Below are 230,686 nucleotides of genomic sequence, written 5' to 3' on the forward strand. Positions count from 1 at the left end.
GCGTTTCCGACTCTATCAGACTCTTTCGTGTCCGATTCCCGGTCGAAGCGGGTTCCGCTTTCCAGTTCTTCGCTTTCGCGTTTCCCTTTCCGGCGAGTCCGACTCTATCAGATCCTTTCGGGCCTGATTCCCAGTCAGCGGGGTTTGTCTTCCCGGCTGTTGGGCTGTTCCGACGTCCAAACTCTAGCGGATTTTCCCGGCGGCTCATAATCGAGCCTTCGAAATGAATTCCGGCATGCCGAAATCGTCCCGAATGGGAGATCGTGCTGAGTTTGAGTTGCCGCATTCGCGGCGGGATCGGTTGCCGCAGAACCGTTCCGGCTCCGTGGCAACTCGAAGTACCTTACGGATCGGGTAGGGGCGTGTCAACTCCACCAGGTCAAGCCGTTTTCCGGCGTGCCCCCGCCCTGCGTGTCCCCGTCGGATGCTGGTCAGTCCAGGTCCGTGAGGCGGCCGCCGGCGTCCGGTTGGGTGTGCTCGACCCTGCGCAGGAGGCGGATCAGCATCTCGCCGAGGGCTCCGCGCTCCTCGCCCGAGAGGTCCTGGAGCAGGTCCCCCTCGAAGGCGGATGCCATGCGCATCGCCTCCAGCCACTTCGTACGCCCCTCATCGGTCAGTTCGACGATGACGCGTACGCGATTGCTCTCGTCCCTGTCCCGCGTGACCAGACCCTCGTTCGCCATGCGGTCGATGCGGTGGGTCATCGCCGCCGGGGTGAGACCGAGGCGCTTGGCCAGCTCCCCCGGGCCCAGCCGGTAGGGGGAGCCCGCCACGACGAGGGTCTTGAGGACCTCCCACTCGGCGTTGCTGATGCCGAGGTCGGCCAGCTGGCGTCCGTACCCGACGTTCATCCGGCGGTTCAGCCGGCCGAGGGCCGAGACGACCTGCTCGACCTGGGGGTCCAGGTCTCGGAACTCGCGCTGATAGGCGGCGATCTGTTCGTCGAGGCTCGGCTCCTGGAGGCCGGACGGCTCGGTGGTGTCAGACATGGCGGGCAGTATGGCACGCCTTCCATTGGCGTCGAAGTCCTTCAGTCTGTACTGTTGAGCTTCGAACTTTACTGTTGAAGTCTTTGGACGTGAGTCCTTCGTGAGCTTGAGGTAGGTGAGTGTGACCAGGGAAATGGGCGCGGCGCTGCGGCGGATCCAGCTCGGGAGCGCGCTGAGCGCGTTCGGTGTGGGGTTCACCGTTCCGTATCTGTACGTCTATGTGGCACAGGTGCGGGATCTGGGCGCCGGTACGGCGGGAGTCGTGCTGGCCGTCTTCGCCATGGCAGCGCTGGCAGTCCTGCCGTTCACCGGGCGGGCCATCGACCGGCGCGGTCCGATGCCGGTACTGATCGTCGCCGCCGTGGTGGCGTCCGTGGGCGCGGCGGCCCTCGGACTTTCGTCGAACGTGTCGACCGCCGTGCTGTCGGCCGCCGTCCTCGGTGCAGGCACGGCCGTCATGGCACCGGCGCTCGCCACGATGCTCGTCCAGTGCTCCGGCGCCGCCACCCGTACGCGCGCCTTCGCGATGCAGTTCTTCCTGCAGAACCTGGGGCTCGGCATCGGTGGTCTGGTCGGCGGGCAGATCGTCGACACGAGCCGGCCGGAGACCTTCACGCTGCTGTTCCTGATCGAGGCGGCGATGTTCATCGTGCTCGGCATCGTCGCGGTGACGGTGCGGATGCCTCGTTCCCCCTCCTTCACGGACGCCAGGCCCACCAGTGGGTCCGCCGCGAAGGGCGGGTTGCGGATGCTGCTCTCGCACCGGGCGATGGTGCAGCTGTGTGTGCTGGGCTTCGTGCTGTTCTTCGCCTGCTACGGACAGTTCGAGTCCGGTCTTGCGGCATACGGCACCGAGGCTGCCGGGATCGAGCCGTCGACGCTGGGCATCGCGCTGGCCGCCAACACCGCGGTCATCGTCGCGGCGCAATTCGTCGTGCTGCGGCTGGTGGAGCGCCGCAAGCGCAGCCGGGTCATCGCCGCGGTCGGGCTGATCTGGGCGTTCGCCTGGATCGTGGCGGGGTACGCGGGGCTCGGGCATGGCAGCCAGACCATGGCGACGGCCGCGATGATCTCCACGTACGCCCTGTTCGGACTCGGTGAGTCGATGCTGTCGCCGACGGTCGCGCCGCTGGTCGCCGATCTGGCGCCGGAGTCGATGGTCGGTCAGTACAACTCGGCCTTCGCCCTGGTCAAGCAGCTCGCGCTGGCGGTCGGTCCGGCCGTGGGCGGGCCGATGGGGGCCTCGCTGCACGGGCCGTACATCGTGACGTTCGTACTGTTCTCGCTGGGCATCACGGTGCTCGCACTGCGGCTGGGGCGCCGGCTCACCCCCGTGCAGGACCAGCCTTCGCTCGCGGTGGTGCCGTCGCGGGTGGTGGCCGCGTCGGTGCCGGACACCGAAGCGACGGCCGAGCCGGCGACCGCCCCCGTCGCGGCCCCTGCGGTTTCAGCCGCGGCTTCTGCTGCCGCTCACTGAGGCAGCGCGAACTCGCACCAGACCGCTTTGCCGCCGCCGGGTGTGCGGCGGCTGCCCCAGGACGAGGCGATCGTCGCGACGATCGAGATGCCGCGGCCCGCTTCGTCCACCGGCTCGGCGCGGCGGCGGCGCGGCAAGTGGTCGTCGCCGTCGGTCACCTCGATGATCAGACGGCGGTCGGTGCGGCGCAGGCCCAGGCGCATCGGCGGGGTGCCGTGCTGGAGGGAGTTCGCCACCAGTTCGCTGGCGGCGAGGACGCCCAGGTCGCACAGTTCCACCGGGAACCGCCACGACGTCAGGACGCCGGTGGCGAAGGCGCGGGCGCGCGGGGCCGCTTCGATGCCGCCGAGGAGATCGAGCGAGGCGTTGTGGAACAGCTCCGCGTTCGCCCCGGTGCGGGCGGGGTGCTGGACCACCAGCACCGCCACGTCGTCGTCGTGTTCGGCGGTGACCCCGAGGGTGCGGATGAGACGGTCGCAGACCACCTGCGGTGATCCCTTGGCGCCGGAGAGCGCGCGCTCCAGGGCCGCGACCCCCTCGTCGATGTCCTCGCTGCGGCGTTCCACGAGACCGTCCGTGTAGAGGACGGCGGTGGAGCCGGGCGGCAGCGCGATCGTGCCCGACGTGTGGATCCAGCCCCCGGTGCCGAGCGGCGGTCCGGTCGGGTCCTCGGCGCGGCGCACCGAACCGTCCTCGTCGCGTACGAGGATCGGGAGATGGCCGGCGGAGGCGTAGACGAGCCGGCCCTCGTTCGGATCGTGGACCGCATAGGCACAGGTGGCGATCTGGCTGGCGTCGATCTCGGCGGCGAGACCGTCGAGCAGCTGCAGCACCTCGTGCGGCGGGAGGTCGAGGCGGGCGTAGGCGCGGACGGCGGTGCGGAGCTGGCCCATCACCGCGGCGGCACGCACCCCGCGGCCCATCACGTCCCCGATGACGAGCGCGGTGCGGCCCGCGCCGAGGGTGATGACGTCGTACCAGTCGCCGCCGACCGCCGCGTCCGTGCCGCCCGGCTGGTACGTGGCGGCGATCCGCAGGTCGTCGGGGTGCTCCAGATCCTGCGGGAGCAGGGAGTGCTGAAGGGTGACGGCTGTCTCGCGGTGGCGGCGTTCGCTGGTGCGGAGGCGCTCGGCCGCTTCGGCGTGGTCGGTGACGTCGGCCGCGTAGACGAGAACACCGGCCTCGCTCCCCTTGCCGTCACCGCTGCCGTCCTTCGTGCCGTGGCCGGCGGGCGTGGCGACCGGGGTGCAGGTCACGGTGTACGAGCTGCCGTTGCGCACCTTGCGGGACTTGACCGTACGGGGCGTGCCGCTGCGCAGGACCTGGTCCATGAGGGGCAGCAGGCTGAGCTCGTCGAGCTCCGGCATCGCGTCGGCCGCCGGGGCGCCGGTGGGGCGGGGACCGAAGGCTGTGGTGTAAGCGTCGTTGACGAACGCGATGCGGTGGTCGGGGCCGTACACCAGGGCGACCGGGGCAGGCAGCCGGCCGAGGAGCTCGCGGGCGGGGAGATCCTCCAGCGCGGGTCCGGGGACCGGTTCGGAGCCCTCTCCGAAGGCCTTGGGGGTGTTTCCGTCCGGCGCGGCGGACCCTGGCACGGCCCCGGCGTACTCGCCGCGGGCCGCGGGCACCGCACTGCGGTCGACCCGGGCGGCGGCGCGACGCTGCGCCCCTGGTAGGCAAACGCTCCAACGCGTGAAGTTCACGGAAATTCTGGCCTCGTGTGTCGGTCTGGTCCGCTCGGGCGGGCCGCTTCCTCTGCCGGTTCTGCTACCGGCTCGCTTCCGCCGGGGTCGGGGGCACCGGGGGCCTGAACCCCGGTGAGGTGAGGCGCAGCCGGGCCTCGTCGTACTGGTCACTGCTGGTCACGGTCGGCCGGGTCACTCTGTACAGGTGTGGACCAACCTATGGTCACACGTCCAGTGTGACGGACCGTACTGACAGTCAGCCACCTTGCTTGGGCGGACCGTCGTTCCCGGTGCGTCTGCCCCCGGCGGCGAGTTCGAATTCGGCGCGCGGGTGTTCCAGCGAGCCGAGGGAGACAATCTCGCGTTTGAAGAGTCCGGCGAGGGTCCATTCAGCAAGGACGCGGGACTTCCGGTTGAAGGTCGGGACCCTGCTCAGGTGGTACACACGGTGCATCAGCCAGGCCGGACGGCCCTTGAGTTTGCGTCCATAGACATGGGCGACGCCCTTGTGGAGGCCGAGCGAGGCGACGGAGCCCGCGTAGCTGTGCCGGTACTCCTTGAGCGGTTCGCCGCCGATCGCCGCGAGGATGTTCTCGGCGAGGACTTTGGCCTGGCGCACCGCGTGCTGGGCGTTGGGCGCGGTCTCCTTGCCCGCTTCACCGGCCGTCAGATCGGGAACGGCCGCGGCGTCCCCGGCGGCCCAGGCGTGTTCGGCACCCTCGACGGCGAGCTGCGCGGTGCAGCGCAGCCTGCCGCGTTCGGTCAGGGGCAGATCGGTGGCGGCGAGGATCGGGGCGGGCTTGACGCCTGCGGTCCACACGAGCGTGCGGGCCGGGAAGCGGGAGCCGTCGCTGAGGACGGCGACCCGGTCCTCGCAGGAGTCCAGCCGGGTGCCGAGGCGTACGTCGATATTGCGGCCGCGCAGCTCCCGTACGGCATACGTGCCCATCGCGTCGCCGACCTCCGGCAGGATCCGGTCGGACGCCTCGACGAGGATCCATTTCAGGTCCTCCGGCTTGATGTTGTGGTAATACCGCGAGGTGTAGCGGGCCATGTCCTCGAGTTCGGCGAGCGCCTCCACGCCCGCGTAGCCGCCGCCGACGAAGACGAAGGTGAGGGCGGCGTCGCGGACGGCCGGGTCGCGCGTGGCGGAGGCGATGTCCATCTGCTCGATGACGTGGTTGCGCAGGCCGATGGCCTCCTCGATGGTCTTGAAGCCGATGCCGTGGTCGGCGAGGCCGGGGATCGGGAGGGTGCGCGAGACGGAGCCGGGTGCGATGACAATCTCGTCGTACGGGATCTCCAGGGCTCCGGTGCCGTCCTCGCCGGTGGCGAGCGTGGTGACGGTCGCGGTGCGCTTGGCATGGTCGATGCGCTGCGCCTCGCCGATGACGATCGTGCACTGCGCCAGCACGCGGCGGAGCGGTACGACGACATGGCGCGGCGAGATCGAACCTGCGGCCGCCTCGGGCAGGAACGGCTGATACGTCATGTAGGGCTCGGGCGTGACGACGACGATCTCGGCCTCGCCGGACTTGAGTTTCTGCTTCAGCTTCCGCTGGAGACGCAGCGCTGTGTACATCCCGACGTAGCCGCCGCCGATGACGAGGATGCGCACACCCGGCGGCGGGCCGGGGGGTGTCCCCCGGGAATCTGAAGCCATCACCTCCCCATGACGCAACGTGCTCAGGCATTTGTCCACAGCCCCGGCAAACTGTGTGACCGTAGGTTCTGGATGGGCTGCTGGGGACAGCTACCGGGGCAATACGGAAGCTGCGCAGGTCAGACGTTGCAGTGGGGGTGGCGAAGAGGGGCGGAATCAGGAATCAACCGGTCCTTGCTCCGATCGGGGGGCCTACCGTGCGGAACTGCCCTCTTCTGAATTGACCCGGGCTCAACTATGTTCGTATGTCGTCGGGGTGTCGGGCTGGGACAATGATTCACTCCCCGACCGACACGGCGGGAAGTCTCCGGGGGGAGACGTCATAACCGGGGGAAGTTATGCACATTCAGGATTCGCATTGGCAGACTGCTGCTGCCTCGTCCGACGGAACCGGACATATCAGCACAGTCGGTACGGTGAGCACGGTGGGAGCGACGGCCGGCTCCAGCTCCACCGCGGGCCGCTCGGCGCCGCTGCGCGTGGACGCGCAGCGGAATCTGGAGCATGTACTGCGGGCCGCACGCGAGGTGTTCGGCGAGCTGGGATACGGGGCTCCGATGGAGGACGTGGCACGCCGCGCCCGGGTCGGGGTCGGCACGGTGTACCGGCGCTTTCCGAGCAAGGACGTGCTGGTGCGCCGGATAGCCGAGGAGGAGACCTCCCGGCTGACCGACCAGGCGCGGACTGCGCTGGGGCAGGAGGACGAGCCGTGGTCGGCGCTCTCGCGCTTCCTGCGGACCTCCGTGGCCTCGGGCGCGGGGCGGCTGCTGCCGCCGCAGGTGCTGCGGGTCGAGGTCGATGCCGACGACGCGACAGTGGCCGGGGACACCGGAGTTGTGCAGGACGTGGGCACGGCCTCGGCTGCGGGCTCCGGCGATGTCCTCGGTGAGGCGCGGGTTCCTCAGCAACGGCAGGGGGCAGGGCAGGCCGACCTCCGGGTCGTCGTCCGGCAACCGGCCGGTGACGACGGGCTCTCGGACGAGGGCGCGGGCACGGCCGAGCTGCTGGAGGTCGTGGGCCGGCTGGTCGACCGAGCGCGGGTGGCGGGTGAGCTGCGGCGTGATGTGACAGTGGCGGACGTGCTGCTGGTCATCGCGACGGCGGCGCCCGTCCTGCCGGATGCGGCTCAGCAGGCTGCCGCTTCGGCCCGACTGCTGGACATCCTGCTGGAGGGGCTGCGCTCACGCCCTGCGTGACCGGGACCGCATGACGGGTGCTCGGGCGTGCGTGAGCCCTGCGGACGGGCGCCGTCGGGCTTGTGCACGGGGGCATCGGGTCCGTGACGGTGGCGTGAGACGCCGCGCGCTGATCCACCAGGGATTACGGGACAGCCCTTAGTACCCACATTCGGGAAAACGCCCCGGACGAGTGGTTGCCGGGATTGAACGCTCGCCGTGAATGCGCCGTGTGGCACTCTGGCCCGGTGTTCGGGTCCGAAAGCGCATACGGGGGCTTCCGCGATGAGCGGTGACGGGCAGCAGGAAGAACCGCCCGACGGCGTCTCGGTCGTGGGTGAGGGCGCTGAGGCCGGTGAGCCGGCCTCCCGGCGGGTCCCGAACCAGGCCGGCCCCGGGCGGTCGGGCGGTGACACCGAGGGCGGAACCGTGCTGCCCGGACCTTGGCCGTCCGCGCCGGCAGGCCGTGATGCCGACGTCGGCGCCGATTCCGCGGTCGGGGCCGAGGCCGCCGTACCGATGCAGCGGGACGGCGGAAGCAGTGCCGGATCCGCCGGACTCCCGCTCTCCGACGCCCAGTTGATCCAGCACATGCGGTCCGGGGACGATCTCGCGTACGGGGAGTTGTTCCGGCGGCACTCGGGCAGTGTGCGGCGCTACGCCCGGAGCTGCTGCCGGGACGCCCACACCGCCGACGACCTGACGGCCGAGGTCTTCGCCCGCACTCTGCAGGCGGTACGGGGCGGCAAGGGACCCGAGGAGGCCGTGCGGGCGTACCTCATGACGGCCGTACGGCATGTCGCCGCCGCCTGGGCGAAGACAGCGAAGCGGGAGCAACTGGTCGATGACTTCGTGGTGTTCGCCGTGCAGGCGTCCCACTCCTCCGGGGTGCCGGACGCGGACACGCTGGACCTGGGCGCGGACGTCATGGCGATGCACGAGGCCGAACAGTCGATGGCCATGCGGGCGTTCCGCAGCCTGCCGGAGCGCTGGCAGGCGGTGCTTTGGCACACCACCGTCGAGGAGGAGTCGCCGAGCGAGATCGCCCCACTGTTCGGGCTGACCGCCAACGCCACGGCGGCGCTGGCCGGCCGGGCCCGTGAGGGGCTCAAGCAGGCGTATCTGCAGGCGCATGTGAGCCAGTCGCTCACCTCGGGCGGCGACTGTGCGCGCTATGCCGACCGGCTCGGCGCCTACGCCCGGGGCGGCCTGCGGATGCGGGCCGAACGCGGGCTCCGCAAGCATCTGGACGAGTGCGCGAAGTGCCGGGTCGCCGCGGGCGAGCTGGCACATGTCAACGCCGGAATTCCGGCGCTCCTCCCGGTCGCGGTCGTCGGCTGGTTCGCCGCCGGGTACGCGCTCAAGGCCGCCGGGATCGTGGCGGGCGGTGCGGCGGGTGCGGGTGCCGCCGCGGCGACGGGCGGGAGTTCGTCCGGTGGCACCATGGCCTCGGAGGGGCTGGGCGCTCCGGTCAAGGCCGGTATCGCGGCGGCGGTGGCCGTCGCTGCCGCAGCCGGTCTGGTCTGGGCGCTGGTCGGTGACGAGCAGCCGAAGCCGGAAACCGAGCCGGTGGCCAAACCGCCGGTGGTGGCGCCCGCGGTGCCGTCGCCGCCGCCCCCGAGGCCGGTGCCGGAGCCCGAACCTCCGAGCGCGCCCGCACCGCCCGCACCGCCCGCGCCCACGCCGGCTCCGCCGCCGAAGGCGAAACCGGCACCCACACCCACGCCCGCACCCACGCCCACACTCAGACCGCCGGTCCCTGCGCCGCCGAAGCCCACGCCGACACCGACGCCCGCATCTTCGCCACCCGCGCCGCCGACCGTCGTCTACCAGGTCAGCCAGTTGCGCTACTCCTTCCTCGGCGACCACACGGAGCCGGAGGTGTCGATGGGTGAGAGCAGCTGGGTCTGGCGGCGCTCAGGCCTGTCGATCGGCGGTACGCGATACGCGCACGGGGTGACCGTGCGCGGCCGTTCGTCGGTCACCATCGAGCTGAACCGGGCATGCACCCGCTACGAGGCGATGGTCGGGATCGACGATCTGACGGCGGGGCTCGGCTCGGTGCGCTTCTCCGTGTTCACCGGTGCCGGGGTGCAGCTGTGGCAGTCCCCGTTGATGAACGGCACCGATCCGGCCGTACCCATGGGAATCAGCATCACGGGGCAGCAGCGGATCCGGCTCGTCGTGGAACCGGCGGCCCCGTTCGGCGGGGTGGCTCCGGCCGACTGGGCGGAGTCCCGGATCACCTGCCGCTGATGGGCGGACCAGGGCTGTTCCCGTCGGAACCGATGCGGCGATCCGGGCCGCTCCCCTCGGCGCCGGGGAGCTCCGCGGTGATGCGGGTCAGGAGTTCGAGGACGTCGTCGACAGTCAGCGGGGTGCCCGCGGCGCGCTCGGACTCGTACAGCTGCCGGCCCAGTTCCTCGCGCGCCTGGCGCCCGAGCTCCTCCGCTTCCGCCCGTTCCCTCCCGGTCAGGGAGCCGGGGAGCCGCCACGTCCCGGCGGCGGCCAGGACGCGTACGCCGGCGGCAGTGAAGCCGACAGCCGGGAGCAGGAGCGCCGCGCTCTGCGCCAGGAAGCCGGTGACGGCCTCGGCGCACTGGGCGTCCCACGCCATGCGAAGGGCGCCGGTCAGTCCGCGTACGCCGGCGGCCGGGCCTCCGCCTCTGGACTCCGGCTCGCGTGCGGCGATCCGGGCGGACAGTCCGTCGATCATCGCCAGGAAGTGCACGGGCGGGCTGCCGCGGCCGGCCGTGCGCTGCGCCTCGGTGATCTGCCGGCGAGCCTCCGGGATCTCGCCGCGGTCCAGGGCGATGACGCTGCGCAGGCACTGGACGTAGGCACGGGCGTCGTGCGCCTGGTAGCGCTCCGCCTCCACCGCGGACTCGTCCAGGCCGCGTTCGGCGGCTGCCGTGTCACCGGTCCGGTAGGCGAGATCGGCGAGGCGGGCCAGCAGGAACGGTGCCTCGGCGTGGGCCCCGACCTCGCGGGCGAGCAGCAGCGCCTCCTCGTAGGCCGCGCGCGCCTCCTCGTACCGTCCGCGCATCATGCCCGCCTCCCCGGCGGCGCCGGCGGACTGGGCGCGCATCCAGCGGTCGCCGTTGCTGCGGGCCAGCCCGCGTAGTTCGGCGAGGTCGTCGTCGACTCCGGGCATACCGCCGGGCATGTCGACGATCATGTGGGTGCGGAACATCAGCGTGACGCCGTACTCCCAGGCACCCCCATACAGCCGGGTGTTGACGAGCGCCGCATCGAACATGTCCCGGGTGTCGCCCGGTTCACGGCTCAGATACGAGGTCATGGGCCAGAGCAGCCCGGGGAAGCGGGCGGAATGCGGGCCCGGCGTGCTGAACGCGTCCCGCACCGTGCGGACAAGCTCCTGGATGCGGTCGTCGTCACGGACATCGTCGGACGTCCGGCTCTCCACGGCGAGGAAGAACTGCAGCATGCGCAGCTCCATCCGGGGCCAGTAGCGGGGATCGGCGGAATCGGTGGGGTCGTTGCCGAGTGAGAGGGTCCGTTCGGTCCAGGCGAGTCCCTCGCTGCGGAGATTGCGCAGCCACCAGAACCAGCCCATGCCGAGCACGAGACGTGTCGCGTCCGCTTCAAAGACGTGGGAGACGGTGGTGCGGGTGAGGGCGGCGCGGATGTTGTCGAGGTCCGTCTCCAGGCACTGGATCCAGGGGAGCTGTTCGCCGGAGCGCAGCCGGGGTTCGGCCTCCTCGACGAGCGCGGTGACGTATGCGGTGTGCGCGCTCTCGGCGGCAGCCAGGGTCTCAGGGGTCTCGGCGGCGCGCTCGGTGGCGTACTCGTGGATGGTCTCCAGGAGGCGGTAGCGCATCTCGCCGATGGGGGTCGGGGCGGCGACGACGAGGGACTTGTCGACGAGGGCGCCGATGAGGTCGGCGGCGGTGGCCCCGGGGCTCGCGGTGAGGACGGCTTCGGCCGCGGTCAGGTCCCAGCCGCCCGCGAAGACGGAGACCTGGCGCAGAGCGGTTCGTTCTGCGTCGTCGAGGAGGTCCCAGGACCAGTCGACGACTGCGCGGAGGGTCTGCTGGCGGGGCAGCACGGTGCGGCTGCCGCCCGTCAGCAGGCGGAAACGGTCGTCGAGGCGGTCCGCGATCTGGCGCGGGCCGAGCATCCGGAGCCGGGCCGCGGCGAGTTCGATGGCCAGCGGCAGTCCGTCGAGGCGGCGGCAGATCTCGGCGACGGCGTCCCGTTGCCTGTCGGGTTCGGGGTCGAAGTCGGGGCGTACGGCGCGGGCACGCTCGGCGAAAAGGCGGTGGGCGCGGTCCGCCGGGAGCGGGCCGACGGGACGAACCGATTCGCCGGGGACGCCCAGGGGTTCGCGGCTGGTGGCGAGGATGCGCAGGCGCGGGCAGCGGGTGAGCAGGGTCTCGGCGAGGGCGGCGGCCGCGTCGATGACGTGCTCGCAGTTGTCGAGGATGAGCAGGAACGGGCGGGAGCCGGGGCGGGTCCGGTGCGCGAGGTGCTCGACGAGGAGCTCGGTCGGGTCGGAGTGCAGGGGCTGGCTGTCGCGGCCGCTGTCCAGGAGGAGGTTCGTCTCGCGGAGGCCGAGGGCGGTGAGTACGGCTCCGGGGACGGCGGCGGGGTCCTCGACGGGGGCGAGCTCGGCGATCCAGGCGTCGGTGTCGGGGACGGTGGTGCGATCAGTGTGGGCGGACTCCTCCGCCAGGCGGGTCTTGCCCGAACCACCGGGGCCGGTGAGGGTCACCAGCCGGGAGCCGGCCAGATCGGCCCGGATGGCCCGGAGTTCGGGTTCACGGCCGACGAACGAGGTGAGGCGGGGGCGGAGGTTGCCGCGAAGGGGCGCGGGCCGCGGGGGCTGGGGGTGGTCGGTGGTGGGGGCGCGCCCGGCACCCGGAACCGCAGCCGTCGTCGGCCCAGTTGCTGCGAGCAGCTCCTGGTGGAGTGCCCGCAGCTCGCTCCCCGGGTCCGTGCCCAAGCCGTCCGCCAGCGCCCGGCGCGCCTCCTCGTACGCGGTCAGCGCGTCCGCCTGACGGCCCTCCGCGCGCAGGGCCCGGATCAGCTGCGCACGGAAGCGTTCGTCGTACGGATGGGCGGTGGTGAGCTCCGTGAGTTCCGGCACCAGGGCGACGGGGGTGAGGGCTCCCCCGCGCCGCAGGTCGGCCTCGATGCGGCGTTCGAGGGTGGTCAGGCGGTGGGCCTCCGGGCGTCTGCCGTGGGCGCGTTCCGGCAGGTCGGCCAGGGCGGGTCCGCGCCAGAGGGCGAGTGCCGTACGGAGTGTCGCGGCGGCCGACTCTGGGTCCCCGGAGTCCAGTTCGGCCGCTCCCCGCTGGGACAGCTGCTCGAACACATGCAGGTCGATGTCGTCGGGGTCGGCTGCCAGGCGGTAGCCGCCGGGAGTGCTGGTGACGGCGCCCCGGTCCAGTGCGCGGCGCAGCCGGCCGACCAGCGCCTGGAGTGCGGCGGAGGCGTCGGACGGAGGATCGCCCGCCCATACGTCGTCGACCAGATCGGCGACCGGTACAGGGCGGCCCTTGCGCAGGGCGAGCGCGGCAAGGAGGGCGCGCAGCCGCGTGCCCCCGACGGGCAGCGTGTCGCCGTGCTCGTCTCGCGCCTCGGTGACGCCCAGGATCAGGTACCGCACCCGGTCATTGTGGCCTGCGGCACCGGGCGCGTGCGCCGGGATTCCGGCGGCCGGGAACGGCGTCGGGCGGCGGTCAGCGTTGCAGGGTGCGGCGGGCCGGAACCACTCCGCCCGCCACCGCGCGCCGGCGGGGCGCCGCCGTGCCCGTCCAGCAGGTGCCGCGGCGGGAGACGAGCCGGCGGAGCCAGAGCTCCGTGGCGGCCAGGTCGGCGAGGCCGTCCAGGGGCAGCGGTTCGCCCTCGGAGGCCGCGCGCAGGGCCTTTCGCACGACCCGGGCCTCGATCAGGCCCGCGTCGGCGAGCAGCGGTGCGTCGAAGAGTGCGATCAGGTCGGGGAGCGCGGTGCGCAGACCGGTGCGGCTGACCGCGGTCGAGGTCGCCTGGGAGGGGGTGCCCCAGCCCGGCGGCAGTTCGTGGATGCCCGCGCCCGCGAGAACGCGGCGCAGGACGGCGGCGCGGGCGCCCGGCTGGACGCGGAGCGATTCGGGCAGGGCGCGGGCGGCGCGTACCACCTGATTGTCGAGGAACGGGGCGTGCAGCCGCTGGCTGCGGATCTCGGCGGCCTGTTCCAGGATCCGGTGGTCGGCGGCGTGCCGGGCGAGCGCGGCGCGGGCCCGGGCCTCGCCGGGACGCTGGACCGAAGTGGGGCGGATCGCCGCCTCCTGGAGGCGCACCGACACTTCCGCGAGCGCCTCCCCGGTCAGCCAGCGGGCGGCGGGCCCCGGCCGCGACCAGGTGAGCGCGGCGAGCGAGGCGTCGGCGGGAGTGTCGAGGTCGGGCGTGCGGCGGTTGGCGTCCGGGAGCCGGTCGGCTGCCGCTTCGAGACCCGTACGGTAGGACGTACGGGCCAGGCGGCGGGCCGCGCGGTAGACAGTCAGCGGTACGAACAGCGAATGCGCGGACGGTCCTTCGGCTCTGGCGAGGGCGGCGACCGGGCGCAGCAGGTGCCGTCGGCGGCGGTCCATCAGGAGGTCGGCGAGGCGGGCCGGGTGGGCGTCGAGGACCTGTCGGGCGCCGTCGCCGACGAAGTGGTCGGCGCTGCCCGCGACGAGGCGTCTGCGGTGGCGTTCGGCGACGACGAGGGACGGGGACGGTTCGTCGGTGAGCGGGCCGCTGCCCAGGTCGGCGTAGGGCAGCGCCTCCTCGCCCGCGGCGACGACCACGTGATGCAGCCGCGGGTTGGCGGCGATGACCGCGGCGCGTTCGAGTTCGTCCTCGTGGTCGCGGGTGGTGAGGTCGTTGAAGGTGACGGCGAGCAGCCGCTCGCCCGCGCCCGTGCCGTGGCCGAGGAGGGTGCCGGGCAGTCCGGGCAGGCCCGCGGCGAGCAGGGCGAGGGTGGCGGAGGCGCTGCCTCCGGAGAGGTCGGCGCCGATGCCGGGGACGGGCGCGCCGCGGGCGGCGCGGCGTTCGGCGGGCCCCATGCCGGGGACCGGTCCGGGGTCGGGCGGCAGGGTCTCGGGCGCGTGGCGGGGGGCCATGAGCCTGGCGCGTACCGCTTCGAGCAGCGCGTCGCGCACCCCGTCCACTGCGCTCACCGGGTCGAGCTCGGGGGCGGCGACGGCGAGGGAGGCGACCGGCTCGTACCCGGTGATCTCGCGGGAGCCCTCGCGGAGGATGAGCGCGTGCCCCGGCGGGATGCGCTTCACACCCACGTACGGAGTGCCGTCTCGCAGCGCCTCCGGCGTCTCGGGGCAGGCGAGCAGTGCGGCCAGGTGGCCGATGTCCAGCTGCGCCTCGATGAGGTCGGCGAGCGGGAGCGCGGCGGTCGCGTAGGCCGTACCGTCCGCCCAGGGCGTGTAGAAGACCGGGCGGGCTCCGGCGAGATCCCCGACGACGGTGATCCTCCGGCCGATCCGGACGACGGCCGTATAGCTGCCCGGCCAGGCGGTGAGATGGCGCAGGGCGCCACCGCGGGCGGCGAGGAGGCCGCGCCGGAGCTGCTCGTCGGTGGCGCTGCAGCAGCCGAGGACCGCGAGGCGGGCGGTGGGTGCGCCTTCGGCGGTCTCGATCGAGGTGAGCCTGATCTCGTCGGGGCGCCAGTCGCCGACCGCCCAGAGCGGATCGGGATCGCCCCAGAGGAGTTGGGAGCCCACAGGGTGCACCGTGCGTCCCTCGCCGGCTGCGCCGACCGCGCCGACCGTGCCGAAGCTCGCGGCGATACTGCTCCACCCCACCAACCAACGCATCGCCGCCTCCACAGGCTGTGGACAAAACGGCGCACCTGGTTCGTACCGGGAGAACTGCGAGAACACGCAGCGCCGTTGCGGAACATGCTGCCACGACAACGGCGCGCAGGAGTGGCTACGGAGGGCGCACGTCGCAAGCGCATGCGCCCCTGGCAAAAGCCGGAGGGCGGTCCGGGGGCACCCGATCCCCGCGCACGACGGAGCACCACAACGGACTTACAGCTTCCGCTTGTTGCCCTCCTTGCCGCCCCGGGTCATACCAACTGAAATCCGGCCACCCCTGAACTGCCCGCCGACCGCGGGCCGGCAGCCCGGCGGTGTCCGCGAATCGCCCGGCCCAACCACCGCGGACCGACGCCATTCGGCCATTCTCGAAGAGCACGGCACGCGCCGGAACCGATTCCCTGTGGGCAGGTTCTCCAGTTTTGACCCGCTTTGCCACGAGGTCGCCCGACCGACTCCGCGACGACGCCCTGCCGCTCCCCGTACCGGCCCCCTCGCGCCGGCCGGTCCGCTCCGGCGGCCCGCCGAACGCACAGTCCGGGAGACGTGGTTCGCCTCCCGGACCGGTCCGCCGCCTGCGGGGAATGAGGCGGCAGTGTCCCCCAGCCCACTGAGTCCAGTGCAGTGGGCCGACCCACGCAGCACCCATGCAAGCGCTCCCCCCGCCGGCCGGACCAGAGCGCACGGCCGGGCGCACGGCCACACGGCAGGAGCACGTAGGGAGCTCGCCGAGCGGGGTCCGGGGCGGCGTCCGGGCGGGGTCCGACCGGGCGACCGGATCGCCGCGGCGGGACCGCCCCCGTACGCCGATCGTCAGCCCACCGTCCGTACGGACAACAATCCCGCCATACGGACGTCTGCCCCTTAACGGTAGGGATGCGACGAACTACGCTGGGTTTACTGAGGTTCTCGGCAGGAGGCATATTCCTCGGGACTCGGCCACATGCGTGTGCGGCCGGAGTGCCGGGGCCCGTCCCTGGGGAGAACACGGTACGAATGCCGCGCGCCTCCTCGGTGACGCGGCTGCCGTCTGTGTGTCGAGGGGTGGCGCATGTCCAGGGAGCAACGCGGGCCGAACGAGAAGCTCGGAACCGTTCTCGCCCTCGCGGGAATCAGCAACGCCGGGCTCGCCCGGCGGGTCAACGACCTCGGGGCGCAGCGCGGGCTGACACTTCGCTACGACAAGACCTCGGTGGCGAGATGGGTCTCGAAGGGCATGGTGCCGCAGGGTTCCGCGCCCCATCTCATCGCCGCGGCGATCGGCGCCAAGCTCGGCCGGCCGGTCCCGCTGCACGAGATCGGGCTCGCGGACGCGGATCCGGCGCCCGAGGTGGGTCTGGCCTTCCCGCGCGACGTGGGCGAGGCGGTGCGTTCGGCGACCGAGCTCTACCGGCTGGATCTGGCCGGGCGTCGGGCTGGCAGCGGCGGGATCTGGCAGTCGCTGGCGGGCTCGTTCTCGGTGAGCGCGTACGCGACGCCCGCCTCACGCTGGCTGATAACCCCCGCCGATCCGTCGGTGGCACGCGACCCGTCGGCGGCCGAGGCGGCGATCCTCGGCACGCAGGGCGCGCACGGTGCACAGCCGTCGCCGGGTGCGCCGGGCGGCGCGCCCGGCATTCCCGTACAGCCGGGACCGGACTCCGTGAACGACATCTCACCGCTGCGCGTCGGCCACAGCGATGTGACCAAACTCCGCGAGGCGGCCCAGGACGCGCGCCGCTGGGACTCCAAGTACGGCGGCGGCGACTGGCGCTCCTCCATGGTCCCGGAGTGCTTACGGGTGGACGCGGCGCCGCTTCTCCTCGGCTCGTACAGCGACGAGGTGGGCCGGGCGCTCTTCGGCGCCGCCTCCGAGCTGACCAGACTCGCCGGGTGGATGGCGTTCGACACCGGGCAGCAGGAGGCCGCCCAGCGCTACTACATCCAGGCGCTGCGGCTCGCGCGGGCGGCGGCCGACGTGCCGCTCGGCGGCTATGTCCTCGCGTCGATGTCACTTCAGGCGACCTACCGCGGCTTCGCCGACGAGGGGGTCGACCTCGCGCAGGCGGCCGTCGAACGCAACCGCGGGCTCGCCACCGCCCGCACCATGAGTTTCTTCCGGCTGGTGGAGGCGCGGGCCCATGCGAAGGCGGGCGACGCCGCGGCTGCGGGGGCCGCGCTGAAGGCCGCCGAGAGCTGGCTGGAGCGTTCCCGGGACGGCGACGCGGACCCGTCATGGCTGGGCTTCTACTCGTACGACAGGTTCGCCGCCGACGCCGCGGAGTGCTACCGCGATCTGAAGGCCCCGCGACAGGTGCGGCGCTTCACCGAGCAGGCGCTGTCCCGGCCGACCGAGGAGTTCGTGCGCTCGCACGGGCTGCGGCTGGTGGTCTCGGCCGTCGCCGAGCTGGAGTCCGGCAACCTGGACGCGGCCTGCGCGGCGGGCACCCGGGCGGTCGAGGTGGCCGGCCGCATCTCGTCGGCGCGGACCACGGAGTACGTACGGGACCTGCTGCACCGTCTCGAACCGTACGGGGACGAGCCACGCGTCGCCGAGCTGCGCGAGCGGGCACGGCCGCTGCTGGTGGCGCCGGTCTAAGGGCTGCAGGCGGCGCCCGCACCTCCCGGATGCCCGCGCGGAGTCCTCTGGGCGACGCGCAGGCGACCAAAGGTGGAATTCCGCGCGCCACGCTGGCCTCCGCTGGTTTGAGTGCAATGTCAGTGGGTCAGTGCACTATCGGGGTGGGAGGTGGCGCGATGATGACTCACGCGGCGTACGACTGCGATGTGCTGGTGATCGGCGGCGGGATCGTCGGCCTGTCGACGGCGTATGCCCTCACGCGGACCGCTCCGGGCACGCGGGTGACCGTGCTGGAGAAGGAGTGGGGCCCGGCGCGCCACCAGACGGGGCGCAACAGCGGGGTGATCCACAGTGGCATCTACTACCGCCCCGGTTCGCTCAAGGCCCGCTATGCGGTGCGCGGCGCCGCCGAAATGGTCGACTTCTGCGCGGAGCACGGCATTCCGCACGCGGTGACCGGCAAGCTGATCGTCGCGACCGGGCGGTCCGAGCTGCCCCGGCTGCACGCCCTGGTGCAGCGCGGCCGGCAGCACGGGCTGCCGGTGCGGGAGCTGGGGCCCGCCGGGATCGCGGAGTACGAGCCGCAGGTGCGCGGGATCGCGGCGATCCGGGTCGGGACGACCGGTGTGTGCGACTTCAAGGCGGTTGCCGAGCGGTTCGCGGCCGAGGTGCGCGGCGCGGGCGGGCTGATCAGGTTCGGGGCGGAGGTCACGGCGATCGACCGCCGCCCGTGGGGGGTGGCGGTGCGGACGGCGGACGGCCGCGTCGTGCGGGCCCGGGTCCTGGTCAACTGCGCGGGGCTGCACTGCGACCGGGTGGCCCGGCTCGCGGGCGACGAGCCGGGGATGCGGATCGTGCCCTTCCGCGGGGAGTACTACGAGCTGGCCAGGCCCGAGCTGGTGCGCGGGCTGGTCTATCCGGTGCCGGATCCGGCCTTCCCGTTCCTCGGGGTGCACCTGACCCGGGGCCATGACGGCGGCGTCCACGTCGGGCCGAACGCGGTGCCGGCGCTGGCCCGCGAGGGATACGGCTGGCCGGTCGTACGCCCGCGTGAGCTCGCGGACACGCTGGCCTGGCCGGGCTCCTGGCAGATCGCGCGCAGACACTGGCGGTACGGGGCGGGCGAGGTGCACCGTTCGCTGTCGAGGAGCGCCTTCACCGCGGCCGTCCGGCGGCTGCTGCCCGAGGTCACGGAGGACGACCTGCGCCCCGCCCCGTCCGGTGTCAGGGCCCAGGCGGTATTGCGCGACGGCACGCTGGTGGACGACTTCCTGATCCGCGAGGCCCCGCACACGGTGCACGTGCTGAACGCCCCGTCGCCCGCCGCGACGGCCTCGCTGCCCATCGGGCGGGAGGTGGCACGCAGGGCGCTGCTCCGGGCACAGGGAACGGGGTGGAAGCCGCCCGCCGTAGAATCGGGGCACTGTGTCTGAGTCCTTGAACCCCGCCCCCGAGTCCGACGAGGCCCACGATCTGCGCGCCGCAGCCTTCGAGCGGCAGCGCAGGCTGCGTCAGGAACCGCGCTTCCCCGGCGGACCCGCCGCCGACCCGGCCGGGTCGCACCACGAGCGCCGGATCCGCAGCTTCCAGCCGCGCCGCAGCCGTGTCACGCCCGGCCAGGAGGATGCACTGCAGCGGCTCTGGCCGAAGTGGGGCCTGGACATCGACGGGCAGTCGGTCCTCGACCTGCCCGAGCTGTTCGACGGGCTTCCGGTCGTGCTGGAGATCGGCTTCGGGATGGGCGAGGCCACCGCGCAGATGGCGGCCGACGACCCCGGCACCGGCATACTCGCCGTCGATGTGCACACCCCCGGCCAGGGCAACCTGCTCGGTCTCGCGGACCGCAACGGACTGTCCAACATCCGGGTGGCCAACGGTGACGCGATCATCCTGCTGCGCGAGATGCTGCCGCCGGCCGCACTCGACGGGCTGCGGGTGTACTTCCCCGACCCGTGGCCCAAGAAGCGCCACCACAAGCGGCGGCTGATCCAGCCGGAGTTCCTCGACCTGGCGGCGCAGCGGCTGAAGCCGGGCGCCGTGCTCCACTGCGCGACCGACTGGGAGCCGTACGCCGAGCAGATGCTCGAGGTGCTCACCGCGCACCCCCTGTTCGAGAACACGGCGGCGGACGGCGGCTACGCACCGCGGCCCGCGTTCCGTCCGCTGACCCGGTTCGAGGGGCAGGGCCTGGACAAGGGCCATGTCGTGCACGACCTGCTCTTCGCCCGCAGCTGACCTTTCCACCGCGACTGGCTCCTCACCTCTGGCGGAGCTGCAGATTCCCTCAGGGGCGGTACGCGCACCGCACTGCCCCATGGTCAGCTGTCGGTCCCCCTCGTTAGGGTCATGGGGTGTCCGACGGGTCTGTCCAGCAGCAACAGTCGCAGCCGGCCGTCCCGCTCCTCGAGGAGCAGCGGGTCGGCGAGATCCTGGCAGCCGTGCCGGAACGGGGCCAGTGGCGCTACCGTCCGCGCCGCGTCGGCATGGTCTGGCGGAGCAAGACCTTCCGTATCGCCGCTGTCTTCACCGTGCTCGCGTTGTGCGGGCTGGTGATCCTGGCCCTGGTCCGCGCCCAGACCGGCACCGAAGGGTTCCTGGTCGGGCTGGGTCTCGCCGTGCTGCCCGTCCCGCTCCTGATGACGGCGTTCCGCTGGCTGGACCGGGTCGAACCCGAACCCTGGCGGAATCTGCTGTTCGCCTTCGCCTGGGGTGCATGCGCCGCCGCCCTGGTCGCGATCATCGCCAATTCGTTCGCGACCCGCTGGATCGCGACGGCCACCGCGGACCCCGCGAGCGCGGACACTCTCGGGGCCACGGTCATCGCGCCGGTCGTAGAGGAGAGCGCGAAGGCGGCGGCCGTCCTGCTGATCTTCCTGTTCCGGCGACGGAACTTCGGCGGTGTCGTCGCCGGCGTCGTCGTCGCCGGCTTCACCGCGACGGGCTTCGCCTTCACCGAGAACATCCTCTACCTGGGCAACGCGTTCGGCGAGGACCAGCAGATCGGCAACTCGGGCCTGGCGTCGGTGACGGCCGCGACCTTCTTCGTACGAGGGGTGATGACGCCGTTCGCGCATCCCCTCTTCACCGTGCTGACCGGCCTGGGTTTCGGCTTCGCGGCGCTCAGCGCACCCCGCCACCGCATCCGCCGCATCGCGCTGCCGCTGCTCGGACTGATCCTCGCCATGGGCATGCACGCCCTGTGGAACGGTTCGGGGACGTTCGGCCCGTACGGCTTCTATGTCGTGTACGGGGTGTTCATGGTCCCGGTCTTCGGACTGGTCACCTGGCTGGCGATCTGGTCGCGCCAGCGGGAGCTGCGCACCCTGGCGACCGAACTGCCCGCGTACGCGGCCGCCGGCTGGCTGACCCCGGCCGAGCCGCTCGCGCTCTCCTCGATGCGGGCCCGCGGCCTGGCCCGGGACCTGGCGCGCCAGCGGCACGCGCAATCGGGGTACGGAGCCCTGGGTCACGGGTACGCCCCTGCCTACGGCCCCGCCCACGGCACTCACAGCCGGATCGCGGCTCAGGTACGGAGCCACGCCAAGGCGCAGGCCAAGGCGCGCGGCAAGGCGGCGGCGCGGGCGGTCGCCGAGTACGAGTCGTTCGCCACGTCCCTGGCGTTCCTGCGCCGCCGGGCAGGCCGCGGGGCGGCGGAACCGGACTTCACCGCACGTGAACTGGAACTGCTGCACCACCTCTGGCAGCGCCGGGAGGTGGCCGCCCCCGCCCTGGCGTACGCGGCACAGGCGACGGGCCGCCTGCGCCCGCGGTACCCGGCCCCGGCGCCGATTCCGCAGCAGTACCCGCCGTACGGCGGCCACAACCCGTACCTGTCACCCCCTGGGCCGTCGTATCACCAGCCGCCCCACGGACAGCACCGCTACGGGAACCGGCCGCCCCAGCATCCCTGGTGACGGGTCAGGCGGACGCCTCGGTGAGTTCCGCCAGCTCCTGCTCGGTCAGCCGGAGGCCGGCCACGGCCACCAGCGCGGGCAGCTGCTCGACCGTGCGGGCCGAGGCGATCGGGGCGGCTACGGTCGGACGGGCGGCCAGCCAGGCCAGGGCGACGGTCGCGATCTCGGCGTCGCGCTCCTGGGCCACCTTGTCGAGCGCGGCCAGGACCTTCCGGCCCCGCTCCGACTCCAGGTAACCGCCGGCCTTCTCGGCCCGGGCGCTCTCCACCGACGTGCCCGGACGGTACTTGCCGGTGAGGAAACCGGAGGCCAGGGCGAAATACGGGACGGCGGCGAGACCGGCGCGGGCGGCGGTGTCCTGGAGCTCACCCTCGTAGGTGTCACGGGAGACGAGGTTGTAGTGCGGCTGCAGGACGACGTAACGGGCCAGCCCCTCGCGCTCGGAGAAGTCCAGGGACGCCTGGAGCCGCTCCGGGCTGATGTTGGAGGCGGCGATGGCGCGCACCTTGCCGTCCTTCACCAACCGGTCGAGGGCGGTGATGATCTCCTCGACCGGGACTGTCTCGTCGTCGAAGTGCGTGTAGTAGAGATCGATGTGGTCGGTGCCGAGCCGGCGCAGCGACTGCTCGGCCGCGGCCTTGATGGTGGTCGCGGAGAGCCCCTTGTACGCGGGGTGGGCGCCGACCTTCGTGGCGACGACGATGTCGGACCGGTTGGATCGCGCGGCGAGCCACTTGCCGATGACGGTCTCCGACTCGCCGCCCTCGTTGCCCGGGACCCAGGCGGAGTACGCGTCGGCGGTGTCGATGAAATTGCCGCCCGCCGCGGCATACGCGTCGAGGACGGCGAACGACTGCGCCTCGTCGGCGGTCCAGCCGAAGACGTTGCCGCCGAGGGCGAGCGGGAAGACCTGAAGGTCGGAAGAGCCGAGTCTGCGGAGAGTGGTCATAAGAGGATCAACGGATTCCAGCCGTGCCGCTATTCCATGCATGGTGCACGCGAAAGCCGTGGCCAAACAGACCGGCAGCCCTGACGTCGGGGGGTGAGCGTCAGGACTGCCGGGGATCGGTGGCGGGCCGGTGGGACCGGCCCGCGTTCATCGGGTCAGGGGGTGAGGCCCTTGTCGCGCAGCCAGGTCATCGGGTCGATGTCCGTGCCGCTCGGGGTGTGGACCTCCAGGTGGAGGTGGGGACCCGTCACATTTCCGGTGGCGCCGACGCGGCCGATGGTCTCACCGGTGGTGACCTTCTGGCCGACGCTGACGTCGATCGACGACTGGTGACAGAACCACAGCTCCGTACCGTCCTCGAGCTCCAGGACCGTGCGGTAGCCGTAGGAGCCGGACCAGCCCGCCGACTTGATGGTGCCGGTGTGGATGGCCTTGATCGGGGTGCCGGTCGGCGCCGCGAAGTCGAGACCGGTGTGGTAGCCGGAGGACCACATCGAACCGGCTTGGCCGAAGGTCGAAGTGATCGTGTACGAGGAAGTGGGGATGGCGTAACTGGCGGCCAGCTTGGCGAGCCGCTCGGCCTCGGCCTTCGCCTTCGCCTCTGCCTCCGCCTTCTTCTTCGCGGCCTCGGCCTTGGCCGCGGCAACGTCCTGCTTCTGCTTCGCCTCGGCCGCCGCCATCTCCGCGGCGGCCTTCTCCTTGGCAGCCTTGGCCTCCGCGTCGGCGGCGCTCTGCTGCTGCTCGGCCTGCTGGAGGATGCGGGCGCGGAGCGCTTCGCCGGCGTCGGTGGCACCCTGGTCGGCCTCGGCGGTGGTGATGCCCGCGCTGGTCAGCGGTGCGGCGTCGGTCTGGGCCTGGTCGGCGGCGGAGTCCTCGGAGAACAGTGCGCCCACGCCGGGGAGGGAGTTGGCGTCGGGGAGCTTTTCCGCGAGGGAATCGGGAAGGGAGATGGAGACCGGCGGCTTGCTCTGCGCGGTGGCCATGCCGCCCGCGCCGACGGCCGCGATGACGCCGACGCCGAGAACCGTGGAGCTACGGGCGAGCCCGGTGCGCTGCTTGGCGACGCGGTGCCTGCCGCGTACGGGGCGGATGGACTCCTCGGTGGGGTTCCATTCCTCCCAGGTCCGGTCGGTCTCTCCGAGGCCTTCGGTCCCGAACTCGGTGTCCGTCCCGGGCGCGTACTCAGTGGTGAAGTCGGAGCCGAACCGGGAAGGGGCTTCGGGGGCAGGCTTGTTGGACGCCACGGGGGCGCACTCCTTTCCTTCCTTCTCGCCTACCGGGTTAGCTGACGGGTTCGGAGCAGGAAGGTCTCCTACGGATTCCTCTGCCTCTCACGAGACAGAGATGCCCGATTCACCCCATGAAGGTGGTTCCCCGGTTCCCTTGCGGAATTCGGCGCTCGCGCGCGGTGCCGCCACTGACGACGGCTGGGACGACCGCGCTGCGTTATCGAACGTTAATAGACACCCAGGCCTGATTCCAAGCTGTTCCCATTGATCGTTCACGGTTTTGGCCCGGACTTTACTGGACACAACCGGTCGGAATCGGGCGAGTTGACCCGGACTCAGCCACTACTGTTTTTCTGACGTTGCGTCAAACGTTATGCAGAGCGACACTCTTCGATTACGCACGGTGGCCTAAGGGGAGCCCACAAAGTGGGAGTCCGATCAGCTCGCGGCGTCTGGTGCGTGCGATCGCAAGGTGGAGGGTCGCCCCGATACCGGTCGTATCGGGGCGAGCCCGACAACGCAGCGAGCGTGCGTGCCAGGCGTCGCGAGCCGGGCGCCCATTTTGTGAGCTCCTCCAAGGGCTGTCCCGTCCGCTCACCACAGCCGCGTCTCATTCCCGCCCGCGCCTCACGATCTTCACGGTCCTGCGCCGCGCCGGCTGCCCCTCCGCGGGCCGTACGACCGCGACCAGCGCCATGTCGTCGGTGGACTTGCCGCCCGTGTGCTGCCGTACGTCATCGGTCAGCGCGGACAGCAGCTCCTCGGGCCCGGGGAAGATCCGCCCACGCAGCCGGACCGCCGGGTCGTAGAACACCCCATGCTTGTCGCGCGCCTCGGAGAGACCGTCGGTGTAGAAGAGCAGCGTCGCCCCGGCGGCCAGACCCCAGGCGTCGGCCAGGTCCGGCCACACTCCCAGCCCCATGCCGAGCGGCAGCGCGGGCACGCTCGGCACCAGCAGCTCCACCCTTCCGTCGGGGTGGAGCAGCAGCGGCTCGGGGTGGCCACGGTTGACGATCCGCACCTCGGCACCACCGTGCGGGATCTCGGCGAGTACGGCGGTGACGAACCCCTCCACCGGATCGATCCCGCCGCGTCGCTCCCCCTCCCGTGCCAGCGCCCGCTCCAGCCGCTGCGCCACGTCCTCCAGCGAAGCCTCGTGCTCGGCGACCTCCCGGAACGCACCGATGATCACCGCCACCGCCTCGACCGCGTCGAGCCCCTTGCCCCGCACGTCTCCGACCACCAGCCGCACGCCGTGCGGGGTGTCCACCACGGCGAACAGGTCGCCGCCGACGAACTCGTCCGCCTGCGCCGCCTCGTACCGCGCGGCGACCTGCAGCCCGCCGATCCAGTCGTTCGGCTCCGGCAGCACGGCCCGCATGGCGGTCTCCGCGATGACCCGCGCCGAAGCCAGCTGTTCATTGCCTCGCGCCACGACTCTGTTGATGAAGAGGGCGAGGACCGAGGCGGTGAGCACGGTGACGACCTCGAGGGACGGCACGACCTGCAGCACCGTGCCGCTCTCGATCCGCAGGACGAGGATCGAGAGCAGCGAGGCGGCGCCGATACGGACGGTGCTCGCCCGTGAGAAGAACGGTGCGGCGGCCAGCGGGGCCGCCACGAACAGCGGCACGGCGGTGAACGGCGGCGGGGTGAGGATGTCGAACACGAGCCCGGCGACGATCAGCAGCGTCGGCAGCGCGCGGACGATCCGCCGGGAAGGGCTGTCGCCCCCGCCCCGCACTCCGCGCGGCCTCTCCGCCATCCCCACCTGTGCTCTCCTGCCCGGTACGCGCAGCGGCTCCTGCGGTCTCCTGCCAGATACGCCCCACGGCCTCCTGCCCGGTACATGCCTGGCTGCAGGCGGCGCCGCACCTCACTGACCAGGCTTGCCGGAGCGGCGTTGCGCGGCGACTCCGCATCGGCCGAAGGGGGGACGGAAAACACAAATCAGGCCCGGCACGCTCTGTGCGTGCCGGGCCTGATTTTTCAGTAGCGGGGACAGGATTTGAACCTGCGACCTCTGGGTTATGAGCCCAGCGAGCTACCGAGCTGCTCCACCCCGCGTCGGTGAACACAACTCTACGCCATCCGGGACGGGCGGTTGACCATCCACCGATCCGCCTGCGCTTGTCCGCTCCCACCACTGCCCCGAGGCGCCGAATCTCAGTTCGAGTCGGTGATGTGCGGGGCCTGCTTCGCGTGGACCACCGGCTTCACCGTGTTCGCACCGCGCTGGAGTGCGTGGAGGATCGCCAGCCCCTGGCTGACCACGCCCGCCGCCATCTCGTTGACACCGTTGGTGCCGTTGAGCACGGTGAGGTCGGCCCCCGACATCCCGCGGGCGGCCGCGTCGGCCAGGGCGGGCAGGTTCTCCACGATCCGGTTGGCCGCGATCAGCTCCTGATTGCCGTCCCGGAGCGAGGCGGCACGCGCGGTGTTGGCGTCGGCCTGCGCCTGGGCGACCGTCCTTTCGGCGTACGCATTGCCGTCGGCCTGGAACTTCGCCTGGTCCCGGGCGGCCTCGGCGAGTGTGCGCTGCCGGTACGCCTCGGCGTCCGCCGGACGCCTGACCTCCGCCTCCAGCCGTTGCGCGGCCAGCGCCGCCTGCCGCTCGGCCAGTGTGGTCTGCTCCTCGATGACCTCGTGCGAGGCCCTGGCCTGGGCGAGCGGTCCGGCCTGGGCGGCGCGGGCATTGTACTGCTCGGTCTCGGCGAGGAAGCCGGCCCGCTTGATCGCGGTGTCCCGTTCGTACTCGGCCTTGAGCGCCGCGGCCTGCTGCTCCCGCTCGGACGCCTCCTGGTCGGCCCTCGCCTCGGCGATCCGGGCCTGGCTGGCTACGGCGGCCGCGTGCGGGGCGGCGAGGTTGTTGATGTAGCCGGTGGAGTCGTCGATCTCCTGGATCTGGAGGGCGTCCACGACGATGCCGAGCTTCTCCATCTCGCCGTGGCTGCCCGCGATGACCTCCTGGGAGACCCGGTTCCGCTCCCGGATGATCTGCTCGACGGTCAGCCCGCCGACGATGGAGCGCAGGTGTCCGGCGAAGATCCGGCCGGCGAGCTCCTCCATCTGGTCCTGTTCGGACAGGAAGCGGCGAGCGGCGTTCGCGATGGAGACGGCGTCGTCACCGACCTTGAAGACGGCGACGGCGCGGACGTTGAGACGGATGCCCTGCTGGGTGACGCAGTCCTCGGTGATCTCCGCCTCGCGCAGCGCCAGGGAGAGCATGCGCACCTTCTGCTTCACCGGTACGACGAAGCTGCCGTGACCGGTGACGATCCGGAACTGGGTGTCGTGCGTCTGCCGTTTCGATCCGGAGATGAGCATCGCCTCGTTGGGGGCGGGAACGTGCCAGAACAACATGAGCGGACTCCTGCCGTACACCTTTTCTCGACGTGATGTCCCGGTGCGGCGCCGCTCGCCACCGTCCCCGGCGTCGGTCCCCGGCGTCGGTTCGCGGTTCAGGACGGCAGGCGTTCGACGATCACGCCGCGTGCCGAGACCGAGTCGACGACAACAACGCGTACGTCCCTGTCGATCGACGTCGCCGACCATGCGGTGTAGGCCTCCGACCCACCCCGTACGGCCACCAGTACTTCGCCGGGGCCGTTCGGCGGGATCGGCACGGTGACGCGGCCGATCGCCCCGATCGGGCTCCAGGCGGACCCATCTGCGGCGCTCATACGCCACACGCCTCCCTCGGTCATTCCACGGTACTCCGCGCCGCCTCCGCGGAAACGGCCCCTGAGGAACGGTCCGTATGACAGCGAGCGGTGGGTGAAATCTGATGATATGACTGATATGCGCTTCAGCCGTTCAGGGCTGTGCCGCCGAGACGAACGGACGAGTCGAACGACGCGACGACCAGGGAGCGGAACGTGGACGACTACCCCATGCTCAACCTCTTCTGGACCATGCTCTGGTTCTTCCTCTGGATCATGTGGCTCTTCCTCCTCTTCAAGGTCATCACGGACATCTTCCGCAGCCACGACCTCGGCGGCTGGGGCAAGGCGGGCTGGCTGATCCTGGCCTTGGTCCTGCCGTACCTCGGCGTCCTGATCTACGTGATCGTGCGCGGCAAAGCCATGGGGAAGCGTGACATCGAGGAAGCCCGGCAGCGGGAAGCCGCCTTCAAGGCGTACGTACGGGAAGCCGCCGCCACCGGCGACACGACCGGCCCGGCGAAACCCGGCGGCAGCAGCGTCGAGGAACTGGCGAAACTCGCCGAGCTGAAGGACCGTGGCGCGATCACGGACGAGGAGTTCCAGCGGGCGAAGACAAAACTCCTGATCTGAGACCGACCGCCGCCATGGGCCGGCCGGTCCGAGCTCACCCCGGCCCGCAGTGGACGGCGATCCGCTGGACCAGGTTGTTGCCGAAGCCGCCGCGGTTCCACGGCTGGGTGAGGGGCTGGACCCGGCCCCCGGCATCGGTGGCACGGGCGCTGAGGACATAGGTGCCGGGCACCGCCTTCCACGGCGCCTGCCACCGTTGCCAGGCCCAGGTATGCCTGCCGTCCCCGTCCGGCGGGGCGAGTTCGGCGTCGTACCAGGAACGGCCGTCGTCCGTGCTCACCTCCACCCGGGTGACCGGCGGCTCCCCCGACCAGGCGCGCCCCCGGAGCAGTACCCGGCCGGGGCGTACGAAGCGGGTCCGGGACATGAAGTCCGGGAACCCGGGCGGGATCATCAACGCCCGGGGAGCGATCCGGGTGACGGGTTCACCCGAATCGTCGGGATCCTGCCGGTAGCGGTAGGCGGTCGTCTGCTGGAAGCCGGTGAACGGGGTCTCGGTGAGCCGGATCTCCCGAAGCCATTTCACCTGTGCCATGCCGTACCAGCCGGGCACCACCAGCCGCAGCGGATGGCCGTGCTGCGGCGGCAGCGGACCACCGTTCATCGCGTACGCCACCAGCACTTCCGGTGTGTCGCCGGTGGCCACGTCCACCGGCAGGCTCCGCCGGTAGTCCTGCTCGACGCCCCGCTCGATACCGTGGTCGGCCCCGCAGAACACCGCCTCGACGGCGTCCGGTTCCACCCCGGCCTCGGCGAGCAGCAGCCGCAGCGGCACCCCGGTCCACTCCGCCGTACCGACCGCCTCGACCAGCCACGGCTGGCTCACCGGCCGCGGTACGAGCCGGGCCCGGCCGTTGCCCGCGCACTCCATGGTGACGCGCAGTGTGACGGCCGGGAACGACCGCAACGCCGCCAGATCCAGCGCCAGCGGCGTCCGGACCCTGCCGTGCACGGTGAGCTGCGCGGAGCCGTCCGGGATCTCGGGGATGTCGTAGTGGACCAGTACGTAGTGCAGTCCGGGCGGGGTGATGTCGTAGCACAGCGCCTCCAGCGGCAGACCGTGGTTGCGGGCGGCGAGCGCGAGTTCCTCCGGGCTGATGGCCTCGCCGGGCTCGGCAAGGCGCCCTGGCTGGCTCACTGCGCCAAGGGGGCGGTCCATGGATTCATGGTGCGCCCGTCCGAGCGGCCCGCCCACTGCTCCCCACCTGCCGGACACCGCATCCCGCTCTTTGCGCAGCGCCTGCCGATTGCACGGCCCTCCGACCGGGGGGAGCGTGGAAGACAGCGGTCCGCACCCGCGCCCCGGGGAGGCCGAAGGCTGTCCCGTGATCCCTGACGGGCGCACGACGACAGCCGCAGCACCTCGCCGGAACGTCCGAATACATCCAGTACGCGAACGCCGCTCCGCCGTGCGATGCACCGCATCCGACGCCGCGCGCCGCTGCGCCAGGGATCACGGGACAACCCTGAGGAGACGGCCATGGACTCCACCACGCTCCAAGCGATGAGGGCCGCGTTGCGCGGTCCGGTCATCGGCCCGCAGGACCCGGAGTACCGCGAGGCCCGCACCATCTACAACGCCATGATCGACCGGCGCCCGGCCGCCGTGGTGCGGTGCGCGGACGCGGCGGACGTCATGGCCGCGGTGGACTTCGTCCGCGGCGAAGGCCTCGAACTCGCCGTGCGGGGCGGCGGACACAGCGGAGCCGGACTGTGCCTGGTGGACGACGGCGTCACTCTCGACCTGTCACCGATGCGCTGGGCGCACATCGATCCCGCCGCCCGGACCGCCCGGGTCGGCGGCGGCACCCTGCTCGGCGATCTGGACCACGCCGCCCACGCGTTCGGCCTGGCCACGCCCTCCGGAATCCTGTCGACAACGGGAGTCGTCGGCCTCACCCTCGGCGGCGGCCACGGCTATCTCACCCGCAGGTACGGCCTGACCGTGGACAACCTCCTCGCGGCGGACGTCGTCCTGGCCGACGGCAGCCACGTCACGGCGAACGAGACCGAGAACGCCGACCTCTTCTGGGCGCTGCGCGGCGGCGGCGGGAACTTCGGCATCGTCACCTCGTTCGACCTCCGGCTGCACCCGGTGGACACCGTGGGGGTTGCGATCACCGTGTGGCCGGTCGACCGGATCCGCGAAGTCCTGGAGTGGTACCGGGACTTCCTGCCGCAGGCCCCCGAGGACCTGAACGGCTTCTTCGCGGCGCTCACCGTGCCGTCCGGTCCGCTGTTCCCGGAGGAGATCCACGGCCAGAAGATGTGCGGCGTCGTCTGGTGCTGCACCGGCGCCCCCGAGCTGCTCGAAGCCGCCCTGAAGGCCGTGGGCGAACCGGGCCCGATTTCCTTCCACTTCACCTCTCCGATGCCCTATCCGGCGCTCCAGACCTTGTTCGACGCACTGCTCCCGAGTGGACTGCAGTGGTACTGGCGGGGCAACTTCTTCGACCGGATCACGGACGATGCCGTCGCCGTCCACGCCAAGTACGCCGAGAACCTCCCCACGGACCTGTCGACGACGCACCTGTACCCGGTCGACGGCGCCGCCCACCGGACCGGCCCGGACGACACGGCCTGGGCGTACCGGGACGCCGTCTGGTCCGGCGTCATCGCGGGCATCGACCCCGACCCGGACAACGCCGGGACGATCCGGCAGTGGTGCGTGGACTACTGGGAGGAGCTGCATCCGCAGTCGATGGGCGGGACGTACGTGAACTTCATGGGCGCGGACGAGTCCCAGGACCGGGTACGGGCCACCTACGGCGACCACTACGACCGGCTCGCGGCCGTCAAACAGGCCTACGACCCCGACAATTTCTTCCACACCAACCAGAACATCAAGCCGGCCGGCCGGTGATGAGGTCACGCGTACAGCAGTGAGGTCACGTACCCGGGGCACGCCGCTCGTGTCCTCGTGACCGGCTCTTCGTTACCCAGGCCGTGATCATCTCTTCCGCCGCCCGGTGTCTGGCCGCGGCCTCGCTGGCCGCCGCCGCCCTGGCCACACCCCTGCTCCTGGCTCCCGCCGCGCACGCCGACGCCCGGGAGAGCAGCCTCTTCCTGACCGTCTCAGGCAGCGAGAACACCTGGATCCGCGGCATCGTCCTCCAGTGTCCGCTCACCTCCCCGAGTCACCACCCGAAGGCGGCGGAGGCCTGCGCCGCCCTGAACGAGGCCGGGGGCGACCTCGACGAGCTGCCCGGCAACCCGCACCCGTGCCTGCTGATCCACGACCCCGTCACGGTCACCGCGCAGGGGATGTACAACGGCGCCACGGTGGACTGGCGGCGCACCTACCCGAACGCCTGCGTCATGGAGACGAGCGCGGGGCCCGTCTTCGACTTCTGACCCGGCGCCGGCCCCGAACACACCCTGCCCGGCGTGGACCGGGCAGGGTGTTCCGCGGTCAGCGGGCCGCCGCGGCCATCCGCTCCGCGACGCGAACCGCCGGTTCCGAGGGCCGCTCCGAGGCGTTCCGACGTACGTATGGCGATGCTCACCCGCCCGGAACGATCTCAGCGGTCAGCGCGAACAGTAGAGTTTCGGCTGCGTCAAATCCCCCGAACACCGAGGTACCGGCCGTGATCCCCGCAGAGCCCGCCATACCCCTGCCCCCTGCGCCCACCGTCGTCGGGATCGGTGCCGACGGGTGGGAGGGACTGCCCGGGACGTCACGCACGGCACTGCTCCGCGCCGAGGTGCTGATCGGCGGTGCACGGCAGTTGGAGCTGCTGCCGCCGCAGTGCGCGGGACAGCGGGTGCCCTGGCCCTCGCCGCTGAGGCCCGCCGTACCCGGGCTGCTGGCCGCGCACCAGGGGCTCCGCGTCGCCGTACTCGCCAGTGGCGACCCCATGTTCTACGGCATCGGGCGCGCCCTCTGCGAGGAGTTGGGCGCCGGGAACCTCCGCGTCCTGCCGCATCCGTCCTCCGTCTCCTACGCCTGTGCCCGGCTCGGCTGGCCGCAGGAGGACACCGAGGTCGTCACGCTGGTGGGCAGGCCCGCCGCCCGCCTGGCCGCCGCCCTGCACGAGGGCCGGCGCCTGCTGGTGCTGAGCGCGGGCGCCAAAACCCCCGCCGACGTGGCAGCGCTGCTGCGCGAACGCGGCTTCGGGCCCAGCCCGATGCGAGTGCTGGAACAGCTCGGCGGCGAGGCCGAGGACTGCGTCACGGGTACGGCCGACGGGTGGGCGCATCCGGCGGGCGATCCGCTCAACGTCATCGCGGTCGAGTGCCGTCGTGCCCCGGACGCGCTGCGGCTCGGCGCCGTACCCGGGCTGCCGGACGACGCGTACGAGCACGACGGCCAGCTCACCAAGCGGCATGTCCGCGCCGCCACGCTCGGGGCACTGGCCCCGGCGCCCGGCGAGCTGCTGTGGGACATCGGCGGCGGGTCCGGGTCGATCGCCGTCGAGTGGATGCGCACCCACCCGTCCTGCCGTGCCGTCACGGTCGAACGCGACCCGGTGCGGGCCGGACGCATCACCCGTAACGCGGACCGGCTCGGCGTCCCCGCGCTGCGCGTGGTCACCGGCCGGGCACCGGAAGCACTGGCCGGACTGCCGGTGCCGGACGCCGTGTTCATCGGCGGCGGGCTGACCGTGCCGGGGCTGCTCGACGCCTGCTGGGACGCGGTGCCCCCCGGCGGACGGCTGGTCGCCAACACCGTCACGCTGGAGTCCGAGGCGCTGCTCGCCGAGCGGTACCGGCGCCACGGCGGCGAGCTGGTGCGGCTCGCGGTGGCGCACGCCGTACCGGTCGGCGGCTTCACCGGCTGGCGCCAGGCCATGCCGGTCACCCAGTGGTCCGTGCGCAAGCCCGGCACCCCCCCGATACCGTCCGCACCGTCCTTGTCAGGAGAGAACAGATGACCGTGTACTTCATCGGCGCCGGCCCCGGCGCCGCCGACCTGATCACGGTCCGCGGCGCCCGGACGCTCGCCGCCTGCCAGGTCTGTCTGTACGCAGGCAGCCTGGTCCCCCGCGAACTCCTCGCCGAATGCCCGCCGGACGCCCGCCTCGTCGACACCGCGCAGCTCAACCTCGACGAGATCACCGACGAGTTGGTGCGCGCCCACGGGAACGGGCAGGACGTGGCCCGGCTGCACTCCGGTGACCCGTCCGTCTTCAGCGCGGTCGCCGAGCAGATGCGGCGGCTCGACGCGGCAGGTGTGCCGTACGAAGTGGTGCCCGGTGTACCGGCGTTCGCGGCCGCTGCCGCGGCCCTCAAGCGGGAGCTGACCGTGCCGACCGTCGGCCAGACCGTCATCCTCACCAGGATCGCCCAGCGCGCCACCGCCATGCCGGACGGCGAGGACCTGGCCACGCTCGGCCGCAGCGGTGCGCTGATCGTGCTGCATCTGGCCGCCCGGTACGTCGACCGGGTCGTCGAGGAGCTGCTGCCGCACTACGGGGCCGACTGCCCGGCCGCCGTGGTGGCCATGGCGTCCCGCCCGGACGAGCTGATCCTGCGCGGTTCGCTGAGTGACATCGCCGGGCAGGTGAAGGCTGCGGGGGTGATCCGTACCGCCGTCATCATGGTCGGTCGCACGCTGGGCGCCGAGCAGTTCCGCGACAGCCACCTGTACTCGGCCGAGCGCGACCGGCACGTCTGCTGACGGGCGGCGCCGCCCGCGTCAGCGCACGTCGCTGCGGCCGACGACCGTGCCCGCCCGGTCGATGCAGATGACGTCCACGGCCACCGGCGCCCCGCGCAGCACCGACAGGGCCTGGTCCCGGGCGGCCACCGCGACCAGGTCGCCCAGCGGGACCCCGGCCGCCGCGCACAGCTGAAGGGCGGCCAGACCTGTGTTGGCGTCCGCCACCCCGGCGGTCAGCGACGCGTCCGCGCCGCCCTGCCGGGCGAGTTCGGCGAGGAATCCCTTGTCGACCTGGGAGCGGGCGGAGTGCAGATCCAGATGGCCCGCCGCGAGCTTCGACAGCTTCGCGAAGCCGCCGCAGACCGTCAGCCGGTCCACCGGATGCCTGCGTACGTACTTGAGCACCGCCCCCGCGAAGTCGCCCATGTCGAGCAGGGCGATCTCCGGCAGACCGTACTCGGCGACGACGGTCTTCTCCGAGGTCGACCCCGTGCACCCTGCCACATGCGTGTGCCCCGCGGCGCGGGCCACGTCCACGCCGCGGCGGATCGAGTCGATCCACGCCGAGCAGGAGTAGGGGACGACGATCCCGGTCGTACCGAGGATCGACAGGCCGCCCAGGATTCCGAGGCGCGGATTCCAGGTGGAACGGGCGATCTCCTCGCCGTGATCGACGGACACGGTGATCTCGACGTCACCCGTGTCCCCGTGGTCCGCCGCCACGCGCGCGATGTGGTCGCGCATCATCTGCCGCGGCACCGGGTTGATCGCGGGCTCGCCGACGTCGAGCGGCAGACCGGGGCGGGTCACGGTGCCCACGCCCGGACCGGCCCGGAACACCACACCCGATCCCGGCGGCAGCCGGCGCACCGTGGCCCGTACCAGCGCGCCGTGCGTCACGTCCGGGTCGTCCCCCGCGTCCTTGACCACGCCGGCCGTCGCCCGGTCCCCGGCGAGTTCCTCCATCGCCAGCACGAACGCCGGGCTCTGGCCCTTGGGCAGCACGATGGTCACCGGGTCGGGGAAGTCGCCGGTCAGCAGGGCGGTGTACGCGGCGGTCGTGGCCGCGGTCGCACAGGCACCGGTCGTCCAGCCCGGCCGCAGACCGGTGTGTTTGAGTTGGGCGCCGCGCCCGCCCTTCGCCTCACTCATGTCTGGACCGATCCCATGCACGTACTCGTCCTCGGTGGCACCACGGAGGCACGCCGTCTCGCCGAGCACCTGGCCGGGGCGCTCCCGGCCGGGGCCCGGGTCACCAGTTCGCTGGCCGGCCGGGTGGCCAGTCCGAAGCTGCCGCCCGGCGAGGTGCGGGTGGGCGGGTTCGGGGGAGCCGAGGGGCTCGCCGCGTGGCTGCGGACGCACCGGGTCGACGCGCTCATCGATGCCACCCATCCTTTCGCCGGAACGATCAGCTTCCATGCGGCGTCGGCCGCCGCCGACGCCCATGTTCCCCTGCTCGCTCTGCGCCGCCCCGGCTGGGTGCCCACGGACGGCGACCGCTGGCACCCGGTCGGCTCCCTGGCCGAGGCGGCGAAGGCGCTGCCCGGGCTCGGGCAGCGGGTCTTCCTGACCACGGGCCGGATGGGGCTCGCCGTCTTCGCCGGTCTCGACTCGCAGTGGTTCCTGATGCGGTCGGTGGACGCCCCCGACGGACCGCACCCGGCGCGGATGGAGGTCCTGCTGGACCGGGGGCCGTTCACCCTCGACGGCGAGCGCGAACTGATCCGCCGTCACCGCATCGACGTCCTCGTCACCAAGGACAGCGGGGGTGACGCCACCGCCCCGAAACTGACCGCGGCCCGGGAGGCCGGTGTTCCGGTGGTGGTGGTCCGCCGGCCGCCGGTCCCGGACGGCGTCCCCGTGGCCCCCACATCGGAACTCGCCGTGGACTGGCTGTCCGGCCTGCTCGGCTGACGGGAGGCTGTCAGGCCTCCGGGTAACGCCGTGGCGTCCACACGATCTGCTGACCGTCCCCCCGCCGCACCGACCGCGTCTGGGAGGAACCGACCAGCAGGATCGTCCGCATGTCGACCTCGGCCGGTTCCAGCTCCGCCAGGGTGACGATGCGTACGCTCTCCGAGGGGCCGCCCACATCCCGGCCCACCACCACCGGCGTATCCGGCGAACGGTGCTCCAGCAGCAGGTCACGGGCCTTGCCGACCTGCTCGGTGCGGGTGCGTGAACCCGGGTTGTACAGCGCCAGCACCAGGTCCGCCGCCGCGGCCGCGCGCAGCCGGGTGGCGATCACCTCCCACGGCTTGAGCCGGTCGGAGAGCGAGACCGTGGCGTAGTCGTGGCCGAGCGGCGCGCCCGCGCGGGCGGCTGCGGCGTTGGCCGCGGTCACCCCGGGCAGCACCCGCACCGGCACCTTGGCGTACGCGTCCTGCGAGGCGACCTCCAGGACGGCGGTCGCCATGGCGAAGATCCCCGGGTCGCCGCCCGAGACCACGGCCACGCGGCGTCCGCGCCGGGCCAGGTCGAGGGCGAACTCGGCACGCTCCGACTCCACCTTGTTGTCGGAGCCGTGGCGGGCCTGCCCCGGGCGGACCGGGACGCGGTCCAGGTACGTGGTGTAGCCGACGAGGTCGTCGGCGGCGGCCAGCGCCCCGCGAGACTCCGGGGTCAGCCACAGCGGCCCGGCGGGACCGGTCCCGACGACCACGACCTCACCCACGTGCTCCGCGTCCTCGGCCGCCTCCGGCCGGGGCGCGTCGATCCGGCTGGGCAGCACCGCGACAGCGAAGTACGGAACGGAGTCCGGGTCGGTGTCGGCGAGCTCGCCGGTACGCTCCCCGGCCATCGTGGCGCGCTCCACGTAGTGCGCCTCGTCCAGCCGCCCGGAGGCCTCGAAGGCGCGCCGCACGGCGGGGAACGTGCGCCCCAGCTTCATCACCACGGCGGCGTCGGTGGCGGCCAGGCGGGCCGTCAGCTCCTCCTCCGGCAGCGTGCCGGGGAGGATCGTCAGCACCTCCTCGCCCTCGGCCAGCGGGGTGCCGAGCCGGGCGGCGGCGGCGCTGACCGACGTGACCCCGGGGATCACCTCGGTGGGATACCGGTCGGCGAGCCGCTTGTGCATGTGCATGTACGAGCCGTAGAACATCGGGTCGCCCTCGGCGAGCACCGCCACCGTCCGCCCGGCGTCCAGGTGCACGGCCAGCCGGGCCGCGGCCTCGCCGTAGAACTCCTCCATCGCACCCCGGTAGCCGCCCGGGTGGTCGGTGGTCTCCGTCGTGACCGGATAGACCAGCTTCTCCTCGATGTGGTCCGCGCGGATGTGCTCGGCGGCGATGGAGCGCGCGATGGACCGTCCGTGACGGGCGCTGTGATAGGCGATGACATCGGCCTCGGCGATGATCTGCACGGCGCGTACGGTCATCAGTGCCGGATCGCCGGGACCGAGCCCCACCCCGTACAGCCGGCCCGTGTTCTGCTCGCTCACTCTTACTCTTCCTCGCTGGCGATCGCGTTGAGCGCGGCCGCGGCTATGGCACTGCCGCCGCGACGGCCCCGTACGACCAGGTGTTCCAGACCGGACGGATGGTCGGCCAGGGCGTCCTTGGACTCGGCGGCCCCGACGAAGCCGACGGGCACACCGATGACGGCGGCCGGGCGCGGAGCACCTTCCTCGATCATCTCAAGCAGCCGGAACAGGGCGGTCGGTGCGTTGCCCACGGCCACCACCGCCCCCTCCATGCGGTCCCGCCACAGCTCCATCGCCGCGGCGCTGCGGGTCGTGCCCAGCTTCCTGGCGAGATCGGGGACCGTGGGGTCCGACAGGGTGCAGATGACCTCGTTGCCGGCGGGCAGCCGCTTGCGGGTGACCCCGCTGGCGACCATGGCCACGTCGCACAGGATCGGCGCACCGGAGCGCAGCGCCGCGCGGGCACCGGCCACGACCCCCGGGGTGAAGTCGATGTCGCGTACGAGGTCGACCATGCCGCAGGCGTGGATCATGCGGACCGCGACCTGGCTGATGTCGGCGGGCAGCCCCGCGAGATCCGCCTCGGCGCGGATGGTGGCGAAGGACTGGCGGTAGATCGCCGGTCCGTCCTTCTCGTACTGGAACACGGTGGTTTCGCTCTCTCCGGTCGGTGGTCGGGCTGCAGCGCCCTCGGGTCGGTGGTTCAGATACGGGCGCGGCGGGCGGCGTTCACCGCGGCGGCCAGGTCGGACGGGCTGCCGTGGACCGTCACGGGGGCGCCCCGTTCGCCGCCGCGGACCTGGGCCACCTGGTGCCCGCCCGGAACGGCGACGACGTCTGCCCAGGCGCCCTTGGGGTGACCGCAGCGGCGTTCGCAGCCGGACCAGTGAACGGGGAGCTGCCCGGCCAGGGGCTCTCCGGCGGCCCGTACGAAGGCCTCCGCGTCGCCCCGCACATCTGCCAGCGACTTCGCACAGCCGGGCCGGCCGATGCACGCACCGACCCCCGTCCACGCGGAGCCGGGTCCGGTGATCAGTCCGGCCGCATCCCACTCGCGCAGCCGAGCCGCCGCTTCGCCGGGCGTCACGCCCGTCACGACGACGCTCCGCCACGGGGTCAGCCGCAGCTCGCGGCCCACGCGGGACAGGCTCGTCCACTGCGCAGCGGTGAGCCGCCCGAGCGGCACTCCCACACAGGCCGCGGTGCCGACGACGCCGTACGCGGGCTCCTGCGCCGCCGTCGCCTGCGGTACGCGCTCCGCGGCACCGGCCACCCCCAGCGCCACCCGCACCGGCTCCAGCAACTCTTCTGCCGCGAAAGGCAGTTCGCTCACCCGCCAGGCGCCCGTCTCCCGCGCCGCCGCCAGAAACGCCTCGGCGGCGACGAGCGCCGCGCGCGGCGCATCGCCCCCGGGGACCCTCAGCACTGCCTCCGCGGCCCCGATCCGCAGGAGCGCGCTCCCGTCGCTCTGCCCCAGCAACGTCACATCCGCACCCAGGGCATCGACGTCACCACGGCCGTCGTCCAGCGCGAAGAGAAAGCGGCCGGACAGCCCGGCCGCTTTGTCACTTCCGCACAACAGCGCGTCCAGCGTGGTCAGCCACGGCCGGACGTCCCGGTGGCCCCGGCCGTCGAGCCCGGAGAGCGGGGAGGCCACGACGTTGCGTATCCGCTCATGGCTCCGGGACGGCAGCAGCCCTGCCCCGCCCAGGAGTTCGGCGAGCCGTCCGCCGCACTCCGGGCCGAGGCCGCGCAACTGGACATTGCCCCGAGAAGTGAGATGCAGCTCACCGTCGCCCAACTCCCGCGCGGCAGCGTGGAGCGCGTCCGCCTGTCGGGCAGTCAGCACGCCACCGGGGACCCGGACCCGCGCCAGCGCGCCGTCGTCCGCCCGGTGGAGCCGCAGCGAACCCGGGCAGGCATCGCCGCGGTCACGGGAGACGGGCTCCCCCGGGGCCGATGGCGGGGTGTCGGAAGTGGACATGGCGGCGAGCATACCGACCATCATTCTGAGCTGTATGAATCCCATCCGATGTACGGCCCTTACTATGCCTAGCAGCGGGCCATCCGGCCCGACATCGCCTGAGAGCCTGTCGGGTGACCTTCGATCGGATAGCGGACGCGGCCTGGTGCGTGCGGTTCCAAGGCGGCGGGATGTCCTCGTAGCGGAGCTACCAGGACATTTCGGCAACGCGGGAAGCGTGCGTGCCAGGGCGTGGCCGCCCGATCAGAGGTCACCCGACAGGCTCTGAGACGGCGATAGGGGAGGAAGCCCGGTGCGAGTCCGGCGCGGTCCCGCCACTGTGAGTCCGGTCTGGACGGCCGGGCGAGTCAGGAACTCCCTTCCCCAAGCTCTCGGCGCCGCTCGAGCAGGGGAGACCTCATTCCGACACCGCCCGGGGCGTGGACACCCCGAGGAAGGCCCGACGCCGCATGATCCTGCTCCTGTCGACGTCCGACACCGACCTGCTCAGCGCCCGCGCCGCGGACGGTCCGGTGACCTACCGCTACGCCAACCCCTCGCGCCTGCCGCTCGACGACCTCCCCGCTCTCCTCGACGGCACCGACCTCGTCGTCGTACGCCTCCTCGGCGGTGTCCGCGCCTGGCAGGAAGGGCTCGACCAGGTCCTCGCCACCGGCAGGCCGGTCGTCGTCCTCACCGGCGAACAGGCCCCCGACGCCCAGCTGATGGCCGCCTCCACCGTCCCGATCGGGATCGCCGCCGAGGCCCACGCCTACCTGGCGCACGGCGGCCCGGCCAACCTGGACCAGCTGGCCCGGTTCCTGTCCGACACCGTGCTGCTGACCGGCCACGGCTTCGAGCCCCCGGCGCCCGCACCGTCCTGGGGACCCCTGGAGCGCACCGCGCGCACCTGTGACGGCCCGACCGTCGCGGTGCTCTACTACCGCGCCCACCACATGAGCGGGAACACCGCGTTCGTCGACACGCTCTGCCGGTCGATCGAGGACGCGGGCGCTCGCGCCCTCCCCCTGTACGTCGCCTCGCTGCGTACCCCGGAACCCGCACTCATCGACGAACTGCGCGCCGCCGACGCCATCGTCACCACCGTCCTCGCCGCGGGCGGCACCCGGCCCGCCGAGGCATCGGCGGGCGGCGACGACGAGTCCTGGGACGCGGGTGCGCTCACCGGACTCGACGTACCGATCCTGCAGGCGCTCTGCCTGACCAGCTCGCGCAGCGACTGGGAGGACAACGACGAGGGTGTCTCCCCGCTCGACGCGGCCAGCCAGATCGCGGTCCCCGAGTTCGACGGCCGGCTGATCACCGTCCCGTTCTCCTTCAAGGAGATCGACGAGGACGGACTGCCCGCGTACGTCGCCGACACCGAACGCGCCGCACGCGTCGCCGGAATCGCCGTACGCCATGCACGGCTTCGCCACATCCCGGCCGGGGACAAGCGCCTGGCACTCGTCCTCTCCGCCTACCCGACCAAGCACTCCCGTATCGGCAACGCCGTCGGGCTCGACACCCCCGCCAGCGCCGTCGCCCTGCTGCGGCGACTGCGCGCCGAGGGCTACGACTTCGGGCCCGAGGACGAACTCCCCGGCCTGGTCTCCGGCGACGGCGACGAGCTGATCTACGCCCTGATCGAGGCCGGCGGCCACGACCAGGAGTGGCTGACCGAGGAGCAGCTGGCCCGCAACCCGGTCCGTATCCCGGCCGCCGACTACCGGCGCTGGTACGCCACGCTCCCGGACGGACTCCGCGACGCCGTCGAGCAGCACTGGGGTCCGCCGCCCGGCGAGATGTTCGTGGACCGCTCCCGCAATCCGGAGGGTGACATCGTGCTCGCCGCCCTGCGCCGCGGGAACCTCCTCATTCTCATCCAGCCGCCGCGCGGCTTCGGCGAGAACCCGATCGCGATCTACCACGACCCCGATCTGCCGCCCTCGCACCACTACTTGGCCGCGTACCGCTGGATCGCGGCGGCGCGGGACGACGGTGGTTTCGCGGCCGACGCGATGATCCACCTCGGCAAGCACGGCAACCTGGAGTGGCTGCCCGGCAAGAACGCGGGCCTGTCCGCGGACTGCGGCCCGGACGCGGCACTGGGCGATCTCCCGCTCGTCTACCCGTTCCTGGTGAACGACCCGGGCGAGGGCACGCAGGCCAAGCGCCGCGTCCACGCCACGCTGATCGACCACCTCGTGCCGCCGATGGCCCGTGCGGACAGCTACGGCGACATCGCGCGCCTGGAGCAACTCCTGGACGAGCACGCCCAGATCGCCGCGATGGACCCGGCGAAACTGCCCGCGATCCGCGCCCAGATCTGGACCCTGATCCAGGCCGCCAAGCTCGACCACGACCTCGGGCTCGACGACCGCCCGGACGACGAGGGTTTCGACGAGTTCATCATGCATCTGGACGGCTGGCTCTGTGAGATCAAGGACGCCCAGATCCGCGACGGCCTGCACGTCCTGGGCGGTGCCCCGGCCGGTGCGGACCGGGTCAACCTGGTCCTGGCGATCCTGCGCGCCCGCCAGATCTGGGGCGGTACGGCGTCGCTGCCCGGCCTGCGCGAGGCACTCGGGCTGGACGAGTCCGCTGCCACCCGCACCACCGCCGACGAGGCCGAGGAGCAGGCACGCGCCCTGGTCCAGGCGATGGAGGACGCGGACTGGGACCCGGCGGCGGTCGCGACCGTCACGGCATCGCATCCCCGACCGGTCGCGGACATCCTCGACTTCGCCGCCCGCGAGGTGGTCCCCCGGCTGTCCGCCACCACCGCCGAACTCGACCACACGGTCCACGCCCTGAACGGCGGCTTCGTCCCGGCGGGCCCCTCCGGATCCCCGCTGCGCGGCCTGGTCAACGTCCTGCCGACCGGCCGCAACTTCTACTCCGTCGACCCGAAGGCGGTCCCGTCCCGCCTCGCCTGGGAGACCGGCCAGGCCCTGGCCGACTCGCTCCTGGAGCGCTACCGCACCGACAACGGCGAGTGGCCCACCTCGGTCGGCCTCTCCCTCTGGGGCACCAGCGCGATGCGCACCTCCGGCGACGACGTCGCCGAGGCACTGGCGCTGCTCGGCATCCGCCCGGTCTGGGACGACGCCTCACGCCGCGTCACCGGCCTGGAACCGATCGACCTCGCCGAGCTGGGCCGTCCGCGCATCGATGTGACGCTGCGCATCTCCGGCTTCTTCCGGGACGCGTTCCCGCACACCATCGGCCTGCTCGACGACGCGGTACGTCTCGCCGCTTCCCTCGACGAACCGGCCGAGCAGAACCACATCCGGGCGCACGCCCAGGCCGACCTCGCCGAACACGGCGACGAACGCCGGGCCACCACCCGCATCTTCGGATCCCGCCCCGGCACCTACGGAGCGGGTCTCCTCCAGCTCATCGACAGCCGCGACTGGCGCACCGACGCCGACCTCGCCGAGGTCTACACCGTCTGGGGCGGTTACGCCTACGGCCGCGAACTCGACGGGCGCCCGGCCCGCGACGAGATGGAGACGGCGTACAAGCGCATCGCCGTGGCCGCCAAGAACACGGACACCCGCGAGCACGACATCGCGGACTCGGACGACTACTTTCAGTACCACGGCGGCATGGTGGCCACGGTCCGCGCCCTGCGCGGCACCGCCCCGGAGGCGTACATCGGCGACTCCACCCGCCCGGAGACGGTCCGCACCCGCACCCTCGTCGAGGAGACGTCCCGCGTCTTCCGCGCCCGCGTGGTCAACCCCAAGTGGATCGAGGCGATGCGCCGCCACGGCTACAAGGGCGCTTTCGAACTCGCCGCGACGGTCGACTACCTCTTCGGCTACGACGCGACGACGGGCGTGGTCGCCGACTGGATGTACGACAAGCTCACCGAGACGTACGTCCTGGACCCGACCAACCGCGAATTCCTGCAGCAGGCCAACCCCTGGGCCCTGCACGGCATCGCCGAACGGCTCCTGGAGGCCGAGTCCCGCGGCATGTGGGCCAAGCCGGACCCAGCGGTACTGGAGGCGCTGCGCCAGGCGTTCCTGGAGACGGAGGGGGACCTGGAGGGCGAGGACTGAGGGCCGACAGGCGTACGTGGGTGTGGCGCTCCGTTCCGCACGGGGCGCCACACCCGCCCGCGCCGTCCTCTCGCCGGATTCCCCGCGTCCGGTCCGGCCGCACCGCCGCCGGTCACGCGTGAGCCGCCCGGCCGGCCGTCCCTCCGGAGGGCGGTCGGACGGCCGCCCGTGAGGGAACAGGCCGTACCGGACCCGTGCCGGCCGAAAAGCAGGCGGCCGGCGAACAGGTGCGTGCGCCGGACGCCCGTGGACCGCCGGGAAGAATCGGCAGGACGTCTGGCGTGATCACTCGGCCGGGTGGTCCCTGACGGGTGACCGCCCGTCGCGCGTTCAGCGTCGGGGGAACTCGGGATCATGCGCAGGTGATCTCCGTGAACCGCCGCTCCGTGCGCCGCCCGCGTGGCCTGCTGGCCCCGATCGGTCTCGGCGCCCTCGCCGTCCTGTCCCTGCTGTCGGGCTCGCTGCCCGCCGCCGCGCAGCCGGTGGCCGCCACTCGGTCCCCCGCTGCCGCACCGCTGCCCTCGCCCACCCGCGGGGAGAGCCTGGCCTCCGCGCGGCTCGCCGCGATCCGGCACGATCCGGCCGCGCTGAAGGCCTTCTTCACGGCACTGCCGAAGGGAGGGGACCTGCACAACCACCTGTCCGGCGCCGTCTCGACCGAGTACCTGATCTCGCTCGCCGCGGAAGACGGTCTGTGCATCGAAGAGACGACGCTGACCGCGGTGGTGCCGCCGTGCGGTCCGGGCCGGCGACCGGCGTCCGACGCCCTGACCGATGCCGCTTTCCGCCGCGCGGTACTGGAGGCGTGGTCGATGCAGGACTTCCCGCCGGGGCAGTCCGGGCACGACCACTTCTTCGACACGTTCGGGAAGTTCGGCGAGGTGACCTGGCGCCACCGGGGCAAGCTGCTCGCCGAAGTGGCCGACACCGTCGCGAGGCAGAACCAGTTCTATCTGGAAACCATGGTGACCCCGGCGTCGGACGACGCCAAGAAACTGGCCGACGAGGTCGGCTGGGACCCCGACCTGGCAAAGCTGCACGGCAAACTGCTGGCCGACGGCAGGCTGGACAAGCTGGTCGCCGAGGCGAGCCGGGAGACTGACGAGTCCGACGCGGAGTTCCGCACGGCAGCACAGTGCGGAACTCCCCGCGCGGAGGCCGGCTGCCGGCTGCCGGTGCGGTGGATCTCCCAGGTGTCGCGTGGCAGTTCGCCCGTGCGGGTCTTCACGCAGATGGCCCTGGGACTGCGCCTCGCCGAACGGGACAAGCGGTTCGTCGCCGTGAATCTGGTGCAGCCGGAGGACTGGGACAGCTCCCTACAGAACTACAGCCTCCAGATGCGGATGCTCGACTACCTGCACCGCGTGTACCCCAAGGCGCACATCACCCTGCACGCGGGCGAGTTGGTGCCCGGCCTGGTCAAGCCCGAGGACCTGACCTTCCACATCAATGAGGCCGTGAACATCGCCCACGCCGAGCGCATCGGCCACGGTGTCGACCTGGTCCACGAGGACAACTGGCAGCAGCTCGCCCGCACCATGGCCGCCGGGCAGATCGCGGTCGAGGTCCCGTTCAGCAGCAACGCGCAGATCCTCGGGGTCAAGGGCGCCGACCACCCCTTCACCACCTACCGCTCCTACGGTGTGCCCGTCGTGCTGGCCACCGACGACCCCGGCGTCTCCCGGATCGACATCAGCCACGAGTACCAGTACGCCGCCACGACGTACCACCTCGGCTACCGCGATCTGAAGAACCTAGCGCGGGCCTCCCTGGAGTACGCCTTCCTGCCGGGCACCAGCCTCTGGCAGGGCAACCCGACCCGGGACGGCTACCGTCTCGCCGGCCCCTGCCGCCACGACATCCCCGGTACGCACAACCCCGGGCAGCAGTGCCGACGCCTTCTGGACGCCAGCGCCAAGGCGCGGGTCCAGTGGCGCCAGGAAGCCGCGTTCGCGGCCTTCGAACGGCGGGTCGCCACCACTACGGCAGGCTGACGGACACGACGCACCCCGTATCCAGCAAGGCCCCAGCGCGGGGTGGCTGTACGGGAACTGCGGCCGGCAGTCCGGGGTGACCGCTGCGCTGTCGGTGGTACAGCCTCGGGCGCCGACGGCACCGAGCATCACTTCACCCGGTGGGGAAGCGGCGCCCGGGGTACGTTCCCACCATGACCCGGCGCCCCGAAGCGAAGTCCACGGCCGTCACCGCGACGCGCAACGAGATCACGCGCACGGATTGCAGGCAATGCCGCACCGAAGTGCACGGCATCGACGGACGCTATGCGTGCGTACTGTGCGGCTGGGTGAACCACTGGTCCGAAGGGCACGGCGCGCTGCCGTCCGAGTCCGACGACCGGCACTGGGACCGGTAACACCGGCTGTTGAGCCCCGGCCGCACTCGCGGTCGGGGCTCTGTCATGTCGTGATCGTCCGCACTTCGGTGGAGCATCGATGGAGCAACTGCCCGAAAGGAACGCGAACAAGAGTCGGCCCCAGACCAGAAACCCTCTCTGACCTGGGGCTGAGCGGTAGGCCGTGTGGGACTCGAACCCACAACCAACGGATTAAAAGTCCGCTGCTCTGCCAATTGAGCTAACGGCCCTCGGCGCATCACCCCTGAGCATAGCCCGCCGAAGCCCGGCCGCCGATCGGGTATCGGCTGCCGGGCCTGTCGAGCCCTCTCCGGGGGTCGTCATTCGGCGGTGATGTCCGCACTCGTGCGCTTGTGATCCGGTTTGAGGAACCAGTGGCGGGCCGACACGACCCACCACGTCGCCGCGAAACCCAGGACGGTCAGGACGGCGATCGGGGCGTAGTTGAACGTCTCCCAGGTGACGGGGGACAGCTGCGGCAGCATGAAGAGGACCGTGATGACCCCCACCCACACCACCGCGACGATCCCGATGGGCCGGGACCAGCGGCCGAGGTGCCAGGGACCCGGGGTGAATTCGTCGCCGCGCAGGAGGCGGAGCAGGGTGGGGATGACGTACGCGATGTAGAGACCGATCACCGCGATCGAGGTCACTGCGGCGTACGCGGTGACGTTGATCAGGTACGGGAGGCCGAGGGCGAGCGCGCCGAGGGCGGCGAGCCAGACCGCGGCAACGGGGGTGCGGGTGCGGGGGCTGACCGTGTGCCAGACGTGGGAGAACGGGAGTGCGCCGTCCCGCGAGAACGCGTAGATCATGCGGCTGTTGGCGGTCACCGACGCCATCCCGCAGAACAGCTGCGCGCCGATCACGACCAGCAGCAGGAGCTTGCCTGCGGTGGCGCCGAGGGCGTCCAGGAGGATCTGGGCGGGCGGGGCACCGGTCGGTGAGTTCAGGGCTCCGTCGTACGACTGGATGGCGAAGGTGAAGCCGAGCAGGAGGACGAAGCCGGCGATCCAGGAGGTCCAGATCGACTGGACGATGCCGCGCGGGCCCGCCGTCGCCGCGTCGTGGGTCTCCTCCGTCATATGGGCGGAGGCGTCGTAGCCGGTGAAGGTGTACTGGGCCATCAGCAGGCCGATCATCACGACGTAGAAGCCGCTGCCCCAGCCGGTGTTGTTGACGAACTCGGTGAAGACGAACGACACCGACTGGTGCGAGTCCGGTGCGAAGGTGAGGGCGCCGACGATGACGGCGACCCCGAGGACGTGCCACCACACGCTCACGCTGTTCAGGATCGCGACGATGCGGACCCCGAACGTGTTCAGGAGCCCGTGCAGCAGCAGGATCGCGGCGAACAGCAGGATCGTCCGGCCGGGCGTCACCTCGAAGTCGAACTGGAGGTTCAGGTAGGCCCCCAGGAAGGACGCCGCGCCGAAGTCGATCCCTGCGGTCACCGCGACCTGGCCGAGGACGTTGAACCAGCCCGTGAACCAGGCCCAGGCCGCCGCCGAGCGCGGCGGGGCCAGCCGGTGCGCCCAGAAGTAGAGCCCCGCGGAGGTCGGGTACGCCGAACAGATCTCGGCCATCGCCAGGCCGACGAACAGCGTCATCAGGCCGACGCCGACCCAGCCCCAGGTGATGACGGCCGGGCCGCCGGTGTTCATGCCGAACAGATACAGCGTCAGGCAGCCGGAGAGCACCGAGATGATCGTGAACGAGACGGCGTAGTTGGCGAAGGCAGACATCCTGCGGGCCAGCGTCTGCGTGTATCCGAGCTGCGCGAGACGCTCCTCGTCGGAGACGCCCGGCGGCTTGCTTTCGAGCTCGTCTGTTGTCATGACCCCAGCGATGCCCTCGGCCCGATGCACGCATGCGGTCGTCGTGGTCACGAATGGGAAAACATGCCTCGCAACAGGACAGGAGGGGCACGGCCCGCAGGCCACGCCCCTCCCGAGGGAAGCGAAAAGAAAAGCGGGCCCACTCGTGAAGAGCGGGCCCGCTTTCCATGGACCTTCAGCGGACCTTCAGCAGGTCCTCACCGGATTCAGCCGTTGCGCTTCCAGCGCGGCTTGTCGTCGCGGCGCCCGAAGGAACCGGTGTTGGTGCCGGAGCCACGGTGGTCGTCGCGGCGGCCGGTCGGCCGGTCGCTGCCACCGGAGCGGAAGCCGCCCGAGGGACGGTCGTCACGACGGTCGCGGTTGAACGGACGGTCGCTGCCACCGGAGCGGAAGCCACCGGACGGGCGGTCGTCACGACGGTCGCGGTTGAACGACGGGCGGTCGTTGTCGCGGTTGAAGGACGGACGGTCGTTGTCGCGGCGGAAACCACCCGACGGACGGTCGTCACGACGCTGGAAACCACCACGGTCGCCACCGCGGTCGTCACGACGGTCACGGTTGAACGACGGACGGTCGTTGTCCCGGCGGAAACCACCCGACGGACGGTCGTCACGACGCTGGAAACCACCACGGTCGCCACCGCGGTACCCACCGCGGTCGCCGCCCCGGTCGTCCCGGCGGTCGAAGTTGCCGCGGCTGTCCCGGCGGTCGAAGTTGCCGCGGTCGTCACGACGGTCGTCGCGCGCCGTGGGCTGCTCCGGTACGGAGACGGCGGCCTCGATCGCGGCCTCCGCCTCGGCGGCGACCTCGGCGAGTGCTGCCTCGGGGTCGTCGCCCCGCTCGCGCGCGGCACGGGCGACCAGGCGGTCGGCCTCCTCGCGGAGCTCGCCGGCGCGGCGCTGGACGCGCTCCAGCTGCCTGGTCAGGTCGGCGACCTCGCGCTCCGCCTGCTTGGCGGCGTTGTTCGCGGAGTCGGCCTGGACCTCGGTCAGCGAACGGGCACCGGTGATCTCGGCGACCTCCGGGTCGAAGGCGCCCGCGCCGCCGACGATGTGGCGCGAGGCATCGACGCCCGCGTCCTCCATCAGGCGGAAGATCTGGCGACGCTGGTGCGGCAGCGCCAGGGAGACGACGACACCGGACTTGCCGGCACGGGCGGTACGGCCCGAGCGGTGCAGGTAGTCCTTGTGGTCACCGGCGGGGTCCACGTTCAGCACCAGGTCGATGCCGTCGACGTGGATACCGCGGGCGGCGACGTCGGTCGCGACGAGCGCGTTGACGTAACCGTCCTTGAAGTCGGCGAGCACGCGGGTACGGGCACCCTGCGTCATGCCGCCGTGCAGCGCGTCCGCCTTCACGCCCGCCTCGACGAGCTGCTCGGCGATGCGGTCGGCGCCCAGCTGGGTGCGGACGAAGATGATCGTGCGGCCCTTGCGGGCAGCGATGGCGGAGGTGACCGGCGCCTTGTCCTTCGGCTTCACGACGAGGACGTGGTGCGTCATGGTCGTGACGTTGCCCTGGGCGCTGTCGACCTCGTGGCTCACCGGGTTGCTCAGGTAGCGCTTGACCAGCGTGCCGATCTCGTTCTCCATGGTGGCGGAGAAGAGCATGCGCTGACCGCCGACCGGAACCTGGTCGAGCAGCTCGGTGACCTCGGGCAGGAAGCCCAGGTCGGACATCTGGTCGGCCTCGTCGAGGACGGCGACCTGGACGTTCTCCAGGGAGCAGGCGCCCCGGTTGATGATGTCGCGCAGTCGGCCCGGGGTGGCGACGAGGATGTCGACACCGCGCTCCAGCGCGTAGATCTGGTTGCCCATCGACGTACCGCCGCAGACGACCTTCATCTTGAGGCCGAGCACATCGCCGTAGGGCTGCAGCGCGTCCGCGACCTGCATCGCGAGCTCACGGGTCGGGGTGAGGATGACCGCGCGCGGCTTCTTCTTCTCGGTGTGACCGCCGGCCAGCGTGGCCAGGGTCGGCAGACCGAAGGAGAGCGTCTTGCCGGATCCGGTACGGCCGCGGCCCAGGATGTCCTTGCCGGCCAGCGCGTCCGGAATGGTCGCGGCCTGGATCGGGAAGGGCGCGGTCACACCGTTCTGCGCGAGCTTGCGGACGATGCCCTCGGGCAGGCCCAGGTCGGCGAAGGTGACGGTCGGCTCGGCGTCGGTGGTGGCCTCGGTGGAACCGGCGAAGTCGACGGTCTCGACCGGCTCGGACACCTCGGCGGCCTCGGCCACTACGGCCTCGGCTTCGGTGACAATCTCGTCGTTCTCGGGCACGACGGTGTTGTCAGAGCTGAAATTGGACATGCGAAATGCGAAACCTTCCGGAGTCTCGGCACGCGCCCATAACTCCGTGATTCGCAATTTCGACCGCCTCAATGCGGTCCAGCCACGGCAAGGGAGAGTACGCGCCACACGGCGCTCTTCTGTGTCGGCGCCGGGCAATGGGATCAAGCGATCTACCACCATACGCACTCTCACCCGCATCGCGCAAACCACACGCGCCGGACCACCCGCTACACCGGCCCGACCTGCGGCGATGCCTCGGGAGTCCGCAGCGCCTCCAGGTCGTCCGGCACGCTCATGGCGTCACTGCGGAACTGCGCGGTCGGAGACGTGGAGGGCACCGGAGGCGGACTTGAAGGTTCCGGGTCGGGTGAGCTCGACGGCTCCGGGGTGCCCGGCGCGGACGGCCCGGAGGACACCGACGGCTCCGCGGACGGCACCGGCTGCTGCGACCCCCCGCCCCCAGGCGGGGACGGCACCGGCGGATGTCCGCCACGGGTCGGCAACGGACCACCGGACCCCGCACCCGCATGCGCGCCACCGGGTACGGCCGACGCACGCGCCGACGCGCTCGGGCTCGGCGATTCGGCGGCCTCCCGGTCGGAGTGCGCCTCCGCGCTCCCTCGGGTGCGGGCCCGTCCCGTACCCGCCACCGTGGAGCCGTCCGGTTCACCCGACGAGCCCTTCTGCCCGGCCGACCGGGACGGGGCCGGCTTCCCGGCGTCGTCGCTGATGCTCATGCAGCCGGTGGACGCGGCAATCGTCACTGCGGTGACGGCTGCCCATCGGACAGGGGACGGCAACTGACGCACGGCGGGCACCTCCGGGAGGCAGGGAGCGAAGCAGGGCGGGAACGGACCGGGGCACTGTGCCCAACTCCCGTTCCCCCGCATGGGACACGCCCCACGCACCACCGGCCGTTTCGCCGCCGGCCCCTCCGCCGCCGCTCTCCCGGGTGTACTCAGCCGTAACCGAGCGCGTGCAGCCGCTCGTCGTCGATGCCGAAGTGGTGGGCGATCTCATGGACGACCGTGATTTCCGTCTCGGCCACGACGTCCTCACGCGACTCGCACATCCGCAGCGTCGGCCCGCGGTAGATCGTGATCCGGTCCGGCAGCACCCCGGCGTACCACTCGCCGCGATCGGTCAGCGGCGTGCCCTCGTACAGCCCGAGCAGCTCCGGATCGCCGGGGTCCGGTTCGTCCTCGACGAACACCGCGACGTTGTCCATCAGCCGCGTCAGCTCCGGCGGAATCCGGTCCAGGGCCTCGGCGACCAGTTCCTCGAACTCTTCGCGCGTCATCTCCAGCACCCCGCCATTGTCACGTACCCCCGCCGGACCGGCCCCGGACCGCCACTCCCCGCTCTGTCCCGCAATCCCGCCCCCGCACATGGCCGCCCCGAACCCGGGCATACGCGCACCATGGCCCGCGCCTCCTTGCGCGCCGCAGTCGCCCGCATCCGCCACCACTGCTGCTCCCGCTCAACCGCCCCCGTCTCCGCGCGACTCGCCGTCCGCAGGCCTGGGACGAGATCACGCCCGGCGGGCTCGGCCTGACGACGGCCGAGGTCAGCCGCCATCTCCCGGCGGAGAACCCGGTCGGCGGGAGCTCGTCGCCGACCGTTCCCGCGCCCTCGCCGTAAACCGTTTTGGCGATACCTCCACCCATCCCATATGCTTCTGACGTCCCCGACGCGCTGGAAAGCGCGCAGGTGGGCCCTTAGCCCTCATCGTCTAGTGGCCCAGGACGCCGCCCTTTCAAGGCGGTAGCACGGGTTCGAATCCCGTTGGGGGCACGCATTAAGGTGTGCGAGACTTGTCTCGCACATTGCTTGGTCCTGTGGAGCAGTTTGGAGTGCTCGCCACCCTGTCAAGGTGGAGGCCGCGGGTTCAAATCCCGTCAGGACCGCTGCAGCTCGAAAGTGCTGCGTGGCTGGGTAGCTCAGTTGGTACGAGCGATCGCCTGAAAAGCGATAGGTCGCCGGTTCGATCCCGGCCCCAGCCACCACCCGAAAGCCCCGTCCGTCGGACGGGGCTTTCGTCGTATCAGGCCTCTTCCCGCTCCGCAGAGTTCGCACCCCGACGGCGCCGGGCCCGCACCCCGAGAACCAGCAGCGCCACCGCCACCACCGCCACCAGCGCGGCCACGTCCGGCACCTGCTCGCCGATCCGCTGCGCCCACTGCTCGACGGCGAACGAATCGTCCACGTCCAGCAGTCCGGGCAGCGCGGTGGTCCCGTCGTACGCGAGGAACAGTGCGCCAAGACCGATGAAGAAAAGCCCCGAGAGCGCAGTGGTGGTGTGCAGTTCGAAGCGGCCGAGCCGGAAGGCGCGGCCGCGCAGCCAGGCGCGGCGCCCGAGGTCGAAGCGCTCCCAGACCAGCGCCAGCAGGAACAGCGGAACCGCCATGCCCAGGGCGTAGACGGCGAGCAGCAGTCCGCCGTACACCGGGCTGGCGCTGACCGCCGCCACCGTCAGGACGCTGCCGAGGATCGGTCCGGCGCAGAACCCGGCCAGCCCGTAGACGGCGCCGAGGGCGTAGACCGACATGGCGGTCGTCGGCCGGATCCGCCCGCTGAGGGCCGCGATCCGGCGTGAGGTGAAGCCGAGGCCCACGATCTGGGCCACGCCGAGCCCGATGATCAGCCAGCCGGCGCCGAGGACCAGCTGGTCACGGTGGCTGTAGAAGAGCCGTCCGGCGTACGAGCCCGCGGCGCCGAGCGGCACGAGGGTGGTGGCCAGACCGGCGTAGAAGATGCCGGTACGGGCCAGTAGCCGCGAGGCCGAGTCGATGGAGTAGGCGAAGAAGGCGGGCAGCAACAGGGCGCTGCAGGGGCTGACCAGGGCCAGCAGCCCGCCGAGGAAGGCGGCGAAGTAGCCGATGTCCGCCGTCACTTGTCAGCGCCCCTGGAGCCGCCGGAGCCCTTGGAGCCGCTCTCTCCCTTGGCGTCCTTGGTGCTGGCGGCCTTGTCGGCCGCCGCCTGGATGGCCTGCTCGAAGACCTCCGCCGGCTGCGCTCCGGCCAGCGGGCGGCCGTTGATCAGGAAGGACGGAGTGGAGCTCGCGCCGATCCCGTACCCCTCCTCCTGATCCCTGCTCACCGCGGCGGAAGCAGCCGCGCCGTCCGCGTCGCGTACGAACCGGCCGATGTCCCGCACCCCCGCCTCCTTGGCGAGCGCCTTCAGCCGGTCCTTGCCGAAGCCCTTCTCCTTGGCCCCCTCGGTGTAGGCGGCTGCGTGGAACTGCCAGAAGCGGCCCTGCTGCCCGGCGGCCCAGGCGGCGCGCGCGGCGGCCTCGGATTCGGCGCCGAAGATCGGGAAGTTGCGCCACTCGATGCGCAGGGTGCCGTTGTCGACGTACTTCTTCACCAGGCCGGGTTCGGTGTCCCGGGCGAACTTGCCGCAGTAGCCGCACTTGAAGTCGGCGTACTCGATGAGGACCACGGGCGCGTCGGCCGGGCCCTGCGCGAGTTTGTCGGCAGGGTCGCGGCGGGCCAGTTTCGCCAGTTCCGGGAAGACACCGGCGTCCGGATCGACGGTGAGATCGGCGACCGAAGTCGAGGAGGAGCGGTCGGCGGGGGCGGTGGCGCGGTAGGAGACGAAGCCGAGCAGCGCGGCGGCGAGGACGACACCGGTGCCGTAGAGCAGCGGCTTCCTGGAGGAGGAGGTTGTGGGTGTGGGCATGGCAAAACTCCGTGCTCGTGGTGCGGGAGAGGGGAAGGAGACGACCGGATGGCGAGCGCCCTGGGGCGTGTCCGCCGGACAGCTCCTAAACCCGCAGTACGGAGAGTTCCACCGGGGATGGCGCGGCAGGCTCCGGCCCGAGCGGCCTGACGCGTACGCGTGGCTCCGCGGGCCCCTGGCCGGGAGCGGCGCTCGGACCCCATTCGGCGACACCGGGCGCCTGGTCGTGCGCGGCGCGGGCCTGGACGGGTACGCCGGGCTCTATGCCGCCGCGCGTCTTGCCCTTGCCGCAGCCGGGCACCCCCTGACCGCCGACGGCCGGGGCGGCCACCACGGTGCCGGAATCCCCGGACGCGGTCGCCGCCGTCACCGCCTTGGCGGGCCCGCAGAACAGCCCCAGCACGACCGCGAGCACCGCCACCAGGCAGTACCACTGCGTACGGGACACGGACGAGGACCTTTCCACTGCGGTACGAAGATCGGTTGCCCGAAATGGTACGTGCTGTGATCAGGACCTACCCCGCAGTCAGCGCGGCCGTGACGCAGACCGCGCAAAATAGGTTCGCCGTTCCTCGGGCCCGGGTGCGATCCTGGGACCCGTATGTCTACTTCCTTTGCCGATCTCCAGTCCCAGCTCGGACACGTCTCGCTCCGCGACGCACACCGGCTCGGCCGCCGCCTCGAAGGGGCGCGCCGGATCCGTAAGCCCGAGGCCCGGCAGACCGTGCTGGACGAGATCGCCACCCAGGCCGGGAAGGCAGCCGAGCGGCTCGCGGGGCGCGCCGAACGGATGCCCGCGCTCTCGTACCCGGAAGAACTTCCGGTCAGCCAGAAGAAGGACGAGATCCTGGAGGCGATACGCGACCACCAGGTCGTGATCGTCGCCGGTGAGACCGGCTCCGGAAAGACCACGCAGATCCCGAAGATCTGCATGGAGCTGGGGCGCGGCCTCCGGGGAATGATCGGGCACACCCAGCCGCGCCGGATCGCGGCCCGTACGGTCGCCGAGCGCGTCGCCGACGAGCTGAAGACCCCGCTCGGCGAGGCGGTCGGCTGGAAGGTCCGCTTCACCGACCAGGTGAACCCGGACGCGACGTATCTGAAGCTGATGACGGACGGCATCCTGCTGGCCGAGATCCAGACGGACCGCGAGCTGCTCGCGTACGACACGATCATCATCGACGAGGCCCACGAGCGGTCGCTGAACATCGACTTCCTGCTGGGCTATCTGGCCCGGCTGCTGCCCAAGCGCCCCGACCTGAAGGTCGTCATCACCTCGGCGACCATCGACCCGGAGCGCTTCGCCCGGCACTTCGGTGATGCGCCGATCGTCGAGGTCAGCGGGCGTACATACCCGGTCGAGGTGCGCTACCGGCCCCTGCTGGAGGAGGACACGGACGACTCCGACCGCGACCAGATCACCGCGATCTGCGACGCCGTCGACGAGCTCCAGGCGGAGGGCCCCGGCGATGTCCTGGTCTTCCTCTCCGGCGAGCGCGAGATCCGCGACACCGCGGACGCCCTGAACAAGAAGAACCTCCGCCACACCGAGGTGCTTCCTCTCTACGCGCGCCTGTCGCACGCCGAGCAGCACCGGGTGTTCCAGCGCCACACCGGCCGCAGGATCGTGCTGGCGACGAACGTCGCCGAGACCTCGCTGACCGTTCCCGGCATCAAGTACGTGATCGACCCGGGCAACGCCCGCATCTCCCGCTACAGCCACCGCACCAAGGTCCAGCGGCTGCCGATCGAGCGGATCTCGCAGGCCAGCGCCAACCAGCGCAAGGGGCGCTGCGGCCGCACCTCGGACGGCATCTGCATCCGGCTGTACTCCGAGGACGACTTCCTGACCCGCCCGGAGTTCACGGACGCGGAGATCCTCCGTACGAACCTGGCGTCCGTCATCCTCCAGATGACCGCGGCCGGACTCGGCGACGTCGAGAAGTTCCCCTTCATCGACCCGCCGGACCACCGCAACATCCGCGACGGTGTGCAACTGCTCCAGGAGCTCGGCGCGCTCGACCTGGAGGAGCAGTCCCCCCAGGAGGGGAAGAAGGGGCAACGGCTGACGCAGCTGGGGCGGAAACTCTCGCAGCTGCCCGTCGACCCTCGCCTCGCCCGCATGGTCATCGAGGCCGACCGCAACGGCTGCACGCGCGAGGTCATGGTGATCGCCGCCGCGCTCTCCATCCAGGACCCGCGCGAGCGGCCCTCGGACAAGCAGACGCAGGCCGATCAGCAGCATGCCCGCTTCAAGGACGAGACGTCGGACTTCCTGGCGTTCCTGAATCTGTGGCGGTACATCCGCGAGCAGCAGAAGGAGCGCGGCTCGTCCAGCTTCCGCCGGATGTGCAAGCAGGAGTATCTGAACTTCCTGCGCATCCGCGAATGGCAGGACATCTATGCGCAGCTGCGTACCGTCGCCAAGCAGATGGGGATCCATCTCAACGAGGAGGATGCGCCCGAGCAGGCGGTGCACACCTCGCTGCTGGCCGGCCTGCTGTCGCACATCGGGCTGAAGGACACCGAGAAGAACGAGTACCTGGGCGCGCGCAGCGCCAAATTCGCGATCTTCCCCGGGTCGGCGCTCTTCAAGAAGCAGCCGCGCTTCGTGATGTCGGCCGAGCTGGTCGAGACGTCCCGGCTGTGGGCGCGGGTCAACGCCAAGGTCGAGCCGGAGTGGATCGAACCGCTGGCCCAGCATCTGCTGAAACGCACCTACAGCGAGCCGCACTGGGAGAAGGACCAGGCGGCGGTGATGGCGTACGAGCGGGTCACGCTGTACGGCGTACCGATCGTCGCCCAGCGCAAGATCAATTTCGGCCGGATCGACGCCGAGACGTCCCGCGATCTCTTCATCCGGAACGCACTGGTCGAGGGCGACTGGCGGACGCACCACCAGTTCTTCCATGACAACCGCAAACTTCTCGGCGAGGTCGAGGAGCTGGAGCACCGGGCGCGGCGCCGCGACATCCTCGTGGACGACGAGACGCTCTTCGACTTCTACGACCAGCGGATCCCGGAGCACGTCGTCTCCGGCGCGCACTTCGACTCCTGGTGGAAGCACAAGCGCCGCGACGAGCCGGACGCGCTCGACTTCGAGCGCTCGATGCTCATCAACGAGAAGGCCGGGGCCGTCACCAAGGACGACTACCCGGACTCCTGGCGGCAGGGGAAGCTCAAGTTCAAGGTGACCTACCAGTTCGAGCCCGGTGCGGACGCGGACGGTGTGACCGTCCACATCCCGCTCCAGGTGCTCAACCAGGTCACCGCCGAGGGCTTCGACTGGCAGATCCCCGGCCTGCGCGAGGACGTGGTCACCGAGCTGATCCGCTCCCTGCCCAAGCCGATCCGCCGGCACTACGTCCCCGCGCCGAACTACGCCGACCGGTTCCTGGACCGGGCGGTGCCGCTGCAGGAGCCGCTGCCGGCCACCCTCGCGCGTGAGCTCCAGCAGATGGTCGGGGTCCCGGTCTCAGCCGACGACTTCGACCTCTCCCGGATCCCTGACCACCTCAAGATCACGTTCCGGATCGTCGATGAGCGGCGCCGCAGGGTGGCCGAGGACAAGGACCTGGAGGCGCTGAAGCTCCAGCTGCGCCCCAAGGCCCGTCAGGCCCTCTCCAAGGCCGCTGCGGCCACCGTGGGGCCCTCGGGCGAGTCCATCGAGCGTTCGGGCCTCACGGACTGGACGATCGGCACGCTGAACCGGGTCTTCGAGACCCGGCGGGCCGGCCAGCCGGTCAAGGCCTACCCGGCGCTCGTGGAGCAGGAGGGAGCCGCGGCGGGCACCGTGGCCGTACGGCTCTTCGACACCGAGGCCGAGCAGCAGCAGGCGATGTGGCGCGGCACCCGGAAGCTGATCCTGCTGAACATCCCGGTGAACCCGGCGAAATTCGTCTCGGACAAGCTGACGAACCAGCAGAAGCTCGCCCTGTCCCGCAACCCGCACGGCTCCGTCCAGGCGCTGTTCGAGGACTGCGCGACCGCTGCCGCGGACCGGCTGATCGGCGCCCACGGCGGGCCTGCCTGGGACGAGGAGTCGTTCCGGAAGCTGTACGACAAGGTCCGCGCCGATCTCGTCGCGCTGACCGAGCACACGGTCGCCCAGGTGCAGCAGGTGCTGGCTGCCTGGCAATCCTGCGAGCGACGCCTCAAGGCCACCAACAGCCTGGTCCTGGTCAACAACGTCACCGATGTACGGAACCAGCTCGCCGCCCTCGTACCGCCGGGCTTCGTCACGAGGACCGGGCTGCGCAGGCTCCCCGACCTGATGCGCTACCTGGTCGCCGCGGACCGCCGGCTCCAGCAGATGCCGACGGCCGTCCAGCGCGACACCACGCGCATGGAGAAGGTCCACGAGATGCAGGACGAGTACGCCTGGCTGCTCGAACAGATGCCGCAGGGCAGGCCCGTTCCGCAGGAGGTCCTGGACATCCGCTGGATGATCGAGGAGCTCCGGGTGAGCTATTTCGCGCACGCCCTGGGCACCGCGTACCCCGTCTCGGACAAGCGGATCGTGAAGGCGATCGACGCCGCGGCTCCGTGATCGGGCGCCCCCTTCGGGCGTGACTCGCCCATTCCCTGTCGCGGGGCAGGCCGTAAGGGAGCCACCACCAGGAGTGAAGTCGACTGGAGCCGCCAATCTCCTGTACAGTCTGGTTTCGCAGGCAGCCGCAAGGAAGCCGCGAAAACCTGGTCCTGTGGAGCAGTTTGGAGTGCTCGCCACCCTGTCAAGGTGGAGGCCGCGGGTTCAAATCCCGTCAGGACCGCAGTAACGAAAGCCCGGATCCTTCTGGATCCGGGCTTTCGCGTGCCTTGACTCCGGCAACTGCCAACGGGTACTCAGACAGCAGGGGCCGCCCCTGTTCCTCGGCGCGGGGCGGCGCGGTCCACCGGGAGGTGGCGCGGATGGCGGCGTCCACGGCGAGGCACGAGACCCGCGCGCTGCTGCGCGCCCATCTGGCGGCCGCTTCCGGCTACCGGCACCTCACCCGGCACTGCCCGATCTGCCACCTGCTCCTGAGGCTCGCCATGGAGCCCGTGACGACCTCCGGGCCCGTCCCGCCTCCGGAACCGCCCGCGTCATCCGACAGGGCTCCAGCGGCCGTTCAGGAGTCCGCGGCGGTCGCCGCCCCCACGGCCGCCCCCTTGGCCGCCCCCGAAGAACAGAACCGCGCCGACCGGACCGAGGGCGAAAGCCCTGCCGCCACGTGACCGATGGCGAGGGCGCCCACTTCCCGGCAGTGGCAGGCTCGGCCTTGGCAAGACTCAGGCCGTGTGACGGGTGTCACTGAACGAGTTTTGAGAAAGCGTGACTTTACACCCTTCCTACAACTGGCGAATTTAATATGTGCAATTGCACTCCCCGGAAGACGCTTCCGCGGGGAGGCCCAGGAGCGGCCCACGAGCCCCGGGCGCCCCTCGGGGGACCAGCGCGCCCGAGTCGGATGTGCCCGCACCGCACTCCACGCGAAGCCGGAGCCCCGGCCCGCCGGCCGCCCCGCGGGCACAAAAAGATCGCGCTGGACCCGGCGGAGTCCAGCGCGATCGAACGACATATCCCGCATTGCACAGGTATGGCGCCCGTTGGGGCAGGCGCCCGTCGTGTGGAGCTATGGGTGGGCGGACACGGGTTGGGGGACCCGGGCAGCCCGGTTATGACGCGGCGACAGGGGTGTGTCAGGCCTCGCTGCGCTGCTGCGGAATACCCGCAAGCAGTGCGCGGACCTCTGCCTCGCGGTACCGGCGGTGTCCACCGAGCGTGCGGATGGACGTGAGCTTGCCTGCCTTGGCCCAACGGGTGACCGTCTTCGGGTCCACGCGGAACATCGTGGCAACCTCAGCCGGGGTCAGCAGCGGCTCGGCATCAGGGGTGCGAGCGGTCATGAGCGGCCTCCTCGGGAGAACCGAACCATCTCGGTTCTTTCCTCTAAATTCTGCACCTTGACCCACGTTGCCCGAAATGGCGGACGCGGGCCGAGTCGGTTATAGGACGAACGGCTTGTCCTCGGCACTACAACTACACCATCCGTCCAGCCGCGTCGGCCAAACCGATGGAATTGCCCTCCCAGGTGTTCATCAGCGACGGAAGCCGATGGACCATGCCATAGCGGACAGTCACTCCACCGTGACGATCAGTCACAGAGCGATCAGGAGCCATCAGACCCCCCATAGCGTGCAATGCAGAGCAATCCGCCCTTACTTGGACGGATGGAGTCCTCCCCGGACTCCTTGTCCTATTTTGGCACGAGGAGTGGGGAAGGGCGCAAGGGCCCCGTTAGTGCTATCCGTCACCCTTGATACAAAGGCCCGGTTCGGGACGTAGGTCCTAGCGCCGCAGGAGTACGCTCCTGCCACTTTGCCCTCACCACTCCCGTGAGTCACACGGACGAGCCGCAGGAAGGCCGGTTCCCGACCCCGCGCCGCCGGACTCAGCTGGCGAACTGACGGTCCCTCACGACCCGCCAGCGCTCCGCCAGCCGCCCGTATGCCGCACTCGCCCCTTCGGTGTCACCGGCCCGCAGCGCCGCGATGCCCTCGGCGACATCCGCGGCCGACCGGTCGCCGGCGAGCTGCTCGGCCGACAGTGCGTGCACCAGTCCGCCGTAGTCGAGCTCGACCAGCGCGCGCGGATGGAACTCCTCCAGCCACCGGCCGACGTCCACCAGGCCCTCGGTCAGCGACCCCTCGTCGACGGTCTCCCTCAGCGTCCTCAGCGACCTGGCCAGCCGACGGCGCGCCTGCACCATCGGGGTCCGGTAGCGCAGCACCGGCGCTCCCCCGCCGTCGGCCGCCTCCGTGTGCTCCCGCTCCTCGTCCGAGAAGAGCACGAACCAGCGCACAGGTACCTGCCACACCGCGGTCCGGATCCACGGCCGGGCGTCCGGATTGCGCTCCGCCCACTGCTCGTGGTCCGCGAGCGCCTGCCCGCGCACCACCGGCGGCAGCACCGCGTCGAGCACCGGGGCCGGGAACATCTCCGCCAGCTCCCCCAGCGCCAGCCAGCCGCGCAGCCGGGTCCGCCACGGACAGACGCACACCACGCCGTCCACCTCGGCGACGAACGCGTCCCTGCTCTCGTGCACCGGCACCCCGACCGGCGGGGTGGCCGCCAAGTCGGCCAGCGAACGCCGGAGTTCGTCCTGCGCCGTGGGGATGCGGTCGCGCCCCGCGTAGCTGGCCCAGTGGGCCCGCTCCGGCTCCGGAAAAGCGGCCAGCGGTTCGTACACCCGGAGGTAGGACGCGTAAGGGACGAGCACCGAAGACACCACCGACATGCCTCAGATCGTGTCACGCCGGTACTCCGCCGGGGGGTGATCCTTGGCACTGGAACAGATCTACGCCCGCGTAGGACTTACGCTCATGCCCAGTCGGACCGTCCGTGCCGGTCGGTCCGGGGCCCTCCCCACCTTCAGGAGGGTCTTCCGCCGCTTCGTACTTGGGAGTCACCACCGTGACCGATGTGACCGACGGCGTCCTGCACACCCTGTTCCACTCGGATCAGGGGGGGCACGAGCAAGTCGTGCTCTGTCAGGACCGTGCCAGCGGCCTCAAGGCCGTCATCGCCATCCACTCCACCGCCCTGGGCCCGGCCCTCGGCGGCACCCGCTTCTATCCGTACGCCTCCGAGGAGGCGGCCGTCGCGGATGCGCTGAACCTGGCGCGCGGCATGTCGTACAAGAACGCCATGGCGGGTCTCGACCACGGCGGCGGCAAGGCCGTCATCATCGGCGACCCCGAGAAGATCAAGACCGAGGAACTGCTGCTGGCCTACGGCCGGGCCGTGGCCTCGCTCGGCGGGCGCTACGTGACCGCCTGCGACGTCGGCACGTACGTCTCCGACATGGACGTCGTCGCCCGCGAGTGCCGGTGGACCACCGGCCGCTCCCCGGAGAACGGCGGCGCCGGCGACTCCTCCGTCCTCACCGCGTTCGGTGTCTTCCAGGGCATGCGGGCCTCGGCCCAGCACCTCTGGGGCGACCCGACGCTGCGTGGCCGAAAAGTGGCGGTCGCGGGCGTCGGCAAGGTCGGCCACCACCTCGTCGAACACCTGCTGTCGGACGGCGCCGAGGTCGTGGTCACGGACGTCCGGGAGGAATCGGTCCGCCGGATCACCGATCTCCACCCCGAGGTGGCCGTCGCCGCGGACACCGCCGCGCTGATCCGTACCGAAGGCCTCGACATCTACGCCCCGTGCGCGCTGGGCGGTGCGCTGAACGACGAGACCGTCCCGGTGCTCACGGCCAAGGTGGTGTGCGGCGCGGCCAACAACCAGCTGGCACATCCGGGCGTCGAGAAGGATCTCGCGGACCGTTCGATCCTGTACGCCCCCGACTACGTGGTGAACGCGGGCGGCGTCATCCAGGTCGCCGACGAGCTGCACGGCTTCGACTTCGACCGGTGCAAGGCGAAGGCGTCGAAGATCTTCGACACCACGCTGGCAATATTCGCACGCGCGAAGGAAGACGGCATTCCGCCGGCCGCTGCGGCCGACCGGATCGCCGAGCAGCGGATGGCCGAGGCGCGGCGCGCCTGACCGCTCGTCACTGACGGCCGCGGAGCCCTCACCGGGCGTCGCGGTCGTGCCTCGGACCGCTGACCCGCCGACCGGCGAGACAAGACTCACGCCGGTCGGCGGGTCGCATGCCAAGAAGAGGTTAAAATCGCAGTTGACCAGCGAGGACGGGGCTTCTCGTTGGTCCTGTTCCGGGGCGTGTGATGCGGGCGGCGTACCGTATGGCCACGGAAGCAGGTACCGTTAAAGCCCTACGGGCACGGTCTCTCTGCCGAGAGTCCGTCCTGAAACATGAACGCGTGTCAAGACTCTGGGGCCGTCGAGCCCCGTCACCGAGGGGGTCGAGCCATGGGGCGCGGCCGGGCAAAGGCCAAGCAGACAAAGGTCGCCCGCCAGCTGAAGTACAGCAGCGGCGGGACTGACCTGTCGCGTCTGGCCAATGAGCTGGGCGCATCGCCTTCGAGTCAGCCACCGAACGCAGAGCCGTTCGAGGACGACGACAAGGAAGATGACCCGTACGCACAGTACGCGGATCTGTACAACGACGACGACGATGAGGACGAGGACGACCAGTCCGGTCCGTCGTCACAGCGCCGCGGCGCTTGACCTCGCGCTGACACATCAACCCGGTCCGGGCCTGCCCGGACCGGGTTCTGTGTTGCGCTTTTCGGGGCCGATCGGCAGCTTGAACCTGCCCGGCGACCAGGAGCAGGACGGTCACCGGACGGTACCCGTGTGCCCCGTCCCCATCGCGTGTCCCCGTACCCCTCCCGGCAGACTCTGCCCTGTCGCACCGCCCGGCACGCCCGCTCGCCGCGTCGGCCACAAGCCCCGGTAGTTCCTTCCCCGAGCTCTCAGCTTCGGTCGAGTGTCGAGCAGGGAGGAACCCACCCCAGGACGTCCGGCCGCCTGCGATCGCACGCACCGGACGCCCCTTCTCCTGGGGCACACACTGCAGGTCGCGGCACTAGCGCGCGTAAGCGCCGACCAGCTCGGCGCCCGAACCGTGCGTACCGCGGTCCGTGATCTCGCCGGCCACCCAGGAGTCGACCCCGCGGTCGGCCAGCGTCGTCAGAGCGGCATCCACGGATTCCGCCGGGACGATCGCGATCATGCCGACGCCCATGTTGAGCGTCTTCTCCAGCTCCAGCTGCTCGACCTGACCGGCCTTGCCGACCAGATCGAAGACCGCGCCGGGCGTCCATGTGGAGCGGTCGACGGTGGCGTGCAGGTCGTCCGGGATGACCCGGGCCAGGTTGTTGGCGAGACCGCCGCCGGTGACGTGGCTGAAGCCGTGCACCTCGGTCGTGCGGGTCAGCGCCAGGCAGTCCAGCGAGTAGATCCTGGTGGGCTCCAGGAGCTCCTCGCCGAGCGTGCGGCCGAACTCCTCGACATCGCGGTCCAGCGCCCAGCCGGCCCGGTCGAAGAAGACGTGGCGGACGAGCGAGTACCCGTTGGAGTGAAGTCCGGACGAGGCCATCGCGATGACCGCGTCACCCTTACGGATACGATCCGGGCCGAGCAGCCGATCGGCCTCGACCACGCCCGTACCGGCGCCCGCGACATCGAAGTCGTCGGGGCCGAGGAGGCCCGGATGTTCGGCGGTCTCGCCGCCGACCAGAGCGCAGCCGGCCAGCACGCAGCCTTCGGCGATGCCCTTCACGATGGACGCGACACGCTCGGGGTGCACTTTGCCGACACAGATGTAGTCGGTCATGAAGAGCGGCTCGGCGCCGCAGACGACCAGGTCGTCGACGACCATGCCGACGAGGTCGTGGCCGATGGTGTCGTACACGCCCATCTTGCGGGCGAGGTCGACCTTCGTGCCGACGCCGTCGGTGGCGGAGGCGAGCAGCGGACGCTCGTAGCGCTTGAGGGCCGAGGCGTCGAAGAGGCCGGCGAATCCGCCGAGGCCGCCAAGGCCCGCGACCTCTGCGCGCTGCGTCTTCTTCACCCACTCCTTCATCAGCTCGACGGCACGGTCGCCGGCCTCGATGTCGACGCCCGCTGCCGCGTAGGAAGCACCTGTTGTCTCAGACATTGCCTGGGATCTTTCGTGTGGAAATACGGGGCTGGTGGCAGGGCTGGCGTGCGTGGCCGGTCACGGACGACGCAGTGCGTCGGCCGCGGCGGTCGCCGCAGGGCCTGCCGCCAGCTCGGTCTCCAGCAGCTGCTTGCCGAGCAGCTCCGGGTCCGGGAGCTCCATCGGGTACTCACCGTCGAAGCAGGCGCGGCACAGGTTCGGCTTGGCGATCGTGGTCGCCTCGACCATCGCGTCGAGCGAGATGTACGCGAGCGAGTCGGCCCCCATGGACGTGGAGATCTCGTCGACCGTCATGCCGTTGGCGATCAGCTCCGCACGGGTCGCGAAGTCGATGCCGAAGAAGCAGGGCCACTTCACCGGCGGGGACGAGATCCGGATGTGGATCTCGGCGGCACCGGCCTCGCGGAGCATCCGGACCAGTGCGCGCTGGGTGTTGCCGCGGACGATCGAGTCGTCGACGACCACCAGGCGCTTGCCCTTGATGACTTCCTTGAGCGGGTTCAGCTTGAGGCGGATTCCCAGCTGGCGAATGGTCTGGGAGGGCTGGATGAAGGTCCGGCCGACGTACGCGTTCTTGACCAGACCGGCGCCGAACGGGATACCGCTTGCTTCCGCGTAGCCGATGGCGGCGGGCGTGCCGGACTCCGGAGTCGCTATGACCAGATCGGCCTCGACCGGGGCCTCGGCGGCCAGCCTGCGGCCCATCTCCACGCGGGAGAGGTACACGTTGCGCCCGGCGATGTCGGTGTCGGGGCGGGCCAGATAGACGTACTCGAAGACACAGCCCTTGGGCTTCGCTTCCGCGAAGCGCGAGGTGCGCAGGCCGTTCTCGTCGATGGCGACGAGCTCGCCCGGCTCGATCTCGCGGACGAAGCTGGCACCGCAGATGTCGAGGGCGGCGGACTCGGAGGCCACCACCCAGCCACGCTCCAGCCTGCCGAGGACCAGCGGACGGATGCCCTGCGGGTCACGGGCTGCGTAGAGGGTGTGCTCATCCATGAAGACGAGCGAGAAGGCGCCCTTCACCTCGGGAAGCACCGCGGCAGCGGCCTCCTCGATGGTGAGCGGCTTGCCGTCGTCGTCGGTCTGGCCGGCGAGCAGAGCGGTCACCAGATCGGTGTCGTTCGTCGCGGCGACCTGGGTGGCGCGGCCGTCCTTGCGGGGAAGGTCGGCAACCATCTCGGCGAGCTGGGCCGTATTGACCAGATTGCCGTTGTGACCCAGGGCGATCGAGCCGTGCGCGGTCGCACGGAACGTCGGCTGCGCGTTCTCCCACACCGAGGCACCGGTGGTGGAGTAGCGGGCATGACCGACCGCGATATGGCCCTGGAGAGATCCCAGAGACGTTTCGTCGAAGACCTGCGAGACCAGTCCCATGTCCTTGAAGACCAGGATCTGGGACCCGTTGCTCACTGCGATGCCCGCGGACTCCTGTCCACGGTGCTGCAGGGCATACAGTCCGAAATAGGTGAGCTTGGCGACCTCTTCACCCGGAGCCCAGACACCGAAGACGCCGCAAGCGTCCTGGGGGCCCTTCTCTCCGGGGAGCAGGTCGTGGTTGAGTCGTCCATCACCACGAGGCACACCACCGAGTGTAGGCGAGGTCGACCACTGGTCCGAATTGGGGATGCCCCGTCGGAGCACCGGGGAAGAGGCCCGAAACGCCGTTCCGGGGGCCACGTGCGCGGTCACGGGCAGTGACGGAATTCGGCTGTCGGCGGGGGCGCGGAGGCGGGGCAGGATCCGCTGCAGGGCGGCTGACGCCCGGCCTACCGGCCGTTTACCGGCTAGTTCAAGCCACGGGGTGCCCCCGGGGGTGCCGGGCCCGGTGGTGGCGCTCGGTGAGTCCGCCGACAGGGCGCCGGAGGCGCTGGTCGAACGCTCGTTTCGTGGCGAGCCTCACACCGGGTGCGGGCCGCCGAGGGCGGTATGCGGCTTCTCCGCACCGGCGGTGCCACCGGCGCTGACAGGCATACGGTGTCCGAGCATGGCCACGTGACGGCACGAAGGACCGATCCGGTTCCTCTCAGCGGAGCAGCGGCAGCAGGTCGCCGAGATCGGCCCGCTCGCCGCTGGCACTGACCTCTGCCGCATCGAGTGCCGCCCGCCACTGCGTACGCCCGGTCGCGAGCCGGATCCAGGTCAGCGGATCGGTCTCGACGACGTTGGGCGGCGTACCGCGCGTGTGCTTCGGGCCCGGGACACACTGGACGACGGCGAACGGCGGAACGCGCACCTCCACCGAGCCGCCGGGCGCCTTCTCCGCGAGGGCGTCGGCGAGCAGCCGGCTGCAGGCGGCGAGTGCCTGCCGGTCGTACGGGACGTCGAGCCCGGTCGCCGCGCTCAGGTCGTCCGTGTGCACGACGAGTTCGACAGTGCGGGTGACGAGGAAGTCGCCCAGCCGCATCACGCCGACCCGGGTCGGCAGCAGCCGGTCCTCGCCCACGCCCGGCACCAGCGCGTCGAACCGGTCGGCGACCTCCGCGTACAACGCGTCGAGGTCGGGACGGTCCGCGGCGAGCGCCCTGGTGGCGTCGGCGATCCGGACGGCCCGCCCCGCGGTCGAGAACGGCCACTCCAGCAGGGACACCTCGGGCTTGTCCCCGGGCGGCTCGGGCAGCTCCAGGTTCCGGCAGACGTTCGAAACCGCCATGGCCAGATGGGCGGCCAGCTCCCGCACCGTCCACTCCCCGAGCCGGGTCGGCAGGGCGAGCTGATCGGGCGTCAGTGTGCTGACCGCTGACCGGACATGGGCGAACTGCGCCTGTACGGCGGCGCGGGTCCGGGCAAGGTCGTAGCGGCGGGCGCGCTTCTGGGACGGCGGCATGGGAGGGAGCCTACGGGGTGTCCCCACGACGAAGCCCCCGCCCGGCGGACCGGGCGGGGGCTCAGACGTCACGCAATCGAGCAGCGCGTCCGGCTCAGGCGAGCAGACCGGGGATCGTCGCCTCGTGGGCGGTGCGGAGCTCGCTCAGCGGGATGCTGAACTCGCCCTGGACCTCGATCTCCTCGCCGTCCACGACACCGATCCGGGTGACGGGCAGACCCCGCGCCCCGCACATGTCGTTGAAGCGGAGCTCTTCGCTGCGCGGAATCGAGACAACCGCTCGGCCCGCAGACTCGGAGAAGAGGAACGTGAACGCGTCCAGACCGTCCGGCACGACCAGCCGGGCACCCTTCCCGCCGCGGAGGCAGGACTCGGTGACCGCCTGGATCAGGCCGCCGTCGGAGAGGTCGTGCGCCGCGTCGACCATGCCGTCGCGGGACGCCGAGATCAGGATCTCGCCGAGCAGCTTCTCGCGGCCCAGGTCGACCTTGGGCGGCAGCCCGCCGAGGTGGTTGTGGACGACCTCGGACCAGGCCGAGCCGCCGAACTCCTCACGCGTGTCGCCGAGCAGGTAGAGGAGCTGGCCCTCGTCCTTGAAGGCGACCGGGGTACGCCGCGTCACGTCGTCGATCACACCGAGCACGGCCACGACCGGCGTCGGGTGGATCGCCGTCTCACCGGTCTGGTTGTACAGCGACACATTGCCGCCGGTGACCGGGGTGCCCAGCTCCAGGCAGCCGTCCGCGAGACCACGGGTGACCTCGGCGAACTGCCACATGACGTCCGGGTCCTCGGGCGAACCGAAGTTCAGGCAGTCCGAGATGGCGAGCGGCTTGGCGCCGGAGGTGGCGACATTGCGGTACGCCTCCGCCAGCGCGAGCTGCGCACCCGTGTACGGGTCGAGCTTCGCGTACCGGCCGTTGCCGTCGGTCGCCATGGCCACGCCCAGGTTCGACTTCTCGTCGATCCGGACCATGCCGGCGTCCTCGGGCATCGCAAGCACGGTGTTGCCCTGCACGAACCGGTCGTACTGGTCCGTGATCCACGCCTTCGAGGCCTGGTTCGGGGAGGCGACCAGCTTCAGCACCTGCTCGCGCAGCTCGGCGGCGTTCGCCGGGCGGGGCAGCTTGTTCGCGTCGTCGGCCTGCAGCGCGTCCTGCCAGGACGGGCGGGCGAACGGGCGGTGGTACGTCGGGCCCTCGTGGGCGACGGACCGCGGCGGCACGTCGACGATCTGCTCGCCGTGCCAGAAGATCTCCAGCTGCGAGCCCTCGGTCACCTCACCGATGACGGTGGCGATGACATCCCACTTCTCGCAGATCTCCATGAAGCGGTCCACGTGCTGCGGCTCGACGATCGCGCACATACGCTCCTGCGACTCGCTCATGAGGATTTCCTCGGGCGAGAGGGAGGAGTCGCGCAGCGGAACGGTGTCCAGCTCGACACGCATGCCGCCGGAACCGGCGGAGGCCAGCTCCGAGGTGGCGCAGGAGAGACCCGCACCGCCGAGGTCCTGGATGCCCGCGACGAGCTTCTCGCCGAAGATCTCCAGGGTGCACTCGATGAGGAGCTTCTCCTGGAACGGGTCGCCGACCTGGACGGCCGGGCGCTTCGCCGGACCGGTCGACTCGAAGGTCTCCGAGGCCAGGACCGAGACGCCGCCGATGCCGTCGCCGCCGGTGCGGGCGCCGTACAGGATCACCTTGTTGCCGGGGCCGGAGGCCTGGGCCAGGTGGATGTCCTCGTGCTTCATCACGCCGATGCAGCCGGCGTTGACGAGCGGGTTGCCCTGGTAGCAGGCGTCGAAGACGACCTCGCCGCCGATGTTGGGCAGACCCAGGCAGTTGCCGTACCCGCCGATACCCGCGACGACACCCGGGAGGACCCGCTTGGTGTCGGGGTGGTCGGCCGCTCCGAACCGCAGCGGGTCGACGACCGCGACCGGACGGGCACCCATGGCGAGGATGTCGCGGACGATGCCACCGACGCCGGTGGCCGCGCCCTGGTAGGGCTCGATGTACGAGGGGTGGTTGTGCGACTCGACCTTGAAGGTGACCGCGTAACCCTGACCGACGTCGACCACACCGGCGTTCTCGCCGATGCCGACGAGCATCGCGTCGTTGACGGGGACCTTCTCGCCGAACTGCTTGAGGTGGACCTTGCTGCTCTTGTACGAGCAGTGCTCGGACCACATCACGGAGTACATGGCGAGCTCGGCGCCGGTGGGACGGCGGCCCAGGATCTCGCGGATCCGGGCGTACTCGTCCTCCTTGAGGCCGAGCTCCTTCCAGGGCTGCTCGACGTCCGGGGTCTCGGCCGCGTGCTTGACCGTATCCAGGCTCATGCGTTGACCAGCTTCTTGATGATCGAGGTGAAGAAACCGAGACCGTCGGTGCGACCGGTTCCGATCAGCGGCTCGACGGCGTGCTCCGGGTGCGGCATCAGACCGACGACATTGCCCGCGGCATTGGTGATGCCGGCGATGTCGCGGAGCGAGCCGTTGGGGTTCACGTCCAGGTAGCGGAAGGCGACACGGCCCTCCGCCTCCAGCTCGTCGAGGACGCGCTCATCGGCGACGTAACGCCCGTCCATGTTCTTGAGCGGTACGGAGATCTCCTGGCCCGCGGAGTAGTCCGAGGTCCAGGCGGTCTCCGCGTTCTCGACGCGCAGCTTCTGGTCGCGGCAGATGAAGTGCAGGTGGTTGTTGCGCAGCATCGCGCCGGGCAGCAGGTGAGCCTCGGTCAGGATCTGGAAGCCGTTACAGATGCCGAGGACCGGCATCCCCGCCCTGGCCTGCTCGATGACGGTCTCCATGACCGGCGAGAACCGGGAGATGGCTCCGGCCCGCAGATAGTCGCCGTAGGAGAAGCCGCCCGCCAGGATGACCGCGTCGACCTGGTGCAGGTCCTTGTCGCGGTGCCACAGCGATACGGGTTCGGCGCCCGCGACCCGTACGGCCCTCAGGCTGTCCTGGTCGTCGAGCGTGCCCGGAAAGGTGACGACTCCGATACGAGCAGTCACTTCGACTCCTCGGCCTTCTCCACCTTCACGGTGAAGTCCTCGATGACGGTGTTGGCGAGGAACGTCTCGGCCATCTCGTGAATGCGACCGAGCGCGGCATCATCGACCGGCCCCTCGACCTCGAGCTCGAAACGCTTTCCCTGACGTACGTCCGCGATTCCCTCGAAGCCGAGACGGGGCAGTGCACGCTGCACCGCCTGTCCCTGCGGGTCGAGGATCTCCGGCTTGAGCATGACGTCGACTACGACGCGTGCCACTGGCACTCCCGGTGGTGGTGTGGTGCGGCTGTTTCTCCGGGGGGCTCCCCAGACCCCCGCAGGTCCCCTCAGCCTACCTGCCCAGAAATTCTACGCGGGTAGATATCAAACAGGCTCGATCACATGGAGATATCGGCCGTGACAACGGGCAGGAAAAGTCCCGCGAAGAGAAATCCTCACAGCACATACATAGAAGGCGGACACGCGGAGGCAATTGGCCGGGCTTCACAATGCGGCGCCTGTCGCTGTACAAATGATTACCGGGGAAAGCAGGATTGCCCCTAAACAGTCGACACCGGTCGACCCGCATCCGCCTAGCAGCCGAAAGGCCGGTCATCAGCGCATGCCAGACGCGCCGGTGCCGTAGGAAAGGACCGATATCCGTGGCTCAGCGCGTAGTGGTCACCCTCTCCGACGACATCGACGGGGGAGCAGCGGCGGAAACGGTCACCTTCGCCCTGGACGGGAAGTCGTACGAGATCGACCTGAATCCGTCGAATGCAAAGAAACTGCGCAAGGTCCTCGCGCCGTACATGGCGGCCGGCCGTAAGCAGACAAACGCCGGCAAGCGCGGCAGGACTCCCGCCTCGTACCGGCACACCTCGCTGGAACCCGACCCGGCGGCCGTGCGCGCCTGGGCCCGCTCGCACCGGATGGAGGTGCCGGCCCGCGGCCGGATCCCCAAGAAGGTCTACGAGGCGTTCCGCGAGGCCAGTTGAACGACACCCGGCGCAACCTCCGCGGCGACACCCCGCGGCACCGACTTGCGCGACACCCCATCAGTTCGGCTAGAGTCTGGAGCACGCCGAGGGGCAAGGCCGAAAAGCCGAACCTCACGCAGCGTGCGGGTGTAGTTCAGTAGCAGAACATCCCCCTTCCAGGGGGAAGGCGCAGTGTGCAATTCCTGTCACCCGCTCTGCATCGCTCTTAACCACCACTCCGGTGGATCGGGTAGAGTGGTGTTCGCACCGCCCAGTGAAAGCTGAGCGGCAGCAATGCGGACGTGGCTCAGTTGGTAGAGCATCACCTTGCCAAGGTGAGGGTCGCGAGTTCGAATCTCGTCGTCCGCTCTTGATCGAAGGCCCTGGTCGATACCGACCAGGGCCTTCGTCGTATTCCGACACCCGTCGCCCCCGGTCCCGCATGACGTTTGTCATGGGCAGTGGTGACAGCTCGCACTGCTCGCCGCCGTGATCCGGCGGAAGTCTGAGGGCATGACCATGAATGCGTGATCGAGGCGGACGGCGTGCGGCGGCGCCATGCCGGCGGCTTCGAGGCTGCGAGCCGGATCTCCTTCTCCGTGGCGCGCGGACGGGTGCCGCTCGCCGACGACAAGCATCTGATCCGGGGCGCGCCGGCCGCGCTGGAGGACGACCTCGTCGTGGTCGCGGAGGCGGCGACCGGTCCGGAGGCGCTCGCCCTGGCGCGCGCCCACCGCCCCGATGCCGCGGTCCTCGATCCGGAGATGCCGGGTGCGGACGGTGTGAGTGTGGCCACATCTCCACGGGCTGAACTGCCCGGCTGCCGGACCATGATCGTGACGAGTCATGGCCGCCCCGGACATCTGAAACAGGCGCTCGCGGCGGGCGTGCGGGCGTTCGTCCCGAAGACGGTCAGCGCCCGGCAGCCGGCCGACATCATTCGTACCGTCCACGCCGGAAACCGTTATGTGGATCCGGAGTTGGCTGCCGACGCGATCTCCGCCGGGGACTCGCCACTGACGGTGCGCGAGGCCGAGGTGCTGGAACTGGCGGCGGACGGGGCGCCTGTCGCCGAGATCGCGGAGCGGGCATCACTGCCGCAGGCAACCGTTCGGAATCACCTCTCCGCGGCCGCCTCGAAGCTCGGCGCGGAGAACCGTCACGCGGCGGTGCGTCTCGCACGGGAGCGCGGATGGGTATAGTAGGCATCGCGCTTCGGCGCAGTGCGAACGTAGCTCAGTTGGTAGAGCGCAACCTTGCCAAGGTTGAGGTCGCGAGTTCGAACCTCGTCGTTCGCTCCATGCAAGAAGGCCCCGGTCCTGTGACCGGGGCCTTCTTCGTGTCCTACTGCCAGCTGTGGCCGGTGAGGAGCTCGTACGCTTCCACGTACTTCGCCCGGGTCGCGTCGACGATCTCCTGCGGCAGTGCCGGGGGCGGCTGCTCGCTCTTCCGGTCCCAGCCGGAGGCAGGTGAGGTCAGCCAGTCGCGCACGAACTGCTTGTCGTACGAGGGCTGCGCCTTGCCCGGCTCCCAGGCAGCAGCCGGCCAGAAGCGGGACGAGTCCGGGGTCAGCACCTCGTCCGCGATGATCAGGTCCGCACCTCCTTCACCTGCGGCGGTAAAGCCGAACTCGAACTTGGTGTCGGCGAGGATGATGCCGCGCCCGCGGGCGATGTCGCGGGCCCGGGCGTAGACGTCGAGGGTGGCGCGGCGCAGCAGGGCTGCGGTCTCCGCACCGACCTCGCGGGCCACCTCCTCGTACGACACGTTCTCGTCGTGGTCACCGACGGCCGCCTTGGTGGCGGGGGTGAAGATCGGTGCCGGGAGTTCGGAACCGTCGACGAGCCCCTCGGGGAGAGCGAGTCCACAGACCGTACGGGACTCGTTGTACTCGACGAGGCCCGAGCCGGTGAGATAGCCGCGAGCGACGCACTCGACGGGAACCATCCGCAGCGATTTGCAGATCAGCGTCCGCCCGGCCCAGTCGGCGGGGGCTCCGGCGGGGAGCTCGGTGGACAGGACGTGATTCGGGACAAGATCGGACAGCTGGTCGAACCACCACAGCGAAAGCTGGGTGAGGACGCGGCCCTTGTCGGGGATCTCGGTGGGCAGGACCCAGTCGTACGCGGACATCCGGTCGCTGGCGACCATGACGAGGTCGCCCGCCTCGTTCCGGTACAGCTCGCGCACCTTGCCGGTGTGGAGGTGGGTGAGTCCGGGGACCATCACCGGCTCGGGCTTTTCTACAAATCCGGACACGCTGCCTCCGCGTAGGTTGATCCAGGAGTCGTTCCGATTCTCCCGTATCCGGTGGGATGGGGCAGAGCGGGGGGTTGAGGACCCCGCAGGTGACTCCGGACGGCCCTTCTCAGCCGTGTTTGCAGATCCGGTCGAGGAGATTGGCAGTGGCGCGCTGGATACGGGTGTCCACATGGCCGGGGCGGTCCAGGGCCGGGGACCAGGCGAAGGTGCCGGAGGCGAAGACGAGGGCGCCGGACGGGGCGCGGTAGAGGGACGTCTCCTGGTGGCGCGTCGTGCCTTCGCTGTCCTGGTACGGGGAGTGGGCGAGCAGAATGCGGCTGTCGTGCTCCGGGAGGGCGGTGCGCGGGAAGTAGCGGTCGGCCTCGCCGGCGACCAGTCCGTCGATCTCGTCGCCCTCGTCCGCCCCGGTCGCGTCCCAGAGCCAGTGCTCCGAGTTCCGTACGACCAGGGGGTGCGGGTCGGGAACCCGGCCCGCGTACTGAATGCCGAGGACCTGCTGCTCGGCCCGGTCGACCTCGCGCCAGAGTGCGGGCCTGCCCGGGCCGCGGCGTTTGCGGCAGGTGAGCAGCCGGTCCGGGACACCGGACGGCGACGGGGAGAGGCTGACCTGCCAGTACATGGTGTTGGCGGAGAGGAAGACGAGCGAGGTGCCGCCGTCGCGCGCCGCTTCCACGGTGCGGCGCATCGGGACCGACCAGTACTCGTCGTGGCCCGGGAAGATCAGGCCCCGGTACCGACCGGCATCGATCCGGCCGGCGTGCAGATCGCGGGTGTCGGCGTACCCGATGTCGTAGCCGTACCGCTCGGCCCAGCGGATGAAGTCGTAGGCATGACCGACGTGGAGAGGCAGCCCGGCGCCCGCGTACGGGCGGTCGAAGGAGACGGTGACCGCCGCGTCCTCCTCGCCGAGCAGCCGGCCCTGTTCGTCCCAGGCGTGGTAGAGGCTGGCGCCGGTGCGGCCGTCCTCCGGGTAGAGGTTGTACGCCTGCCAGGTGATGTCCGGCAGGACGAGGAGCAGATCGGCCGGGTGGTCGTCGCGGACGGTGAACGGGATGTGGGAGCGGTAGCCGTCGACCGTGGTGAGCACGGCGACGTAGGCGCCGATCGACCAGTAGGCGGGGATCTGCAGCCGCCAGGACTGCCACCAGTGGTGGCAGGAGACCGTGCGGTCGGCGGTGAGCGGGGCGGGCTGGACGATGCCGGAGAGCCGCGGGCTCGTGGTGATCTTGGCGGCGCCGTCGCCCCCGTAATGACCGATCCGGTAGATGTCCACGGTGAACTGCTGCGGCGGGTCCACGGTGATGTGGAAGTCGATCGCCTCGCCGGGGGCCGCGGCGCCGGTCGAGGCGAAACCCTTGATCTGGCGGTGGACGTCGTCGGCGGTACGGGTACCTCCGCCGGTGGAGCCGCGGGCCAGGGTGGGATCGGCGTACCAGGGGACGACCTGGCCGGTGTCGTCGAAGTAGTTCTCGCTGCCCCGGAGCCAGGGCAGGGGGCCCTGGCCGAACGGATCGGAGACGGCATGCGCGAGGGCACCCGATTCCCATCGGCGAATCTGCTCCGCCCCCATGGCGCTCCCCTCCCTCGAGTACCCCGGGACAACAGTGGTGCGTTGACCGTCGGCGTCGATCCCCAGCACATCACATAACGCATGCACCTCGTCACCGTTCGTCGTGAATTGACGTGAACGGAACGCTTTTCTCCGGATCGCGGGACCGACGAGCCCATGCCCCCATGACCCACGGAGGCGCACCCGTGGGTCAGACGAGGCGGACGGGTTTGTCGGTGCGGACGCCCACCGAGGCGAGCCACGAACGCAGCGGTCCGGCGTCGCCGTCCTCGACCAGGCTGAGGACCGGGCTGCCCAGATCGGCCCGGCGCTCGCCGTCGACCAGCAGCGCGGGTCCGTCGAGCCAGTCCAGGCCGGGCGCCGCACCCGCCGTGTCCACGGCGGCGCAGCAGACCATCGCCGCGACATGGTCGGCGAGCAGCTCCGCACCCGTACGGGGCGGCTGGAGCGGGAAGAGCGGCAGCGGGTCGGGTCCCCAGAAGTCCAGGACATCGCCGCCGGAGGCAGGGCAGGTGCCGGAGACACCGGCTGCCGGGGGGCCCGGCGGGGCTGCTGCCTCCTCGCGGGCCACCGCGGCACTGATCCCGGCGGCGAGCTCCTCGCTGCGGCCGCTCCGGCCGGCCAGATGCTCGACGACCCGGGCCAGTGTGGGCACGGCGACATCCACGGGATCGGCGCCGTGCGATCCGTGCGTCGCGTGGGCCACGTCCTCCTCCGCGGCCGTCGGCCCATGCCGTACGCCCAGCGCGTCCAGGACGCGGTGCAGACGGGCCGCTTCGGTGCGCCACTTCCGGTCGACGACTTCTTCCGGGTACTGCTGCCAGTCGACCGGGGACCAGTCGGGACCGGTCTCCGCCGGGCCGCCGTGGAAGAGCCTGGCGGCCAGCAGCGAGGCAGCTTCGTCGGCCGCTCCGGGCTCCTCCAGAAGGTCGCAGGCCGGGCGCTCACCGAGCCGGGAGGCGAAGCTCTCCGCGAGCCGGTCGCGCCGGGAGAGCTCAGTGAGGGCGGAGACGACCCCGGCGTCGAGCCGGGACGGCCAGCGGCCCATCCGCCAGGCGGGCAGCGCGACCCGGGTGAGCAGCCGGTCCCAGCCGGCGTAGGCAAGTCCGACCTGCTCCTGGGCGACGATCCGCAGCCCGTAGTCCACAGCCTGTGCACGCTCGGACGCGGCGGCGGCGACAGCCCGCTCCATCGCTGCCGCATGACCACGACAGGTGCGGAGCAGCAGCCGTGCGATCCAGCCGACGGCGCGGCGCGGCACCCTGCGCAGTGTCGCGAGCGGTCCGGGCACGGGGGTGTCCGCGTCGGCGACCGCGCCGTCCAGGCCCCGTACGAAGCGGCGGGCGGCGGCTATGTCGGGATGGGCGGAAGGGCCCGTGCCCGCGACGACCGGGGCGAGCACCGCCCGTAGCTCCGCGACCCGCATCCACCACAGGAACGGCGAACCGATGACGAGCACGGGCGGCGTCTGCACGCCATGCCGGCGGCCGCCGGAGACGGCGGGCCGGCCCGCGGAGCCCCCGGCGGGCTGCGCGGCGGGGTGGCTGCGGTCCTCCAGCCAGCTGTCGCAGTCGGGCGTGAGGGCTATGGCCGACGGCGCGGGGACGCCGAGCCGGTCGGCGAGGTCCCGGACCAGCCGGTAGAGATCGGGGGCGGCCTGCTCGCTGAGCGGGACCGTAGGACTGACCGCAGGTCTCGCCCGCACGATCGCGACCGAGACCGCGACGGCGCCCAGCAGCACGAGCACGGCGCAGGCCGTCACCGCCCAGCGCACGGCGTAGAAGACGCCACCGCCGATACGGCCCTGCGCACCCGCGACGAGCAGCACGACGGCGACCGCCGCCGGCAGCAGGGCCGCAGCCATTGCCCTGCTGCGAATGCGCAGCAGGGCGAGAGCTCGGGTGCGCGCAGCCTGCGCGCCCAGCTCCTCACCAGCACTGGTACCGGACACGGCCGGACGTCACCCCCTTTGCCCCCGCGGCGGTATTGCTCACTCCCCCACTGTGGCACCCGTCACAGACATCGCAATGCCGGTGGGCCAAGTGCCGGAACGCTTGCGCCGCACCCTAGTTGGGGCCTCGGCGGACGTCATCCGGATAGCCCAGCCGTCACTCGATGGAATGGCTTTGGGTAAAGGTGCTGACGTGCCGGTACCCATGGGGCAGGGGCATGACGTCGCCCCCTCGGGCCCGAGGCGCGAGGGGGCGAAATGGAGGTACCGGACCGGCCGATCAGGCTTCGGCGGCCTTTCGGGCGATGTCCGTACGGAGCTGCGAGCCGTCGAGCCGGATCCGGGCGGCCGCAGTGTAGGCCCGCTCCCGGGCGGTGGCGAGGTCCTCGCCCGTCGCGGTCACGGACAGCACCCGGCCGCCCGCGCTGACGATGGTGTCGCCGTCCCGCCTGGTCCCGGCGTGCAGGACGTATGCGTGCGGAGCGTCCTGCGCCGCAACGTCGTCGAGGCCGCCGATCGGGTCACCCGTCCTCGGCGTGTCCGGGTAGTTGTGCGAGGCGATGACCACGGTGACCGCGGCGGCGTCGCGCCACCTGAGCGGGGGCAGCTCGTCCAGGGTGCCGTTGGCGGAGGCCAGCAGAACACCGGCCAGCGGGGTCTTCAGCCGGGCCAGGACCACCTGGGTCTCCGGGTCGCCGAAGCGCGCGTTGAACTCGATGACCCGGACGCCCCGCGAGGTGATCGCGAGACCCGCGTACAGCAACCCGGAGAACGGGGTGCCACGGCGGCGGAGCTCGTCGACGGTCGGCTGAAGGACCGACTCCATGACCTCGTCGACCAGCTTGGGGTCGGCCCACGGCAGCGGGGAGTAGGCGCCCATCCCGCCGGTGTTCGGGCCCTCGTCGTTGTCGAGGGCCCGCTTGAAGTCCTGGGCGGGCTGGAGCGGCAGCACGGTGGTGCCGTCCGTGATCGCGAAGAGGCTCACCTCGGGGCCGTCGAGGAACTCCTCGACGATCACGCGGTCGCAGGCCAGCGCGTGGGCGCGGGCCGCCTCGACATCGTCCGTGACGACGACGCCCTTGCCCGCGGCGAGCCCGTCGTCCTTGACGACGTACGGGGCGCCGAAGGCATCGAGGGCCGCGTCGATCTCGGAGGGGGTGCTGCAGACATAGCTGCGGGCGGTGGGGACGCCGGCCTCGGCCATCACGTCCTTGGCGAACGCCTTGGAGCCCTCCAGCTGGGCCGCCTCACCGGACGGACCGAAGCAGGGGATGCCCGCGGCGCGGACGGCGTCGGCGACCCCGGCGACAAGCGGCGCCTCCGGGCCGACGACCACCAGCTCGGCGCCCAGTTCGGTGGCGAGGCGCGCGACGGCGGCGCCGTCGAGTGCGTCGACCGGGTGCAGTTCAGCCACCTCTGCGATGCCGGCGTTGCCGGGAGCGCAGTACAGATCGGTGACGTCGGGGTCGAGGGAGAGAGAGCGGCACAGGGCGTGTTCGCGGGCGCCGCCGCCGATGACGAGGACCTTCACGGGGTGCAGCCTAGCCGCCGGGGCACAGCCGTCTTGACGGGCGCCGCTCCGTGGACACCCCGTGGAGCAGCTTCCGGACCGCTACTCGTTGGTGAACTCCTCGACGACCGTGGCGCCCAGCTCCCGGACGATCAGGTCATGGCCGGAGAGGGCGGAATCGACCAGGTCCGGGTCGTCCGCCTCGGGGGTGTCGTCCTCCGGCGCGACCGAACGCGGCGGCTCGGGGACATGGTGCGGCTGGGGTGCGGGCGCCGCGGCGGGTGCGGGACCGGTGCCCGGCTGCTGGTGCAGGGCCGGCGCGGGCGCGGGCCGGGACTCGTACTGCTGCGGGGCGGGGGCGGCCGGACGCTGCGGTGCGGCTGCGGCGGAGGGCCGTCCGCCGCCGGTCTGCGCAGGCTGCCCCGCGCCGCCCGACGGGTCGACGATCGCCTCGACCTTCCACTGCGCGTTGAACTGCTCGGCGAGTGCCTGCTTCAGCACGTCCTCGCTTCCGCTGCTCGCGAAGTTGTCGCGGGCGCCCGCGTTGAGGAAGCCGATCTGCAGGGTGGTGCCGTCGAACCCGGTGACCTGCGCGTTCTGGCTGAGCAGGATCCAGGTGAACCGGCGCCGGTTCTTCACGGCCTCCAGGATGTCGGGCCACATGTTCCGCACCTGCGCGGCGCCCTGAGCCATCCCCGGACTCGGCTCGGCCGCACCGGGAGCGGGCGCGGCGGCAGGCACGGGAGCGGGGGCCGCAGGCATGACGGGAGCGGGTGCCTGACCGGGGGCAGAAGCGGTCGGCCAGCCACCGGGACGGCGCCCCTGCTCCGGCGCGGCCGCGCCGGGCCAGGCCCCGGGACGCTGACCGCCGGAGGGAGCCTCGGCGGGCGGCTGCGGTGCGGGGGCGGCGGGCGCCGCGTACTGCGCAGGCGCGACCGGTGCTGCGGGCGCGGCGGGCACGGGCGCGGCCTCGGGTACGTCCCCCCGTACCGCGGCCCGCGCCGCAGCGACGCCGCCGCCCGGCGGAACCATGGCCACGGGCGCATGCGCCTCCGCCTCCCGGCCCGGCACGTACCCCATGGCGGGCCCGGCTCCGGCGGTCGCGAACGAAGCACCGCGCTCCAGCCGGTCCAGCCGGGCCTGCAGCGAACGCTCGTCGTCGAAGGCGGCGGGCAGCAGCACCCGGGCGCAGATCAGCTCGACCTGGAGACGCGGCGAGGTGGCCCCGCGCATCTCGGTAAGCCCCTCGTTGACGAGGTCGGCGGCGCGGCTCAGCTCTGCGGCGCCGAAGACGGACGCCTGGGCCTGCATCCGCTCGACCACGTCGGCGGGCGCGTCGATCAGCCCCTTCTCCCCGGCGTCCGGCACGGCGGCCAGGATCACCAGGTCGCGCAGCCGCTCCAGGAGGTCGGCGACGAAGCGCCGCGGGTCATTGCCGCCCTCGATCACCCGGTCCACGACCTCGAAGGCCGCGGCCCCGTCGCCCGCCGCGAACGCGTCCACGATGGAGTCGAGCAGCGAGCCGTCCGTATAACCGAGCAGCGAGGTCGCCATGGCATAGGTCACACCGTCGTCGCCCGCGCCGGCCAGCAACTGGTCCATGACGGACATCGAGTCACGCACGGAACCGGCGCCGGCCCGCACGACCAGCGGCAGGACGCCGTCCTCGACGAAGCTGTTCTCCTTGCCGCAGACCTCGGCCAGATATTCGCGCAGCGTCCCCGGCGGTACGAGGCGGAACGGGTAATGGTGCGTACGCGACCGGATCGTGCCGATGACCTTCTCGGGCTCGGTGGTCGCGAAGATGAACTTGAGATGCTCCGGCGGCTCCTCGACCACCTTCAGCAGGGCGTTGAACCCCGCCGATGTGACCATGTGCGCCTCGTCGATGATGTAGATCTTGTAACGACTCGAGGCGGGCCCGAAGAACGCTTTCTCCCGCAGATCACGGGCGTCGTCCACGCCACCGTGCGACGCGGCGTCGATCTCGATGACATCGATCGATCCCGGCCCGTTGCGCGCGAGGTCCCGGCAGGACTGGCACCCCCCGCACGGCGTCGGCGTGGGGCCCTGCTCACAGTTCAGACAGCGGGCGAGGATCCGCGCGCTGGTCGTCTTCCCGCAACCGCGCGGACCGCTGAACAGGTACGCGTGATTGACCCGGTTGTTCCGCAGGGCCTGCTGCAGCGGGTCGGTGACATGCTCCTGCCCGATGACCTCGGCGAACGACTCGGGGCGGTAGCGGCGGTACAGCGCAAGGGACGACACACATACGAGGTTATCGGGGCGGACCGACAACCGGCCCCGGACCGGGGACACCACCGGGGAAGGAGCGGCCGCGGAGACTCGGAAGCCGCGGGAATCGACGCCACGGGCTCGAACACGCAAGGGCCCCCCACGCACCCGCCAGAGCCAACCTACCCTTGCTGCCTTCCGGCCCTGGGGGAGTTCAGTCAGATAGCGCCACGTGAGGGGCTGATGCCCACCTTAGCCGATCCCCACCCGGTCAAGTCCACCCGCCCCCCTCCCGACCCCTCTCCGGGGAACGGGTTCGCGAGCACTGCTCAACGTCTTGTATTGTTTGCCGCGGAGGATTCGCCTAGTGGCCTAGGGCGCACGCTTGGAAAGCGTGTTGGGGGCAACCCCTCACGAGTTCGAATCTCGTATCCTCCGCCATTGCTCTCACCGGGCAATACGTCGAAGGGCCCCACCGCTTGCGGTGGGGCCCTTCGACGTTGTCTCAGCCCTCGTTGTTCTGGTCTTTGTCCACAGGGGCGCTCGGTGCGGGCCCCCAGATGGCGTCCGCGAGCTTCTGCGCCACCGCCTTCAGCATGGCGTCGGGGACGTGCAGGTAGCGCGCGCATCCGTGAGGACGTGCCTGCCTCCCAGCCCATGATCTGGTCGATCACGCGGTCCGGGATGCCGAGCAGCATGAGGACGGTGGCAGCGGTGTGACGGGCATCATGCAGCCGCGCGTCACGCGTCCTCAGCGTCCTCCAGCAGCCTCTTCCAGTCGTGGTAGTCCGTGTTCGGGCTGAGCGGGCCACCGAGCGTCTTCGTGAACACGTAGTCCGACTCGGTCCACAGGTTGCCAGCAGCCTTGCGCTCGCGGGCCTGGGTTTCCCTGTGCTTGCGCAGCATGACGACCAGGGGGCCCGGCAGGGGAACCGCACGGCGGCCGGCGCGAGACTTGGTGTTCTTCGTCTCGCGCCGTACCTGCTTGCGATCCGGGCAGTACCCGGCCTTCCGCCCACATGGATCTGCCTCCTTGCATCCGTGCTCGTACTTCGGGCGCAGCCGGTTCCGGCGCAGCTTCAGGTACTCATGGTCCAGGTCCACGTCGACCCATCGCAGCCCCAGCGTCTCCCCCTGCCGCAGGCCGAGCGCCAGTGCCAGCATCCAACGAGCGCTGTTGCGGCGCTTGTTCACCTCGATCAGCAGGCTCTGCACCTCCTCGACCGAGTAGGGCTCGATTTCCTCCTCCGGCTCCTCCACCCGTGGTGGCTTGGCCAGGGCGGCGGCGTTCTTCGCGGCGTGGCCACGGCGCACCGCCTCACCGAAAGCGGTACGGGCGGTGCGATGGGCCTGGTGTGCCGTGGCGGGCTTGCTGCCGTTCTTCTGCATCCGGCGGTACAGGCTCTCCAGATGTTCTGGCTCCAGACGGTCAATGCGGTGCTTGCCGATGCCGGGTACGAGGTGCACGCGAACCGCCACCTCGTACCCGTCGTAGGTGTTCTCGCTGACGACGTCCTTGGCGATGTTCTCGACCCAGTGCCACAACCACTTCTCGACCGTCCACAGCTTGCCGGGCTGCTGCGCCGTTCCCTGGTCACGCTGCTTCTCCAGCCGCTTGACCTCCGCGGTCAGGGCGTCCTCGGTCGGACGGGTGATGTGCCTGCGGTAGGGCGAGCCGTTGTCCTTGTAGCCCATCGGCACCCGGGCGTGCCAACGGCCGTCCTTGCCGAAGTAGACGGCCGTTTCGCCGTTCGCCCGGCGAGTGCGCTTCTTCTCCGCCACGGGCGGGATCTCCTTCAAGTCGGTGGAGTGAAACGACCGGAGCGCCGCCCCCGGTAGGTGGGCGGCGCTCCGGCGTTGAACAGGTCAGGCTGCGAAGCCCTCAGCGCGGCGACGCGCGATGTACGCGGCCGGGGCGTCGGCAGGCACCCGGCGGAGTCGACCGATCATCAGGGACTCCACCCCCGAGCGAATGAGGGTGAAGCAGGTGGTGCGGCCGATCTGAAGGCGACGCGCAGCTTCTTCAACGGTGAGGAGAACGAGGGTGCTGTCATCGCCCTGAGCGATTCGGGCGGTCTCCATGTGACGCTCCTTTTGTCGTTCATCGCTTCGGTGACGGAGCCTTCGGTCTGGGCTTCCGGGGGCTGCGCCTGTCCTAGGTGCGGATTTCTGCGTCACAGCGTCACCAGCGTCATGCGGGCTTCTGACCTGCGGTTTCCCGTGACGCAGTGATGTGGGGGTGCGTCATCGCTGCGTCACGGGCTGCGTCACCGCGTGACGCAGGTGACGCAGGATGACGCAGAGCCTGCCGTCTGCGTCACGCCCTTAGCCGCAGGCCAGGGGCCGTTTTCCGACCTGCGTGACGCAGGTGACGCAGAGCTTCCCTACTTAGGAAAAAGAAGGGGTGTCTTTAGTAGTCCGGTGGCCTCTCAGAGCGTGAATGAGGGGCCGCTGCGCGGCGCGACCATCGGGCGGCGTTCCGCCGAACAGCAAGAAGAGCACGCCCCGCGGAGCTGGTGCTCTTCTTGCTTGTTGACCTGTGACAGTGAAGATTGATCCATTGCCACCGAAGTTTGACCGGTGTCGGTGCTACTCGCTGAGCATGCCGGCATTTCCACGGGACTTCGATGCTCTGCGGGATAGGTGCGCGAGCAGCTGACCCGCGCCGGCGGCCACGTAGAGCACGACCGCAACCCCGAGTCCGAGGTCGAGCCAGTCATAGGCCGCGCCCCTGAAGAACGAGGCCCACGCCCTGGCCCCCGCGACGGATCCGGCAACCACCAGCAGCACCGACGCCACGGCGTACAGCGCCTTCGCGGCCCTGGGCCGCCGCTCTTTGAGCAGTTCACCACCCGCACCGAGCGCGACCAGCGCGGCGAAGGCATCGTGCGGCTCCAGACGCCCCGTCCCGATCGCGTCCACGATGTTGATCAGAACGCCGATCGACCCGACGACCAGGACACCTTGGGATATGCGGCGGCTCATCAACCCTCGCCTTGCAGTCAAACTTCGTTGGCAATGAATCTATCTTCGCCGTCGTAGGACACTTGTCCGGGCGAACGGGCTGCGGGTCAGAACGCTTCCGTCTGCTCGTCTGGGGGCGGGCTGGTGGAGCGGCGGGTCATTTCGAGGTAGCGGCCTTCCCGGGTGCGGCCCGAGTCGATAAGGACCCCACGGGCGGCCAAAGTGGGCTGGAGCCGCTTGAGGCGGTCGGAGAGGACTTTGCCGGTGGTCGGCCACCCCTTGGGCAGGGGCCGCAGCTCGTCGCTGCTGTAGACGCGGCTGAGGCAGTGCAGCCACTCGGTGGACGTCATCCGCTGCTCGCCGCCCGGTTCGATGCTGTCGGTGTGCGCGAGGACGGTCTGCGCGAGCAGGTCGCCTTCGATCACGTCGTCGTTCAGGTCGTCCAGGCTGGCCCGGTAGGCGTTGAGAGCTCCGAGGCTGGTGGCCGCGTCGAACTGCGCGCACAGGTGGGCGAAGTCGTCCATCCGCAGATCGGTGGGGGTCTCCGCCTCAGCGGCGCGGACCTTGACCGTGAGGTCCAGGAGCGAGCCGAGGATGACGGGCAAAGCGTCCTCGAACTCCGCCCACAGCTCGGCCTCGGTACGCCTCACGCGGGGGCGCTCCAGTCGCAAGGGCAGGAGCCGTTCTGCGAGGTCGGGCCGGATGACACCGACGTCGATGCCGGTCAGGAGCAGGGGGCGGCGGTAGCGGGCCCGGTGTACGTCCCCGTCGGTGAACAGGGCGCGCTTGACGCTCTCGGCCCCGGTGACAATGCAGCACATGGCGTCGGACAGGTCCGGTGTCATGTGGGAGACGTTGTCCAACGCCGTGACCCACCCCGCCGCCACGGCCGCGATCAGGTTCTCCTCATCCTTCGGTGCCCGGCGCAGGTCGCCGCTCATGCCCTCGATGATCCGGACGAGCATCCGGCCGGCCGTGGACTTCCCCGCGCCCTGCGGGCCGGTGAGGAACGGGGCGGGGACGGGCACAGATGGCCCCAGACAGCCGACCAGCCAGGCGATGGCCAGGCATTCGGTCTCCGCGTTGGTGAAGTTCGTCAGCCTGAACAGAAGGTCGATGCCCTTGCCGTCGGTGTCCTTGGCGGGCAACGGGAGTTCTCCGGTGAGCTGGGTGCGCCGCCAGCACACCTCCCGTGGGTCGGGCACGGAGATGTCCCAGCCGGTAACGGGCAGGTCCACAGACTGCCCGACGCGCCGGAAGCTTACGGGGCCATGATCACTCGCCCCAAAGCAGCTCCAGCCCAAAGCCGCTCCACCGACCTCTGCCGGAACAGTGGCCCTCGTCGGTACGGTCCCGCCATGAAGCCTCAACACGGTAAGCGGCAACAGCGGTTCGGGACGTTCACCAGCGTCATGCGCCACGTAGGAAAGAAGCCTCTGCTGATTGGCTGGGGTGCGGTTCTAATCGCTCTGAACGTCATTAATCAGCACAACGTGCCACAGCCGTGGTCCGGGATAATCAGTGCTGCGGTCTTGCCGTGTTGGACCATCCCGGCCTCTGTCAGCTATCAGCGCAGCCGAGCAGATACTGAGGGCGCAGATCACTGATGCTCGTGCGATACAGCAGAGAAGTACAGCAACCGTGCCGACCGCGATCGTCCATAGTCGGTCCTCACGGCCCGGATGAGCAGGCGAGGAGACTCCAACGACCGCCCCGCCCGTAGTTCGCATCGAGAGGTTCATCGTGCCCGCTGCGTGCCCGTTCGCAGGGGACGCAGCGGGGACTCACGGGGAACAGCGGCGCCAACCTCGCTCCGGACCAGGTCAGGGAGTCGCCAGGTCAGCGGCCATCCGCATACGGCGTCTTCCAAACTGGCGACATGGCCGCACGGTAGGTGGGGTCCGGGATTGTTCCTATGCGTGCTGGCGCGCGTCCTGACTACGCGTTGCCTCTGTGCTCGGCATGCCCCTAGCTGGTTGGCACAGGTGCAACCGGACGGACTGCGGTGAAGTCCTGGAACTCGTAGCGGGTGGCGGAGAGCAACAGCAGCCACTCGTCGCAGCCCTGCCACGGATAGAGGTCGCCGGCGCCTCCGCGCACCACCCGCGGTCCGTCTCCGGTGCGGGGGCGTGCGTCCACCGGTGCGTCCGTGAAATGCGGGATCCACACGTCAGCGCAGATTTCGTTTGCCGATCCCATCGCCGCCAGCCCGAAGGCGTTCTCAGCCGCGGCAGTGCGCTCCTCGTCGGCAAAGTCGTCGAGCACCTGGTCCTCGTCCGGCCTCCCATCCCCGCGGAAGGTCAGGGTGGTTGTGCCCGCCCGAGCCGCATACTCCCACTCCGCCTCGCTGGGCAGCCGGAATGGCAACGTCCCAAGCAGGTCATCCAAGTCGTCCTCGAACCGGGCGGTGCTCGAAGCCGAATCGACGAAGTTGTCCTCGTACTCGGGCAGCCAGTGCCGTACTTGCGCAACCGTAAGCGGATGCCGGGCGATCAGGAATGGCTCGACCCGCACTTCCCGCACCGGCCGGGCTCGGATAGCACCAGCGAAGAACGCTTCGAGGTCGTCATCGGCGTCGTCGGCCCGCTCGATGGCACGAACGGCATCCAGTTCCGCGTCGGACAAGCCCATCCGGAACGTCCCACCGGGAACAGCCCGGAAGACCACTCCGGAGGGGGTGTGCCGCCAAGCCGGTCGGCCAGCCACGATCTCTTGAGCCCACATGGTGCCGGACGCTAGCAGCTGGGCATGAAGGAGTGGATCTAGATCCCATCGCGCGGCAATAGAGCTACGGGCCAGAAGGCTTCTGACATCCACGGCTGACATCAACGACGCCGGACAGGGGCGTACACCAGTACCTCTGTCTGGCCGCCGCACCAGTCGATGACGGCAGCCGGAGCGGACTCGGATCGAACTCCTAAAGCGGTGGCTTCCTGGCAACCAGCGGCAGCGGCCAGCCGGCGCAGGCCACTACGTAGCCGCGCCTATCCCATTTCCAGTCCACGCCTCTTCCTGATGCGATCCATCGCAAAGCGAATAAACGTAACAAACAACAACTTCAGACCGAAGGAAGGAACGATTACGCCGACAGTAATCCAGAATGTTCCCCACCACCCGTGGTCACCGTCGGAGTCCATTACGGGCAGCCAGAAGAAGTTGCCCGCGATCAACCACAGCCACTTTCCGGTCTCAATCGGGAACCTACCCACCCTGAGCTCGAAAAACATGACCAGCGACATGATGAACATGAACAGATAGATGTTGGAAACCCACAGCCATGCAGGCATGTCCGATGAGCCCTCGACGAAGCGAATTTGATAGGGCCACACCCACAACATTAGCAATATTAGAATCATCATCGGCAAAGCCGCAATGAGGTTCCTTCGTATTACCTTTAGTCGCTCTTCATACTTAAGTGCGATGTCCGCGAGCCCCTCAAACAGGGGGTTCGGGGCGATTTCAGGATCCAGCCCCTGCCTTGCACGAACCGCTTCACTGAGGGCTTCTTCTTCAGTCGCCGCACGGATACGCATTCTCGCGTCGCCAGCGTAGGTAGCGACTTCCGCATAGAAATGCTCGATCGTTTCCGAGTTCAGAGGGCAAGTGTTCGCCACTTGCACCCATCCCGGGCTTTCCGCTGCAGACTTCAACTGCTCCGTGAGGTTAACCCAAAACAACTCCCGCTTCTTCATGTCGTACACGACACCAAGAATGGGAATGCGACTCTGCCTCCAATCGTCAAAGTGGTCTTCGATGGGAATGGCGTATCCATTAACTCGCTTGTACTTCTTGCCGCTCTTCACCTGAATGGCGATCCAATACGGCGTCCTCTTACCGTCGCGCGTGAAGTTTACGATCATGTCCTCGCCGTGATCGTTTCCGCCGTCGATCTCTTGGACGATGTGCTCATGCTCCTCAAGGAGCGCGCGCAGGGCGTTGACGCCCGCCCTCTCGATCTTGCGGCTCGCCGGCGGCGCTGCCCGCCTTCTGCATCTTGGCGTAGAAGCGCTCCAGGTGCTCGGGCTCCAGCTTGGCGAGACGGTGCGCGCCGAGGCCGGGGATGAGGTGGTGGTAGACGGCGACGCGGTAGCCGTCGATGGTGTTCTCCCCCACGTGTGGTGCGGCGATGTTCTCGGCCCAGTGGGTCAGCCAGGTGGTGACGGTCCAGGTCTGCCCGGCCTTGCCGACGGTGCCGGAGTCGCGCTTGCGCTCCGGTTCGCGGACCGCCTTGGTGGTCTCGGCGCGGGTCTTGCGCTTGACGTGGCGCCGGGGTGCCGCAGGGGCGGCGGGGCCGGCCATGGGCCGGTGTGACCCAGGAGCGCCGGAAAAAGAAGCCGCGCCCAAGGGCAGAACCTTCAGGGGCGCGGTCGGCATTCCGATAGGCCCCGCAGACCTCACCTGTCAGCGCCGAAGGGCCTCCACCGGCTGGATGCGCGAGGCCCGCCAGGCCGGATAGAGGCCAGCCAGCACGCCGGTGACCAGCCCGACCAGCGGGGCGGCGGCGACGGTTGCGGGGTGCACGACCGGCGTCCAGTCCCGGGCCACAGCGACGGCGACCACCGTCACGGTGCCCAGGCTGGTGCCCACCAGGCCGCCAAGGGTGCCGAGGGCTCCGGACTCGGCCAGGAACTGGGCGGTGATGTGCCGGGCGCGGGCGCCCAAGGCGCGGCGCAGCCCGATCTCGCCGGTCCGCTCCAGCACCGCGACCAGAGTGGTGTTGGCGATGCCGACCGCGCCGATGATCAGGCAGATCCCGGCCAGCAGCAGAAAGAGCTGATTCAGGTCGGAGCCCACGGTCGAGCGCAGGGCCTTGGGGTCCGGGGGCGGGATGGCCTTGAAGTACTCGGGGTGGTCGGGGCGCAGCGCGGTGGCCGCTTCGGTGGCGACCTGCTGGGCGGCGCCCAGGTCGGTGGCGATCAGCATGCCGGACTCGGTGGGGTCGGGGGCGCCCCAGATCTGCTCGGCGGTGGTGCGCGGGACGGCGACGGAGAGCAGCAGGTCGGCCTTGCGCTCCACATCGTCGACGATACCGACGACGGTGAACGACTCCTCGCCGATGAACAGCGCGGGATGGGTCTCCAGGGTGGTGATGCCCAGTCGGCTCGCGGTTCCCGCGCCGATCACGGCGACCCGGCCGGCCTTGGCCATCCGCTCGTCGTACAGCCGCCCCTCGGCCAGGGTCGGCACGGCGGCCTTCAGGACGCCGGGCGAGGCTGCGACGACATCGATCCGCTCGCCTCCGGCACTGTCGCCGATGGGCGCGGAGCGGACGCTGCCCGCCCGGTCGTCCCGTACGGTCCAGTAGACCCCCGCGGCCTTGACCCCGTTCACCCTGCGCATCCGGGCGTCGGCATCCTCGGGGAAGGCGGGCCCGGTGAGCTGGTCGGGGTCGTCCACCGTCTCCTCGATCGTCACCTCTGTGGCGGTCAGGGCGTTGAACCGGGCGTCGATCTGGGACGAGGTGGTCGCGGTCAGTCCGAGGATCGCCACGAACGTGCCGACGCCGAGCACCGTGCCGAGCGCGGTCAGCGCGGAGCGGGCGGGCCGCTGCAGCATCCCGGCCGTGGCCTCGGCGAGCAGGTCGCGGGGGGTGAAGACGGAGGGTATGACGCCGGTGGCGGCGCGTGCACGCCGGATGCGCAGCTTCACACGGCCACCTGCTGCTCACGAAGGACACCGTCGCGGATGGCTACGGTGCGGGCACCGCGGGCGGCCACCTCCGGATCGTGCGTGATCAGCAAAATGGTCATCCCGTCGGTGTGCAGTTCGTCCAGCAGCTCCAGGACCGCCCCGGCGTTGGCAGTGTCGAGATTGCCGGTGGGCTCATCGCACAGCAGCAGAGAGGGGCCGGCGGCCAGTGCCCGGGCGATGGCGACGCGTTGGCGCTCACCGCCCGAGAGCCGGGTGGGCAGCGAGTCGATGCGGTGGCCGAGGCCCACGCGGACCAGGGCGTCGCGGGCGCGCGGGGCCCGCTCGGCGTGGGGGACGCCGTTGTAGACCATGGCCAGAGTGACGTTCTCCAACGCCGAGCGGTGCGGCAGCAGATGAAAGGCCTGGAAGACGAAGCCGATGCGACGACCGCGCAGCGCGGTTCGATCGGCGTCACACAGCGCGCCGGTGTCGTAGCCGTCGAGGAGGTACGTGCCATGGGTGGGGGCGTCCAGCAGCCCGGCTATGTTGAGGAAGGTGGACTTGCCCGAGCCCGAAGGCCCGACGACGGTAACGAAATCCCCCGGCTCGACGAGCAGTTCACATGGCTTGAGGGCAGGCACGGGCGGCGGCCCCGGGTAGGTGAGGCCGACCTGGCGGAACTCGATGACCGGCGTCACTGCCCCGCCGCCCCCTTCTTCACACCCACGATGACCTGCTCGCCCTTGGCCAGCCGGGCAGCCCCCACCGGCTCCACGGCGACGAAGCCGTCGCCCGCGGTGCCCGTGCGCACCTCCACCCGACGCCGCTCGTTGTCCGGCTGGAGCACCGTGACCGTGGTCCGGCCGTCGGCGCCCGCGGTGAGCGCGGTGATCGGCACGACCAGGGCCTTGCCGTCGGTACGGGCCGCTTCGATGGTCAGCCGCACATCCTGCCCGGCCAACCGGGCATCCAACGCCTTGTCCGGATCGACCCGCAGCAGATAACCGCTCTGTCCCGGCGCCGCCGACGCCCCGCCGTCCGGCTCGCCCTCGCCGCCGCCACCCCCGCTGCCGCTGTCCGGCGCAGTCAGCGAATCGGCCAGCGAACCCACCTTCGCCTGTGCCTCGATGCCGGTCAGCTCCGAGTAGATCTGCACCCGCTGCCCCTTGCGCACCAGGCCCTTCTGGTGCTCCTGCAGATAGGCCTGTACCGCGAGCTTCCCGCCGGACACCGTCAGCATCGTCCCGTCCACGGGCGCACCCACGTGTCCCGGCACCGCGTCCACCCGGGCGGGAAAGCCCTGCAGGAAGACCACTTCGCCGGCCGGCAGCCGAGGACCCGACGCGGCCTGCGCGGCAGCCAGCTCATCCCGCGCCTCATCCAGATCATCCTGCGCGTACTGCACCGCATGCGCCGACCCCTTGCCCTCGGCGTCCTTGGCCTCCTCCAGCGCCCGCTCAGCCGCCGTTACCGCACTCTCGGCCGACTTCAGCCCTTTCCCGTCGTCGCCCACAGCCGGCAGCGGGTCGTAACCTATCGCGGCGTAGAAGGCGTTGAGGGCGGCCTTGGTCCCTGCTCCGAAGGTCCCGGCGGTATCGCCGCCCGTGCTGTGTCCCAGGGCCTGCAGCGCCTCCTGCAGCTGCTTCACGTCGTCGCCTTCCGCGCCGGGCTTGAGATCGCGGTAGACGGGTATCCGCCCGGGCAGGGCGAACACCGGCCGCCCCGAGACCTCGAGCAAGACCTGCCCGGCCTTCAGCCGATCGCCCTGCTTGACCGGCAACTTGGTCACGACGGGTGCGGCACCGTCCTCCCCGCCGGCCACCTGCGGCGCCACATCCACACTCTGTCCGGCGACGACCTGCCCGCGCACGATCACCGACGACGTCAACACCCGGTATTCCACCGTTGACGTCAGCACCGACCGCTCCGGCGGCCTCGCCTCCGCCGCCGCCTGCGAAGGCGACTTGATCAGCGTGGAGGCCACCACTCCGGCCCCCGCGAGCAACACCGCCCCACCCGCGACAGCGGCGATCCAACGGCGCCTACGCGCAAGCCCGCCGGCCGGACCTCCGCCTGCGGCGGCGGTCTCCCCGACCTCCTGCGTCGTCTTTACAACGGGTTCGTCCCCAGCATCCGGTTGTGCGGTCACTTCGTCACATTTCCTCGTCGCACCCTGCAGACCTGCTTCACCGTGTCCTGCCGGGGTCGGTCAGCCGCCGACGACGGCGTCGTCGTCCGGGCCAGGGCTGCACTTCTTCAGGGCCGCTTTGAGGGCGTCGTTGTCGCTGTTCTTGGCCCTGTTGTACGTGGTGAAGCCCTCGGCCTTCATGCACGCGACGAAGGCCGGGTCTGCCTTCGCTGTCTCGCCGTCGTCCTCGGAGGTCTCCGGCGCCGGCAGGAGAGCCGCACACTTGCTCTCGGCCTTGGTCAGCACCGCCCCGTCCCCGCCGGCCTTGACCACACGGAGTTCACCGTCGGGGGTGGTCTCGATCTTGACCCCGTTCTTCTCCAGGCACCCGTAGTAGTCACGCTCGGAGTCGCTCGCCGCCGAGGGCTCCCCACTTGCCGCGGGCCTCGTGCTGGAATCGCTCCCACTGCCCGCGTTGTCCCCCTCGGCACCGCCACATCCGGCCAGGACAGCGGCTGCGAGCAGTGCTGCGCACAGTGATTGCGTGACGCGGGTGGGGGAGGGCATGAGTAACTCCGTTTTGCTGAAGAGAGGGGGGTGGCGGCGTAGCCGCTCCGCGGCACGTCACGCCCAGCCGTCTTCCCCCGGGATCGTCCGCCGCAGGACGGGTCCAACCGCGACTGACCCCACCACGTGGCGAGAGCCGCCGTCTACTGGCCCAAGGGACAGTAGACGGAGCTTGCCTGTCGATCTGTAATAACTCGGCACGCATCGAAACAACTGCACGCGCAACAGCACCTGTGTATTAAGGAGTTCTCGATGACCCACCTCACCCGCCGCGTAGCCACAGTCGCGCTGGCCATCTCCGCCCTCGGCGGCTTCGGTCTGGCTACCGCCGGCACAGCGGCAGCAGCTCAGGTCGCCTACGACGGCTATCTGGACGCTGAGGAGATCGGCTTCTTCTACAACTCGAACCAAGCCGGCTGCGTCTTCGACCTGTACGACAAGGACCTCAACTTCAACAACGACTATTTCAAGGCCTACCCGACCTCCGCCTCGTGCAACGGCAAGGGACAGGTCGTCGGCAACAACACGGCCTCCTACTGGAACCGCAGTGGAGACCAATGGTGGGTCCACACCGGCCCCAACGCCGGAGGTACGTACGAGGGCTCGATTCCCGCCTATTACATCGGTAACGCGAGCGCCAACTTCAAGAACAACATCGAGTCGGCCTGCTGGGTGGTCCCGAACTGCGGAAACTACTGATCGCGCCGGGCGGCACATGCCCGAGCTCTCTCAGCCCGCTGTCCCACCTGCCGTTATCAGGCAGGTGGGAGCGGTTCCCCCACGCTACCCGCACGACGACCGCGAGGATCCCCGCATGGCTCTCCCAGGCCGATTCCTGGCCGCCACCTGTCTGATGAGCGTTGCCGCCCTGACCCTCAGCGGCTGCGCAGGCAAGGAGACCGCAGCCGGCGCTGCGGGAAAGGAGCCGGCCATCGGAAGCTTCGAGAAATTGAGCAGCACCGAAGGCCTGGAATTCCCCATCGCGGCATACGCGGCCACCCCCGATCAGCAGTTGCAGCTGAAAAAGGCCCAGAATCGCCTGATCGAGCAATGCATGAAGCGCTTCGGCTTCGATTACGTCCTCCCCGCCCCGACACCTCCGAGCGGGGATGACTCGAACTCACGGGTCTTCGGGCTGGCCAACGCGGAGGACGCCGCCCAGTTCGGCTACGCGAGCCCTGACCGGGCAACCGACCCGGCACCCGTCAAGAGACAGTCGCAGGCCGCTCTCAGCAGAACCGGCCAGACGGTGCTCAACGGGGTGGACCCCGTTGCCGAGGCTGCGGCGAAGGCAAAGGGCAAGGCAGCTGCCCCCACCAACCAACCCATGTCGCAGGCCGAGGCGGAGAAGGCGCCGGGCACCGGCGTCATCGTCAACGGCAAGGAGGTGCCCGTCGGCGGCTGCGGTCGCGAGTCGGCTCTTAAGCTGTACTCCCCGACTCCCGGATCCCTCGACATCCTCTACGTCTTCAATCTGGGCGGTGAGGCCGAGTCCAGGGCGCTGAGGGACTCCCGGGTGAGGAAGGTCACGACCAAGTGGTCGCAGTGCATGGCTGATTCGGGCTTCACCACCTCCAGTCCCGACAACGTCCAGTCGGACCTGGGCCTGGAGGGGGGCAAGCTCTCCAGCCCCGAGGCCATCACGATCGCCAAAGCGGACGTCGCCTGCAAGACGAAGGTCAACTACATCGGCATCCGCTACGCCGTGCAGACCGCGTACGAGAATTCTCTGGTGGAAGAGCACGCCGAGACCCTCGCCCTGTTCAAGCAACAGACCCAGGACCGGCTCCGCCTCGCAGCACAACTCAACAGCTGATCGGGTCAGTTACGATCCAGGCACATCAGGATTGCGCGGGCTCTGGCCGCCCGTGCGGCTCTTGAAATCCGGGGGATTCATGTGTTCTGTTGACCGGGTGGGCGGGGACTGCTTGCTGGACGGGGACGGTGGTGCCTCGGCAGCGGGGGACTTACTCCTCCGCGCGCTCGCCCTCGATCCACCACTCACCGGGACCGAGGAGAAGGTCCTTGACCTGCTGCGGGGTGGGCCGACCAATGCGGAGATCGCCACCCACCTGGGTATCGCGACCCGTACTGTGAAGTTCCATGTGTCAAACCTGCGTATGAAGCACTGCGGGCTCTCCCGCCTCCAGCTCTGCCTGCTGGCCACGTTGCGCCGACTGGACCCTGTGGTGGCCGCGACCACCGTGGGACCAACCGATCAGAATGGAACAACCCCCGCCCCAGGGTCGCCGAGGATCTCGGGATCACGCCGAAGGAGCTGGCGGGAGGTGGTCCCGCTGCATCTGGAGTCCTGGACGGAGATTCTGGAGCAGGCTCACGCGGAGGTGGATGCCGCGCGGGAGCGAGTCGAGCGGGCCCGGGTGGGGCGTGGGGAGCTCATGTCAGTGCTGGCCGAGGAAAGCCCGGTGAATACGCCGGTTTCCGTGCCGTCTGGTGGTGAGATGGCTGCCGCCGTGGGTTCGAGCGGCTTGGGCGCGGGGCATGGCGAGAGGCCGCCGGTGTGGCGGTCGGGCATGGACGAGGAGGTGCTCAGCGGCGTGTATCAGGAGGTGTTCGCCGCTGTGGTGGCCGCTTCGGGCCCGGTGAACGGGGTGGAGCTGACGCGGGCGGTGGGCCGGGAAGCGGAGATCAAGAACGAGGTGGAGAAGATCCGTCACCGTGCCTACGTGCTGGAGAAGCGGGGCTGGCTGGTGCGGGCGAAGGACGGGCGGTTCATGCCCGCGCCCGGGGCAGTCGGCCGGGGCATTTCTCCGGCCAGCGCGGAGCGTCTGCGGCCAGGCGCCGGGACAGCCTGATCACGGCGCCCCAGAGGAACCGCCCCTCGTGCGGCGGCTCGGTGTCGCGGGCTGGCGGCCCGGTGACATCAGCGTCTGACATCAACGTCGGCACACACGACCCCGAAGCCCCCCAGAGTGATCCTGGGGGGCTTCGGGCATCCACATCTCCATCAGGTCGAGTCTCTCCGGCCGAGGGTGTCAGAGCAGCCACTGGAACCTGCCCGGTTGCAGGTGGCGGTGGTTTCCCGAAGATTCAGAGACTCAGGGCAATGGCGGCGGCGATTCCGCCGAGGCCCAGGGCAAAAGCCCCCTCGGCCCAGCCGCCGGCACCCCAACGGAAGAACCGGTCCAGGGCCAGGCGCCCGGGACCGATGGTGGCGATGGCCAAGGCGACGACAGCGATGCAGACGCTGTACTCCACACCGCCGCTGGTCTCCCACAGGCCGTGGGCACCGGTCACGGTTGCCATGGCGTTGATCATCACGCCGATCAGGGCGGCGGCCGCGAGCGGGGTGAGCAGCCCTGCGGCCAGACCGAGACCGCCGAGGAATTCGGACAGACCGCAGATCGCGGCGAAGATCTTCCCCGGTCGGTAGCCGAGGGCGGCGAATCCTGTGCCAGTCGCCGTCAGGCCCGTGCCACCGAAAATCCCAAACAATTTCTGAGCGCCGTGCCCGGCCATCAGCAGTCCGAATGTCAGCCGGATGAGCAGAAGTCCCCAGTCGGCGGGGGAGGACCCCAGCACGGCGGTGGTTCGCTCTGCCGTTTCCGCAGGGGCAGAAGCCGGGTGCCTGTAAACCTTCGCTATGTAACTCTTCGTATCCATGGGATGCTCCGGTGAGCACGTGATCGGTGTGCTTCCCCAGTCCGGACCAGGCGCCGAGCCACTGATCGATGGCGAGCACCCCCTCGAGATCGCGGAAGTCCTGCAGGCCGCGGTCTGCCTCCCGCCGGCTCACCGCCCGCAGGCAGTTCCTGGTTCCGAGGGGTCCTGGGCCACGCCGTTGGCGCGTGGTTCGACGCAGCATGAGACCGGGCGAGGGGCGAGCACCGCGATTGGGGCGAGCCCGCGATGAGCGCGCCCCCTTGGGTGCCGGCGGCGACCACTACAGGCGCACGATGATCACAACAAATCCGCCGTCGAATCGGTGGTCGAAGCGGTGGCCGAAGCGGAACCCGCCGTGGTCGAAGCAGCCCCAGTCGTCGCCGAAGCACCGGCTGGTGGTCACATGGGTGTGCACGGCAGGGGCTGCTGCCGCTGCCGTGCCGGCCGCGCCGATCGCAGCGCCGCCGGCCATCAGAATGGCGGCTGACGTCGCAACGAGACGCCTAGCGCCTTTTGCTCACATGATGAATGCACTCTTCCTTCCGCTGCGTCGGCCCGTGCGGCCGGGCCGACGCGGTCCTGTCGGCACGGAACGGATGACCGCGGCCGCAAGGGAGCGGCACGGTCGTGGGCGTCGCCTCCCGCGCGGGCGAGGAGCACGTCTCGCATCCAAGATCCCCGCTGCACGGGAACCAGCCGACCAGGGACGTATCCCAGGTTGCAGCCGTAATTCGGTTACGTAAGCGGCGCCCTTTTGGATTGCCGATTCGGCGGAAAACCGTGTGGCATGGCCTGCCGGAATGCCATCAGAGACTCGGCGTGACAGCGGCACCGATACCGCCGAGTCCGATGGCCCGGCAGAGCAACGCCTGACATCCAGCGTTGACATCAACCGCGAACGCCTCGCCGCCCACGACGTCTCCGACCAGCCCACCGCCGCCGGTACCAGCACCCCCCGCCCGTGGCACCAGGCCGACACCGTCCTGCGACCACGACTCACCCGTCGCCGACAGGTGCTCCAGCGATGAACCTGCAGCGTCAGGAGTCTCCAAGGATCGACCTGATAAGGGTGGGCCGATGAGCAGGCAGGTGCCCGCGCGAACAGCGCCCGGTCGTGGTGCCGCGCCACTGCGCTCTCTCAGCTGATGGTGACGACGCGGGCCCAGTGCGGCGGAGCGTCCGGGGCGTAGTCGGGGTTTTCCTCGTCCACTGCGCTCGCCGGACGGGGGAAGAGACCGACGACGGTGCGGCAGGGTGGCTGTGCGGAGGGCCAGGGCGTCTGACCATCCGTCAGAGCGACGATCACGTCCGGTCGGGGCCGGGAGCGGAGCGCCCGGGCGAAACCGGAGCGCAGATCCGTTCCCCCGCCGCCGACCAGTGCGATGTTCTCGGCGCGGCAGAGCGGAACGGCGACCCCGGCCGCCGCGTCGCAGGAGATCACCGACACCAGGTCGCGCCGCCCGCCCACCGCCCGCGAGATCGCCGCCACCTCCAGCAGCGCGCTGCCCAACTCGGCGTCGCTCACCGACCCGGAGGTGTCGATCACGATGCAGACCCGGGGCGGCATACGGCGCAGGCTCGGCAGCAGCGCCCCGGGAACAGCGGCCGATCGGCGGGACGGACGCCGGTAACTGTGGTCCTCGCCCACTCCCGACGCACCCGCCGCGGAGCGGACCGCCGCCGCCAGCAACTGCCGCCACGGCTGCGGTGGATGGAACGCCTCGTCCGCCCACCGGCGCCATCCCTCCGGAGCGTCGCCCGGCCGGCCCTTGATCCCCTCGGCGACCCGGAAGCGGACCGCGTCCCGCTGCTGCCTGCTCAGCCCGTATGCCCCGTCGGGCCCCAGCTCCCACGGCCGGTCCTGCCCGTCGGCACCACTTCCGCAGTCCAGCCAGGCCAGGTCCGCGGAGGGCCCGGACATCGAGGCCGTCCGCAGGTACTCCTCCATCAGCAGCCCGTCGGGCAGCCGCAGCAGCGATGGGAGCACCGCCCCGGCAGGCAGGGGCAGACCGTCACCGTAGATGTCGTCGTTGATCTCGAAGTCGGCCGCGATGTTCCGCCGCAGCCGCTCGCCAGGCCCGTGCTCCTCGTGCTCCCGCGCATACCGCTCGCTGCGCCCGTGGTGGTCTCGGAGCAGGTGGGAGACCTCGTGCACCCAGACGCCCGCCAGCTCCTCCACCGGGGTGCCCGCCACGAAGCCGGGGGAGACGTAGCAGCGCCAGTGCGCGTCCACCGCCATCGTCGGCACTGAACGGTCCTCCATCACGTGCAGCGCGAAGAGTGCGCCGGCCAGGTAGGGGCGGACCTTCACCGCATGCAGCCGAGCGGCCAGCAACTTCTCCATGTCCAGAGGGAGTCCGGGCCGGCCGTACGGCCCACCGGAGCCGGCCGGCGGCCTCGGCACAGTGGCCCGCACCGGGCGCGGCGGCGAGGGCCGGGACATCGGGCGCGGCACTGGGTGCGGGCCTGGGCGCTTTGCGGCCCCCGTCATCGGCGCGCCCCCGTCGTACGCTCGGCGTCGGCCATCGCCGCGGCCCGCCCCACCGACTGGTCCGCCAGCCGGGCGAGACCGATCACCCCGGCCAGCCGCTCCACCGCCTCCGGCACCTCCCAGTCGTCGCGCCGCAGCGCGGCCAGCGCCGTCGCCGGGGCGACCAGCAGGTCCGGGACGCCGGTCTCCAGTGCCCGGACCAGCACCGCCCAGGCCGCCTCCCACCGCGCCTGCTGCGGCCGCGCCCCTACGGCGGCCACCACCGCTTCCAGCGCGGCCTGCCGTAGATCGCCCCGCACCGGCAGCTCGGCGGAGGCCGGATCGGCCAGCAACGACTCCGGGTCCGGCAGTTCCATACGGTCCAGATGGGCGAGGAGTTCGAGCCCTGGCCCGTCCCCCACCGCGCCTCTCACCAGCAGCGCCAGCACTTCCCGGGAGACGGAGGCCGCCGTGCCGAAGGCCAGGAGGGTCAACGCGGCCTCCCAGCTCCGGGGCGAGGGCCAAGCACCGCCGCGCCGCGTCTCGGTGCTCGGCAGCCGGTGGATCAGCGTCGGCCGGGCTTGCAGGAAACCGCAGACTGCGCGCCGGGCGTAAGCCACCGCCTCTGGCAGCCGCTCCGGCACCAGCCGGGGAAGCTCCGCCCGGGGCCAGATCCCGCCCAGTCCGCGCACCACCACTTCCCGGTCGTGCACCCAGTACAGATGCACGAACCGGTTCGCCAGCGGCGGGCTCAGCTCCCACCCGTCCGCCGCCGACGCGCGCGGATTGGCGGCGGCCACGATCCGTACTCCCGGCGGCAGTTGCAGCGCACCAACCCTCCGCTCCAGAACAACCCGGAGCAGCGCGGCCTGGACGGCCGGGGTGGCGGTGGAGAGTTCGTCCAGGAAAAGCAACCCCCGCCCGGCCCGGACGAGTTCAACGGCCCACTGCGGCGGCGCCATCGGCACCCCCTGCACCGTCGGGTCGTCGCCGACGATGGGCAGCCCGGAGAAGTCGGTCGGCTCGTGGACGCTGGCGATCACGGTCGTCAGCGGCAGGTTGAGGGACGCGGCGAGCTGCGTCAGGGCCGCGGTCTTGCCGATGCCCGGCTCGCCCCACAGCAGCACGGGTAGATCGGCCGCGACAGCCAGGGTGAGCGCTTCGAGCTGCTCGTCGGGGCGCGGCTCGGTGGTGGTCGTCCGCAGCAGGGCCAGGAGGTCATCGGCGAGGGCGAGGTGGGCGCCGGTTCCGGTTCCGGATGCGTCGGCGGGAGTGGGTACGGGCGCACCGACGGCCGGGAGCGGAGCGGGCAGGAGGGTACTGGAGGTCATGGGCATCACCTGGGGTGGGATGAGGGAACGGAACGGGACGGCGCGTCCCAAAGGTGGTGGGGTTGTGCGGCGCGGAACGCGCAGTGCGAGCGCGGGACGTAGGTGGGGCAGCCGGTCAGACGATCGCCCGGTAATCAGGTTCAGGTCAGGCCGGTACGGGGCCGTGCCCGGCTGCTCCGCTTGAGGCCCATTGCGGCAGGCGTACGGCGATCGAGCCGGGGCCGGTGGCCCGTCTCCGCGTGCCCCAAGCCTGAGGCGTTCCCGCCCCCGACCGCACCGGCAGCGGGGTGCACGGCGACCAGCCCCGAGCGGAAAAGTCCGTGGTCGATGCGGCGGGCCGCAGCCGACTCCAGCTCCTCCCGGAGCGGCCCGTCGCGCAGGACCGCACCGGGACCGAGCAACCCCTCGACCACGTTCAGCGCCCCGGTGACGTCACCGTGGCCGAGCCGCTCCCGGACCGCGGGCAGTGCCTCGGGTTCGCGGTGCACCGCGTCGATCGCCCGCAGGCAGGGCAGCGAGGGCCCGCCGAGCGCCACCAGCAGCTCCTCCCGGCGCAATTGTGCCGGGGCATGATCGATCGCCGTCAGTGCCCCGTCCCGCAGCGCGATCCGGTGGACCTCGCCCCGGCACTCCACCCGGTGCGGGTCGCCGGGCTGGGGGGCGGAGCCAGCCGCCGGTCCCGAACCGGCCGCCGCCACCGAGGCAGCCACCGCCAATGCTGTGGCGACGAGCGGATGCAGCCGATCGGACGCGACCAGCCCGGCCCGCAGCAACTCCAGATCCGGAAGGACCCTGGCCGCCGCCTCCGGCAGCACCGGAAGCGCTGCGACCTCCTGCGGCGGCAGCGCCTCCCGGAGCGGCCGAAACGTCGGGGCATGGCTGTCGTCGGGGGCGACGAGTTCGAGCACGGCGCGGCTCCGCGTACCGAGCCGCACGGTGAAGGCACCGCGAGGGCGGCCCTCGGCTCCCAGCAGCAGCTCGGCCTCGGCGGCCCACCGTGCCGTCGCCCACGAGCAGTCGTGGACGGCGGACCGATCGGGCAGGTCTGGCACGTCCGGCCGGGCGAGCGTGTAGGGCCGGTCGGGCGGCGCCAGGAACGGCGCCCCGCCCGCACCACACCGCCACGCCAGTTCGCCGCACCGCCCGGAGTCCCAGAGATGCTGGTGCAGGTCGAGCCGGAAACGCCGGTCGGGATGCGGGTGCGGATGGTGCCTCGGAGCGCCGATCCCGGACTCCTCCCACAGAGCCAGGGACATCCGCTGTCCGGCGTCCGCCCAGGCCGGCGGTGTCCGCACCACTAGCTGCAACGGCGTGGCTCCGGAACTCCGGTAACGGCTCAGGGAGATGGTCAGGCCGGGCCGGAGCCGTCCGTCGGGGGCGATCCGGGGCATGTGCCAGCGAAGCAGATCCGGCGCCAGCCGACGCAGATCCGCACGAAGGCGGGTGACGAGCTCGGTGCCGTGGCGGTCGCGCACGGCGCGCAGATCGAGATCGGTGTCGACCCGGGCAGCGGCGCAGGCACCCGCCCAGTCACCGACCGCACGCCGTGCGGTCGCGGTCTCGATCATGGACGGCGGCACGGCGTACTCGCGCACGCGCTGCCACATCAACAGGTGGGCCGGAATCGTGTTCGCGAAGTGATGTGCCATCAGCACTCACCTTGCGCGAACGATTCCCCCGATCCGTACGAGGAGTTGTTCTTCATCCTCGGCATCATAGGCACCGCGCTGAGGATCTGTCAGTCCCCTTCGACCGCCCATCACCCCCTTCCTCGACGCACGCCGCAACGCCCGGAGTGGCGCGGCGCGTACCGCCTCGCCGCCCGTTACGGACCGTGCGGATGCCTCTGACAGCGTCAGGTACCTACCCATCCGCGCAGCCCAAGACCGACACCCGGGGCGTGCCGCACCGGCCTGTATGACCCGGCGTGGGCATGCGAACACCCGGTTGCCCTGCCAACCGACGGGTCGCGCGGCCGGGGGCCAACCGGCGGCCAGCCTGAGCCCGGGCCGCGTCAGCGGCAGAGAGCAGTTGAGGGGGCCGGGGCCTTCTCGGCGCGGCTCTTGATCCATTCCGCGGTCCGCTCTCGCGGATGCTTCGGTATCCATCGCGATATACTTGCTGTGCAAGTTGATATCTCAGGAGGTGTCCGAATGAGCCGAACAGTGATCGACCTCGATGACGAGCTACTGGCCGACGTGGCTCAGGCGCTCGGGACCGGCACCAAGAAGGAGACGGTCAACACTGCTCTGCGTGAGGTGCTCGAGAACCGCCGACGGGCCCTCGCTCTCACCAGGCTGCGGGCGGCAGCGGGCGACGGAGGCTTCGACCTGGATCTCTTCGAGGACAAGAGGGACTACCGACGGTGAGCGCGGCGCAGTTCCTGATCGACACCAGCGCGCTCGCCCGGTTCCTCCGCGGCGACGCCGAACAGTACGGCTGGGACCAGGCCGCCGCGGCAGGGCTCATCGCAACCTGCCCGATCACCGAACTGGAGTTCTTCTACAGCGCCCGCTCCGCGGCAGATCGCGCACAGGGCGTCGAGGACATGCGGCTGCTGTTCGGCCGGGTGCCCGTCGGTGACCGCGCGTACGACCGCGCCTGGCAGGTCCAGGAACTGCTGACCCAGCGTGGTCAGCACCGCAGTGCGGGCGCGGTGGACCTCGTCGTTGCCGCCACCGCGGAACTTCAAGGACTGACCCTCCTGCACCGCGACCACGACTTCGAATGCATCGCCGCAGTCACCGGTCAAGCCATGCAGTGGTACGGCCCGGCGGCCGGCAAATGAACGCGCGCCCGGTCTCAGTTCTGGTCTCATTCGCAGGCGTACACCACGGTTCGGCGAGTCTGTAGCCGCCGGCTCCGCCTCAGAGCCTGTCGGGACGCCCGTGACCGTTGCCGAACCACCGGGCGAACCTTTGGAAAGCGTGTTGGGGGCAACCCCTCGCGAGTTCGAACCTCGTATCCTCCGCCAGTACCTCACCAGGCACGATGCCGAAGGGCCCCTGGAGTCCGCCCTCGCAGTAGGGCCCTTCGACGTTGTCCGTCTCAGTTTTTCTTCGGTGCCGGGCGGCGCCCAGAGCGCGTCCCCGGCTTGCTGAGCGACCTTGCGGAGCATGGTTCCCGTCACATGCATGTACCGGGCGCGCATCCGCGCCGCTGCCCCAGGCGCCCAACCCGTGATCGAGTCGATCACCACGTCCGGGACGCCGAGGATCAGGAGCACGGTGGCCGCGGTGTGCCGAACGTCATGCAGGCGGCCGTCTCGTACGCCCGCGTTCCGGAGAAGCCGCTTCCTGACGTGGAATCAGGCGTTCGGACTCAGCGGCCCGCCGATCGGCGAGGCGAAGACGTAGCCTTTGCCCTCGCCGTCGGCGCCGGCCGCGACCCGTCTCGCTCCTGGGCTTCCTGGTGCAGGCGTTTCACGGCGCACAGCAGGGTCGGCCCGGTGCGTGTGCGGGTTCGTGGATCACTTAAGGACGTTGAGGAAGTTGGTGGCGTCGTTGACGAAGTACACGGCGTCACGGTCCAGGTCCACCGCCAGGCCGAACAACGCACCCGCGCCGGGCGGGGAGCCGCTCTTGTCGAGTTGCCGGAAGGCCACTTGGCGGCCCCTGGGTGTGGTCTCGACGATGTTGCCGTCACCGCTGTTGACGGTCAGGATGTGGCCGTTGGGGGCGATGGCAAGGCCGAGGGGGCCGTTGAGTTTGCAGTCGCTGCTGACGACCCGGCCGGTGCCGGCGCTGGATTTCCGGGTCAGCGCGCGCGGGATGACGGTGATGCGGTTCTTGACCGTGTCGGCGACATAGAGCGAGCCGTCCTTGGCGAGGCCGACGCCGGTCGGGCCGATCACCAGGGCGGCGGGGTCGGTCTTCTGGGCGAAGCCCGATCCGATCATGGTGGTCTTCACCCGCTTCGGCGGCTGGTTGCCATGACGCTTGAGGGTGATGCGCAGGACGGTGCCCCGGTCCACCTCGTCGCCGCCGCCCGCCACGGTGCCGTTGAGCACGTTGGTGACAAACAGGTCGGTACGGTCGCCGCGGCTCGTGGCGGTCATGTCCCACGGTCCGTTGATGCCGCCTCCGGCGAGTGTCCTGCGGACCCTGCCGTGGCTGTCCAGCACCAGCAGGCAGCCTGCCTGAGCGGTTGCGGAGGTGCCGTCGGTGGTCGGCAGACTGCCGACCACCACCCACCCGCCGGGCAGGATGCTCAGGGCGGTGGTGAGCCCCACACCGCCGGGGCATGGGCCGGGCAGATGGTCCGGGTCGATCTGGGCGAACAGCTTGGCGGTGCCGCGCGGGCTGATCTGGACCAGGGTGGTGCCCGTGCCCTGCAGGTTCTGGTTGTTGTTGAAGTTGCTGACCAGCACGTTGCCTTTGTGGAGCTTCCCGGAGTCGCGCGGGACCACGGCCGTGCCATAGGGGTTCTCGTCGCCGTTCGCGGGGACCGTGGAGGAGATCTCGCGCACGGTGTGCAGGCGGCCGAGGAACGTCCCGCCGGCTGCGGCAGTACCTGCCGCAGCCGTTACTCCGATGGCTACGGCGGCTGTCAACGCGGACAGCCCTCGCACCACTGGTGACAGAAAGTTAGTTCTCATGAGCGTTACGTTAAATGTGATGATGAGATTCGGTACACACGGACATGCACTGTTCCGGGGATTTCGCCCCATCGGTCGCTGAAGCCCGCAAAAGTGCAGAATGCCTGCCCACCTCCCTCACTGCGGACTGCCCGATCCTGCGGACCAGAAGGCGCCCATGCCGTGCCGGACGCGTGCCAGGTTGTGCGGGGACCGCGGGGAACACCGGGGGCCTGGCCCACACCACCGCCCCCGAGATCGCCGCCCTGGTCCTCGACACCACCGACCACATCACCACCACCCGCAAGGCGGACGTGTGGTCGCTCGGCGGTTTGGGCCTTCGTCCTGCCGCCGCGCCTCGGGCATCGCTGTCGCCCCGGGATACGCGCGGTCAGGGGGCGGGAGCCAGAAGCCGTCGCAGGGTGGTCGGTGTGTGGCCGAGGTACTGGCGCATGGTCCGGGTGAGGTGAGCCTGGTCGGCGTAGCCGAGATCGGCTGCGAGGTTGCTGAGACTGGTCTCGCCGGCCTCCAGGCGGTCGAGGGCGCGGCCGATGCGAACGCGGTGGCGGTAGCGAGTCACCGAGACGCCGAGTTGGCGCGGGAACGCCCGGCTCAGGCGGTACGGGGAGACACCGCGCGAATCGGCCAGCGCGAACAGTGTGTCCGCGGCCGGGTCTCCTTCGGCGATCGCCTCGCGGGCAGCCGCCACGAGACTCCGATCGCGCTCGACTGACGCATTTCCGGACGGAGTCGGTCCGGCGGCAGTGCGGCGGATCGCCTTCGACAGCAGGCCAGCAGCTCCTCGGCGACCGCGTAGTCGGTGTCGTCCGAGCGGGCGGCAACGAGGAGACGCCGGTGGGCCAGGTCGAGTCTCGGGTCGGTGGAGAGCGTCTGCACAGTCGGTCCCGCGCTGTCCCCGGCCAGGGAACGCCACAGCTGCGGCGTCACGCTGATCGATGTGCAGACGTCTCCCCCGGCAGGGTGAGCGAAGCTCTCCTCCTCGCCCGGAACGCCCACGTAGGCCAGGGTCGTGTCGATGTCGGCGGGAACGCCGGCGGCCATCCTGCGGAACCGCCCGTGGCGACAGAAACGACGGTGAGCACCCTTCGAACGCTACGCGCCGGGTCTGACAGCCGCGCAAGGATGTTCAAGACCCGGGCAGGGCTGCCGGGCGAGGCTCCTCACCGAAGCCCGTTCGGCTTCCGGTCGTTCACGATTCTGGAGTTCGCTCATGCCCGTTCTCGAACAGCTCACCACCGTGGTCGTCGACTGCGCCGACCCGGTCGCGCTCGCCACCTTCTACCAGCAGGCCACCGGCTGGGAACTCACCTACAGCGACAAGGACTTCGCCTCCATCAGCGCGGCCGGCACGGGGGCGGGACTGGCTTTCGTCCGCGTCGAGGGCTACCAGGCGCCGAAGTGGCCCGAGGGGAGCCCGCACCTGCACCTCGACTTCACCACCTCCGACCCGGACCGCGCGGTCGAGGAACTGCTCGCCCTCGGGGCCACCCGGCCTGCCTTCCAGCCGGGCGACGGCCAGTGGGTCGTCCTGCTCGACCCGCAGGGCAAGCCCTTCTGCCTGATCCCGGCCACGACCGACTGACAGGGGACGCGAAGGACGCCGCGGTCATCGCGGACGCGAGCAGGCTTCAACGACAAGGCATACGCCGCCGATGAGACCTCACCGAGCATTCAACTCGTCGACCTGACAAGCCTCTACGGCCAGGCGTGAGCAAGCCGGCATGGCAGTCGGTACCGGAGCGAGCGGTACCGACGGTCGCGGGTATGACCGGCGCCCTGGTCTCAGTTCTGTTCCCGAACGCGGCGGCACCCGGGGATCCGGAAGAGCTGCAGTGCGCATGATCGGCTGACAGGTTCTTCAAAGGTTCTTCATCATCTCCGGCTTACGGTCGGCCTGCCCGCCGTGTCCGCGGCCGGGCCCGACAGGAGGAGCGGGGAAAGCGATGAGGACGAACTGGGTACTGCTGGCCTCGGCGGCGTCGGTCATGGTCTTCGCGCTGACCGGCTGCGGGAGCGACGACGGCGGTTCGAAGCTCCCGACGGCCGGTGGTGGCGGCTCGGCCGCATCGGCTGGTAAAACGGGCGGTCAGGGTGGCGGGAACGATGTGGCGGCATACGTCGAGAGCCAGCGCAAGTGGGTCGCGTGCATGCGGACGAACAGGGTCGACCTCCCCGACCCGGACTCCAAGGGACAGGTCGACATGTCCGGCCAGGGCCTTGCCCTGAAGAAGGACCCGAAGTTCATGAACGCGAGCAAGAAGTGTGCCAAGTTCAACGCTACGGTCCCCCAGGACCTGGAGCCCAGCGAGCCCAAACTCACTCCCGCGCAGATGAAGAAGCAGCGGGACTATGCCGCCTGCATGCAGAAGAACGGCGCCCCCGATTTCCCGGACCCGGATCCGAACGGGAGCCGCGACGACAACTCCGGTGAACCCGGATGGGATCAGAGCTCGGCCGGCGCCCGGCGAGCCACCCGCGTCTGCGCCCCGATCATCGGTGAACCGACCAACCCGCCGGCCGGCAAGGGCTGATCATGGCCGAGACGGTGACGCACATCGATGACGCGCACGGGACGGCCCCCCTGCCGCCTCCGCCGCGCCGCCGGCACCGCCGGCGTACGGCGCTGATCGCCTCGGCCGTGGTCGGCGTGGCGGCGGTCGCCGTGGTCGGCGCGCTGGGGCTCGGCGGCGGCCAGGGCAAGGGCCCGAGCGCGCCGCCCCGCTCCGGTTCCGTCGTCCCGGTGACCCGGACCACACTGGCCGAACGGACTGCGGTGGACGGCAAGTTGAGCTACGGAACGGAGGTCCCGCTGCCGGTCAAGGCGACGGGTACCGTGACCTGGCTGCCCGAGCAGGGCGCGACGGTCGAGCGCGGCGGCACGCTGCTGCGCGTCGACGACCGGCCGGTCGTGCTCATGTACGGGACGCTGCCGATGTACCGGGACCTCGGCCTGACCGCCCAGGAGGGTGACCAGGGCTCGGACGCCCAGCAGCAGAAGGGCTCCGTCGACCAGCAGCAGAAGAACGCGGACGGCACGTCCCCGAGCCCCTCCGGGTCACCGGCGCCGGGGGGCGCCGGAACCGGCGGGGACACCGGCTCGACTCAGGCCCCGCGTGAGCTCAGAGGCATGGACGTCATGCAGTTCGAGTCCAACCTGGCGGCTCTGGGCTACACCGGCTTCACCGTGGACGAGAGGTTCACCGCCGCCACCGCCCAGGCGGTCAAGCGCTGGCAGAAGTCGCTCGGGCTGCCCCAGACCGGGACCGTCGGCGTCGGGGACGTCATCTCTTCCTCCGGCAAGGTGCGGATCGGCCATGCGGGGGCACGCCTGGGCTCCGCGGCCGGCGAGAACACCCTGGCCTACACCGGTACGTCGCGGAAGGTCGTCGTGAGCGCCTCGGCCGCGGACGCCGCCTGGGCGGTGCGCGGCACGAACGTCCGGGTCAAGCTGCCCAATGGCAAGTCCGTGCAGGCCAAGGTGGCGTCGGTGGGGAAGCAGGCGAGCACGCCCGAGGGGGGTGGCAGCGAGGGCGGATCGGGAGAGGCCGACGCGACGATCCCCGTGACCATCACCGTCCAGGACCAGAAGGCCCTGGGGCGGCTGGAGAGCGGCCCTGTGACGGTCGAGTACGTGGGACGCGAGGCCAAGGACGTACTGAGCGTTCCGGTCTCCGCGCTGGTCGCCCTCGCCGAGGGCGGGTACGGCCTGGAAACCGAGGACGGCCGGTTCCTCGCCGTGAAGACGGGACTGTTCGCGGACGGCAACGTGGAAGTGAGCGGCACGGCGATCCGCGAGGGCATGAAGGTGAGGATCGCGTGAGCGGTGTGTCCCCGGCGGTTCTGGAGTTCGACGCGGTCTGCAAGACGTATCCGGGCGGCGTTGCCGCGGTCCGCGACGTGAGTCTGCGGATCGGGCGCGGGGAACTCGTCGCCGTCGTCGGCCCGTCGGGCTCAGGAAAGTCCAGCATGCTGAACCTGATGGGCAGCCTCGACCGCCCCTCCTCGGGGCGGGTGCTGGTCGACGGCCACGACGTGGCGAAGCTGTCCGACCGGGAGGTGTCCGCGCTGCGGGCCACGCGGATCGGTTTCGTCTTCCAGCAGTTCCACCTGGCGGTCGGCGTGCCCGTGCTGGACGCGGTGGCAGACGGGCTGCTCTACGCGGGCGTCCCGATGCGCCGCCGCCGGGCCAGGGCGGCTGCCGCGCTGGCCCGGGTCGGGCTCAGCCACCGTGTCCACCACCTGCCGCAGCAGCTTTCCGGCGGCGAGCGGCAGCGGGTCGCGGTCGCTCGCGCGGTGGTCGGCGAACCGTCCGTCCTGCTGGCGGACGAGCCGACCGGCAACCTCGACTCCGCGTCGGGTGCCGCCGTACTGACCCTGCTACGCGAGTTGCACGCGGCCGGCACCACGGTCGTGATCATCACCCACGACCGCGAGATCGCGGCCGAACTCCCCCGCCGTATCGAGATGCGCGACGGACGCCTGGTCGCCGACACGGCCCGCAGCACGACGATCGGGGCACCCCGGTGAAGGACCGTGCGACGAACTCCTCCTGGCAGACCCCGGACTCCCGTCCCACAGCGGCTGGCTCCCTGGACGCCCGGGGTCCGGCCCCGGAGACCCCGCCGTTCCGTTCCCCGGGCCCCGAGTCCTCGGACGCCGGGGCTCCGGTCCCGGAGCGGTCGCGGTCACGGCTGCGCGCCGCACGCCTCGGGCCCGCCGACGTCGTACGCCTCGGCGGCACCGGACTGCGGACCCGGCCCCTGCGGGTCTTTCTCTCCGCGCTCGGCATCGCCATCGGCGTCGCCGCCATGATCGCGGTGGTCGGCATCTCCGGCTCCGGGCAGGCCGAGGTGAACCGCCGCCTCGACGCGCTCGGCACCAACCTCCTGCGGGTCGCACCGGGCCAGAGCCTGGCCGGCGAGAAAGCCAGACTCCCCTACGAGGCCGTGCCGATGATCCGCCGGATCCCGCCCGCGCAGCAGGTCGCCGCCACCGGCGCGACCGGCGCGCACATCTACCGCAACGACCACATCGCCATTGGCCGCACCGGCTCCCTCGACGTCCTCGCGGCCGACCAAGGCCTGCTCCCGGCCGTCGGCGGCAAGGTCCGCGAGGGCCGCTGGCTGGACGCGGCGACTCAGAAGTACCCGGCTGTCGTGCTCGGTGCCACGGCCGCCCAGCGGCTCGACGTGTACACCTCCGGAACCCGGGTCCTGATCGGCGGCCGCTGGTTCTCGCTGATCGGCGTCCTCGATCCCGTACCGCTCGCGCCGGAACTCGACAGCGCGGCACTGGTCGGCTGGTCGGCGGCCCGGACATACCTCCGCTTCGACGGCCACCCCTCCATGGTCTACGTCCGCACCGAGGACAGTGAGGTCGCGGCGGTACGGGCGGTGTTGCCGGCCACGGCATACCCCGAGAAGCCGAGCGAGGTCCGGGTCTCGCGGCCCTCCGACGCCCTCGCGGCCCGCGAGGCCACCGAGTCGGCGCTCACCGGCCTGCTGCTGGGCCTCGGCGCAGTGGCTCTGCTGGTCGGCGGGGTCGGTGTGGGCAACACGATGGTCATCTCGGTCCTGGAGCGCCGGCCGGAGATCGGTCTGCGCCGGGCCCTGGGGGCGACCCGGGGTCAGATCCGCACGCAGTTCGTGACGGAGTCACTGCTGCTGTCCCTCATCGGTGGGCTCGGCGGTACGGTGCTCGGGACCCTGATCACGGCGGGGTACGCCGTCGGCCGCGGCTGGCCGACGGTCGTCCCGGCCTGGGCGAGCGCGGCCGGCATCGGATCGACCCTGCTCATCGGCATGGCCGCCGGACTGTATCCGGCGGTGCGGGCCAGCAGGCTGTCGCCGACGGAGGCGCTGTCCAGCTCCTGAGCCGTACGGCCACGGGAACGCCGGCCACAGGCCCGGCCGCGGCGGGTGGGGAGAGAGGTGAGCGGGATGGGCGGGGCCACCACCGCGGGTGTGGGCGGAACGGCGGCGGGCCCGTGTCCGTTCCGGTGCCGGACGAGGCAGGGGCGGCCTCGCACGAGACCGCCCCTGGTGTGCTGTTGCTCCGGCTCGGCCGGCAGTTCCCCGGTGCTGCTAGAAGCCGCAGTAGACGTAGCTGCCGCCGTTGCTCAGCAGGTCGTCACGGACCCAGCCGTATACATCGGGGTTATTGCCGTTCTCGTCGCGCAGGTACGTCCAGGTGTGGCCGTCATTGCCCACGGTGTAGCAGTGGTAGTCGAGCCTGTCGGTCCTGTAGGCGATGCCGTTGATCCCGCAGCCGGTGCTGGAGCCGCTGCGCTCGTTGGCACCGTCGGCGTAGTAGCCCCAGGCCGAACTGTCCTTGTCGCTGACCGTGGTACCGCAGGACGCGTTCGCGGAGGCCGAGGTGGCGGTGACCATCGGGACGGCCAGGGCAGCCACGGCGACGGCGGGAATGATCGCTGCGAGTCGGCGCTTCAAGTTGTACCCCCATGTGTCGTTTCGTTAGCAGTGCGACCCCGGTACCGGGAGGCACCAGAGCGAATGGTGCTGCCACCGCATCCATCGGGATGCGAGAGGTGTAAGTACCCTCACAGGCCGACAGTGCTGAAGTAAGCATTCCGCAGCCAACTGGCCACTTTCCTTCCATTGGGGACCAAAATTGTTTTCAGGGCGGAATCGGCCATTCCTGCGGCGTACCGGCCGAATCGGCGCTCTTGCCGAGCAGGCCCCAGCCGCACGCCGAGATATCCCGTCATCCCGCACTTGGGGAAACCCGACCGAAGGAGCCCTGTTGAGCGCACGCGTCCCGACAGCCAGGACAAGGGGAACGCGATGAGCTTCCGGCTGCGGGTCCTGGGCCTGCTCATGCTGGTCGCCCTGACCGCCACCGCCGCCACCGCCTGGCTCACCCTGCGTCAGGCGAACCGTCAGGTCCAGGAGACCGTCAGCGCCGGACAGCGGGAGGTCTCCCTGATCACCGGTGAACTCCGCACGTACGGATTCGCGCACGGCACCTGGGACGGGCTCGCACCGACGGTGGGCGAACTCGCCAAGGCCACCGGGCAGCGCATCCGGGTCGTGACCGAGACCGGCGCCCCGCTCGCCGACTCCGACGCCCTCGCGGGCCGCGGGCCCCGCCCACTGAGCAGCCGGCCCCCGGTACTGGTCGACGCGCGGCCCGTCCTGCGGTTCCCCGACGGGCAGACACCCCGGCTCTCGGTCAAGCTGGCGGCCACCGCGATCGCCAACTACCGCTCCTCGGCCGCGTACGCTGCCTGCCTGACCCGGGTGGGCGCCGAGGTGACGGCCCGGCAGGACGACCTGGGCATTCCCCGGATCAGCACGGATGGCCGGCCCGCGCACTGCACAGAGCCGCCCCGCGGGGCCGACCCGCACACCCCGCAGGATCTCGACGCGCTCCGCGCCTGCGACTCCGCACAGCCCCTCACCCCCTGCCTCCAGCGGGTCTTCAACGAGCGGACCGCCTCCGTCGCCCCGCCCCGCCTGGAAATCCACCTCGGCTACCGGAACGAGTCCCCGCCCAGCCTCGCCGCCGCACCCACCGTCGCCGTCGCGATCGGAGTCGCCCTTGCAGCCGTCCTCGGCGCGTTGCTCCTGAGCCGGGCGGTCCTTCGCCCGGTCCGGGCCATGACGCACGCCGCCAAGGGGCTCGGTGAGGGCGATCTGGGGCGACGCGTACCCGTCTCCGGGCGGGACGAGATCGCACAGCTCGGCCGCGCCTTCAACCGCATGGCCGACTCCATCCAGGCCGGCGAGGAGCGCCAGCGCCGCCTCACCGGGGACATCGCGCACGAGCTGCGCACCCCGCTGGCCAACCTGCGCGGCTATCTGGAAGCCCTGCGGGACGGGATCGTCGAACCGACGCCCGACCTGCTCGACTCCCTCCACGAGGAGGCGCTGCTCCAACAACGGATCGTGGACGACCTGCAGGACCTGGCCCTGGCCGAGGCCGGGGCGCTCACGTACCACCGCCGCGAGGTCGACCTGCGCGAGCTGCTCGACGCCGGCCGCACCGCCCATCGTGCCCAGGCCGAGACGGCGGGCGTCGCGGTGGAGCTGGAGGCGCCGTGCCAGGTGTACGTGACCGCCGACCCGGACCGGCTGCGCCAGGTCGTCGGCAACCTCATCGGAAACGCGCTGCACGCCACGGGGCCCGGTGGCACGGTGACCCTGGCTCTGATCCGGCGCGGCGAGCAGGCCGTCGTAGAAGTCCGGGACACCGGCAAAGGGATATCGGCACAGGACCTGCCGCATCTCTTCGACCGCTTCTGGCGGGCGGATCCGTCACGGGGGCGGGCGACCGGCGGCAGCGGGCTGGGGCTGTCCATCGCGCGTCAGATCGTCACCGACCACGACGGGGGGATCGACGTGCACAGCACGGTCGGGCTGGGTACGACGTTCACGATCACCCTGCCCGCGGCTTCGGGCCATGGCGGCAGGTCAGGAGGAGGCTGAGCCGCCACCGTCCGCGAGGCGGTAGCCCCGCCCGTACACCGTCTCCAGATGGCGGGGCCGCCTCGGGTCCGTCTCCAGCTTCCGTCGAAGGTTCATCACGTGCGCGTCGACGGTCCGCTCCAGGACATCCCGGTCGAAACCGAAGACGCGCTCGATGATCTGCGCCCGGGTGAAGACCCGGCCCGGTTCACGGGCCAGCGTCTCCAGGACGGCGAACTCCTTCGCGGTCAGTGCCACCGGCCGCCCCGCCACCCGGACTTCGAAGCGTGCCGTGTCCAGCTCCACCTCGCCCACCCGCAGCACAGCGGGCTCCACCGCGCCGCCGCCCCTCTTGGACCTGCGCAGCAACGCCCGTACCCGTGCGGTCAGTTCACGCGGACTGTACGGCTTGGTGAGATAGTCATCGGCGCCGAGGTCGAGGCCGAGAAGCATGTCCTCCTCGGTCGAGCGCGCGGTGAGCAGCAGAATCGGAACATCCGATTCGGTACGTAGGATGCGGCACACATCCAGTCCGTCGACCAGGGGCAGCATCACATCGAGAACGATGAGATCCGGCTGCATCGAACGGGCCCGTTCCAGCGCCGCACGGCCGTCGGCCACGACCTGCACCGCGTGGCTTTCGCGCTCCAGATAGATCCGGATCAGTCGAGACTGCTTTTCGTCATCTTCCGCGACCAGAATTCGAGCGTTCAACAACTCTCCCCCAGCAAGGCCCACGCACTCCAGTACCGTAATACAGGAATGGACGAGGATCCGGGTCCGCGTCCAGGCGATGCGGGCCCGGACACCGCCTCTGGCCGTTACCGATCAGGGCCGGCGTGGCTCCCTCTGATCTGCGGGCAACCTCTACGGGTTCAAACCTCGTATCCTCCGCCATCGGCCCCCTGATCTGCGACAACGCGGATCAGGGGTTCCTTGCTTCTCGCTGCGGCTCCGCACCCACGCGGAGCTAGGCAAGACGGATCACCGACGTCCAGCCGCACGGCCTGGCGGGGCCCATCGCCGCGATGGTCGACCAGGGGATCCGAGTGATCCGGCGGACCCTGGAGGCCGCGGCCGACCCCGTTTCCTGATGCCTTCGCGGCCCGAGCCGGGCAGGGCGGCTATCACGGAACGCGCGGCCGACAGCGTCCGGGTACGCCTCCGCTTCGGCGCCCCACCCGGCATCCGCGAGCGCCTCGACGAAGAGGCGGCGCACATAGGTGGGGCGGCCTCGCGTGCCTATGGGCGGCGCCTGGACGACAGCGAGTTCGGCGTCACGCCGGATGAGTTGTCCCCAGGGCTGCACGACCCGCGGACCTCACGGTCGGCCTCAGTACGCAGCTGGAGGATGTCCCGACAGGCGGACGAGTCGTACCGGACACGGGCATCGGCCGGATCGGGAAGCCGATCAGCATCGTGCCGCCGGGCCTGCCCCGGCCCGGCATTACCCGGAAGGTAATCGATACTCCGCGCGCCGGCTGGAACGGTGGCCTCACCCGGACGGGGCGCGCTGCGCACCCAGGCCGGGCCGGGCCTCAGCGGGCAACAGGGATCAAGAATGGGGTATCACCATGGTGGCAATACAGCGGGCACAGCGCGCGAAGAAGACGCTACTGGGGCAGACCGGACTGCTCGCAGCGGCAATGGCCGCCGGGGTGTCCTTCGGCGCGGTGGCGGCCGGCCCGTCCTTGTCCGCCGCCGCGACCTCCACGGCGGCCGCAGCCGTCTCGGAGGACAGCGGATGCACGGGGGTCCGGGAGAAGGTCGAAAGGTTGGAGGGCCGGATCACCCCGAACGCGTGCGCGTTCCTCAAGCGGCAGATCACCTTCGGTGAGACACCGACCGGCACGCCGCCGGCGGTGGGCGATCTCAACCACCCGAGAGTCAAGGCCTATCTGGACATCTTCGACGAGGAGGCGACCCTCTGGGAGGCGGGCAGCAAACCGCAGCGCGGACACACGGCGATCGGCAACTCCATCACTCGCACACTCCAGTTCGCCCCCGACCTGCGATACCGGGGCACCTCCGTGGTGGCCGACGGCGCGGTGATGATGTTCGGCCAGCAGAACGAGGTCACGATCAAGGGACACAGGGTGACCTTTCCCCAGATCGCCCGGAACGTGCTCTCCGACGACGGCAAGACGATTCAGGCGCGGCGCTACTACGACCGCTACGAGATGTTCAAGCCGGTCGCCCCCGAACTGCGGCCCCTCTTCGAGGGGATCGCCGACGCGGATTCCGCGACCCGCGAGGGGGTCGGCGGTGCACCCGAGCGGTTCCGGGCCGACGAGATCACGGCTCGGTTGGCGGCATGGAACAGCGGGGACGTCTCCGCACTGGCCGGCCGGATGAGGAACGCCCGGCTGACCGCCCCGGGGCTGGCCCGGCCACTGGGTACGAACGCGGGCAAGACCGCGTACCTCAAGAGGTTCTTCGATCACGCCGCCGTCCAGCTGAAGGCGGGCCAGGTCGCCTTCGGTGACACCACGACTTACGTCGAGTGGCACGGCACGGTAACCAGCGAGAAGGGGGCTGACGTCCCCTTCGGGATCGTCGAGCGGTTCGGCCCCGGGGGTGAGTGGGAGCTCTCCTTCGACACGCTGCCGCTGATCGCCGACGCGAACCACATCGGTACGCTCCTCCAGCGGCTCACCCAGCCCTGAACCCTCCGCCTCGGCACGGTTGTGGAAAGCACAGCCCACAACGTGATCCGAGGTCAGCGGTTGGTACTCGACAGCCACCTGCCCCGCCGCGGCGGCCGTCTGCCCCGGCACTGAGGTTCGGTAGGATCCGCGGGTCGTCGTACCGGGGAGGGTTCATGGCCGAGGGCCACAGCGCCGAAGGCACCGACAGCGGCGCGGAAAACTCCGATGTCGTCGTGGACGAACAGACTGCGGTCCATCTGGTGTACCGGCCCCAGCCTGCCGACACACTGGTCGGCCTGCGCGTCCGCGCGCGGATCAAGCGGATCGGGCTGCTGCTGCGGAGCGTGTTCCTCACACTGTGGGTAGGGCAGTGGCTGCTCTCCACGGTGGGCCGTGGGAGTGTCGACGTGGTCCTGACCGTCCTGGTCTTGTTCGTCGTCCTGGTGGTGTGGGGGTACCCGCGGCTCCAGGCCGCCCAGGTGCAACGGATCGTCGGATGGCAGGGCGAGTACCGCGTCACCGTGTCTCCGGCCGGGATCACCTGCCGCAGCGACCACAACACGTTGGTCCAGAAGTGGTCCGTCTTCCGGGGATACCGGGAGACGGCCGGCCACTTCGTCCTGCTCAGCCGGGACCCCAACATCATGTGGGTCGATGTCATGCCCAAGCGGGGGGTGCATGAGGCCGGGGACCTCGACCGGCTGCGGGCCATCCTGGACCAGCACACCGGTCGCGTGTGACGCACATGAAAGGCGTCCGGCGCGGGGCAGTCGATCCGACGGCGTTCGCTGCCGCCAGGCTCGACACCCCGCGCTGGCCGCCCCGGCCGCCCTCGCCCGCCCCCGTCGGCTGATCGCGCCGTCTCCGCGCGGGAAACTCCCCCCTCATTTGTCACTCTCATGCCATACGCTGCCCGACAGCAGCCGCGCCCCGCGCATCGCCGCACTCCGCGGTCCCGTCCGGGTGCTGCGCGGCGCTCTCAACTCCCGGTCGTCCACCGGGTTTCCTCGTGGGGGTAAAACACTGTGCGCACGCGCAGCATCTCGACCGCGACAGCGCTCGCGGTCCTCTTCAGCTCGGCGGTACTGAGCGTCGCCGCGGCCGGATCCGCCTCGGCCGCCTCCACCGCCGTCGCCTCGCCCGGCGGCATCGTCGCGGACGGCCCCCTCAAGCGGGTCTTCGTCGGCGACCGCTCGGCCGGGAAGATCCTGGCCGCCGACTACACCGGCGCCCTCGTCGACTCGGTGAGCGGCGTCAGCCGGGTCTCCGGTCTGGCGGTGTCCGACGACGGCGCCACCCTGTACGCGGCCGCAGAGGGCAGTCACGAGATCGTGGCCCTCGACGCGGCCACCCTCGACGTCAAGGCCCGCTATGCCGTCGCCACCGGCACGGGCCCGCGCCACGTCGCCTTTGCCGGCGGCAAGGTCTGGTTCACATACGGCGACCAGTGGGACGGCGACCTGGGCTCGGTCGATCCCGCAGTGGACCCGGCGAGCGGGACCGACGCGGTGACGATGGGACTGTTCCCGCAGCCGTTCCCCGGGATCTGGGGCCCGGCGCTCCTCGACACCGACCCGTCCGCGCCCGGCCTGCTGGCCGTCGGCCAGACCGGTATTTCCACGGACTCGATGGCCGTCGTCGACGTCTCCGGCACCGCGCCGCAGTTGACCGCCTGGTACTTCGGCGACTACACGCTGAACCAGGGCATCGGGGACATCGACCTCGTGCCCGGCGCCCCGGAGGTGCTGGTCAACGGCACGGACCGGGACGCCTATGCGGACGGGAAGTTCGCCAAGGCCGGCGCCTACCCCTCCGGGCAGCGGGCCGACATCTCCGCCGACGGGCTGGTCGCCCAAGTGGGCGGCACCAACGTGGCCGTCTACCGGCCCGGCGCCACCAAGCCGCTCCGCACCTACGCCACCGGCCCGTCCGGCACGGCCGACCTGACATGGGCCCCGGATTCCTCACGGATCTTCGCGCTCGTGGGGACGAGCGGCGGCTACACCCTCAAGGCACTCACCGACCCGACGCTGAACGTCCCGAGCCTGACGGTGAACGCACCGTCGACCGCCACGCGCGGCAAGCAGCTCACCGTGACCGGGAAGCTGTCGGCGACAGTGCCGCTGCCGAGTGGTGCCAAGCTGCAGGTCACCCGCACCGACCTGGAGAGCCCCAGCGGCAAGGCGCTGCCCGCCGCCACGGTGAAGGCGGACGGCTCGTACAGCTTCACCGACACCCCGCCGGCCGGCGGCACGGTCACGTACAAGGTCGCCTACGCGGGCGACGCCACGCACACGGCGGTCAGCGCGTCCGACAAGGTCGCGGTTCCCCGCACGAAGCCGACGCTGACCCTGAACAAGAACGGCAACGTCTACAACTACGGCGCCGATGTCTCCTTCACCGCGCACCTCGGTTCGACGTACAAGAACCGCACGGTCGAGATATGGGCGAACCCCTTCGGCAGCGACAAGCCCAACAAGCTGCTGAAGACCGGGAAGGTCAACTCCAGCGGCAACATCTCCGCGACGGTGGACATGACGCGGGACACGGATGTCACCGCGGTCTTCAAGGGGGACGCCCGCACCGCGCCCAGGACGGTGAAGTCCACGGCGTACGCCAGGGTCAAGGTGTCCACCGCCGTCTCCAAGCACTACAAGACGGCCAAGATCGGCTCGACGTCGTACTACTGGTTCCACAAGAGCACCGACCCGCTGCTCACGACGACCATGACCTACTACAAGGGGCGTAAGCAGCGCTTCGACCTCCAGGTCTACTCGGGTGGAAAGTGGTATTCCGCCGGCTCGGAGTACTTCCCGCTCGGCACGGACGGAAAGTCGGCCGTACGCCTGGAGGCGCCGGGGCAGTCCGGGATCAAGGCGCGGATGCGGTCGGTGTACGTCAACAGGTCGTCCGGTGACACCGTGAACACCACGACGTACGGGTCCTGGAAGTACCTGTACTTCTCCAACTAGGCCGTTCTGTCCGGATCACCTCGCAGATCACCTCGCAGATCTGATGCCTTGTGAAGGGTCCCACCGCTCGCGGTGGGACCCTTCGACGTTCGCTGCACGGCGACGGGACGCGCCCTGTCGCCGCGGCCCGTCACCATGTCATCGACACCCGAGGTGAGCATGACGAACAGCGACGCTGCCCATCCCGGGGTCTGTAAAGTTAACGGTGGTTCTGGAGTTGTTAGTGGGTTAGCGGCGGGCGGCGGAGAGCCGACCGTCGAAGGTGATCTCGAAGGCGTTGAGTGCGGCCTTCCATCGCTGTGACCAGCGTTTGCGGCCCTGCCCCGTCGGGTCCAGGCTCATGACGGCCATGTAGACGCACTTGATCGCTGCCTGCTCGTTCGGGAAATGTCTGCGGGAGCGGACGGCCTTGCGGATGCGCGCGTTGACCGACTCGATGGCGTTCGTCGTGCAGACAACTCGCCTTATTTCTGTGTCGAATTGGAGGAAAGGCGCGAAATCGGCCCAGGCGTTCTCCCACAGCCTCACGATCGCTGGATACTTCCCGCCCCAGGCGTCACTGAACTCCAGGAACCGTTCCGTGGCGGCGTCCTCGGTCGGGGCTGTGTAGACCGGCTTGAGCGCCTTCGAGATCTTGTCCCAGTCCTGCCGGGTCGCGTAACGGAACGACGCCCGCAGCAGGTGAACGACGCAAGTCTGCGTGATCGCCTGCGGCCAGACCGCTCCGATCGCGTCCGGGAGGCCCTTGAGGCCGTCGCAGACGACCATGCAGACGTCTTCCGTGCCGCGGTTCTTGATCTCGGTCAGCACCTGGAGCCAGTACTTGGCGCCCTCGCCGCCGTCGCCGGATGAGCGCGGTCAACCCGGTGGACGTGGCCGTCAGGGCAGGCGTGTTCCCCCTCCTGGGCGAGCCGCCGTTCGTCCTCGGCTGGAGGCCGGCCTGGACACGGTCGTCACCTGTCGGCCACCCGCACCGGCAGCGACTTCATCCCGTTGATGAAGTTCGACACCAGACGGCGCGGCGGGGCCGCGAGGTGGAGTCGGCTGGGTGGCAGGGCTCGGCACGTCTCCTCGTACAGGGCTCGGAGCTGAAGACGGGCGAAGTGGGCGCCCAGGCAGACGTGGGGGCCATCGCCGAAGGAGATGTGGGGATTGGGGGTGCGGGAGAGGTCCAGGGCGTACGGGTCGGGGAAGACGCGTTCGTCGTGGTTGGCCGAGGCGTGGAAGACGACCACCTTGTCGCCGGCGCGGAGCCGCGTGCCCGCCAGTTCCGTGTCCTGGGTGGCGGTGCGTCGAAAGGTCAGGACCGGTGGGTGACGGCGGAGCAGCTCGTCGATGGTGGTGGTCAGCTCCACCTCGCCGTTGCACAGGCGGCGGTAGGCGTCGGAGTTCCCCGCCAGCAGGTGCAGGCCACCGGGGGCTGCGCTGCGTACGGTGTCGTTCCCGGCCACCACCAGCAGGAAAAAGAACATCTCCAGTTCGGGACCGGTCAGTTCGGGGTCGGTGGCGAGCGCCGTCATCACGTCGTCGGCGGGGTGCCTGCGCTTGTGTGCCGCGAGTGAGTGCGCGTAGTCGAACATGTCGCGCAGCGACGCCGGGGACCTCGGGTTGACCGGCTTGCCGTCCGGGCCGGGCACCGGGGTCCCTGCCTCGTCCGGGTCCTGGTAGCCGATGACGCGTCGGGTCCAGTGCAGGAGGAGGCCCCGGTCGCTGTCCGGTACGCCCAGCAGGTCGGTGAGATTGAGCAGCGCGTAATCGTCGGTGACGCGGGCGACCAGGTCGCAGGTGCCGTCGGTGGCCCGCGCCTCGGCGACCGCCCGGGTGAGCAGGGAGCGGGCTCGTTCGCGGACGACCGCGGCGAAACGGTCCACGCGCTTGGGGGTGAACGCACGGCTGACGAGCATGCGCAGTCGCCGATGGTGCGGTGGGTCCTGGTTGAGCATCATGCGGCGGATGAACGGCAGGTCGGCGGGGTCGGGGTCGCGGATCTGGGTGGCGCCCAGGTGCGAGGAGTATGTCGAGGAGTCCTTCAGTACGTGGACGGCGTCCGCGTGCCGGGTGACCGCCCAGAAGCCGGGGCCCGCCGGCCAGCCGAGGACCTCCGGCTCCTCCTGCCACGCCACTGGGCGGTGATCGCGCAGGTGGCGGTAGCGGTCGTGGGGGATGCCCTGCGCATACTGCCTCGGGTCGAAGACGTCCGGTACGGGCGCTTGCTCCGTTGCTTCGGGGGCGGGCCCGCTCATGCCTTCGCCTCGCCGTCCTCCGTATCGGCTCGCAGGAAGTCCTCCATCACACGGATCAGGTCGAGAGGAGCCTCGTCCATCGCGTAGTGGCCGCATGAGGGCAGCTCAACCAGTTCGGCCTGCGGAAACCAGCGCATCCAGGTGGCGCGCTGCAACTCGGCCGACAGCGCCGGGTCCAGCGCGCCCACGACAGCCAGGGCCGGCACGGGCAAACCGTCGATCCGGTCGTGGAAGTCCTCGCCCGCCCAGGAATCCAGCCAGGCCCGGAACGCCTTCGCGTCGCTGCGTTCGAGCGAACGACGCACCATGCGGTCCAGCCAGCCTGCGGGGCGTCGGCCTCCGGTGGTGATGTCGAGGATGATCCGACGGTTCTCCGGGGTGTGCGCCGCAGCGGAGAAGAGTTCCCACTGCTCGGGCGGCAGGGGCAGGCCGGATGCGGGTACCGGCGACACACCGACGATTCTGCGCACCCGGTGCGGGGCGAGGGCCAGCGTCCGCTGAGCGATGCAGCCGCCCATCGAGTGGCCGATCAGCGAGAACCGGTCCCAGCCGAGCCGGTCGGCCAGCGCGATCACGTCCGCGGCGCCCTCGGCTGTGGTGTACGCACCGCTCGCGTCCCTGGCCTCCCCGTATCCCCGTAGATCCACCACCGCGTACTGGAACGAACCGAGGTCGAGATCCGGCAGCACCGGGTCGTAGGCGGAGCGGTCGGCGAACCAGCCGTGCACCGCGATCACCTTGTGCGGGCCGTCACCGTGCAGTCCATGGGGCAGAAGAGGCAATGAGGTCATGCTGACTCCCGTCACCGTACGGAGCGAGCCGGTCGGTCAACCGGCCCGACCCCGCCCACGGTGGAGGCAACCCCGTTTTCGCGCAAGGCCCCACGCACGCGACCACGTCGCCCGGCTGCTGATCTCGTTCCCGTCTTCGGTACTCCATCGGCGGCTCCCGGACTCGCCGTCCCCCGTCACTGTCGCGATGATCGGAGGCATGACACAGAACAGACCGAACGGCAAGGGCAAGCCGATCGCCCTGCAGATCGCTCAGCAGCCGGAGGCGGACGAGCTGCTCGGCCGCAGCCCGCTCGCCGCCATGATCGGCATGCTGCTCGACCAGCAGGTTCCTATGGAGTGGGCATTCTCCGGCCCGTACACCCTGGCGCAGCGGATGGGCTCCGACGATCTGGACGCCCATGAGATCGCCGTCTACGACCCGGAGGCGTTCGCCGAACTCTTCACCGCGAAACCCGCTCTGCACCGCTATCCCGGCTCCATGGCCAAACGGGTGCAGCAATTGTGCCAATTCCTGGTCGCGGAGTACGACGGAGACGCGAGTGGCGTCTGGAGCGATGCCGCAACCGGTGCCGAGCTCCTGAAACGGCTCAAGGCGCTGCCGGGGTTCGGCGTCCAGAAGGCGCAGATCTTCCTCGCGCTGCTCGGCAAGCAGCTGGATGTCCGGCCGACCGGCTGGCGCGCCGCGGCGGGTCCGTACGGGGAGGCGGGCTCGCACCGCTCGGTCGCCGACATCACCGGCCCCGACTCGCTCGCCCTGGTCCGCGCGCACAAGCAGGAAGCGAAGGCGGCCGCGAAGGCGGCCGCGGCGAAGACGAGATGAAGGAGTGTCCGCAACTGTTCACAGACGTCACTGCGATCACTGACTGTCCTGCACAACTGTTCGCGGCCCTCGGCGACGTCGCGTCCGGGCGGATCCCCACCGGCGGAGTCACTCAAGGCGACGGTGGGCGGCTGGTCGCGGACCAGGCCAAGGGGGCCCAGCTCGTCTTCGACGGTGACGACTCGGACGGGGTCGGCTCGGGTCCCGGCCCCGAGGGCGCCGCCCAACTGGAGCGCGACATAGCGGACTTCCTCGACCGCACGGGCTCAACGCCCGTACAACGAGGCCTCCTTTACGCGCCCGCTTCGGTACCTCCGCCCGTGCCGTCGCTGTCACTCATCGCGGCCCGTTTTCCGAAATGCCTGCACTCATGACGTTTTGGCAAGTATCGCAGTACCGCTCCATGGCTGCGCCCGGAGGCTCTTGACCGGTAGGCTTTCCGTGTGATCTTCAAGCGCATCGGAAATGGGCGGCCATATCCCGACCACGGCCGGGAAAGCACCCGGCAGTGGGCGGATGTCGCGCCGCGCCCGGTCCGCCTCGACCAGCTGGTGACGACCAAGGGTCAGCTGGACCTCGAAACCCTCCTCGCCGAGGACTCGACGTTCTACGGCGACCTGTTCGCCCACGTCGTGAAGTGGCAGGGCGACCTCTATCTGGAGGACGGGCTGCACCGCGCGGTCCGCGCGGCGCTCCAGCAGCGCCAGGTGCTGCACGCCCGCGTCCTCGAACTCGGCTGACAGTCCAGCAGCTCGGTGGGCCGGCGGTCCGCGCACTTCGCTGCGCCGGGTGCTTTCGGGTGCATTCGCACTCGGACGGGTGCCATCCGTTGATCATTTAGTACGCATCTTCACCGGGTCGCACTACGCTGCGCCCATGAGCATGCTCACTCCTCCCGGCATGGGCGGAAAGTACCGCATCACGGGCGACAAGTACCCGCGCATGCGCCGCCCCCGGCACCGCCGCACACTGGTCCTCGCGTCCATTGCCTCCGTGGCGGCCCTAGGGCTGGCCGGTTGGGGCACGATGCAGCTCATCGACGTCTTCACGGGCGGCGACAAGCAGGCCAACGCCGCGGACCGCAGGGCCGACTGCCCCACGTCCAAGCCGTCCACGCCCGCCAGGGCACTGCCGGCACCGGCGAAGATCACCGTCAATGTCTACAACGCGACGCCGCGCGGCGGGCTGGCCAAGGCCGCCGCCGACGAGCTGAAGAAGCGCGGTTTCCGCATCGGCAAGGTGGGCAATGCCTCGGCCGAGTACGACAAGAAGGTCCCCGGGCCCGGGGTACTGCTGGGGGCGCCGACGGCCACGAACGGCACGTTCCCGGTCCTCGGTACGCAGCTGCCGGGCGCCACGCCGAAGACCGACGCGCGCAAAACGGCGGATGTCGATCTGATCCTCGGTACGGCGTTCAAGAAGCTGAACACCCCGAAGGAGGCCGCCGCGGCCCTCGCCGCCCTCAACAAGCCGGCCCCGACGCCCTCCTCCTGTCGCTGAGAGCCTGTCGGGTGACCTCTGATCGGATAGCGGACGCGGTCTGGTGCGTGCGATTCCAAGGCGGAGGAGGGAGTCAACGCGGAGCGTTGGTGACTGACGACAACGCGGGAAGCGTGCGTGCCAGGGCGTGGCCGCCCGGTCGGAGGTCACCCGACAGGCTCTGAGGCTGTCCCGTCGTCACGCCGCGCAGCAGGCGCCGGTTCGACGACAGGATCCTCTGGGCGCCCGGGCCGAAAGCCCTGGCCGGTCGGTCTCAGTCGACGGTTCCGTACATCCGGTCGCCCGCGTCGCCGAGCCCCGGCACGATGTAGCCGTTCTCGTTCAGCCGCTCGTCGACCGAGGCGGTGACCACGGTCACCGGCGTACCCGCCAGCTCGCGCTCCATCACCTCGACGCCCTCGGGCGCCGCGAGCAGCACGACGGCGGTGACATCGTCCGCGCCGCGCTTGATCAGCTCCTGAATCGCCGCGACCAGCGTGCCGCCGGTGGCCAGCATCGGGTCCAGGACGTAGACCTGTCGGCCGGAGAGGTCCTCAGGCATGCGCGTCGCGTACGTGGACGCCTGAAGCGTCTCCTCGTCGCGGATCATGCCCAGGAAGCCCACCTCGGCGGTCGGCAGCAGCCGCACCATGCCGTCGAGCATGCCGAGACCGGCTCGCAGGATCGGCACGACCAGGGGCCGCGGGTGCGACAGCTTGACGCCGGTCGTCGGTGTGACCGGCGTCTCGATGTCGACCTGCTCGGTGCGCACGTCCCGGGTGGCCTCGTACGCGAGCAGGGTGACCAGCTCGTCGGCGAGCCGCCGGAAGGTCGGGGAGTCGGTGCGCTTGTCGCGCAGGGTGGTGAGTTTGTGCGCGACCAGCGGGTGGTCGACGACGTGGATCCGCATGGGTTCAACAGTAACCGGGCTCCCCCGCACCTGTGCGCTGGCATCAACCACACGTTCGGAGGGAAGGTGGGGGCATATGGGCCCAGGTCTGGGGTGATGTGCGGATGGCGGACAGGAAGCAGCGGAAGCGGGACCAGTCGGCCCCGCACGACGCGCAAGGCGCGCAGGACGCGCCGGAGACCGAGACCGAAGCGGAGCGCCGCAGACGGCGCGCCCACTTCCTCCGCGAGCTTCATGAGGCGAAGGCGCTGCGCGACCGGGTCCAGCCGCGCCGCGCCCGGGCCGCCCGAATGCGCCAAGTCATGCGGATGCGGACCTTCCGCTGGTAGCGCTCCGAGCAGCCAGACGGCGCCTTCCGAGCGGTGTCCGCGACAACTGATCCACGACGCAACGGTTGAACTACTCTCGCGAACGCTAGGTTTCTGCCACGATTCCGATGGGCGGGACGCAGGACAGCCGGATCACCGGATGCCCTCCCGCCGGACCGACACCCCTATGAACAGTGGGAGAGTCACGGTGTACTTCGCCGCACTGCTCGCGCGCACCGAAGACGGGTGGGAAGCGAGCGACACAGAGCTCGACGATGTGGAGACCCTGTCCGATCTGACGGATCTGGCCCGTGAGGCCTCGGTGGACGAGGACACGGTGCTCGTCTTCATCGAACAGGAGGACGCCTGGTTCGGCGTCATCCGGGTGGACGGTGAGGAGGACCCCCGTATCTACATCTCGGACGCGTCCTCCGCCGCCCGCTCCTCCTACGGGGAGATCCTGCTCACCGATGAACTGCTCGGCCGCGAACCCGAGGCCGAGGACTCGATTGCCGCCCTCGAAGAGCTCGTCGGCCTCGACGGTACGGAGGACGGCGAGCCGGATCACACCACCGACAATCAGACCGACCACGACGACAACGACGACGGACTCGACGCCGACGCCGTACCGACGGGTCCGCTCGGAGACACCGGGATCCTGTCCGATCTCGGACTTGCCGAGAAGGAGCTGCTGATGCTGCGCACGGACGCCCTGGTGGAGATCGCGGACGCGCTGGGCGCGGCCGAGGTCCTGGAGACCGTCCGTTAGGGTCCGCGGGTGACCGCACCACCGGGCCCGCACGGACCGCAAGAACCCCATGACCCGACGAACCCGACGGACGATCCCGTACGGGACCCATGGCGGGCGGCCATGCGCCGCGCCCTGGACGAGGCCGCACACGCGGCGCAGGCCGGTGATGTGCCGGTCGGCGCCGTCGTCCTCGGCCCGGACGGCACCCTGCTCGCCACGGGGCACAACGAACGCGAGGCGACCGGCGACCCGACCGCGCACGCCGAGATCCTCGCCGTCCGCCGGGCCGCCGAGGCGCTCGGCGCATGGCGGCTGACCGGCTGCACGCTGGTGGTCACTCTGGAGCCGTGCACCATGTGCGCGGGCGCACTCGTGCAGTCCCGGGTGGCCCGGGTCGTCTACGGGGCACGGGACGAGAAGGCGGGCGCGGCCGGTTCGCTCTGGGACCTCGTACGGGACCGGCGGCTCAACCACCGCCCGGAAGTGATCCACGGAGTTCTGGAGAACGCCTGTTCCGCCCAGCTGACGGCCTTCTTCCGCGACCGCTGACCCGGCGACGCGCCCAGCCTCCGACCCGGCTTCCGCACACGCCGGAGAATCGGATTTCAACCCACGGCCTGAATGGTCTAAGCTCTCTCTCGGTAGCGTGTCCGAGCGGCCGAAGGAGCTCGCCTCGAAAGCGAGTGTGGGGAAACTCACCGAGGGTTCAAATCCCTCCGCTACCGCTTCAGAAGACCGCCTCTGATCCTGTGAAAGCAGATCGGGGGCGGTTTTTTTGTGCCCCTGTGGGCAACACGCCGTGGCACACCCTGCGCAAGGAGGCGGCACGTCGGACCGCCTGCCGACGTGTTCCCCGGCGGCCGCACAGAAATCAAGGGCGCCCGGGCAAGGCGCCTCATGTCACGGGCGCGAGGTAGGAGTGGAAGACGTTGTCCGGGTCCCACGTGAGCTTGAGCTCCTGCAGGCGGTCCCAGTCGGCGGGGGCGTACGAGCGCCGGGCCCGGCCGGCATCGGCTTCCAGGTCCGTTTCGGCGATGTAGTGGCCGCCGCGCCCCGACGGGTCCGCCGCGGCCATCGTCTCGCGCAGCCACCCGCTGTTCGCGCCGTCCGCGGCCGGATCGTCCCAGATCGCGTAACAGACGAGGTAGGACTCGCCGAGCGCCGAGAAAGCCATGTTCCGCAGCAGCGCAGGGTCGGTGGAGACGGGCTGCACCGGCGCGAGCACCAGGGATTTGCCGGAGGGGGCCTGGGCGACGGCGCCGGCGATGCGGGTCATCAGGGTCTCGTAGCTCTCCGGCGACCACAGCGTGTCCGCCGCGTAGCGATGCGCTCGCGGCCACACCTGACCGGCGCCGTCGTGCAGCGCGGCGAAGGACGTCGGCTCGGGTGGCTGCCGGGAGAGGACCCGCCAGGGGAACGGGCAGGCATCCAGGGGTTCGAGAGCGGCGAGCGCCTCGTCCCGCGTCGTGGCGAAGGCAGTGGCGCCGACGGTGATCCGCGGCCCCGGCGGGGCCGTGGCCGTGGCCTCACCGGAGGCTGCCAGGACAAGAGCCGTCTCGACGATCGACGGCAGGTCACGCGCGGTCCGGACGGCCCACCCCGTCACGCGCTCGACGTCGGCCAGCGGGAAGGTGAGGCTGGTGGTCGCGATGGCCGCGGGGTGAGGATGCAGCCCGAGCCGGAAGCCGGTGACGACGGCGAAGAAGCCCGGTCCCGCGCCCCGGGCGGCCCAGAAGAGGTCGGTGTTCTCGGTCTCGCTGCAGATGACCGTCCGGCCGTCGGCGGTGACAGCCCGGATCTCCAGGACATCGGCACATGCCGGTCCCCACGCACGGGAGTTCCAGCCGAGTCCGCCGCTCAGCAGGAAGCCGCCCACCGCGACGGAGGAGCAGTGCCCCACGGGGAAGGCCAGGTCATGCGGGGCGAGGGCCTCGACGAGGCCCTGCCCGGTGATGGCGGGCCCCACCACGGCAGTCGCCGACGCCGGGGCGACGCTGCAGTGCCGTAGCCGCGACAGGTCGATCAGCAGCCCCCCGTCGCGGAGTTGGGAGCCGGACCAGTTGTGCCCGCCGGAGCGTGTGGAGACCTGCAGTCCCTGGGCGCGTGCCCAGGCCAGGGCCAGAGGTACGTCCCGTTCGGCTGAGGCCTGCAGGATGGCCTCAGGAAAGCGTTCCGGCAGGAGCCCGTTCCACACCGCGCCGGCCCGGGCGCGGTCGTAGCCGGGGTCGCCCCGCCGGATCAGCGTCCCCTCGGTGGGGCCTGCGGGCGTCCGTTCAGGCATCACGACCTCCTCGCGTGGCCCGGCTGAAGCCGGCTGGTGGGATCGGTCAGTGAGTGGTCAGGCCGAAGACGGCGAGGAACAGCGCATAGCAGAGCACCACTGCCGCGGCACCGGTCAGATGCACGCGGTAGCTGCTCGCGCGGCCGGGCACCAGCCAGAAGGCGAGTGCCTTGTTCACCAGTGGCATCAGCAGCCAGGTCAATACGCTGACGCTCAGCACGTTCCCGATGAAGAGGCCGATGTATCCGGGGACACCGAGTCCGTCCAGCCAGCGGCCTTCGGTCAGATTCAGGACCATCACCGTGGGATAGAGCGCCAGGACCACGGTCATGGCCTGCTTCCAGTTGGGCGGCGCATTGTCCTGCTTGCCCTCGCCGAAGCGGAACCAACCGCTGAACGCCGAGCCGACCTTGCGTACGTCGTAGGAGGTGAAATAGGTGCGGCCCTCCTCCAGCAGTGTCCGGCGGACATCGGATGCGAGCCAGTCGTCGAGGTGCTCGCGGGAGTCGAACCGGAAGACGACGACCCAGTGCTCCTGCACACCCTCCACTGGCTTGAACAGTTCGGACCCCATGAATCCGGGTGATTTCGCCTGTGCCTTGATTGCCTTCTCCTGCCAGCGCAGAAAACCCTCTTCCCGCCCTGGCTTCACCTCGTGGGAGACGACGGCCGTGACCACCTCCGGCGCCTGCTCGGCAGGGGTGCCGCCACGAAGCACCTCCTGCGTCGGAGGTTCCTCGAAGAATTCCCGCCCTTCGTCGAGCAATTCGCGCCGTCTGCCCGAATCCAGCCAGGCGGTCAGGTGGTCGATGCCGGCGAAACGGAAGACCGCCACCCACTCGTTCTCGCCGCCTGCTTCGGGTGGGTACACCTCTGCACCCTCGAACCCGTCGAATTCGCGGGCCGCTTCGTTCATCCTGTGCTGCCAGCGCTGATACTCGTCGGCGCGACCTGCACACACCTTCTGCGAGGTCACAACGGTGGCGTTCTCGGCCTGCGGCTCACGGCTTGCGCGGGGGCTCACGCACAGTAGTTTATTAGAAGCATCATTTTGTGGGCAAATCGGACAGTCGATCATCCTTCCGCACGCTCTGTTCCGGAGAGGCTGTCGATGTCGATCGGAGACGTAGCGATGGAACACAAGGAGCTCATCACCGAGGCGGTCCGACTGGCCACCGAGTCGGTGGAAAAGGGCTGGGGCGGCCCCTTCGGCGCGGTGATCACCCGCAACGGGGACATCATCGCCCGCGGACAGAACCGGGTGCTTCTCACCGGCGACCCCACGGCCCACGCCGAGGTCGAATCGATCCGCAAGGCCGTGCAGTGTCTCAACCCCGAGGCTCCGTCGATCTCCGAAGAGCACCAGAACGAGAGCACTCTGGAATACGTGCCCCGTGCTGACGGGTCACCGGATCCCGTGCCCGAGCGGGCCCGGATGCTGCAGGGCTGCTCGATCTACATCAGCGGCGCTCCCTGCCCGATGTGCATGAGCGCCATCTACTGGTCCCGGATCGATGCGGTGTACTTCAGCTGCAGCCTGGACGACACACGCCGGATCGGCTTCGACGACGCCTACCAGTACGAGGACTTCAAGCGGCCGCTCGACCAGCGAAGGATCAGGGTCGAGCAGCTCCATCCCGAAATCGGCTCCCACGCCTACGACTCATGGACGAACAAGCCGAACCGGCACGCGTACTGAGGACCTTCTCGAAGCAGGCGACGGCCGGCCTCGGCGTGTGACCGGCCTTCTGCAGCCACTTGCCGGGGAGTTCCTCCTCCGGCAGCACGCAGGCGATGCGACGCTCCGGCCGCGATCATCAGCCGGCGTTCCAGCTCCATCAGCAGCGCGCCGGCCCGGCCCCGGCCGCACCAGGTCGGTGAAATGGCGATCCGCATCACCCACGCCCGGCCGTCGGCCGCCTGAGCGAGCGCCGCGCCGATGGGCTCGCCACGGTGGACCGCGACCACTGCGGGCCGGCGGGATGTCAGGGCACTGAGGCACTCGACCAGAGAGAAGACGGACTCCCGGCCGAGGTCCGCGGTCGTGTCGATGGGGTGAACGACCGCCGCCAGGTCGCCGTCACGGTAGTTGTGGATGACGGCCGCACCGGGTTCATCGGGCCGGCGCCCGCGGGCAGCGGCTCCGTGCAGGAGGTGATGGTCCGGCAGCCCGCTGGGTTCCGTGCGGAGGCACCGGTCACCTGACCGCGGGCCGTCGGCGCCATGCCCCCGAGGCGGCCCGTGCGCCTGGTCATGGCCCGTCGGCAGGGCCATCCTTCGGCCGGACCGCACCCCTACCGAGGCATCGGGTCGGAGTGTGAGCGGAATCCCCCATCGAAACCCCCCTCGGATACGGCCATTCGTGCGGATAGAATCGCGCGACTGCACTGGTGATCGAAGGGGAGACAGGGGCTGATGGTGCAAGCGAAGAAGATCGCGCTCGTCATGATTGCCGTCTTCGTGCTGTACACGATCATCCACTCCCCCAAACGGGCCGCGGAGCTTGTCCAGGTAGGGTTCGAGGGCATTTCGAGTGCCGCACAGGGCGTCGGCGATTTCATGACCGAGCTCGTGAAGTAGGAGTACCCCATGATCCGTCATCTGGTCCTGTTCAAGCTGAACGACGGCGTGAAGCGTGACGATCCGCGTGTTGTCGCCGGGGCAAAGGCGTTCCAGGAGCTCGGAGGGCAGATCCCGGAGCTGGAGTTCTGGGAGTGCGCCTGGAACATCACCGACCGGCCGATCGCGTACGACTTCGCCATCAACTCCGCGGTCGCCGACGAGGACGCCCTGGGGCGCTACATCGCACACCCGGCCCATCAGGCCGCCGCCGAACAGTGGAAGGCTTTCGCCACCTGGGTGATTGCCGACTACCCCTTCTGACCTCCGCGGTCCCGGAACCCACAAGCCCCTCACCATTTCGGTGAGGGGCTTTTCCATGGGTTTAAACCAATGTGCCCTCAACACGACGCTGTACGGTGCTTGCACACAGTGGACATGTCTTGTGATGCTATGACCGCTTTTGACGGATGAGTTGACCGAAGTTGACCGCAAAGGGGTGGCCTCACCGTGCCGGCCAGTACAGCGCCTCAAGTGCCTCCCCAGATCGTCCAGAACGACGACGCCCAAGCCCCCCAAACGGCCCCGTCCGATCAGTCCGCCCCGGCAACCCGGCCCGCGCCGGTGGCCGAGACCGTCCAGACCGAGACGCCCGACGGCACGACGCCCGCCAGGACCCGGGGCGCGGACACCAGGGCGCTCACCCGGGTCCTCTTCGACCAGCTCAAGGAGCTGGAACCGGGAAGCGCGGAGCACGGCAGAGTGCGGGCCGCACTGATCGAGGCGAACCTTCCCCTCGTGCGGTACGCCGCGGCGCGCTTCCGGAGCCGTAACGAACCCATGGAGGACGTCGTCCAGGTCGGCACCATCGGGCTGATCAACGCCATCGACCGCTTCGACCCCGAACGCGGCGTCCAGTTCCCGACCTTCGCGATGCCCACCGTCGTCGGCGAGATCAAGCGGTACTTCCGGGACAACGTGCGGACGGTCCACGTGCCGCGGCGACTGCACGAGCTCTGGGTGCAGGTCACCGGCGCCACCGAGGACCTGACGACCGCGCACGGCCGCTCACCCACCACCGCGGAGATCGCCGAGCGCCTGAAGATCTCCGAGGAGGAGGTGCTGGCCTGCATCGAGGCGGGGCGCTCCTACCACGCAACCTCACTGGAAGCCGCCCAGGAGGGCGACGGGCTGCCCGGACTGCTCGACCGGCTCGGCTACGAGGACCCCGCTCTCGCCGGCGTCGAGCACCGTGATCTGGTCCGCCATCTCCTCGTCCAGCTGCCCGAGCGCGAGCAGCGGATTCTGCTGCTGCGCTACTACAGCAATCTGACGCAATCACAGATCAGCGCCGAGTTGGGCGTTTCCCAGATGCATGTGTCAAGGCTCCTGGCCAGAAGCTTCGCGCGACTTCGATCCGCAAATAGGATCGAGGCGTAACCGGATCGGGTAAATCGATCAAAGCCCCTTCCAGGTAGCCGGAATGCCGCACACCCCCTGTTAACTGCGCATATGTCACCCTGACTTGTCGACATGTCACTACAGCGCGTTGCCGACATGTGACATTCTGCGTGAACCGCGTTTGCCGCAGCCCCGCCGCCGGTATTCAGGTGGAGGCTGCGTTCCTCCGATGGTCGTGGCTACCGCGACCGTCCGCGACCTCAAGGGGGTGGCATGTCCGCAGAACAGGGCAGCTCGAAGGTGCTCACGCTCACGAAGAGCGCACCCGCACCCGCTGTGCTCACCAGCTCGCCGGAAGCCATCGACACCCGCACCCTGTCCCGCTCCCTGTTCCTGCGGCTCGCCGCTCTGGGTCCCGCACCGGGGCCCGACGGACCGGACAGCCCGGAGCGTGCCTACGTGCGGGACACACTCATCGAGCTCAACCTCCCGCTGGTGCGGTACGCCGCGGCGCGGTTCCGGAGCCGTAACGAACCCATGGAGGACATCGTCCAGGTCGGCACGATCGGCCTGATCAAGGCGATCGACCGGTTCGACTGCGAGCGGGGCGTGGAATTCCCGACGTTCGCCATGCCCACCGTCGTCGGCGAGATCAAGCGCTTCTTCCGCGACACCTCCTGGTCGGTGCGGGTGCCGCGCCGGCTCCAGGAGCTGCGGCTCGCGCTGACGAAGACGAGCGACGAGCTGGCCCAGAAGCTCGACCGTTCGCCGACCGTGCCGGAGCTGGCGGCGGCGCTCGGGGTCTCCGAGGAGGACGTGGTCGACGGCCTTGCCGTCGGCAACGCGTACACCGCCTCCTCACTGGACTCGCCCTCCCCGGAGGACGACGGCGGCGAGGGCTCGCTCGCGGACCGGCTCGGCTACGAGGACTCCGCGCTGGAAGGCGTCGAGTACCGCGAATCACTGAAGCCGCTGCTGGCCAAACTCCCGCCCCGGGAGCGGCAGATCATCATGCTGCGGTTCTTCGCCAACATGACCCAGTCGCAGATCGGCGAGGAGGTCGGCATCTCGCAGATGCACGTCTCACGTCTGCTGACCCGGACGCTCGCCCAGCTCAGGGAGGGGCTCATCGCCGACTGATCCACGCACAGGCGCGAGAGGGTTCCTAATTGACGGACCGTCAGCCACACTTGCGCGATGCGACGTCAGACATTCGGCTCGACCGGCCGCCGGGGCACCGTGATCGCCGCCTCGGCGGCCGTGCTGTGCCTGGGCGGAGCACTCGCCGCCTGCGGCGCCGGAGCGGGCGCCGGAGACGGCTATGCGGCAGTCGGCGCGGCGGGCACCGGCCCGGAGAAGGCGCCCAAGGGCCCGGTCGCGCCTTCGGGCAGGGTGACGCTGATTCCGCTGGACGGGGAGGGCGGCGCCGGCGGGGGGACGGAGCCGAGGCCGGGCTCCTCCGCGGCAAGCGGCGACTTCGGTGGCACGGGCAGCATCGGCAGTGGCGCGGGCAGGGGCGGGGCCGCGGGCGACCGGTCGAGCGGCGGTGCGCGGTCCTCCAGCGGATCCGGCGGCACCTCCGCCGGCACCACCGGCGGCGCTGCGGGTTCTGCCGGCGGCACGGACTCCGCCGGCAGTACAGATGGCAGCGGTACCGGTGGCACGACCTCGGGCGGCGCGGGGGACGGTCCCGCGCCTCCCTCCCCGTCCGCGCCGGGGTCCACCGCGCCCGCCGGACCTGCCGTGCTGACCCTGGGCGCACCCGAGCGGGCGGCGGCCGATCACCGCTGGTGCGAGAAGGTGACTGTCGAGTTCCGCAATACCGGCGGTTCACCGGCCCGGTCGGGCACGGTCACCTTCGCCACACACATCATCGGCGGGCTCGGGATCGACTGGGCGACTGTGGAGACGACCGCGCCGCTGCCCGCGCCGATCGACGCGGGAGCGGCGCGGGAGAAGACGTACACCGTCTGTGTGGACGCCTGGCGGGTGCCCCTGGGCATGCATGTCGAAACCCGGGACATCACCGCCGCCTGGAAGTGACGGACGGGATGAACGGGGTCGGATCAGCCGAGCGCGAGCCAGGCGACCGCGCCGAGGATGACGATCACCGCGACGACGGCGACGATCACTCCAGCCTTCGGTCCGGACGACGTGGCCGGCTGCTGCAGCCGCTGCGGCTCGCCCTCGTCGACGAAGGCGCGGAACATCTGGGTGCTGCCCGCGGGGTCGTAATTGCCCTCGGGGCCCTGAGGGTTGCCATTTACCGGCGGCTGATTACGCATGAATGCATTCCCACTCGATCGGGTGAAGTACTCGTCGGATACTGCGATATGAAGCCTGTGGAACTGTAGCGTCGTCACGCGGGAAAGGGTCCTGCGGCCAACGCTCGATCCCGCTCGCGCCAGGGACACTGCCCGCCACGGACTGGATCACGCGCGCGACGCGTGCCGTCACCGGGGTGCAAAAGCGGAGAACCAGGTCATCCAAGACCGTTCGGGATGGCCCGCCAGACGCACAGCACCCCGCGCCGGGCACCAAGGAACGGTCGTGTGCCATGGGTCAGGACCCTAGCGGTCCGGCGGCACCTTATGCCCCCTACGGGGGCGACGGCCGGGCCTCGAGTGACGCTCGGGGCCTACTGCCGTTTCGGGGCCACCGTCCACACTTTCGGTGTGGCACCAGACACACCCGACCCGTCCCGCACGCGCTGGGCGTTTGACCCAAGTCCTACACAGCCTTTTGCCTTCCTTTACTTATGCAAGCCTGATTTCGTTTGCCTGCGGCAACCAATACTTCTATGGTTGCCCTAAGCAACAAGATGCAGAACGACGTCTGGGGGGCCCGTGGCCGCACGCAGTCAGTACGAAGAACTGGCCCGGCAGCTCAGCGCCGTGGGGGCCGTCAAACGCGGACTCGCACGCATCCTCCCTGCTGAATGTCCTGGCGGATCCGCCGCGGTACTGGCCCTGCTCAGCCAGCACGGCGAAATGCGGATCAGCAGACTGGCCGAGCTGATGGCCGTCGACATGTCGGTCACCAGCCGACATGTCGCCCACGTGGCCGAGCGCGGCTGGATAGAACGGTCTCCGGACCCGGCGGACAAGCGGTCCCGCATCCTGCGGCTGACCCCTGCGGGCAACGCGGTACTCGGTGACCTGAACCGGCGGACCACCGAAATGTTCGCCCACAACCTTCAGGAGTGGTCCGACGACGAGGTCGGACAGCTCAACACGTTGTTGGCCCGGCTGCGTGACAGTTTCGCCTGTCGCGGTTCCGGTGGGTGCGCCCCCGGAAGGCACAGCCACGAGTGCCGCACGCGGCCCGCCGACAGCGACGACGACTCGCACACCCGTACACCCGTGTAACAGAAGCAAAGCAAAGGAACTCAATGGCTACGACCACACCAACCGGTGTGCGGGGCGGCCACGCCAAGCACGGAGGAAGCTCTTCCTCCGACGGCGCGCCGATGACACACCGGCAGATCATGGAAGCACTGGCCGGGCTGATGCTCGGCATGTTTGTCGCGATCCTGTCGTCGACCGTCGTCTCCAACGCTCTCCCCGAGATCATCTCGGACCTCGGTGGCGGCCAGTCCGCGTACACCTGGGTCGTCACGGCCTCGCTGCTCGCGATGACCGCCACCACTCCTCTGTGGGGCAAGCTCTCCGACCTGTTCAGCAAGAAGCTGCTGGTCCAGATAGCGCTCGTCATCTATGTCCTGGGCTCGGTCGTCGCGGGTCTGTCGACCAGCAGCGGCATGCTCATCGCCTGCCGTGTCGTCCAGGGCATCGGCGTCGGTGGTCTCTCCGCCCTCGCCCAGATCGTGATGGCCGCAATGATCGCCCCGCGCGAGCGCGGTCGCTACAGCGGATACATCGGTGCGGTGTTCGCCGTCGCCACCGTCGGTGGTCCGCTGCTCGGCGGAGTCATCACCGACACCAGCTGGATGGGCTGGCGCTGGTGCTTCTATGTCGGTGTGCCGTTCGCCGTCATCGCGCTGATCGTGCTCCAGAAGACCCTGAAGCTCCCGGTCGTCAAGCGTGAGGTCAAGGTCGACTGGACCGGCGCGTTCTTCATCAGCGCCGCCGTCTCGCTGCTGCTGCTCTGGGTGACCTTCGCGGGCGACAAGTACGACTGGCTGTCCTGGCAGACCGGCGTGATGCTCGCGGGTTCCCTGATCCTCGCCCTGCTCTTCGTCTACACCGAGTCCCGGGCCAGCGAGCCGATCATCCCACTGCGCCTCTTCCGCAACCGCACCATCGCGCTGGCCTCGCTGGCCTCGCTGTTCGTCGGTATCGCGATGTTCGCGGGCACGGTCTTCTTCAGTCAGTACTTCCAGCTGGCGCGGGGCAAGTCGCCGACGATGTCCGGCGTCATGACGATCCCGATGATCGCGGGTCTGTTCATCTCCTCGACGGTCTCCGGCCAGATCATCACGAAGACCGGCCGCTGGAAGGCATGGCTGGTCAGCGGCGGCTTCCTGGTCACCGCCGGGCTCGGGCTGCTGGGCACCCTCCGGTACGACACGGAGTACTGGCACATCGCCGCCTTCATGGCCGTGATGGGTCTCGGCATCGGCATGATGATGCAGAACCTGGTGCTCGCCACGCAGAACCAGGTCGCTCCGTCCGACCTCGGCTCGGCCAGCTCCGTCGTCACCTTCTTCCGTTCCCTCGGTGGTGCGATCGGCGTCTCGGCGCTGGGCGCCGTCATGGCGAACCGCGTCACCCACTACGTCAAGGAAGGCCTCGCGGACCTCGGTCCGAAGGGCGCGGCCCTGGGCCACGGCGGCACCGGCGGCGGGGGCATCCCCAACCTGGACGAGCTGCCCGCGCCATTCCGCACGGTCGTGGAGAGCGCCTACGGGCACGGTGTCGGCGACGTCTTCCTGTACGCCGCTCCGGCCGCGCTGATCGCCTTCCTCATCACGCTCTTCATCAAGGAGGTCGCGCTGAAGACGAACGCGGCGAACAACGCCCCGGCGGAGGCCGAGGCTGCCGCCGAGGTTCCCGCCGCGGTGCTCGCCGAGGTCCCGTCCGGTGCAGCCGCGCTGGTCTCCGAGAGTGCGGCCGGGGTCACCTCGGTCGACACGCTCGAAGCTCCGGCGGCAGCCGTGCAGGGCACCCCGGTGAGTGGTGTGGTGCGGGGCACCGAGGGCGCACCCGTCGCCCGGGCCGCGGTCACACTGATCTCACTGGGTGGCCGGCAGCTGGGGCGCTCCGTCGCCCAGGCCGACGGCAGCTACCGTCTGGACGCGCCGGGCGCCGGCAGCTACGTCCTGATCGCCTCCGCCGACGGCTTCCAGCCGCAGGCGTCCACTGTGGTCGTCGGCGACCAGCAGCTGTCGTACGACATCCTGCTCGCCGGTACGAGCGGCCTGGCCGGGACCGTGCGGGCCGCCGAGAGCGGTGATCCGGTCGTCGGCGCCATGGTCATCGTGACCGATGTACGCGGCGATGTGCTGGCCACCGGCACGTCCGCCGGGACCGGCGAGTTCACCTTCGCCGAGCTGGTGCCCGGCGCGGTGACCGTCGCGGTGAACGCCATCGGCTTCCGTCCGCTGGCGCTGCCGGTGGAGATCGGTGGCCAGGGTGTCACCCGGGTCGACGCCGTACTGCAGTCCGGTGCGCTGGTCCAGGGTGTCGTGCGGGCCGGTTCGGCCCGGCGGCCGCTGCCGGACGCCCGCGTCACTCTGGTCGACGCGGCGGGCAATGTGGTCGCCACCTCGACGACCGGGGAGGACGGGGCGTACGCCTTCGCCGACCTGGACGCGGGCGAGTACTCGGTCATCGCGACCGGCTACCCGCCGGTGGCCGGCGCACTGACCGTGGCCGGTCGCGGGGTCGACGGCCACGACATCGAGCTCGCCCACCCCGGCGAGTGATCGCGTAACACAGACCCTGGCGGACAGCGCTTCGAGCGGAGAGGCTGCCGCCGGTGGAAAAGGGCCCCGGTGGTGGGTACGGCAGGCAGGGGACGGCCTGCCGTACCCGCCCCGGGGCCGACTCATTGAGTCATGGAGCAAGGAGAGAAACGGGATGGGACTTCGCGCACAGGTACGGACGCGGGACGGCTGGGCTGTCCAGCACGCGGTCGTGACGGTGACCGACATGACTGGCACCCAGGTGCTGCGAGCCGACGCCGACGAGGACGGGGCGGTACGGACCGACGCCCCGCTCCCGGCCGGCGCGTACACGGTGATCGTGACCGCGGTCGGGTACGCTCCCGCCGCGTCGACCGCCCTCGTCACGGCGAGCGGACGGGTCGAGGCCGGCACAGTGGTGCTGGCCCGCCAGGGCGGCGTGGAACTGCCGCCGCCGGGCGCCTGGTCGCTGGACCCGGCGCACTGCTCGGTGGGCGCGGTCGCGCAGCACCTGGGGATCTCCAGCGTGCGCGGCCGGTTCACCGAGTTCGGCGGCCGGATCGAGATCGCGGAGGAGGTCCACCGCTCCCGCGTGGACGCCGTGATCAGCGCGGCCAGTATCGACACGGGCAACGGCATGCGCGACAAGCACCTGCGCTCGCCGGACTTCCTCGACGTGGACCGGTTCCCGGAGATCACGTACCGCTCGGACGGGCTCACCCCGGCCGGCCCCGACCGCTGGACCGTGCACGGCCTGCTGACGATGCGCGGCGTCGAGCGCCCGGTCGACCTGGACCTGAGCTACCTCGGCACCGGCCCCGACCCGTGGGGCGGGATGCGCGCGGCATTCAGCGCAACGGCGGAGCTGCGCCGCGACGATTTCGCCATGAACTACAACCAGGTGGTGCAGGCGGGCATCTCGGCGATCGGCACGACGCTGCGGGTGGAGCTGGACATCCAGGCGGTGCAGGGCGAGACCCTGCCGTCGTAGTCTGCGGACATGGCCCCCAACATCGCGACCAACACCGCCGTGGAACTCGATGATCTGCTGGCGTTCGTACGGCCCCGGCACCGGGCGATCCTGCTGACCACCCGGGCCGACGGCCGCCCTCAGGGATCCCCGCTGACGTGCGGCGTCGACAACGCCGGCCGGGTCGTCGTCTCGACCTACCCCGAGCGCGCGAAGACCCGGAACGCGAAGCGGGACGAGCGCGTGAGCGTGATCGTCCTGTCGGACGACTGGAACGGGCCGTGGGTGCAGATCGACGGGACGGCCGAGGTGATCGACGCGCCCGACTCGGTCGAACCGCTCGTCGAGTACTTCCGGAACATCTCGGGAGAGCACCCGGACTGGGACGAGTACCGGGCGGCGATGGTGAAGCAGGGCAAGTCGATCATCCGGATCACCCCGGAGCGGTGGGGGCCCATTGCCACGGGCGGTTTCCCCGCCCGCCTGGCGCCCGGCAGCTGACGGCTGTTCCGGGATGAGTGCTCTTCTGGCGGGCCCGGGGGTGCGGTCTTGCCCGCTGGGGGTGTCGTGAAGGCCGCCCCGGCCGGGGGGCGGGGTGCAGACGGGGCTTTCGGAACACGCCCTAGCGGTCCCGCATCGCCTCGATCCCCGCGATCAGCAGGTCCAGGGCGAAGGTGAAGTCCCGCTCGCGCATCTCCTCGACCGTGTCGCCGCCCCGGGCGTCCATCAGATCCTGCACCGACTCGACGATCCGGCTGAGCTGCGGCTGGGACCGGATCGCGCCGGTCGCCTGCTGGAAGAACTCGTCCTGGCTGAGCCCCGCCTCCGCGGAACGCTGCACGATATGGCCCTCGATCGTGCCGAATCCGTACACGAACTGAAAGACCGCGGAGAGAGCGCCGGTCTGCTGGTGCAGCGGCAGCCCGGTCGCCCGGATCACGTCCTGAACGGCGTACGAGAACAGCATCGAGTGCGGGCCGATGTTGAGGAAATGTCCGGCGAGCGGCGACACCCAGACGTGCCGGACCAGGAGCTCCCGGTAGGTGGTGGCCAGTTCGCGGAGCCGGTCGTGCCAGTGCGCCTCCTCCCGGGGCGGCGCGATCTCGCTGTAGACCGAGTCGAGGGCCAGCTCCAGCAGGTCGTCCTTGGTGTCGACGTACCAGTAGAGGGACATCGCGGTGACGTCCAGCTCGGCGGCGAGCCGGCGCATGGAGAACTTGGCGAGACCCTCGGCGTCCAGCAGCCGGACCGTCGCCGCGGTGATCCTGTCTCGGTCGAGGCCGGCCGGCTGGTCCGATTTACGGGTGCGCGACGGTGGCCGCTGGTCCAGCCACACACTGGTCCTGGCAGGGTTCTTCACACGGTCGGCCGCGGACACCATGGCGCACTCTCCTCGTCTTGCCGGCGGGACGAACGGGATGACCGAACCGGATCCGTGCCCCGTGCGCACGAACCGGATTCGTACAGTCCGGTACGCCCCGCCTGATGCTATGCCGCTGCCGCGGCCGAGTCTGCCTGAACAGATTCTGCCCGCTCCGCCCGGCGGAGGAGCACGGCAGCCAGCAGCCCGCCCGCCAGCACCGCCACCGCCCCGACCAGCTGGCTGGTCTCCAGTCCCGAGGCGAAGGCGTCGGTGATCCGCTGCCGCTCGCCGCCGTCGGTCGCCGCGGCGAGCGCCGCGGGAAGCGAGGCGGCCCCGACGGCCGCCGGTACGAGCGCCGCGAACCGCGAGTTCAGCACCGCGCCGAGGACCGCGACCCCCAGACCGTTCCCGAACTCGGCGAGCGTGCCGTTCACGCCCGCGCCCACCCCCGCCTTCGCCGGCGGGATGGCGCTCATGATCGCGTTGGCCATGGCCGGCATGGCGAGTGCGATGCCCGCGCCCATGACGACCAGGCCGAGCAGCATGCCGCCGTAGCCGTTGCCGCCCAGCAGAGCGATCGCGGCGAGACCCGCGGCCAGCAGGCTCATCCCGGCGGCGATCGTGGCAGGCGTGCCCAGCTTGGGCACCAGCCTCGCGCCCAGGCCCGTGAGGTTGAGCGCGACGACGCTCAGCGCCAGCGGAGCCGTACGCAGACCCGCCTCCAGCGGCTCGTATCCGAGGACGAACTGGAGCTGCTGGGTGAGGAGGAAGAGCGAGCCACCCATCCCGAAGGCGACCAGGATCGCGCCCGCGACCGCCCCGACGAACTTCTGGTTCCGGAAGAAGTGCATGTCCAGCATCGGGTACGGAATGTGCAGCTCCCACAGCACGAATCCGGTGAGGACCGAGACCCCGATGAACGCGGTCAGCAGCACCTGGCCCGAGGTCCAGCCGTGCTCCGGGCCGGAGATGATCGCGTACACGACGGAGGCCATGCCGATGGTGGACAGCAGCGCGCCGAGCAGGTCGGGGCGCTCGCCGCGCGGGTTCTTGGATTCCGGGACGAGACGGATCACCGCGGCCAGGCCGATGACGGCGACCGGGATGTTGATCAGGAAGATCGCACCCCACCAGAAGTGGTCGAGCATCACTCCGCCGATCAGCGGTCCCACGGCGAAGCCGAGCGAGCTGACGGTCGACCAGACGCCGATCGCCTTGACCCGTTCGGTGTCGTCGAAGATCTGGACGACGACAGCAAGGGTCGTGGTCATCAGCAGCGCACCGCCGATGCCCATGCCGGCGCGGGCGGCGATCAACTGCACGGAGGTCTGGGCCAGTCCGGCCACCAGCGAGCCGATGCCGAACAGGGCGAGACCGGTGACCAGCATCTTCTTGCGGCCGTAGCGGTCGGCGGAACTGCCGGCCGTGAGCAGCAGACCCGACTGGACCAGCGAGTAGGCGTTGATCATCCACTGCACGTCGGCGGTGGACGCGTCCAGCTCCCGGGTGAGGGAGGGGATCGCGACGTTGAGGACGGTGTTGTCGAGCAGCACGGTGAGCTGGGCGAGGCAGATGACGCCGAGGATCAGCCAGCGTTGCGGGTGGCTCGGTGGCGAGAGGTGGTTCTGCTCGGCGGCGGTCGCCGTCATGCGGGCTCCTTGAGCTCCTGAAGTTGCTTTACGGTGTATAAGAGAAGCGTCGTACACCGTAAAGCACCTCCCATACGGCGTACAAGCGACTTTCGCACGGTACCGTGCTCGACGCCGATCAACAGGGAACCGACTAGGGCTGAAGTGGCATGTCACTGCGTCGTCGTACGGTGGAAGTCCTGATTGCCGCGGGCTTGTTGGGGACGGCCGCCGCCCCGCCCGCCGGAGCTGCCGGGCAGGGGAATCCGGTGCCTCTGCGCGTCGCCACGTACAACATCCATGCCGGCTCGGGCATGGACAACGTCTTCGATCTGGACCGGCAGGCGACGGAACTCCGCTCGCTCGACGCCGATGTGATCGGGCTTCAGGAAGTAGACGTCCACTGGGGCACGCGCAGCGAGTGGCGCGACGTCGCGGGCGAGCTGGCAAAACGGCTGGACATGCAGGTGTCGTTCGCCCCGATCTACAGCCTCGATCCGGAGACTCCCGGTGCGTCCCGGCGCGAGTTCGGGGTCGCGGTGCTGTCGAAGTACCGGATCGTCAGCGCCGAGAACCACGAGATCACCCGGCTCTCCACCCAGGTCCCCCACCCCGTGCCGGAGCCCGCGCCCGGCTTCGGTGAAGTGGTCGTACGGGTGAAGGGGATGCCCGTGCATGTGTATGTGACGCACCTCGACTACCGCGGCGACCCGTCCGTACGGATCGCACAGGTCGCCGACACCCGGCGGATCATGGCGGAGGACGAGGGGCGGAAGGTGCTCCTCGGCGACTTCAACGCGGAACCGGGCGCCCCGGAGCTGGCCCCGCTGTGGGAGGACCTGACCGATGCCGACCCGAATGCGCCGACCTTCCCCGCACTGGACCCGGTGAAACGGATCGACTTCGTGGCGGTGTCGAAGGACGGTGTGCGGGTACGCGACGCGGCGGTGGCCGAGACACTTGCCTCGGACCACCGCCCGGTCATCGCGGATCTGCTGCTGCTCCGGCGCTGAGGGACTGCGAAGTCAGCCGGTCGACCGGGTCATTCACCGGGCTTGATCAGATATCCCGCCCCGCGCCGGGTGTGGATCATCGGCGTCCGTCCGGCGTCGATCTTCTTGCGCAGATACGAGATGTACAGCTCGACGACGTTCGCCTGCCCGCCGAAGTCGTAGTTCCACACGCGGTCGAGGATCTGCGCCTTGCTCAGCACCCTTCGCGGATTGCGCATCAGGAAGCGCAGCAGCTCGAACTCGGTCGCGGTGAGGTGGATCGACGTCGTGCCCCGGCTCACCTCGTGGCTGTCCTCGTCGAGCACCAGGTCGCCCACGACGAGCGTCGACTCGCTCCGTACCGCTGCCGTCCCGGACCGCCGGATCAGCCCGCGCAGCCGCGCCACGACCTCCTCCAGGCTGAACGGCTTCGTCACATAGTCGTCGCCGCCCGCCGTGAGCCCGGCGATCCGGTCCTCCACCGAGTCGCGCGCGGTCAGGAACAGCACAGGGACCTCGGAGAGCTCCCGGCGCAGCCGGCCGAGGACCGAGAGCCCGCCCGTGTCGGGCAGCATCACATCGAGAATCACGGCGTCGGGCCGGAAATCGCGCGCCGTCCGGACGGCATCCGCACCGTCCCCGGCACTGCGCACCTCCCAGCCTTCGTAGCGCAGGGCCATGGAGAGCAGCTCGGCAAGCGGGGCCTCGTCGTCCACGACGAGCACACGGACGGGACTGCGGTCCGGCCTCAGCAGTTCGGTACGCCCCTGGGGCGAGGTCGTCGTCATGCCTCGACGGTGCGGCACGCCTCTGAGAGGGTCCTTTCCCGATTCTGTGAATTCCCTGAGAAAGCGGAGATGCCCGGGAGCGCTCAGCCCCGGCCGAACAACGCGTGCGCGTTCCCGTAACAGACCGCGCGCAACCAGTCGTCCCCCAACTCCAGCCGCTCCAGCGCGTGCAGCTGATGCACGTACGGATACGGAATGTTCGGGAAGTCCGTCCCCAGCAGGATCCGGTCCCCGAGAGCGGCGAGCCGCCCCCGCTCCGCCACGGGGAACGGCGTGAACCCCTCCGAGAAGTCCGTGAACGCCATCGTCGTGTCGAGCCGCACCTCGGGGTAGGTCTCCGCCAGCGCCAGGAACTCCGTGTACTCGGGCATCCCCAGGTGCGCCACCACCAGCCGCAGCCGCGGATGCCGGGCGAGCAGCCGGCCGACCGGCTCCGGCCCGGTGTACGCGCCGGGCGCGGGCCCGGACCCGCAGTGCATCACCACCGGGATCCCGGCGTCGGCGAGCAGCCCCCACACGGGCTCCAGCAGCGGATCGTTGGCGTCGTACGCCCCGACCTGGAGGTGCGACTTGAAGACGCGCGCCCCCGCCTCGACCGCCTCGCGGACATAACGCTCCACGCCCTCCTCGGGAAAGAGGGTCGCCGTGTGCAGGCAGTCGGGCACCCGGCGCGCGAAGTCGGCCGCCCAGCCGTTCAGCCAGGCCGCCATCCCCGCCTTGTGCGGGTAGAGCATCGAGGTGAACCGCCGCACCCCGAAGGACCGGAGCAGCGCGAGCCGTTCGTCCTCGTCGTGCCGGTAGGTGATCGGCCATTCCATGCCGGTCAGCGGTCCGGCGGAGTCGAAGTACGCCCACACCTTGCGGAGCACCTGCTCCGGCATGAAGTGCGTGTGGATGTCGATCAGCCCCGGCAGCCCGAGGCGCTCCCAGAACCGCACCACGTCATTGTTCCCGCCACTCATCGCGCACTCCTCACCCGGCCCGCCCGGAGCACCGACGATCTCAGAACAGCCCGTCCTGCACGCCGCCGCCCCCGATGTCGACCACCGGCACGGTCACCCCCGACCGCGCATCGGCCCCCACCAGCTCCCAGCCGGTCATCAGCCGGGTGTCCAGCACGACCACCCCGTCCGCGGTCGCCAGATGCAGATCGGGCCCGGCGGCCGCGACCAGCCGCCCGCCGACCACCCCGCCGTCCACCAGCTCGGTCACCGCCCGCCCCACCTCGACCGGCCCGTCCAGTCCGAACACCCCTGTGTGATCGACGGGATCGAACGGCAGCCGCTCCAGCGACTGCGGCCATCCCGCCCCCGCCTCCAGCGCCGCCGCCCGCCCGTACAGCTCCTCGACCTCCGCGACCCGCTCGGCGGCACCCGGCAGCACGGCCCGCACGGCGCGCTTGCGTGCGTACGGGATCCGGTCCGGTACCCCCAGCGCCGCCCGGAGCAGCTCCTCGGTCCGCCGCGCCGCCATCAACGGGCCGCGCCCCAGCCAGCTGAAGGCCACGGCCCCCTGCTCCCGCAGCCTCGCCGCACCCCGCTCCTCCGCGGTGATGCCGACCTTCACCATCCCGGGCCCGAACCAGGCGAGATAGACGCGGTACGTCCGAGGGTCGTCGGCGATCGTGTCGGCGGCCACCGAATGCGCCCGGTCCAGCCGCGCACACTCCGGGCACCGCGCCCCCGTACTCCGCCCGGACACCAGGGCGCCCAGCGGACACATGTTCCCCCGCGCCCCCACACAGTGCCGCTCACCCGCTGCCCGGAACCCGAGCGCCTTCCCGTACGCGAGGACACTCACCCGCGTCGAACCGGCCCCGCCCACCGCCCGGCCCTTCGCCCCGCCCTTCTGCCACGCCAGGACCGGCCCTTCTGGGGGCCATCGCAACCCAGTGCAGTGCCAGCTCATGCGTGCGATCGTAACGAGGCTCCGCAATGGAGCGGGGGTCTCCGTCAACCGGCCGCGCGGGGAAGGGCGACCGGCACACGCGAGGGCCCTGGAGACACGGGCAACGCGATCCACCGAGCCCGGGAAGCCGAACAGCACCGGTCGAGTGGCGCAGGGACGCAGCCCAGGGTCCGTGCGCGCCCTCCAGGAATTACGGGACAGCCCCTATGATCCGGGCCATGGCTCTGACCATGAACGACATGGACCGGTTCGAGGCCTCCATGCCCCGCCTGGAGGCCATCGCCTACCGCCTCCTCGGCTCCGCGAGCGATGCCGAGGACGCCGTCCAGGAAACGTTCCTGCGCTGGCAGGCCGCCGACATCGACCGCATCGAGGTCCCCGAGGCCTGGCTGACGAAGGTCCTCACCAACCTGTGCCTCAACCAGCTCACCTCGGCCCGCGCCCGGCGCGAGACCTATGTGGGCCAATGGCTGCCCGAGCCGCTGCTCGCCGGGGACCCGATGCTCGGCCCGGCCGACACCGCCGAGCAACGCGAATCCGTCTCGTACGCGGTCCTCGCCCTCATGGAGCGCCTCTCCCCCAACGAGCGGGTGGTGTACGTGCTGCGGGAGGCCTTCGACTACCCGCACCGGCAGATCGCGGAGATCCTCGACATCACCGAGGCCGCCAGCCAGCAGATCTTCCACCGCGCCAAGAAGCACGTCGCGGACGGCAAGGCCCGCACCGAGATCGACGAGGCCGCCGCCCGCCGGATCGTCGAGGAGTTCCTCGCGGCCGCCACCAGCGGCCGTACCGAGCCGCTCGTGCGGCTGCTCACCGAGGACGCCATCGCGATCGGCGACGGCGGCGGGAAGGTCCCGGCCCGCGCCAAGGCGTTCGAGGGCGCCCTCGCGGTCGCCACATTCATGCGGGGCCTGTTCAAGCCCGGCACGGCCAAGCGCGCCATCGTCGGCGGCTCCCCCGAGATCCACGCCACGACCGCCAACGGCGCCCCCGCCCTCGTGGCTGTCCTCGACGGCCGGGTCATCGGCGTCATGTGCCTGGAGGTCACCGCCGAGGGCATCGCCGCGTTCCGCAACCAGGTCAACCCCGACAAGCTCGAACGCGCGACCCAGCGGTGGGCGGCCGCCGACCACGGGGAACCCCTGCTCAAAGCCTTCTGACCGCGATGTGAGGTGCTTCACATCGCGTTCCTGTCAGGAAACAGCGGGCTGCCCGGTTCAGGTGGCGAACCCGCGCGAGACAGGAGCAGGGAAATGCAGCACCGAATCATCGTCCTCGGCGCCGGATACACCGGAGCCATCGCTGCCGGTCGCCTCGCCAAGCGGCTGCGCCGCGAGGACGTCGCCATCACTCTCGTCAACGCCGAGCCCGACTTCGTCGAGCGCGTCCGGATGCACCAGCTGGCGGTCGGCCAGAACCTCAAGCCCCGGCCCTTCAGCGAGATGTTCGCGGGCACCGGCGTCGAACTGAAGCTCGCGAAGGTCACCGGTGTCGACGTCGGCCGCAAGACTGTCGCCGTCATCGACGCGAACGGAGCCGAGGAGCTCGAGTACGACAGCCTCGTGTACGCCCTCGGCAGCGGCTGGAACACCCAAGGCGTCCCCGGCACCGCCGAGCACGCCCACGAGATCACCAGCCGCCCCGGAGCGCTCCGGCTGCGCAAGCGCCTGGCCGGCCTGGACGCCGGGCAGCCCGTGGTCGTCGTCGGCGGCGGCCTCACCGGCCTGGAGGCCGCGACCGAGATCGCCGAGGCCCGCCCGGACCTCGATATCGCCCTCGCGGCCCGCGGCGGGCTCGGCGACTGGCTCGCGCCCAAAGGCCGCCGGCACCTGCGGAAGGTCTTCGACAAGCTGGGCATCACCGTGCACGAGCACACCGCCGTCACCGGCGTGGAGGCCGACCGCGTCACCACCGCCGACGGCACGTCCGTCCCGGCCGCGGTCACCGTGTGGACCACCGGCTTCGCGGTCCACCCGATCGCGAAGGCCACCGCTCTGGAGGTCACCGGCACAGGCCAGATCGTGGTCGACGGGACCATGCGCTCGGTCTCGCACCCGGACGTCTACGCCATCGGCGACGCGGCCATGGCCATGGGCCCGGGCGACAAGCCGCTGCGAATGTCGTGCGCCTCGGGCACCCCCACCGCGTGGCAGGCCGCCGACGCCATCGCGGCACGCCTGACCGGTGGGAAGCTCCCGAACGCGCCGCTCCGCTACTTCAACCAGTGCATCTCACTGGGCCGCAGGGAAGGCGTGATCCAGTACGTCACCGCCGACGACCGCGCCGTCCCCGCGGCCCTGACCGGACGGCTCGCCGCCGTCTACAAGGAGCTGGTCTGCAAGGGCGCGGCCTGGGGCGTCGCCAACCCGACGCTCGGGATGCCGACCCGGCGCCGCCGCGTCGTGCAGGAGCGGGCCCGGACGGGCCCGGCCATCAAGGCGTCGGCCTGACCCGGCCGTGCTTCTGCGAGCCTCGGACGACAACTCGGGCCCCGGACCGGTGGGTGAAGCCGCGCAGGCCGGCCGCCACCGCCATGTGGCCTCAGGCACGGCGAGGGGTCACTGCGGATTCCGGCTCGCCGAGTCGAACTGGGCGCTCGCCCTGGCCTCCTGGCCTCAGCGCCCTCTGGCTCCACGGCCCGTCAAACACTGCCGTCATCGTCCAGGGTCGGGTGCATGTCGGATGTGGCGAGGACGATGTCGCGGATCTGGTTGGGCAGGATCCGCCAGTTCTTGAACAGCGCCGCCGCAGACTCCGGGGGGAACCGAATCAATCGCGATGCCGTCGAAGGGGCAATTGAGCTGCTGAAAGGCCTGACCGTGACGAAATCCAGCATGTACCTGCTCGTCGCATGCGCTGCGCTTGCCCTCGCCGTGGTCGGCTGCGGCGCAGGGTCCACACCGGCCACCGCCGGAGGCGGCGTCCAAGCAAAGGAAGCCCGATGGTCCGAACCGAATCGGTATTCCTTCCGGCTTCTCTCCGAGTCCGGAGAGCGGAGCGGCCTTGGGGAGTACCGGATCACCGTGGAAAACGGGAAGGTCGTCAAAGCGATCGGCCTCGACGAGTCTGCCCGGCGCACGGTCGAGGGGAATCCGCAGGATGTCCCGACGCTTGGCGGTCTCCTCACTGATGTCCAGAAGGCCCGTGCAGGCCAGGCTGAAGTCGCGGAGACGGTATTTGCCGCAGATGGACACCCCGCTGAGATTCACATCGACTGGCTGGAGAATGCCATCGATGACGAGGCCGACTACCTCATCACCGAGTACCGCGAACTTCCCTGACTGGCGCGGCAAACTGCCCTCTACCGCGTGCCGCCCTTCGGCCGGACGACGGCATCGCGATTGATTCGGTTCCTGTCCGGCCTTCCCGCAGACCACGCTGGTCCGGCTCGCCAAGCTCCGGTGGCGCATCGAGCACGACTACCGCGAACGACGTTGATGTCACCCGTTGATGTCAGAAGCCCCTCGGGATGATCCCGAGGGGCTTCTGAGCTGTGTGCACTCGGCAGGATTCGAACCTGCAACCTTCTGATCCGTAGTCAGATGCTCTATCCGTTAAGCTACGAGTGCTTGGCGTTCCGGGCTTTTCTGCCTGGTCGGCGTTGCGGGAACAACATTACATGACCTGCGCCGTCACGCGAAATCCATTACCCAAACCGCCTCTGACCTGCGGAAACTCCATGTCGGGTCATGTCTGCACGCGCCGTCGCGAACGCGCGCCGCACCCGGATACGACTGAAGCCCCGGCCAGTGGCACGGGGCTTCAGTGATCAAGCGGAGGCGGAGGGATTTGAACCCTCGATGGGCTTTAAGACCCAAACCGCATTAGCAGTGCGGCGCCATAGACCGGACTAGGCGACGCCTCCAGCACACCCCGCGCGAACGCGAGTGGTGTGTGCAGATGATGACACAGCTGAGCACTGCCTCACCAATCGCCGCCTACGGTACTAGGCCTTCGGCCGCCAGGGCAAAGCCTTCGGGTTGCGCAACGCCGGGGCATGCGGAGCGTTAGTGATGACGAGGTACCGCCTCTCCGTCTTCCACACGTCCACAGGAGCCCGCATGCTGCGCCGTCTCGCCCTCACCGCCGCCACATCCTTCGCCGTGCTGTCCGCCGCCGCGCCGGCCGCGACCGCTGCCACCGGCTTCCTTCCGCTGCCCATCCCGCTGCCGGTACCGGCGCTCCAGGGCGACGACGACGCCCAGCAGACCCAGCTGACGGTCACGGTCTCGGATTCCGGATACCGCACCGCCGACGGCGTGTACGAACTGAAGTGCCTACCCGCCGGCGGCAGCCACCCGGTGGCGCAGCAGGCGTGCGACCGGCTCGCGGAGCTGGGGGAGCCCACGGGTGACGGCAGAAACCCCTTCCGTCCGGTGCCCGCCGGCACCCTGTGCACCCAGCAGTTCGGCGGATCGGCCACGGCCCGAATCACCGGAACCTGGCACGGGCAGCGTGTCGACGCCGCCTTCGACCAGAGCAACGGATGCGAGATCGCACGCTGGAACAACCTGCGGCCGGTGCTGCCGAATGTCCGGTGACCCGGGGTGGCCGGGGCCGTCACGGGACACGTCAGGGGCAGGGGTCGTACGCGGTATTCACAGAACCTTGGTGAGAGCTCCCCGCGCCATCCGCCGCCGGATGCCCCTCCCCAGCCTTTAGACTCCTCCAGTGACAGCCTGCGGCCCGAGGGGCAAGATGGGGCCCGCTGTCCGGCAAGGTGCGGTAACCAGGGAGGAAGCGTCGTCGTGAGCAGCAGGCCATCCCGAGGCGCTGCTCGCCTCGCAGCCATACTCGACGCTCTCCCTGACGGGCTGCTGCTCGTCAATTGCAACGGCACGGTCGTCAACGCCAACACCATCGCCCTCGAAATGTTCGAGACGCCGGGCACCGCGCTCGTCGGTCGCGGACTCCTCGATCTGCTTCCGGAGTTCGACTCCAAGCTGATCCCGGGGTCGATGCGCAGGCCCGAGGCGGCGGACGAGCGGGGCCGGACCAAGCCGACACGGATGATCGCGCGGCGGACCGACGGCAACGAGTACCCGGTCGAAGTCACCAGCGCCAGCCTGGAGGACGGGCAGGCCGCGTACAACGACTTCCAGGCCGGCTACAACGGCGGCTACACGGGCGACGAGCTGCTGATGCTCGTCGTACGGGATCTGTCGGGCACCGTCGACACCGAGGCCGAGCTGGCCCGTTCGCAGCGGCAGACCGAGATGATCCTGCGGGCCGCGGCCGAGGGGGTCGTCGGCACGGACACCGACGGCCGGGTCGTCCTGGTCAACCCCGCCGCCGCGCAGATCCTCGGCTTCCGTGCCAGCGACCTGGGCGGCCAGAAGCTGCATCCGCTGGTCCTGCACTCGCGTGCGGAGGGCGAGCCGTTCCCGTACGAGGAGTCGCCGCTCGCCGACACGCTCAAGTCCGGTCGTAAGCACCGGGTGCGCGGGCAGGTGCTGTGGTCCAAGAGCGGCGCGCAGGTGCCGGTCGATCTGACGACCGCGCCCGTCCGGGACGGGGACCAGCTGGTCGGTGCGGTGATGACGTTCACCGACCGCCGGCCGTACGAAGAACTCACCGACAAGCACACGGCGCGGCTGACCGAGCTGACCGAGCAGCACACCGCCGAGGTCTCCCGGCTGACCGAGCAGCACACCGCCGAGGTCGCCGGGCTGACCGAACGGCACGCCGCCGAGCTGGCCGACCGGACCGAGCGGTCCGCGGCCGAGTCGGAGGAGCTGACCGAGCGGCTCACGCAACTGACCGCCCGGCACGCACAGCTGACAGCCGTCCTCGGCGAGTCGCTGCGCGGGCCGCTGGAGGAGCTGCGCGGCGAGCTCTCGACGCTCGCCGCCGACCCGGCGGGCCAGCTGTGGCCCGAGGCCAACCAGATCCTGCACCACTTGGCCGCCGGCTACGCCCGGATGACGACGCTCGTCGACAACGTGCTCGGCTACCAGCGTCTCGACAGCGGGGCGGAGACGCTGGTCAAGGAGAAGGTACTGCTCGACTCGGTCGTGACGGCCGGTATCGACGGCGCTGTGGAACTGATCGGTCCGGGGCGCGCGCAGTTCGCGGTGCACGCCCCGCCGATCGAGGCCGAGGTGGACGCGGGGCGGCTGGTGACGGCGCTCGCCCACCTGGTCGCGGACGTCGCCGGGGTCGACTCGACCGGCAGGACGCGGGTGGCGCCGGGCGGCGGCTACGTCGACTCGACAGTGGTCGTGGCGGCGGCTCAGCGCGGTGAGGTCGTACGGATCGAGGTGCGCGGACCGTTCGCCGGGGGCGACCCGGTGCACGAGCCGATCGTGCGCGGGATCGTACGGGCGCACGGCGGCGTGCTGCAGACGCACGAGATGCCGGGGATGAGCGGCAGCGCGTACGTCCTCGAAGTGCCGCTGGGCGCGGGGGCGGGGACCGTACTGCCGCCGCAGATGCCTCCCGTCCCGGCTGCGCCCGAGGAGACCGGGCAGCAGCAGGGGACGCCGGGCGGCGGACGGCGCAGGGCGCGACGCGCGTCAACGGACGCCTTCCTGGAGAGCCCGGTGGGCGGTGGGACGGCCGCTTCGGGGGCCGAGTCCGGTGACACCGCTGCGGCGGAGCCGACGGGGCGGCGCAGGGCCCGTCGTGAAGCGGCGGCGCAGGGCGAGCACGGCGGACAGCGGACCCAGCAGTCGCCCCATGAGCTCATCCCGGCCCAGCAGGGCGAGGGATCCGGTCGCAGGCGGGGACGGCCCAGCCCGGCCGAGACGGGCCCCGGGCAGCCCGCGGGGCAGCCGGGACAGGCGTTGGCGCTGCCTGCGGCCGCGGCGACGTCCGAGGGGTCGGTGGTGACGGCGGCCGAGGGCGTTCAGGGCGTGGGCAACCGCCCGCAGCTCGGGCAGACCGTGCCGCCGCAGGGCGTGCCCGCCGAGGCACCCGTGCCGGTGCCCGCAGACGGTGCACGGGCGCGCCAGGGCAACGAGAACCAGCTGGCCCTCCCGGCCCTCGCATCTGCCCCGGCGCAGGACCGGACGGCGTCCCGGACCGGCCGACCGCAGACACCACAAGGTCAGCCGACCGAGCAGAACCAGCATCAGGTGCAGCAGCAACCGACCGGGCGACGGGCCCGCCGGGCGCTGGCGGCCGCGCAGGACCGAGCCGCCGCGGCCGAACCGGTGGGGCCGCGTACCGCATTCGCCCTCCCGCCCGCCGACGCCGACCGGATCCCGCCCATGGCCGGTGAGGCCGACGCCTCACTGCCCGGACGCCATGACGCCGCGGGCACGCCCCAGGACAACCCCCACACACCGCCGCAGGAACACCCCGCACCGACCGGGCGCCGCCGAGCCCGTCACGCTCCGGACGCGCCCCAGCAACAGCCTGAACAGCTGGAACCCGCGCAGCAGCCCAAGCAGCCCCAGCAGCCCTCCGACCGGCTGGAGAACGCCACCTCGGGACAGGGCCTGGCCGCCCTGAACGCCCTCGGCGACGACACGACCCGGCCCGGAACGGGGCACACCACCGGCACCATGGCCACCACTGCCCCTGCCGGCCCCGAGGAGAGCCGTCCGGGCGCCGTCGCGCCCGAGCCCGCTCCCGTGACCGATCCCGCGCCGGACCCCCGGCGACAGCCGCTGCCCGCCGAGGCACCGATGCCTGCGTCGGCGCCGGTGTCTGCTGCCGCACCCGCCTCCGCCGACTCGACGCAGGGGCGCGCGTTCAGCGTGCGGACCCTCGGACAGGGCGTGCCGTTCGCCCAGCACCTCACGCACCAGCAGAACCAGACGCTCGGCGGTGCCGGGCGTCGGCGTAAGCTCGCCGCCCCACCCGAGGACGAGCGCGCCGCGGACCCCGTCCTGCCGCAGCCGGCCGCCGCACCGGCTGCCGCACCCCAGCCCGGCACCGCGCCCACCACCAATGCCTCCGGGCAGCTCCTCTCCGCCCCGGCCGCCGAGGGGCGTGCGTACGCCATAGGGGCACCCGACGAGGGTGCCGAGGGGCCGGAGCCACTGGACGGCCCGGGCGGCGCGGTCGAGGTCGCCAACCGTCCGTCGCCGCAGCCGGTCGACGACGAGCTCCCCCCGGAACCGCTGGACAACCCGCGCCGACTGCTCGTCTGGCCCGCGCCCGACGTCTCCACCCAGCAGGCGCTGAGCGACCGCGGCTACCGGCCGGTGATCGTGCACTCCCGCGAGGAGGTGGACGCCCAGATCGCGGCCTTCCCCGCCGCGCTCTTCGTGGACCCGCTGACCGGGCCGATCACGCGTACGGCGCTGCAGTCGCTGCGCCAGGCGGCCGTGGCGGCCGAAGTTCCGGTGCTGGTGACGGCCGGTCTGGGACAGGCGTCGCGGGAGGCGGCGTACGGTGCCGACCCCGCGGTGCTCCTCAAGGCGCTCGCCCCTCGCGACAGCGAGCAGCACCCGCCGAGGGTGCTGCTGATCGAGGAGCACGAGGAAATCGCGGTGGCGCTGACGGCGACGCTGGAACGCCGCGGTATGCAGGTCGTATGCGCCTCGACCGACAGCGAGGCGGTCTCCCTCGCCACCCAGATGCGGCCGAATCTGGTGGTGATGGACCTGCTGCAGGTACGCCGTCGCCGAGCCGGGATCGTCGACTGGCTACGCGCGAACGGCCAGCTCAACCGGACCCCGCTGGTCGTCTACACCTCGGCCGACATCAACCGGGCGGACCTGCCGAGGCTCAGCTCCGGCGAGACCGTGCTCTTCCTTGCGGAACGTTCGACGAGCGAAGAGGTCCAGTCCCGCATCGTCGACCTGCTGGCGAAGATCGGCACGAACTGAGGCAGTTGTCGTCGCCGACGGACGAGGGCGGCACGGGACTTCCCGCACCGCCCTCGCCGTCAGCGCACGGCTCAGAGCTGCGTGATGTCCAGCTCACCCGCCGCGTACTGCTTGCGGATCACCTTCTTCAAGAACCTTCACCGAACACACTAGTTCTGCGCTAGCCTCCTGTTCTGCGATCAACGCAGGTCAGGCAGGCCCCAGGGGAGGGGCCTCCAGGGAGGGGAGCAGGAATGGTTGTGCGGCTCGGGGGGTACGCCCGGATCAGTCTCGACAGGGACGGCGAAGAGCTGGGGGTCGAGCGGCAGCGTCGCGACTACCGACAGGTGGCCGGGGTGCGCCCCGGCTGGGAGGTTGCGCGCGACTACATCGACAACGACGTAAGCGCCTTCAAGCGCAACGTAGTTCGCCCCGAATTTGAACAGCTACTCGTCGATCTCCAATCTGGGGTTATAGACGGCGTGATCGCCTATGACCTTGACCGGCTGGCAAGGCAGCCGCGCGACCTTGAACGACTCATCGACGTTTTCGAGGAGCGGCCGGAACTCGTCTTCTGCACGATTACGAATGACATTGACCTGTCGACGTCGGACGGTCGCACGATGGCGCGAGTCATGGTGGCTTTCGCCAACAAGGCCAGTGCTGACACGGGTAGGCGTGTAGCCCGTAAGCATCGTGAGCTTGCAGACTCCGGGAAGAACGGCGGCGGCTTCCCGCCGTTCGGCTGGAAAGCCGACCGGGTAACCGTGGATCCGGCACAGGCTGAGCTGATCACTAAGGCGCATGACGCCCTGTTGTCGGGTACGCGGCTTTCTACGATTACTGCTGAATGGCAGGAGAAGGGCGTACGCACTTCAAGGAACACGGAGAAGCCGATTACCCGAGTGGCCATGAAGGGGATTCTGACGAACCCGCGCCTGGCCGGGTTCCGTGCAGTGAAGGGTGAGAAGCACATTGGCTCGGACGGGAAACCCGTCATGGGCGTTTGGGAGACCGTCTGCACTCCGGAAAAGCTAGACGCGGTTGTTGCGGTTCTTGACGGCGTCAAGACGCGATACAAGGCGAACAAGTTGAACAACAATCATAAGTATCTGTTGAGCGGCATTCTCCGTTGCGCCGAATGCGGCACGCGCATGATGGCGAACATGCGCGCTTCCTGGAAGGAAGGCAGCAAGGGCAGCCGGTTTATGTACCGCTGCCCTGCCTCTACGGATGGCGGCTGCGGGAAGGTTTCCAGAGCCGGGGAACCTGTCGACAAGTTCATCGTGAATCTTATTCATGACGCCGAGGCCCGGTTGAAGGCGCCCGAGAAGGCGTCTATCGAATGGTCGGGGGCCGTGCGCCTGGCCGAGGTTGAGCAGGAAATCGGCTCGCTTATCGAGGCGATGAACGGAAAGAAGATCTCCGCCGCTACGGCTATCGCCATGCTGGAGCCGCTGGAGAAAGAGCGTGACGAGCTTGCCTACGAGCGAAACCGGCACAGTGTGGAGCAGGCTCAGACGGCGGCGGCCGTGGTCGACCTGGCCGAGGATTTTGAGCGGCTTCCGATCGAGCGGCAGCGGGCCGTAGTGATGAAGCACATCAGGGCGATTGTGGTGCGTCCTGCGGGCCGTGGCGCCCGCAAGTTCAACCCCGAGTTGCTAGAGGTTGTGTGGGCCGCCTGAGCGGCCTCTAGAGTCACAGAAAGGGCCCCTGCCGGACTGGCAGGGGCCCTACGTGTGTTCGCTTACTGCTTCGACTTGCTCCGGTAGCCGTACAGGCCGTGAAGCTCTCGCGTCCATTCCTCGCCCCTCTCAGGGGTCGTGGCAAGTTGTCGAGCTATCCATTTCCGGGGAACGCTCCCCAGGGGGCACGTAGCGGCTCAATGCTGACTGTCTCCGTACGGTCGGGGCTGGTGGAATCACCTTGCCCCCGTTCCCCTGGCGGTTTCAAAGAGCAGCCGCACCATTACCACGCGATGGGTGGCGGAATCCAGCGCGTTTAAACCCCCTGCGATTCGGCCCGTTTAAACGGGCCCGGCCGGCATTTCTTGACTCCGCCAGTCGGCGCACTTCCAGACGGGGCGCGTTTAACAGCAGGGGGTACGGCTTCGGCCGTGCCTCTTCTTACTGGCTCTCATCCTCCGCGAGTGGCGATGCGATGAACGTTCCCTTCCGCCGCGATGAGGTCGGCGACCTGCCGGGCGGGGAATCTTCGCCGCTACACGGAGCGCGGCGTAAGGACCCTGGTTGATGCTGGATGGCTCGAAGTGGAGACGGTCGGGAGTAAGCGCGGAGCGAAGACTAAAACCAGCCAATCCCAGGAATTTCATCCAAATACGCAAGCGTAGAGGGAGCGAGGGCTCCTACCTGAACCTCGCTGTAACCGGAACTATCCTCCAGGGGTGTTCCTCCACTAATCGCGGGCCCTACCTCGGCGATAACATTCGCTCCCATGAAGAGCCGATGGCCCCCGGAGTCGGGCCAGTTCCATGCCCCGATAGCCACTTCCTTCATGGGAGCAAGAATCTCCGTAACTTTTGCGTTCTCTACGGAGTCGCAGATCTTTGCGAATGACGCATTGTAAACGGCCTCGCCGAGAGCGTTGTGAACGAGGAACTCGGGCAGTGGCTCGGAAATTTTTCCCCAATCTCCATGTAGGCGCCCCTCATGCACGCTCATCGGGTCGCTTGGGTCGAATCCCCAGATAGCGTCGGCTGGATCTGACAAGAAGACCATTTTCCCGTTGCGCAAGCTGATATCGGCGGGTGGCAGAAACCGCTTGATTCCCAACAAGGGGACCGAGTATGTCGCGGCTAGGTCGTACCAGGCGCGCAATGGTACGGGGAGGTGGTCGCAACCGAGTGCGCGATCCATCGGCTGATCCGGCGGCCCGTACCATTTGGCGATGAATTGCGCAAGACCAATGGAAGGCAGATCGATCATGTGGTTAATCGTTGCACAGTATGTGCGAGTAGGGACAGGTGCTCTCGATGTTCCACCCGATGGGAGGCCTGGCCTTTTCGTTTCACTCGTTCGTTTCTTTCCGCCAGGGCGCGCACTCTCCGGTGCGCTGCTCCCATCGGCAGTCTTGACAGTTCCCCGCGTGTCCGCCTTTGCGGCGCGGGTCCTTCCGGAACATCGATACGAGCAGCACGCGCTTACAGCGCGGGCACACGCGCGTCTCGACTTCCTCGGGCACTGTCTGTCTCTCCAAAAGCGAAAGGGGCCGATCGGTTGCAGTACCCGACCGACCCCCCGCGCCCTACAGGGCGCCTGGGAACGCTCTTGCGTCTACTCCTCCGGGTAAGGCCAGAGAAGACACAAAACGTCGCACAGCGTCTCAGGAGTGAGCGTGTGCATCTCAGTCCATCCCGCCTCATCGGCGGCTTTCCTGAGCGTTCCAGGGGCGTAGCCCAATCCGTGTTCCGCCTCGGCGAAAGTCAGGATCGGGCCGGTGTTCTGTTCGGGGGCATCCGCCGGTACTCGCGCAGTCATGCCACCCTCCCTTCGCATCGGTCGGGTACTCCGGCCAGGGTAGCGACCACGGCCAGGCTGCGGCAGGCCGCCGCAGAGGCCGCCAGGAGCCATCAAGGGCCGCCATGGAGCAGCGCAACGCCCCCGCCAGCCTGGGCCGTTGGGGGCGCGTGAGGGGCCGTGTGCGCCCTAGTCGAGCGTGGTCACGTCCAGCCGTCCCAACCTATGTGATTCGCGAATCTTCTTCTTGTCGAACTTCCCGACACTGGTCTTCGGCACCGCCGGAATCATCGACCAGCGCTCCGGCAGCTGCCACGTGGCAATGCCGGACTCGGCGAGGAACGCCTTCAGCGCCTCGTATTCCGCGACTGCGCCGTCCTTGAGTACAACGGTCGCCAGCGGACGCTCGCCCCACTTCTCGTCCGGGACCGCGACGACGGCGGCCTCGGCCACATCCGGGTGCGCCATCAGGGCATTTTCCAGCTCGACGCTGGAAATCCACTCGCCGCCGGACTTGATGACGTCCTTGGCGCGGTCGGTGAGGGTGAGGAAGCCGTCCTCGCTGATGACGCCGACATCACCGGTCCTCAGCCAGCCGTCCTCGCTGAACTTGTCCTCGGGGCGCAGCACCTCGCCGTCCGCGCCGCCGTAGTACGCACCGGCGATCCAGGGACCGCGGACCTCCAGCTCACCGGCCGACTCCCCGTCCCAGGGCAGACGATCGCCGCCGGGGCCGACCAGCCGCGCCTCGACGCCGGCCGGGAACCGTCCCTGGGTGATGCGGTACGGCCACTCCTGCTCCGCCGTCAGCCCTGCGGGCGGGTTGGCCATCGTGCCGAGCGGCGACGTCTCGGTCATGCCCCAGGCGTGGCAGAGACGGATGCCCAGCTTGTCGTACGCCTCCATGAGGGAGGGCGGACAGGCGGCGCCGCCGATGGTGACGCGGGCCATCGAGCTCAGATCGCGCGGGTTGGCGGTGACCTCGGCGAGCAGACCCTGCCAGATGGTGGGAACAGCGGCGGCGTGGCTGGGCTTCTCGCGCTCGATCATGTCCGCGAGCGGGGCGGGCTGCAGGAACCGGTCCGGCATCAGCATGTTGACGCCGGACATGAACGTCGCGTGCGGCAGGCCCCACGCGTTGACGTGAAACTGGGGGACGACCACCAGCGTGGTGTCCTTGTCGGTCAGCCCCATCGACTCCGACATGTTGACCTGCATGGAGTGCAGGTAGACGGAGCGGTGGGAGTAGACGACACCCTTGGGGTCGCCGGTGGTGCCGGAGGTGTAGCACATGGCGGCGGCCTGACGTTCGTCCAGCTCCGGCCAGTCGTAGCTGGTCGGGCGGCCGGTGATCAGCTCCTCGTAGTCGTGCACCCGCGGCGCGGCGCCGTCGAGCACGGAACGGTCACCCGGCCCGGCGACGACGACGTGCTCGATCGACGTCAGCTGCGGGAGGAGCGGAGCGAGGAGCGGCAGCAGCGAGCCGTTGACGATGACGACCTTGTCGTCGGCGTGCTTGACGATCCAGACCAGCTGCTCGGCGGGAAGCCGCAGGTTGAGCGTGTGGAGCACGGCGCCCATGGAGGGGATCGCCAGGTACGCCTCGACATGCTCGGCGTTGTTCCACATGAGGGTCGCGACCCTCTGGTCGTCGACGACACCGAGCTCGTCGCGCAGGGCATGGGCGAGCTGCGTGGCACGGCGCCCCACCTCGGCGAAGCTTCGCCGCTGCGGCTCAGGCTCGCCGGTCCAGGTCGTGACCTGCGACTTCCCGTGGATCGTCATCCCATGCGTCAGGATGCGGGTGACCGTCAGCGGTACGTCCTGCATGGTGCTCAGCACGGCGTCCTCCCGGTGGGCGCTACGCGGCAGTAAGGTTCCGCTGATTCTGCGCGCATACCAAGTGGTATGTCACTAGTCCCGGACATACGAATCGGTGTACGTCGACTTCTCCTGCCCACATCGGCGGAGCGCCCAGGGCGAGGAATCCCGGGATCGAGGACCGGAATCCACCGATGACCTGGACTTCTTCCATGCGCTCGTCAATTTCTGCGGGCCTGGCCGCCGACGAGCGGGGGGACGAGCTCACGGACTGCCGGGATCGTGGGCTCACGCGGGCTCACCGGCGTGTGCGGGCTCAGAGGAACTCACAGGGGCTCGCGGGGGGCTCACACAGGCCGGCGGTCTCGCGGGCGTGAGCCGGATCGCAAGCGGACGGGCTCGCGGGGTCAGCGGACGGGGGTCAGCTCCGGGTCTTCGCGCAGTTTGCCGAGCGCCCGTGACACCGCGCTCTTGACCGTACCGATGGACACCCCGAGCACCTCGGCCGTCTGCGCCTCGCTGAGATCCTCGTAATAGCGCAGGACGACCATCGCCCGCTGCCGGTCCGGGAGCCTCAGCACGGCTCGCCACATCGCATCGCGCAACGACTGCTGCTCGGCCGGATCGGGCGCAGGAGCCGTCTCCTGCTCGGGCAGCTCGTCGCAGGCGAACTCGTCCACCTTTCGCTTGCGCCACTGCGAGGTGCGGGTGTTCACCAGGGCCCGGCGGACATAGCCGTCGAGCGCCCGGTGATCCTCGATCCGTTCCCATGCGACGTACGTCTTGGTGAGCGCGGTCTGCAGCAAGTCCTCGGCATCGCTCGGGTTCGTGGTCAGCGAGCGCGCGGTACGCAGCAGCACGGGCCCCCGCGCTCGCACGAACGACGAGAACGACGGGTAGGGAACGTAGGGCGCCCGCCCGGCGTACGAACCGTACGATCCCGGTGAACCATGCGACGCATGCTGCGTGTGCGACGCCGGCGAGGTGAGCGGCGCGTGTCCGGTGGCGGCAGTGGCCCCCCTGGAGGCGCCCGTGCAGACTGGCGTGGTCATAGGTCCACGCTAGGAGCGGGTGCTACCCGGGGGATCGGCCCCAGGTCCCGAAGCCGCGTCCGCCTCAGGTTGTAGGGGTAGGGTCGGCCCCACCTCCTGGAGGAGTAGAGCTCGTCATCAGAACTCAGGGTCGCCCCCTGAGACAACGGACCCGCTCCTGCGCCACGGTCAATCGCCGGTGCCCAGAATCAGTCCGGAGGTGGGCACCCCTGTGCCCGCTGTGACCAGGGTTCTGGCCGCCCCGGATATCTGGTTCACCGACGTGCCCCGGATCTGCCGGACCGCCTCCGCGATGCCGTTCATCCCATGCAGATACGCCTCCCCCAGCTGACCTCCATGCGTGTTCAGGGGCAGCGCGTCGTCCGCCACGAAGCCGGCGGCCTCGCCCGGCCCGCAGAAGCCGAACTCCTCCAGTTGCATCAGCGCGAACGGGGTGAAGTGGTCGTAGAGAATGCCCACATCAATCTCGGACGGGGTGAGTCCGGAGGTACGCCAGAGCTGCCTGGCGACGACGCCCATCTCCGGCAGCCCGGTCAGCCCGTCACGGTAGAAGCTCGTCATCTGCTCCTGCGCCCGCCCTGCGCCCTGCGCGGCGGCGACGATCACCGCAGGCGGACGCGGAAGGTCCCGGGCCCGCTCGGCGCTGGTCACGACGATCGCCTGTCCGCCATCGGTCTCCTGGCAGCAGTCGAGCAGCCGCAGAGGTTCGACGATCCAGCGCGACGCGGCGTGGTCGGCGAGGGTGATCGGCTTCTCGTAGAAGTACGCCGCCGGGTTGCGCGCCGCATGGCGCCGGTCGGTGACCGCGACATGGCCGAAGGCCTCCGGGGTCAGGTTGTAGGTGTGCAGATAACGCTGGGCGGCCATGGCCACCCAAGAGGCGGGGGTGAGGAGCCCGAAGGGGAGGTTCCAGCCGAGCGCCGTCCCCTCGGCGGTGGGTTCCCGGTGCTGCACCCCGGATCCGAAACGCCGCCCCGAGCGTTCGTTGAAGGCGCGGTAGCAGACCACGACATCGGCCACCCCGCTCGCGACGGCGAGCGCCGCCTGCTGCACGGTCGCGCAGGCCGCCCCGCCGCCGTAGTGGATGCGGGAGAAGAACGACAGCTCTCCGATGCCGGCCGCCTGGGCCACCGTGATCTCGGGGCTGGTGTCCATGGTGAAGGTGACCAGGCCGTCGACATCGGCAGGGGTCAGCCCGGCGTCGTCGAGGGCGGTTCGCACCGCCTCGACGGCCAGCTTGAGTTCACTGCGCCCGGAATCCTTGGAGAACTCGGTCGCCCCGATCCCGACGATCGCTGCCCGGCCGCCGAGCGAATCGGCCCTGCGCACGCTCATGCCGATCCCTCCGGAACACTGACGGTCACCGTGCCGGTGACATGCCTGCCGAGCCCGTTGGCGCCGACGACCGTCACCTCGGCCGTCCCTGCGTCATCGAGGGCTGTGATGGTGCCGCTCAACACCATGGTGTCTCCGGGGTAGTTGGGCGCCCCCAGCCTGATGGCGACCTTACGGAGCACCGCAGACGGCCCGAAGTGGTCGGTGACGTACCGCCCCACCAGACCATTGGTCGTCAGGATGTTCATGAAGATGTCCGGGGAACCCTTCTGCTGCGCGAGCTCCGCGTCATGGTGCACGTCCTGATAGTCGCGGGAGGCAACGGCGCCCGCGACGATGAGGGTGCGGGTCACCGCGATCTCCAGCGGTGGCAGTTCCTCGCCGACCTTCATTGCGATCCCTCCTTCACCAGCAACTCACCAAGTTCCTGGAGCACTTCACTGCCGCATCCCAGGTAGGAGCCGAGCTGACGGCCCCAGAGGAAATGACGGTGGACGGGGTGGTCGAGGTCGGCGCCCGTACCGCCGTGCAGATGCTGTCCGGCGTGTACGACTCTCTGGCCGGCCTCCGAGGCCCACCAGGCCGCAGTGAGCGCCTGGGCGCCGTAGGCCAGACCCTGGTCGTGGCGCCATGCCGCCTCGTACGCCGTGACCCGTATCGCCTCGGTGTCCATATGGGCGTCGGCTGCGCGCAGCAGCACCCCCTGGTTGGTGGAGAGCGGACGCCCGAACTGCTCCCGGGTGGTGGTGTGGGCGACCGCTCGGGCCAGCGACCCGGCGCACACCCCTGCCTGCAATCCCGTGAATGCCGTCCGGCTCGCGGCCAGCACTGCCCCGTACATCCCGGCTGCCGCTGCCTCTCCTGTCTCCGCTTCCGGCTCCCAGCCCCTTCCCCCTTTGGCTTCTGCTTCTGGTTCCGGGCTCGGCTCGGGACTCAGCTCCGGCCCCGGCCCGCCGAGCCGTTCGCCGGGAGCCCGGTCCAGGACGAGCCGCGCCGCCGACCACGGCGCCGTCGTCTCCACCGGCACGACCACCACGCCCGGATCGGCAGTCCGCACGACCCACAGCACCCGGTCCGCATCCGCCACGAGCACCAAGGTGGCGTCCCGCAGCCAGGGCACATAGGGCACGACGCCGCTCAGCCGCCCCTCCCCGTCGGTCCGCAGACCGGAGCGTGCCGGAAACGCTCCGGTGGCCACGGCAGTGCCGTCCCGCAGAGGTGGCAGCAGCCGCTCCCGCTGTTCGTCCGTACCGTGGTCGGCGACGGCGAGCAGCCCGTACACACAGCTCGCGGCGAACGGCACCTGCGCTGTCGTCCTGCCCTGTTCCTCCAACAGCAGCACCAGGCCCAGCAGCCCGATCTCCTCGACGGCGGCGGTGAGCCCTGCTGCGCACAGCTCCTTCCACAGCTCGGCATCCGTCCCCGACCCTGCGGCGGCCAATCGCTCGTGCGTGGCCAGGTCACCGAAGATCTGCGCGGCGAGCCCTTGTGCCGCGCCCTGCTCCTCCGTGGGTGTGAAGTCCATGTCAGCCCTCGCTCCCCCGGAAGACCGGCAGCTCCAACTCGGTGTCCGTACGCAGGAATTCCAGCCTCACCGACATTCCCGTCCGCACCTTGTCGTAGGGCACGCCGACCACATTGCTGACCATGCGCACGCCCTCCGCCAGCTCGATCAGCGCCACCGCGTACGGCCCGGCGTCGCCGGAGGTGCTGAAGGCAGGGAAGGGCGGGTGATGCATCACGACGTGACTGAAGACCGTGCCCTCGCCGCTCGCCTCGACCGTGTCCCACTCCTGGCAGCCGCACTCATTGCACCCGGGGAGCCAGGGAAAACGCAGGATCTCGCACTCCCGGCACCGCTGGATGAGCAGTCGGTGCTCGGCGACGCCCTGCCAGAAACCGGCGTTGTCCCGGTTGATCACCGGTCTCGGCCGCAGGCTCCGGCCGCTCTGCCTCAGCCCGCGTCCTCCACCCCGCTGCCCCCCTTTCCCCCCTGCCGGCGTGTACTTCAGGATCCGGAAGCGATGCGTCCCGGCCGGTTCACCGGCCGCTCGGACGTCCATCCGCGTCGTGATGAAATAGCCCGTCCCCAGCGTCGTCGTCTTCCGCTCCGACACCGACTCGATCACCGCATCGAACGTGATCCGGTCGCCGGGCCGCAGCGGCCGCAGGTACTCCTGCTCGCAGTCGGTCGCGACCACCGAGGTGTACCCGGCACCGTCGAGCAGGCCGAACAGCTCGTCGTACGCCCCGGACCGGTCGGTGTGCCCCGACAGGCCACCCATCGTCCACGCCTGCAGCATCGTCGGCGGCGCGATCGCCCCCGGCCCCACGTACGCGGGATTCCCGTCCCCCATCGCCTCGCACCAGTGCCTGATCATCGCCTCGTTGACAAGGTCCTTGCCGACGCCGGCCGTGGCGGCCGCGTGCCCTTCGTACGCCTTGAGCCTCCCGTACAACCGGTCCCCTGCGTCCGTCACCGCTTCCCCCTCTTCATGCCGAGCCGCATCGTCGCGACGATCTCCCGCTGCACCTCGCTCACCCCGCCCCCGAAGGTGTTGATCTGCGCCGCCCTGTTCATCCGCTCCAGCTCCCCGTCCCCGAAGGAGCCGGGCGATCCGCCCCTGACCATCCCGGCCTCGCCGGTGATTTCCTGGCACATCCGATACACCTCGACGGCCGATTCGGTTCCCACGAATTTCACGCCGCTCGCGTCCCCGGGGGCCACCGTGCCCGCCCCGACGTCCCCCACCAGACGCCAGTTGAGCAGGCGGGTTGCCGCCAGCCGGGCATACGCCTCGGCCAGCCGGGACCGCACCCACGGCTCGTCAACCGGACGCCGCCCCGTCGCCGGATCGGGGGTACGGGCGAAGGCGAGCGCCGCCTCGTAGAAGTCCTCGGCCTGCATCCCGATCGCTGCGAGCGCCACCCGCTCGTGGTTCAGCTGGTTGGTGATCAGTCCCCAGCCGCCGTTCTCCTCGCCGACCAGGTTCGTGGCGGGCACCCGGATCCCGTCGTAATAGGTGGCTGTCGTGGTCAGTCCGCCCACAGTCTCGATCGGGGTCCAGGAAAAGCCCGGCGCGTCCGTCGGAACCAGGATGATCGAGATGCCCTTGTGTTTGGGCGCCTCCGGATCCGTGCGGCAGGCGAGCCAGATCCAGTCCGCGTTCTGCGCATTACTGGTGAAGATCTTCTGCCCGTCGATCACCCAGTCGCCCCCGATCCCGGCTTCGCTCGAGCGGGAGGCGCCCCCTCCGTCCCGCACCGCCCTGGTCCGCAGCGCGGCCAGGTCCGTGCCGGCCCCGGGTTCGCTGTACCCGATCGCGAAAACGAGGTCCCCGCTCAGGATCCGCGGGAGGAAATACTCCTTCTGCGCCTCGGTCCCGTACCTCATCAGCGTCGGGCCGACGGTGTTGAGCGTGACCATGGACACGGGTGCGCCCGCCCGGTACGCCTCGTCGAAGAAGACGAACTGCTCGTCGGGTCCGCGGCCCTGCCCTCCGTACTCGACGGGCCAGCCGAGCCCGAGCATCCCGTCGGCACCGATACGCCGCAACAGCCGACGCTGCTCCTCGGGGTCCTCCGGCGCCGTCCGGGGCCCGGGCTTCCCTTCCGCCCCAGGAGTTCCGGCCGTCCCGGGGGCCGCGTCGGCTCGAGCAGCCGGATCGGTCCCGGAGATCACATCGCGGAAATACGTGCGGAGTTCGGCGCGCAGCTGCTGCTGACGTTCCGTCGGGGCGAGGTGCACGGCAGCGGCCTCCCGGACGCGGGCGTACGGATCAGGGTTTCTGACTGTCCGTCAGATTACTGATCGCTGTCAAGACCGACGGCGCCCGGACACTCCCGCCCGCACCCCCCGGAATGCGAACAGCCTGCGCAAGGAGACCGAAGTGTCCTCGCGCAGGCCGCTGTTCACCCCGTCGCACCCGGCCCCCCGACCGGCCCGCGACGGCCCCGGCTCACCAGAGTTTGGTGAAGTTCACCGTGATACTCCTCTGGGACTGATCGATCATGGTGAAGGCCGAGCCTTTCACCTGCGCCGAGTTGCTCCGGTTCGACGCCCCGGAGCCGGTGGCCTGCTGCTGCAACGTGGACGAATTACCGGCGTTGCCCCCACCGACTCCGCTGCCGCTGATCGTCGCAACACCCGCGTTCGACCCATCGTTCGCGAACGAGCCGCTGTCGGCCTGGGCCACGCCGCTGAAGAGTGCGGCGGCGAGAGGCAGTGCGGCCACAGCGGCGAGGGCGCGAGCGGTACGGATGCTTGCCATATCAATTCCTCCAGGAGCCGGAAGTGCAGCTTTTCTCAAGGCGGTTGGCCGACCGCCCCGGTGTTGGTCACGACGTCGCGAGACCAAAGTTGCCCACCGAATCCTTCATGAACCACCCATGATCCACGATTCCCCCGCAAGCATGAGGAACACCTGATAAACCTCCCGCGCGGCCTCAAAAGATCCGGTCCACGCCCCCACGTATGGATCCGCACCACGCGACCCCGCACACCCCCGAAGGAAAAGCATTTCGCCACATTTCCTGACACTCTTCCCACCAACCTCCAAGAACCCCCAAGCCCACCCACCGCCACGCCGATCCCACCCCGCCCTCTTCCTTTTCTCGAACAAGTGTACGAAAATCGAGTATGGCCATCACCGACCGGCAGACCGCCACCCTGGCCCTCGCCCACGCGCTCTCCGCCGCCGAGCACGGGCTCCCCGTCATCCCGCTGTCCGCCACCAAGCTCCCCGCCCTGCGCTCCCCCCACCGCGGCGACAACCGGCCGGTCAGCTGCCGGGGCGCCTGCGGCCTTCCCGGACACGGGGTCCATGACGCCACCACGAACCCCGCCGCCGTACGAGCCCTGTTCGCCGCCGCTCCGTGGGCCACCGGCTACGGCATCGCCTGTGGACGCGCCCCGCACCACCTGATCGGCATCGACCTCGACATCGATGCCTCCGGCCGCAACGACTCCGCGGCGGCCCTCCAGCAGCTGGCCCTGCATCATCGGTTCACCATCCCGCCGACCGTCACGGTCATCACACCGAGCGGCGGGCGCCACATCTGGCTCACCGGTCCGCCCGGGGTGCCCGTACCGAACTCCGCCGGCCGCCTCGCCCCCGGCATCGACATCCGTGGCGCCGGCGGCTACCTGGTCGGCCCCGGCTCGGTCACCACCGGCGGCACCTACCGACTCGCCCCTGGCGCCGCCGATCTCTTCCCGGCCCCTTGCCCCCGCACACTCCTGCGGCTGCTCACACCCCCCGCACGCCCCCACCACCCCTCACCCCGCCCCCACCACGGCCGGGGCCTGGTCCAGTTCGTCCTCGCGGCACACGAAGGACAGCGCAACACCCGCCTGTTCTGGGCAGCTTGCCGTGCATACGAACACGGCTTCGGCGACGCCCTCGCGGATGCCCTCACCGGGGCCGCCGTCCACGTCGGCCTCACCGAACACGAAGCCCGCGCCACCATCGCCTCGGCCGCCCGCCTCGCCTCCGGCCGCCCCGCCGGCCTGGAGGGCAGCCCCGACCGGTCGCCTTGACCCGACGTGCCGGGCAGGCACACAGAAGGGGCGCCCTCTCGGACGCCCCTTCCCAGGTGATGCGGTGGGTGTGGGATGTGAACCCACGGTGACCCGCGCCACGACCCCTTTCAAGAGGGTGCTGCGGGATGCCTGCCGCACGTGCCTGACCTGCTCGTTCCCCGCTCTTCCGGGCCCATCGCCACCTCCCGCGGTCCACACCTGGTCCACTGGGTCGGCTCAGTCGCCTGAGTAGCCCCAGAAGTAGATCTCCTGGGGCTCTCCCTGGTCGTCATGGAGCACGGCACACCGGCCGTACCAACGCCAGTGGTCGAAGTCCTCGAACCTCGGCACGTGCGCCCGGGTGAGCTTCCGCGCGCCCAGGACACGCAGCGCCTCCTCCTCGGTCACCTGCTTGACCGTGCCGTAGTCCGGCTCCTCGTCGGGCCCGATGATCCGGAAGATGTCGAGGATCGAGTGTGTCCCGTCGTGCTGGACGAGCTCGTGCTCCCACAGCTCCTCCTCGGTCTCGGGCCACGGAAGCCGCTCCTCCTCCGGACACCAGTCGCCACCCGGGCCCCAGTAGTAATCCCGCTCTGCGAAGACCTTCTGCCGCAGCCCCTCGAACGCCCCGACGAGATCTTCCTGATACGGCACGGAGTAGTCCCACCCCGACGCGCCCATATACCGCCCCTTCCCCCACACAGCTCTGCCAGAACGGCCGGACGCTAACAGCGGCCACTGACACCAGCCGCTGCGCCGCGATGCTGATAGCCGATCGTGAGGGGCCGCAGCGATGCGGTGGCGGGACAGTATTTCCCGGGGCCGGGACTCGAACGCCACCGCGGCCGGTTCCCGGCGGAAGGGCTCCCGCTGCTCGTAGAACTCCCGGAGGTGGCCGGCGACTCTTGCGAGCTCACGGCCGCCGCCGGGGCCAGGACTTCCATGGCCGTGTGGCATGCCTCGTCGAGTTTGCCGCTCACGATCTCCACGAACGGCTCGCGGCGTCCTCTCGCCAACTGCGACCCACGCTCTGGCCGTTCGCCCATACGGGCGCGGGTTGCCACCCGGCCGGCCGGAGCGGCTTTGGCCGGTGTCCTGTTCGGGTTGGGGTCGGGCAGGTTCAGGGGGCCGTACGCCTGCCCGGCAACTCGGGCAGGCCTTGCCCGATACAGGGCCCATGACGAAGGGGTGCCCCTGATGCGAGACACCCCTTCTGATCAGCACGTTGTCTGACCTGTGGCGGTGGGTGGGGGATTTGAACCCACGGTGACTCGCGCCACGACGGTTTTCAAGACCGCCATGGACAGGGAAAGCGCAAGACGCTGACCTGCGCTCAAGCCTGCTTCAGGCTCCCAATGGGGCCCGCTGGCCCACACATGACCCATAAGGACGGCCCGGTTGGGCTGTTCTGGTCGGCTGGCTGCCATGGGCAGGGCGAATCTGGAAAATCGGCGCCCGTGGCACGAGGAGTAGCGTGTAAAAGGCGAGGCGAGTTCCGTGATCGCCCCGCTTCGCAAAGACGGGTGATTCTCATGACCGGCTCCGATGCACGGCCTGTTTCCCGGCATCTGCCCAGTGGCGTTCACGAGGCCGTGCAGCCGGGGTGTGCGTTGCTCCGGCTGGAGACCACGGAGTCGCGCGAAGGTGTCCTCGACGGTGCGTGGTGGCCGCGGTCACGCGACATAGCTGCCGAGCTGCCCGTGCTGCTGAGCGCCCTCACCGGCCACCTCGGCCCCCTCACGCGCGTCGGACTGGACACCACGGCCTGGGAAGGGCTCCCGACGCGGGTCGTCGTCGACGAGCGGGTGGTGCACATCGACTCCTTTCCGCTGGGCGACGACACCGTACTGATCACCCGAGGCGACCAGGACATCTTCTCGCTGCTGGTGGTTCCGCCGGACACAGCACCCGAGGCCGCCCGCGCCGCGATGGCCCAGGCCGTCCGGGCCGACAACGTGACCCAGGCGAATCAGATACTCATCGACACTCGAAGCGCGCAGGTGCCGCCGGGGTGAGGTCAGCCGCGCCACTCCACCAGGAGGAGCGTCGCGTCATCCGTGGTGTGTCCGCCCCGCGCCCGCTTGAGCGTGTGGGACAGGGAGCGCGCCATCGCCCGGATTCCGCGGCCGGTTCTCTCCAACTGGTTCACCCAGTCGATCATCTGGTCCTCCCCGAACTCCTCCTCCCCGGTCTCGTGCTCCTCGATCAGTCCGTCGGTGAAGCAGAGGAGGCGGTCCCCCGGCTCCAGCTTCATCTCGCTCGTCTGCGGCTCCGGACCGCCGAGGCCGACAGGGAGGGTCGTCGGACCGGCCAGCCGGAGTGTGACGCGGTGATCACGGACGAGCATCGGTGACGGGTGCCCGGCGTTGACCCACTGAAGATGCCCTGTCGTGGTGTTCAGCTGCAGCATCTGCGCGGTGACGAAGTGCTCGGGGCCGAACTGGTCCGCCACTGCGCGGTCCATGAAGGCGTAGATCTCCGGCAGTCCGGTGCCGGCGCGGCGGGCGTGGCGGTAGGCGCCGATGGCCACGGTCGCCATCGTGGCCGCGTCCAGGCCGTGTCCCATCGCGTCGATCATGGCCACGTGGAGGACGTCTTCGTTGAGGGCGTAGTCGAAGCTGTCACCCGCTACGTCATAGGCGGGTTCCAGGATTCCGACCACGGCAACCCGAGACATGATCATCGCCAGCGGTGGCAGCAGGGCCCACTGGATCTCGGCGGCGACGCTCATCGGTTCACCGCGTCGGACACCGAAGAAAAGGTCGGAGTAGCCATGCTTGGTCACCAGTAGGTCGGCCACCAGGCCGGCGACCCTGCGCAGTATGCGGCGGTCGTGTTCATCGACGCTGTCCAACGTCACTGCCATGACCCCGACCTGATCGCCGCCGTCCAGCAGCGGCAGGAGGATTCGCACGCCGTCGTCCTCGGGCAGCTCGGCGGGGTGAGCGTCGAGAAAGCAGCGGCCCGCCTCGGAGTCGTCGATCACCTGGGGTTCCCCGTCCGTGAGGCCGTCGCCGGGCAGGGGTACGAGCAGCAGTTGGCCGTAGTCCTGCAGCAGCACCTGCGGCCGGCGGCCCCCGAGCCGCTCCACCACGTCAGCGACCAATGGCCCGATGAGATGGGGCGGCAGTTCATGCGCGCGATCGAGGACCTCTCCCAGCAGAGCTTCCCCGAAGCTCTCGGAACGGTCCGCGCGCTGTCCGGCCGTCATCCCCTCACCCGCCATGATCCGAGCCGATCGGAGCGGCGGGCGGGGACGGCGCAGGGTCTGCCAGTCTCTTCGCTCCGTCGAGGGGTCGTTGACGCCCCGGGACTGGCCCCGTCACCCGGGCCCGTCCGGATCGGGCCTCTCACCTGAGTCCGGACCCTCCTTCCGACTCCCATGTGTCCTGTCCGTCGAGGCCGCTCTCGGCGAGTGCCAGCAGGCGCGGAGCCGACAGTGGGTTCCCGGGGTTGGCGGCGGCGGTCAGCAGCCGGGTGGCGGCTCCGGCCGGCTCGTCCGGGGGGATCACCAACAGTTCCCAGCGTCCCACGGTGCCGCAGTCCACGGTGATGGCATGCGCCTCGGCGGCAAGATCGGTCAGGACCACCTCGATCACATGGCCGGGCGCCATCACCTCCTGCGGGGCATCGGGCCAGGCAGCGGTCCCCACGGTGACGTGGGTGACGGTGCCGACGCTCGGATCCAAGGAGCCGACCAGCGAGGGCAGCTCCAGTTCCAGTGCGTCGCAGCGCGGCCACCACGCGCCGTCCAGCGGGCCATGGCTGACGCCCGGCGTGAGGCGCAGCCGGGGCAAGGGCATCCGGTAGGAGCGGCCTTCATCTGGTGCCGCACCTTCGGCGGGCTCTGTGATGGCGTTCATCGTGCGATCCCGTTCCGGGCGGCTTCCGGCCGGCCGTGTCTGTCACTCGCCGGGAACGGCGCCGCCGTGGTCGTGCGCCCGAAAGCTCTCGGTACCTGTCAGGCTACTCCCGGGCGTGGCGGGCGGCGTGGTGCGCAGCCATCGCGGAGAGGCAGACAGCCATCGCGTGGAGACACGTCCGTACGGCGAACGACGGGGGCGTAACCGCCCCGGCCGGTACGACCGTCGGCTCATCGTCCCTCTGCCAATCATCGGCGTGCCAGGGGCAGCGCTTCAACAGACAGGGTCAACACGCAGGGGGCGACGGGGCCGGGCAGCCCGATGACCTCACCCATGTTCTGCCAGCCCCAGGAGAAGAAGGCGGCTTGTCCTGCCTGGTCGGCAGGATGCAGCAGGGTGACCCCGAGGGAGGAGTGCAGGTCTGTGAGCAGATGCTGTTGCAGGCGGCGGGCGATACCGCGGTGCTGAGCGTGCGGATGGGCCACGACCTGGGTGAGGACGACGAACCGTGCGCGGGAGGTGAGCCGCTGGATGATCTCCTGGAGCGTTCCGTCGTACCCCCGGCGGCCGGAGCCTTCAGGGCCCACCGGAAAACCGAAGGCGCAACCGACCAGTACCGTCGTCTCTGCGACCAGCAGGGCGAAGCCGGGGCGGCGGGCAGTGACCGCCAGGCGGTGCAGGAAGTCTCCGCGGTCGTGGTACGCCTCGCCGGCGGTGCCCGCGACGGACTCCGCAGCCAGGTCCGCGATGTCCTCGCGCATGTCTTCGGCCTGCCAGCGGGTCAGCCGGCGAAGGCGGATTCCGTCCTTGAGGACCGGGTGATCCGGCCGACGAACGGGGTCCTCGGGCGCCCGCGTCCCGGTACTCATGAGGTCGCCGGGCGCGGCGGGCGGCACGGGACTCACGGGGGCCGTAAGGAGCAGCGAAGTGGATCCGGTGGCATCGAGGAGCCGGGTGATCTGCGCGCACGGATGGTGCAGCCGCAGGCAGGCGTGGACCCGGCGGGCGCGCCGTGATGCCGACAGGAGGACGTCCAAGCCACTGGCGTCGCAGGAGCCGACCGTGGTCAGGTCGATGTCGATCACGGTGACACCGTCCAGCAGACACTGTTCCACTGCGGCCCGCAGCAACGGCGTCGTGGCCGGTCCGATGTCACCGGCGATCGTGACGAGCGTCCGCTCCCCTCGGTTCCGCCGATGGATGTCCAGCCGGGAAAGGGCCATCACGCCTCCCCTTGGCGGGGGTGCGGACCCGCGCGGGTGCTCAGCGCGGCCCCAGCCACGATGAGCTTGCGCGGAGTTGCTTCGACCGCGGCGGACATGATGCCGACCCGTCTCCACGCCGACCACTGGGGCGGCCCGGATTCGTCTCTCGCCGAGGACGACCCGACGTGGCAGCCGGAGTGCGTGATGCCCTCGGTACTTCAACCGTACGTCGGCCGCAACCGGAAGCGGCTGCGTCGACCGGCGCGCGGCACGGTAGGGGCCGCATCACCTCACGGGCCGTCCCCACGGCCCGGGCTCTGCGGCGAGTGCGCATGCGTTCGCGCCGGGCCCGGCTTGCGAAGGCCACCTCCACCGTTGTCCTTCACCCCTATGACGTGGTTAACCGAACGCCCCTCCCGTGAGGCGGCCTGCAGCGCGGGCGGACTTGCCCCGACGACAGGGCGTCCGAAGGATCAGGTTTTAAGGCGGCTGACTGTGACGCGCTGGCCCTTCAGCAGGGGCAGGTTGCGCACGTGCAAGGCGTGGGCGCCCGTGACGTCGCTTATCTCGTCAACGGTTGTGACCGTGAGATCGCCGATCGGCTCGGCTCGATGATCGCAAGGAGCGGGGTGATGTGGACTCTTAGCGGACCATGTGGCATGGGTGCGGCACGGCCGTGATCACAGCAAAGGGCCAGTTCGAGAGGATCACCCCTCTGAACTGGCCCTTAATCGTGTGCCCCCGGCAGGATTCGAACCTGCGACACCCGCTTTAGGAGTTCGTTCGCCAGATCAGGCGACATCCCGGAACGGGCTCTGATGGCTGCCAGGCCTTCCAGCTGAGCCCGCGGTTGTCCGCCCTGGTTCGGTGCCGTTGATGTCAGCTGGTGATGTCAGCCGGACTCTCTGCCAAGAGCGGAGGACCCCGCATGTCACTCAAGAGGCACGGGAGCTAGGGGGAGCTGCTCCTTGTACAGCCACGTGAATGTTCCGTCCGGTTCGAGGTGAGCTTCTCCCCAGTGAATGGTATGGATGCCGTTCTCCGCATCCGCCGTGAAGAAGACGCAGACCAGCTTCGTAGAAGCTCCCAACTCCTCGAACGCTTCGTGCAGGCCCAGGTGCTCCTCCGTCGCCAGGCCGTCATCGAGGTCGAACAGCCCTTCTGGCGGCTGGGGCCCATGCGCCCGGAACAGTCGACGCCGGGTGGGCAACGCGTTTGAAGGCAACCGAGCACGATCAAGCGGCCTCGGCTTGTCTGCGTACCGGAAGGGGAAGAAGGCGTGATCGTTGATCACTGCGTACTCGTACCCACGCGCGTCTCGCACGGACTCCTCCAGCTCCCGCGCCGTCTGCGCCAGGTGCTCGCGCACCAATCCTGCGAGGGCAACACCGTAGGGACTCCGCTCCTTCAGCCCCACCGCAAGGTGTGCGGCATGAGCCTTCGCGTGCGCACTGGCCAGTTGCACCGGCACGGCTGCCGCCAGCGCGCCGGCATGCCGCCCGAACTTCTCGATCGCCCAGGCCGACGGCGCTACTGGTCTCTTTACTCGACACGGACATGCAGCGTCCCCCTCCGCCCGATTACCCCGCCTCTCAACTGTGTGACACGTACCCAAAGCGCACACAAGAGAGCGATCCGGCCATGACGTGGGTCCACGCGGCTTCCCTCAGAACAGCCACAAATGATCACCGACGGCCGTGACCTGCGGCCGCCTACTGGATCACCGCTCTGAACTGCGGTGCAGCTGCCGCCAGTTGTCAGCGCTGGTCACCAACGAGCGCCCTTCCACGGCGAGTCGAGCAGTCTGTGGACCTGCCCGTTAAAGCACGACGTTGGGCCATGATCTTAGAGGCTCGCCCCAAAGTGGCTGCCTAAAGCCGTGGAGCCGACCGCCCCAGCCACAGCGGGTTTTCCCTGACCTTCTCGCCCGCATGCACGCAGCGCGCCGCCGGGCGCGGCCAGCCGGGGCGCAGACAGGAGGCAGGCCGCGCCGCAGAGGCGGCGCGCGCCCGCGCCGTGCGCGGGCCTTGATGAAGTAGGGAAACTCTTACCGCCCAGTCGGGCCTATTCTCCGGCGAAACCTGTCTAGCTCGCGCGCCACCGCTGGGGTCGATCCGGTCGAAGTGGCGCGGCGTGCCGGCCACAGCATCGCAGTGCTCTTCCGGTTCTACGCGAAGATCCTGCGCGGCCAGCAGGACCGGGCCAATCAGCTCATCGACAAGGGGCTGAGCAGCGACGATGACGGGTGATCCTGACCCACAGATGGCCCACACACCCTGATCCACAGTGAGATTCAGGCGCTCGGGGTGAGACAGGGTGAAGCACGGAAGGGGTGCCTCTCAGTGAGAGACACCCCTTCCGACCAGCACCTACGCTGACCTGGGCGGTGGGTGTGGGATTTGAACCCACGGTGACATCGCTGCCACGACGGTTTTCAAGACCGTTCCCTTAGGCCGCTCGGGCAACCCACCCCTGCCCCGTCCCACCTGGGGCGGAGCGCCTACAGCGTACCGGCTCATCGTTGTGGCCGTGGAACTTGGCCAGAGGATGCTACGACCACCTTCAGCGGCATAGCTGACCCGCTGAAGGCGGGTTCCGCCGGAACGGATCCGCGTCTCGGTGCCGGCCGGGGTGATCTGGCGGTGGCCGGGACGCCGTGGCGACCTGGCGCACCAGGAGCGACGGAGGTGAATCGCCCTGCGTGTCCGCCTGCTCCTCGCCCTCGCTGCCGTACCTGGCACTGCGTTTTTCTTCGGGGCAGTCTTGCTTGGCGCCTGGGCCGACGACCACCATCGCATCTGTCTGAGCCGCGTGTGCGCCCCGGTGCTGGAGCCGGCCTGGGCATCGCGGTCGTCGCTTTCATCCTCGCCGTCACCCCTCGGTTGGCGTCTCGTCTTCAAGGACGGGGCAAGGAGACGGCCCAGGGCCTTGCATCGCAGGCGCGTGAAGCTGCCCGACTGAACGGTCCCGTAAGACCATATGGATGAAGCGATCCGCTGACCGAGGGAAGAAGTTCCCGTGGCTTCGCCTCGAAGGCCGGGTCTACGGGGTCCTGCCTGTGCGGGGCCAACTGATCGCAGAACTGCCCGAGATGGTCCGGCACTCACTCCGAGGCCACCACCGACGCGGGCCCCAGAGCTTGCGTGGCGGTGTGGCACGCCTGGTCGAGCCTGCCTTGGTCCAGCTGCGTACGCGCCGGCCGGAACGCGTGAAACGTGCGGCCCGCACGAGGGGGGCGCCGAATCGCTCGGCACCCCCCTCATCTGCATCTTTCCGAACTGCGGACAGCGGTCCGGTCAGTTGTCGCCCTTGCGCTGCCCCAGGGTGACTTCGGCGGTCGACACCTTGCCGTCACGCTTGTACGTCAGCGTCACCTTGTCGCCCGGCTTGTGGGTCCAGATCTCGCCGATCAGGGTCGGGCCGCTGTCGATCGCCGAGTTGTTGAACTTCGTGATGACATCGCCCGCCTTGAGACCGGCCTTGGCCGCCGGACCGTTCGGCGAGACGGCCGGGGTGCCGCCCGAGCCCTGGTCCGAGATGACGGCTCCGCCGGTCTGCTCGTCCATCGTGACCGTGGCACCGATCACCGGGTAGACCGGCTGACCGGTCTTGATCAGCTGCTGGGCGACATTCGTCGCCTGGTTGATCGGGATCGCGAAGCCGAGGCCGATGGATCCCGCCTGCGACTGGGCGCTGCTGCCGGTGGACTGGATCGCCGAGTTGATGCCGATGACCGCACCGCGTGCATCGAGCAGCGGACCGCCGGAGTTGCCCGGGTTGATCGAGGCGTCGGTCTGCAGTGCACTCATGTACGAGTTGCTGCCGCCGGAACCGTCACCGGAGGCCACCGGGCGGTTCTTGGCGCTGATGATGCCCGTCGTGACCGTGTTGGACAGACCGAACGGCGCACCGATCGCGATCGTCGAATCGCCGACCGCAACCTGGTCCGAGTTTCCGAGAGCGAGCGGCGTGAGACCCGACGGTGCGTTCTTCAGCTTCAGCACCGCGACGTCGTAACCCTGCGCGCGGCCGACCACCTCGGCGTCGTACTTCTTGCCGTTGGAGAACGTCGCCGTGAGCAGGCCGCTGCTCGCCGCGGAAGCCACCACGTGGTTGTTCGTGAGGATGTGGCCTTGCTTGTCGTACACGAAACCGGTACCCGTGCCGCCTTCACCGTCGCCGCTCTGCGCGTTGATGGTGACCACACTCGGCAGTGCCCTGGCCGCGACACCCGCGACGGTACCGGGATCGCGCTTGAGGTCCTGGGGGCTGGACGCCGTGACCGTGGTCGAATCGGAGGAGTTGCTGTCGTTCCGGTCGGCCGCCCAGTAGCCGAGGGCGCCGCCGATACTGCCGGCCACGAGCGCCGCCACTGCCACCGCCGCCACCAGGCCGCCACCTCGCCGCTTGCGCGGGGCTCCGGGCGTCGGCAGCTGGCCGGGGGCGCCCCACACGGGACCACCGTCCCCACCCGCACTGTGGGCGTACGCGGGAACAGCGGGCACAGCGGCCGGGGGCGGCGGCCAGCTACCCGCAGGCTGGGACTGCGGCGGCTGCGGCGGCGGCCAGTCGTTCGAGCGCTCGGGCTGCTGAGACGGATGCTCCGGCTGCTGGAACTTCTCCGTTGCCGTCGCCTCCGACGATTCCGGGCTTGCGGGCACCGGCGGCGACGCAGGCGCGCCCTCAGGAGCAGCGGCCGGCACGGGAGGTGCGGACGGAACGGACGGAACAGCTTGAGCCGTGGTGCCCTCGTTGCCCTCGTTCTCTGTGCTCACAGCTCTTTACTCCTCGGTTCCTCATCAGTTTCGGCAAGAGATGCGCTGTACACGTGCCTGGAGCCAGCTTTTCCCATGACCTGTCAGGCCACTGTAAGCAGGACCTGTGCGTCCGCACACCAATCTTTATATCCGGCAAAACGGTCCCTCGTCGCGCGGTGCACGCGCCGGTCGCCCCACGGTGACACGATGACGTGGTGACCCACGCACGGCAGCACACCCCGCACCACCCCATTCAGGTCATCGCACACCGCGGAGCGTCCGACGACGCACCCGAGCACACCCTGGCCGCATACCGGAAGGCGATCGAGGACGGCGCCGACGCCCTGGAGTGCGATGTGCGCCTCACCGCCGACGGCCACCTCGTCTGCGTCCACGACCGCCGGGTGAACCGCACGTCCAACGGGCGGGGTGCCGTCTCCGCCCTTGAGCTCTCCGCACTCGCCGCCCTCGACTTCGGCTCCTGGAAGGACCGCGAGGAGTCTCCGGACTGGGACCCGGTGCCGGGCGAGCTCACCTCCGTACTCACTCTGGAGAGACTGCTCGAGCTGGTCGTCGAAACGCGAGCCGCCGGGCGCCCCCTGCAACTGGCGATCGAGACCAAGCACCCCACACGCTGGGCCGGACAGGTGGAAGAACGGCTGCTGCACCTCCTGAAGCGGTACGGGTTCGACACGCCACCGGCGGAGGGCCCCTCACCGGTACGGATCATGAGTTTCTCGGCGCGCTCCCTGCACCGCATCCAGGCCGCCTCACCCACCCTGCCCACCGTCTATCTGATGCAGTTCGTCTCGCCGCGGCTGCGCGACGGGCGGCTGCCCGCCGGTGCCCGGATCGCCGGTCCGGGCCTGCGGATCGTACGCAGTAACCCCGGCTACATCGAGCGACTGCACCGCGCGGGCCACCGCGTGCACGTCTGGACGGTCAATGAACCGGAGGACGTCGAACTCTGCACCCGTCTGGGCGTCGAGGCAATCATCACGAATCGCCCAAAACAGGTCCTATCGCAACTGGGTCATCTTTAACATCAGCTACAGGGAGTACACCGGCGCATTCGATCCGTATTCGATCGTTACGAGTGCGTCACTGGCAGACCAATGGCCGGTTTCCGGCCCAGTCCAGGAGGGCATTCACTCCGTGGCGTGGGGCAAAGGAGGTCTCGGGGGTGGCGTTGGTGGTGGCACAGGAAGTGCCCACGTCGTCGAGCATGGCCGTACCCCATGGCCCTGCGGGCGTGGGCCAGGCGCGGCACCGGATGCGCGAGCAATTGCGCAGCTACGGGGTGTCGGATTCGGTCGTCGACGATGCTGTATTGATCCTTTCCGAACTTCTCAGCAATGCCTGTCGACACGGCAGGCCGCTGGGGCGACACACGGATGTGGGTGACGGTGACGTCCGCGCCGCATGGCGCGTCGACAGAACAGGCGGACTGACCGTCGAAGTGACCGACGGAGGCGGTCCCACCAGACCGATTCCGGCCACTCCTTCGGTGACGGCGCGCGGCGGACGTGGGCTCAACATCATCAGCGCCCTCGCCGAGGAGTGGGGCGTACGCGACGGCTCGTCCGGCGAGGTCACCGTCTGGGTAGTGGTCAGCGAGGGCCATGGGGCCGGGAACGGACACGTGCCGCGGCTCGACGGGCTGGACTTCGCCGACGCCTTCGACGACGCGGGCTGACGCCGGCACACCCGTTGCGCGCCGTCCGGACGCAAGGCGGGGCGCCACCCGGCGGACGGACCCCCGTACGGACCGGCGGGCGGACCGCGTGCCGACCGGTATCCCGGCCGGTGTCCCGGCCGACCTTCCGGCGTATGTACACGCAGCTGCCCGGGCGTCTGTGCCGCGTACCCGACACGGGCCGCTAGGCTCGCGGCCCAGACCGCACTGTCGCAACCGGGAGAAAGCCCACCATGGCCAAGAAGCGCCCTCAGACCAAGGCCGGGAAGCAGCAACTCAAGGACCGAGAGATCCCGGTGGTCGGGGCTCGTGAGCCCTGCCCGTGCGGTTCGGGCCGCCGCTACAAGGCGTGTCACGGCCGCGCCGCCGCCCAGGCCGTGACCGAGCTGGTCCACCGCCCCTTCGAGGGCCTGGCGGGCGAGTGCGACTGGGTCGCCCTGCGCGAGCTGGTGCCCGCCGCCACCGTCGAACTGACACTCAAGGGCGGGCTGCCCGAGGGTGTGCCGTCCGTGACGCTCGCGACCGTGCTGCCGATGGCCTGGCCGGCACTGCGCCGCGACGACGGTTCCGTCCTCGTCGCCCTGCAGAACGACACTCCCTCCGGTGACCTCAGCCGAGACCTCGCGGACACCCTGCAGCGTGCACTGGCCGCCGAGCCCGGCTCGCCCGTCGCCGCCCGCCGCGTGCCGGCCGACGGTCCGCGCCTGCAGGACCTGCTCGACCCCGAAGCGGCATTCGAGCCGGTCGTCCACTCCGGCTTCGAGTTCTGGGTCCCGGACGCGGAGAACGCCACGCCCGAGGTGTCCGCATCCCTGGAACGCGCGAACGAAGCGGTGATCCCGACCGTCCTGCTCTCCGGGGTGGACGCCGCGTACTGGTGCGAGACCCCGGAAAAGAACCACCTGCGCTGGGTGATGCCGCACCCCGAGGAGCAGCTGCTCGACGCGCTCGCCCGGCTGCACGCCGCCGGCACCTCCTCGCTCGGCGAAGGGACCCGGCTGGTCGGCTCCTTCCGCGCGCACGGGCTGATGGTTCCGGTCTGGGACCTGCCGAGCGCGATGGGGGCAAAGGAGTGCGAGAAGCCCGCAGCCGAGTTCGCGGAGCGGCTGACGGCGGCACTCGCCTCGGACGCCCCGCTCACCGCCGAGGAGCGCCGGGCCCGTGGCGGACTCACCAACCGCCAGGTGACACTCAGCTGACCGTGCGGACGGGACGACCCCTGCGGGCCGCCAGGTGACTCGCGTCACATCTGTCATATCCGCAGGCGAATCGCTGTCCGAATACGTGAGATCGAATTTGCGCACGGCGGATCTCTTGTTACCGTTCTAGAAGCCCGGTCGCTGGTGCATCCCCCGTCGCCAGCGACCGGGCATTCTCATGCCCGGACTCGGCGCGCGACGCGGTTCAGGGAGCGGGCGGCGCCCGGCGCACAGCACCTGCGGACCGGCGTCAACCCGCCGCAGGGGACGCCGGATTGGAACCGGCCCTCGGCAGAAGCGGCGCCTCCTCTGCCACCCCCTCACCCGCGTACTCAACCACTGCCGTGTACGCGTCGAGGCCTCCATGCGACGAGTGGCGAGGCGTTTCACAGACCCCCGGCCCATCCTGTGCGTCCACTGTGCAGCGCACTTCGACGGTCCAGCCACCGGGCCCCACCAGGGTGTGTACGAAACGGAGTTCGTCACCCGTCGTATTGCGGTAGGAGCTGCCCGCCCGGATGTCCCCTCCTTCGGTCCTGACGCAGGTCTGCGCCTCGACTCCCTCGGGGAACATCAGCTCGGGGCCGCAGCGGGCAACGGTCCGCGGAGCGGAACCGGCAGTGCCGGGGCCGGTGGCGACGCCGAGTCCGGGGACCACCCTGGCGGTCGGTATCGGACAGGAGTCCGCTACCGAAACTCCCGTCCGAAGATCCTTTTGCGACAGTACCCATAATGCCCTCCGAACCTTTTTCGAAAGGTGCATCAGAAAGCCCGTCGACATCAGACTTTGCATAGGCAGACTTTGCATGAACGGGTAAGGAATCGGGGCTTTCCGTGGGTTCGGCGGAAGCGACGAGCGGAAGCACGGCGGCGGACACCGCCACACCCGCCATAACGATCATGCGGAGATTCACGGTGGTCCCATCTGTCGGCCGACGGGAATTCCTGACGCCGCGCCGAAGGCATCGGCGCCATGGGGGCACCCGGGTGGACCACGCCCGCGCACCGCAGAACCCGGATCGGCTCACACCCGAAGGAGTGAGCCGATCCGCCCCGGGCCGTCCACCGACCCGTTCGCACACCGGCCCCGGCAGCCGCGCCCGTCAGTAAGCGAGTCGGCTGCCGCCGCCGGGAGCGCTGGTGCTCGCTTCGACCAGTGCGTCCAGGACGGCTTCGACGTCCGGCAGCCAGGGCGTCGCCGAGCCGGGCAGCGGAGCCCGCTCCCAGCGCACCTGTCCCGCACCCACGCCCGACGGGGGAAGGACGAGATAGCCGCCCTCGCCGTGGAAGCGCAGCGAACTGGGGACCCAGTCCTTGGCATGCAACAGTTCACCCAGCCGCTCGAGGGTGTACGGGGCGACCAGCAGCGACCACCGCGTCGGTGTCGCCACCACCGGGCCCAGCCGCATGCCCATGCGGTCGAGCTCGGCCAGCGCCCGGACACCGGCCACGGCCGGCAGGCTCAGAGCGCACGGGGCACGGCCACCGGTGGCCAGCACGATCGGCGCGGTCGGCCGGTTGTGCCACCACCAACGGACCATGCGCTCGTCGGTGGTCGCCGCGAGGAAATCGGGGTCGAAGGGGTGTGCGCCGGGTACGGCGCACTCGGGGTCGGGGCAGGCACAGCCACGGCCACGGTCACCGCGGCCACCGGCTGCGTCCAGCCCCACTCCGGGGAGCACGGGCCACTGCCATGCAGTGGCGCAGGTCAGGGCCGCGTCGAGCTGAGCGGGCCTTGCCTTGCGCCGGAACCGGAGCCTGCGTCGCCTTCCGAGGATCTCGCGCATGAGCGCTCGTTCCTTTCCGTTGAACGCCGAGGGCCACATCACATCACGCGTGCGTCACATCAGGTATGCAGTACTTCACCGTGCGTACATGCTCTCTATATCTGCGGTACGGGGTCACCTGTCGGTACCGAGCGTGAGCCGAGTCGAGCTGAGCCAGGTCCAGCCAAAAGCATGGCGAGGGGCAGCGCACCGCGCCTGCCGTCCGATGGTGCACAACCTCGCCACTCGGGGGTGGGGCGCAGTCGTCGTAGTGAGGACGCCCGGGCTCTCTGCCAGGTTCCGGGGTGACCGGAACTGCCCCTGGTTCCTCACCGATTACGTACCCCCGCAGGCCCGGAATGACGCTCCCGCCGGGACTTCACCCCGCGGGCACCTCCTGTCGAGCCAGACCCAGTCGACCGCAATTAGCTGCCATAGGGTGCATTTTTTGGCCAACTTGCCGGCCTCGCGGACACCACTAATGCCGTAGGGACAATGCTGGACATCGGCTCACTTGTGCGTGTACATGTGGATGCACTGATAGCGGCGCAGAATGACATGGGGGTTTGCGATGCTATTCGACGAAACGCACTGGTCGGAAAGCCGGTTGCCATGAGCGCCCCTCACCTACCGAAAGTGGCTGGAATCGATCCCATGGTTCCTGTTTCAGCGCACACTGCCGGGCCCCTGGCCGATGTGGCCGCCGCACCGGGAGCCTTCATCCAGGACCGCCTGGCCGGCTGGGTGTCCGACCTCACGACGCTCCATGAACTCACCGAGCGACTGGCCAGAACCAGCACCCTCGACGACGCACTGCACGAACTTCTGGATGCCGGCGCCGCTCTCGTCGGCGCCCGCCGCGGGCTGATCGTGTTCGAACCCTCCGACCGTCGCGGCCCGGTCTCCACCATCGGCCTCGGACTCGCCCATGCCGAGCTCGGGCACATCGAGACGGTGCCGCGCAGCGCCACCTCATACGGACGGATCCTGGACGGCCTTCCGGCCACCGAAACCCCGCTGACCAGCCCTGACCTTCTCGGCGACGCAAGCGTGGACCCCCGCCACCGCGAGGTCGCCGCCCGGCTCGGATACGCCGCCAGCTACGCCCTGCCGATCACCACCGACGCGACCGGACGACTCGGCGCAGCCGTCTGGCTGTACGACGAGCCCGCCGAGCCGCTGGAGCGCCAACGCCATCTCGTCGGCCTGTATGCCGGCTACGCGAGTGAGCATCTGGCCCGGTTGCTGGAGCTGGAACGGGCCAGGGCCGACATCGCCACCATCACGGAGGAGCTGCTGCCCAGCCGACTGCCCCGGGTCACCGGCGTACAGCTGGCCGCCCGCCATCGCACGGCACCGCGCGGCGGCGGTGACTGGTACGACGCGCTGACGCTGCCGGAGGGCGCACTCGGTCTCGCCGTCGGTTCTGTGGGCGGTTCCGGGCCGAGCGCCCTGGCCGCCATGGGCCGGCTGCGGGCGGGCCTGCGGGCGTACGCGGTGATGGAGGGCGAGGACCCGGTCGCCGTCCTGTCCGATCTGGAACTGCTGCTGCGGCTGACCGAACCCGCCCGGTCCGCGACCGCGCTCTTCGCCTACTGCGAACCCGCCCGCCACAGGATCCTGCTGGCCGGCGCAGGGCACACCCCGCCGCTGGTGATCGGCGGCAGGCGCACGGAGTTCGTCGAGACCTCGTTGTCCGCACCCCTGGGCATGCTTGCCTGCTGGGAAGCGCCGAGCGTGGAAATCCCCCTGGCGCCCGGCGAGACCGTGCTGCTCTACACCGACGGGCTGTTGCGCCGTACCGGCGACTCGATGGACAGGGCGTTCGCACGGCTGCACTCGGCAGCCGCGAGCGTGCCGAGGGCGCTGCGTCACGACGCCGGGTTCGTCGCCGACCACGTCCTGCGGACCGTCCTTCCGGACGGGCTCGACCTGGCCGACGGCACGGAGGACGTCGTGATCCTCGCGGCACGCTTCGACTGAGTGGTGACTCCCGGCTTCCGGTGTAACAGGTCCTACGGCCCTGGGCCCCCTTCCGTGCGCCCGTACGATGGACGGGATCCAGTGTCGTATCAAGGAGAGTCAAGCCGTGTCTGAGGAGCTCATCCCGGAGAACCCGGAGACCGAAGAGACCGAGACGGTCAAGCAGCGGAAGAACGGCCTGTACCCGGGCGTCTCCGATGAACTCGCCGCCGGCATGAAGTCGGGCTGGGCCGACACCGAGCTGCACGGCCTCGAGCCGATCGCGCAGGCCGGTCACACCGCCGACCGCCGCGCCGCGCTGTCCGCCCGCTTCCCCGGCGAGCGTCTGGTCATTCCCGCAGGCAAGCTGAAGACCCGCGCCAACGACACCGAGTACGCCTTCCGCGCGTCCACCGAGTACGCGTACCTCACCGGCGACCAGACCCAGGACGGTGTGCTCGTCCTGGAGCCGAAGGGCGACGGCCACGAGGCGACGATCTACCTGCTGCCGCGCTCCAACCGGGAGAACGGCGAGTTCTGGCTCGACGGCCAGGGCGAGCTGTGGGTCGGCCGCCGCCACTCCCTCACCGAGGCCGAGCAGCTGCTGGGCCTCCCGGCGAAGGATGTACGCGAGCTCCCGGCCGCGCTGGCCGAGGCCACCGGCCCGGTCCGCAACCTCCGCGGCCACGACGCGGGCATCGAGGCCGCACTCACCGACAAGGTCACCGCGGAGCGCGACGAGGAGCTGAAGGTCTACCTCTCCGAGGCGCGACTGATCAAGGACGCCTTCGAGACGGCAGAGCTGCAGAAGGCCTGCGACGCCACCGCGCGCGGCTTCGAGGATGTCGTGAAGGTCCTCGACAAGGCCGAGGCCACCAGCGAGCGCTACATCGAAGGAACGTTCTTCCTGCGCGCCCGCGTCGAGGGCAACGACATCGGCTACGGCTCGATCTGCGCGGCCGGCCCGCACGCCACCACCCTGCACTGGGTGCGCAACGACGGCCCCGTGCGCTCCGGCGAGCTGCTGCTCCTCGACGCCGGCGTCGAGACCAACGACCTCTACACCGCCGACGTGACCCGGACCCTTCCCATCAACGGCACGTTCACGCCGCTGCAGCGGAAGATCTACGACGCGGTGTACGAGGCCCAGGAGGCGGGCATCGCCGCCGTCAAGCCGGGCGCGGCCTTCCGCGACTTCCACGACGCCGCGCAGCGTGTGCTCGCCGAGAAGCTCGTCGCCTGGGGCCTGCTGGGCGACCTCTCCGTGGAGAAGGTCCTGGAGCTGGGTCTCCAGCGCCGCTGGACCCTGCACGGCACGGGCCACATGCTCGGCATGGACGTCCATGACTGCGCCGCCGCGCGCACGGACACGTACGTCAACGGAACGCTGGAGGCCGGCATGTGCCTCACCGTCGAACCGGGCCTGTACTTCCAGGCCGACGACCTGACCGTGCCGGAGGAGTACCGCGGCATCGGCGTCCGGATCGAGGACGACATCCTCGTCACCGAGGACGGCAACCGGAACCTCTCCGACAAGCTGCCGCGCCAGGCCGACGAGATCGAGGCCTGGATGGCCCAGCTCAAGGGCTGACCACCAGGAATCCGCACCCGTGCGCCGGAGGGCGCCCTGCTCAGGACACCATGAGCAGGGCGCCCTCCCGCCATTTCAGAACCTTGTCGAAGCTCACCACCGCGCCACGGCCCGGCCGGTTGCCGAAGTGGACATGATCGGCGAGCTGCTCGATCAGACAGAGCCCTCGGCCGTCCTCGGCGTCGACGGGCGGCAGGAACTGCTGCTGGTGTTGATCCGACTGCGGCTGATCAGCAGTGCGAAGGGCGCACCGCGCGGGGAAACCGGGCCCCGAGTCGGCGACTTCGATACGGCATTTCTCGCCGTCCAGATACGCGGTGACCCGGTACTGCCCGGAGGCCGAACCGGACTGCTCGTCCCAGGCGTCCCATGTGTCCCAAGAGGCCCCGGGGGCGTCCGCGTCTCTCCGGTCCCCGCCGTGCTCGACGGCATTCGCACAGGCTTCGCTGAGCGCGACCGACAGATCGAAGGAGATGTCCGGATCCACGCCGGCGGTCTCCATGGTGCCGAGCAGGAAACGACGGGCGAGCGGAACGCTCGCAGCTTCGCGCCGCAGATGCAGTGACCACCACATGCTCATGCTCCAGCCTCCTGGCTGCGGCTCGACATACCGATACGTATTGCCGCACTGGGCGGTTCGTAAGCACAGACCTGATGTGAAACCGCTCATCCGGCGGATACCCGCACTTGGAGCACCCGTGTATGCCCGTGTATGCCGGGCCCGACAGCAGGAACGCCGCGCACCCAATCGGGCGGAAGGACCTTCCGGGCCTGCCGTACCGATTTCCGGGGCGCAGTGCGATGATGGCCCGGCCATGTCTACGCCTGTCGCACACGCCGGAGCCGGTCTGCGGCTCCTGAGGGCCGCGGTGTTCACCGCGGTCTGTGTCGCGCTGTCCGCGGCAGGACACGCAGTGGCCTCCTGCGCCGACGTCCCCTGGTGGACGCTGCTCGCAGGCTTCCTCGGAGTCTTCGCGGTGGTGGTGGCGCTCGCCGGACGCGAGCGTTCCCTGCCGTCCATCGCCGCCACCCTGGCCGGTGGACAGCTCGCCCTGCACACCCTGTTCGGGCTGGGCGCGCACAGCGCGTCCGGTACGCCGACGCAGGCAGCGGCAGACAATGGCTCCCTGATCCGGTTCGCCGCAAGCTTGGTGTGCGGCGCCGGACCGGCGCAGCTGAACTCGGCCGAAGCCCACCGCATCGTCAGCAGCGCGGGCATCGACCCGGCGACGGTGACACGCATGGACCATCAGTCCATGGCCGCCGCCGGAACCGACCCGACGCTCACGGGTCTGCTGCCCAGCCTGCCCATGCTGCTCGGCCATCTACTGGCCGCGCTGGCCACGGGCTGGCTGCTGCGGCGCGGCGAGATCGCCTTGTTCAAGCTGGCCAGGCTGTCCGCACACGGCGCCCAGCAGCTCGCGGCCGAGACCCGGTTGCGCGCGCTGCGGGCCGCGCTCGTTCTCGTACGAGCGCTGCGGGCCGGTCTCCTGGTTGAGGCGGCGACCGGGCCGCGCGCCCCCCGTACCGCAGCCGACGCACCGGCGCCGGTCACCGGCGATCCACTGCAGCACCAGGTGATCAGGCGCGGGCCGCCGTCCGTATTCACCCTCGCAGCCTGACGCGACACCCTCCGCTCGCAGCACGCACGAACCGTTCGCGGTCATCACCCGGCCCATGCCTGGTGGCGCCCGCCCGGCACGTTGCACGCACGCCGCACGTGAGGAAGAGGTGTCGCGATGCCGTCGCGCACCCGTGCGGCGGAGCACCCTCCCTTCGTGCTTCTGTGGAGTGATTACTGCCATGAACGTTTCCCGCATCGCCCTGGTCGGCGGCGTCGCCGCCTCCACCGTGCTGCTCCTCGCCGGTACTGCCTCCGCGCACGTCAGCGTGCAACCCCAGGGGGAGGCAGCCAAGGGCGGCTACGCCACGATCAACTTCAAGGTCCCCAACGAGCGCGACGACGCCTCCACGACCAAGCTCGAGGTCAACTTCCCGACCGACCACCCGCTGGCCTCCGTGATGCCGCAGCCGGTGCCCGGCTGGAAGATCGACGTCACCAAGAGCAAGCTGGCGAAGCCGCTGGACATGCACGGCCAGAAGATCAACGAGGCCGTCTCCAAGGTCACCTGGACCGCCGAGGGCAGCAAGAACGACCTCGGTATCCGCCCGGGCGAGTTCCAGCAGTTCCCGCTCTCCGTCGGCCAGCTCCCCGAGGACGCCGACCAATTGGTCTTCAAGGCCATCCAGACGTACGACAACAAGGAAGTCGTCCGCTGGATCGAGGAGCAGAAGGACGGCGCCGAGGAGCCCGAGAGCCCGGCGCCGGTCCTCAAGCTGACCGCCGCGACCACCGACGAGCACGGCAGCACCGCCGACGACAAGAGCAGCGCGGCGACCGCTGACGAGAAGAAGGGCGAGCACACGGAAGCTGCCTCCGCCCCGTCCTCCAGTGACACCACCGCCCGAGTCCTCGGAGTGGTCGGCATCGTCATCGGCATCGCGGGGGTGGCCTTCGGCTTCCTCGCAGGCCGCCGCCGCAACGCCTGAGACCCCCGGCCCTCTCTTCCGGATCGGGCCGCGCCCAGGAGCCCGGCCCGATCCGGAAGAGGGCCCCGAGCCCCACCGTTTTCACCGACCCACCAGGAATCAGCGATCCATGCGTAAGAAAACTGTGCTGGTCGCGGCGTTCGTCGCCGCGGCCGCACTCACCCTGTCGGCCTGCGGCACCAGCGACGACAGTGCCAAGAAGCCCGTCGCCGATGTCTCCGCGGAGGCGAAGACCAAGGCCGCGACGGTGCTCGACCAGCCGTTCACCAAGCCGAATCTGGTCCTGACCGACACCCACGGCAAGAAGTACGACCTGCGCGAGCAGACCAAGGGCAGGCCGACGCTCATCTACTTCGGCTACACCAACTGTCCCGATGTCTGCCCGCTGATCATGAGCAACATCGCCATCGCCAAGAAGTCCTTGCCCAAGGCCGACCAGGACAAGCTGCGGGTCGTCTTCGTCACCACCGACCCCGAGCGGGACACCCCGTCCTCGCTGGGCAGCTGGCTCAAGGCCCAGGACGCCTCCTTCATCGGCCTCACCGGCGACTTCCCGACCATCCAGGCGGGCGCACGCCAGATCGGCATCGGCATCGACCCGCCGAAGAAGGAGAAGGACGGCACGGTCGTCTCGATGCACGGGTCGCAGGTCATCGCGTTCTCCCCGAAGACCGACAAGGGGTACGTGCTGTACAGCGAGGACACCTCGCCCGATGACTACACCAAGGACCTCCCCAAGATCATCAAGGGGGAGAACCCGTGAACCGCCGCACCACCCTCGCCGGCACCCTCGCCCTCACCACCGGGCTGGCGCTTGCGGGATGCTCCGCCTCGAACAGCAAGCCCGAGCTGAAGGTGACCGGCGCGTTCATGCCGCAGCCCGTCAGCGACATGGCAGCGGGCTTCCTCGTCGTGCAGAACACCGGCGGCAGCTCCGACCGGCTCATGTCGGTCACCAGCCCGCTCTCGGACCACGTCACGATCCACGAGACGAAGAACCAGACGATGCGCATGGTGACGTCCTTCGAGGTGCCCGCGGACGGCGAGCTGGATCTGGAGCGCGGCGGGAGCCACATCATGTTCACCGCGCTCAAGGAGCGGCCCAAGCAGGGCGAGACGGTGCCCGTGGAACTGCACTTCGAGAAGGCCGACCCGATAACGGTTGACCTTCCCGTGAAGGAGACCACCCACAACCCGAAGAAGCAGTGAGGGACTGACACACCATGACAGCCACCGCCCCGCACTTCGGGCCGTCCCCGTCCGTACGCCCGGTGCGCCGGCCACTCGCCGCGGCCGCACTCGTCGCCGCGCTCGTCACCATGGTGGCGGGCCTGCTGCTGGGCGGCGCGGCACCCGCGTCCGCACATGCCGCACTCACCGGGAGCGATCCGCAGGACGGGGCGGTGGTCGCCACCGCACCCAAGGAGGTCACGCTCACCTTCTCCGAGCAGGTCGCCATGGGCGACGGTTCCATCCGGGTCCTGGACCCCGGCGGCAAACGCGCCGACACCGGTGCGGCCCCGCGTGATCTGCAGAGCGGCTCCACCGTGAAGTACGGCGTCACGCTCCACTCCGGGCTGCCCGACGGTACGTACACCGTGGCCTGGCAGGCAGTCTCCGCGGACAGCCACCCGGTCTCCGGTGCCTTCACCTTCTCCATCGGGGCCCCCTCCGAGACCACCGTCGCCCTCCCGTCGGACAAGGCCGGCGGTGGCCTGGTCGGCACGCTCTACGACATCGCGCGGTACGCCGCGTACGCCGGGTTCATCGTGCTGGCCGGTGGCGCGGCCTTCATCCTGGCCTGCTGGCAGCGCGGGGCGGGCGCACGCCCGCTGCAGCGTCTGGTCGTGCGCGGCTGGCTGACCCTCACCGCGGCCACCCTGGCCATGCTGTTCCTGCGGAGCCCGTACACCGGCTCCGGGAAGCTCGCGGACGCCTTCGACCTGGACGGCCTGAAGGCCGTGCTCGACACCAAGCCCGGGGCCGCGTTGGTCTCACGGCTGCTTCTGCTCGGAGCCGCCGCACTCTTCATCGCCGTCCTGTTCGGGGCGTACACGAAGCGCGAGGACGAGCGGGAGAAGAAGGACCTCACGTTCGGACTGGCCATCGGCGGCGCGGTCATCGCCGCCGGGATCGCCGGAACGTGGGCGCTCGCCGAGCACGCCTCGACCGGCATCCAGCCCGGTATCGCCATGCCGGTCGACGTACTGCATCTGCTTGCCGTCGCCGCCTGGCTGGGCGGACTCGCAGCGCTCCTGGTCGCGCTGTACCGGACGCCGGACATCGAAGCCACGGCAGTACGGCGCTTCTCGCGTATCGCGTTCGGCAGCGTGCTCGTACTCACCGCGACCGGGCTCTACCAGTCCTGGCGCCAGGTGGGCTCCTGGTCCGCGCTCACGGGCACGAGGTACGGGCAGTTGCTGCTCGTGAAGGTGGGACTCGTCGCCGTACTGGTCGGGGTCGCGTGGATCTCACGGCAATGGACGGCTCGGCTGACGGCGGCCCCGACCGAGGTCGGGACCGCGGTGGACCCCCAGATGGAAGCGGATGCCTCCGCCGAGGCGGAGAGCGAACCTGCGGGCGAGCCCGCGGACCCGTCACGGGCCGCCCAGCTCGCCCGGCAGAAAGCCGCTGTGACAACCGCCACGAAGAAGCGGATCCGCGATGCCGACCGCGAGCGGTCCGGACTCCGCCGCTCCGTGCTGGTGGAAGTGGGCGTCGCGGTGGCGCTGTTGGCGGTGACGACCGTACTGACCTCGACCGAGCCGGGACGGACCGAGGAGGAAGCGGCCCGGGCCTCGACCGGCGCATCCGCGCCCGCGGCCGTAGGACCCGTGACGCTGAGCCTGCCGTTCGACACCGGAGGCCGGAACGGCAAGGGCACGGTCCGGATGGACATCGACCCCGGCCGTACCGGCGCCAACGGGGTTCACCTCTGGATCGACGGACCCGACGGACAGCCCATGGACGTCCCCGAGGTGAAGCTCGCCTTCACCCTGAAGTCCAAGGACATCGGGCCGCTGCCCGTACTCCCCGACCGGCTCACCGAGGGGCACTGGACGGCGAACGGCATCCAGATCCCGATGGCCGGCGACTGGACGGTCGCGGTGACGGTCCGCACGTCGGACATCGATCAGACCACTGTGGGCAAGAACGTGAAGATCGGCTGAGCAGGATCGTGAGCACAGACAACAAGAAGAGCGGAAACAACGGGGAGAGCTCCACCGGCGAGATCTCCCGGCGGCGGTTGCTCGGCACCGTGGGTGCGGCCGGGGCGACCGGAGTGGTGCTGGGCGCGGCAAGTGGTGCGATCGGTTACGCCGCAGCCAGCCCCGACGAACCGAGAGCACTGACGACGGTCGGCTCGAGCGAGGAGAAGTTTCACGGGAAACATCAACCCGGGATCACCACTCCGCTTCAGGCATGTGGGCATCTCATCGCCTTCGACCTGGCACCCGGCGCCGGGCGGAAGGAAGCCGCCGCCCTGATGCGCCGCTGGTCGGCCGTGGCCCAGCGCCTGATGGCCGGCGAACCCACCCATGGGGGCAGCGCGGACGGCACGGAACACGACACCGGGATAGCGCTGGACGCCGGACCCTCCTCATTGACCATCACCTTCGGCTTCGGCCACACCTTCTTCGAACACACGGGCCTGGTGGACCACCGGCCACCCGGGCTGGATCCCCTGCCGCCGTTCTCCGCCGACCGGCTCGACGCCAAGCGCTCCCACGGCGACCTCTGGGTGCAGATCGGCGCCGACGACGCGCTCGTCGCCTTCCACGCCCTGCGCGCCGTCCAGAAGGAGGCCGCCACAACGGCCCGGGTCCGCTGGCAGATGAACGGCTTCAACCGCACCCCCGGTGCCACGCTTGCGCCGGCAACCGCCCGCAATCTGATGGGGCAGATCGACGGCACCGGGAACCCGAAACCCTCGGAGAGCGACTTCGACCGGCGCATCTTCGTACCGTCTCAGCCGCAGGCGGGCGGCGAGGCGAAGTACGCCTGGCTGGTCGGTGGCTCCTACGCGGTCGTACGGCGGATCCGGATGCTGCTCGACGACTGGGAGAAACTCCCGGTGGCGCACCAGGAGCGGGTCATAGGGCGGCGCAAGTCGGACGGCGCGCCGCTGAGCGGTGGCACCGAGACCACCCCGATGGACCTCGACAAGGCGGGCCCCGACGGCAGGCTGCTGATCCCGGACAACGCCCACGCCCGGATCTCCTCCCCCGAGCGGAACAGCGGGGCTGCGATGCTGCGGCGCCCCTTCTCCTACCACGACGGCATCGCAGCCGACGGCACTCCCGACGCCGGGCTGCTGTTCATCTGCTGGCAGGCGGATCCGCTGAGGGGATTCGTACCGGTGCAGCGCAAACTCGACCGGGGCGATGCGCTGTCGCCGTTCGTCCGGCACGAGGCGAGCGGCCTCTTCGCAGTGCCGGGCGGTGCGGCGAAAGGGGAATACGTGGGACAGCGGCTCCTGGAGTCCTGAGCGCGCAAGGCGCACTAGGGTGACGGTATGTCCGCCACGCGCTACGCCTATCTCGGTCCCGAAGGCACCTTCACCGAGGTCGCCCTCCGTACGCTCCCGGAAGCCGCCACTCGGGAACTCGTCCCGATGGTCTCCGTACCGGCGGCACTGGACGCGGTACGGAGCGGGGCTGCCGCGGCCGCCCTCGTACCGATCGAGAACTCCGTCGAGGGCGGCATCACCGCGACCCTCGACGAGCTGACCGCCGGCGAACCACTGATGATCTATCGCGAGGTGCTGCTCTCCATCACCTTCGCGCTGCTCGTGCGGCCCGGCACCAAGCTGCACGACATCAAGACCGTCACCGCACACCCGGCGGCACAGCCACAAGTACGCAACTGGATGGCAGCCCATCTGCCGGAGGCCGTATGGGAGTCGGCCGCGTCCAACGCGGACGGTGCGCGGCTGGTGCAGGAAGGACGGTACGACGCCGCCTTCGCCGGTGAGTTCGCGGCAGCCACCTACGGCCTCGAACCGCTGGTGACGGAGATCCACGACGCGGAGAACGCGCAGACGCGCTTCGTGCTGGTGGGGCGCCCGGCCCGGCCCGCGGCGCCGACCGGCGCGGACAAGACGTCGGTGGTCATCTGGCTGGGCGACGACCACCCCGGCGCACTGCTCGAACTCCTCCAGGAATTCATGGTGCGCGGGGTGAACCTGATGCTGATCCAGTCACGGCCGACCGGGGCGGGCATCGGGAACTACTGCTTCGCGGTCGACGCCGAGGGGCACATCGCGGACCGTCGCGTCGGGGAGGCCTTGATGGGGCTGAAGCGGATCTGCCCGAAGGTGCGGTTCCTCGGTTCGTATCCGCGTGCGGGGGTCGCGCCGGAGGACGTGCGACCGCTGCGCGACGGGACGTCGGACAGGGAGTTCACGGACGCCTCGGACTGGCTGGCCCGGGTCCAGGACGGCCGCACCTGACCGGGAACCGGACGATCGGGTCTGAGGGCCTGGGGTGACGGCCGGCGCCGAAGCCCTGGGCCGGCGCCTGGGCCGATGGCGGGGTTGGGTTCCCTGCAACGGCTGTGCGCTCACATCGCCGGTATTACCTGCCGATTTTCACAATCCACAAGAGTTATCCACAGGGATGGTTCTCAACCTGGGGACAAGTCGACACCTCAACATGACATGGTCGACAAATCGCCCCACTCACCCCACATCCGCCCACAGGGCTACAGGATGCCCGTGTCATCTCAATTCCATTGATCAACCCCTTAGGGCAAGGAATTCCCACCCGAATGAGTGTGTGAAGTGAGTTTGAACGGGGAATCCATGAGCCCTCATGCGGCTTTCGGAATGATCTCTTCCCGTGTCCACAGATCTCCCCCACAGCCTGTGGATAACTCTGGAGGGTCCCCCACCCCTGTGGACAAGCATCCTCAACTCCCCCTGCGCGCAGGGCTGATACGTCAAGAGTGAAAGCCCTTTCTGCACCATTTAGGTGAATAGGGACTCCCCGTCGACAGCCCGGATCAATCGCAAGCGCCAATTCTCCCCCAATTTACAGATTCCGGCAATTCGGACAAAGTGACACGCTTGGCAATATCGGTTCGAGCTACGGAAGCGCACACCGGTAGCCTGGAGGGGTGATTGACCTTCGCCTGCTCCGTGAGGACCCCGACCGTGTTCGCGCCTCCCAGCGCGCCCGTGGAGAGGACGTCGCGCTCGTCGACGCCCTTCTCTCCGCCGACGAGCGGCGCAGGTCGTCCGGTGTCCGCTTCGACGAACTCCGTTCCGAGCAGAAGTCGCTCGGAAAGCTCATCCCCAAGGCTTCTCCCGAGGAGCGCATCGAGCTGCTCAAAAGGGCCGAGCAGCTGAAGGCCGATGTCAAGGCGGCCGACGCGGCGCAGGACGAGGCCGACGCGGAGGCCAAGAGCCTGCTGCTGCAGCTCGGCAACATCGTCCACGAGGACGTGCCGGTCGGCGGCGAGGAGGACTTCGTCGTCCTGGAGACGCACGGCACCATCCGCGACTTCGGCGCCGAGGGCTTCGAACCCAAGGACCACCTGGAGCTCGGCGAGGCGCTCGGCGCGATCGACATGGAGCGCGGCGCCAAGGTGTCCGGCTCGCGCTTCTACTACCTGACGGGTATCGGCGCGCTGCTGGAGCTCGCCCTCGTCAACGCCGCGATCGCGCAGGCCACCGAGGCCGGATTCATCCCGATGCTGACCCCCGCGCTGGTCCGCCCGCGCGCCATGGAGGGCACCGGCTTCCTCGGCCAGGCCGCGGAGAACGTGTACCACCTGGAGAAGGACGACTACTACCTGGTCGGCACCTCCGAGGTCCCGCTCGCCGCGTACCACATGGACGAGATCATCGACGCGGACAAGCTGCCGCTCCGCTACGCGGGCTTCTCGCCGTGCTACCGCCGCGAGGCCGGTACGTACGGCAAGGACACCCGGGGCATCTTCCGCGTCCACCAGTTCGACAAGGTCGAGATGTTCTCGTACGTCGACCCGGCGGACGCCGAGGCGGAGCACCGGCGTCTCCTGGACTGGGAGAAGCAGTGGCTCACCGCCCTCGAGCTGCCGTTCCAGGTGATCGACGTCGCCACCGGCGACCTGGGGGCCTCCGCCTCCCGGAAGTTCGACTGCGAGGCGTGGATCCCGACTCAGGGCAAGTACCGCGAGCTGACGTCCGCATCGAACTGCGACGGTTTCCAGGCGCGCCGCCTCTCCGTCCGGATGCGCGACACCCGTGACGGCAAGAAGGTCCTCCAGCCGCTCGCCACGCTGAACGGCACGCTCTGCGCCGTACCGCGCACGATCGTGGCGATCCTGGAGAACCACCAGCTGGCAGACGGTTCGGTACGGGTGCCCGAGGTGCTCCGTCCGTACCTGGGCGGGCGCGAGGTCCTGGAACCGGTCGCCAAGTGACCTTCCCGTACAAGCTCGTCGCCACCGACCTCGACGGGACGCTGCTGCGTAACGACGACACGGTCTCCGAGCGCACCCGCGAGGCACTGGCCGCCGTCACCGCGGCCGGTGCCGCGCACATCATCGTCACCGGGCGGGCTGTCCCGTGGACCCGGCACATCCTGGACGACCTGGGCTACCAGGGCATCGCGGTCTGCGGCCAGGGCGCGCAGGTCTACCACGCGGGCGAACACAAGCTGCTGACGTCGCTGACGCTGGACCGCCAGCTCGCCGGCCTCGCGCTCTCCAAGATCGAGGCGGAGGTCGGGCCGCTGGCGCTGGCGGCGAGCCGTGACGGCCTCGACGGTGAGGTGCTGGTCGGTCCCGGCTTCCGTGCGCAGGAGGGGTCCCTGCCGACTGTCTTCGTGAAGGACACGACCGAGATGTGGTCCGCGCCCCTGAACAAGGTCTACATCCAGCACCCGGAACTCGACGACGACGCACTGGCGGAGGCAGCGCGTGGCGCCGTCGGCAACCTGGTGGACGTGGTCATGGCAGGCCCGGGCGTGGTGGAGATCCTGCCGTTGGGACTGAGCAAGGCGACGGGGCTCTCGCTGGCGGCGCGCCGGCTGGGTGTGAAGGCGGCGGACACGCTCGCCTTCGGTGACATGCCGAACGACATTCCGATGTTCGCCTGGGCGCAGCACGGGGTCGCGATGGCCAATGCGCATGACGACCTGAAGGCCGTCGCGCACGAGATCACCGCCTCGAACGAGGACGACGGCATCGCAGTGGTGCTGGAGCAGCTGCTCTAGGGCGTGTTTCGAAAGCAGCGTCGTCCGCCCGTGATCGTGTGCGGCCTCGGCGCGGGGGTCCGCGCCGGGTTTCTGTGCGGAGGATGCGCGGATCGAACGCGCGCGGGGTCGACAGCCCCGACCACGGCTTAGCAAGCCGCTGCCTTACCACTCGGCCAATCCTCCGGGTGGGCGGCCGCGCGATGCGCGCAAAAAAGCCGCCCCGGGCGTCCTGCTGGGAGCGGCTCTGCGGAGTGAGGTGATGGTTACTCCGGCGCCTGCTCCGGGCCGCCCTGGTGGGAACTCGACGGACTCGTACTCTCGGTCATCGTCGCGCTCCTCTCCCGGTCCCTGTGGCGTGCACTTCCTCAACCACTGTGCCGGGGGTGGCCCTTGTCCGCCACCCATTATTTCGAGCGGTGACCAGGGCCCCGGCCGACGTGGTTGCTCGCGGCCCGCGACCGGCTGGTTCGGGCCGGGGGCGGACCGCGAGCGTCTGTCAGGGATCAGCGGCGCTTACCACGGCGTCGCAGATCTTTGAGCTGAAGGACGAAGTCGTCCATCCGGGCATCAATACGGACGATGTCCTCGGACATGTCTCCGAGCCGGACGCTCATGGCCCCGACAACCCGGTTCGTGGCTTCGAGCCTCCGGTCGAGACTGTCGAGCCGATGCGACATCCGGTTGAGCACCGGCCCGAGTTCCTGGAGCGCCACGCCGACTTCGGCCAGGCAGCTCTCGACCCGGGTGGCACGCCGATCGAGCGAGGCGTACCCCGCCCGCAGATCCTCCTCCGCGTCAAGCAGATAGGTGCGGACACATCGAGCAATGTCGCTATCGCGAAGAAGCATCGCGACATTGAGCACGGTCCTGCGGGTGTAGAGGGTGAGTTGAGTGGCCGCGCCTGTGGATAACTTTCACCGCCCTCGCCGCCCATACGGACATCATGCCCCTATGGAATCTCCGCAGCTCAGAGCCTCGCAGCAGCGTGAGGCCGTCCCCTTCCATCTCAGCTCGATGGCGCTGGATCACCTTCTTGATGACTTCTGTGGATACTTCGAAGTAACGAGCCACGTCCTCTGTGCGGACGTGAATTCCGTCAGGAAGCATGACAAGGCTCTTCACCTTGTCGAGGACATCGACGCGCCCCATCTGCTCGACGCGCAGCGCACGCGACTCGAGCAGGGCGACATCCGTGGGCATGGGCATGCCTTCCGTTGGGGAAACCGGCAATGGACAGCCCTGTCCCCGGGCTTCAGGGGCGGAGGACGCTCACGGTTGCCACTCACCCAATGACCGACCCGGCCCGCACCGTCTCGCCGGAGCCGGAGTCGGCAATCCCCAATGTCACGAACGCTACGACGCCACAGATTCTCATTGCCTCCACGCCCCCTGAACAACGAACCGATAACCGTACAGTTACGCGTACGGCGGTCCGTTCATGCGTCAACCCCCGCCCGAAGGGCAGGGGTTGACGGACACAAGGGGCGGCAGAGCTCTTCGGCTCACTCCTCGCCGGCGAGCTTCAGCGTGCGCAGTTTCTGACCTGCGTACCACGTGGCGAGCACCGTGACAGCCGCCAGCAGAACCGTCGCGAGCGGCAGTCCGACCTCTGAGGTGATCACACCTTCCCCGCCGACCTTTTCGGCAAGCGCGAGCGACCACTGCTGCACGCTGAGCGTGCGCGCCCCGGGCACGAAGCTGCCGAAGAGCGCCTCCCACACCAGCGCATAGACCAGGCCGAAGACCACCGCATGCCTGCTGACCGTGCCGAGCAGCAGGAACAGCGCGCTGTACGCGATGGAGGCGACCAGCGCCGCGATCGTGTACGCCACCGCGATCTGCTGGCCGTTGCCGTTGAGGATCATGCCCGCGGCGAAAGTCGGCAGGGCGGAGAAGACCATCGTCACGGCGATCGCCACGATCAGCTTGGTGAAGATGATCGTCGGCCGTTTCACCGGCTTGGCCAGCAGATAGACGATCGATCCGTCGTCGATCTCGGGGCCGATGGCCCCCGTACCGGCGATCACACCGATCAGCGGCACCATCGTGGCGATGGCGAAACCGCCCAGCACATCGACGGCGACCTGGTCATCGACCCCGGCGAACGCCCGTACCGCGACGGCGATGACGATCAGCAGGGCGGGCAGGACGAAGAGGATCGCAGCCCTGCGCCGGCCGAGCAGGGCCCGGTAGGTGAGCCGGGCGACTGTGGGGTTGTACATGACGCTTCACAGCTCCTTTCAGGCCGCTACTCAGGCCGCTACGAGATAGGAAAAGACTGATTCGAGGGACTCGTCGGACGGCGAGACTGTCAGCAGACGGATGCCGTGTTCCCGCGCGACCTTCGGCAGCAGCGTGGTGAACCGCCCGAAGTCGACCGCCTGGATGCGCAGCGCCTGCTCGCTCAGGTCGACTTCGATCCCGGCCGTCGACGGGTCGGCGATGAGCGCGGCGGCGAGGGCGCGGTCGTCGCTGGACCGTACGAGATAGCGGTGCGGACGGTCCGTCATCAGTCGGCGGATCTTCCGGAAGTCACCGGACGCGGCATGCCGTCCGGCCACGATCACCTCGATGTGCGAGGCGAGTTGCTCGACCTCTTCGAGGATGTGGGAGGAGAAGAGGACCGTACGGCCCTCGGCACCCATCCGCCGCAGCAGCTCCATCAGCTGCATCCGCTGGCGAGGGTCCATCCCGTTGAACGGTTCGTCGAGCAGCAGCACGGACGGCTCGTGGACCAGCGCGGACGCCATCTTCACGCGCTGCCGCATGCCCTTGCTGTACGTGGCGATCTTGCGGTCCTGCGCGTACTCCATCTCGACCGTGGCCAGCGCCCTCTGCGCGGCAGCCTCGTCGAGTCCCTGCAGTTCCGCGTTGGCGACGACGAATTCGCGGCCGGTGAGGAAGTCGTACATCGCCTCCCGCTCCGGGACGATGCCGATCTGCCGGTAGACCTCCTCGTTGCGCCAGATCAGCGCGCCGTCGAGGGTGACCTTGCCGGTCGACGGTGCAAGGAACCCGGCCATCATGTTGATCAGCGTGGACTTCCCCGCACCGTTGGGGCCGAGCAGCCCGGTCACGCCGGGTCCCACGGTCATGCTCACGTCGTTGACGGCGACCACATTGCCGAACCAGCGTGAGGTGTGGTCGATCTCGATGGTGGTCACAGCCCGACCCTCCGGTAGCGGCGCATCAGTACGGCGTACGAGCCGGCGACGAGCGCGAGAACAACGATCAGATACACCACACCTGCCCCGGCTCCCGGTCCTTCCCCTCCGGGGAAGTGGGAAGTGGCACCGAGGAACGCGCTCTGGACGCCGCCGATCAGCGTGAGGGGGGAGAAAAGCCCCAGCCACTGCACGGCGCCCGCCGAGCCCGTCTGCCAGGCGATGGCCTGGACCGTGGAGACCGCTCCGAACGAGATGGTCAGGACGGCGATCACCGCGGCGACGCCGAAACCGCGGCGCGGAGTCAGTGCGGCCATGACCAGGCCGAGCCCGGCGAAAAGCAGGGAGAGCAGCGCCACCGACACCACTCCCTGTCCGAACCACGTGGTCTGGTCGGCGAAGTCGAACTTCGCCAGCAGGGCGCCCACGTACATCACCAGCAGCGGTGTCACGGTGAGGATGAACAGGGCGGATGCCATGGCGGCGTACTTGGCGACGACGTAGTCGACCCGCTCGATGGGGCGCGAGAAGTAGAGGGGCACGCTCTTGAAGCGGAGGTCCCGGGAGACGGACTGCGGTGCCTGCGAGGCGATGAAGAGGCCGATGACGGCCTGCAGATAGATCGCGAAGTCCGTGTACTTGATCGCGAGCTTGGTCACGTTGGGCGCGGCCATCGCGACGGCCACGATGATCAGCGCGACCAGGCACATCACACCGAAGAGCAGCATCGGCAGCACCTTGGACTTGGCGGAACGGCCCAGTCCGAAGGAGCCCCGCAGCGACTGCGAGTAGAGGGAACGGCGGGCATAGCCGCGGCCCAGGCGCGGGCCGTCGTACGCGCGGTACCCGATGTTGTGGATCCGGGTGTTGTCGAGCCCGGTCACGGCCCCGGTCTCAGTGCTCATCGCGACCGCTCCCCTTCTGCTGTGCGGCTGCGGTCAGGACCGTCTCCGCGGTCTCTGCGGTCTCTGCGGTGCCTTCGGTACGGAAGACCTCGGCGATGTGGTGGCGCCGCTGTTCCATCCGTACGAGACCGAGTCCGAGCCCGGCGACGCTGTCGCGGACGACGTCGTACGTCTCCTCGCCGGTGGCCTCGATCAGCAGGATGTGCCCGGCGCCGGGCAGACCGTCCGCCTCGAGTCCGTCGCGGCCCAGAAGACTGACGCCGGCTGCCGTGAGCGCCCGGCGCAGTGCGTCCGTGCCGTCGGGGTGGGCGTCGCTGTCGGTGACCTCGACCGCGAGGGTCGTGGTGGTCTGGGTGAAGTCGCTGGTGGAGCTGGAGCGCAGCAGCGCGCCGCCGTCGATGACGACGACATGGTCGCAGGTGCGCTCCAGTTCTCCCAGAAGGTGGGAGGTCACCAGGACCGAGATGCCGAAGTCGGTGTGGACGCGGCGGATCAGGCCGAGCATCTCGTCGCGGCCGACCGGGTCCAGGCCGTTGGTCGGCTCGTCGAGGAGGACCAGCTGCGGGTCGTGGACCAGCGCCTGGGCCAGCTTCACGCGCTGCTTCATGCCGGTCGAGTAGCCGCCGATGGGGCGGTACCGCTCCTCGTACAGACCGACGTGTCGCAGCGTGTCGGCGGTGCGCTCGCGCGCTGCCGTCGGCGGCAGTCCGGACATCCGTGCCATGTGGACGACGAACTCGGTGGCCGAGACGTCCGGCGGCAGGCAGTCGTGCTCGGGCATGTAACCGACCCGTTCCCGGATGGCCGCACCACTCGTGGCGACGTCCAGCCCGAGCACCGAGGCCCGGCCTTCGGTGGCGGGGGACAGACCCAGCAGGATCTTGATCAGTGTGGACTTGCCGGCTCCGTTGGCGCCCACCAGGCCGGTTACACCGGGCCCGATGTCCAGGGAGAGCCGGTCAAGCGCGGTCACCCGGGGGAACCGCTTGCTCAGGCTTTCGGTCGCGATCACAGTCACATCTTCGACGGTAGTGGCGCGGGCCACACCGGTCGTCAGACCTGGCGGCTGGATCCGCGTCAGCCTTCAGTCGTACGGCCCCGTAGGGGGACCCCGCGAAGGAGGACGACGAAGGTACGGGGTGGTGGCCGGGAGCAGGGCCCGAGGGGAGAGCCCGCGGGGGTTGTCCACAGGTCTTGTGCACCCCTTGACGCAGCCGCGGGACATTGTCACATTCATCAGTGTCACGTTACGAGCACGTACCGCACACGGCATGGGACGGACGGTGGCATGGCCTCACCGGTGAAGGACGGACTGCCCCAGGAGCTCCAGGGGTTCAGAGAGGTGCAACGCCTCGCGTACGCCTGCGCGGAGGCGGTCGCCGCACGGCTCGAGCCGGGGGTGACGGAGCGCGAGGCGGCCCGGATGCAGCGGGAGTGGCTGCGCGAGCGGGGAGTCCGTGACTGGTTCCATCTCCCGTTCGCCTGGTTCGGGGACCGCACGGCGTTCGCCGGTTTCAAGGTGCCGCTGCAGTTCTTCCCGACCAACCGGAAGCTGGAGCCCGGGATGCCGTTCATCCTCGACATGGCTCCGGTGTACAAGGGGTTCACGGCGGACATCGGATATTCCGGCTGTCTCGGGCTCAATCCGTTGCACGGCAAGCTCCTTGCCGATCTTGAGGTCCACCGCGCGCTGATCCTGGACGAGGTGCGCGAGCGACGTCCGCTGCGCGAGATCTATGAGGACGTCGAGCGCCTGATGATCAAGCAGGGGTACGCCAACAGGCACCGCGCCTATCCCTTCGGCGTCATCGCCCACAAGGTCGACCGCGTGGCTGAGCGCCGCTGGTCGCCGCGGGTGTTCGGGTTCGGTACGCAGTCGCTCAAGGGCCTCGTCAGCGATGCGGTGCACGGGCACCGGGACGGCTGGTCTCCGCTGTGGAGTCCTTACCGCTTCTCCGACCACCCGCCGCAGCCGGGGCTGTGGGCGGTCGAACCCCATCTCGGATTCCGGGGTACGGGGGCGAAGTTCGAGGAGATCCTGGTCGTCACCGATTCCAAGGACCCCGAGCAGAGCGCCTTCTGGCTGGACGACGATCTGCCGCATGTGCGGCGCTGGGCCGAGGAGAAGGTGGCGGCGTGAGGCTGCAGGATGTGCCGGGGTTCCGCGAACGCCGGGTGCGTACGGGCGGGATCGAGCTGTGCGTCGCCGAGCTGGGCGACGAGACGCGTCCGACGGTCGTGCTGGTGCACGGCTATCCGGACAGCAAGGAAGTCTGGACGCAGGTCGCGGCGCAGTTGGCCGAGCGGTGGCACGTCGTCCTGTACGACGTGCGCGGCCACGGCCGGTCGACGGCTCCGGAGCCGCTGCGCGGCGGGTTCACCCTGGAGAAGCTCACCGACGACTTCCTGGCCGTCGTCGATGCGGTGAGTCCGGACCGGCCGGTGCACCTGGTCGGGCACGACTGGGGTTCGGTCCAGTCGTGGGAGTTCGCGACGGTCGGCCGCACCGAGGGCCGGATCGCCTCCTTCACGTCGATGTCGGGCCCCTCCCTGGACCACTTCGGTCACTGGATCAAGCAGCGGATGACGCGGCCCACCCCGCGCCGGGTCGGTCAACTGCTCGGCCAGGGAGCCAAGTCCTGGTACGTGTACATGCTGCACACGCCGGTGCTGCCGGAGCTCGCCTGGCGCGGCCCGCTCGGCAAGCAGTGGCCGCGGATACTCCAGCGGATGGAGAAGGTGCCCGGGGGCGACTACCCGACGCCGTCCCTGCCGAACGACGCGGCGCACGGCGCCTGGCTCTACCGGGACAACGTCCGTGCCCGGCTGCGCAAACCGCGTGCCGACGCGTACGCGCATGTGCCGGTCCAGCTGATCACGCCGACGGGTGACATCTTCCTTTCGGAGAAGCTGTACGACCAACTGGATCTGTGGGTGCCGCACTTGGTACGGCGCTCCCTTCCGGCCAAGCACTGGGTGCCGCGCACCCGCCCGGACCAGCTTGCCTCCTGGATCAGCGAGTTCGTCCGCGCCAATGAGTCGGCGATGGAAGACGGCCGGCCGGCCCCGGACACCGCACCGACCGGTGCGTATGCCGAGCGGTTCGGCGGTCAGCTGGTGCTGGTGACGGGCGCGGCGGGCGGGATCGGGCGGGCCACCGCGTTCGCGTTCGCGGAGGCGGGTGCCCGGGTGGTGGCCGTGGACCGTGACGCGGAAGGGGCGGCCAGAACGGCGGAGATGGCCCGTCTGATCGGCTCGCCCGCTGCCTGGGGCGAGGCGGTGGACGTCAGCGACGAGCAGGCAATGGAGAAGCTCGCCGAGAAGGTCGCCGCCGAGTACGGCATCGTCGACGTCCTGGTCAACAACGCCGGGATAGGTCTGTCCGGCTCCTTCCTGGAAACCACGAGCGAGGACTGGAAGAACGTCCTGGACGTCAATCTGTGGGGCGTCATCCACGGCTGCCGGATCTTCGGCAGGCAGATGGCCGAGCGCGGCCAGGGCGGCCATATCGTCAACACCGCCTCCGCCGCCGCCTATCAGCCGTCCCGGGCGCTGCCCGCGTACAGCACCTCCAAGGCGGCCGTGCTGATGCTCAGCGAGTGCCTGCGGGCCGAACTGGCCGAGCGGTCGATCGGGGTCAGCGCCATCTGCCCCGGCATCGTCAACACCAACATCACGACGACCGCGCACTTCGCCGGGGCCGACGCCGAGGAGGAAAAGCGTCTGCGGAAGCGGACCAGCAGGCTGTACGGGCTCCGCAACTACCCGCCGGAGAAGGTCGCGGACGCGATCCTCGAGGCCGTGGCCCACAACCGGGCCGTGGTGCCGGTGACACCGGAGGCACGAGCCGCCCGGTTCCTGTCCCGGTTCAGTCCCGGCGCGCTGCGCGGGATCGCCCGGCTGAAGCCGCCGCTGTGAGCGGGACCGGGCCGTCCGCGGCAACGACGCGTTCCGCCTCCGAATACCGGATCGAGGACCTGGCACATGCGAGCGGTGCCACGGTCCGCACGATCCGGGCCTATCAGGACCGGGGGCTGCTGCCGACGCCGGAGCGGCGCGGCCGGGCCAATGTGTACCGGGACACGCATCTCGCCCGGCTCCGGCAGATCGCCGACCTGCTGGACCGCGGTTACACGCTGGCCAGCATCAAGGAACTGCTGGAGGCGTGGGACGCGGGACGCGGGCTGGGCGGAGTGCTCGGGCTCGTCGCCGAGGTGCACGGCCCGTGGACGGACGAGCAGGCCGACCGGATCACCCGGGACGAGCTGCATGCGAAGTTCGGCGGCGTGCAGGACGATCAGGCGGTCGCCGAGGCGGTGGAGCTCGGCGTACTGGAGTGCATCCCGGGCCGCGACGACGAGTTCCTGGTACCGAGCCCACAAGAGCTCTCTGTAGCAGTCGAGTTGCATGCCGCAGGGGTTCCGCTCACCGCAATCTCCGGGCATCTTCGGGAGCTTCGCGGCCAGGTCGAGCACATCGCCTCCCGTTTCCTGGAGTTCACCACGGAGCATGTGTTCGCGCGTTACCTCGGCCATCGTCCACCGACGGACGCGGATGCGGCCGAGGCCGCCTCGCTGGTCCGTCGGCTCCGCCCGCTCGCCCAGCAGACAGTGGACGCGGAACTGGCCCGGGCCATGCGGACGTTCGCCACACGTCATCTGCAGCACCATCTCGGTGTGGACACACCGCTCAGACCGGGACCCTCGACGAGCGAACCGCGTTCCGTACCACTGCCGCCGGACACAATGCAGGCCGTACGGCGTCTGGTTGGACCGCAGAACGTTGCCGCCTTTGTCGCGGCAGCCGCTGAACGCGAGGTACAGAAAAGGACATTGGACTCTCTTGTCGCATCACGCAATGAATCAAAGCGAATTGATCAAATGGGTTGATTTCAAATTCACTTGTCCACAGAATCGCCAATTAGCCTGTGGATAACTGCAGTTGGTTGTGGATCAAACCTGTGGATGAAAATCGTTGGTGCGAATCGCGAGCAAACTCTGGTGCGCCGACGGGATCGCCACAGGCACGCTGTCCGGATGGATGAGAGACGCACCGTCAAGGTGTCCAAGTACCTCGCAAAGCATCTACGGCACCAGCCCGAGCGGATCGGGATCCGTCTCGACCCGAACGGCTGGGTGACGATCGACGAGCTGCTCCGGGCAGCGGCTCGGCACGGCTTCCCCATCACCCGTGCCGAGCTCGACCATGTTGTCGCCGCCAATGACAAACAGCGCTACGCGATCGAGGGCGACCGCATTCGGGCGAGCCAGGGCCATACCGTCCCGGTGGACCTCGGTCTGTCTCCGTCCGAGCCGCCCGCGTACCTCTATCACGGCACTGTGGGCCGCGCCCTCGACGCGATCCGTACCGAGGGGCTGCGCCCCATGAACCGGCTCCACGTCCACCTCTCGGCCGACCGCGAGACGGCTACCCGCGTCGGCGCCCGCCGCGGCAGGCCCGTGGTCCTCTCGGTGGACGCGGGCGCAATGCACCGCGCCGGCCACCTCTTCTACGTCAGCGCGAACGGGGTCTGGCTGACCGACTCCGTACCGCCGGAGTTCCTCCGCTTTCCCGGCTGAACCCGACCTGTCCGGCGACGAGACATACAGGACGCTCGTCCCGCGCGGCACACGGTCGCCGTGGCTCAGCCACAGCGTCCACTGACGCGTCTCTGCTCCTCAGCTCTCCCGCCGCATGGTCGTATGTATGCGTCTGAGTACGGTAATTCTGCCGATTCACCGCTGGAGCGAGGGCCGGAAGGTCTGGCAGCGCGCCGAGGAACTGGGATTCCACGCCGCTTACACGTTTGACCATCTGGCCTGGCGGACCTTCCGCGACGGTCCGTGGTTCGGCGCGGTGCCGACCCTGACCGCCGCGGCGGCCGCCACCGAGCGGCTGCGCCTGTCACCTCGGTCAAGCCTTTTCACCTACCGCGGCCTGACCTGCGACTTCCGACTCTTCGTCGGTGCGCCGTTTCCGGGTCGTGGGTCAGTGGTCGGCCAGGTGCCAACCCTGAAGGCCGGGCCGGGACAAGACGGCAGTGGCGATTCGGGTGACCTCGGACGTGGTGGTTCCGGGCGGGGCCACGATCAGGAGGCGGGCGAGGTTCTCCTGGAATTCGCTGACCTCGGCATGCCATCCGTCCGGGAGGAAGGCCACGAAGCGGATCGCTGCGGTCTCTGGCGGCACCCCGGACGGACGGTGATCGATACCTGGTGGGGGGAATTCATGGACGGCTCCACATGAGGAAGAGAAGGGATGGCGGTGAGGCAGGCTGCCGTCCCGCACGCGTAAAATCCGTGCGCTGAAACAGGGTCCGGGGCCGGCTGCCTCGGTACGGCGGACCCCGGACACGATCGAGCGGCCGATCAGTCGGACGAGCCGCCCTTGGCGAGCCGGCCGACCAGCACGAGGATCGTGACGGCGATTGCCGCGCCGACGCCGTAGCGGACGCCGTCGGCGGCGTCGCTGGTGATCAGCACCACCTCCACACAGGCGAGCACGGCCAGAAGCGCAGCGAGGGGGGTGTTGGAGCGGGAGGCGGGCATCGGAGTTCCTTCCAGGTGACGTCGGGTTTCTGGCTGTACCGGCGTGTCTGGCCGGTGGTTCGGGTGGCGCGGGAAGGTCAGTCCGTCAGCTTCACGGCCTGGCGGAACGAGAGCTTGCGGTCGGTCTGGAGGAGCGCCCGGCGATACACCCGGCTGCTCACTCCGACGATGACTGCCGCGGCAGCAATCGACAGGACGAGCGCGACGGCGGGCTCCCACCAGGCGGTCTCGCCGACTAGGACGCGGGCCGGCATGGTGACGGTTGAGGTAAGCGGGATGAACGAGAGGATCTCCCGCAGACTGCCGGACACGGTGACGCCGACGATGAACACGAGCGCGGTGATCGCGTTCACCGGCGTCGTGGTGGACTGGATGTCCTCGCTCCGGGTGGCGAGCGCGCCCGCGGCGGCGAACAGGCAGGCCAGGACCGCGATGCCCACGACGTAGAAGACGAGGAACCATCCCAGGCCCGAGCTGATGTCGGCGAGGAACTCCTGCTCGCCCGTGAACACCAGGCCGCCGATGCCGACCAGGCAGAACAGGGCCATCTGGGCGAGCGCCAGGAGCGTGGAGCCGACGATCTTGCCGACGAGCAGGGACCGCAGAGGCACGGAGCTGGCGATGAGCTCGACGATGCGGTTCTGCTTCTCCTCCACGACGCTCGTCGCCGAAGAGCTCGATCCGGACACGCGCACATCGTCCGAGGAATCGAACCTGGACAGGCTGGTGGCGCTGGGGCTCGCCACCCGGAACACCCATGGTGCGGTACGTCCGGTCCCTCCACCCCGGGCCGTGGACGCCCTCATCGACGGTCGTCTGCACCGCCTGCGGGAGGACTTGGAGGCCGAGGCCACGAGACATTCGGTCATCGATTCCCTGTTCCTGGAGCGCTGGACGGCCCCTCCGTCGCCCCGAGCGGGCGCTGATGACCACGGCCAGATGATCACGCAGCTGCACGGGATCGAGGCGGTCCGGGAAGCCATCGACGAGCTGACCTTCTTCGCCCGGACCGAGGATCTGACCACAGAGCCGACCGGGCTCCTGACCGAGGAGTCGATCGCCGTCTCGCACCCGATCAACATGCGGTTGCTGCGCCACGGGGTGCGCATGCGCATGATCATGGGGTCGGCGATCACGCAGGACGACACCACCCTCACCTACATACGTGACCTGGTCTCGCACGGGGCCGCGGTGCGGATCTCCCACCACCCGATCGAGCGCGTGATCATCGTCGACCGGTCGGCCGCGCTGACCCCCATCGACCCGGCCGACACCTCAGTGGGAGCGCTGCTCGTGCGCGAGCCCGGCCTGGTGGCCACCTTGGTCACGCCCTACGAGCGCATGTGGGAGGCCGCGGAGGCACTCCCTGGTGAGGAGACGGACATGCCGTCCGACATCGAACGCGAGATTCTCGCCATGCTCAGAGAAGCCGACAAGGACGAGACGGCGGCGCGCCGCCTCGGCGTGTCCGTGCGCACCTACCGCAAGTATCTGGCCACCATCATGCGCCGCCTCGGCGCCGCCAACAGAGTGGAGGCCGCGCTCCTCGCGCACGAAAAGGGCTGGATGAACTGAGGCAGGAGCACGAACGCGGCAGACCGGTCACCGAAGGCGCCGGTCTGCCGCATCGGGGCCGTTGGCTCACCGGCTTCGGCAGCGCCAACGAGCCCGGGCGGCGCGCTCCCATGGCCATCCACAGCGCCGGCTGAGCAGAGATCGACATTCAGCCCAGTTGGGCGAGGGCCTCGGTGGCGATGTCCTCGAAGACGGTCTGGTCGGCGGCGAAGTCGGAGTCCGCGATCGGCCAGTGGATCACGATCTCGTTGAAGCCGAGCTCGCGGTGGCGCCCGGCGAAGTCGACGAAGGCGTCCACGGACTCCAGCGGCCGGCCCCGGTCCGGGGTGAAGCCGTGCAGCAGGATCTTGTCGAGCTCCGTCACGTCCCGGCCGATCTCCGCGCACACCTTGCCGAGCTTCTCGACCTGGCCCCGGATCGCCTCGACCGACTGCTCGGACGTGCCCTCCTCGTACAGCTTCGGGTCACCGGTCGTCACCCACGCCTGCCCGTACCGCGCGGCGAGCTTCAGGCCGCGCGGGCCGGTCGCCGCCACCGCGAAGGGGAGCCGCGGCCGCTGGACGCAGCCGGGGATGTTCCGCGCCTCCACCGCCGTGTAGAAGTCGCCCCGCTCCGAGACCGCGCCCTCGGTGAGGAGCCGGTCGAGCAGCGGCACGAACTCGCCGAAGCGGTCCGCCCGCTCCTTCGGCGTCCACGCCTCCTGCCCGAGCGCGGTGGCGTCGAAGCCGTTGCCGCCCGCCCCGATGCCGAGCGTGATCCGGCCGCCGGAGACGTCGTCGAGCGAGATCAGTTCCTTCGCGAGCGACACCGGGTGCCTGAAATTGGGCGACGTAACGAGGGTGCCCAGGCGCAGCCGGTCAGTGGCCGTGGCGGCGGCGGTGAGGGTGGGCAGCGCGCCGAACCAGGGGCCGTCCCGGAAGCTGCGCCAGGACAGGTGGTCGTAGGTGTACGCGGCGTGGAAGCCGAGTTCCTCGGCGCGCTGCCACTTGGCGCGGCCCCCCTCGTGCCAGCGGTCGACGGGCAGAATCACGGTGCTCAGGCGCAGACTCATGCCACCGAGCCTACGTCGGGCTCAAAGGTGTGTCCGCGTGATTCCGGAGCGTCACGGCCTCAGGCTGTACCAGCTCGGCTGACCCGCGCCCTCACGCGCACACCGCCGCTGCCCTCTCATCACCCCTGACATATGCGTCAGGCGTGTTCTCCTGGTCAGGGGCGCGCATCCTCACATGCGCGCCCCTCCGCGCACCCGTGCACCCCCGTACGGGAGAATGGCCGAGTGACCTCAGCTACCGACTCGCCTCTGCCTGCCGCTCCCCGGCTGATCGCCACCGACCTGGACGGCACTCTGCTGCGCGACGACAAAACCGTCTCGGACCGCACGGTCGCGGCGCTGGCCACGGCCGAGGAGGCCGGGATCGAGGTCTTCTTCGTCACCGGCCGCCCGGCCCGCTGGATGGACGTCGTCAGCGACCATGTCCACGGCCACGGCCTGGCGATCTGCGCGAACGGCGCCGCGATCGCCGACCTGCACGCGGGCGGCAGGCTGATCAAGGTCCGCCCGCTGGAACGCGCCGCCGCCTTCGATGTCGTCCACGCCCTGCGCGCGGCCGCTCCGGGCACCTCGTTCGCTGTCGAGCTGGCCACCGGCATCCACTACGAACCGGCCTACCCGCCGTTCCATCTCGACCCGGGCGCCACCGTCGCCGCTGCCGAGAAGCTCCTCCGCGAAGAGACGCCGGGCGCCGGAGCCCCGGTACTGAAGCTCCTCGCACACCACGCCGAACTGGCCCCGGACGACTTCCTCGCCGTCGCACAGACCGCAGCCGGTGACCGGGCGTCCCTCACCCGGTCCAGCCCGACGGCCCTGCTGGAGATCAGCGGACTCGGCGTCTCCAAGGCCAGCACCCTCGCGCTGTGCTGCGCCGAGCGCGGCATCTCGCCCGCCGAGGTCGTCGCCTTCGGGGACATGCCGAACGACGTGGAGATGCTGCGCTGGGCGGGCACCTCGTACGCGATGGGCAACGCCCACCCGGCCGCGGTGGCCGCCGCCTCCGGGCGGACCGTCACCAACGAGGAGGACGGCGTCGCAATCGTCATCGAGCGGCTCGTGGCCGAGCGCCGGACGTACCTCAGCCAGAGCTGAAGGAACCCGGCCCGAACTCCGACGAGGACCTCAGAGCGGCACCTCCCACACCACGGTCGTACCGCCCCCGTCCTCGCCGAGGCCCGGCCCGAACCAGCTCGACCCGCCCAGCGACTCCGCCCTGCGCGCCAGGTTCCGCAGCCCGCTGCGCCGCCCGCCCTCCGGAATGCCCACGCCGTCGTCGGCGACCGACAGCCGCACCGCGTCGCGTCCGTCGGGCAGCGTGACGGTCGCGTCGACGACCACGTCGATCAAGGACGCCTCGGCATGCCGGAAGGCGTTGGAGAGCGCCTCCCGCAGCGCCGCGATCAGGTTCTTGCCGGCCGGCTCACCGACCAGCGAGTCGACCGGGCCGAGGAAGCGGTGCGAGGGCTTGAAGCCCAGCGGGACGGCCGCCATGTTGATCTCGCGCAGGACGCGGGCCCGCAGCCCGGACGGCGCCTCGGCCGGTTCCTGCTGCAACGCGAAGATCGCGGTGCGGATCTCCTGGATCGTCACGTCCAGTTCGTCCACGGCCCGCCCCACTCCGGTCTGCACCTCGGGTACGACCGACCCGCGCTGGGCACTCTCCAGCATCATCCCGGTGGCGAACAGCCGCTGGATGACCAGGTCGTGCAGATCGCGGGCGATTCGGTCGCGATCCTCGTAGACCGCGAGCCGCTCCCGGTCCCGCTGCGCCTCGGCCATGATCAGCGCGAGTGCGGCCTGCGAGGCGAACTGTGTGGCCAGCGTCCGCTCGGTCTCGGTGAACGGCCGGTCGCCCGGGGCGCGCGGGGTGGCGAGCGCGCCGAGCACGCGTCCACCGCTGCGCAGCGGCAGCAGCATGGTCGGGCCGAACCGGTGGGCCAGCCTGGTGATCATGCGGGAGTCGGTGGCCGAGTCGTCCATGAAGACCGCCTCGCCGGCCAGCAGCTTCGCCGCCACCGGGCGCTCCGGACCGATGATCAACCCGAGCGAGGCGGACGGGCTGTCGGCGGAGACGGCGACGATCTCCAGACCGCCCTCCCCAGCCGGCAGAAGCACGATTCCGGCAGCGGAGGCAGCGAGATGGCGGGCCTGTTCAGCGACGACGGCAAGGGCGTCGTCCGCGTCCCCGCCGGAGAGCAGCGCGGTGGTCACGGCCACCGATCCGTCGATCCACCGCTCGCGCTGGCGCGCCGCCTCGTAGAGCCGGGCGTTGCCGATGGCGATCCCTGCCTCCGTGGCGAGCACCCGCACCATGTGCAGGTCGTAGTCGTTGAACTCGCCCCCGCCCTCCTTCTCGGCCAGATAGAGGTTGCCGAAGATTTCTCCCTGTACGCGGATGGGGACCCCGAGAAAAGTCCGCATCGGCGGATGGCCGGCGGGGAATCCGGCGAACCTCGGATCGGCTGTCAGATCTGCGAGCCGCACCGGTGCCGGGTCGTGAATGAGTGCGCCGAGCAGTCCCCTCCGACCGCCGGGCCGGTGTCCGATCTCGGCTTCCACCGCCTCCGACACCCCGTACGTGAGGAAGTCGGAGAGTCCTTCGCCCTTGGCGTCGACGACGCCGATGGCGGCGTAGCGGGCGTGGGCGAGTTCGGCAGCGGTCTCGCAGATCCGGTCGAGGGTGGAATGCAGTTCGAGACCGGTGCCGACGGAGCGCATGGCTTCCAGCAGCTGCGGGACGCGGGCGGTGAGCTCGGTGGACAGGCCCTGCAGGCTGCGGGTCGCCTGCGTCGCGGCTTCGAGTGAGTCCTTCGGGTCCGGCTCTGGCATACCTGGAGCCTAGTGAGACCGACCGGCACATGGGGGGTGGGAGAAGGAGCGGGGCTGGGTGCGTGCAGCTGCAAGGCGGAGGAGGGAGGCAACGCGGAGCGTTGTTGACCGACGGCAACGCCGCCTCCCATGCGCCCGCCGGTCTCAGCCCCTTTTGGGGAGGAAAGTCGGCCGATGGTCCGGCACACCGCTCCGGCCCGTGCCCGCCGGGCCTGCCCGGGTGCTTCTACACCCGTCCTGCGGTAGCCGGGAACCGTACGGTCTCCTGTTCGCGCTCCAGCATCCGGCTCAACGGCCCCTCCACCGCCTCGAGATCGGCGTACGGACCGCGCTGCACGATCCTGCCCGCGTCCATCACGACCACCTCGTCGACCGCTTCGAGCCCCGCCAGCCGATGGGTGATCAGAACCGTTGTGCGGCCTCGGGTGGCGGCCAGCAGATCTGCCGTCAGGGCGTCCGCCGTCGCCAGGTCGAGATGCTCGGCGGGCTCGTCCAGGACGAGTACGGGGAAGTCGGCGAGGAGCGCCCGGGCGAGCGCGAGCCGTTGCCGCTGGCCGCCGGAGAGGCGGGCGCCGTGCTCGCCGACGAGCGTGTCGAGCCCGTCGGGCAGCGCCTGCACCCAATCGAGCAGCCGCGCCTGTGCGAGGGCGCCCCGCAGTTCGTCGTCCGTCGCGCCGGTGCGGGCCAGCCGCAGGTTCTCCCGGATGGAGCTGTCGAAGACATGGGCGTCCTGGGCGCACAGCCCGACGAACCGCCGGACGGTGTCGCCGGCCAGTGCGGAGGCTTCCACACCACCGATCCGGTACGTCCCCGACCGCGCGTCCAGGAAGCGGAGGAGGACCTGCGCGAGGGTGGTCTTCCCCGAGCCCGAAGGGCCGACGACGGCGATGCGCCGTCCGGCGGTCAGCGTCAGGTCGACGGAGTCCAGGGCGTCCCGCGACGCTCCTGCGTACCGGGCCGCCAGCCCGCGTACCTCCAGCGGGAAGGGAGAGGCGGGTGCATCGGCCGGGGCGGCGGGTTCGAGCACCGGCACCGGTGCGTCCAGCACCTCGTACACCCGCTCCGCACTCCGCTTGACCCGCTGCCGGTACTGCACGGCGAGCGGCAGGCCGGTCACGGCCTCGAACGCGGCGAGCGGGGTGAGCACCACCACCGCGAGCTCCACTCCCGCCAGCCGCCCGTCGAGAACCGCCGGCACGGAGACGAGCGCGGCAGCGACAACCGTCAGACCGCAGATCGCGGCGGAGAACCCGCCCCCGAGCGCGGTGGCCGTTGCCGCCCGGGCCGCGATCCGGGTCAGGACGCCGTCGGCCTCGCGGGTCCGCGCCGAACGCGCGGGCAGGGCGCCCGCGACGGTCAGTTCGGCGGTCCCGCCGAGCAGATCGGTGATCCGGGTGGCCAGATCGGCTCGCGAGGGAGCCAGTTGACGTTCCGCGCGGCGGGCGCAGGCGCCGGTCACCAGCGGCACGCCGACCCCGGCCAGCAGCAGCCCGACAGCGAGCACGACGCCCGCCTGGGGCAGCATCCAGCCGGTGAACCCGGCGGCCGCCACCCCCACGACCGCCGCGGTCCCGGCGGGCAGCAGCCACCGCAGCCAGTAGTCCTGCAGCGCGTCCACATCGGCGACGAGCCGGGACAGCAGATCTCCGCGCCGGGTCCGGGCCAGCCCGGCCGGCGCGACGCGTTCCAGCCCGCGGTACACGGCGACGCGCAGCTCGGCGAGCATCTTGAGCACCGCGTCGTGCGAGACGAGACGCTCGGCGTAGCGGAAGACGGCGCGGCCGAGCCCGAAAGCACGGGTCGCGGTCACGGCGACCATCAGATAGAGCACCGGGGGCTGTTCGGAGGCGCGGGAGATCAGCCAGCCGGAGACGGCCATGAGCCCGACGGCCGAGCCCAGGGCGAGGCTGCCCAGCAGGAGCGCAAGCGCCAGCTGTCCGCGGTGTGCCCCTGCGGCCTCCCGGACCCGGGCGAGCACCTGGCCGGACCGTGCCGCGGTCTCCCGCAGCGCCTCGGGTTCCCCCGCGCCTTTGGCCACGTCATCGGAGGCGCGCGCCGGTCCGTCCACCCCGACTGGCTCCGTGGCCGCCGCGTGTGCCGGTGCCACGCCCGGTTCCAGTGCCACTACCCGGTCGGCGACCGCGAGCAGCGCCGGCCGGTGCACGACGAGCAGCACGGTCCGCCCCGCTGCCAGCCTCCGTACCGCGTCCACGATCCCGGCCTCCGTCTCGCCGTCCAGGCTCGCGGTCGGCTCGTCGAGCAGCAGCAGCGGCCGGTCGGCGAGGAACGCCCGCGCAAGCGCGAGCCGTTGCCGCTGGCCGGCGGAGAGCCCCGCGCCGTCCTCGCCGAGCCGTGTCTGCGCACCGTCGGGAAGGTCCGCCACGAAGTCGTACGCCCCCGCGTCCCGCAACGCCGCCGTCACCGCACCGTCGTCCGCGTCCGGTCGGGCCAGCCGTACGTTCTCCGCGATCGTGCCCGCGAAGAGATGCGGGCGCTGCGGAACCCAGGCGATCCGCTCCCGCCAGCGCTCGGGCGCAAGTGCCGCCAGATCCACGCCACCGACCTGCACCCGCCCTTCGTCGGGCTCCGCGAACCCCAGGACCACGTGGAGCAGCGTGGACTTCCCGACACCGCTCGGGCCGACCAGGGCGACGGTCTCCCCCTCCTCGACCACCAGCGAGGCCCCGTCCAGTGACGGTGCGGTACGGCCCTCGTGCCGTACCGTCACCCCCTCCAGCTCCAGCCTCAGCGACTGCGGGACGTCCGCCGTGCCGCCCGCCCGCACCTCGGTCTCCAGGACCGCAAAGATCTCCTCCGCTGCCGAGAGCCCCTCGGCAGCGGCGTGGTACTGCGCCCCGACCTGCCGGATAGGCAGGTATGCCTCGGGCGCGAGGATCAGCACCACCAGGCCGGTGTAGAGGTCCAGTTCGCCGTGCACGAGCCGCATCCCGATGGTGACGGCGACCAGCGCCACCGACAGGGTCGCGAGAAGTTCCAGGGCGAAGGAGGACAGGAACGCGATCCGCAGAGTCCGCAGAGTGGCCCGGCGGTACTGCGATGTGATGGTGCGGATGGACTCGGCCTGGGCCTTGGCCCGGCCGAAGACCTTCAGTGTCGGCAGTCCGGCGACCACGTCGAGGAAGTGTCCGGAGAGCCGGGAGAGCAGCTGCCACTGGCGGTCCATCCGGGACTGGGTGGCCCAGCCGATCAGGATCATGAAGAGCGGGATGAGCGGCAACGTGACGACGATGATCGCGGCCGAGACCCAGTCCTCGGTAACGATCCTGGCGAGGACCGCCACGGGCACGACGACCGCGAGCCCGAGCTGCGGCAGGTAGCGCGCGAAGTAGTCGTCCAGAGCGTCGACACCGCGGGTGGCGAGCGCCACCAGAGAGCCGGTGCGCTGCCCGCTCAGCCAGTCCGGTCCGAGCGCCGCGGCGCGGTCGAGCAGCCGGCCGCGGAGCTCGGACTTGACCGCCGCACTGGCCCGGTACGCAGCGAGCTCGGTCAGCCAGGAAACCAGCCCCCGGCCGAGCGCGACCACCGCCAGCAGCATCAGCGGGGTCCGCAGCTCGGTAACGGCCAGCCCGCCCTCGAACCCACCCACCACCACTTCGGCGATGAGCATGGCCTGGGCGATGACCAGCGCCGCTCCGGCCACTCCGAGTGCTACCACGGCCGCCAGGAAGAGGCGGGTGGCACGGGCGTAGTGGAGGAGGCGCGGGTCGATCGGTTTCACGTGAAACATCCCCAATGAGCTCGGGCGGTGGACCAGGCGGGACGTGTCAAACCGTCCCCAGGACGCGCCCGGCGGATCGGGCTCGGCCGCGATCCGCCGGGACGCGTCCTCGGCGCGTCAGTGCGCTTCGGCGATGTGCTGCGTACCGATCCGCTTGCGGAACACCCAGTACGTCCAGCCCTGGTAGATCAGCACCACGGGGGTAGCGATCCCTGCACACCAGGTCATGATCTTCAGGGTGTACGGGGTGGACGAGGCGTTGGTGACCGTGAGGCTCCAGGTGTCGTTCAGCGAGGACGGCATGACGTTCGGGAAGAGCGCCAGGAAGAGCATCGCGACCGCGGCCGTGATGGTCAGCCCCGAGAGCGCGAACGACCAGCCCTCGCGCCCCGCCGCGACGGCACCGATCGCTCCGACCAGCGCCACCACGGCGATGATCAACGCGAGCAGGCTCCAGCCGTCGCCGTGGTCGGCCTGGGTCCAGATCAGGAAGCCCAGGGCGAGCACCGCGGTGACCAGCCCCAGCTTGAATGCCAGCCTCCGCGCCCGCCCCCGGATGTCCCCGACCGTCTTGAGCCCCGCGAACACCGCGCCGTGAAAGGTGAAGAGGAAGAGCGTGACCAGCCCGCCGAGGATCGCGTACGGGTTGAGCAGGTCCCAGAAGTTGCCCACGTACTCCATGTCGGCGTTGATCTTCACGCCGCGGACAATGTTCCCGAAGGCCACACCCCAGAGCAGGGCGGGGATCAGCGAGGTCCAGAAGATCGCGTTCTCCCAGTTGGTCTGCCACCGCTCCTCGGGCCGCTTCGCCCGGTACTCGAAGGCGACACCGCGCACGATCAGGCAGAGCAGGATGATCAGCAACGGCAGGTAGAACCCGGAGAACAGCGTCGCGTACCACTCGGGGAAGGCGGCGAACGTCGCGCCACCCGCGGTGAGCAGCCACACCTCGTTGCCGTCCCAGACGGGCCCGATCGTGTTGATCAGGACCCGCCGTTCCTTGCGGTCACGAGCCAGCAGCTTGGTGAGGACACCGATCCCGAAGTCGAATCCCTCCAGGAGGAAGTAGCCGATCCAGAGGACGGCGATGAGTACGAACCAGACGTCGTGGAGTTCCATCTCTCAGCTCCTCTGCTCTCAGTAGGAGAAGGCCATCGGCCGGTCGGCGTCGTCGTGGTCGCCGCCGATCTTGGTGGGCGGGTTGAGGTCGGACTCCGTGAGTTCCGGCGGTCCGGCCTTGATGTACTTCACGAGCAGCTTGACCTCGATCACGGCGAGCACCGCGTAGAGAAGGGTGAAGAGGATCATCGAGGTGAGTACCTCACCCTGCGAAACGCCGGGGGAGACCGCGTCGCGCGTCTGCAGCACCCCGTAGACGGCCCAGGGCTGGCGGCCCGTCTCCGTGAAGATCCAGCCCCAGGAGTTGGCGATCAGCGGGAAGAGGAGCGTCCACAGGGCGACGATCCAGTAGAGCCTGGTGAGCTTTGGGCTCAGCGCCTTGTTCTTGAAGAGGACCAGGTGCGGCACTTCGTCCTCACCGGTCCGCAGCCCCGGAGGCAGCATGAACTTCTTCCGCGTCAGCCACAGTCCGAGGAGACCGAGGCCGAAGGACGCCATGCCGAAGCCGATCATCCAGCGGAAGCCCCAGAAGGCGACCGGGATGTTGGGCCGGTAGTCGCCGGGGCCGAACTGTTCCTGCTCGGCCTTGTTGATGTCGTTGATGCCGGGGACGTACGAAGTGAAGTTGTCGTCCGCGAGGAAGGACAGCAGCCCCGGGATCGAGATCTCCACGGTGTTGTGGCCCTTGGCCACGTCTCCGACCGCGAAGATCGAGAAGGGTGCCGAGTGCTGTCCCTCCCACAGCGCCTCGGCCGCGGCCATCTTCATCGGCTGCTGCTTGAACATGACCTTGCCGAGCAGGTCACCGCTGACAGCGGTGAGCAGACCGGCGATCACGACGGTGACCAGTCCGAGCCGGAGCGAGGTGCGCATCACCGGGATGTGCTTCTTGCGCGCCAGGTGGAAGGCGGCGATGCCGACCATGAACGCGCCGCCGACCAGGAAGGCCGCCGTGATGGTGTGGAAGAACTGGGCGAGAGCGGTGTTCTGGGTGAGCACATGCCAGAAGTCGGTGAGCTCGGCCCGGCCGCGTTCCTTGTTGATCCGGTAGCCGACCGGGTGCTGCATCCAGGAGTTGGCCGCGAGGATGAAGTACGCGGAGAGGATGGTTCCGATCGAGACCATCCAGATGCAGGCGAGGTGGATCTTCTTCGGCAGCTTGTCCCAGCCGAAGATCCACAGCCCGATGAAGGTGGATTCGAAGAAGAAGGCGATCAGCGCCTCGAAGGCGAGCGGAGCGCCGAAGATGTCGCCCACGAACCTTGAGTAGTCGGACCAGTTCATGCCGAACTGGAACTCCTGGACGATGCCGGTGACGACGCCCATGGCGATGTTGATCAGGAAGAGCTTGCCCCAGAACTTGGTGGCCTTGAGGTACTTCTCCTTTTCAGTCCGCACCCAGGCGGTCTGCAGGCCGGCGGTGAGCGCGGCGAGCGAGATCGTCAGAGGAACGAAAAGGAAGTGGTAGACGGTGGTGATACCGAATTGCCATCGCGCGAGGGTCTCGGGCGCCAGAGCCAGCTCCACGTCGTCTCTCCTTACATCGCCGTAACCGCGGCGGCAGTTTGCCCTGTTAATCCGACTGATCACTGGAGGAACAGGACGCGCTTGTGAACGCGTTCACATTCACAAGCATTATGACGCACAGGCTTTCGGGATGTTCGAGGGGGGTCCCCTATCGGGACGCTCCACGCGAAGGCCCCGCACCCCTGAGAAACGAGAGGTACGGGGCCTTCCGGTACACCCGGGCCGGACGCGCCGCGCTACAGCTCCTTGCGGTACGCCTCCGCCACCCTCAGGAAAACGTCGTTCGCCTCGTCCTCACCGATCGAGACCCGCACACCCTCGCCCGCGAACGGCCTGACCACCACGCCGGCCCGCTCGCAGAACCCGGCGAAGTCGACCGCACGGTCGCCCAGCCGCAGCCAGACGAAATTGGCCTGGGACTCCGGAACGGTCCAGCCCTGGTCCACGAGAGCCTTGTGCACCCGGACACGCTCGCAGACCAGGGAGCCGACCCGGCCGAGAAGTTCGTCCTCGGCGCGCAGCGAGGCGACCGCCGCATCCTGCGCCAGCTGGCTGACCCCGAACGGCACCGCCGTCTTGCGCAGCGCCGCCGCCACCGGCTCGTGGGCCACCGCGAACCCGACCCGCAGGCCGGCCAGACCGTAGGCCTTGGAGAACGTCCGCAATACCGCCACATTGGGCCGGTCCCGGTAGATCTCGATGCCGTCCGGCACGTCGACGTCGCGGATGAACTCCTTGTACGCCTCGTCCAGCACGACAAGCACATCGGCCGGCACGCGGTCCAGGAACCGCTCCAGCTCGGCCCTGCGCACCACGGTCCCGGTCGGGTTGTTCGGGTTGCAGACGAAGATCATCCGCGTGCGGTCCGTGATCGCGTCCGCCATCGCGTCGAGGTCGTGCACTTCGCCGTCGGTGAGCGGAACCTTCACCGAGGTCGCTCCGCTGACCTGGGTGATGATCGGGTACGCCTCGAAGGAGCGCCAGGCGTAGATGACCTCGTCGCCCGGACCCGAAGTGGCCTGGAGCAGCTGCTGCGCCACCCCGACGGAACCGGTACCGGTGGCGAGATGCGAGACGGGCACACCGAAACGGTCGGCCAGCTCGTTCATCAGACCGGTGCACGCCATGTCCGGGTAGCGGTTGAAGTTCGCGGCCGCGGCCAGGGCGGAGTCCATCACCCCGGGCAGCGGCGGATACGGGTTCTCGTTGGAGGACAACTTGAACGCGACCGGTCCGCCGGACGCCGCCGGCCTGCCCGGCACATAGGCAGGGACGCCGTCCAGCTCGGCGCGCAGCTTGGGGCTCGTCTCGCTCACCGCAGGTCCTCCTCGACCGTCGCACACATCAATACTGCTCACCTTATGAGGATTGCGCGCCGCTGCGAATGGCTGAGCTGAGGAATCGTCCGGTGGGCCCAGGAATGGGGGGAGCGTTCCTCGTACCGGCGCGCGCCGGTGGCCCACTCCGTGGCGCGCATCCCTCGAAGAGGTGAGTTGAGACCTCTTCGAAACATCGACCGTTGAGGAGGCCCATCCTCCTCAAGGCATGACACATCACGATCAACCGCGCCAACACCCTTGTTTTGCAAGGTATTTATGGCCAGCTGACCATGCAAAAACGTGCCTGTCGAGGTGTGAATATGCGACCGGGCCAACCGTCCGCGCGAGCCCTACTATCGGCTCGCCATGACAGCAGCAGGGAAGCACCAGGTGAGCCGGACGGAGACCCCCCGGCGCGGCGGCCGGCAGGGACGAGCGGGAATCCGGGATGTGGCCGCCGCCGCCGGGGTCTCCATCACGACCGTCTCCGACGCGCTCAACGGCAAGGGCAGGCTCCCGGACGCCACCCGCCGCCATGTCCGCGAGGTCGCCGAGCGCCTGGGCTACCGCCCGTCCGCCGCGGCCCGAACCCTCCGTACCGGCAAGTCCGGCCTCATCGGTCTGACCGTGACGACGTACGGGGATGAACCTTTCACCTTCACCGAATTCGCCTACTTCGCGGAAATGGCCAGGGCGGCGACCTCCGCCGCGCTCGCCCGCGGGTACGCCCTCGTCATCCTCCCCGCCACCTCACGCCATGACGTCTGGTCGAACGTCGCTCTCGACGGCACTGTCGTCATCGACCCCTCCGACCAGGACCCGGTCGTCACCGAACTCGTCCGGCAGGGGCTGCCCGTCGTCTCGGACGGCCGCCCGGCCGGGACCCTCCCGGTCACCGCCTGGGTCGACAACGACCACCGGGCCGCCGTGCTCGACCTTCTCGACCATCTCGCCGCCGCCGGGGCCCGCCGCATCGGCCTGCTCACCGGCACCACCACCGACACGTACACCCGCCTCTCCACCACCGCGTACCTGCACTGGTGCGAGCGGGTGGGCCAGGACCCGGTGTACGAGTCCTATCCCGCCCACGACCCGTGCGCGGGGGCGGTCGCCGCCGACCGCCTGCTCGCCCGCCCGGACCGGCCCGACGCCGTCTACGGGCTCTTCGATCCCAATGGCACCGATCTGCTGGCGGCCGCCCGCCGGTACGGCCTGCGCGTCCCCGAGGACCTCCTGCTCGTCTGCTGCAGCGAGTCCACCGTGTACGCGACGACCGAGCCGCCCATCACCACGCTCTCGCTCAAACCGCGCCGGATCGGTACGGCGGTCGTCCAGCTCCTCATCGACGCCATCGAAGGCGTCGACCAGGACGGCCCGGTGGAACAGGTCATACCGACAGAACTCATCGTGCGGACGTCCTCGCAACGCCGTCCGCCCCGCACCACGGTCAGCGCCCCACGGTCCCCTTCAGGGGACTGATCAGCGCAATTAAGACAAATCAACCGGTGAACCCCACGTGCGCCCGGATTCACCACCCCTGGTGCGTCACACAGCACGATCCGCATTCCTATGATGGGCGCACGACACCGCGGACCACCCCGACCAGCAGGGCCCGTCAGGTGTACGGCGGCGCGACGGTGGTGGAGGGGTCGATGACACAGGGGGCCGGTCAGGAACCCGTGGTGCGGACGGCGACGTTGCGTGACTTCCGCGTGCCGCCCTATGCGCAGACTCCGGTGCCGCCCACGGCGCCGCATCCGGGCAGTGCCGTTCCGGCGGACGAGCCGGAGGGCTACACGCCCACCGCGCGCGATCTTCCCGTGATCAACCGTGACACCGTCCGGGTGCAGACCGTCCCCGACCCCCGGCCCGCCCGGGAGCCGGGGCTCGGACCGCTGTACGTCGTCGGCGACGTCCACGGCTATCTGGACGAACTCCACGCCGCCCTGGCCGAACAGGGGCTCATCGACGCGGAGGGGCAGTGGGCCGCGGGCAACACCCGGCTCTGGTTCCTCGGCGACTTCACCGACCGCGGTCCGGACGGCATCGGCGTCATCGAACTCGTCATGCGCCTGTCCGCCGAGGCCGCTGCCGCGGGCGGCTACTGCAAGGCCCTGATGGGCAACCACGAACTGCTGCTGATCGGCGCCAAGCGGTTCGGCGACACACCGGTGAACTCCGGGGCCGGCACTGCCACGTTCCAGGCCGCCTGGCTGCTCAACGGCGGCCAGAAGAACGACATGGAGCGGCTCCAGGACCACCATCTCCAGTGGATGTCCCGGCTCGACGCGGTCGTCGAGGAGGACGGGCATCTGCTGCTGCACTCCGACACGACGGCGTACCTCGACTACGGCTCCACCATCGAGGACGTCAATGACACCGTGCACGCCATTCTCACGCGTAACGACGCCGATGAATGCTGGGATCTCTTCCGTAAGCTCACCAAGCGGTTCGCCTTCCGCGACGAGGCGGGTCCGCAGGCGGTCCAGGAGCTGATGGCGGCCTACGGCGGACAGCGCATCGTCCATGGCCACAGCCCCATTCCGTATCTCCTCGGCGAGGTCGGATCGGAGGACGGCGAGGACAGCGCTGGCCCCGTGGTGGAGGGCCCGCACGTATACGCGGACGGGCTCGCGATCGCCATGGACGGCGGCGTGACCATGGCCGGAAAGCTACTGGTCGTCCAGCTGCCGTTGCATGACTGACGGTCTTCGGGGAAGACGCATCAACGACCTGACCACGCCGACCACTGGGCCTATTTACGGAAACCCCCTGTCACCCCGTGCCGTAGGCGCTCTACCATCGGCGTATCAGTAGCAGGCTCTCCTCCGTTTCCGCCCAACTGCCCGGCCAGTGCGGGTAGTCAGGCCCAACGGAGCATCGGGGGATGCACATGAACAGCGCTCCGCACCTGCTGGCCGAGGACCGACCCGAGTACGAGCGGATCCTCGGCGACGCGCTGCGTCACGCTCACGAACGACCGGATCTCGCCGAAGTCGGCGAACGGCTCAACGCGGAACAGCTGCGCACCATGGCGCTGAACGCCACGGCACTGATCACCACGGCGGCGGCCACCGAGTACAACCATTATGTGAAGGCCCGCAACGAGCTGCGCGGACCGGCCGCCGACTCCGCCCAGGGCTCGGGCCTCGGCTCCGACGCGGACGATCCGGACCGGCCGGGCGCCGGGATAGGGGCGGTCGTCACGGTCCTGGCGCCGATGCTCGCAGGTACCGCCGCACTGATCTTCCTACTGGTCGGCTATCTGCTGAAGATGCTCAGTCGGCCCCCCTCGTTCGCCGACACCATGGTCGCCGCCGGGTGGTTCTTCGCGGCGGCGACGGCGGCCGCGATACTGGCCGCCGCCGTCGGGCTGCTCATCACTGCGCTGCGCAACGGATCGACCGCGCTGCCCGCCGAGGATGCCGAGGACGAGCTGCCGGAGGAGGTGGCGCGCGCAAGGGAGGCCTGGCGTCATGCGCTGCTGGAGCGCGGCATCCTGCCGTTCCTGCGCGATGCACTCGCCGATCCCACCGCAGGCGCCGCGTCGCGCACCCCGCGCCCCTCGGCCCACCGCATCCCGAAGATCGGCTACAGCAGACCGGACTTCACGGGGCCGGACGAGGGACCGGCGGCGGGGCCCCGCCCGTCGTTCACGAGCCCGGACTTCACCAGCCCGGACTTCGGCGGCCCGGAACACGAACCGGACTGACCGGCCGCCGCGGCCCGGCCCGCCTCGTGAGTGGTGGGGGATCACCTCCCGGGCCGTCACCGCCTCACGGATCAGCGGCCTCCATGGCGCGCTGCAAGAGCCCACCCCTCCGCGCAGGAGACCAGAACAACCGATTCCACTGCACTCACCCCCGCGCCTCCCCTTCCGGCCCGGCACACGCGGGAAACGTCACGGCTACCACCGACAGCCGGCGGGTGGTTGGTGGTAGCGGCCCGCGGCTCCCCAGTGGTTCCCGGGGGCCGCGGGCCGTTCCGGTGCGGCTACTCAGTCGGTGAGCGGGAGGTACACGCGGTTGCCCGCGGCCGCGAACTCCGCCGACTTCTTCATCATGCCCTCGGCGATCTCGGCCTCGGTCGCCGCGGGCTCGTCGCCGCCGAACTGCTCCGAGATGCTTCGGCTGATCTTCATCGAGCAGAACTTCGGGCCGCACATCGAGCAGAAGTGGGCCGTCTTCGCCGGCTCGGCCGGCAGCGTCTCGTCGTGGAACTCCCGCGCCGTGTCCGGGTCGAGTGCCAGGTTGAACTGGTCCTCCCAGCGGAACTCGAACCGCGCGTCCGACAGTGCGTCGTCCCAGTCCCGCGCCCCTGGATGTCCCTTGGCGAGGTCCGCAGCATGGGCCGCGATCTTGTAGGTGATGACGCCCGTCTTCACGTCGTCCCGGTTGGGCAGGCCCAGGTGCTCCTTGGGCGTGACGTAACAGAGCATCGCCGTCCCCCACCAAGCGATCATCGCGGCGCCGATGCCCGAGGTGATGTGGTCGTACGCCGGGGCGATATCGGTGGTCAGCGGGCCGAGCGTGTAGAACGGCGCCTCCTCGCAGATCTCCTGCTGGAGGTCGATGTTCTCCTTGATCTTGTGCATCGGGACATGGCCCGGGCCCTCGATCATGGTCTGGACACCGAACCGCTTGGCGACCGAGTTGAGCTCGCCCAGCGTACGCAGTTCGGCGAACTGCGCCTCGTCGTTGGCGTCGGCGATCGAGCCGGGGCGCAGTCCGTCGCCCAGCGAGTACGTCACGTCGTACGTCGCGAGGAGCTCGCAGAGCTCCTCGAAGTTCTCGTACAGGAACGATTCCTTGTGGTGCGCCAGGCACCACGCGGCCATGATCGACCCACCGCGGGAGACGATCCCGGTCTTGCGCCGGGCGGTGAGCGGGACATAGGGCAGCCGCACGCCGGCATGGACCGTCATGTAGTCGACGCCCTGCTCGGCCTGCTCGATCACAGTGTCCTTGTAGATCTCCCACGTCAGCTCCTCCGCCCTGCCGTCGACCTTTTCGAGGGCCTGGTAGAGGGGCACGGTGCCGATCGGCACGGGGGAGTTGCGCAGCACCCACTCACGGGTGGTGTGAATGTTGCGGCCGGTGGAGAGATCCATGACCGTGTCGGCGCCCCACCGCGTCGCCCAGGTCATCTTCTCGACCTCCTCCTCGATGGAGGAAGTGACCGCGGAGTTGCCGATGTTGGCGTTGACCTTCACCAAGAACCGCTTGCCGATGATCATCGGCTCGGTCTCCGGGTGGTTGACGTTGGCCGGCAGGACCGCCCGGCCGGCGGCGATCTCCTCGCGTACGACCTCGGGTTCGACGTTCTCCCGGATCGCCACGTACTCCATCTCCGGGGTGATCTCGCCCCGGCGGGCGTATGTGAGCTGGGTGACGGGCCGCCCGTCGCGGCTGCGGCGCGGACGGCGCGGACGGCCGGGGAAGACGGCGTCGAGGTTGCGCAGTCCGCCGCGCGGCGAGGTGTGCACCAGCCCGTCGTCCTCGGGGCGGACGGGGCGGCCCACGTACTCCTCGGTGTCGCCGCGGGCGGTGATCCAGTTCTCCCGCAGGGGTGCGAGACCGCGCCGTACGTCGGTTTCGGTGGCGGGATCGGTGTACGGCCCCGACGTGTCGTACAGCGTCACGTCCTTGCCGTTGGTGAGGTGCACCTTTCGGACCGGCACCTGGAGGTCCGGGCGCGAGCCCTGGACGTATCCCTTGTGCCAGCCGATGGACGTGCCGGCCTCGTCGCTCTGGTTCGAGGCAGGCGTGCGTGCGTCCGATGTGGTCATGAGACCTACTCCCTACGCCGGCATTACCCGGTAACAGGTTCGGCGGTCGGCGCAGCCTGTCCCGTACGGATGTACGGATATCAGCGCCCTCTCAGCCCGGTGCTCCGAGCTCCCGCGTGTGCAAAGGTGCCACCACGCTAGCGCCTGTTCCGGCGTGCTGGACAGAGGGCCTGTTCCTTCTTGCGATGATCGACCGGTGACATCCCTCCAGAGCGCCCCCGGATCGCAGGACCATCAGCACGGGCATTCGCACAGCCACGGCCCTGCTGCGCCGGTCTCCACACATCTGCGCAAGGTCATCGCGGGTGTGCTGATCCCGTTCGCCACCGCGGTCGTCGTCGGCCTGGTGGTTCTCTGGCCGGGCGGTGCGCCCGCGCACGAGCGCACCGGTGTCGGTTTCGACCGGCAGACCCAGCAGGGCAAGGTGGTGAACGTCGACAAGGTCGACTGCAAGGACGTGAATGCCGCACAGACGCCGGTCACGGGCGGCACCACGACGCCATCTAAGGACGCGGGCGCCGGTCAGGAACCGGGGCTGTGCGAGAAGGCCACGGTCGAGGTGACGACCGGGCACGACAAGGGGCGCACGTTCGTCGAGATCGTTCAGCCCGACGCCCCTCGGCAGTTGGGCCAGGGTCAGGGCGTGGTTGTGGCGTACGCCCCCGACGCACCCCATGACCTGCAGTACTCCGTGACGGACGTGAACCGGACGTTCCCGATGGCTCTGCTGGCCGGGATCTTCGCTCTCGCCGTGGTCGTCGTCGGCAGAATGCGCGGGTTGATGGCGCTGGTCGCGCTCGCGGTGTCGTTCGCCGTACTGACCCTGTTCATCCTCCCCGCGATCCTTCAGGGGTCGAATCCGCTGCTCGTCGCGGTCGTCGGGGCCAGCGCGATCATGCTCATCGCGCTCTACATGTGCCATGGCCTGACCGCACGTACCTCGGTCGCGGTCATCGGCACCCTGATCTCACTGCTGCTGATCGGGCTGCTCGGTTCGCTCTTCATCGGCTGGGCGAGCCTGACGGGGAACACCGACGACAGCACCGGTCTGATCCACGGCCTCTACCCCCACATCGACATGAGCGGCCTGCTGCTGGCCGGCGTCATCATCGGTTCGCTCGGTGTGCTCGACGACGTGACGGTCACCCAGACGTCGGCGGTCTGGGAGCTGCACCAGGCGGACCCGACCATGGGTGCGCGAAAGCTGTACCGGGCAGGGATCAGGATCGGTCGCGACCATATCGCCTCGGTGGTCAATACGCTGGTGCTCGCCTACGCAGGCGCCGCGCTTCCCTTGCTGCTGCTGTTCTCGATCGCGCAGAGCGGTGTGGGGACGGTGGCCACGAGCGAGCTCGTGGCGGAGGAGATCGTCCGGACGCTGGTCGGCTCGATCGGACTCGTCGCCTCGGTGCCGGTGACGACGGTGCTCGCGGCGCTGGTGGTGTCCGCGGACCGCACAGGGCTCGGCGCGGAAGCAGGAGCTTCGGCACCCGTACGGGGCGGGAGGGGCCGACGTCGCAGGGCGAGGCATTGAGCACCTCGACGCGGAGCACATATCACCCGTTCGGCGGATACGGCGTTCGATCGGCCGGTAGGCCGTCCGCGCAGTTCTTCCTCAGCCGGCGTTCTGTTCCTTGGCCAGGATCCGGCCCAGCGCCTCTTCCAGGCTGCCCTCGAAGTCACTCAGCGTGCACTCCTGCCCGAGGGGCACGAGCTTGTCCGTGCGGTCGAGAAACGCGACGAGTGGCGCTGTACCGGCCCTGAACAGGGCGCGATCCGCCCCGACCTGCAGTCGGATGTGTACGTCGGAGAGTCCCTCGGGCTCCGTGGGACTGATGTGCACATCGCCGTCGCCGCTGGGGCTGTTGAGGCCGTCCAGCAGCAGCTCACGACCGAAAGCCCAGGTGACGGGGGCGTCGCCGGGCAGATGGAAGGTCATCCGGATCGCATACGGATCGCACACCTCGTACCGGAGTTCCACCGGGATACGAAATGAGAGCTCCTCGGAAACGAGAAAGCTCATCATGACCTCAGCTTGAACCGACTCGCGCATCGTCCAACCCCGCAGTAGTTGAATCTGGCCAGGAATGATCCCCCATGGCCCTATTGACGCCATCGTGGTGCACGCGATAGCAGATCACAAGGAGTGATTTTTCAGATACTGATAGAGAACACGAACGAGCGCAAGAGGCTTGCCACTTCGCCTCGTAGTCGTTCGACTGCGGGGAGCAATCGATCTTCCTGCTCGAGAGGCATGGAAATCGCCATGGCGGCCGCAGTGAACCCGGCCGTGATCGGGATGGCCGCACAGACCGTCCCGAGGGCGTACTCCTGTCGTTCGATGACAGGCTTCATCCGCTCCAACGACCTCAACCGTTCAAGAAGCGCCGCTCGGTCCCGCACCGAATAGCGGGTCAGAGGCCGCACAGGGTGACGGTCCAGATGGTCCTCACGGGCCTTCTCGTCGAGCTGGCTGAGCAGACACTGACCGAGCGCATGGGCATGCCCGGTCTCCCGGAACGAGGCCCACTCGTCCACCGCGGGAGCCGCGGGGGTGTCAGCAACCGCGATGAGTTCGATCTCGCCGTCGCGGTAGACGGCGCAGTAGACCGGCGCACCGATGATGTCGCGCCAGCGGGCCAGCGACTGGGTCATTCTGCTGCGACGATTCTGCAGACAGCCGTCGTCGACAAGCCTCTCTGCGGCAGTACCGAAGAGGAAAACACCGTTCGCGCGGCGCAGGTAGCCCTCATGAGTGAGGGTGCGCAGCAGGTGATAGGCGGTAGGAAGGGGAAGTCCCGCTTCCCGTGCGAGCTGCTTCGCGGGCGCCCCGTCCCGATGGGCGCCCACAGCCTCCAACAGCCTCAACGCCCGCTGAACCGAACCGATCAACGTCGGAACAGCGGCGCTCGATGCCGTGGTCAAAAGTCACCCCCAGGCATGGCGACGGGCGGTCGGCCCGTCCGTGGGGGCCGCCCCCACGGTCCTGCCGCAAACCTGAGGTCCGGAGACCGGACGTATGCACAAACCACTGGGCACAGCGGTGACGGACAGTTGATTCCCAGGCGGCGGCAGCGGACTGTCACTGTATAGGCCGCATAAGCAGAGGGCGCCGTTTCGTCCTGCGCTTAGCTCAGCTGGGCTAATTGCCCGACTGGTGACCGCCCGCCGCTACCAGTCGCCGCGCGAGGACGAGGAAGACATGAACTTCCGTACGACGAAAACGAGGCCACCGACCAGGATGACGAACACCAGGGCCTTGAAGAGCAGACCGATCACGAACCCGATCACGCTGGCGATCAGACCGCCGAACACCACAATCGCGATGACGGGCACTGCGACCCACTTCACCCACCAGGGCATCCCCGCGAATATCTCCCGCACAGCCATCGTCCCTACCTCATTCCTGTGAGTACCTGACTCGATGCTAGAGGCGCGAGGGTCGCCGACGGGGCCTCCGGAGCCCTTGATCTCCCCTGATCGAACCCCGAGGGATCCCTGAGAGCCAGGCTCAGCTCTCGGGTGGAGAGAAGACCACCATGACCCGCAGATCCTCGGTGATGTGGTGGAACTTGTGGGCCACGCCGGCCGGTACATACACCACGCTTCCCCTGCCCACCTGCGTGGTCTCCATGCCCACGGTGATCGAGGCACGACCGCTGACGATGAAGTAGACCTCGTCCTGCTGGTGCGGCTGCTGCGGGTCGAGTTCGCCGGCGTCCAGCGCGTACAGGCCGACGGACATGTTCCGCTCCCGCAGGAACTGCAGATACGCGCCGTCGTTGGCGGCACGTTCCGCCTCCAGTTCGTCCAGCCTGAATGCCTTCATGGCCCGTCCGCTCCCTGCTTCTGTACAGCCGGTGTCCGCCACCGATCGTGTCTGCCACGATCAGACACATGAAGAATTTTGTAGTCAAGACGATCGCCAACACGGGTGCGCTGGCCGTGGCCATCTGGCTGCTGGACAACATCACGCTGTCGGGCGGCAGCACCGGCCGCAAGGTGCTCACCCTGATCCTGGTCGCCCTGCTCTTCGGGCTGGTGAACTTCGTGGTCAAGCCGATCGTGAAGGTGCTCACCCTGCCGCTGTTCATCCTCACACTGGGGCTGATCACCCTCGTGGTGAATGCGCTGATGCTGATGCTGACCTCCTGGCTGGCGGGCCAGTTCAATCTCAGCTTCCATGTCCACGGCTTCTGGACCGCCGTGCTCGGCGGTCTCATCATCTCGATCGTGTCGTGGGCGCTGAACGTGGTCCTGCCCGACGAGGACTGATCAGACGCCGCGCGGACCAGAGAGAACAGAGAGGGCGACATGAGCAGCATGGGCGACGGCACCCGGGCGGTACGGGCAGGCCTTCCCGAACCCGAGCAGTACCAACCCACCCTGCCCGGCCCGGTCTTCGCGGCGCACTTCCATCTCTCCGGCGAGCCGACCGGTCCGTACACCTACGGACGGGACACCAACCCGACCTGGACCCATCTGGAGCTGGCCATCGGCGAGCTCGAAGCGCCGGGAGAGGCCGTCGAGACCACGGTGTTCGCCTCCGGGATGGCGGCGATATCGGCGGTGCTGCTGTCGCGGGCGCGTACCGGTGACACCGTCGTCCTGCCCGCCGACGGCTATCAGGCGCTGCCCCTGGTGCGTGAGCAGCTGGAGGCGTACGGGGTCGAGGTGCGGACCGCGCCGACCGGGAGCGACGGACAGCTTGCGGTCCTGGAAGGGGCCCGGCTGCTGTGGATCGAGACGCCGTCCAATCCGGGACTCGACGTCTGCGACCTGCGGCGGGTCATCGACGCCGCGCACGCGGCCGGCGCTCTGGTGGCCGTGGACAACACGCTCGCCACTCCGCTCGGCCAGCGCCCTCTGGAATGGGGCGCCGACTTCTCCGTGGCCAGTGACACCAAGGGCATGACCGGGCACGGTGACATCCTGCTCGGCCATGTGACGTGCCGGGATCCGGAGCTGGCGGCGGGTGTCCGGCGTTGGCGCAAGGTGGCCGGGGCGATCCCCGGCCCGATGGAGGCCTGGCTCGCGCACCGTTCGCTGGCCACGCTGGAGCTGCGCGTCGACCGGCAGTGCGCGACCGCGCTGGCTCTCGCCGAGGCGCTGGGCAAACGGCAGGAGGTGACCGGGCTGCGGTATCCCGGGCTGCCCACCGACCCCTCGTACCCGGTCGCCGCGCGACAGATGCGACGTTTCGGCTCCGTGGTGTCGTTCGTGCTGCCCGACCGCGAGATCGCGGAGCGCTTCCTTGCCGGACTGCGGCTGGTCGACGACGCCACCAGCTTCGGCGGCGTGCGCTCCACCGCCGAACGTCGCGCGCGCTGGGGCGGCGACGCGGTACCGGAGGGTTTCATCCGATTCTCGGTCGGGGCCGAGAACGCGGACGACCTGATCGCCGACGTGGAGCGGGCTCTGGACAGGGCGATGGGCTAGGAGGGATACCGGGGTCCAGGTCAGGACAGAGGAGAACCAGCCGTACGGACGGTCCGAGCCTCCCCCCTCGCGGCTCGGACCGTCCCGGTTTCACGTGCGAAGAACCGTCCGCACAAGGTTAATTGACTCTGCGTCAGAGTCCAATCACAGTAGCGACAGCGACCTATCGGCATATTTATGATTGTTCGGGTCGGACACGTCAAAACGGCGGGAGGGAACCAGACATGGACCTGGCCCTGCTGCGCACATTCGTCACGGTGCACCGGGCCGGTTCCTTCACCCGGGCCGCCGCGCTGCTCGGTCTCTCCCAGCCCGCGGTCACCTCGCAGATACGCACGCTGGAGCGGCAGCTGGGCCGTCCGCTCTTCCTGCGCAGGGCCCGCGGCGTCACCCCGACCACCATGGGCGACGAGCTCGCACACCGGGCCGCTCCCCACCTGGACGCACTGGTCGAGATCGCCGAGACGGGGCTCGGCGAGGAGTCGGCCGTACGGACGCTGCATCTGGCCGGTCCGCCGGAATTCACCTCGTTGCGGGCCCTGCCCGCGCTCACCCCCCTCGTCTCCCATGGCCTCGCCCTGCGCAGCACGTTCCTCGCCCGTTCCGAGGAGGCGCTGGAGGGGCTCGCCGCCGGCC

The 230,686-nt window shown here is 69.9% G+C and carries 189 protein-coding genes, 15 tRNA genes, 1 other RNA gene, 7 pseudogenes and 3 riboswitches (1 of these 215 cut by a window edge); of the genes and pseudogenes, 103 read left to right on the forward strand and 109 right to left on the reverse strand.

Annotated elements, in window-relative coordinates; translation table 11 throughout:
• Positions 1-431: 431 nt before the first annotated feature.
• On the reverse strand, positions 432-989 hold the full coding sequence (locus tag ACNPQM_RS03705; protein WP_358858296.1) for a MarR family winged helix-turn-helix transcriptional regulator: 558 nt from the start codon (positions 987-989) through the stop codon (positions 432-434).
• A gap of 133 nt (positions 990-1,122) precedes the next feature.
• On the opposite strand from ACNPQM_RS03705, the gene ACNPQM_RS03710 reads away from it, so the two are divergent.
• Positions 1,123-2,466, forward strand: a complete 1,344-nt coding sequence (locus ACNPQM_RS03710) for an MFS transporter (protein WP_418083010.1) — start codon at positions 1,123-1,125, stop codon at positions 2,464-2,466.
• Here the strand turns inward: ACNPQM_RS03710 and ACNPQM_RS03715 are convergent.
• On the reverse strand, positions 2,460-4,169 hold the full coding sequence (locus ACNPQM_RS03715) for an ATP-binding SpoIIE family protein phosphatase (RefSeq protein WP_358858295.1): 1,710 nt from the start codon (positions 4,167-4,169) through the stop codon (positions 2,460-2,462). The two genes, ACNPQM_RS03710 and ACNPQM_RS03715, sit on opposite strands and share 7 nt — an antisense overlap.
• Positions 4,170-4,407: 238 nt before the next feature.
• On the reverse strand, positions 4,408-5,814 hold the full coding sequence (locus ACNPQM_RS03720; RefSeq protein WP_358858294.1) for an NAD(P)/FAD-dependent oxidoreductase: 1,407 nt from the start codon (positions 5,812-5,814) through the stop codon (positions 4,408-4,410).
• Between the two features lie 338 nt (positions 5,815-6,152).
• On the opposite strand from ACNPQM_RS03720, the gene ACNPQM_RS03725 reads away from it, so the two are divergent.
• Together ACNPQM_RS03725 and ACNPQM_RS03730 are read left to right on the forward strand one after the other, a co-directional pair.
• On the forward strand, positions 6,153-7,010 hold the full coding sequence (locus tag ACNPQM_RS03725; RefSeq protein ID WP_418082842.1) for a TetR/AcrR family transcriptional regulator: 858 nt from the start codon (positions 6,153-6,155) through the stop codon (positions 7,008-7,010).
• Between the two features lie 264 nt (positions 7,011-7,274).
• Positions 7,275-9,245: a sigma-70 family RNA polymerase sigma factor gene (locus tag ACNPQM_RS03730; protein WP_418082843.1), complete on the forward strand. Its 1,971-nt coding sequence runs from the start codon at positions 7,275-7,277 to the stop codon at positions 9,243-9,245.
• On the opposite strand, the gene ACNPQM_RS03735 is transcribed toward ACNPQM_RS03730, so the two are convergent.
• Positions 9,232-12,621 carry a BTAD domain-containing putative transcriptional regulator gene (locus ACNPQM_RS03735; RefSeq protein ID WP_418082844.1) on the reverse strand — a complete coding sequence of 1,130 codons (3,390 nt, stop codon included), beginning with the start codon at positions 12,619-12,621 and terminating at the stop codon, positions 9,232-9,234. The genes ACNPQM_RS03730 and ACNPQM_RS03735 overlap by 14 nt on opposite strands.
• A 73-nt stretch (positions 12,622-12,694) precedes the next feature.
• Positions 12,695-14,806 (reverse strand): asparagine synthase-related protein, encoded by a 2,112-nt coding sequence (locus ACNPQM_RS03740; protein WP_418082845.1) that lies wholly within the window; start codon positions 14,804-14,806, stop codon positions 12,695-12,697.
• A 1,054-nt stretch (positions 14,807-15,860) separates the two neighbouring features.
• Here ACNPQM_RS03740 and ACNPQM_RS03745 point away from each other — a divergent pair.
• From ACNPQM_RS03745 to ACNPQM_RS03760, 4 genes are all read left to right on the forward strand, one after another.
• Positions 15,861-17,387, forward strand: a complete 1,527-nt coding sequence (locus ACNPQM_RS03745) for a sporulation protein (RefSeq protein ID WP_418082846.1) — start codon at positions 15,861-15,863, stop codon at positions 17,385-17,387.
• Positions 17,388-17,545: 158 nt separating this feature from the next.
• Positions 17,546-18,802, forward strand: a complete 1,257-nt coding sequence (lhgO, locus tag ACNPQM_RS03750) for an L-2-hydroxyglutarate oxidase (RefSeq protein WP_358858288.1) — start codon at positions 17,546-17,548, stop codon at positions 18,800-18,802.
• Positions 18,795-19,604: a tRNA (guanosine(46)-N7)-methyltransferase TrmB gene (gene trmB, locus ACNPQM_RS03755; RefSeq protein ID WP_358858287.1), complete on the forward strand. Its 810-nt coding sequence runs from the start codon at positions 18,795-18,797 to the stop codon at positions 19,602-19,604. The genes lhgO and trmB overlap by 8 nt, the downstream gene beginning before the upstream one ends.
• 116 nt (positions 19,605-19,720) lie before the next feature.
• Positions 19,721-21,283, forward strand: coding sequence for a PrsW family intramembrane metalloprotease (locus ACNPQM_RS03760; protein ID WP_418082847.1), 1,563 nt, complete (start codon positions 19,721-19,723; stop codon positions 21,281-21,283).
• A gap of 4 nt (positions 21,284-21,287) precedes the next feature.
• Here ACNPQM_RS03760 and ACNPQM_RS03765 read toward each other — a convergent pair whose 3' ends face one another.
• The 6 genes from ACNPQM_RS03765 to ACNPQM_RS03790 all read right to left on the reverse strand — a co-directional run bounded on the left by ACNPQM_RS03765 (position 21,288) and on the right by ACNPQM_RS03790 (position 27,144).
• Entirely contained in the window at positions 21,288-22,232 is a 945-nt protein-coding gene (locus ACNPQM_RS03765) for an aldo/keto reductase (protein ID WP_418082848.1), read from the reverse strand.
• Positions 22,233-22,387: 155 nt separating this feature from the next.
• Positions 22,388-23,476, reverse strand: a complete 1,089-nt coding sequence (locus tag ACNPQM_RS03770) for a M23 family metallopeptidase (protein WP_358858284.1) — start codon at positions 23,474-23,476, stop codon at positions 22,388-22,390.
• An 11-nt stretch (positions 23,477-23,487) separates the two neighbouring features.
• A riboswitch (cyclic di-AMP (ydaO/yuaA leader) is annotated at positions 23,488-23,640 on the reverse strand.
• 431 nt (positions 23,641-24,071) lie between these two features.
• On the reverse strand, positions 24,072-25,226 hold the full coding sequence (locus ACNPQM_RS03775; RefSeq protein WP_418082849.1) for a PP2C family protein-serine/threonine phosphatase: 1,155 nt from the start codon (positions 25,224-25,226) through the stop codon (positions 24,072-24,074).
• A gap of 228 nt (positions 25,227-25,454) precedes the next feature.
• Positions 25,455-25,528: transfer RNA gene (locus tag ACNPQM_RS03780), tRNA-Met, on the reverse strand.
• 99 nt (positions 25,529-25,627) lie between these two features.
• Positions 25,628-26,824 (reverse strand): SPFH domain-containing protein, encoded by a 1,197-nt coding sequence (locus ACNPQM_RS03785; protein WP_418082850.1) that lies wholly within the window; start codon positions 26,822-26,824, stop codon positions 25,628-25,630.
• A gap of 98 nt (positions 26,825-26,922) precedes the next feature.
• On the reverse strand, positions 26,923-27,144 hold the full coding sequence (locus ACNPQM_RS03790; RefSeq protein WP_358858281.1) for a hypothetical protein: 222 nt from the start codon (positions 27,142-27,144) through the stop codon (positions 26,923-26,925).
• A gap of 195 nt (positions 27,145-27,339) precedes the next feature.
• Here ACNPQM_RS03790 and ACNPQM_RS03795 point away from each other — a divergent pair, with 195 nt between their 5' ends.
• The gene (locus tag ACNPQM_RS03795; protein ID WP_418082851.1) at positions 27,340-27,756 is read left to right on the forward strand and encodes an SHOCT domain-containing protein; all 417 of its coding nucleotides are present in this window, start codon (positions 27,340-27,342) and stop codon (positions 27,754-27,756) included.
• Positions 27,757-27,790: 34 nt separating this feature from the next.
• Here ACNPQM_RS03795 and ACNPQM_RS03800 read toward each other — a convergent pair whose 3' ends face one another.
• Positions 27,791-28,915, reverse strand: a complete 1,125-nt coding sequence (locus ACNPQM_RS03800; protein WP_418082852.1) for a sulfite oxidase — start codon at positions 28,913-28,915, stop codon at positions 27,791-27,793.
• Positions 28,916-29,236: 321 nt separating this feature from the next.
• Between ACNPQM_RS03800 and ACNPQM_RS03805 the strand changes: the two genes are divergently transcribed.
• The 4 genes from ACNPQM_RS03805 (at position 29,237) to cobM (ending at position 33,376) form a co-directional block, all read left to right on the forward strand.
• Positions 29,237-30,619 (forward strand): FAD-binding oxidoreductase, encoded by a 1,383-nt coding sequence (locus tag ACNPQM_RS03805; protein ID WP_418082853.1) that lies wholly within the window; start codon positions 29,237-29,239, stop codon positions 30,617-30,619.
• An 83-nt stretch (positions 30,620-30,702) separates the two neighbouring features.
• The gene (locus ACNPQM_RS03810) at positions 30,703-31,110 is read left to right on the forward strand and encodes an SSI family serine proteinase inhibitor (RefSeq protein WP_358858277.1); all 408 of its coding nucleotides are present in this window, start codon (positions 30,703-30,705) and stop codon (positions 31,108-31,110) included.
• A gap of 233 nt (positions 31,111-31,343) precedes the next feature.
• Positions 31,344-32,630 (forward strand): precorrin-6y C5,15-methyltransferase (decarboxylating) subunit CbiE, encoded by a 1,287-nt coding sequence (cbiE, locus tag ACNPQM_RS03815; RefSeq protein ID WP_418082854.1) that lies wholly within the window; start codon positions 31,344-31,346, stop codon positions 32,628-32,630.
• Positions 32,627-33,376, forward strand: coding sequence for a precorrin-4 C(11)-methyltransferase (gene cobM, locus ACNPQM_RS03820; protein ID WP_418082855.1), 750 nt, complete (start codon positions 32,627-32,629; stop codon positions 33,374-33,376). The genes cbiE and cobM overlap by 4 nt, the downstream gene beginning before the upstream one ends.
• Before the next feature lie 18 nt (positions 33,377-33,394).
• On the opposite strand, the gene ACNPQM_RS03825 is transcribed toward cobM, so the two are convergent.
• The gene (locus ACNPQM_RS03825; RefSeq protein ID WP_418082856.1) at positions 33,395-34,510 is read right to left on the reverse strand and encodes a cobalt-precorrin-5B (C(1))-methyltransferase; all 1,116 of its coding nucleotides are present in this window, start codon (positions 34,508-34,510) and stop codon (positions 33,395-33,397) included.
• A 15-nt stretch (positions 34,511-34,525) separates the two neighbouring features.
• Here ACNPQM_RS03825 and ACNPQM_RS03830 point away from each other — a divergent pair, with 15 nt between their 5' ends.
• On the forward strand, positions 34,526-35,272 hold the full coding sequence (locus tag ACNPQM_RS03830) for a cobalt-precorrin-6A reductase (RefSeq protein ID WP_418082857.1): 747 nt from the start codon (positions 34,526-34,528) through the stop codon (positions 35,270-35,272).
• A gap of 10 nt (positions 35,273-35,282) precedes the next feature.
• Here the strand turns inward: ACNPQM_RS03830 and ACNPQM_RS03835 are convergent, their stop codons facing one another.
• Genes ACNPQM_RS03835 through cobG form a run of 3 tightly spaced genes read right to left on the reverse strand, consistent with a single transcriptional unit; the run spans position 35,283 to position 38,775 of the window.
• Entirely contained in the window at positions 35,283-36,797 is a 1,515-nt protein-coding gene (locus ACNPQM_RS03835) for a precorrin-2 C(20)-methyltransferase (RefSeq protein WP_418082858.1), read from the reverse strand.
• 2 nt (positions 36,798-36,799) lie between these two features.
• The gene (locus ACNPQM_RS03840; protein WP_358858271.1) at positions 36,800-37,426 is read right to left on the reverse strand and encodes a precorrin-8X methylmutase; all 627 of its coding nucleotides are present in this window, start codon (positions 37,424-37,426) and stop codon (positions 36,800-36,802) included.
• Positions 37,427-37,482: 56 nt separating this feature from the next.
• Positions 37,483-38,775 (reverse strand): precorrin-3B synthase, encoded by a 1,293-nt coding sequence (cobG, locus tag ACNPQM_RS03845; protein WP_418083011.1) that lies wholly within the window; start codon positions 38,773-38,775, stop codon positions 37,483-37,485.
• A gap of 229 nt (positions 38,776-39,004) precedes the next feature.
• Positions 39,005-39,141, forward strand: a riboswitch (cobalamin riboswitch).
• 71 nt (positions 39,142-39,212) lie between these two features.
• On the opposite strand from cobG, the gene cobN reads away from it, so the two are divergent.
• The 3 genes from cobN (at position 39,213) to ACNPQM_RS03860 (ending at position 45,183) form a co-directional block, all read left to right on the forward strand.
• A complete protein-coding gene (gene cobN, locus ACNPQM_RS03850) occupies positions 39,213-42,812 on the forward strand; it encodes a cobaltochelatase subunit CobN (protein ID WP_358858270.1) in 3,600 nt (1,199 codons plus the stop codon).
• A gap of 362 nt (positions 42,813-43,174) precedes the next feature.
• Positions 43,175-44,806: an adenosine deaminase family protein gene (locus tag ACNPQM_RS03855; RefSeq protein ID WP_418082859.1), complete on the forward strand. Its 1,632-nt coding sequence runs from the start codon at positions 43,175-43,177 to the stop codon at positions 44,804-44,806.
• A gap of 173 nt (positions 44,807-44,979) precedes the next feature.
• The gene (locus ACNPQM_RS03860) at positions 44,980-45,183 is read left to right on the forward strand and encodes a hypothetical protein (protein ID WP_358858268.1); all 204 of its coding nucleotides are present in this window, start codon (positions 44,980-44,982) and stop codon (positions 45,181-45,183) included.
• Between the two features lie 157 nt (positions 45,184-45,340).
• Here ACNPQM_RS03860 and ACNPQM_RS03865 read toward each other — a convergent pair.
• From ACNPQM_RS03865 to ACNPQM_RS03875, 3 genes are all read right to left on the reverse strand, one after another.
• Positions 45,341-45,413, reverse strand: a tRNA-Lys gene (locus tag ACNPQM_RS03865).
• A gap of 90 nt (positions 45,414-45,503) precedes the next feature.
• Complete coding sequence (locus tag ACNPQM_RS03870; RefSeq protein ID WP_358858243.1) at positions 45,504-47,021, reverse strand: amino acid permease; 1,518 nt, start codon at positions 47,019-47,021, stop codon at positions 45,504-45,506.
• A gap of 206 nt (positions 47,022-47,227) precedes the next feature.
• Complete coding sequence (locus tag ACNPQM_RS03875) at positions 47,228-49,330, reverse strand: DEAD/DEAH box helicase (protein ID WP_418082860.1); 2,103 nt, start codon at positions 49,328-49,330, stop codon at positions 47,228-47,230.
• A gap of 276 nt (positions 49,331-49,606) precedes the next feature.
• Between ACNPQM_RS03875 and ACNPQM_RS03880 the strand changes: the two genes are divergently transcribed.
• Complete coding sequence (locus ACNPQM_RS03880; protein ID WP_418082861.1) at positions 49,607-50,116, forward strand: hypothetical protein; 510 nt, start codon at positions 49,607-49,609, stop codon at positions 50,114-50,116.
• Between the two features lie 154 nt (positions 50,117-50,270).
• Here ACNPQM_RS03880 and ACNPQM_RS03885 read toward each other — a convergent pair whose 3' ends face one another.
• Entirely contained in the window at positions 50,271-50,621 is a 351-nt protein-coding gene (locus ACNPQM_RS03885; RefSeq protein ID WP_030929660.1) for a metallopeptidase family protein, read from the reverse strand.
• Positions 50,622-51,033: 412 nt separating this feature from the next.
• Between ACNPQM_RS03885 and ACNPQM_RS03890 the strand changes: the two genes are divergently transcribed.
• The 3 genes from ACNPQM_RS03890 to ACNPQM_RS03900 all read left to right on the forward strand — a co-directional run bounded on the left by ACNPQM_RS03890 (position 51,034) and on the right by ACNPQM_RS03900 (position 51,318).
• Positions 51,034-51,106 (forward strand) — tRNA-Glu (locus ACNPQM_RS03890).
• A 38-nt stretch (positions 51,107-51,144) separates the two neighbouring features.
• Positions 51,145-51,219 (forward strand) — tRNA-Asp (locus ACNPQM_RS03895).
• A gap of 22 nt (positions 51,220-51,241) precedes the next feature.
• Positions 51,242-51,318 (forward strand) — tRNA-Phe (locus ACNPQM_RS03900).
• Positions 51,319-51,356: 38 nt separating this feature from the next.
• Here ACNPQM_RS03900 and ACNPQM_RS03905 read toward each other — a convergent pair.
• The 3 genes from ACNPQM_RS03905 to ACNPQM_RS03915 all read right to left on the reverse strand — a co-directional run bounded on the left by ACNPQM_RS03905 (position 51,357) and on the right by ACNPQM_RS03915 (position 53,441).
• Complete coding sequence (locus ACNPQM_RS03905) at positions 51,357-52,205, reverse strand: cytochrome c biogenesis CcdA family protein (protein WP_358858240.1); 849 nt, start codon at positions 52,203-52,205, stop codon at positions 51,357-51,359.
• The gene (locus ACNPQM_RS03910) at positions 52,202-52,993 is read right to left on the reverse strand and encodes a DsbA family protein (protein WP_418082862.1); all 792 of its coding nucleotides are present in this window, start codon (positions 52,991-52,993) and stop codon (positions 52,202-52,204) included. Before ACNPQM_RS03910 ends, ACNPQM_RS03905 begins: the two co-directional genes overlap by 4 nt.
• A gap of 85 nt (positions 52,994-53,078) precedes the next feature.
• Positions 53,079-53,441, reverse strand: coding sequence for a hypothetical protein (locus ACNPQM_RS03915; RefSeq protein ID WP_418082863.1), 363 nt, complete (start codon positions 53,439-53,441; stop codon positions 53,079-53,081).
• 153 nt (positions 53,442-53,594) lie between these two features.
• Here ACNPQM_RS03915 and hrpA point away from each other — a divergent pair, with 153 nt between their 5' ends.
• From hrpA to ACNPQM_RS03930, 3 genes are all read left to right on the forward strand, one after another.
• Positions 53,595-57,542: an ATP-dependent RNA helicase HrpA gene (gene hrpA / locus ACNPQM_RS03920; protein ID WP_418082864.1), complete on the forward strand. Its 3,948-nt coding sequence runs from the start codon at positions 53,595-53,597 to the stop codon at positions 57,540-57,542.
• A gap of 148 nt (positions 57,543-57,690) precedes the next feature.
• Positions 57,691-57,765: transfer RNA gene (locus tag ACNPQM_RS03925), tRNA-Asp, on the forward strand.
• 139 nt (positions 57,766-57,904) lie between these two features.
• Positions 57,905-58,210: a DUF6274 family protein gene (locus ACNPQM_RS03930; RefSeq protein ID WP_418082865.1), complete on the forward strand. Its 306-nt coding sequence runs from the start codon at positions 57,905-57,907 to the stop codon at positions 58,208-58,210.
• A 465-nt stretch (positions 58,211-58,675) separates the two neighbouring features.
• On the opposite strand, the gene bldC is transcribed toward ACNPQM_RS03930, so the two are convergent.
• Together bldC and ACNPQM_RS03940 are read right to left on the reverse strand one after the other, a co-directional pair.
• Entirely contained in the window at positions 58,676-58,882 is a 207-nt protein-coding gene (gene bldC, locus ACNPQM_RS03935) for a developmental transcriptional regulator BldC (RefSeq protein WP_003949541.1), read from the reverse strand.
• A 545-nt stretch (positions 58,883-59,427) separates the two neighbouring features.
• Positions 59,428-60,273: a hypothetical protein gene (locus tag ACNPQM_RS03940; protein WP_418082866.1), complete on the reverse strand. Its 846-nt coding sequence runs from the start codon at positions 60,271-60,273 to the stop codon at positions 59,428-59,430.
• 176 nt (positions 60,274-60,449) lie between these two features.
• Here ACNPQM_RS03940 and ACNPQM_RS03945 point away from each other — a divergent pair, with 176 nt between their 5' ends.
• Both ACNPQM_RS03945 and ACNPQM_RS03950 read left to right on the forward strand, forming a co-directional pair.
• Positions 60,450-61,532 (forward strand): Leu/Phe/Val dehydrogenase, encoded by a 1,083-nt coding sequence (locus ACNPQM_RS03945; RefSeq protein ID WP_358858234.1) that lies wholly within the window; start codon positions 60,450-60,452, stop codon positions 61,530-61,532.
• A 327-nt stretch (positions 61,533-61,859) separates the two neighbouring features.
• On the forward strand, positions 61,860-62,117 hold the full coding sequence (locus ACNPQM_RS03950) for a DUF3073 domain-containing protein (RefSeq protein WP_358858233.1): 258 nt from the start codon (positions 61,860-61,862) through the stop codon (positions 62,115-62,117).
• A gap of 361 nt (positions 62,118-62,478) precedes the next feature.
• Here the strand turns inward: ACNPQM_RS03950 and purM are convergent, their stop codons facing one another.
• From purM to purS, 6 genes are all read right to left on the reverse strand, one after another.
• Entirely contained in the window at positions 62,479-63,552 is a 1,074-nt protein-coding gene (gene purM / locus ACNPQM_RS03955; RefSeq protein ID WP_358858232.1) for a phosphoribosylformylglycinamidine cyclo-ligase, read from the reverse strand.
• Positions 63,553-63,612: 60 nt separating this feature from the next.
• Entirely contained in the window at positions 63,613-65,139 is a 1,527-nt protein-coding gene (gene purF / locus ACNPQM_RS03960; RefSeq protein WP_406421073.1) for an amidophosphoribosyltransferase, read from the reverse strand.
• 442 nt (positions 65,140-65,581) lie between these two features.
• Positions 65,582-66,382 (reverse strand): sterol carrier family protein, encoded by an 801-nt coding sequence (locus ACNPQM_RS03965; RefSeq protein WP_418082867.1) that lies wholly within the window; start codon positions 66,380-66,382, stop codon positions 65,582-65,584.
• Positions 66,383-66,476: 94 nt separating this feature from the next.
• Positions 66,477-68,726, reverse strand: coding sequence for a phosphoribosylformylglycinamidine synthase subunit PurL (gene purL, locus ACNPQM_RS03970; RefSeq protein WP_418082868.1), 2,250 nt, complete (start codon positions 68,724-68,726; stop codon positions 66,477-66,479).
• Positions 68,723-69,403, reverse strand: a complete 681-nt coding sequence (purQ, locus tag ACNPQM_RS03975) for a phosphoribosylformylglycinamidine synthase subunit PurQ (protein ID WP_358858228.1) — start codon at positions 69,401-69,403, stop codon at positions 68,723-68,725. Before purQ ends, purL begins: the two co-directional genes overlap by 4 nt.
• The gene (purS, locus tag ACNPQM_RS03980; RefSeq protein ID WP_037695153.1) at positions 69,400-69,660 is read right to left on the reverse strand and encodes a phosphoribosylformylglycinamidine synthase subunit PurS; all 261 of its coding nucleotides are present in this window, start codon (positions 69,658-69,660) and stop codon (positions 69,400-69,402) included. The genes purQ and purS overlap by 4 nt, the downstream gene beginning before the upstream one ends.
• Before the next feature lie 383 nt (positions 69,661-70,043).
• On the opposite strand from purS, the gene ACNPQM_RS03985 reads away from it, so the two are divergent.
• The 5 genes from ACNPQM_RS03985 to ACNPQM_RS04005 all read left to right on the forward strand — a co-directional run bounded on the left by ACNPQM_RS03985 (position 70,044) and on the right by ACNPQM_RS04005 (position 71,662).
• The gene (locus ACNPQM_RS03985) at positions 70,044-70,379 is read left to right on the forward strand and encodes a histone-like nucleoid-structuring protein Lsr2 (RefSeq protein WP_358858227.1); all 336 of its coding nucleotides are present in this window, start codon (positions 70,044-70,046) and stop codon (positions 70,377-70,379) included.
• A gap of 125 nt (positions 70,380-70,504) precedes the next feature.
• A tRNA-Gly gene (locus tag ACNPQM_RS03990) sits at positions 70,505-70,576 on the forward strand.
• An 81-nt stretch (positions 70,577-70,657) separates the two neighbouring features.
• Positions 70,658-70,730, forward strand: a tRNA-Gly gene (locus ACNPQM_RS03995).
• A gap of 230 nt (positions 70,731-70,960) precedes the next feature.
• Positions 70,961-71,563, forward strand: a complete 603-nt coding sequence (locus ACNPQM_RS04000) for a response regulator (protein WP_418083012.1) — start codon at positions 70,961-70,963, stop codon at positions 71,561-71,563.
• 23 nt (positions 71,564-71,586) lie between these two features.
• Positions 71,587-71,662: transfer RNA gene (locus tag ACNPQM_RS04005), tRNA-Gly, on the forward strand.
• Between the two features lie 43 nt (positions 71,663-71,705).
• Here ACNPQM_RS04005 and ACNPQM_RS04010 read toward each other — a convergent pair.
• The 6 genes from ACNPQM_RS04010 to ffs form a co-directional block, all read right to left on the reverse strand.
• Positions 71,706-72,620, reverse strand: a complete 915-nt coding sequence (locus ACNPQM_RS04010) for a phosphoribosylaminoimidazolesuccinocarboxamide synthase (RefSeq protein WP_418082869.1) — start codon at positions 72,618-72,620, stop codon at positions 71,706-71,708.
• 109 nt (positions 72,621-72,729) lie between these two features.
• Positions 72,730-74,193: a N,N-dimethylformamidase beta subunit family domain-containing protein gene (locus ACNPQM_RS04015; RefSeq protein ID WP_418082870.1), complete on the reverse strand. Its 1,464-nt coding sequence runs from the start codon at positions 74,191-74,193 to the stop codon at positions 72,730-72,732.
• Positions 74,194-74,383: 190 nt separating this feature from the next.
• Positions 74,384-76,144: a hypothetical protein gene (locus tag ACNPQM_RS04020; RefSeq protein WP_418082871.1), complete on the reverse strand. Its 1,761-nt coding sequence runs from the start codon at positions 76,142-76,144 to the stop codon at positions 74,384-74,386.
• Positions 76,145-76,424: 280 nt separating this feature from the next.
• Complete coding sequence (purD, locus tag ACNPQM_RS04025; RefSeq protein WP_418082872.1) at positions 76,425-77,675, reverse strand: phosphoribosylamine--glycine ligase; 1,251 nt, start codon at positions 77,673-77,675, stop codon at positions 76,425-76,427.
• Between the two features lie 81 nt (positions 77,676-77,756).
• Positions 77,757-79,922 carry a DNA polymerase III subunit gamma and tau gene (locus ACNPQM_RS04030; RefSeq protein WP_418082873.1) on the reverse strand — a complete coding sequence of 722 codons (2,166 nt, stop codon included), beginning with the start codon at positions 79,920-79,922 and terminating at the stop codon, positions 77,757-77,759.
• Between the two features lie 115 nt (positions 79,923-80,037).
• Positions 80,038-80,134, reverse strand: an RNA gene (gene ffs / locus ACNPQM_RS04035) — signal recognition particle sRNA small type.
• A 108-nt stretch (positions 80,135-80,242) separates the two neighbouring features.
• Between ffs and ACNPQM_RS04040 the strand changes: the two genes are divergently transcribed.
• A tRNA-Ser gene (locus ACNPQM_RS04040) sits at positions 80,243-80,330 on the forward strand.
• A 64-nt stretch (positions 80,331-80,394) separates the two neighbouring features.
• On the opposite strand, the pseudogene ACNPQM_RS04045 reads toward ACNPQM_RS04040, so the two are convergent.
• The 11 genes and pseudogenes from ACNPQM_RS04045 to ACNPQM_RS04095 all read right to left on the reverse strand — a co-directional run bounded on the left by ACNPQM_RS04045 (position 80,395) and on the right by ACNPQM_RS04095 (position 91,179).
• A pseudogene (locus ACNPQM_RS04045) lies at positions 80,395-81,671 on the reverse strand (tyrosine-type recombinase/integrase).
• 84 nt (positions 81,672-81,755) lie between these two features.
• Positions 81,756-81,971 (reverse strand): excisionase family DNA-binding protein, encoded by a 216-nt coding sequence (locus ACNPQM_RS04050; RefSeq protein WP_418082874.1) that lies wholly within the window; start codon positions 81,969-81,971, stop codon positions 81,756-81,758.
• Positions 81,972-82,478: 507 nt separating this feature from the next.
• On the reverse strand, positions 82,479-82,874 hold the full coding sequence (locus tag ACNPQM_RS04055) for a hypothetical protein (RefSeq protein ID WP_418082875.1): 396 nt from the start codon (positions 82,872-82,874) through the stop codon (positions 82,479-82,481).
• An 86-nt stretch (positions 82,875-82,960) separates the two neighbouring features.
• Positions 82,961-84,109 (reverse strand): annotated as a pseudogene (locus ACNPQM_RS04060) (ATP-binding protein); the annotation flags it as partial.
• A 712-nt stretch (positions 84,110-84,821) separates the two neighbouring features.
• The gene (locus ACNPQM_RS04065; RefSeq protein WP_418082876.1) at positions 84,822-85,484 is read right to left on the reverse strand and encodes a formylglycine-generating enzyme family protein; all 663 of its coding nucleotides are present in this window, start codon (positions 85,482-85,484) and stop codon (positions 84,822-84,824) included.
• A gap of 353 nt (positions 85,485-85,837) precedes the next feature.
• Positions 85,838-86,809, reverse strand: coding sequence for a DUF4365 domain-containing protein (locus ACNPQM_RS04070; RefSeq protein ID WP_418083013.1), 972 nt, complete (start codon positions 86,807-86,809; stop codon positions 85,838-85,840).
• A gap of 10 nt (positions 86,810-86,819) precedes the next feature.
• Positions 86,820-87,152 (reverse strand): annotated as a pseudogene (locus ACNPQM_RS04075) (site-specific integrase); the annotation flags it as partial.
• A 102-nt stretch (positions 87,153-87,254) separates the two neighbouring features.
• Positions 87,255-88,502: an ABC transporter permease gene (locus tag ACNPQM_RS04080; RefSeq protein ID WP_418082877.1), complete on the reverse strand. Its 1,248-nt coding sequence runs from the start codon at positions 88,500-88,502 to the stop codon at positions 87,255-87,257.
• Complete coding sequence (locus tag ACNPQM_RS04085) at positions 88,499-89,182, reverse strand: ABC transporter ATP-binding protein (protein ID WP_358858210.1); 684 nt, start codon at positions 89,180-89,182, stop codon at positions 88,499-88,501. Before ACNPQM_RS04085 ends, ACNPQM_RS04080 begins: the two co-directional genes overlap by 4 nt.
• On the reverse strand, positions 89,179-90,633 hold the full coding sequence (locus ACNPQM_RS04090; protein WP_418082878.1) for a peptidoglycan-binding protein: 1,455 nt from the start codon (positions 90,631-90,633) through the stop codon (positions 89,179-89,181). Before ACNPQM_RS04090 ends, ACNPQM_RS04085 begins: the two co-directional genes overlap by 4 nt.
• A gap of 60 nt (positions 90,634-90,693) precedes the next feature.
• A complete protein-coding gene (locus tag ACNPQM_RS04095) occupies positions 90,694-91,179 on the reverse strand; it encodes a hypothetical protein (protein ID WP_358858208.1) in 486 nt (161 codons plus the stop codon).
• Positions 91,180-91,431: 252 nt separating this feature from the next.
• Here ACNPQM_RS04095 and ACNPQM_RS04100 point away from each other — a divergent pair, with 252 nt between their 5' ends.
• From ACNPQM_RS04100 to ACNPQM_RS04115, 4 genes and pseudogenes are all read left to right on the forward strand, one after another.
• Positions 91,432-91,878, forward strand: coding sequence for a hypothetical protein (locus ACNPQM_RS04100; RefSeq protein WP_358858207.1), 447 nt, complete (start codon positions 91,432-91,434; stop codon positions 91,876-91,878).
• A 115-nt stretch (positions 91,879-91,993) separates the two neighbouring features.
• Positions 91,994-92,995 carry a hypothetical protein gene (locus ACNPQM_RS04105; RefSeq protein ID WP_418082879.1) on the forward strand — a complete coding sequence of 334 codons (1,002 nt, stop codon included), beginning with the start codon at positions 91,994-91,996 and terminating at the stop codon, positions 92,993-92,995.
• Positions 92,996-93,074: 79 nt separating this feature from the next.
• Positions 93,075-93,245, forward strand: a pseudogene (locus ACNPQM_RS04110) (hypothetical protein); the annotation flags it as partial.
• Between the two features lie 222 nt (positions 93,246-93,467).
• Positions 93,468-93,995 carry a hypothetical protein gene (locus ACNPQM_RS04115; RefSeq protein WP_418083014.1) on the forward strand — a complete coding sequence of 176 codons (528 nt, stop codon included), beginning with the start codon at positions 93,468-93,470 and terminating at the stop codon, positions 93,993-93,995.
• A gap of 235 nt (positions 93,996-94,230) precedes the next feature.
• Here ACNPQM_RS04115 and ACNPQM_RS04120 read toward each other — a convergent pair whose 3' ends face one another.
• Positions 94,231-94,803 (reverse strand): DoxX family protein, encoded by a 573-nt coding sequence (locus ACNPQM_RS04120; RefSeq protein WP_418082880.1) that lies wholly within the window; start codon positions 94,801-94,803, stop codon positions 94,231-94,233.
• Between the two features lie 280 nt (positions 94,804-95,083).
• Positions 95,084-95,275 carry a hypothetical protein gene (locus tag ACNPQM_RS04125; RefSeq protein WP_418082881.1) on the reverse strand — a complete coding sequence of 64 codons (192 nt, stop codon included), beginning with the start codon at positions 95,273-95,275 and terminating at the stop codon, positions 95,084-95,086.
• 328 nt (positions 95,276-95,603) lie between these two features.
• Between ACNPQM_RS04125 and ACNPQM_RS04130 the strand changes: the two genes are divergently transcribed.
• Complete coding sequence (locus ACNPQM_RS04130) at positions 95,604-95,831, forward strand: hypothetical protein (RefSeq protein ID WP_418082882.1); 228 nt, start codon at positions 95,604-95,606, stop codon at positions 95,829-95,831.
• Between the two features lie 110 nt (positions 95,832-95,941).
• On the opposite strand, the gene ACNPQM_RS04135 is transcribed toward ACNPQM_RS04130, so the two are convergent.
• From ACNPQM_RS04135 to ACNPQM_RS04145, 3 genes are all read right to left on the reverse strand, one after another.
• Entirely contained in the window at positions 95,942-97,147 is a 1,206-nt protein-coding gene (locus ACNPQM_RS04135) for a DUF2201 family putative metallopeptidase (protein ID WP_418082883.1), read from the reverse strand.
• A 143-nt stretch (positions 97,148-97,290) separates the two neighbouring features.
• Positions 97,291-98,604, reverse strand: coding sequence for an AAA family ATPase (locus ACNPQM_RS04140; protein WP_418082884.1), 1,314 nt, complete (start codon positions 98,602-98,604; stop codon positions 97,291-97,293).
• Between the two features lie 140 nt (positions 98,605-98,744).
• A complete protein-coding gene (locus tag ACNPQM_RS04145) occupies positions 98,745-100,253 on the reverse strand; it encodes a hypothetical protein (RefSeq protein ID WP_418082885.1) in 1,509 nt (502 codons plus the stop codon).
• A gap of 504 nt (positions 100,254-100,757) precedes the next feature.
• Here ACNPQM_RS04145 and ACNPQM_RS04150 point away from each other — a divergent pair.
• Complete coding sequence (locus tag ACNPQM_RS04150; RefSeq protein ID WP_358858202.1) at positions 100,758-100,973, forward strand: type II toxin-antitoxin system VapB family antitoxin; 216 nt, start codon at positions 100,758-100,760, stop codon at positions 100,971-100,973.
• A complete protein-coding gene (locus tag ACNPQM_RS04155) occupies positions 100,970-101,392 on the forward strand; it encodes a PIN domain nuclease (RefSeq protein ID WP_418082886.1) in 423 nt (140 codons plus the stop codon). The genes ACNPQM_RS04150 and ACNPQM_RS04155 overlap by 4 nt, the downstream gene beginning before the upstream one ends.
• A gap of 681 nt (positions 101,393-102,073) precedes the next feature.
• On the opposite strand, the gene ACNPQM_RS04160 is transcribed toward ACNPQM_RS04155, so the two are convergent.
• Together ACNPQM_RS04160 and ACNPQM_RS04165 are read right to left on the reverse strand one after the other, a co-directional pair.
• Positions 102,074-103,201 carry a hypothetical protein gene (locus ACNPQM_RS04160; RefSeq protein WP_418082887.1) on the reverse strand — a complete coding sequence of 376 codons (1,128 nt, stop codon included), beginning with the start codon at positions 103,199-103,201 and terminating at the stop codon, positions 102,074-102,076.
• A gap of 370 nt (positions 103,202-103,571) precedes the next feature.
• Positions 103,572-103,889, reverse strand: a complete 318-nt coding sequence (locus ACNPQM_RS04165) for a helix-turn-helix transcriptional regulator (RefSeq protein ID WP_418082888.1) — start codon at positions 103,887-103,889, stop codon at positions 103,572-103,574.
• A 522-nt stretch (positions 103,890-104,411) separates the two neighbouring features.
• On the opposite strand from ACNPQM_RS04165, the gene ACNPQM_RS04170 reads away from it, so the two are divergent.
• The 5 genes from ACNPQM_RS04170 to ACNPQM_RS04190 all read left to right on the forward strand — a co-directional run bounded on the left by ACNPQM_RS04170 (position 104,412) and on the right by ACNPQM_RS04190 (position 109,074).
• The gene (locus ACNPQM_RS04170) at positions 104,412-104,783 is read left to right on the forward strand and encodes a VOC family protein (protein WP_418082889.1); all 372 of its coding nucleotides are present in this window, start codon (positions 104,412-104,414) and stop codon (positions 104,781-104,783) included.
• Positions 104,784-105,144: 361 nt separating this feature from the next.
• Positions 105,145-105,732, forward strand: coding sequence for a hypothetical protein (locus ACNPQM_RS04175; RefSeq protein WP_418082890.1), 588 nt, complete (start codon positions 105,145-105,147; stop codon positions 105,730-105,732).
• A 2-nt stretch (positions 105,733-105,734) separates the two neighbouring features.
• Complete coding sequence (locus ACNPQM_RS04180) at positions 105,735-107,021, forward strand: peptidoglycan-binding protein (protein ID WP_418082891.1); 1,287 nt, start codon at positions 105,735-105,737, stop codon at positions 107,019-107,021.
• Complete coding sequence (locus ACNPQM_RS04185) at positions 107,018-107,728, forward strand: ABC transporter ATP-binding protein (RefSeq protein ID WP_245766674.1); 711 nt, start codon at positions 107,018-107,020, stop codon at positions 107,726-107,728. The genes ACNPQM_RS04180 and ACNPQM_RS04185 overlap by 4 nt, the downstream gene beginning before the upstream one ends.
• 164 nt (positions 107,729-107,892) lie before the next feature.
• Positions 107,893-109,074, forward strand: a complete 1,182-nt coding sequence (locus ACNPQM_RS04190; protein ID WP_366691947.1) for an ABC transporter permease — start codon at positions 107,893-107,895, stop codon at positions 109,072-109,074.
• A gap of 210 nt (positions 109,075-109,284) precedes the next feature.
• On the opposite strand, the gene ACNPQM_RS04195 is transcribed toward ACNPQM_RS04190, so the two are convergent.
• The gene (locus tag ACNPQM_RS04195) at positions 109,285-109,650 is read right to left on the reverse strand and encodes an SH3 domain-containing protein (RefSeq protein WP_418082892.1); all 366 of its coding nucleotides are present in this window, start codon (positions 109,648-109,650) and stop codon (positions 109,285-109,287) included.
• A gap of 354 nt (positions 109,651-110,004) precedes the next feature.
• Here ACNPQM_RS04195 and ACNPQM_RS04200 point away from each other — a divergent pair, with 354 nt between their 5' ends.
• Positions 110,005-111,648 (forward strand): sensor histidine kinase, encoded by a 1,644-nt coding sequence (locus ACNPQM_RS04200; protein WP_398952026.1) that lies wholly within the window; start codon positions 110,005-110,007, stop codon positions 111,646-111,648.
• Here the strand turns inward: ACNPQM_RS04200 and ACNPQM_RS04205 are convergent.
• Together ACNPQM_RS04205 and ACNPQM_RS04210 are read right to left on the reverse strand one after the other, a co-directional pair.
• Complete coding sequence (locus ACNPQM_RS04205) at positions 111,634-112,341, reverse strand: response regulator transcription factor (protein WP_418082893.1); 708 nt, start codon at positions 112,339-112,341, stop codon at positions 111,634-111,636. The genes ACNPQM_RS04200 and ACNPQM_RS04205 overlap by 15 nt on opposite strands.
• 256 nt (positions 112,342-112,597) lie before the next feature.
• Positions 112,598-112,936, reverse strand: a complete 339-nt coding sequence (locus ACNPQM_RS04210; protein WP_418082894.1) for a hypothetical protein — start codon at positions 112,934-112,936, stop codon at positions 112,598-112,600.
• 265 nt (positions 112,937-113,201) lie between these two features.
• Here ACNPQM_RS04210 and ACNPQM_RS04215 point away from each other — a divergent pair, with 265 nt between their 5' ends.
• The 3 genes from ACNPQM_RS04215 (at position 113,202) to ACNPQM_RS04225 (ending at position 117,247) form a co-directional block, all read left to right on the forward strand.
• Positions 113,202-114,293 carry a hypothetical protein gene (locus ACNPQM_RS04215; protein ID WP_418082895.1) on the forward strand — a complete coding sequence of 364 codons (1,092 nt, stop codon included), beginning with the start codon at positions 113,202-113,204 and terminating at the stop codon, positions 114,291-114,293.
• A 155-nt stretch (positions 114,294-114,448) separates the two neighbouring features.
• Positions 114,449-115,015: a YcxB family protein gene (locus tag ACNPQM_RS04220; protein WP_418082896.1), complete on the forward strand. Its 567-nt coding sequence runs from the start codon at positions 114,449-114,451 to the stop codon at positions 115,013-115,015.
• A 285-nt stretch (positions 115,016-115,300) separates the two neighbouring features.
• A complete protein-coding gene (locus ACNPQM_RS04225) occupies positions 115,301-117,247 on the forward strand; it encodes a YncE family protein (RefSeq protein ID WP_418082897.1) in 1,947 nt (648 codons plus the stop codon).
• Between the two features lie 228 nt (positions 117,248-117,475).
• Here ACNPQM_RS04225 and ACNPQM_RS04230 read toward each other — a convergent pair.
• The 3 genes and pseudogenes from ACNPQM_RS04230 to ACNPQM_RS04240 all read right to left on the reverse strand — a co-directional run.
• Positions 117,476-118,081 (reverse strand): annotated as a pseudogene (locus ACNPQM_RS04230) (IS256 family transposase); the annotation flags it as partial.
• Positions 118,082-118,200: 119 nt separating this feature from the next.
• Positions 118,201-119,490, reverse strand: coding sequence for a cytochrome P450 (locus ACNPQM_RS04235; protein WP_418082898.1), 1,290 nt, complete (start codon positions 119,488-119,490; stop codon positions 118,201-118,203).
• A complete protein-coding gene (locus ACNPQM_RS04240) occupies positions 119,487-120,281 on the reverse strand; it encodes an alpha/beta fold hydrolase (RefSeq protein WP_418082899.1) in 795 nt (264 codons plus the stop codon). The genes ACNPQM_RS04235 and ACNPQM_RS04240 overlap by 4 nt, the downstream gene beginning before the upstream one ends.
• Positions 120,282-120,468: 187 nt before the next feature.
• Between ACNPQM_RS04240 and ACNPQM_RS04245 the strand changes: the two genes are divergently transcribed.
• From ACNPQM_RS04245 to ACNPQM_RS04260, 4 genes are all read left to right on the forward strand, one after another.
• Complete coding sequence (locus ACNPQM_RS04245; RefSeq protein WP_418082900.1) at positions 120,469-121,104, forward strand: HhH-GPD-type base excision DNA repair protein; 636 nt, start codon at positions 120,469-120,471, stop codon at positions 121,102-121,104.
• Positions 121,101-121,478: a hypothetical protein gene (locus tag ACNPQM_RS04250; RefSeq protein WP_418083023.1), complete on the forward strand. Its 378-nt coding sequence runs from the start codon at positions 121,101-121,103 to the stop codon at positions 121,476-121,478. The genes ACNPQM_RS04245 and ACNPQM_RS04250 overlap by 4 nt, the downstream gene beginning before the upstream one ends.
• Before the next feature lie 69 nt (positions 121,479-121,547).
• Positions 121,548-121,844 carry a type II toxin-antitoxin system VapB family antitoxin gene (locus ACNPQM_RS04255; RefSeq protein ID WP_003955420.1) on the forward strand — a complete coding sequence of 99 codons (297 nt, stop codon included), beginning with the start codon at positions 121,548-121,550 and terminating at the stop codon, positions 121,842-121,844.
• A 160-nt stretch (positions 121,845-122,004) separates the two neighbouring features.
• Positions 122,005-122,604 carry a LytR C-terminal domain-containing protein gene (locus tag ACNPQM_RS04260; protein ID WP_418083015.1) on the forward strand — a complete coding sequence of 200 codons (600 nt, stop codon included), beginning with the start codon at positions 122,005-122,007 and terminating at the stop codon, positions 122,602-122,604.
• Positions 122,605-122,857: 253 nt separating this feature from the next.
• On the opposite strand, the gene upp is transcribed toward ACNPQM_RS04260, so the two are convergent.
• Positions 122,858-123,493, reverse strand: coding sequence for a uracil phosphoribosyltransferase (upp, locus tag ACNPQM_RS04265; protein WP_037695091.1), 636 nt, complete (start codon positions 123,491-123,493; stop codon positions 122,858-122,860).
• A 104-nt stretch (positions 123,494-123,597) separates the two neighbouring features.
• Between upp and ACNPQM_RS04270 the strand changes: the two genes are divergently transcribed.
• The 4 genes from ACNPQM_RS04270 to ACNPQM_RS04285 all read left to right on the forward strand — a co-directional run bounded on the left by ACNPQM_RS04270 (position 123,598) and on the right by ACNPQM_RS04285 (position 125,277).
• On the forward strand, positions 123,598-123,822 hold the full coding sequence (locus tag ACNPQM_RS04270; protein WP_418082901.1) for a hypothetical protein: 225 nt from the start codon (positions 123,598-123,600) through the stop codon (positions 123,820-123,822).
• A 187-nt stretch (positions 123,823-124,009) separates the two neighbouring features.
• Positions 124,010-124,570, forward strand: coding sequence for a hypothetical protein (locus ACNPQM_RS04275; RefSeq protein ID WP_418083016.1), 561 nt, complete (start codon positions 124,010-124,012; stop codon positions 124,568-124,570).
• Between the two features lie 102 nt (positions 124,571-124,672).
• Positions 124,673-125,101 (forward strand): tRNA adenosine(34) deaminase TadA, encoded by a 429-nt coding sequence (gene tadA / locus ACNPQM_RS04280; protein ID WP_418083017.1) that lies wholly within the window; start codon positions 124,673-124,675, stop codon positions 125,099-125,101.
• Between the two features lie 91 nt (positions 125,102-125,192).
• Positions 125,193-125,277 (forward strand) — tRNA-Ser (locus ACNPQM_RS04285).
• 170 nt (positions 125,278-125,447) lie between these two features.
• On the opposite strand, the gene ACNPQM_RS04290 is transcribed toward ACNPQM_RS04285, so the two are convergent.
• Both ACNPQM_RS04290 and ACNPQM_RS04295 read right to left on the reverse strand, forming a co-directional pair.
• Complete coding sequence (locus ACNPQM_RS04290; RefSeq protein WP_418082902.1) at positions 125,448-126,833, reverse strand: FAD-binding oxidoreductase; 1,386 nt, start codon at positions 126,831-126,833, stop codon at positions 125,448-125,450.
• Positions 126,834-126,879: 46 nt separating this feature from the next.
• Positions 126,880-127,911 (reverse strand): antibiotic biosynthesis monooxygenase, encoded by a 1,032-nt coding sequence (locus ACNPQM_RS04295; protein ID WP_418082903.1) that lies wholly within the window; start codon positions 127,909-127,911, stop codon positions 126,880-126,882.
• A gap of 54 nt (positions 127,912-127,965) precedes the next feature.
• Here ACNPQM_RS04295 and ACNPQM_RS04300 point away from each other — a divergent pair, with 54 nt between their 5' ends.
• The 6 genes from ACNPQM_RS04300 to ACNPQM_RS04325 all read left to right on the forward strand — a co-directional run bounded on the left by ACNPQM_RS04300 (position 127,966) and on the right by ACNPQM_RS04325 (position 132,836).
• Positions 127,966-128,532, forward strand: coding sequence for a nucleoside deaminase (locus ACNPQM_RS04300; protein ID WP_418082904.1), 567 nt, complete (start codon positions 127,966-127,968; stop codon positions 128,530-128,532).
• A gap of 716 nt (positions 128,533-129,248) precedes the next feature.
• On the forward strand, positions 129,249-129,413 hold the full coding sequence (locus ACNPQM_RS04305; protein ID WP_358856531.1) for a hypothetical protein: 165 nt from the start codon (positions 129,249-129,251) through the stop codon (positions 129,411-129,413).
• 9 nt (positions 129,414-129,422) lie between these two features.
• Positions 129,423-129,716 carry a Dabb family protein gene (locus ACNPQM_RS04310; RefSeq protein WP_418082905.1) on the forward strand — a complete coding sequence of 98 codons (294 nt, stop codon included), beginning with the start codon at positions 129,423-129,425 and terminating at the stop codon, positions 129,714-129,716.
• A 186-nt stretch (positions 129,717-129,902) separates the two neighbouring features.
• Positions 129,903-130,832, forward strand: coding sequence for an RNA polymerase sigma factor SigF (locus tag ACNPQM_RS04315; protein ID WP_358856533.1), 930 nt, complete (start codon positions 129,903-129,905; stop codon positions 130,830-130,832).
• A 234-nt stretch (positions 130,833-131,066) separates the two neighbouring features.
• Positions 131,067-131,933, forward strand: coding sequence for an RNA polymerase sigma factor SigF (locus tag ACNPQM_RS04320; protein WP_358856534.1), 867 nt, complete (start codon positions 131,067-131,069; stop codon positions 131,931-131,933).
• Positions 131,934-131,990: 57 nt separating this feature from the next.
• Positions 131,991-132,836 carry a hypothetical protein gene (locus ACNPQM_RS04325; RefSeq protein WP_418082906.1) on the forward strand — a complete coding sequence of 282 codons (846 nt, stop codon included), beginning with the start codon at positions 131,991-131,993 and terminating at the stop codon, positions 132,834-132,836.
• 23 nt (positions 132,837-132,859) lie between these two features.
• Here ACNPQM_RS04325 and ACNPQM_RS04330 read toward each other — a convergent pair whose 3' ends face one another.
• Complete coding sequence (locus ACNPQM_RS04330; RefSeq protein ID WP_358856536.1) at positions 132,860-133,078, reverse strand: hypothetical protein; 219 nt, start codon at positions 133,076-133,078, stop codon at positions 132,860-132,862.
• Positions 133,079-133,639: 561 nt separating this feature from the next.
• On the opposite strand from ACNPQM_RS04330, the gene ACNPQM_RS04335 reads away from it, so the two are divergent.
• The 4 genes from ACNPQM_RS04335 to ACNPQM_RS04350 all read left to right on the forward strand — a co-directional run bounded on the left by ACNPQM_RS04335 (position 133,640) and on the right by ACNPQM_RS04350 (position 138,130).
• Positions 133,640-134,161, forward strand: coding sequence for a MarR family winged helix-turn-helix transcriptional regulator (locus ACNPQM_RS04335; RefSeq protein WP_376342499.1), 522 nt, complete (start codon positions 133,640-133,642; stop codon positions 134,159-134,161).
• Positions 134,162-134,184: 23 nt separating this feature from the next.
• Positions 134,185-136,680 carry an MFS transporter gene (locus ACNPQM_RS04340; RefSeq protein WP_418082907.1) on the forward strand — a complete coding sequence of 832 codons (2,496 nt, stop codon included), beginning with the start codon at positions 134,185-134,187 and terminating at the stop codon, positions 136,678-136,680.
• Positions 136,681-136,834: 154 nt separating this feature from the next.
• Entirely contained in the window at positions 136,835-137,650 is an 816-nt protein-coding gene (locus tag ACNPQM_RS04345) for a YceI family protein (RefSeq protein ID WP_418082908.1), read from the forward strand.
• 9 nt (positions 137,651-137,659) lie between these two features.
• Positions 137,660-138,130, forward strand: a complete 471-nt coding sequence (locus ACNPQM_RS04350; protein WP_358856540.1) for a PPOX class F420-dependent oxidoreductase — start codon at positions 137,660-137,662, stop codon at positions 138,128-138,130.
• 121 nt (positions 138,131-138,251) lie between these two features.
• Here the strand turns inward: ACNPQM_RS04350 and ACNPQM_RS04355 are convergent, their stop codons facing one another.
• Both ACNPQM_RS04355 and ACNPQM_RS04360 read right to left on the reverse strand, forming a co-directional pair.
• The gene (locus tag ACNPQM_RS04355) at positions 138,252-139,010 is read right to left on the reverse strand and encodes a TetR/AcrR family transcriptional regulator (protein WP_358856541.1); all 759 of its coding nucleotides are present in this window, start codon (positions 139,008-139,010) and stop codon (positions 138,252-138,254) included.
• A 107-nt stretch (positions 139,011-139,117) separates the two neighbouring features.
• Positions 139,118-140,641: an MFS transporter gene (locus tag ACNPQM_RS04360; RefSeq protein ID WP_358856542.1), complete on the reverse strand. Its 1,524-nt coding sequence runs from the start codon at positions 140,639-140,641 to the stop codon at positions 139,118-139,120.
• A 149-nt stretch (positions 140,642-140,790) separates the two neighbouring features.
• Between ACNPQM_RS04360 and ACNPQM_RS04365 the strand changes: the two genes are divergently transcribed.
• Positions 140,791-141,633 carry an endonuclease/exonuclease/phosphatase family protein gene (locus ACNPQM_RS04365; protein WP_418082909.1) on the forward strand — a complete coding sequence of 281 codons (843 nt, stop codon included), beginning with the start codon at positions 140,791-140,793 and terminating at the stop codon, positions 141,631-141,633.
• A gap of 29 nt (positions 141,634-141,662) precedes the next feature.
• On the opposite strand, the gene ACNPQM_RS04370 is transcribed toward ACNPQM_RS04365, so the two are convergent.
• The 3 genes from ACNPQM_RS04370 to ACNPQM_RS04380 form a co-directional block, all read right to left on the reverse strand.
• Entirely contained in the window at positions 141,663-142,400 is a 738-nt protein-coding gene (locus ACNPQM_RS04370) for a response regulator transcription factor (protein ID WP_358856544.1), read from the reverse strand.
• 83 nt (positions 142,401-142,483) lie between these two features.
• Positions 142,484-143,362, reverse strand: a complete 879-nt coding sequence (locus tag ACNPQM_RS04375; protein WP_418082910.1) for an amidohydrolase family protein — start codon at positions 143,360-143,362, stop codon at positions 142,484-142,486.
• Between the two features lie 40 nt (positions 143,363-143,402).
• Positions 143,403-144,308 carry a DUF2797 domain-containing protein gene (locus ACNPQM_RS04380; protein ID WP_418082911.1) on the reverse strand — a complete coding sequence of 302 codons (906 nt, stop codon included), beginning with the start codon at positions 144,306-144,308 and terminating at the stop codon, positions 143,403-143,405.
• Positions 144,309-144,526: 218 nt separating this feature from the next.
• Between ACNPQM_RS04380 and sigJ the strand changes: the two genes are divergently transcribed.
• The 3 genes from sigJ to ACNPQM_RS04395 all read left to right on the forward strand — a co-directional run bounded on the left by sigJ (position 144,527) and on the right by ACNPQM_RS04395 (position 147,592).
• Positions 144,527-145,471: an RNA polymerase sigma factor SigJ gene (gene sigJ / locus ACNPQM_RS04385; protein ID WP_418082912.1), complete on the forward strand. Its 945-nt coding sequence runs from the start codon at positions 144,527-144,529 to the stop codon at positions 145,469-145,471.
• Positions 145,472-145,564: 93 nt separating this feature from the next.
• A complete protein-coding gene (locus ACNPQM_RS04390) occupies positions 145,565-146,761 on the forward strand; it encodes an NAD(P)/FAD-dependent oxidoreductase (RefSeq protein WP_418082913.1) in 1,197 nt (398 codons plus the stop codon).
• 384 nt (positions 146,762-147,145) lie between these two features.
• Positions 147,146-147,592, forward strand: a complete 447-nt coding sequence (locus ACNPQM_RS04395; protein ID WP_418082914.1) for a DUF6174 domain-containing protein — start codon at positions 147,146-147,148, stop codon at positions 147,590-147,592.
• A gap of 215 nt (positions 147,593-147,807) precedes the next feature.
• Here the strand turns inward: ACNPQM_RS04395 and ACNPQM_RS04400 are convergent.
• Positions 147,808-147,880, reverse strand: a tRNA-Arg gene (locus tag ACNPQM_RS04400).
• A 205-nt stretch (positions 147,881-148,085) separates the two neighbouring features.
• Positions 148,086-148,176, reverse strand: a tRNA-Ser gene (locus ACNPQM_RS04405).
• 196 nt (positions 148,177-148,372) lie between these two features.
• Between ACNPQM_RS04405 and ACNPQM_RS04410 the strand changes: the two genes are divergently transcribed.
• From ACNPQM_RS04410 to ACNPQM_RS04420, 3 genes are all read left to right on the forward strand, one after another.
• Entirely contained in the window at positions 148,373-148,852 is a 480-nt protein-coding gene (locus tag ACNPQM_RS04410) for an SSI family serine proteinase inhibitor (RefSeq protein WP_418083018.1), read from the forward strand.
• 207 nt (positions 148,853-149,059) lie between these two features.
• Positions 149,060-153,091, forward strand: a complete 4,032-nt coding sequence (locus tag ACNPQM_RS04415; RefSeq protein WP_418082915.1) for a PAS domain-containing protein — start codon at positions 149,060-149,062, stop codon at positions 153,089-153,091.
• 233 nt (positions 153,092-153,324) lie between these two features.
• Complete coding sequence (locus tag ACNPQM_RS04420) at positions 153,325-154,755, forward strand: recombinase family protein (RefSeq protein ID WP_418082916.1); 1,431 nt, start codon at positions 153,325-153,327, stop codon at positions 154,753-154,755.
• Between the two features lie 618 nt (positions 154,756-155,373).
• On the opposite strand, the gene ACNPQM_RS04425 is transcribed toward ACNPQM_RS04420, so the two are convergent.
• From ACNPQM_RS04425 to ACNPQM_RS04465, 9 genes are all read right to left on the reverse strand, one after another.
• Positions 155,374-156,015, reverse strand: a complete 642-nt coding sequence (locus ACNPQM_RS04425) for a hypothetical protein (RefSeq protein WP_418082917.1) — start codon at positions 156,013-156,015, stop codon at positions 155,374-155,376.
• A gap of 720 nt (positions 156,016-156,735) precedes the next feature.
• The gene (locus tag ACNPQM_RS04430; RefSeq protein WP_418082918.1) at positions 156,736-158,388 is read right to left on the reverse strand and encodes a long-chain fatty acid--CoA ligase; all 1,653 of its coding nucleotides are present in this window, start codon (positions 158,386-158,388) and stop codon (positions 156,736-156,738) included.
• 386 nt (positions 158,389-158,774) lie between these two features.
• Positions 158,775-159,419, reverse strand: a complete 645-nt coding sequence (locus tag ACNPQM_RS04435) for a SigE family RNA polymerase sigma factor (RefSeq protein ID WP_358856567.1) — start codon at positions 159,417-159,419, stop codon at positions 158,775-158,777.
• 168 nt (positions 159,420-159,587) lie between these two features.
• The gene (locus tag ACNPQM_RS04440; RefSeq protein WP_418082919.1) at positions 159,588-160,754 is read right to left on the reverse strand and encodes a lipid-transfer protein; all 1,167 of its coding nucleotides are present in this window, start codon (positions 160,752-160,754) and stop codon (positions 159,588-159,590) included.
• A complete protein-coding gene (locus ACNPQM_RS04445; RefSeq protein WP_418082920.1) occupies positions 160,751-161,146 on the reverse strand; it encodes a MaoC family dehydratase in 396 nt (131 codons plus the stop codon). Before ACNPQM_RS04445 ends, ACNPQM_RS04440 begins: the two co-directional genes overlap by 4 nt.
• The gene (locus tag ACNPQM_RS04450; protein WP_418082921.1) at positions 161,143-162,279 is read right to left on the reverse strand and encodes an acyl-CoA dehydrogenase family protein; all 1,137 of its coding nucleotides are present in this window, start codon (positions 162,277-162,279) and stop codon (positions 161,143-161,145) included. The genes ACNPQM_RS04445 and ACNPQM_RS04450 overlap by 4 nt, the downstream gene beginning before the upstream one ends.
• Before the next feature lies 1 nt (position 162,280).
• Positions 162,281-163,234 carry a bifunctional MaoC family dehydratase N-terminal/OB-fold nucleic acid binding domain-containing protein gene (locus tag ACNPQM_RS04455; RefSeq protein ID WP_418082922.1) on the reverse strand — a complete coding sequence of 318 codons (954 nt, stop codon included), beginning with the start codon at positions 163,232-163,234 and terminating at the stop codon, positions 162,281-162,283.
• Complete coding sequence (locus ACNPQM_RS04460; RefSeq protein WP_418082923.1) at positions 163,231-164,502, reverse strand: acyl-CoA dehydrogenase family protein; 1,272 nt, start codon at positions 164,500-164,502, stop codon at positions 163,231-163,233. The genes ACNPQM_RS04455 and ACNPQM_RS04460 overlap by 4 nt, the downstream gene beginning before the upstream one ends.
• A 211-nt stretch (positions 164,503-164,713) precedes the next feature.
• Positions 164,714-165,025 carry a hypothetical protein gene (locus ACNPQM_RS04465; protein ID WP_418082924.1) on the reverse strand — a complete coding sequence of 104 codons (312 nt, stop codon included), beginning with the start codon at positions 165,023-165,025 and terminating at the stop codon, positions 164,714-164,716.
• A gap of 368 nt (positions 165,026-165,393) precedes the next feature.
• Between ACNPQM_RS04465 and ACNPQM_RS04470 the strand changes: the two genes are divergently transcribed.
• The gene (locus tag ACNPQM_RS04470) at positions 165,394-166,293 is read left to right on the forward strand and encodes a bifunctional DNA primase/polymerase (protein ID WP_418082925.1); all 900 of its coding nucleotides are present in this window, start codon (positions 165,394-165,396) and stop codon (positions 166,291-166,293) included.
• Positions 166,294-166,512: 219 nt separating this feature from the next.
• Here ACNPQM_RS04470 and ACNPQM_RS04475 read toward each other — a convergent pair whose 3' ends face one another.
• On the reverse strand, positions 166,513-166,956 hold the full coding sequence (locus tag ACNPQM_RS04475) for a hypothetical protein (RefSeq protein WP_418082926.1): 444 nt from the start codon (positions 166,954-166,956) through the stop codon (positions 166,513-166,515).
• An 851-nt stretch (positions 166,957-167,807) separates the two neighbouring features.
• Between ACNPQM_RS04475 and ACNPQM_RS04480 the strand changes: the two genes are divergently transcribed.
• Positions 167,808-168,290: a DUF5994 family protein gene (locus tag ACNPQM_RS04480; protein WP_418082927.1), complete on the forward strand. Its 483-nt coding sequence runs from the start codon at positions 167,808-167,810 to the stop codon at positions 168,288-168,290.
• 2 nt (positions 168,291-168,292) lie between these two features.
• Here the strand turns inward: ACNPQM_RS04480 and ACNPQM_RS04485 are convergent, their stop codons facing one another.
• The 4 genes from ACNPQM_RS04485 to ACNPQM_RS04500 all read right to left on the reverse strand — a co-directional run bounded on the left by ACNPQM_RS04485 (position 168,293) and on the right by ACNPQM_RS04500 (position 172,814).
• Positions 168,293-169,486 (reverse strand): PP2C family protein-serine/threonine phosphatase, encoded by a 1,194-nt coding sequence (locus ACNPQM_RS04485; RefSeq protein ID WP_418083019.1) that lies wholly within the window; start codon positions 169,484-169,486, stop codon positions 168,293-168,295.
• Between the two features lie 139 nt (positions 169,487-169,625).
• The gene (locus tag ACNPQM_RS04490; protein WP_418082928.1) at positions 169,626-170,138 is read right to left on the reverse strand and encodes a DUF5994 family protein; all 513 of its coding nucleotides are present in this window, start codon (positions 170,136-170,138) and stop codon (positions 169,626-169,628) included.
• 248 nt (positions 170,139-170,386) lie between these two features.
• Positions 170,387-171,361: an STAS domain-containing protein gene (locus ACNPQM_RS04495; RefSeq protein ID WP_418082929.1), complete on the reverse strand. Its 975-nt coding sequence runs from the start codon at positions 171,359-171,361 to the stop codon at positions 170,387-170,389.
• A gap of 913 nt (positions 171,362-172,274) precedes the next feature.
• Positions 172,275-172,814, reverse strand: coding sequence for a hypothetical protein (locus ACNPQM_RS04500; RefSeq protein ID WP_418082930.1), 540 nt, complete (start codon positions 172,812-172,814; stop codon positions 172,275-172,277).
• A 652-nt stretch (positions 172,815-173,466) separates the two neighbouring features.
• On the opposite strand from ACNPQM_RS04500, the gene ACNPQM_RS04505 reads away from it, so the two are divergent.
• On the forward strand, positions 173,467-173,592 hold the full coding sequence (locus ACNPQM_RS04505; RefSeq protein WP_418082931.1) for a hypothetical protein: 126 nt from the start codon (positions 173,467-173,469) through the stop codon (positions 173,590-173,592).
• Positions 173,593-173,727: 135 nt separating this feature from the next.
• Here ACNPQM_RS04505 and ACNPQM_RS04510 read toward each other — a convergent pair.
• Positions 173,728-173,814, reverse strand: a tRNA-Ser gene (locus tag ACNPQM_RS04510).
• Between the two features lie 825 nt (positions 173,815-174,639).
• Positions 174,640-176,118, reverse strand: coding sequence for a S1C family serine protease (locus tag ACNPQM_RS04515; protein WP_418082932.1), 1,479 nt, complete (start codon positions 176,116-176,118; stop codon positions 174,640-174,642).
• Between the two features lie 197 nt (positions 176,119-176,315).
• Here ACNPQM_RS04515 and ACNPQM_RS04520 point away from each other — a divergent pair, with 197 nt between their 5' ends.
• The 3 genes from ACNPQM_RS04520 to ACNPQM_RS04530 all read left to right on the forward strand — a co-directional run bounded on the left by ACNPQM_RS04520 (position 176,316) and on the right by ACNPQM_RS04530 (position 178,995).
• On the forward strand, positions 176,316-177,143 hold the full coding sequence (locus tag ACNPQM_RS04520; protein ID WP_358856577.1) for a glycerophosphodiester phosphodiesterase: 828 nt from the start codon (positions 176,316-176,318) through the stop codon (positions 177,141-177,143).
• A gap of 53 nt (positions 177,144-177,196) precedes the next feature.
• Entirely contained in the window at positions 177,197-177,796 is a 600-nt protein-coding gene (locus tag ACNPQM_RS04525; protein WP_418082933.1) for an ATP-binding protein, read from the forward strand.
• Between the two features lie 233 nt (positions 177,797-178,029).
• Positions 178,030-178,995, forward strand: coding sequence for a DUF5926 family protein (locus ACNPQM_RS04530; protein WP_418082934.1), 966 nt, complete (start codon positions 178,030-178,032; stop codon positions 178,993-178,995).
• Between the two features lie 1,103 nt (positions 178,996-180,098).
• Here ACNPQM_RS04530 and ACNPQM_RS04535 read toward each other — a convergent pair.
• On the reverse strand, positions 180,099-180,782 hold the full coding sequence (locus ACNPQM_RS04535) for a bifunctional DNA primase/polymerase (protein WP_418082935.1): 684 nt from the start codon (positions 180,780-180,782) through the stop codon (positions 180,099-180,101).
• A gap of 474 nt (positions 180,783-181,256) precedes the next feature.
• Between ACNPQM_RS04535 and ACNPQM_RS04540 the strand changes: the two genes are divergently transcribed.
• Together ACNPQM_RS04540 and ACNPQM_RS04545 are read left to right on the forward strand one after the other, a co-directional pair.
• Positions 181,257-182,744: a PP2C family protein-serine/threonine phosphatase gene (locus tag ACNPQM_RS04540; protein ID WP_418082936.1), complete on the forward strand. Its 1,488-nt coding sequence runs from the start codon at positions 181,257-181,259 to the stop codon at positions 182,742-182,744.
• A gap of 106 nt (positions 182,745-182,850) precedes the next feature.
• Positions 182,851-184,314, forward strand: a complete 1,464-nt coding sequence (locus ACNPQM_RS04545) for an aminopeptidase P family protein (RefSeq protein WP_358856581.1) — start codon at positions 182,851-182,853, stop codon at positions 184,312-184,314.
• 40 nt (positions 184,315-184,354) lie between these two features.
• Here the strand turns inward: ACNPQM_RS04545 and ACNPQM_RS04550 are convergent, their stop codons facing one another.
• On the reverse strand, positions 184,355-184,894 hold the full coding sequence (locus ACNPQM_RS04550; protein ID WP_418082937.1) for an ATP-binding protein: 540 nt from the start codon (positions 184,892-184,894) through the stop codon (positions 184,355-184,357).
• A 235-nt stretch (positions 184,895-185,129) separates the two neighbouring features.
• Here ACNPQM_RS04550 and ACNPQM_RS04555 point away from each other — a divergent pair, with 235 nt between their 5' ends.
• The 9 genes from ACNPQM_RS04555 to ACNPQM_RS04595 all read left to right on the forward strand — a co-directional run bounded on the left by ACNPQM_RS04555 (position 185,130) and on the right by ACNPQM_RS04595 (position 195,065).
• Positions 185,130-185,936 carry a hypothetical protein gene (locus ACNPQM_RS04555; RefSeq protein ID WP_358856583.1) on the forward strand — a complete coding sequence of 269 codons (807 nt, stop codon included), beginning with the start codon at positions 185,130-185,132 and terminating at the stop codon, positions 185,934-185,936.
• Between the two features lie 181 nt (positions 185,937-186,117).
• Positions 186,118-186,864, forward strand: a complete 747-nt coding sequence (locus ACNPQM_RS04560; protein ID WP_358856584.1) for a YcnI family protein — start codon at positions 186,118-186,120, stop codon at positions 186,862-186,864.
• Between the two features lie 109 nt (positions 186,865-186,973).
• Entirely contained in the window at positions 186,974-187,627 is a 654-nt protein-coding gene (locus ACNPQM_RS04565) for an SCO family protein (protein WP_358856585.1), read from the forward strand.
• A complete protein-coding gene (locus tag ACNPQM_RS04570) occupies positions 187,624-188,073 on the forward strand; it encodes a copper chaperone PCu(A)C (RefSeq protein ID WP_418082938.1) in 450 nt (149 codons plus the stop codon). The genes ACNPQM_RS04565 and ACNPQM_RS04570 overlap by 4 nt, the downstream gene beginning before the upstream one ends.
• A 14-nt stretch (positions 188,074-188,087) precedes the next feature.
• On the forward strand, positions 188,088-190,034 hold the full coding sequence (locus ACNPQM_RS04575) for a copper resistance protein CopC (protein ID WP_418082939.1): 1,947 nt from the start codon (positions 188,088-188,090) through the stop codon (positions 190,032-190,034).
• 8 nt (positions 190,035-190,042) lie between these two features.
• Complete coding sequence (gene efeB, locus ACNPQM_RS04580) at positions 190,043-191,353, forward strand: iron uptake transporter deferrochelatase/peroxidase subunit (RefSeq protein WP_418082940.1); 1,311 nt, start codon at positions 190,043-190,045, stop codon at positions 191,351-191,353.
• Positions 191,354-191,380: 27 nt separating this feature from the next.
• Positions 191,381-192,316: a prephenate dehydratase gene (gene pheA / locus ACNPQM_RS04585; RefSeq protein WP_358856589.1), complete on the forward strand. Its 936-nt coding sequence runs from the start codon at positions 191,381-191,383 to the stop codon at positions 192,314-192,316.
• A gap of 665 nt (positions 192,317-192,981) precedes the next feature.
• On the forward strand, positions 192,982-194,271 hold the full coding sequence (serS, locus tag ACNPQM_RS04590; RefSeq protein WP_358856590.1) for a serine--tRNA ligase: 1,290 nt from the start codon (positions 192,982-192,984) through the stop codon (positions 194,269-194,271).
• Positions 194,268-195,065, forward strand: coding sequence for an HAD family hydrolase (locus tag ACNPQM_RS04595; protein WP_358856591.1), 798 nt, complete (start codon positions 194,268-194,270; stop codon positions 195,063-195,065). The genes serS and ACNPQM_RS04595 overlap by 4 nt, the downstream gene beginning before the upstream one ends.
• A 77-nt stretch (positions 195,066-195,142) precedes the next feature.
• Here the strand turns inward: ACNPQM_RS04595 and ACNPQM_RS04600 are convergent.
• The 6 genes and pseudogenes from ACNPQM_RS04600 to ACNPQM_RS04625 form a co-directional block, all read right to left on the reverse strand.
• Positions 195,143-195,230, reverse strand: a tRNA-Ser gene (locus ACNPQM_RS04600).
• Positions 195,231-195,550: 320 nt separating this feature from the next.
• Positions 195,551-196,247: pseudogene (locus tag ACNPQM_RS04605) on the reverse strand (hypothetical protein).
• A gap of 302 nt (positions 196,248-196,549) precedes the next feature.
• On the reverse strand, positions 196,550-197,269 hold the full coding sequence (locus ACNPQM_RS04610) for an ABC transporter permease (protein ID WP_358856593.1): 720 nt from the start codon (positions 197,267-197,269) through the stop codon (positions 196,550-196,552).
• A gap of 30 nt (positions 197,270-197,299) precedes the next feature.
• Entirely contained in the window at positions 197,300-198,211 is a 912-nt protein-coding gene (locus ACNPQM_RS04615; RefSeq protein ID WP_358856594.1) for an ABC transporter ATP-binding protein, read from the reverse strand.
• Complete coding sequence (locus tag ACNPQM_RS04620) at positions 198,208-199,116, reverse strand: ABC transporter permease (RefSeq protein WP_358856595.1); 909 nt, start codon at positions 199,114-199,116, stop codon at positions 198,208-198,210. Before ACNPQM_RS04620 ends, ACNPQM_RS04615 begins: the two co-directional genes overlap by 4 nt.
• Positions 199,106-200,161 carry an ABC transporter ATP-binding protein gene (locus ACNPQM_RS04625; RefSeq protein ID WP_418082941.1) on the reverse strand — a complete coding sequence of 352 codons (1,056 nt, stop codon included), beginning with the start codon at positions 200,159-200,161 and terminating at the stop codon, positions 199,106-199,108. Before ACNPQM_RS04625 ends, ACNPQM_RS04620 begins: the two co-directional genes overlap by 11 nt.
• A gap of 243 nt (positions 200,162-200,404) precedes the next feature.
• Here ACNPQM_RS04625 and ACNPQM_RS04630 point away from each other — a divergent pair, with 243 nt between their 5' ends.
• From ACNPQM_RS04630 to ACNPQM_RS04650, 5 genes and pseudogenes are all read left to right on the forward strand, one after another.
• Positions 200,405-201,256 (forward strand): M24 family metallopeptidase, encoded by an 852-nt coding sequence (locus ACNPQM_RS04630; protein ID WP_418082942.1) that lies wholly within the window; start codon positions 200,405-200,407, stop codon positions 201,254-201,256.
• Entirely contained in the window at positions 201,253-203,034 is a 1,782-nt protein-coding gene (locus ACNPQM_RS04635) for an SDR family oxidoreductase (protein WP_418082943.1), read from the forward strand. The genes ACNPQM_RS04630 and ACNPQM_RS04635 overlap by 4 nt, the downstream gene beginning before the upstream one ends.
• Positions 203,031-204,005, forward strand: a complete 975-nt coding sequence (locus ACNPQM_RS04640) for a MerR family transcriptional regulator (RefSeq protein ID WP_418082944.1) — start codon at positions 203,031-203,033, stop codon at positions 204,003-204,005. The genes ACNPQM_RS04635 and ACNPQM_RS04640 overlap by 4 nt, the downstream gene beginning before the upstream one ends.
• 147 nt (positions 204,006-204,152) lie before the next feature.
• Positions 204,153-204,695: an RNA 2'-phosphotransferase gene (locus tag ACNPQM_RS04645; protein ID WP_358856599.1), complete on the forward strand. Its 543-nt coding sequence runs from the start codon at positions 204,153-204,155 to the stop codon at positions 204,693-204,695.
• Between the two features lie 127 nt (positions 204,696-204,822).
• Positions 204,823-205,020, forward strand: a pseudogene (locus tag ACNPQM_RS04650) (LLM class flavin-dependent oxidoreductase); the annotation flags it as partial.
• 464 nt (positions 205,021-205,484) lie between these two features.
• Here ACNPQM_RS04650 and ACNPQM_RS04655 read toward each other — a convergent pair.
• Both ACNPQM_RS04655 and ACNPQM_RS04660 read right to left on the reverse strand, forming a co-directional pair.
• On the reverse strand, positions 205,485-205,664 hold the full coding sequence (locus tag ACNPQM_RS04655; RefSeq protein WP_358856600.1) for a hypothetical protein: 180 nt from the start codon (positions 205,662-205,664) through the stop codon (positions 205,485-205,487).
• Positions 205,665-205,741: 77 nt separating this feature from the next.
• Positions 205,742-206,320: an ABC transporter permease gene (locus tag ACNPQM_RS04660; RefSeq protein ID WP_418082945.1), complete on the reverse strand. Its 579-nt coding sequence runs from the start codon at positions 206,318-206,320 to the stop codon at positions 205,742-205,744.
• Here ACNPQM_RS04660 and ACNPQM_RS04665 point away from each other — a divergent pair.
• Entirely contained in the window at positions 206,286-207,239 is a 954-nt protein-coding gene (locus ACNPQM_RS04665) for a LuxR C-terminal-related transcriptional regulator (RefSeq protein ID WP_418082946.1), read from the forward strand. The genes ACNPQM_RS04660 and ACNPQM_RS04665 overlap by 35 nt on opposite strands.
• Before the next feature lie 148 nt (positions 207,240-207,387).
• Here ACNPQM_RS04665 and ACNPQM_RS04670 read toward each other — a convergent pair whose 3' ends face one another.
• Positions 207,388-208,290: an LLM class flavin-dependent oxidoreductase gene (locus ACNPQM_RS04670; RefSeq protein ID WP_418082947.1), complete on the reverse strand. Its 903-nt coding sequence runs from the start codon at positions 208,288-208,290 to the stop codon at positions 207,388-207,390.
• A gap of 225 nt (positions 208,291-208,515) precedes the next feature.
• Here ACNPQM_RS04670 and ACNPQM_RS04675 point away from each other — a divergent pair, with 225 nt between their 5' ends.
• Positions 208,516-209,382 (forward strand): Cof-type HAD-IIB family hydrolase, encoded by an 867-nt coding sequence (locus ACNPQM_RS04675; protein ID WP_418082948.1) that lies wholly within the window; start codon positions 208,516-208,518, stop codon positions 209,380-209,382.
• A 30-nt stretch (positions 209,383-209,412) separates the two neighbouring features.
• Here the strand turns inward: ACNPQM_RS04675 and ACNPQM_RS04680 are convergent, their stop codons facing one another.
• From ACNPQM_RS04680 to hisC, 5 genes are all read right to left on the reverse strand, one after another.
• Positions 209,413-211,119, reverse strand: coding sequence for a GAF domain-containing sensor histidine kinase (locus tag ACNPQM_RS04680; protein ID WP_418082949.1), 1,707 nt, complete (start codon positions 211,117-211,119; stop codon positions 209,413-209,415).
• 226 nt (positions 211,120-211,345) lie between these two features.
• Positions 211,346-214,858, reverse strand: a complete 3,513-nt coding sequence (cydD, locus tag ACNPQM_RS04685) for a thiol reductant ABC exporter subunit CydD (RefSeq protein WP_418082950.1) — start codon at positions 214,856-214,858, stop codon at positions 211,346-211,348.
• A gap of 117 nt (positions 214,859-214,975) precedes the next feature.
• A complete protein-coding gene (gene cydB / locus ACNPQM_RS04690) occupies positions 214,976-215,977 on the reverse strand; it encodes a cytochrome d ubiquinol oxidase subunit II (RefSeq protein WP_418082951.1) in 1,002 nt (333 codons plus the stop codon).
• Positions 215,978-215,995: 18 nt separating this feature from the next.
• Positions 215,996-217,504, reverse strand: a complete 1,509-nt coding sequence (locus ACNPQM_RS04695; protein WP_358856607.1) for a cytochrome ubiquinol oxidase subunit I — start codon at positions 217,502-217,504, stop codon at positions 215,996-215,998.
• 236 nt (positions 217,505-217,740) lie between these two features.
• Positions 217,741-218,820: a histidinol-phosphate transaminase gene (gene hisC, locus ACNPQM_RS04700; protein ID WP_418082952.1), complete on the reverse strand. Its 1,080-nt coding sequence runs from the start codon at positions 218,818-218,820 to the stop codon at positions 217,741-217,743.
• A gap of 369 nt (positions 218,821-219,189) precedes the next feature.
• On the opposite strand from hisC, the gene ACNPQM_RS04705 reads away from it, so the two are divergent.
• From ACNPQM_RS04705 to ACNPQM_RS04715, 3 genes are all read left to right on the forward strand, one after another.
• Positions 219,190-220,302 (forward strand): LacI family DNA-binding transcriptional regulator, encoded by a 1,113-nt coding sequence (locus ACNPQM_RS04705; RefSeq protein ID WP_358856609.1) that lies wholly within the window; start codon positions 219,190-219,192, stop codon positions 220,300-220,302.
• Between the two features lie 173 nt (positions 220,303-220,475).
• A complete protein-coding gene (locus tag ACNPQM_RS04710) occupies positions 220,476-221,528 on the forward strand; it encodes a metallophosphoesterase (RefSeq protein ID WP_358856610.1) in 1,053 nt (350 codons plus the stop codon).
• Positions 221,529-221,710: 182 nt separating this feature from the next.
• Positions 221,711-222,535, forward strand: a complete 825-nt coding sequence (locus ACNPQM_RS04715; RefSeq protein ID WP_358856611.1) for a hypothetical protein — start codon at positions 221,711-221,713, stop codon at positions 222,533-222,535.
• A 285-nt stretch (positions 222,536-222,820) separates the two neighbouring features.
• On the opposite strand, the gene thiC is transcribed toward ACNPQM_RS04715, so the two are convergent.
• Positions 222,821-224,611 carry a phosphomethylpyrimidine synthase ThiC gene (thiC, locus tag ACNPQM_RS04720; RefSeq protein ID WP_358856612.1) on the reverse strand — a complete coding sequence of 597 codons (1,791 nt, stop codon included), beginning with the start codon at positions 224,609-224,611 and terminating at the stop codon, positions 222,821-222,823.
• A riboswitch (TPP riboswitch) is annotated at positions 224,604-224,737 on the reverse strand. It overlaps the preceding gene by 8 nt.
• 70 nt (positions 224,738-224,807) lie before the next feature.
• Between thiC and ACNPQM_RS04725 the strand changes: the two genes are divergently transcribed.
• Entirely contained in the window at positions 224,808-226,145 is a 1,338-nt protein-coding gene (locus ACNPQM_RS04725) for a YibE/F family protein (protein ID WP_418082953.1), read from the forward strand.
• A gap of 81 nt (positions 226,146-226,226) precedes the next feature.
• Here ACNPQM_RS04725 and ACNPQM_RS04730 read toward each other — a convergent pair whose 3' ends face one another.
• The 4 genes from ACNPQM_RS04730 to ACNPQM_RS04745 all read right to left on the reverse strand — a co-directional run bounded on the left by ACNPQM_RS04730 (position 226,227) and on the right by ACNPQM_RS04745 (position 228,440).
• On the reverse strand, positions 226,227-226,664 hold the full coding sequence (locus tag ACNPQM_RS04730) for an SsgA family sporulation/cell division regulator (protein ID WP_277327198.1): 438 nt from the start codon (positions 226,662-226,664) through the stop codon (positions 226,227-226,229).
• A gap of 101 nt (positions 226,665-226,765) precedes the next feature.
• Complete coding sequence (locus ACNPQM_RS04735; RefSeq protein ID WP_358856614.1) at positions 226,766-227,536, reverse strand: IclR family transcriptional regulator; 771 nt, start codon at positions 227,534-227,536, stop codon at positions 226,766-226,768.
• 246 nt (positions 227,537-227,782) lie between these two features.
• Positions 227,783-227,995 (reverse strand): DUF5326 family protein, encoded by a 213-nt coding sequence (locus ACNPQM_RS04740; RefSeq protein WP_328891310.1) that lies wholly within the window; start codon positions 227,993-227,995, stop codon positions 227,783-227,785.
• Positions 227,996-228,122: 127 nt separating this feature from the next.
• Positions 228,123-228,440 (reverse strand): cupin domain-containing protein, encoded by a 318-nt coding sequence (locus tag ACNPQM_RS04745; RefSeq protein WP_037702197.1) that lies wholly within the window; start codon positions 228,438-228,440, stop codon positions 228,123-228,125.
• 68 nt (positions 228,441-228,508) lie between these two features.
• Here ACNPQM_RS04745 and ACNPQM_RS04750 point away from each other — a divergent pair, with 68 nt between their 5' ends.
• The 3 genes from ACNPQM_RS04750 to ACNPQM_RS04760 all read left to right on the forward strand — a co-directional run.
• Positions 228,509-228,886, forward strand: a complete 378-nt coding sequence (locus ACNPQM_RS04750) for a phage holin family protein (protein WP_358856615.1) — start codon at positions 228,509-228,511, stop codon at positions 228,884-228,886.
• Between the two features lie 39 nt (positions 228,887-228,925).
• A complete protein-coding gene (locus ACNPQM_RS04755) occupies positions 228,926-230,050 on the forward strand; it encodes a cystathionine gamma-lyase (protein ID WP_418082954.1) in 1,125 nt (374 codons plus the stop codon).
• Positions 230,051-230,274: 224 nt separating this feature from the next.
• Positions 230,275-230,686 carry the start of a LysR family transcriptional regulator gene (locus ACNPQM_RS04760; protein ID WP_418082955.1) on the forward strand. It continues 485 nt past the right edge of the window, so 412 of the gene's 897 nt are visible here — the first part of the coding sequence; the start codon lies at positions 230,275-230,277; the stop codon falls past the right edge of the window.

Source organism: Streptomyces sp. NPDC056231 (assembly GCF_048270745.1).
In the GTDB taxonomy this organism is placed as follows: Bacteria; Actinomycetota; Actinomycetes; order Streptomycetales; family Streptomycetaceae; genus Streptomyces.

Coding starts and splice junctions, on each gene's coding strand:
- ACNPQM_RS04750 (WP_358856615.1), top strand. CDS start 228,509: ATGAAGAATTTTGTAGTCAAGACGATCGCCAACACGGGTGCGCTGGCC.
- ACNPQM_RS04355 (WP_358856541.1), bottom strand. CDS start 139,010: ATGGTGTCCGCGGCCGACCGTGTGAAGAACCCTGCCAGGACCAGTGTG.
- ACNPQM_RS04465 (WP_418082924.1), bottom strand. CDS start 165,025: ATGGCAAGCATCCGTACCGCTCGCGCCCTCGCCGCTGTGGCCGCACTG.
- ACNPQM_RS04215 (WP_418082895.1), top strand. CDS start 113,202: ATGGTGGCAATACAGCGGGCACAGCGCGCGAAGAAGACGCTACTGGGG.
- ACNPQM_RS04120 (WP_418082880.1), bottom strand. CDS start 94,803: ATGGATACGAAGAGTTACATAGCGAAGGTTTACAGGCACCCGGCTTCT.
- ACNPQM_RS04490 (WP_418082928.1), bottom strand. CDS start 170,138: ATGAACGCCATCACAGAGCCCGCCGAAGGTGCGGCACCAGATGAAGGC.
- ACNPQM_RS04360 (WP_358856542.1), bottom strand. CDS start 140,641: ATGACGGCGACCGCCGCCGAGCAGAACCACCTCTCGCCACCGAGCCAC.
- ACNPQM_RS03790 (WP_358858281.1), bottom strand. CDS start 27,144: ATGAGCGCCGCAGATGGGTCCGCCTGGAGCCCGATCGGGGCGATCGGC.
- ACNPQM_RS04135 (WP_418082883.1), bottom strand. CDS start 97,147: ATGGAGAAGTTGCTGGCCGCTCGGCTGCATGCGGTGAAGGTCCGCCCC.
- ACNPQM_RS04495 (WP_418082929.1), bottom strand. CDS start 171,361: ATGGCCCTTTCCCGGCTGGACATCCATCGGCGGAACCGAGGGGAGCGG.
- ACNPQM_RS04170 (WP_418082889.1), top strand. CDS start 104,412: ATGCCCGTTCTCGAACAGCTCACCACCGTGGTCGTCGACTGCGCCGAC.
- ACNPQM_RS03745 (WP_418082846.1), top strand. CDS start 15,861: ATGTCCAGGGAGCAACGCGGGCCGAACGAGAAGCTCGGAACCGTTCTC.
- ACNPQM_RS04240 (WP_418082899.1), bottom strand. CDS start 120,281: ATGACCTCATTGCCTCTTCTGCCCCATGGACTGCACGGTGACGGCCCG.
- ACNPQM_RS04480 (WP_418082927.1), top strand. CDS start 167,808: ATGACCGGCTCCGATGCACGGCCTGTTTCCCGGCATCTGCCCAGTGGC.
- ACNPQM_RS04245 (WP_418082900.1), top strand. CDS start 120,469: ATGATCGGAGGCATGACACAGAACAGACCGAACGGCAAGGGCAAGCCG.
- ACNPQM_RS03765 (WP_418082848.1), bottom strand. CDS start 22,232: ATGACCACTCTCCGCAGACTCGGCTCTTCCGACCTTCAGGTCTTCCCG.
- ACNPQM_RS04260 (WP_418083015.1), top strand. CDS start 122,005: ATGGGCGGAAAGTACCGCATCACGGGCGACAAGTACCCGCGCATGCGC.
- ACNPQM_RS04710 (WP_358856610.1), top strand. CDS start 220,476: ATGACACAGGGGGCCGGTCAGGAACCCGTGGTGCGGACGGCGACGTTG.
- purL (WP_418082868.1), bottom strand. CDS start 68,726: ATGAGCCTGGATACGGTCAAGCACGCGGCCGAGACCCCGGACGTCGAG.
- ACNPQM_RS04680 (WP_418082949.1), bottom strand. CDS start 211,119: ATGCCAGAGCCGGACCCGAAGGACTCACTCGAAGCCGCGACGCAGGCG.
- ACNPQM_RS04705 (WP_358856609.1), top strand. CDS start 219,190: ATGACAGCAGCAGGGAAGCACCAGGTGAGCCGGACGGAGACCCCCCGG.
- ACNPQM_RS04320 (WP_358856534.1), top strand. CDS start 131,067: ATGTCCGCAGAACAGGGCAGCTCGAAGGTGCTCACGCTCACGAAGAGC.
- ACNPQM_RS03950 (WP_358858233.1), top strand. CDS start 61,860: ATGGGGCGCGGCCGGGCAAAGGCCAAGCAGACAAAGGTCGCCCGCCAG.
- ACNPQM_RS03785 (WP_418082850.1), bottom strand. CDS start 26,824: ATGTTGTTCTGGCACGTTCCCGCCCCCAACGAGGCGATGCTCATCTCC.
- ACNPQM_RS03705 (WP_358858296.1), bottom strand. CDS start 989: ATGTCTGACACCACCGAGCCGTCCGGCCTCCAGGAGCCGAGCCTCGAC.
- thiC (WP_358856612.1), bottom strand. CDS start 224,611: ATGACCACATCGGACGCACGCACGCCTGCCTCGAACCAGAGCGACGAG.
- lhgO (WP_358858288.1), top strand. CDS start 17,546: ATGATGACTCACGCGGCGTACGACTGCGATGTGCTGGTGATCGGCGGC.
- ACNPQM_RS03910 (WP_418082862.1), bottom strand. CDS start 52,993: ATGCCCACACCCACAACCTCCTCCTCCAGGAAGCCGCTGCTCTACGGC.
- ACNPQM_RS03880 (WP_418082861.1), top strand. CDS start 49,607: ATGGCGTCACTGCGGAACTGCGCGGTCGGAGACGTGGAGGGCACCGGA.
- ACNPQM_RS04270 (WP_418082901.1), top strand. CDS start 123,598: ATGGCGGACAGGAAGCAGCGGAAGCGGGACCAGTCGGCCCCGCACGAC.
- ACNPQM_RS04730 (WP_277327198.1), bottom strand. CDS start 226,664: ATGCGCGAGTCGGTTCAAGCTGAGGTCATGATGAGCTTTCTCGTTTCC.
- ACNPQM_RS04565 (WP_358856585.1), top strand. CDS start 186,974: ATGCGTAAGAAAACTGTGCTGGTCGCGGCGTTCGTCGCCGCGGCCGCA.
- ACNPQM_RS04145 (WP_418082885.1), bottom strand. CDS start 100,253: ATGGCACATCACTTCGCGAACACGATTCCGGCCCACCTGTTGATGTGG.
- ACNPQM_RS04375 (WP_418082910.1), bottom strand. CDS start 143,362: ATGAGTGGCGGGAACAATGACGTGGTGCGGTTCTGGGAGCGCCTCGGG.
- ACNPQM_RS03725 (WP_418082842.1), top strand. CDS start 6,153: ATGCACATTCAGGATTCGCATTGGCAGACTGCTGCTGCCTCGTCCGAC.
- ACNPQM_RS04475 (WP_418082926.1), bottom strand. CDS start 166,956: ATGGGCGCGTCGGGGTGGGACTACTCCGTGCCGTATCAGGAAGATCTC.
- ACNPQM_RS04325 (WP_418082906.1), top strand. CDS start 131,991: ATGCGACGTCAGACATTCGGCTCGACCGGCCGCCGGGGCACCGTGATC.
- purM (WP_358858232.1), bottom strand. CDS start 63,552: ATGTCTGAGACAACAGGTGCTTCCTACGCGGCAGCGGGCGTCGACATC.
- ACNPQM_RS03730 (WP_418082843.1), top strand. CDS start 7,275: ATGAGCGGTGACGGGCAGCAGGAAGAACCGCCCGACGGCGTCTCGGTC.
- ACNPQM_RS04220 (WP_418082896.1), top strand. CDS start 114,449: ATGGCCGAGGGCCACAGCGCCGAAGGCACCGACAGCGGCGCGGAAAAC.
- ACNPQM_RS03875 (WP_418082860.1), bottom strand. CDS start 49,330: ATGTCCAATTTCAGCTCTGACAACACCGTCGTGCCCGAGAACGACGAG.
- ACNPQM_RS04670 (WP_418082947.1), bottom strand. CDS start 208,290: ATGAGTCTGCGCCTGAGCACCGTGATTCTGCCCGTCGACCGCTGGCAC.
- ACNPQM_RS04350 (WP_358856540.1), top strand. CDS start 137,660: ATGGCCCCCAACATCGCGACCAACACCGCCGTGGAACTCGATGATCTG.
- ACNPQM_RS03965 (WP_418082867.1), bottom strand. CDS start 66,382: ATGCCGCCGTCCCAGAAGCGCGCCCGCCGCTACGACCTTGCCCGGACC.
- ACNPQM_RS04715 (WP_358856611.1), top strand. CDS start 221,711: ATGCACATGAACAGCGCTCCGCACCTGCTGGCCGAGGACCGACCCGAG.
- ACNPQM_RS04745 (WP_037702197.1), bottom strand. CDS start 228,440: ATGAAGGCATTCAGGCTGGACGAACTGGAGGCGGAACGTGCCGCCAAC.
- ACNPQM_RS04175 (WP_418082890.1), top strand. CDS start 105,145: ATGAGGACGAACTGGGTACTGCTGGCCTCGGCGGCGTCGGTCATGGTC.
- ACNPQM_RS04530 (WP_418082934.1), top strand. CDS start 178,030: ATGGCCAAGAAGCGCCCTCAGACCAAGGCCGGGAAGCAGCAACTCAAG.
- ACNPQM_RS04305 (WP_358856531.1), top strand. CDS start 129,249: ATGGTGCAAGCGAAGAAGATCGCGCTCGTCATGATTGCCGTCTTCGTG.
- ACNPQM_RS04540 (WP_418082936.1), top strand. CDS start 181,257: ATGCTGGACATCGGCTCACTTGTGCGTGTACATGTGGATGCACTGATA.
- ACNPQM_RS04575 (WP_418082939.1), top strand. CDS start 188,088: ATGACAGCCACCGCCCCGCACTTCGGGCCGTCCCCGTCCGTACGCCCG.
- upp (WP_037695091.1), bottom strand. CDS start 123,493: ATGCGGATCCACGTCGTCGACCACCCGCTGGTCGCGCACAAACTCACC.
- ACNPQM_RS04300 (WP_418082904.1), top strand. CDS start 127,966: ATGGAACACAAGGAGCTCATCACCGAGGCGGTCCGACTGGCCACCGAG.
- ACNPQM_RS04345 (WP_418082908.1), top strand. CDS start 136,835: ATGGGACTTCGCGCACAGGTACGGACGCGGGACGGCTGGGCTGTCCAG.
- ACNPQM_RS04235 (WP_418082898.1), bottom strand. CDS start 119,490: ATGAGCGGGCCCGCCCCCGAAGCAACGGAGCAAGCGCCCGTACCGGAC.
- ACNPQM_RS04370 (WP_358856544.1), bottom strand. CDS start 142,400: ATGACGACGACCTCGCCCCAGGGGCGTACCGAACTGCTGAGGCCGGAC.
- ACNPQM_RS04330 (WP_358856536.1), bottom strand. CDS start 133,078: ATGCGTAATCAGCCGCCGGTAAATGGCAACCCTCAGGGCCCCGAGGGC.
- pheA (WP_358856589.1), top strand. CDS start 191,381: ATGTCCGCCACGCGCTACGCCTATCTCGGTCCCGAAGGCACCTTCACC.
- ACNPQM_RS04445 (WP_418082920.1), bottom strand. CDS start 161,146: ATGAAGGTCGGCGAGGAACTGCCACCGCTGGAGATCGCGGTGACCCGC.
- ACNPQM_RS04200 (WP_398952026.1), top strand. CDS start 110,005: ATGAGCTTCCGGCTGCGGGTCCTGGGCCTGCTCATGCTGGTCGCCCTG.
- ACNPQM_RS04435 (WP_358856567.1), bottom strand. CDS start 159,419: ATGACCACGCCAGTCTGCACGGGCGCCTCCAGGGGGGCCACTGCCGCC.
- ACNPQM_RS04550 (WP_418082937.1), bottom strand. CDS start 184,894: ATGAGCATGTGGTGGTCACTGCATCTGCGGCGCGAAGCTGCGAGCGTT.
- ACNPQM_RS04665 (WP_418082946.1), top strand. CDS start 206,286: ATGAGCTCGACGATGCGGTTCTGCTTCTCCTCCACGACGCTCGTCGCC.
- cobM (WP_418082855.1), top strand. CDS start 32,627: ATGACCGTGTACTTCATCGGCGCCGGCCCCGGCGCCGCCGACCTGATC.
- ACNPQM_RS04610 (WP_358856593.1), bottom strand. CDS start 197,269: ATGTACAACCCCACAGTCGCCCGGCTCACCTACCGGGCCCTGCTCGGC.
- ACNPQM_RS04015 (WP_418082870.1), bottom strand. CDS start 74,193: ATGGGGGCGGAGCAGATTCGCCGATGGGAATCGGGTGCCCTCGCGCAT.
- ACNPQM_RS04290 (WP_418082902.1), bottom strand. CDS start 126,833: ATGCCTGAACGGACGCCCGCAGGCCCCACCGAGGGGACGCTGATCCGG.
- ACNPQM_RS04655 (WP_358856600.1), bottom strand. CDS start 205,664: ATGCCCGCCTCCCGCTCCAACACCCCCCTCGCTGCGCTTCTGGCCGTG.
- ACNPQM_RS03830 (WP_418082857.1), top strand. CDS start 34,526: ATGCACGTACTCGTCCTCGGTGGCACCACGGAGGCACGCCGTCTCGCC.
- ACNPQM_RS03940 (WP_418082866.1), bottom strand. CDS start 60,273: ATGTCGGTGGTGTCTTCGGTGCTCGTCCCTTACGCGTCCTACCTCCGG.
- ACNPQM_RS04250 (WP_418083023.1), top strand. CDS start 121,101: ATGAAGGAGTGTCCGCAACTGTTCACAGACGTCACTGCGATCACTGAC.
- ACNPQM_RS04645 (WP_358856599.1), top strand. CDS start 204,153: ATGGATGAGAGACGCACCGTCAAGGTGTCCAAGTACCTCGCAAAGCAT.
- ACNPQM_RS04130 (WP_418082882.1), top strand. CDS start 95,604: ATGCCATCAGAGACTCGGCGTGACAGCGGCACCGATACCGCCGAGTCC.
- ACNPQM_RS04065 (WP_418082876.1), bottom strand. CDS start 85,484: ATGGGCTTGTCCGACGCGGAACTGGATGCCGTTCGTGCCATCGAGCGG.
- ACNPQM_RS03710 (WP_418083010.1), top strand. CDS start 1,123: ATGGGCGCGGCGCTGCGGCGGATCCAGCTCGGGAGCGCGCTGAGCGCG.
- ACNPQM_RS04450 (WP_418082921.1), bottom strand. CDS start 162,279: ATGGACTTCACACCCACGGAGGAGCAGGGCGCGGCACAAGGGCTCGCC.
- ACNPQM_RS04100 (WP_358858207.1), top strand. CDS start 91,432: ATGACCCACCTCACCCGCCGCGTAGCCACAGTCGCGCTGGCCATCTCC.
- ACNPQM_RS04160 (WP_418082887.1), bottom strand. CDS start 103,201: ATGAGAACTAACTTTCTGTCACCAGTGGTGCGAGGGCTGTCCGCGTTG.
- ACNPQM_RS04105 (WP_418082879.1), top strand. CDS start 91,994: ATGGCTCTCCCAGGCCGATTCCTGGCCGCCACCTGTCTGATGAGCGTT.
- ACNPQM_RS04755 (WP_418082954.1), top strand. CDS start 228,926: ATGAGCAGCATGGGCGACGGCACCCGGGCGGTACGGGCAGGCCTTCCC.
- ACNPQM_RS04050 (WP_418082874.1), bottom strand. CDS start 81,971: ATGGAGACCGCCCGAATCGCTCAGGGCGATGACAGCACCCTCGTTCTC.
- ACNPQM_RS03825 (WP_418082856.1), bottom strand. CDS start 34,510: ATGAGTGAGGCGAAGGGCGGGCGCGGCGCCCAACTCAAACACACCGGT.
- ACNPQM_RS04380 (WP_418082911.1), bottom strand. CDS start 144,308: ATGAGCTGGCACTGCACTGGGTTGCGATGGCCCCCAGAAGGGCCGGTC.
- cobN (WP_358858270.1), top strand. CDS start 39,213: ATGATCCTGCTCCTGTCGACGTCCGACACCGACCTGCTCAGCGCCCGC.
- ACNPQM_RS03805 (WP_418082853.1), top strand. CDS start 29,237: ATGGACTCCACCACGCTCCAAGCGATGAGGGCCGCGTTGCGCGGTCCG.
- ACNPQM_RS04425 (WP_418082917.1), bottom strand. CDS start 156,015: ATGATCGATCTGCCTTCCATTGGTCTTGCGCAATTCATCGCCAAATGG.
- tadA (WP_418083017.1), top strand. CDS start 124,673: ATGCGCCGCGCCCTGGACGAGGCCGCACACGCGGCGCAGGCCGGTGAT.
- ACNPQM_RS04310 (WP_418082905.1), top strand. CDS start 129,423: ATGATCCGTCATCTGGTCCTGTTCAAGCTGAACGACGGCGTGAAGCGT.
- ACNPQM_RS04420 (WP_418082916.1), top strand. CDS start 153,325: ATGGTTGTGCGGCTCGGGGGGTACGCCCGGATCAGTCTCGACAGGGAC.
- sigJ (WP_418082912.1), top strand. CDS start 144,527: ATGGCTCTGACCATGAACGACATGGACCGGTTCGAGGCCTCCATGCCC.
- ACNPQM_RS04140 (WP_418082884.1), bottom strand. CDS start 98,604: ATGACCTCCAGTACCCTCCTGCCCGCTCCGCTCCCGGCCGTCGGTGCG.
- ACNPQM_RS03870 (WP_358858243.1), bottom strand. CDS start 47,021: ATGACAACAGACGAGCTCGAAAGCAAGCCGCCGGGCGTCTCCGACGAG.
- ACNPQM_RS04555 (WP_358856583.1), top strand. CDS start 185,130: ATGTCTACGCCTGTCGCACACGCCGGAGCCGGTCTGCGGCTCCTGAGG.
- cydB (WP_418082951.1), bottom strand. CDS start 215,977: ATGGAACTCCACGACGTCTGGTTCGTACTCATCGCCGTCCTCTGGATC.
- hrpA (WP_418082864.1), top strand. CDS start 53,595: ATGTCTACTTCCTTTGCCGATCTCCAGTCCCAGCTCGGACACGTCTCG.
- ACNPQM_RS04340 (WP_418082907.1), top strand. CDS start 134,185: ATGGCTACGACCACACCAACCGGTGTGCGGGGCGGCCACGCCAAGCAC.
- ACNPQM_RS03800 (WP_418082852.1), bottom strand. CDS start 28,915: ATGGACCGCCCCCTTGGCGCAGTGAGCCAGCCAGGGCGCCTTGCCGAG.
- ACNPQM_RS04180 (WP_418082891.1), top strand. CDS start 105,735: ATGGCCGAGACGGTGACGCACATCGATGACGCGCACGGGACGGCCCCC.
- ACNPQM_RS04365 (WP_418082909.1), top strand. CDS start 140,791: ATGTCACTGCGTCGTCGTACGGTGGAAGTCCTGATTGCCGCGGGCTTG.
- ACNPQM_RS04560 (WP_358856584.1), top strand. CDS start 186,118: ATGAACGTTTCCCGCATCGCCCTGGTCGGCGGCGTCGCCGCCTCCACC.
- ACNPQM_RS03740 (WP_418082845.1), bottom strand. CDS start 14,806: ATGCGTTGGTTGGTGGGGTGGAGCAGTATCGCCGCGAGCTTCGGCACG.
- ACNPQM_RS04485 (WP_418083019.1), bottom strand. CDS start 169,486: ATGACGGCCGGACAGCGCGCGGACCGTTCCGAGAGCTTCGGGGAAGCT.
- ACNPQM_RS04150 (WP_358858202.1), top strand. CDS start 100,758: ATGAGCCGAACAGTGATCGACCTCGATGACGAGCTACTGGCCGACGTG.
- ACNPQM_RS04410 (WP_418083018.1), top strand. CDS start 148,373: ATGCTGCGCCGTCTCGCCCTCACCGCCGCCACATCCTTCGCCGTGCTG.
- cobG (WP_418083011.1), bottom strand. CDS start 38,775: ATGCTCGCCGCCATGTCCACTTCCGACACCCCGCCATCGGCCCCGGGG.
- ACNPQM_RS04390 (WP_418082913.1), top strand. CDS start 145,565: ATGCAGCACCGAATCATCGTCCTCGGCGCCGGATACACCGGAGCCATC.
- ACNPQM_RS04095 (WP_358858208.1), bottom strand. CDS start 91,179: ATGCCCTCCCCCACCCGCGTCACGCAATCACTGTGCGCAGCACTGCTC.
- ACNPQM_RS04630 (WP_418082942.1), top strand. CDS start 200,405: ATGGCCTCACCGGTGAAGGACGGACTGCCCCAGGAGCTCCAGGGGTTC.
- ACNPQM_RS04055 (WP_418082875.1), bottom strand. CDS start 82,874: ATGAGCCGCCGCATATCCCAAGGTGTCCTGGTCGTCGGGTCGATCGGC.
- ACNPQM_RS04440 (WP_418082919.1), bottom strand. CDS start 160,754: ATGAGCGTGCGCAGGGCCGATTCGCTCGGCGGCCGGGCAGCGATCGTC.
- ACNPQM_RS03860 (WP_358858268.1), top strand. CDS start 44,980: ATGACCCGGCGCCCCGAAGCGAAGTCCACGGCCGTCACCGCGACGCGC.
- ACNPQM_RS03775 (WP_418082849.1), bottom strand. CDS start 25,226: ATGGCGGAGAGGCCGCGCGGAGTGCGGGGCGGGGGCGACAGCCCTTCC.
- ACNPQM_RS04620 (WP_358856595.1), bottom strand. CDS start 199,116: ATGAGCACTGAGACCGGGGCCGTGACCGGGCTCGACAACACCCGGATC.
- ACNPQM_RS04535 (WP_418082935.1), bottom strand. CDS start 180,782: ATGCGCGAGATCCTCGGAAGGCGACGCAGGCTCCGGTTCCGGCGCAAG.
- ACNPQM_RS04295 (WP_418082903.1), bottom strand. CDS start 127,911: ATGATCGACTGTCCGATTTGCCCACAAAATGATGCTTCTAATAAACTA.
- bldC (WP_003949541.1), bottom strand. CDS start 58,882: ATGACCGCTCGCACCCCTGATGCCGAGCCGCTGCTGACCCCGGCTGAG.
- ACNPQM_RS04470 (WP_418082925.1), top strand. CDS start 165,394: ATGGCCATCACCGACCGGCAGACCGCCACCCTGGCCCTCGCCCACGCG.
- ACNPQM_RS03930 (WP_418082865.1), top strand. CDS start 57,905: ATGGCGGCGTCCACGGCGAGGCACGAGACCCGCGCGCTGCTGCGCGCC.
- ACNPQM_RS04125 (WP_418082881.1), bottom strand. CDS start 95,275: ATGGCCGGCGGCGCTGCGATCGGCGCGGCCGGCACGGCAGCGGCAGCA.
- ACNPQM_RS04395 (WP_418082914.1), top strand. CDS start 147,146: ATGTACCTGCTCGTCGCATGCGCTGCGCTTGCCCTCGCCGTGGTCGGC.
- ACNPQM_RS03720 (WP_358858294.1), bottom strand. CDS start 5,814: ATGGCTTCAGATTCCCGGGGGACACCCCCCGGCCCGCCGCCGGGTGTG.